The following is a 227,046-nucleotide window of genomic DNA, read 5'->3' as shown; positions in this document are numbered from 1 at the left end:
CATGGGAACTTTGCTTCCCGGCCACGGCGGAATCATGGATCGCCTCGATTCGCTCCTGCCGTCGGCATTTGTCACCTGGCTGATTCTGTACGCACTCGTCTGATTTCTCGTGCGTGATTTCTTCTCGGGCCGATCCAAGCCCATCCCCAGTCCGAACATCTGGCACTGGCCGGACGTCTACGAGGTCGAGAACCGTGCGCAGGACGTCGACGGTTCCATCTGGGCCGCGATGCGAGCCCAGGTCGACTGGTCTGGACTCGACGTCGTCGATGTCGGCTGCGGCGCGGGGTTTCACCTACCGGAGTTCGCTCGTACCGCGCGCCGTGTTGTCGGAGTGGAGCCGCACACGCCGTTGGTGAAGGCCGCGCGAGAACGAACCCGTGATTCGGCGTCGATCGACGTGGTCCAGGGTTCAGCAGAGTCCACGGGTTTGGTCGATGCTTCCGTCGATCTCGTTCATGCCCGAACGGCGTACTTCTTCGGCAAAGGCTGCGGCCCGGGAATTCGTGAGGCCATGCGCATCCTGAGGCCTGGGGGAGCCCTGCTGATCGTGGACCTGGACGTGAGCTCCGGCCCGTACGGAGAGTGGATGAGGGCGGATCTGCCCAAGTACGATCCCGCGGCCGTCGAAGCGTTTTTCGAGGCTCAGGGATTCTCCCTCACCCGTGTCGACGCCCGGTGGGAGTTCGAGAATCGCGACGACTTGCGGCGAGTACTCGGGATCGAGTTCACCGAGAAGACCGCCGAGCGTGCGTTCTCGCAAGTGACGGGATTGGCCTTTGCGGTGCGATACCGGATCCATGTTCGATTCAAACCGCGGTCACTCGAACTTTCGTGACCGGGCTCGAACGGACGAACGTCAGGCGCTCCGACGTGAGCGCCTGACGTTTTCTGGACCGATTCAGTAGTAAAGGTGATTAGTGATTGGTGTGGATGTGGAACAGGGTGGCCAGCGTGTGGATCTTCTTTGCCTTGGCGAGCTTGGGCAGGTCACTGCCGTCGCGCACGCGTGAGCCATCTTCGCCGAGATCGTCGATGACGTTCTGTGCCCAGATGGCGTCGGCAACGGAGGGGCTCAGGCCGGCGTTGACGGGAGCCGTCTGCGCGGTGGTCATGCAGAGCTTGCCGGCCATGCCCAGCGACAAGGTGATCGCGCAGTCTCGGGCGAGCAAATCCAGGTCGGGGCCTAGCGTGGGGCCGTCGATCGGCGGAGCGATACGAGCCGCGCGACTGGCGATTGTCAGTCGCGAGCGCGGGTACGACATCGAGGTGGGCGAGTCGTCCATCCCGGTATCGCGACGAAAGTCTCCGCTACCGAATGCAAGACGGAAGATTCCGTCGGTGCGTGCAATCTCGGGAGCAGCTTCGAGTCCCACCGCAGATTCGACGAGGGCAAGAATCTTGGTGCCCTCGGGAAGACGCTCGGCGGTGGCGTCGGCCTGCTGGCCGCTTTCAGTCTTCGCCAGCATGACACCCTCGAGTCCGGGGAGGCCCGCAAGTACGGCGAGATCCTCTTCCCAGAACGGTGTCGTTGCGTCGTTGATCCGAACCCAAGCGTGATTATGCTCGCTCAGGAAAGCCACGACGTCGCGGCGAGCGGCCGGCTTGTTGGGCGCGGTGACGGCATCCTCGAGATCGAGAATGACGGCGTCGGCGGCGCTCGCGAGAGCGGCGTCAAAAGTGTCCGGTTTGGATGCGGGGACGAGGAGCCAGGATCTTGCCTGTTGCGGGGCAATACGCGAGGTCACAGGTCTCTCCATGTGAGTAGTCACATCAGGGCCTTTCGGGTGATTTCCACGACAACAATGATGCCTGCTTACCCGCGGGTAGACCCAATTGCGTAACTAGATTTCAGTCACATCTGCCGCTTGGCTGCGCGCCGGATCTGAATGATGCGAACCCCGCCTGCCAACGCCATGATCAATGCGCCCGCGATCGCGGAAAGCAGGATCGTGATTCCGAGCGGAAAGTCGATTTGCCAGGCCAGGATCTTGACGGAGACGCTCTCGAGGTTCTGCAAGATGAACACCAGCAGCATGATCAGCACGATTGCGCCGATGACCAGGCCAACCCACGTCGTCGCAGCCCTGGTCCGGTCGGTAACCGCGGTTCCGGTCGGCGTCGGTTCAGGCGTCGGGTTCGGTTCGGGATCGTGTTTTTCGACTGCCTTGTCCTCGCCCACCTTCGGAAGTTCCGGGTCGGGACCGAAACCGTCGGCGGGGCCGTACACGGGGGAGTTCGACGGATCCTCTGGTGTGGTTGACATGACATGATCATCACGCAACCTGCGCGAAGTTGCACGGGTAATCCGGCCACAATCGGGTGGCAGTGGGGTAGCACCCCAAAAACAATGGGACAATGGTGTAACTATGGCTGCCTCTCTTCCCCTCGTTTTCACTGCACCCAAGCGCGGAATGCCTCCACGGCACCTCGCCGATCTCGATTCCGCCGAGCGCAAAGAAGCGGTGAAAGAGCTCGGCCTTCCCGCTTTCCGGGCCGATCAGCTGGCGCGTCAGTACTACGCTCGGCTCGAAGCAGATCCGGAAAAGATGACCGACCTCCCCGCATCGGTACGCGAAAAGGTGGGGGATTCGCTCTTCCCGACTTTGTTGACGCCGATCAAGCATCTCGCGTGCGATTCGGGCGACACACGCAAAACCCTGTGGAAGGCACATGACGGAACGCTGCTCGAGAGCGTCCTGATGCGCTATCCCGATCGGGCGACACTCTGCATCTCGAGTCAGGCAGGCTGCGGAATGGCCTGCCCGTTCTGTGCGACGGGTCAGGGCGGCCTCGACCGCAACCTTTCGACTGCCGAGATCGTGGATCAGGTTCGCGAGGCGGCAGCAGCCATGCGCGACGGTGAAATAGCCGGCGGCCCCGGCCGCTTGTCGAATGTCGTGTTCATGGGCATGGGCGAGCCGTTGGCGAACTACAAGCGTGTGGTGGCGGCGGTTCGACGCATCACCTCGCCCGCACCGGACGGACTCGGCCTGTCCCAGCGGTCGGTCACGGTCTCGACCGTCGGCCTCGCTCCCGCGATCCGCAAGCTCGCCGACGAAGGCCTGAGCGTCACGCTGGCGGTATCCCTGCATACGCCGGACGACGAACTGCGCGACACGCTAGTGCCGGTCAACAACCGTTGGTCAGTATCGGAGGTGCTCCAAGCCGCGCGATACTACGCAGACAAGACCGGCCGCCGTGTGTCCATCGAGTACGCGATGATCAAGAACGTCAACGATCAGCCGTGGCGTGCGGACATGCTGGGCAAGAAGCTGAAGAAGGCGCTCGGCGGGTTGGTGCACGTCAACCTGATTCCGCTCAACCCGACTCCGGGCAGTGAGTGGGACGCGAGTCCGAAGGACGTCGAGCGTGAGTTCGTGCGTCGGGTCATCGCCCAGGGCGTCTCGTGCACGGTGCGCGATACGCGCGGCCAGGAAATTGCCGCAGCCTGTGGCCAGTTGGCCGCCGAGAACTGAGACGCTCCAGGTCTGAAACGTTCTAGGCCTGAAACACGTAAAGAGAAGGCCTCCACGAACTTTCGTTCGTGGAGGCCTTCTCTTTGTCAGGTCTCTAGCGCGGGCGGCGACGGATGACGATGTCGCGGACCAGAATGAAGATCATCAATCCGGCGGTGCCGATGAGCCACAGATCCTCGACCTTGCCGTGATGGTTACCGATCATCATCAGAAGCAGGAATATTGCGAAGAACCATCCGAGGAAACGGAAAAACTTGAGTCCTTCACCACTCCACCCCCATGCGGCAGAGGGAACCTCGGCCTCATCGACGTGCGAGACCACGACGGGGGCGCTGGACTTGACGTCCAACTGGGTATCGGCCACGGTCGATCCTCCTGCTCATTCGGTTGCACTACTGCCCAATATGGTGACATACGACTGCCTGTCGTACGTAGTTGGGCGTCGATAAGGTTGTTCTCAGGTGTTATCAGGAACAATGGGCGAGTGCAGGAAACCACACGTACCCGCGTCCTCCTCCTCGGCAGTACCGGTTCGATCGGTACCCAAGCGCTGGAGGTCATCGCTGCCAACCCCGATCGTTTCGAAGTAGTCGGACTGGCAGCGGGCGGCAACAACGTCGAATTGTTGGCCGAGCAGATCCGCGCAACCGGCGTCACCGACGTCGCCGTCGCCGATCCTGCGGCTGCCGCTGCTCTGGAATCGGTGACGCCTCGTTCGGGACCGAGCGCAGTGACGGAACTGGTTCGCGACAGCGGTGCCGATGTCGTCCTCAATGCGCTCGTCGGTTCGTTGGGACTCGAACCGACCCTGGCGGCTTTGAACTCGGGTGCACGTCTGGCGCTGGCGAACAAGGAATCCCTTGTCGCAGGCGGAGCGTTGGTGACCAAAGCTGCCGCACCCGGCCAGATCGTGCCGGTCGACTCGGAGCATTCGGCGTTGGCCCAATGTCTACGTGGTGGAACGGGAGACGAGGTGGCGCGGTTGGTTCTCACCGCTTCGGGTGGGCCGTTCCGCGGCTGGAGCGCCGAGGATCTCGAAAGTGTGAATCCGGCTCAGGCAAAAGCGCATCCCACCTGGTCGATGGGACCCATGAACACCCTCAACTCGGCAACCTTGGTCAACAAGGGCCTCGAGCTGATCGAGACGAATCTGCTGTTCGGGATCGACTACGACCGCATCGACGTGACCGTGCATCCGCAGTCGATCGTGCACTCGATGGTGACCTTCTTCGACGGCTCGACGCTGGCACAGGCAAGCCCGCCAGACATGAAGCTTCCGATCGCTCTCGCTCTCGGCTGGCCGGACCGTATCGAAGGCGCGGCGTCGGCATGCGACTTCACGACCGCCTCCACCTGGGAATTCGAGCCGCTCGATTCGTCGGTGTTCCCCGCCGTCGATCTGGCGAGGAGCGCGGGCAAATCCGGCGGCTGCTTCACTGCGATCTACAACGCGGCCAACGAAGTGGCGGCTCAGGCTTTCCTCGACGGCGTCATTTCGTTCCCGGCGATCGTCCGTACGGTGGCTGCTGTTCTCGACGATGCAGGTCAATGGTCCGCGGAACCGGTTACCGTGGACGACGTTCTTGCCGCAGACGGCTGGGCACGCACACGAGCGCGTCAGCTCGTGAAGCAGGAGGGCTAGAACTTTCATGGTTTTTGCACTGGGCGTAGTGCTGTTTGCCCTCGGCATCGGCGTGTCCATCGCCCTGCACGAAGCCGGCCACATGTGGACGGCCAAGGCTTTGGGAATGAAGGTTCGCCGCTACTACATCGGCTTCGGACCGAAGATCTTCTCGTTCCGTCGAGGTGAGACCGAGTACGGACTCAAGGCACTGCCGCTGGGCGGATTCTGCGACATCGCAGGCATGACGGCTCTCGACGAGATGACGCCTGAAGAAGAGCCGCACGCGATGTACAAGAAGGCGGCGTGGAAGCGCGTCGTCGTCATGTCCGGCGGTATCGCGATGAACTTCATTCTCGGGTTCCTCCTGATCTACGCATTGCTCCTCGGCTGGGGCCGAACGAGTTCGGAGCCGGCACCGCCTGTTGTCAAGGGCGTGACCTGTGTTGCTCCGACGCAGTTGGGTCAGGATCAGGGGTGGAAACTTGCGGAATGCACCGGTACCGGCCCGGCGGAGGCAGCTGGAATAGCTGCCGGCGATCGGATCGTCGCGGTGGACGGTCAACCAACGGACACTTTCGCCAAGGTTTCCGCGGCTATCCGCGACAAGTCCGGGACAGTCACACTCACAGTCGAGCGCGGCGACGAGACTATTCAAGTTCCGGTCGATGTATCCCCGGTCGAGCGCTACGTAGCCAAAGAGGGCAGCACAACGCCGGAGCTGGCAAAGGTAGGCGCCGTCGGCATCGAGGGCGTCAGCAATCTCATCGAGTACAACGCGCTCACGGCTGTTCCGGCAGCCTTCGACTACACCGGCCAGATCATGGTCGACTCGGTGAAGGCGTTGGCTGACATTCCGTCGAAGGTGGGGGCTCTGTGGGAGTCGGTCACGGGCGGCGAGCGGGCGCAGGACACACCGATCAGCGTGGTCGGCGCCAGCGTGATCGGCGGCGAGGCTGCTGATCGAGCCGAGTGGCCGATGTTCGTCGGCCTGCTCGCGTCGATCAACTTCTTCCTCGGCGTTTTCAACATCCTGCCGCTGCTGCCGCTCGACGGCGGGCACATCGCGGTGGTCTTCTACGAGAAGATCCGCGATTGGTTCCGCGCCCGCCGCGGCCTGATCCCGGGCGGTCCGGTCGACTACACGAGACTACTTCCGATTACTTACGTATTCATCGTGATCGGTGGCGCGTTCATGTTGCTGACACTCACGGCTGACATCGTCAATCCGATCAAGATCTTCTGACCGTGTGAGCAGGGCGACGGTTGCCGCGCGGTAGTGCGGTGATCGCCCGGCTAAACTTGCAGTGAAGCTATGAAAGAAGGCACAGACGTGACCATCCCTATCGGACTGGGAATGCCCTCGGCACCCGCAGCGATTCTTGCTCCTCGACGCAAGACTCGGCAGCTGCAGGTCGGCACGGTAGGTGTGGGCAGCGATTTCCCCATCTCGGTGCAGTCCATGTGCACCACGAAGACGCACGACGTCAACGCAACGCTCCAGCAGATCGCCGAACTGACCGCTTCCGGATGTGACATCGTCCGTGTCGCCTGCCCGCGTCAGGAAGATGCGGACGCTCTGGCGACAATCGCGAAGAAGAGCCAGATTCCGGTTATCGCCGACATCCACTTCCAGCCGCGCTACATCTTCGCGGCAATCGAGGCGGGATGCGCTGCGGTGCGCGTCAATCCGGGCAACATCAAGGAATTCGACGGCCGCGTCAAAGAGGTGGCGAAGGCCGCGGGCGATGCCGGCATTCCGATCCGCATCGGCGTCAACGCCGGATCGCTCGATCCACGCTTGATGGAGAAGTACGGCAAGGCGACGCCCGAAGCGTTGGTCGAGTCTGCGCTGTGGGAAGCCGGGTTGTTCGAAGAGCACGGCTTCGGTGACATCAAGATCTCCGTCAAGCACAACGATCCGGTGATCATGGTCGAGGCTTACCGCCAACTCGCCGCCAAGTGCGACTACCCACTGCACCTCGGTGTCACCGAGGCGGGTCCGGCGTTTCAGGGCACGATCAAGTCCGCGGTCGCCTTCGGTGCGCTGCTCGCGGAGGGCATCGGCGACACCATCCGTGTGTCGCTCTCAGCCCCGCCGGCCGAGGAAATCAAGGTCGGTAACCAGATTCTGCAGTCGCTGAACCTGCGTCCGCGCAAGCTCGAGATCGTCTCATGCCCCTCGTGCGGCCGTGCCCAGGTTGACGTCTACACACTGGCCGACGAGGTCTCCGCGGGTCTCGAAGGCATGGAGATTCCGCTTCGCGTGGCAGTCATGGGCTGCGTCGTGAACGGACCGGGTGAAGCGCGTGAAGCCGACCTCGGTGTGGCGTCCGGCAACGGCAAGGGCCAGATCTTCGTCAAGGGCAAGGTCATCAAGACGGTGCCCGAGGCGCAGATCGTCGAGACGTTGATCGAAGAGGCGATGAAAATTGCCGAAAGCATGGAGGGTGACGCTTCGGAGGGTGCGCCGGTCGTCACCGTGAGTTGAGTGATTGCCGGATGAATCTTCCCCGTCGGTGTCAGGTTCGTGGCAATCTGAGTGCATCATGATCGGGTAGTGATATTCGTGGACGCGCAGTCGAGTCGAGGGGGTTGACGGATGCTCAAACTCCTCGGAGCCAAGCAGGTCGGAAGTCGAGATCTCGATGACGTCCGAGCGGTACTCGACGCCGATCCGGTCGCGGCCTGCATGATTGCCGCGCGCGTCGAAGAATGCGGCGTCGACCCACGAATGATTCACGGCGAGCTGTGGAGTCGTGGCGGGCCGTTGTCGTCCTTGTGCTTTGCCGGGGCAAATCTGGTTCCGCTTCGGGGCGATCCGGATGACATTCGAGCATTCGCCGACCGTGCCTGTCGGATTCCACGCATGTGCTCGTCAGTGGTCGGCCGCGCCGAGTTGGCGTTGCCGCTCTGGGAAATGCTCGAACTGGATTGGGGAACTGCGCGGGAGGTCCGCCCCGAACAACCGTTGCTCGCGGTATCCGAGCCGCTGGCGTGCCCGTCGGATCCTCTGGTCCGGCAGGTCCGCTCCGACGAACTCGACATCTACCTGCCTGCCGCGATCGCGATGTTCATCGAAGAGGTGGGCGTCGATCCGCGTGCCAACGACGGTGGGCGCGGCTATCGGCATCGTGTCGCAAGCCTGATCGCCGCCGGGCGAGCGTGGGCGCACATCGAGGACGGCCAGGTCGTTTTCAAGGCGGAGGTCGGTTCGATGTCCGCGCGCTGTGGCCAGATTCAGGGCGTCTGGGTCAATCCCGAGTTTCGCGGACAGGGCTTCGGCGTGACCGGAACGGCGGCTGTCGCGGAGTCGATCATGGCGACCGGTCGCATTGCGAGCCTGTACGTCAACAGCTTCAATACGATTGCGCGGTCGACCTATTCGCGGGTCGGGTTCCGACAGGTCGCAACTTTCTCGACGGTACTGCTCGACTGACCGCACACGGTGGGTGCAATGGTCGCGCCTACCCTGACCGCGTCGGTTGCCGCCCTAGTATGGGGCTCGATGAACACTCGGCATTTCTCTCGTAGTCGCTCGGCCCAACTGTTGGCCTCCTGCACCGTGATTTTCTTGGCGGTGGGGATCAGTTCGTGTACTCCGAAACCCGCCGGCCCCGAGCCCGTCGCGCAGCAGTTCCTGAGTGCGTTCGGTGACAGAGACATCGACGAGGCAGCAAAATTTACGGACCGGCCTGATTCTGCCGGACCCGTGTTGAGCGATACCTGGGATGCGCTTCAGGCCGAGTCGATGACCGCTGAGACCACGTCGGTGAAGATGAACGGAGACACCGCGACGGTCGGCTACACCTACGAGTGGCACCTTCCGAAGGACCGCGTGTGGACCTACGACGGCGAGCTGCAGATGGGTCGCAAGGACGGCGACTGGTCTGTCCGGTGGAGTTCGACGGACGTTCATCCCCGTCTCGGTGACAAACAGACGATGTCGTTGCGGGCAACCGCTGCGCCGAGGGCGAGGGTCAACGAGCATTCGGGCACGGACGTCCTCGTGCCGGGAATCGTCTACCGCGTGAAGTTCGATCGCTCGAAGAGCAACGACATCATCGGCTCCGCGAACAGTCTCGCAAGCGTTCTCGGGCGATTCGATTCGTCTCTGACGGGTCAGTCGATCGCGGAATCGTCGACGGCCGTCAAGGGCGACTATCTGGTGACCAGGTTGCGTAGTGACGACTACGACCAGGTTTCCGCGCAACTGGGAGCCATATCCGGGGTTTCGGTGTCGGACGAATCGGATCTGGTCTCGACCGATCCGGAGTTCGCACCTGACCTGCTCGGGCAGATCAAGAAGACGATCATCGACGAGGTCGACGGCAAGGCCGGCTGGAGTGTCGTCACGGTCAACCAGAACGGCGTCGACACCGACGTGTTGACCGAGACTGCGCCGCAACCGGTTCCGTCGTTCAGTATCAGTCTGGACCGCAACATCCAGATCGCTGCGCAACGCGCGGTGAACGTGAACAAGGATCAGGCGATGATGGTGGTCATCGAACCGTCGAGCGGTGCCATTTTGGCCGTTGCGCAGAACAAGGCAGCAGACCGCGACGGACCGGTTGCGACGATGGGTCAGTACCCGCCCGGTTCGACGTTCAAGATCATCACGGCAGGCGCGGCAATTTCGACGGGTCAGGCGACTCCCGACACGATGGTGCCATGCCCGGGCCGAATCGAGATCGGCGAGCGCAGCGTCCCCAACTACAACGAGTTCTCACTCGGCACGGTGCCGATGGCAACCGCCTTCGCCCGTTCGTGCAACACGTCCTTCGCCAAGCTGGCCAGTGAGATGCAAGCCGACACGTTGACCACTGCCGCGGCGCAGTTCGGTATCGGCCAGGACTACAACGTGGTGGGGTTGCCGATCGATTCGGGTTCGGTGCCGCCGGCGTCGGATCTGGTGCAGCGGACCGAGGACGGATTCGGTCAGGGCAAGGTCGTTGTCAGTCCGTTCGGAATGGCGATGGCGGCGGCGACGGTCGCGAACGGTTCGACACCGGTGCCGCAACTGATTTCAGGGCGCGAAACCACCATCGACGGTGAGCGCCCGGCGATCACACCGGCCATGGTCGACGGTCTGCGCGGAATGATGCGACTCGTCGTCACCAGTGGTACCGCCGAACGCGTCGAAGATCAGGGTGAGGTGTACGGCAAGACCGGTGAAGCCGAGGTCGACGGGGGATCGCACGCATGGTTCGTCGGCTATCGCGGGAACCTGGCCTTCGCGACTCTGGTTGTGCGGGGCGGAAGTTCGGACAACGCCGTCGCAGTCACCCGCGACATGCTCACCGCCCTGCCGGAAGGTTACTGACCCGTCAGGGGAGCAGTCCCAACCTCCGGGCGGTCACCACGGCTTCGTGGCGTGAGCTGGCGTCCAGCTTTCCCATCGCGCTTCGCAGATAGCTCTTGACTGTTTCCGGGCGAAGGGAAAGCCGTTGGCCGGCTTCGATGTTGGTACAGCCGAGTGCGACCTGAGAGAGAACGTCCACTTCGCGTGGGGTGAGCATGACGTCGGTTTCGGTGTCTGCAGTGGGCCGCAGCAGGTTGGCCAGACGCTGGGAGAGCCCGCGGAGTTTGGTCTGTAAGTCGGTATCGGTGACGGTCTGGGCGACACTGCGTAGTTCGGCGTGAACTCCGCGGATTTCTTCCGAAGACATACCGTCGGCGGTAGTCGCGGCGGCGGCCTGAAGTAGTTGCAGGCGACGATCGACTTCGTCGCGGATGGCGAACTCCATGCCGAGGCGCCGGGATGCGCCGACCATGACGTCTGCTGTGCGGTCACCCAACGGAGCGGAATCACGGATCGCGGCGTAGAGCACAGCGCGCGATTTTCCCGAAACCATGACCGGAACGGCGATGATCGAATGCAGGCCCTCGCTGAGAACAGGACGGTCGAAGTGATGAGTGATGGACTGCGAATTGCCGTAATCGTTGACGGTGATCGGTGAACCCTGGGCTACGACGCGTCCGCCCATGCCCGAGCGCGGTGGGATGGCCAAGCCCTTGAGGTTGTTGGTGCGGGTGCCGACGAATTCGCTCAGGTGCAGGGTTCCGTCCTGGACCTCGCCTCCGAACAGCACAGGAACAACACCCTGAGCTGCAATTGTTCGGAGTTCACCTCGCATTGCGTCCCCGTCGCGGGGACGCAGAAGTGACGAAGCATGTCGATTCACGCAGGTACCCCTTTCTGGGGGTAGTGAAGTTCTCTTGTGAGCTAGATCATAGGGGGCGAACAGTACGTATGACGAGCCGCCAACGTAACCGGTCGGGCCAACCATACGACGATCGATAAGGAGCAAGTTGATGAGCACCGATCCCACCGCACGGGTGCGCGAGCTGCTGGACCAGTACGACACCCCGCATGCCAGCGCCGCAGAATTGCTCTGCGATCGGCATCCCGCGGATGGCGTTGCATTCACCGTCGTCGAGGCAGACCTTAGCTCGGTGGACCTCACTTACGGTCATCTACGTGAGCAGTCGGCGCGTTTCGCAGCAGCTCTGGCGGACCTCGGAGTCGAGCCGGGAGACAACGTAGCGACTCTCATGGGTAAGTCTGCGGATCTCGTGGTCGCGCTCCTCGGAATCTGGCGCCGCGGCGCGGTCCACGTGCCGTTGTTCACGGCATTCGCCTCGCCCGCCATCGCATTCCGCTTGACGGCCAGCGGTGCGAAGGTCGTCATTTCCGACGCCAATCAGCTCGACAAGCTCGCGCCGGGTGAGGACATCCCCGCCGACGCGGCGTGGCAGGTCATCGTCGCCGGCGGCGCGGCCGGGGACGAATTGGACTTCGACGCCCTCCTCGCAGCTCAGGATGCAGAAGACCCGAAGGGCGCTGCTCAGGCCGTCAGCGGAAATGCACCGATGGTGCAGTTGTTCACCAGCGGCACCACGGGAACACCCAAGGGCGTGCCGGTTCCGGTGCGTGCGCTCGCGTCGTTCCACGCCTACCAGGAGTTCGGCCTCGACGTCCGAGAGGACGACGTGTTCTGGAACGCCGCAGACCCGGGCTGGGCGTACGGGCTGTACTACGCGTTGCTCGGCCCGCTTGCCGCCGGTACGCGAAGCCTTCTGCTGCACGCCGGATTCTCCGCGCCGCTGACGTGGCAGATCATCGAGAAGTTCGGTGTCACCAATTTTGCGGCCGCTCCGACCGTCTACCGCAGTCTGCGTGCCGACAAAGCGCCGGTTCCGGAAGGCATTTCGCTGCGCCGCGCGTCCTCGGCCGGTGAGCCTTTGACCCCGGATGTGGTTGCGTGGTCGAAGAACTCGTTGGGCGTCGAGGTCCGTGATCACTATGGCCAGACCGAGCACGGCATGTTCATCGTCAACGCATGGGCCGACGGGCTCCGCGAGGACGTGCGCCCCGGATCGATGGGTCGTCCGTTGCCGGGTTGGTCTGCTGCTGTGCTGGAAGACAATTCGGATGACATCGCACCGGCTCGCACTCAGGGCCGCGTGGCGATCGATACCCATAACAGCCCGTTGATGTGGTTCACCGGATACGTCGATGCTCCGGAGAAGACGAAGCAGCGATTCAGCGAAGACGGCCGCTGGTACATCACCGGTGATGCCGGAATGACGGACGAGGACGGATTCTTCTTCTTCTCCTCGCGAGATGACGACGTCATCATCATGGCCGGCTACCGCATCGGACCCTTCGACGTCGAGAGCGTGCTTGTCATGCACGAGCACGTCATCGAGGCCGCCGTCGTGGGCATGCCCGACGAGTTGCGCGGTGAGGTCCTCGAGGCGTTTGTCGTTCTACGCGAAGGCGTCGACGGCGACGACGAACTCGAGAAGGAACTGCAGACGTTGGTGAAGAAGAAGTTCGCGGCGCACGCGTACCCGCGCACGGTGCACTTTGTTCCGAACCTGCCCAAGACCCCGAGCGGCAAGGTTCAGCGGTACATCTTGCGGAAGGGCTAACCCCCTGCTGTGCGCCTTTATTAACCCCCGGCGGTTAATAAAGGCGCACAGCAAGGTCAGCGCCGACGGATTCTGCCAACCACCATGAGGGCGATCAGGGTGACTGCAAGCAGCAGTGTCGTATTTGCTGCGGCAAGAAATACCTGGCCGCGGTCGGTGAGTCCGAAGATACTGACCGGCAAGGTCTTCCATGTCGCCGGGTAGACCATGACCGTTGCGCCCAGCTCACCCATCGACAGTGCGATGGAAAGCCCGGCGGCCGCACCCAATGCTGGGAGCAGCAGCGGTAGCGTCACCCGCGTCAGCACCCGCACTGGGCCGGCGCCGAGTGATTCGGCAGCTTGACGGTAGGCGGGATCGAGCCGTTCGAGCGCGGCCGATACGGAACTGAAGGCAAAGGCAAGCACCAAAACCGTGTGAGCGAGAATCACGATCCACTTGGTACCGCCGAGCAGTAGTGGGCGCTCGTTGAAAGTGATGAGCAGACCCAAGCCGATCGCGACCGACGGAACCGCAATCGGTAAATGGAATACGGCATCGGTGATGCGCCGCAGCCACATCGGTGCCTCACGAGAGGCCAGTGCGGCCCACGTTCCGACGATCAGTGCCAGTACTCCCGAGATGAACGCAGTCTGCAAGCTGACGGTCAGGCTGGCGAAGTTCTCGTCGGACAGCGCCGTGGAGAAGTTCTTGCCGCCGAGATCCGACGGAAGTGGACCGGTCCACGATCCGGCCAGCGCAGCCGCGACGACGGTGGCGATGGGTGCGACGAAAACGACCGCGACGACGAGGGCGAAGAATCCGAGAACGAAAGCCCTAGAGCTTCGTGTCCACAGCAGCACGGCTGCCTCCCGTCAATCTGTTGAAGGTGAATCGGTAGAGGCAGTACAGGCCGAGTGAAAGTGCGACCTGGACGGTCGCGATCACTGCCGCGCCTGGCAAGTCGAAGGTGACGATGCCACGGGTGTAGATGAGGACCGGCAGAGTTACGACGTCTTTGGCTCCGGTGAAGAGCACGATGCCGAATTCGTTGAGTGTCAACAGAAGTACGAGCGATCCACCGGCCAGGAGTGCGGGCCACGCTTCCGGCATCACCACCTGTCGCAGAACTCGTACGGGTGACGCTCCGAGGCTGGCTGCGACGTCGAGTTGTTCACGCGGAATCTGGGTGAATGCCGCAAGAAGCGGACGCACGACAAAGGGCGTGAAGAAGGTGATTTCGGCCGCGATCACACCGAAGGGAGTGTTGAGGAAATTCAGGGGCCCATTCGCGTCGCCGGTGACGCGGACGATCAAGGCGTTGACGGCGCCGGCCGTGCCGTACAGGAACGTGAACGCCAACGTGATCAGGAAAGACGGCAGCGCGAGCACCGTGTCGATCAATCGCCCCACCACCTTTGATCCGGCGAACGGAACGAAGGCCAGCACCAAGGCGAGGAAAGTGCCGAGGACCAGGCAACCCAGGGTCGACGCCACGGCGATGTGGATGGTCCGCCAGAGCGCGGTTCGGAACAGTTCCGATCCGAGCACCGAAGACCACGTGGACAGACCGATGCCGTCTGCGGTGCTCAGCGATTCCGGGAGGACCCGCGCGGTGGGATACACCGCGAACACGAGCACCAGAAGCAGTGGCGGTAGCGCCCACCCGATCCGGCGCCACGGAATCGGGTCTTTGTGTTGGGGCATAGCGGTTTCGGGGCGTTCCAAGGTTGTGGTCATGGCCGGCGATCCGCCGGAACCAGAACGCTGCCGTCCGTGGGCAAGATGACGCCGACCTCGGTGTCGACCGGTCGTTCGTCGTGGCCTGCAACATCCGCGTCGACGCGGACGTCGTCGAGGCCACGGACAGCCAGTGTCAGACGCGTCGTTGAACCACGCCAGACGCTCGAGACGATGCGTGCCGGGAATGATCCTCGTGCGCCGACGCCGGTCACCACTACCGCGTGCGGACGAACACACAGGTAGGCATCCATGTCGGACTCCCACTCGATGCGCCCGATCTCGGGTTGAGGGGCGTGAGCAGTGAACGGAGCGTCACCGATCGAGACCAACGCGGAGGTACCGATGACGCGAGTGACCGTGCAGGGCAACAGGTTGGCGCCGCCGAGAAAGGCCGCCGTGAAGCTGGACGGCGGACGCTTCCACAAGGCCTCCGCGGTGTTGATGTCCGCGAGTCTGGCATTGCGCATCACTGCGATTCGGTCCGCGAGCGCCAGGGCTTCACTCTGATCGTGTGTCACGTAGAGCATGGCTGTGTCAGGCAGTGCGGCGCGCAGTCTCGCCAGTTCGCCGAGCATGCTCTCGCGAAGTTGAGCATCCAGGGCGGCCAGCGGTTCGTCGAGGAGGAGTACTCCGGGACGAATAGCCAACGCGCGAGCGATGGCAATCCGCTGCTGTTGACCGCCGGAAAGCTCACGCGGCAGACGCTTTCCGTACGCCGACATCCCGACCATGTCGAGGGCTTCGGCCACGCGTGGGCCGATCTCCGACCGCGGCACACGGTGGGCTCGGAGTCCGAAGGCCACGTTCTCGGAGACCCTCATGTGTGGGAAGAGCGCGTACGACTGAACGACGACGCCGATTCCTCGTTGTGCGGGAGGGAGATTGGTGATGTCTCGGGTGCCGAGCTTGACCGAACCGGACGTGGGGCGGACAAATCCCGCGAGGGCCTTCAGAGCGGTCGACTTGCCGGATCCACTGGGCCCCAGCAGTGCCACAGTTTCACCCGGCGCGACTCGTAGATTGAAATCGACGAGGGCGTGGGTTGCGGTCTTTCCGCGGCCGTAGGCGACGTTGACGCGATCGAAGGTGATGGCCGGAGCCGAATGTTCGATCGCTCCGTGGACACCGACGGTCTCGGGGAGCGTCCGCCCCAGTCTGGTTCTTGCCATGATCAGCTCCCGGTGGCTTTCTGGTAGGCGGCGATGTCGGCGTCGAGCGAGCTGAGGACGTCGTTCCAGTTCGGGGTCCACACGTTGACGCCCTGCAGAACTCCGGAAGGCGTGTTCTTGTCGGTGGATTCACCGGTAGCGCTCCGGACGTCCTCGCGGACCGACACGCCGAGCGCGTCGGTGGCGACGGTCTTCTGGGATTCTTCGGAGAGCAGGAATTCCATGAGCTTCTTCGCTTGTTCGCTGCTCGGTGCGCTCTTCGCGAGCCCCATCACGTAGGGCAGTGCGATGGTGGTGCGAGTGCCGTCGGCTCCGGCGGGGAAGAAGATGTCGAACTTCGATCCGTCGTCCGCGATCGAAGCGAGGTTCATCTGGACGTCACCGTTGGCGACCAGCAGCTCTCCGTTGCTGACCTTGGGCTGGAGCTTTCCGGTCGAGGACGAGGGGCCGACGTTGTTTGCCTGGAGCTTTCCGAGGTAGTCGAGTGCTCCTTCCTTACCCATCAGGTGCTGGAGCAGCAAGAGCACCGCGGTGCCGTCGCCGGCCTGGCCGGGCGTGGAGTACTGCAACTTGCCCTTGAACTGATCTGTGAGTAGGTCGTCCCAAGATTGTGGGGCGGGTGATGCAGTCGGATTGGCAATGAACGAGAGGTAGTTCTCGACGACGGGTACGTACTTGCCTGCGTCGTCCTTCTCGCCGGCCGGAACGGCGGAGGTGTCGATTCCGCTGGGTTCGAGCAGACCTTGCGCGTCGGCCTTCTGAATGAACGGCGGCAGGGTGATGATGACGTCGGCCTGTGGGTTGGACTGCTCCTTGTCGACGCGGGAGACGACCTCGCCGGAACCGGCTTCCACCAGGTTGACAGCGATGCCGGTCTGCGCGGTGAAGGCGTCGAATCTGCCCTTGTACCAACCGGACAGGCCGTCGGCGCTGTAGACGGTGACGGTTTCGGTATCTGATCCGGCGGCAGTGCCGGTTCCACCGCAGGCTGTGGTGAACGAAAGGACGGACACGGCGAGAGCGGCCGCAGCGATGCTCGGGCGTAGACGCATGACGATTCCTTCTTCGGAGGTGAGATCAGGGGTGGGTGAGGAGTTCGGCGAACTCCGTCACGGACGGGACGATGTGGGTGGCACCGGCGTCGCGCAGTTGTTGCTCGTCGTGAGCGCCGGTCAGAGTTCCGGCGACGATGGTTGCGCCGGAGCGAATGCCGCTGAGCACGTCGTTGGACGTGTCGCCGAGTACGGCGATCTGGTGGACGTCGTCGATCGAGAGTTTGAGCAGCGCAGTCAGAATCAAGTCAGGGAACGGGCGACCGCGACCTGCTTCGGCGGGGGAGAGGGTGAGATCGGCAAGGGTTTCCCAGCCGAGCGCGACGAGGAGTTTATCCTGCGTCGATCGGCTGAACCCGGTGGTCAAGGCAACTTTGATGCCGGCCTCGCGGAGTGTGGTTATCGCCTTCTCCGCGCCGGGGATCGGCTCGGCGAGCCCCTGGTCGATGAGGGAGTCGTACGTGGTTTCGAAGGCGGCGTTCGCGGCCTGGGCGCGGTCTTCGTCACCGAAGATCGCGCGGAACACGACGATCTTCGACTGGCCCATCGTGTCGAGGACGTACTGGCGAGCGCCATCGGCTTCCGGGCCTTCGTCGGGCAGTCCGCCGGCTTCAGCGGCGGCAGTGAAGGCGCGAAGAACCAGTCCGTCGTCGGCGACGGTGGTGCCGGCCATGTCGAGAACGGCAAGGGTGATGGGAGACATGAGAAGTCTTTCTTGTCAGAAGGATTCAGAGACCGAGCTGGTCGGCGGTTTGTTCTGCCAGTGCCGGGCCGAGCGTCATACCGCGGCCACCGGGGCCGGCAACCACCCAGACGTTGTCGGCGGCCTGTGCGCGGTGAACCAGTTGTGAGGGGTCGAGGCACTGGCTGTAGACGCCCGCCCATCGCTTGACGATGGGCGGAAGATCGCGTCCCAGAAGTGTTTCCACCACTGTGGACAGATGGCGATAGGGCGCCTCGTCGACGTCGAAGTCGAACGGCTCCTCGTACTCGTGGGTGTCGCCGATGGTCAGCCCGCCGTGCAAGCGCTGCACGCACAGGAGCTGCATGCGGTGCGCCTCGGCAGTCGGTTCCTGCGGCTGCACGGTGCGAAGGTGATCGAGGGCAGATCCGGCGAAACCGGGATAGTAGCGGAAGCTGTCGCCGTCTGCGATTGCGGTGGTGAGCTTTTCGCCGAGTGGGGCTGTCTGCATCATCTGTAGGCGCACACGGCGCAGGGGGAGATCTCCGGCGAGATCGCGAGCCAATCCGCCGAGTGTTGCTCCGGGGCAGACGATCACGAGATCGGCGTCGAAGTTGCGGCCGTGGTCGTCGCGGATGTGTACGCCGGTGCTGTTCGTCGTGATCTCACGAGCTTCTGTTCCGGCGTGGAAGGTGTAACGGCCGCTGGCATCGAGATGCGACCGGATGGCGGGGAGCGCTTGCCGTGATTCGACTGCGGCGTCGAGGGTGCAGTGCAGTCCGCCCAGGAACTTCCCTCGGAGTGCTGGGTTGACGGCACGAACGGCGTCGGGATCCAGGAGCGCGAACCCTCTGTTGTCAGCGTCCGGCCGAGAGAACGCTTCCTGCGCGACCGCGGCTTCCTCCTCGGTGCGCATGAGGGTGATCGAACCCGCCGGTCGGTATCCGACGCCGGGGACACGGGCGGCAAGGTCTGCCCACAACTCGCGCGAGCGCAGCGCGGTCTCGAGTTCGTTGGGAGCTCGCCCGGATACCCAGACGAGCCCGAAGTTCCGTACCGTGGCACCGCGGGCTTCCGGCTCGCGTTCGAGATGAACAACCTCATGTCCCCGGCGGATTGCCTCGTCGGCGTGCGCCGTTCCGAGGATTCCTCCGCCCACAATCAAAATTCGCATGTAGAGATAGTGACGTTTGGTCTAGACCAATAGGGGGAATCGAGACGAACTCCAGGTTAACAATTGGTATAGACCGAATTCTTGTACGCTTGCGCCATGAATCAGCAGACGTCCACCGGGCCGGGGACCTCGAGCGTCGTGATCGAGCCGGAGCTGAAGTACTACCGCGTCCGCACCGAGATCGAGACCATTCTCAGTGGGCTCGCGGAAGGTGATGCCGTCCCGTCGGAGCGGGAACTGGCATCGCGGTTCACGGTCGCTCGTGAGACGGTCCGCCAAGCGCTTCGCGATCTGCTCGTCGAAGGACGGATCGAGCGGCGTGGGCGGGGAACCGTCGTTGCGAGTCCGAAATTGGTGCAGCCCCTTTCGCTTCGTTCCTACACCGAGGGCGCGCTGAGCGCTGGGCGAGTGCCCAGTCGTGAAGTCGTGACCTTCGAACGAATGTCGGCCGACGACGGTCTCGCCACTGAGTTGGGTATCGAGGTGGGCGACACCGTCGTTCATCTCGAGCGTGTCCTCTTCGCCGACGGCGAGAAGATCGGACTCGAATCAACGTTCTTGCCGGACAGCAGGTTCGGTGAGATGATCGACGCCTTCGATGCGACGACATCGCTGTACGCTGCCATCCGCTCCATCGGCGTGGTCTTCGCCTCCGCTACCGAACGGATCGAGACGGTACTTGCCTCACCGCGTGAGGCGACGCTCGTCGAGTCCACCACCTCGATGCCGATGCTTCTATTGCACCGGACGTCCGTCGACCCGGAGGGCGTGCCGATCGAGCGGGTGCGCTCGCTCTACCGCGGCGACCGTATTGCCTTCTTGACGACTCTGCGCGAGTGATCGCGGTGGAGGGGTGGGATTGGATTACCCGTGTGTGTTGAACATGTCCAAGAGCCCTTGGGGTGCGTTCTCGCCGAAGCACATGTCCAGACCATCAGCCGACTGTTGTGCCGATGCGGCACTGCGCGGGAAGAGTCGCTCTTCGTATGCGGCGAGTCCTTCCTCCGTGCCGCTGTGCGACGCGATCGCTTGACCGAGTTCGGCGCCGTCGAGCATTGCCAGGTTCGCGCCCTCTCCGGCAAACGGCGACATGACGTGGGCCGCGTCCCCGAGCAGTGTGACGCCGGGAGTGCGACTCCAGCTGTGTCCGATGGGAAGGGCATGGATGGGACGAGGGGTCAACGAGCTGTCCGCTTCGACGATCATCGACCGGAATGACTCGTCCCAGTCCGAGAAGTGTTCCAGCAGAATCTTCTTCGCAGTGTGGTCGTCGGAGAAATCGACGCTCGAAGTCCAACTCTCGGGAACTCGGAGGGCAGCGTAGATGTGCAGACTGTTGTCCGTCTCACGATGGGCAAGGAAGCCCTTGTCGGCACTGAGCGCGAACATCATTCCGCCGCCGACTGTTTCGGCGGATTCCGCGTGCTGGTTGTCGGCGTCGTGAAGGTCGAACTCCACGAAGGATATTCCGGTGTAGGCAGGAGTGGCGTGTGAAACCAGTGGACGGATTTTCGACCACGCACCATCGGCGCCGACCAGAAGATCGGTGGTGAAGTGGGAGCCGTCCGCGAGATGAACTTCGTGTCGACCGTCCGGCAGTGCATGCGCGCCGCGCACTTTGGCTCCCCAATGGACGGTGTCTTTCGGCAGCGATCCGAGTAGTAGGTCGCGCAGTTGCCCGCGGTCGACTTCGGGGCGGTCGCCGTCTCCCTTGTCCTCCTCGCTCAGGTGCACGACGGCATTTCGATCGAGAACGCGCATCTGTTCACCGCCTTGATGAACGAGTGCGCGGAACTCGTCGTACAGACCGGCGGCACGAAGTGCGATCTGGCCTGAGTCCTCGTGGATGTCGAGCATCCCGCCTTGAGTTCTGGCTGTCGGGCCGGATTCGAGATCGAATACCGCCGAATTGATTCCGTGCTGATGGAGGACTCGGGCGAGCGTGAGCCCACCGAGGCCGGCGCCGATGATTGCGATGGGATAGTGGTTCATGGTGGGTTCCTAAGTAGTGATTGGGGTGTTCTCGATGCCCGTGATGAGCGTTCGGAATCCCCAGGAGAGGCGTGCGGTGGGTTCACCGGCCAGTAGGGCTGTGGAATGGCTCGCGACGAGGGGGTGCGTCTGCGGATCTGCGTGCTCGATTGCGTCGGTCAAGGCGTTCCACCGGGCGTCCCTGTCCGAGACGTTGTTCGGCGCCGAGTGTTCGGCAGCGGTGGACGTCGCGTACTGAAGCAGAAGGTCCACGCCCCAGGCGGCTTGAGCCGAGGGAACCGTGCCCTCGTCGAGCAATGCCAACAGGCGTTCGAGCAGGCGAACGTAGTGAACTCCGCTTGGCCGCGAAACAAGAGCCGACTGGGCAAGGCCGGGATGATCGAACAATACGGCCGTGTAGGACGTCAACACCCGTTCGAGGCGCGCTTGCCAAGTGCCGGAAGTATTTTCGGCGAGGTCGACGACTCCGAGCAGCTCATCCAGAACCGCGGCGTGCAATTCGGCTGTGTTTCGCACGTACACGTACAGCGACGCGGGTCCGGTGTCGAGTTCCAGGGCGAGTCGACGCATTGTCAACTTCTGCAGCCCCTCCGAGCGCAAGATATCCACCGCCGTACTGACGATGCCCTCGCGTGTCAGTGCGGGTTTGGCCGGGCGATTGCGTCGGTTCGATGGACTTGCTGGGTGAGTGGGCATGGCACCACCATATACGAACATGTTCGTAACGAACATGTTCGTTGGATCACGCGGTGGGCTATATGCCCGTTCCACCGGAAAGCATCGCGATCGTCAGCAGGATGCCGCCGACAATCCCCACAAGCGGGTTGTCACTGTTGAGTAGCCAGTCGTTCAACGATCCCATGAGCGCCTCTTTCGGATTCGATCTGTCGATGGTCGAGCCTATCGGCAGATCGAACCCGATATGTCACCTTTATTCGATTGTGGGTGGGGGCAGAGTGATCAGCCGTAAACGTGGTCCGGGCTGATCAGCTTGGTGATGGGCACCATCAGAGCGCTGGTCAGGTCAGTCTCGCCGTCGATATCGGTGTTGATGAAGACGACCAGGGTGGTGTCCTTCTCGGGCAAGTAGACCGAGACTGTCTTATAGCCGGGCAGGCTTCCGTTGTGACCGATCCAGCCGCCGCTGTTGAACAATCCGAGTCCGTACCCGGAAGTGTCGTCCCCTTCGCTCAAGTTCACGGTTTGCAGGCGCTGCTTCTGAGTGTCGTCGGTGAGGAGATCGCCCTTGGCCAAGGCCGGAACCCAGATGCGCATGTCGTCCAACGACGAGATCATTGCGCCCGCGGCGCCTCCCCACGACGGGTTCCAGTCCGTTGCTGCGGTCACGGATTCGTCGAGTGTTTGGTTGGTGTATCCCTGTGCGTGGGGGTTCGGGAACGCGTTGGTGGTGGGAAAGCTGGTGTGCTCCATCCCGAGTGGTGTGGTGATCTTGGTGTCGATGACGTCCGACAGTGTTGAGCCGGAGACCTTTTCGATCACCATTCCCAGCAGAATAGTGTTGGTGTTCGAGTAGTCGACGGTGGTCCCCGGTCGAACCTGAAGTGGGAGATCCTTGACGTACCCCACGAGCTCTTCAGGTGTGAAAGCTCGGCGAGGATCCGAAAGATATTCCATGACAAACTGTTCGGACGTCGTGTAGTCCACAAGGCCGCTGCGCATCCCCGCCAGCTGTCGCAAGCTGATCGCATCACCTTCCGTGACGCCATCGACGTACTTGGAGATCGGATCATCGAGACCGATCTTGCCCTCGTCGACCAACTGCAGCAGGGCAGTCACAGTAAATGTCTTGGTGACGCTGCCGATCCGGTGGTAGAAGTCGGTTTCCATCGGTGCTTTGGTTGCCGTATCCGAGACTCCTGCAACCTTGACATAGTTGCCGTCGGGTCCCCAAATGCCCACCATCGCACCGGGAATCCCGGTCGAATTCACCGCTGCGTCGATGATCGCATCGAGCTGGTCGGTGACGGCAGAGTCCATGACCTTGTCGGATGTGGCTGTCGGATTGTCTGTGGATTTGTCAGTGCTGCAGCTGATTACAGCTCCGGCAACCATGGCGCTGCACAGGCTGACAAGCAGGATGCGTCTTGCTCCGATTTTCATGAGTCGAACTCTGCCTGTCCGACGAGGCGTGCACATCGACCCCCGGTACGGCTGCCGCAGTCCCTAGGTACCTCCTCAACCGGTACCGGGGGACTACGGAACCCCTGCCTGAACCCCTCCCTGAACCCTTGACTTGGGTCAGAGTCCGCCGTCGAAGAAGGCCGCCAGGGCCGGTGCCGGGTCGGCCGCGGTGCCCGTATTTGCTACGCCGACAACGATCAATCCCAGCGTGAACAGTGCAATGAGAAGACCGATCGACCCCAACCCGAGCCTCGCTCGTCTGTCGGATCGCGCCGTTCTGGCGAAGCGCACCCACACGACTACAGCCACGGTCAGTGAAAGTACTGCCGCGATCAGCGCGATCACCGCCATGGCCACGTGATACCGCGCGAAGTCGCTGATCATCAGTTCGAGGACAGGGCTTTGCTGGTTTCCGGTGCCCGTCGACTGAGCGAGCTGTTGGCGGACCTGCCCGACAGTTTCGCCAAGTGCCCCATCCGCCTGGGCCACGGGCAACATCGAGATCAACGAAGAGAAGGGTGCAACGACACCTTGGACATTGGCCATCACGAGCACCGAAGAAAACATCGCGAGGAGCGTGACCAGCCCTCCCGCCGAGACGAATGCGAGTTTCTTTCCAGCCGTCAGAGGGCCGGCGTTCACGAACGACGCCTTGAGCATGCGGCCGAGTGCGAGCAGAACCGTCAGCAGGATTACCGCGATCACTGCCTTGGCCACGTGGTACCGCATCCAGTAATCGACAGCGGACTCCAAGCTGGGAGAGAAGGCTTGGACGCCGGAACTCCAGTACTCGACGAACGCGGCACGGACCGTCTCGACGAGTTCCCCCTGGTTTGCATACCCATCGCCCGGCCTACTGGTCAGCATGCCCGGGCCGAAAACGAAGGCAGCGGAGACAACGGCGACCAACGCGATCAGCGCGGCGATCTTGCGACCGGAGGACTGCGCTGAGCGCGACGGCCCCGCAGTGTTGTGCAGTGGAGAATTGTGCAGGGGGGTTCCTCCAGCGTGATGAGCGATCATCCGGTCACCGTCCACAAAGTCATGTCCTCGAGTGTAGGAATCGGTGCACCGGAGTTCATCGGACGTGGGGATGATGTTTTTCGCGATGGCCTCCGCCCTCGGTCGGATGCAGCGACGGGAAGTCTTCGATCACGCGTGACTCTGCTAGCACTCGACCACGTTGACGGCGAGGCCGCCCTCGCTGGTTTCCTTGTAGCGCACGGACATGTCGTTTCCGGTTTGTCGCATGGTTTCGATGACGGTATCGAGGCTCACCACATGCGTTCCGTCGCCCAGGTACGCGAGTTGAGCCGCGGTGACCGCAGTCGAGGCAGCGACGGCATTTCGTTCGATGCACGGGATCTGGACCAGACCACCGACCGGATCGCAGGTCAGGCCCAGATGGTGTTCCATGGCAATCTCAGCGGCATTCTCGATTTGTCGTGGCGATCCGCCCATGACGGCGCACAGACCGGCCGCCGCCATCGCACAGGCGGCTCCGACCTCACCCTGACACCCGGCCTCCGCCCCGGAGATCGAGGCATTCGCCTTGATAATCGATCCGATTGCGGCCGCGGTGAGGAGAAATGTCCGAACGTCGTGAACGCCGGCGCCGGTCGCGCGTATGTGGTGGTAGAGCACCGCAGGCACGATGCCTGCCGCACCGTTGGTCGGGGCCGTGACAACGCGGCCACCTGCTGCATTTTCTTCGTTGACCGCCATGGCGTAGACGGTCAGCCACTCGCGTGAGGAGGGTGCGCAGTTGCGTTGTTCCAGTTGGCTCTTCGCTGATTGTGCTCGTCGGCGAACCCCGAGTTTTCCGGGCAGCACACCGACGGTATGCATGCCGCGCTCGATGCAGGCGCGCATCGCGGACCAGATTGCGTCGATCCCGGCGAGCGCTCGGTTCTGGCCGTGCATCGCGATTTCGTCTGCCAACGCCAGGTCGGCGATAGTTCCGGAGCCACATTCCGCCAGTAGCTCTTTCGCGGTGCGGTAGTGGGAGTCGATCGGGTGCGTGGGTTCTGGTGTCTGCGCTCCCGTGCGCACTACGAACCCGCCACCGATCGACAGATATGTACTCGTGTAGACGATTTCGTGACCTTCGAACGCCGTCAGGGTCATCGAGTTCGGGTGCCCGTGCCGGCGAACGAGCGGTTCGAACACCATGTCGTCACGAGTGAAAACGACGTGTCCGAGTGAGCCACCGGCGAGCATCACCGATCCACCGTCCGACAGTTCGGCAAATGGGCCGTGCACGTCGGCGGGCTCGCACGTTTCAGGATCCAACCCACGAAGTCCCGCGATCACGGCGTCGGGAGTGCAGTGGCCAATACCCGTGGCCGCGAGAGAGCCGTGCAGATTGCAGCGAATTCGGTCGACAGGATCGGTCAATCGGGCAGATTCGAGTTCGCCGACAAAAGCGTGGGCGGCTCGCATCGGACCGACTGTGTGTGAACTGGACGGTCCGATGCCGATGGAGAAGAATTCGAGAGCGGAAACGTAGACGCCATTGGTGCTCATTCGGCACTCGTGACGGTGGTCGCTCCTGACTCGCGCTGGGCCGCAATCGTCAGTAGATCGGAGCGAGAGTCTCCGGTAGCGGCTCGGATCACCGTGCGCGCCATTGCAATTGCTCCGTGTAGAACAGCTTCGTCACCCGCTGAGGAGCGGGCATCAGCGGCAAATTCGATCGTGTGAGGAACTCCGGTGACACCGCGCAACGCGATCATCGGGTGGATCGAGGGAACCGCCTTCGAAACGTTGCCCATGTCGGTCGAACCACCGGTCAGGGGAGTTCGGGCGGCCGCGATGCGGCCCAGGTTCGCGATCTCCTCGTCCCAGATAGTTGCCAACACCGGATGTTGAACCAGTTCCTCGTAGCGAGGTTCGGCGCGTTCGGTTGACCAGGCGCAGTCGCTGGCCACCGCGCCGCCCTCGAAGCAGGCGAGCATTCGACGTTTGGCGTCCAACAGCACCTCGAGATCTGCGGCCCGAACTTCCGCTCGGACCAGAGTCGAGGCCGGGATGATGTTGGTAGCTTCTCCGCCGTGTTCGACGTAGGCGTTGAGTCTGACGTCGGAAGGGAGCTGTTGACGTAGGAGTCCGATGGCAACCAGTGCGATCGTGGCGGCGTCACCTGCGTTGATGCCCTTGTGTGGTGCGGCGGCCGCGTGTGCGGCCCGTCCGGAGTAGGTCACGTCGAAACGATCAACTGCTTGCGTTCCGGTGACAGTGCAACTGACGTCCTCACCTGCAGCGCCGTGGACCATGATCGACATTGCCGCGCCCTCCCACGCGCCGCGTTCGAGGAGCAAGACTTTCCCACCGCCGTGTTCTTCGGCCGGCGTACCGAGGAGGACAACAGTCAGCCCGTAGTCCTCCGCGACCTCACCGAGCGCGATGGCTGCGCCCAGTCCGGCGGCGGCGATGACATTGTGTCCACATGCATGACCGATGTCGGGGAGGGCGTCGTACTCGGCGCAGACGACGACGCGGAAAGGGCCGGAGCCCCGAACCGCTTCGAATGCCGTCTCGAGGCCGTAGGCGGCGCGAGTAACCGTGAAGCCGGCTTCCTGCGCGGCGTCGGCCAAGAGGGCCGATGCACGATGCTCTTCGAATGCCAACTCCGGGTGAGCATGGATGGTGTGGCTGACGTCGATGAGGCGTGATGCCCACTTCTCGATCGTGCTCGAAACCGAGTCTGTGGGGGTGAGGGTGTCAGCGATGGACATGGATATTGCTTCCTTTCAACGTCTTTGGTTCCCAGTATCTTTGGATCGCGGTGTCTGTGGTTGCAGTTCTAGTGCCAGAGGCCGAGCGCGAACTCCGCGACGACCACAGAAAGTAGGTACGAGGCGAGGATCGCGACGATTCCGACGGGGACGATCTTCCAGCCGATCGTCTTGAGCAAAGGGAGGTCCTTGCCGAGGCTGAGACCTGCGACAGTCAAGGTGAGGGTGCAGATCGAGAGAAAGTCGACAGTACCGACGGTGCTCGAGACGAAATCACCGATGGGGGACCATGGCGTGGTCGCCAACGCGCCGATGGTGATGATTGCGATCATCGCCGCGATCTTTCCGCGTGTCAGGCGGGCGACGCCGACGCCCAGGAGCAACAAGCCTGTGAGGATCAGGTATCCGACGATGATCGAGCGAGACATCCCACCCGCCGCGATCGAGGAGACGATGACTCCTCCGACGAACAGAATCGGAATGACAGTTGCCAACGGCACGGTGACGTTCGGCGCAACTGCTCGGGGAGCCGTCTGGGCTTTCTGTTCGGTGGTCACCGTCGAGCGCTTGGTGAGTGCGCCGTAGATTCGATCAGCAAGGGGGAGCGCGACATACATGCCGACATACACGCCCAGGAGACCGGTGATGATGTTGGATGTGGCCGCCACGGCGAGTACCTGGTCGGCCATCTCGGGGTGCGCCGAGACGACGCTCGCGGCAGCGGCGGCCATCATCGAGCCGGATCCGACTCCAGCGCCCATCGCCAACGCGAGGGGGTCGAAGATGTTGAAAGAGGTAGCCAGCGATGCAATCAGGCTGATCAGCACGGCACCGAAGAGCGTGCCGAAAACGTACATCGACAGGACCCCACGATACTGGTCGGAATCGGGACCGTATCGTTCGCTGACCATCGCGAAGGAGCCCTCACGGTCGATGGAGAACGTTGCTCCGACGGTGGCCGGTCCCATTCGAAGGAGTACCGCCAGTGGGAGTGCGAGCGCGATCGTGCCGAACAAGTGCCCCAATTCCTGTAGCAGGAGTGCGGGGCCGGCGTCGAACAACAGTTGGATGTTCGGGCCGATGGTGAAAGACAGTCTTGCGCAGAGCAAGAGAACCGCAAGACCCATGATTGCCGACGCTGCGGCCTGAAGGTCGAGGCCGAGGGGTTTCCACTTCTGGCTCGAGACCACACCGCCGGCGATCAGTCCCCACACCATGGGCAAGATGGTGATAGCGGCAGCGCCGACGGGAATCACTGCGGGGCCTATCAGTTGGGCGCCTGCCGCAAGAGCGAGGAGCAGAATCACCACGATCCACAGCCGTGGCGATCTCATGCCGAAAATGACCTTCTGCGTCGTGGCTGGGGCGCGAACCGGAGAATCGTCATGCGAGACGGGAAATGCTTCGGTCATGTCGGTGTCTTTCTCGAGGGGCGAACGAACGCAAGACGTGAGCGTTCTCGAGGTTCAGGATCTGGTGGAATATTGATGTCATGAAGTTAGGATCAACGCGTTTCGATCCTGTTTCGGTGCAGGATTTTTCTGAAAGTGAGGTCCCCGGTGCAGGATCAGATGCTCAAGGACGAAGATCTTCGACTGTTGAACGCATTGCAGATCCGGCCGCGAGCGTCGTGGTCCGAGCTTTCGCGCGCCATTGGTTCCGATCCGGTCACGCTGACCAGGCGTTGGGAGCGCCTTCACTCGCAAGGGATTGCCTGGATCGCTGCCTACCGTGGGGCCTCCATCGTGTCGGCGACCGCACTTCTCGAGATCGAATGCGCTCCGGCGCAGACCCTGCGCGTTGCCGAACAGATCGCACACGATCCCGAAGTACTCACAGTCGATCTCACAACTGGCAATCGGGATCTGTTCGTCACCCTCACGTGTACTGACCTCGACCAATTGTCCCGGTACGTCTTGGAGCGAACACAATCGCTGCCGATGATCACCGCGATGCGAACACAGATCGTGTCCTCGGCGAACTCCGACGCCCGAAACTGGCGTTTACGTGCTCTCGACGCGGACGAAGTTGCCGCGCTCGAGTCGACCCCGCCGTCGAAGATTCGCGGTGTTCGCGCCAGCGAAGAAGAACAGTCGCAGCTGTTCGAGATCCTTTCTCGTGAACCACGAATTACTATCTCTGCCCTCGCCGCAGTGCTCGGAGTGACAGCGGCTCGCGCCGGGGCGCTCTTGTCGCATGAGCTGTCGACTGGGCGACTGGTCGTCCGCACGGAGATTGCGCGGCCATACTCCGGCTGGCCGGTCTATGCCTGGTACTTCTTACGTCTCGACGCGCGAAAGGAGGCAATTGCCCAGCGCCTTGCGCACCTGCGAGAAGCGAGGCTTGTTGCTTCGACTATCGGCAGCTACGACATCGCACTGGCAGTGTGGCTTCGCTCGATCGACGACGTGCAGCGTTTGGAAGGTTATCTCGCCGAACAGTTCCCGGGCGTATCCGTGGTAGACCGATCGATAGTCCTGCGCACGCCGCATCACCTCCATCGGACGATAGATGTGTCGGGTCGGAGCATGCCAAGGCACGGGTGAGTTGCACCGTGTTCGTGCGTGGCGGGATGCTCCCTGCCTACTCGGGGATGGTCACGTCGACGATCAAGCCGTGGTGATCGGAACCTTCGATCTGGATTCGCTCGAGCGACTTCGCCTGTGCGCCGCGCAGAACTACGTGGTCGATGCCGACTATCGCAGGGAACCGCTTGTCAGCGGGGTAGGTGGGAACGATGCCGACGCCCAATTGGTCTGCGGCGTCGGAGTAGCCGACGTCGAGGAGGTCTCGGAATTGTTTGTGCATGAAAGTCGTATTGAAGTCACCACTGACGATGACGGTGTCCTCGGCGGCAGCGGCGTCGAGCGCGTTCCGGAGAGTGCTCAGCTCGGCAGTCCACACGTCGGGCGGGGTCACGTACGCCGGTCCGGGGTGCACCGCCAGAAGCGTGAACGGGGTGGAGAAACCCACTGTTGCAACCAGATTCGTGGGTCCGAAGCCGTTCAGCTCTCGCGTATCCGTCAGCGGGAAGCGGCTGTAAATCCCTGCTCCACCGCCGCCGGCGTTGTCCGGCATCAAGAAGCGGTACGGCAATAGTTGTTCGAGGCCCTGATCTCGCAGGGATCCTTCGAGTGATTCGGTCAGTTCCTGAACTGTCAGGACGTCGACTGCCTTCTCGCGCACCGTCGCGGTCAAACTGGCAGGGTCTGCTTGTCCGAACAGAAGATTCGCCTGCATCACCCGCAGGGACGGCCCGTCGATTTCGGAACCGTTCGCGACGTACAACGGGCTGATCACCGAAGCGCCGATCGCTATGAGCGCAACCGAGATCGCCAGGAGGATCCAGCGCCGAAAGGCCAGGCAGATCAAAGATGCGACGAGCGTGACTGCAAGCAGAATCGGGACGAAAGAGGCCGCGGCGATCAACGGGTTGATCGGTTTGGAGGAGTACAACGCGATCAGCGCGACAACGCCGACGGCAATGCCGCCCACACCGGCGACCTGAGCGATACGGCGTGCCGGAACATTGTCCGTCGTGAATCCCATACCGAACGGTACCCAAAACGACCGATGCTCCCAACTTCGTCGTGCAGTCAGTCGCTGTTCCTGGCGCAGAATGCGCTCACGGCAGCCTCGAGTGTCGGGAAAAAATGCGTCGAATCGAACCGATCCCCGACGCCGAATCGGATGAGTCGATCCTTGATCGGACCTTTCATCTCCGCGAACGCCAATCGAATTCCTTTGCCTTCGAGGAATGTATCCAGATCGACGAGTTCGTCGACAGCCGTGGTATCGAGTCCGGTGATCGGTTCGGCGGCAATCACCACCCACTCGACCGGGTCCGGCGCCTTGGCGACGACGGAGCGAACGTACTCGTCGAAGATCTCGCCGTTCGCGAAGAAGAGTGGAGCGTCGAACCTCACCAACACCAACCCGGGGATGCGATGCCCATCTGGATGGCGTTCGACGTCGTGGAAGCCGGCCAGCTCACCGGTTTCGACGAGTTCGGTTCTGTGCGGTTGCCACACCTGCGCGATGACTGCCGCGAAGGACAGTCCGATCGCAACCAGGATGCCTTGAAGCACGCCGACCAGCGCGACCCCCAGGAATGCCGCGACAGCGAGGCCGAATTCGACAGTGCTCATCCGCCACATTCGAACCATGCCGCGCACGTCGATCAGCGCACACGCGGCGACGATGACGACAGCGGCCAGTGTCGCATCGGGCAGATAGGCCGTGAGTCCGGGAGCAACGAGCACAAAAACCAGTACCGCGAGCGCCCCGACGACGCCGGCCAATTGCGTATGCGCCCCGCTCTGTTCGGCTACCGGAGTTCGTGACCCGCTCGCCGAGATGGGGAATCCGCCGAAGAGACCGCCGGCCACGTTCGCGACACCGATTGCCTTCATTTCGGTACTGCCGTTCACGTCCTCGCCGTGTCGTGCGGCGAAGGTGCGCGAGAGAACGCCGGTGTCGGCAAAGGCAATCAATGCGATACCGGCCGCCGGCCCGATCAGATGGCCGACGTCCTGCCAGGTGACTCCGCCGACAGAGGGGAGGGGAAGTCCTTCCGGCAATGCTCCCACCATGCCGATGTCATCGGTGAGACCGGCGACGGCGGATAAGACTATTGCCGCGACAACGGCCACCAGCACGCCGGGCACAACAGGTACCCAGAGTCGGAAGGCGACTATGACAACGAGTGAGCCGACACCGATGGCCGCAGCGAGTGGGTCGACATCGCCACCGATCAGGGCCTTCCCGATTTCACCGATTTCACCGAGGAGGCCCGAGGCGTCGACCGAGAATCCGAGCAGCTTGGGAATCTGACCTACCACGACAACGACTGCGATGGCGTTGAGGTAACCGAGGCGGATCGGTTTCGAGAGGAGTTCGGTCACGAAGCCCAGACGAAGGAATCCGCCGATCACGAGGATGAGTCCGACAAGAATGGCGAGAACCCCGGCGAGTGCAAGCGCGTTCTCCGAATCGCCGACCACAGCCAGCGGTATGACCGCGGCGGCGATCAGCGGTGCCAGCGACGAATCAGGTCCGAGCACAAGAATTTTCGACGGTCCGACCAGCGCGTACGCGAGCAGCGGCACAATGGTGGCGTACAGCCCGGCGTACGCGGGCAGTCCGGCGGCTTCGGCGTAGCCCATACCTGCCGGGATCAGCAATGCCGTCAAGACAAGTCCGGCAGTGATGTCTGTTCGCAGCCATTCGCGGCGATACCCGCGGGCAGTCGCGATGCCCGGTAGCCGACCTAGACTCTCCGCCCACATCATCGTGTGATTGTCCCTCCCTCAGCGGCGTACACGCGCGCGTTCGGGGGCAACCGCAGCGGCCGCGGGCATCGGGACAGGTCGCTGCGCGAGGCGGCGGCGTCGGATCGCCTTCTCCAACTCGACGACAACCGGGATGACGAGCGACCATCCGAGGCAGGCGAGCCATTGGGCGCCGGTCAGTGAGGTGGTCATGAGGAGGTCCTGGAGGACACCCGCCTCAACGGCAAACACGGTGACGACCGTGGGAATCGTCAAGATCTTGACAGCACCGAGAACCGGCGGAACGAGACCTGACTCGGGATCGCGCCGCATGGTCAACCCCGCGAATATGGAACCGAGAGAAAGGACGACGAATGCGGTGGTCATGGGGACGTTCGCTTCGGTAGTGCTCATTTCACCCGGTGCGAGAAGCATCGCCGCGAGGGTCACGGCAAATTGCAGGACCCCGTACGCGAGCCACTGCGCGACCGCGCTTCGATGTGCGATCGGCATCTTGGGATCACGTGGCGGCTTGTTCATCAGATCCGGAGGCGGCGGGTCGAGCATGATCACGGCGACGGGGAACAGAGTAATGAAGAAGTGCTGGAACAGCACCATCAGCGGCGTCAGCGCGACACCCTCGTTGATGTTGAAGATGCTGGCAGCGAGGAAGAGGAGGACCAACGAGAAGAGCTTCGACATCTGATAGCGGATGTACGAGACGATCTTCCCGTAGATGTTGCGGCCCAAAGTGATCGCAGTGATGAGTGTTCCGAAGTTGTCGTCGGTGAGCACCATCTTGCCCGCCTGTTTGGTCACTTCGCTGCCAGAGCCCATGGCGACGCCGATGTCTGCCTTCTTCAACGCGGCGGCATCGTTGACGGCATCGCCGGTCATCGCGACGACGGCGCCACTGCGCTGCATGACATCGACCAATCGAAGTTTGTCCTGCGGGGTGACTCGGCCGAACACGTGCAGGTTCGGCAATGCGGTCGACAGTTCGTCGTCGGTCATTGCTTGCACATCGCTTCCGCTCACGGAACCCGGGCCGAGCCCGAGTTCGGCACCGATTGCGGCGGCGGTGACGGCATGGTCGCCGGTGATCATGCGGACCTCGATGCCGGCGCGGTGCGCGGTGCGCACCGAATCGACTGCCTCCGGCCGCAGCGGGTCGATGATGCCTGCCATGCCGACAAACGTCAGGTCCTCGACAAAGGACATGGGGTCCGCCACGACGGCTTCTTCCCGTCCGTCGAGTCGTCTGACAGCGAAAGCCAGCACCCGAAGACCCTTCTCGGACATGGACTGATTTGCTGCCGTCAGCTCGTCACGGACTTCGTCGATCGGTACCGGTCGACGGCCGGGGAGGAAGGCCGAACCACACCGAGCGAGGACGACGTCAGGCCCGCCTTTGACCAGTTCGACGAACTGACTTTCGCCGTCGACTTCGAGATGGTGGTACGTCGCCATGAACTTGTACGCGGAATCGAACGGAACCGTTGCGACTCGCGGATAAGTCCGTCTGGTGAGTGGGGCGTCCGCACCGATCTTCGCCGCGAGCACCACAAGTGCGGCCTCGGTCGGGTCGCCGACAACCTCTCCGGAATCGGAAACCGTTGCATCGCTGTCGAGGCACAACCCGTAGGCGAGGAGCGTGAAGTCGGGTGGTGCCTCGCCGGCAACCTGCGTGATCCTTCCGGTCTTGGCGTAACCTTCGCCGTCGACCGTGTACCACCGGCCGTGGACGTACAGCGATCGCACGGTCATCTGGTTCATGGTCAACGTGCCGGTCTTGTCCGAGTTGATCGCACTGGTCGCGCCGAGTGTCTCGACATCGGTCAGGTTCTTCACGACTGCCTTGGCGTCTGCCAGTTGACGGGCACCGTACGCCAGCATCGCCTGAACGAAAGTTGGTAAGCCGGTCGGTATTGCAGAGACCCCCATTGCGATACCGAGCAGCAGAAGCGTTGTCAGATCCTGCCCGCGAATCAGTCCGATGACGACGATGACGATCACCGCCGTCCACGCGATGATCCCCAGAAGTTTTGTGAGAGAGTCCAATTCTCGTTGCAGCGGCGACTTTCCCGGGGCGACCGCCGACAACATCGACGCTATCTGGCCGATCTGCGTCTGCATCCCGGTCTCGGTGACCACCATGGTTGCCGTGCCGCGAGTGACCGAGGTGTTCTGGAACACCAGATTGCTCCGGTCTCCGAGAGGAATATTCTGATTGCTCAGCGTTTTCGGGTCCTTCGGGATCGGTGCGCTTTCACCGGTCAGTGCGGCTTCTTGCGTCTCCAGGGTGGTCGACGCGAGCAACCGTCCATCGGCGGCGATGATGTCTCCCGCCTCGACTTGGACGACGTCACCCGGCACCAGTTCGGTAGCGTCGAGCTCAATCAGGTTCCCGTCACGAATGACCCGCGCTCGAGGTGTCTGCATCTTGGCGAGCGCGTCGACGCTGGCCCGCGCCTTCAACTCTTGTCGAGTTCCGAGGACGATGTTGAGCACGACGAGCACGGCCACCACGATTGCTGTCGGTACTTCACCGATGGCGATGCTGACCGCAGCAACGGCGACCAGCATCAAGTTCATCGGATCTTTCAGTTGTAACAGCGCGATCGACCACGTCGACGGAGGTGGTGTCGACGTGATTTCGTTCGAACCGTATCGTCGTCGGCGCTGGTCGGCCTCAGCCGATTGCAGCCCGCGCTCCTGGTCCGACTGCAGTGCGGACACGACTGACTCGCCGCTCTGCGCATGCCACGGCGTGGGGCTCATGACCGCACGTCCTTTCCTTGGCGATCGTCAATACCGGGTCGGAATCCAGTGCAGCGGTTGTTTGGGCGCCTGGTAGCCGTGGGCCTTCTGCCGCTTCGGCAACGTGATGTCAGTCGATTGCAACGGTTCGTAAGGGATCTGACTCAGAATGTGGCTGATGATGTTGAGTCGCCCGCGTTTCTTGTCGTCGTTGTTCGCGACATACCAAGGTGCCCAGCCGGTGTCGGTGAAGCGAAACATCTCGTCGCGGGCACGCGAGTAGTCGTACCAATGACTGAACGACTTCAGATCCAGATCTGACAGCTTCCAGATCTTTCGAGGGTCGTCGATTCGGCTTTGCAAACGCAGAAGCTGCTGCTCTTCGCTGACCTCGAGCCAGTACTTGAGCAGAATGACGCCGGATTCCACGATCGCGCGCTCGACGGTCGGAATGAGCTGGAGAAACTGATGTGCCTGTTCTTCGGTGCAAAAGCCCATCACCCGTTCGACACCGGCACGGTTGTACCAACTTCGGTCGAAGATGACGATCTCACCAGCCGCCGGAAGATGCGGAACGTAACGCTGGACGTACATCTGCGAGTGTTCGCGTTCGGTCGGGGCGGGCAGCGCAACGACCCGGAATGCTCGCGGACTCACGCGCTCGGTGATGGCCTTGATGACACCGCCCTTCCCCGCGGTATCGCGGCCCTCGAACACGACGCAGACCTTGGCGCCAGACGATTTGACCCACTCCTGCAAAGCCACGAGTTCGCCGTGCAATGGCTTGAGTTCGCGGCGGTACGCCTTGTTCTTCATCGGCTTTTCTGCGACGGGTGCCGCGTCGTCGTGAAGAATCGACGCCGTGTCGTCGCGGCGAGTCCGAGCGTTCTTTCCCACTTCGACTCCCTGCCATCGTGAGCGCATCGTGAGCGTGCGGGGATCGTCCGCTCGTATGTGTATGCCCCGTATTCGGTCAACCTATTCTCCCCGTGATCGAGACCCGAATCGTGTTGTTTTCGAACCTGTTTCGAGCCTTGACGTGCTCGTCTGGACGGACGACCATCAATGGATGACTGGCGACGAAGAGTTGCTCCACGTCGAGCGGGTGATCACTCGCCTGATTTCCCGCTATCCCGCCGTTTCGCCAGCGGAGATCGAAGCCAGAGTGCGCAAAATTCACGAGCGCTTTGTCGGCTGTCGGATCCGTGACTTCGTACCTCTCCTCGTCGAAAAGGCGGCCACACAAGAGATCTTGAACAGGAGAATCGTGATTCCGATACTGGATGAGCGGTCGGCGAGCCTCAACTCACTCGCGCTGTAGCCGGAACGGACGTCGTCGGCGCATACTGAAATGACCTTGGACCAGGGAGTTCTGGCCGCATGCGGATTTCAGGCGCGGAACGTCAGTCTCCCGACTCCTTATATGGAAACCGAGTACAGGGAGCGTTGACATGGAAGGCTTCTGGGAATTCTTCTGGTTCATCTTCGTTTGCTTTGCGTTTGTGGCCTACTTGAGTGTGCTGTTCTCGATCATCACCGACTTGTTCCGTGATCACGAGACTTCGGGCTGGGCCAAAGCTTTATGGATGATTTTCCTCTTCGTCATTCCATTCTTGTCCGCGATGATCTACGTGGTCGTGAAGAATGACGGAATGACGAGGCGGTCGATGGAGGCCGCCCAACAGCACATACACGCGCAAAGTGACTACATCCGAACCGTCGCCGGCAAATCTCCGACTCAGCAGATCGCCGACGCCAGAGAGTTTCTCGACTCCGGCGCGATCAACGAACAGGAATTCCAGGCCATCAAGGCAAAGGCGCTGGCGTAGTTTTCTCGTTTTCCTGTGCGGCAGCGCGGGCAGGACGAACCAGCACTTCCAGTGCGACGAGTGCGACCAAGGCAATCACGACGATCCAGCCCACGACCAATCCGGTGGGGTAGCGCCAGAAAAGCAGCAACAGTGCGGCGATGCCGATGATTGTGCAGCGCAGCGGAACACGAAGCTGATTGGCCCATCGCTCGACCTGATTCGGCCTACGGCCGCTTGCAGAATGGCGGACGAAGTCCAACGCCTGCCCGTAGCCTCGACGAACCGCGATCGCCGACGACGACCCACCGACGAGGTAGGCGCCGAGTCCCACCACCACGCCGAGGACCGCAACCGCGCGCAGGCTCGTCCGCAGCGGCACCAGAACAGTGTCGATGACCGCTGTGGCGGCGTCGGGCGAGAGAATGTCGGTGGGGACACTGTCGAGGTAGATTGCACGCCCGATCAGAATTCCGATCGCGAGAACAAGCATTCCCAAGGCGATCGACAGGCCGACCAGGGACAGTGCACGGAGCCTTCGACCGCTGGGGGCAACGGCGACTGCGGTTGCGGCGCAGGCGATTCCCAGCCATGGTAACACCGAAGACACTTTGTCGAGTGCCGAGACAGCTCGCTGGGCCTTCACCAGTTCGGGGGACTGGAAGAGTACAAATTCCTTGTCCACGGAGGGGATTTTGTCTGCAAAAGCGAAGCCGCGGTCGGTCAAGGCCGTTTTCACCCGGTCGATGATCGTGCTCAGTGAAATGCTGACGGTTCCGCTCTGGTCGACCTCGACGGAGTCGGGGCCGTAGTTTCCGGTCATGACTGCGACGAGAGAGTTGTGCGCCGCTCGGTTGGCTTGAATCCACAGGTCTTCGAACTGCTGCGTCTGTATGAGCGAGCGCACTGTGTCGTGGACGAAACTCTTCGCCTGGCCGGCGATCACCGGTGCCAAACCCACCAATGCCTGGTCCACGCGAGGAGCGTTGGCTGCGAGATTTGAAACGTCCGTCAATGCGGTGAGTGCCTCGGTGGTGAGCCCCTCGACGTCGACGCGATCGAAGATCTCGTCCGTGACTTGATTCGTGATCTCCGCTTGCACGGCTGGATTCTCACCCAGCGGCGCTACCGTGCTGACGTAGCGGTCGGTGTCGAGGATCTGACTTCGGACGAAGCGGGTGGTTACCGACAAGACTGCGAGTAGTGCCACCAGCACCAGCAGGATTGTCACCGCGGTCCACCGCAGCCCGTGTCGAGGTGGTCGGGAGACTTTCTCGACGGTCGTTTCGCGGGCGCTGGGAGTCTGCTCGCGAAGTGTTGTTACTTCTTCGCGTAACCGGGCTAGTTCGGCACGTTCGTCCTCGTGGAGTGGGCCGTCGCTCGTGCCGTTTGCCATCGTGTTCCTCTCCGGAGGGAAACTGCTGCCGCACAGATGAAAACGTTGAACTCGAGGGGTGGAACCGAAGGTGTGGCCTCAGATCACGTCGGGATTCCATGTCGCGACAGCCCAGATGACGAACACGTCGAGCGCGATGATGGTGATGGACCACCACGGCGAGTGGGGTAGCCACAGGAAATTCGCGAGGATCGACAGCGAACAGAAGATTATCGCGCCTACCCGTGCCCACGTCGCGCCGGTGAAGAGCATGATTCCGACAGCGGTGACGAGCACGCCGAGTGTGAGGTGAATCCATCCCCAGGAGGTGAGGTCGAATTGGTACGCGTATTCAGGGCCGACGACAATAACGTCGTCCTCGGATATCGCCGAGATGCCTTGGAGAATTTCGAGCACACCGACAGTGACGAGGAGAACCGCTCCGCCCAGGGCGCTTCCTTTTGCTACACCCTGCTTGACCAGTGAATCCTCGGACATGACCGCCCCTAGATTTCAAGTGCGAAATTGCCTGGCATAACTCCGTATTCCGACCTTTTACGGTGGTGAAGTAGCCCGTCGGAGGGCAAATCAAACATTGAGCGCTGCACGGCATTGCGATATTCATTCGCCTACGAATTCGAAAGAACCTACCGTGTCGGCATGGATATGGCGGACGTAGGTGAGGCGACGACGACTGCACCGGAAATGATTCGGACGGATCGGTTGGTGCTTCGTACCTACCGTCCAGGCGATCACCGGGATCTCCTCACCTTCTACGGGCGCAGCGACGTATGCCGGTATTTGCTGAACGATCCCTGGGATCTCGCGGAGGCTCGAGAGGCTGTGCAGAGCAGGATCTCTCGTCGTGACCTTGCTGCCGGAGCGGTAGCACTTGTCGTTGAAAGTGACGGCATGGTTGTCGGAAGTGTGAATGCCTGGCTAGTCGAGGAATCGGGTTGCACAGCCGAAACCGCGCACACGGCTGAAGTCGGGTGGGCATTCTCGCCCGACTTCGGCGGCCGAGGATTCGCGACGGAAGCTGTGACCGCTCTGATCGACCTGGTGTTCGCAACACCCCGATTACGCCGTGTGGTCGCGCAGATGGATGCGAGAAACGAATCCTCGGCACGACTCGCGCGGCGAATCGGGATGCGGCGAGAGGCGCATTTTCGGCAGAACGCGTGGATCAAGAACGAGTGGACCGACACTGTGGTTTTTGCAACGCTGCGCAGTGAGTGGCCTTCAAATCTCTGATCAGGAGGGTCGAGCTGCTACTTCGCAACCAGTTCGGTCAACTGGGGGACCAGCTGGTCGGTTGCCCACGGGACGCTCAGAACACTGACGTACATGGTCGCGGCCGTCAGGCGATTGTCGGTGATCCACAAGTCTTTTCCGTTGGCGATGACCGGCCACCGTGCGAACAGAGTGTTGGCCAACGTGCTGTCGACCTCCGACTGATCGCTTGCCCAGCCGAGATAAACGTCGGTGTTGATCGTGTCGAGCTTCTCCATGCTGATGCCGAACAAGAACGAGTCACCGGCGAAGTTCTTGGCACCGTTGACCACGTCGGGAGCGACTGTGAGCCCGAGGTTTTCGACAAACTTGACGCGTGGATCGTCCGGGCCGTAGATGGCGGTTTCGGTTTCTCCTTCGCGGATATAGGACCCGAAGGCAAAGGTGACTCCGTTGAATTCCGGATGGCTCGCCTTCGACTCCTGAACCGTTTCCTCAACCGACTTGATCAGCGCCGCGGTCTGAGCGGGACGGCCGAGGGCCTTGCCCACATCGGTGGCGAGGTTTTGCCACGAGCTCGGCTGATACGGCTTGGTGTCGTAGGGAAGGGTAGGTGCGATCGAGCTCAGCCGCTGGTAATCCTGCTCGGAGAAGCCCGAGTACGGGGCAAGAATCAGATCGGGCGCGGCATTGAGAATCTGCTCGAACAGAAGCTCACCGCTGTCGGAGTAGTACGGCGCGGGGGTGGGCAGCGTCTGGCCTGACTTTTCGAGTTCGGCCCGCGTCCACGGCAGGAACCCGTCGGCGTCGCCGGCCCACGAGTCCTTCTGCATCGCGATCGGGGTGACGCCGAGGGCGATGACGGTGTCTGCCGCCGCGGAATCGAGGGTGAGGATCCGTGTCGGTTCCTTGTCGATGGTGGTCTCGCCGAATGCGTGTTTGATCGAGACGGGAAATGCGCCGTCCTCGACGGCGGATGCCGACGGACTATTCTCCTGGGCGTCCGATGACGACTGTGTGCAGGCGGTCAGAGGCAGTGCCGCCGCCAGCATCAGCGCAACAACGATTTTTCGCCTCCGCTGGGGACGAATTCTCTGACGGGCAGATCTGAACACGCGAAACTCCTCGGGATTGATCGGGGAAGTGCTTGCACGACTCATCGCAGGTGCATATGAGAGCAGGCTTACCTAAGCGAATGTAAGGCGCGTTCGTGTAGCGAAGGGGCCAGCAGATGTCGACAACAGGTCAGGCTCGAGTCAATTGACGGAGGCGAGGGCATTGCCGGGGGTGTAGCCGACCGTCTTACGAAACGCAGCGATGAAGGAGCTCGACGTCCCATACCCGACTCGACGGCTCACGGAGTTCACACTCATCCCGGTCCCGAGCATGCCGAGGGCTGTGCTCATGCGAACCAGAGTGCGCCACTGCGCAAAACTCAGGGCGAGTTCCGCGGCAAAAATCCTGGTGACCGTGCGTCGGCTGAGGCTGAGAACGTGCGCCCACTGATCGAGTGATCGATCGTCGGCGGGGTCCGACAGCACCTTGTCGACGAGTATCCGTAGCCGCGGATCGCGGGGGATCGGCACGTCGAAATGCGGAGCCGATGCGGGAGTGAGGAGATCGACGCAGACCTGCTGCGCCCGAAGGCGTTGTTCGGCAGGCATTCCGGTGTGCGCGAGGTGGATGAGCAGTACCCGGGCCGCTTCACTCAACGTCACGATGCACGGTTCGTTCCAGGCGGGAGTCCACAACTCGGGCGTGAAGAGGGTGGCACGGAATGCGACGTGGGGATTGGCCTGACCTTCGTGGAGGACTCCGCGAGGGATCCACAGGCCGACGCCGGGCGTGACGGTCCAGAGTTGATTGTCGATGATCATGTTGACGACGCCCCGATCGGACCAGATCAGTTCGTGCTCGGCATGAGCGTGCTGTGGCCACCGGGTGATGTGGTCGGTCTCGACGATGTACGTCGTCAGTTGAAATGGCGCCGGGACGGCACGCGCCATCGGAGTGTGGCGGTCGGTTTCCCGCACGTGGGGACCGTCGTCCAGGTGTGGACCGTCGTCGATTTCACGAAGGGCAGGGATCAGCACCGCGGACTACCTCCAGAGCAAAGTTAGGTAAACCTTACACTGAAATGTGCTGGGCTCAGTGACCCGCTCCGAGTTCGATGAGAAGCACGCCTGCGGCGATGAGACAGATCCCTACGATCATCAGTTTGGTCAGCGGTTCGCGAAAGAGAATGCGGGATGCGATTGCGGTCAGCGCCACCCCGCACGCGGTCCAGATTCCGTACGCAACGCCGATCGTCAGGCCCGCGTCGAGTGCGAGTGTGAGGAAGGCAAAAGCGGCGAGATACCCCACGGTGACTACTGCAAGCCAACGCTTGTCGCTGCCGTCCTGCGACGCCATCCTCAGTGAGAGTGTTGCGGTGACCTCGGAAATAATCGCAGCGATCAGAAACACGAAGGTCATGCCGGGTCCGCCGGTCCGCTGTCGGCAGCTGCCTGAGAGCCGAGTTCGACGCACAGCACTCCGCCGATGACCAATGCAATCCCAACGCCCATGGTGGCCGTCAGAGGATCCCCGAAAAGGGCAGTCGCGAACACCGCTGTCAGGACGACACCAGTTGCGCCCCAGATTCCGTATGCAACACCGAGTCCCATGCCCTCTCGCAGGACGAACGACAAAGCGGTGAACGCCGCCAGATATCCGGCGACGACCACGACGTACCAGGCGGGGTGATCGAGGGCCGCGCGCAACGACAGGGTCGCAGACACCTCGGTCAGGATCGCGGAGATCAACAGCAGCCATTTCTTCACGGGTCGGATTCTGTCAGGCTCGACGGATTCCGGGCGCGCACTGGTTCCGGTCGCACACTACGGTCGAGCCATGACGTGCGTGCTGCTCGGCGGGATCCGCGACGGTGACATCCGCCACGACGCGTCGGGTGGCGATGTAGCCGCGACGCCGATTCTCGACTGGGGCAACGACGACGTGGCCCGCCTCTACGACGACATTGCGGGAGGTGCAATTCAGTCCGCGCAGGAGTTCTTGGTGTCGGCGCATCGCAGCGTCGGCGCAAGGATTCGGGCGGTCTACGGGCTCGACGACCGGCAACCCGTGTCGGTGACATTGAGTCGACGACGCGGATCGTGCAGTCAGAGACTTGCCGTCGTCGAAGCGTTGGCTCGCCGCCGCGGTATCGCCACCCGAGTGCGCGGTCTCGTACTCCGTGGGGAGTTCTGGTATCCACGATTTCGGCATCTACATGCGGTGATTCCGAAATCAGTGCTGCTGGCCTGGCCGGAATTCCTGGTCGACGAACGCTGGCGGGATATCTCCGAGATCGTTTCACTCCCGGCCCTTCCAGAAGTCTCTGCGGTCTCATCTGTCGAACCATTCACGAACGCCGGCGAGGAAACTCTGTTCGACGCGATCGGACGTGCTCCGATCAGTTGGGGTAAGTCGGTTTCATGTGATTGCTTGGACTTCTCCGAATTCGTCGACCGTGATCTGGGCACCTTCGAATCCCGTGACGAACTCTTCGAGAAATTCGGACAGACGATGTCGACCCCCGTCAGGGTCCTGCTCGATCCTGCTTTCCGGAACTGGAGTGCATCCGGCTGACGTGCGACGCGAGGTCTAGGCTGTTCTGCATGTCTGTGCGCACCCCATTGGTCCCTGGAACCGTCTCTCCCGTCCTCGCAGTGCCCTCGAAGATCGAGCGGCCCGAGTACGCGTGGAAGCCGACCGCCAAAGAGGGCAACGAGCCCTGGGTTCAGACGCCGGAGACGATCGAGGCGATGCGCATCGCCAGCAAGATCGCCGCAGGCGCACTCCAGGAAGCCGGCAAGGCGGTGGCTCCCGGTACCACGACCGACGAGCTCGACCGCATCGCACACGAGTTCATGCTCGACCACGGCGCCTACCCGTCGACGTTGGGCTACAAGAGCTTTCCCAAGTCGTGCTGCACGTCCCTCAACGAGGTGATCTGCCACGGAATCCCGGACTCGACCGTGATCCAGGACGGCGACATCGTCAACATCGACGTCACCGCGTACATCAACGGGGTACACGGGGACACCAACGCGACGTTCCTTGCCGGTGATGTGTCCGAGGAGAACCGCTTGCTCGTCGAGCGCACCCACGAGGCAACGATGCGAGCCATCAAAGCCGTCAAGCCCGGCCGCGCGCTCAACGTAATCGGACGCGTCATCGAGTCGTACGCCCACCGATTCGGGTACGGCGTCGTACGGGACTTCACCGGGCACGGAATCGGCGAGACCTTCCACAACGGTCTCGTGATCCTGCACTACGACGAGCCCGCGGTCGAGACCATCATCGAACCGGGCATGGTCTTCACGATCGAACCGATGATCAACCTCGGTGGTATCGACTACGAGATCTGGGAGGACGGCTGGACCGTCGTCACCAAGGATCGCAAGTGGACGGCACAGTTCGAGCACACCCTGGTGGTCACCGAGAGCGGTGCAGAGATTCTCACCCTGCCTTGAGTTCGGAGATGCATGGCGCTCTGCTGGTAGCGGGCACAACGTCCGACGCCGGCAAGAGCGTTCTGGTGGCCGGATTGTGTCGCATGTTGGCGCGTCGAGGCGTCCGAGTGGCGCCCTTCAAAGCACAGAACATGTCGAACAATTCCGTCGTCACGCTCGACGGCGGAGAGATCGGCCGTGCGCAGGCCCTTCAGGCACGGGCGTGCGGGCTCGAACCGAGTGTTCGATTCAATCCGGTGCTGCTCAAGCCGGGCAGTGACCGGACGTCGCAGCTTGTCGTTCGGGGCAAGGCGACGACCACAGTGGGTGCTCGCGACTACATGCAGCATCGCCAGTGGCTTCGAGGAGTCGTGGCCGAGGATCTCGAATCGCTTCGATCCGAGTTCGACGTCGTGATCTGTGAAGGCGCCGGTTCACCGGCCGAAATCAACCTACGCGCAACGGATCTTGCCAACATGGGGTTGGCAGAGGCCGCACGGATTCCGGTCATCGTCGTCGGTGACATCGATCGCGGCGGCGTTCTGGCCCATCTTTTCGGCACCGTAGCGGTGCTCTCGCCGAGCGATCAGTCGTTGATCGCCGGGTTCGTGATCAACAAATTCCGCGGCGACGTTGGCCTGTTGGAACCCGGCCTCGAACAACTGCACAGCCTCACCGGTCGGCCGACACTCGGCGTGATTCCCTTTGCCGACGACCTCTGGCTCGATGCCGAAGACTCGTTGGGGGTGACCGGGAATGCTCCCGTCGGCCGACCGCGTCCGCGTCTGGGGGATCGGTGGTTGAGCATCGCCGCGATCCGGCTGCCGAGGATCTCCAATTCGACGGATGTCGAGGCACTGGCATGTGAACCGGGCGTGGCAGTTTCGTGGGTGACCGACGCGGCGCGTATTCGTGACGCGGACCTCGTGGTGATTCCGGGGAGCAAGTCCACTGTCAGCGATCTCGAGTGGTTGCGCAGTACCGGTCTGGCCGACGAGATCATCGCTCGCGCACGTCGCGGGCAGGCAGTGCTGGGAATCTGCGGTGGCTATCAGATGCTGGCCAAGTCTATCGTCGACGACGTCGAATCGGGATCGGGTACCACGGCGGGACTCGGACTGCTGGATCTCGAGATCGAGTTCGCGCCCGACAAGGTACTGGCGCAGGTGACCGGCACGGCAGACGGTATCTCGGTGTCCGGGTACGAGATTCATCACGGCCGGGTAGTCCGCAACGGCGACCGTCCACTGTTGGAGGGTTCCGAAGGCACACCGGAAGGCAGCGTGCGAGGGTCTGTTCGAGGGACCCACTGGCACGGACTCCTCGAAAGTGACGACTATCGGCGCAGTCTGCTGCGGGAGATCGCGGTTACCGGTTTTGTTGTTGCACCCGACACCTCGGTTGCCGCCGTGCGCGAGCAACAACTCGACCTGCTTGCCGACCTGGTGGAACAGCATCTCGACCAGGATCTGCTCGAGAAACTGATCAACGGCGGGGCGCCGCGTGGGCTCCCCGTCATTGCCTCCGCACTCGACGGCTGAGAGCGCTCCCGCAGGCTTCGATGTGGACGTCTGCGTGGACGCGGTAGAATAGCTAGGCCTCACTCCCGCGACGGCTCCCTAGTAGGAGTGTGCGCGGTGGCAGATCAATTCGACGGCTTGCTGGCCGACTTCAGTGACGAGGTGCTGGTCGACTCGGCAATGCTCGGCGATCACGCAGCCTTCGATGTCATCGTTCGCCGATACGGCCCGCACTTGTATCGATTTGCCCGTCGACTGCTCGCGAGCGAGAGTGACGTCGACGACATCGTCCAGGAAACGTGCGTTGCCGCGTGGCGCCAACTTCCGGGGTTTCAGCGGCGCTCGAGCATCAAGACGTGGTTGTTCGCGATTTGTTCTCGCAAGATCGCGGATTTCTATCGAAAAGTCGGCTCCTGCGCCGCCGACGTGGACGAACTCCACGAAGAAGTCGATCCCCGATTACGCGATCCGAGCGAAGAAGTATGCGGCACAGCATTTCTCGACGCCCTGGAATCCGAACTCGATCGCCTGCCCCTGCACCAGCGCGCCGCCTGGGTCCTGCGGGAAGTGGAGGGTATGACGTATCCGCAGATCGCGACAGTTCTGGAACTGAGCCCGGACGCGGTTCGCGGCCAACACACTCGGGCGAGAAGAAATCTCGGCGCCGCACTCCACCGATGGCGATGACAGTTCGCCGGTTTGCCGGATTTTGTCGCCGAACTCACTCTCCTTCCTGCCCTCGAAACTGGAAGAATGCATCGTCGTGGATACCGCTTTCGACCCCAGAGGCTTCGACCCGCGAACCGAGGATTCGGTCCCGTCGGTGATGCCGGACGACGCGACGGCAGCCGGCGCTGACGTCGCCGTCGAGGCTGCGGAAACACGACTGACTGCAAGCGCGGTCCGAGAGTTGCTGGCAGCGCTCGGGGGAAGTATCGGCGACGAGGACGAACTCGTGATCCTGCTCCAGCGCGCCGTCGAAATCGCGAACGACGCCATCGACGGGGCCGACAGCATCGGCGTCACGATCGATCTGGCGGGACAGACCTACACCGCCGTTCACACCGATTCGCGGACTCTGCGCGTCGACATCGAGCAGTACGACGCCGGCGACGGACCGTGTCTGCACGCAGCCCGAACCGGTGAAACCGTTGTCGTCGACGCCGAGAGAAGTGCGGAACGCTGGCCACGGTTCGCGGCGGCGGCGAAAGAGGAAGGAATCAAGTCATTTCTCGCGGCGCCGCTCTTCACACCGGATCAGCGGCTCGGTTCGTTCAACCTGTACGGACGCGCTCAAGCGGCCTTCGACAGCGTCGACGCGGACGTCATGGAGATCCTCACGACAACAGTCTCACGTGCGATCGGCGACTTCTCTCGCTTCAAATCTGCCAGGGCGGTGGCTGATGCCTTGCAACGCGCGCTCGAGACCCGGGCGCCGATAGAACAGGCCAAAGGCATGCTGATGGCCATCCATCGGATCGACGCCGACACCGCATTTCACATGCTGCGCAAGCAGTCTCAGACCACGAACACCAGGTTGCGTGACGTGGCAGCCGAGATCGTCGAGACGTATTCCGCGCCGCCAACCGCGGTCTAGTTCGACGGAGACCGACGTACAGCCTCGAGCGCGACGACGACGCCCGCGGCGACAACCACGTGCATCAGAGCGAGCATGACCGTGCTGGCGGCGTCGAAGTCCGCGGCGATCGTCAGAGCGATGGTGCCGAGCGCAAAAACTGCACCCACGACCTGAGCGATGCGGATGATCGGCTCCCACTTCAGTGAGATCAACATTGCGAGCGACAAACCGACCAGCAGCGGCACCACCGTCAGAGTGATGACACCGCCGGGCGCGACGCTCGCCAACTTTCCCTGATCTGTCATCTCGAACGATCCGCCCAATGCCAGGCCGATCAACCACAGGATCAGATTGACGACGAGGGCAATGGCGGTGGCGCCGAGTACGGCACGCGGCTTGGTGAGGTGGAGGTTGTGTGCGGTTGACGCGATTGCAGACATGATGTTCTCCCGGTTCGATGCCATGGTCTTGTGACGGTGTGGTGATGTAGACCTGCGGACCCGGAGAAACTCATCGCCGGGCAGCTACCGCGGATCGGTGATGGGCACGGCGGTGCCCGTGACCGCGATACCGCCGTCGACCGGGATCTCGACCGCGAGAACGCTGGGTCGCCCGACGTGTCGGCCCTGGTGGATGGTGATCCGTCGCGGAGTGGCCGCGGGTTCGAGTTTGCGCAGGTAACCGCCGGTCGACGCCGCTGCAGACCCGGTCGCGGGATCCTCGACGATGTTTCCGACCGGAAACAGATTTCGAGCTTCGAAGGTGTTGTCGTCGAGGGGATGCAGGATCGTCACCGTGCCCGCCCACCCCTGCGCGTCCATCAGAGTTCGCATTGCGGATGGATCGAAGGTGAACTCGTCGAACGTCCCCTGATCACGAAGTACAACGATCGGGTGCGTGTTGCCGGCGTACGAGAGCATGGCGGGATACCGCGCGTCGAGCGCAGACGAATCGACGCCGATGAGCCCGAGCAGTGCCGTCGACACGGCATGATCGATCGGCGTGACCGACGGTTCGACGCTGGTGAAGGTCGCGGTGGATCGCCCGTCTTCGTCGGTCGCCGTGTCGATGGATACCGGTCCGATCGGTGTTTCGAAAACGAAGGTTCCGCTGCCGTCGCGCTGGGTGAGTGCTACGGCTGTCGCGATGGTGGCATGACCGCAGAACGGTACTTCGGCGATGGGGGAGAAGTAGCGGATCCGGCTGTGGCGCGGGTTGTCTCCGAGTTCCGGTTCGGTGAGAAACGCCGTCTCCGCATACCCGATTTCGGCTGCAACAGATTGTAATTCGGAGTCGCCGAGCCCACGGGCGTCGAGCAGCACGCCGGCCGGATTGCCACCGCCGGGATCCGAACTGAACGCAGTCAGCCGGAGAATGTCGCGAGAATTTGCCATGTCGACCATCTTTGTCCGCCGCCGTCGATCGGGGGAAGAGCAGTCGCGCGATTGCGGTCCGCAATCTTCGAACTGGACTGCCTCCGGAACAAACCGGCCGCACGGCGTCGTTGGTGCAGTTATGAGCAATGACACAGGCACTGACGACGCGTTGTTCGCACTTGTGGCCGAGGGAAAGCAAGGCGTGCTGGCGACCGTCAAACGCGACGGCCGTCCGCAGCTTTCCAACATCATCTATCGATGGGACGTCGAGTCGAAGACGGCTTCGGTGTCCATCACCGCAGATCGTGCCAAGAGCCGTAATGCCCTGCGTGATCCGCGGGTTTCCCTCCACGTCAGCGCGCCCGACTTCTGGAGCTATGCCGTGATCGAAGGACTTGCGGTGGTGACACCCGCGGCGGCCGATCCTCACGACGAAGTGTCGGACGCCCTGGTCGAGCTGTACCGGGACATCAGCGGTCAGGAGCATCCCGACTGGGAGGAGTACCGCGAAGCGATGGTGGCGGAGCGTCGACAGATCCTCACGGTGCGCGCTGATCACGTCTACGGAATGACGCGGCTCCCGAAGCCGTCCGGCACCTAGCCCCGCGCCCTCACTCGAGTTCGGACTGTTCGGACCACCCCCACGTCGAGCGAACGGTACGTCCGTCGCCTCAGATGCGCCGAAAGCCACTTTCGCTCAGTGAGGAGGTGGTGCAGAGCGAACAAATCGGACTCGCAGGCGGTGGTGAGAATGTATGAGTGGTCATACTTCTGTCGACTCCAGGGTCCTCCACAGTGTGGATCGCGTACCGTTTCCAGACATGGAATTGACTCGAGTAGCGGTGGGCAGTGGTTCGTGCACCGTTCGGATCGACGGGCCGGTCAGCAAGCATGCGGTACTCCTGCTCCCCGGCAAGGGCGACCCCGTCGACTTGTACGACGATGTGTGTGAGCGACTGCATCATTCGGATCTGCGGACCGTCGCGGTGGAATCGATCGAGAATCTCGACGAGACTTCGGCAGTGGTACTTCTGGACGAGTTGAACATCGCCTGGGTGAACCTGGTTGGTCACCGGGAGGGAGCTGATCTCGCCTGGCTGTTGGCGGCACGGCAGTTCGGCCGCTTCGCGAGTCTGATCGCGGTGGACCGCGGACATCCGTCGGCGAGCGATATTGCCGGCGTTCCACCGGTCGAGGTTCCGACCACGGTCGTCGTGGGCAGTGGAGGTCGGGCCATTGCCGACGCCAGCGGTCGCTTCGTGTACTCCGATTTCCGCGTGACGGAACTTCCGGGTGTCGACGACGTCGTGAAGTCGGCGCCGGCCGAACTCGCAACCGAGATCGTGCTGCGTACCAGTCCCTGGTGAAACTCTGACATGCGAAAAGGCGGGCACTCCCATTGCGCGGAGTGCCCGCCTTTTGTATGTCGTACGGGGTGCGGGGGCTCAGATGTCGAGGCCGAGCAGCGCGTTCTCGACTACTTCGGCCAGGGCCGGGTGGATCCAGTACTGGCCGCGCGCCATGTCCTGAGCTGACAAACCGAAGCTCATCGCCTGGATGAGCGGCTGGATCACCGTCGGAGCCTGCGTACCCATGACGTGGGCACCGAGAATGCGTCCGGTGCCGCGCTCGGCGATCACCTTGCAGACACCCTCCTGATCCTCCATCGCCCACCCGTACGCGACGTCTCCGTATGCCTGCACCTTGACGGTGATGTCGAGTCCGGCGTCGCGGGCCTGCTTCTCCGTCATGCCGACATCGGCGATCTGCGGGTCGGTGAACACTGCGGCGGGTACGAAGCGGTGGTCGGTGCTGCGAAGCCCGGACGTGTCCTTCCACGCATCCTGGAGCAGGTTGTGCTGAACAACGCGCGCTTCATGGTTGGCGACGTGCTTGAGCTGGTACGGCGAGGAGACGTCACCGAGTGCGAAGACGCCCTCTGCGGTGGTGCGCTGGTATTCGTCGACCACGATCGAGCCCTTGTCGTCGAGCTCGACGCCGGCCTTGTCGAGATCGAGTAGGTCACCGTTCGGCTGACGACCCACCGCGACGAGGAGGACGTCGCCGGAAACGACTGTGCCGTTTGCCAGTTCGACGGCGATGTTGTCGCCGTCACCGCGCACCGACGTGAGAGGCGAGCCCAGATGGACGTCCCACTTCTGTTCGGCCAACTCGGTGAAGCGCTCGGAGATCTCGTCGTCGAGGTGCCGCAGCAGTCGCTGGCTGCGACCGATGATCGACACGCGAGAACCTAACGCGGAGAACACGCGTGCGAATTCAGTGGCGATGAATCCGGAGCCGACGATGACCAGGTGCTCGGGAAGTTCAGGCAGTCGCATGATGTCTTCGTTGGTGTAGTACTTCACCCCACTCGACGCGATCTCTTCCGGGATGATCGGGCGTGACCCGGCAGCGATGACCACCTGGTCGGCGGTGATCGTCTCGCCGGTCCCGGTGTCGATCGTCTTCTTGCCGGTGAACGTCGCGTGGCCGCGGTAAACGGTGGTGTTGGGGCTGTCTTCGCTGCGATACCGCTCGCCACCTGCAGAAATGGGATCGATGCGGCCGAAGACGCGCTTGACGATGTCGGACCAACGGACGCCGTCGAGCGTGGCGTCGACGCCGTACTTCTCGGCAGTGGTGATGGTGCGTGCCACCTCGGCGGCGTAGACGAACATCTTGGTCGGGATGCATCCGACATTGAGGCACGTGCCGCCGAACGTGCCCTCTTCGAGGATTGCGATCTTCTTGCCGTCGAACCGCTCGTCGGGCAGCGAGTTTCCGGATCCGCTGCCGATGATTGCAAGGTCGTAGTGCGTCACTGCGCGATCTCCTGTGTGTTGCTTGCGGTGCTTGCCGAACTTTCTACCGCCTGCGTGAGGTGGCCGTCGAGCCACTCCAGCCACAGGTCGAGTTCGGAAAAGGCTGTGGCCAAGGGCTTCTCGGTGGACAGGAACACGTCGTGACGGGCGCCGTCGATCGGGACGATGCTGGTGCGATCGCCGAGGCAACCGGCCCAACGTGCGATCTGCTTGACGTCGAGCACGGAATCCGCCAGGTCGACGCTCGGGTTGTACGCCTTGGCGAACTGCGACTTCTTCGAGCGCAGAATCAGTGCAGGCACCCCGATGTCGAGGCCGCGGTGCAGTTTTGCGTGACCCGCTCGGACGGCCCGCATCCAGCCGAAGGTGACGGGGCAGCCGGCCAGCGGCTTCCAGTCGAGGTTGTAATCCCAGACTCCGTTGGCCGAAACGTGAAGACTGGAACCGTAAGTCGGTAGCCCGGTGCCGGGGATCACGGTCTTTGCCGAGACCCGACCGAGGGCGTCGATAGCGGTGGTACCGACGTTGCGAACCACCGAAGGTCCCTGAAGGTCGAACCACGGGCTGTTGAGGACTAGACCGCAGATTCCGGCTCCGGCGCTGCCACCGGGCTTGCGCTGCAAGCGGTTCAGCCACAGCGGAACGATCAGACCACCAGTGGAGTGCGCCATCAGCAGCACCTCGCTGCCGTCGGTCTCGTTGCCGACGATGCGCAGCGCCTCGTTCAGTTCGGCGTCGTAGAGCGCGAGGTCGGAGACGTAGTGCGCTGTGTGTCCCGGCTTGAGGGAGCGGCCGCACTTACGCAGGTCGAGTGCAAAGAAGGCGTAGCCCTGCTCGGCGAAGTGCTCGGCGAGGTGCTTCTGGAAGAAGTAATCGGTGAAACCGTGCACGTACAAAACGGCACGGCGTGTCTTCACCGCCTCCTTCTGCGGTTGGTAGCGGACCAGTGTCGCGTCCACCTCGCCTTCGCCGTCCGGATCCGTTCCGAGCGGGATCGTCAGCTGCTGATATCCGTCACCGAGGACGTCTGGAACCCAAGTAGTCACAAATCACAATCTAATCGTCGTTTCGAGTGCGCGTTGTAGAGCACAATTGGGGGTGGTGAACCGCGCGTGTACGCACGGGTAACCTGTTCGGCGTAACACAGCAGGCGGATGCGCGCACGGCTAATGACAAGGAAGTCGATTCTCCAGTGTCGAATCAGAACGCGGTAGAGACGAAGACGGATGTAGTGCTCGTGGGCGCAGGCATCATGAGTGCCACGCTGGGCGCATTGCTGCGCCAGTTGCAGCCCGATTGGTCGATCTCGACCTTCGAGCGGCTCGATGCCGTCGCAGCCGAGAGCAGCGACCCCTGGAACAACGCGGGAACCGGTCACTCCGCCCTGTGTGAGCTCAATTACACTCCGGAGAACTCGGACGGCACGGTCGACATCAAGAAGGCCGTCAACGTCAACGAGCAGTTCCAGGTGTCCCGCCAGTTCTGGGCGCACGCGGTCGAGCAGGGCGTCCTGACTCAGCCCAAGGAATTCATCAACCCCATCGCTCACGTGAGCTTCGTTCACGGTGAGGCCAACGCCAAGTACCTGCGTGCTCGCTACGACGCACTTGCCGGCCACACGCTCTTCCGCGGTATGGAGTACATCGACGATCCGGCCGAGTTCAGCAAGCGTTTGCCGCTCATGGCCAAGGGACGCGACTTCTCCGATCCCGTCGCGCTGAACTGGAGCCAGGACGGCACCGACGTCGATTTCGGAGCGCTCACCAAGCAGCTCATCGGCTACATCGGTAAGACCGGCGGCAAGATGTACTTCGGTCACGAGGTCACCAACCTGACCCAGAACTCGGACAAGTCGTGGACCGTCAAGGTCACCAACCGTCGTACCGGTGAAAAGCGCACCGTTCGCTCGCGCTTCGTGTTCGTCGGCGCTGGTGGTGGCGCCCTGCACCTGCTGCAGAAGTCGGGCATCAAGGAAGCCAAGGGCTTCGGCGGCTTCCCGGTCAGCGGTGCCTTCTTGCGATGCACCAACCCCGAACTCATCGACCAGCACAGCGCCAAGGTTTACGGCAAGGCTGCTGTCGGCGCCCCGCCCATGTCGGTGCCGCACCTCGACACCCGTGTCATCGGCAACAAGCCGGGTCTGCTGTTCGGTCCCTACGCAGGTTGGTCGCCGAAGTTCCTCAAGCAGGGTCGCGTCACGGACTTGCCCGGCTCGGTCAAGCCCAACAACATTCTCTCGATGCTCGGCGTCGGCGTCAGCGAGCTCGGCCTGGTCAAGTACCTGGTGAGCGAACTCGCCAAGAACGAGGCCGGTCGTATCTGGGATCTGCGTGAATTCGCGCCCAAGGCGCAGGCGCAGGACTGGGAACTGATCACCGCAGGCCAGCGTGTCCAGGTGATCCGCCGGGCCAAGGGCAAGGGCGGCGTCCTCGAATTCGGTACCGCTGTGGTCGCCGCTGAGGACGGTTCCATCGCCGGTCTGCTCGGTGCTTCGCCCGGTGCCTCCACGGCCGTCCCGGCGATGCTGGACGTACTCGAGCGCTGCTTCCCGACCGAGTTCCAGGGGTGGAAGGGCAAGCTTCGCGAGATGGTTCCGTCCATCGGCGTCAAGCTCACCGACAACGAGGGCCTGTTCAACCAGGTGTGGGATTGGTCTTCGAAGGTCCTCGAGCTCGATTCCGCCGGAGCTTCCGGATCGGCTCCGGTCGCGGATACCGCCGCGACTGTGTGATAGTCCAACCCATGACGGCAACAGCAGCTTTGAAGCGTTCATGGGCACTCGATCTCGACAACAAGACGTTCTACGAGTTGTTGAAGCTTCGAGTGGAGGTCTTTGTCGTCGAGCAGGCCTGCCCGTATCCCGAGTTGGACGGGCGGGACCTGCTGACGGAGACGCGTCACTTCTGGCTCGAGCAGGACGGCCAGGTGGTGTGCACACTCCGTCTGCTCGAAGAGCACGACGACGGCAACAAGAGCTTCCGAATCGGACGTCTGTGCACGTCGCGTCAGGCGCGCGGTCAGGGCCACACGACCCGCCTCCTGCAGGCCGCACTGGCCGAGGTCGGCGAAGCGCCGTGCCGGATCAATGCGCAGACCTACCTGGTCGAGATGTACGCCAAGCACGGATTCAAGGCCGACGGCGAAGAGTTCATCGAAGACGGCATCCCGCACACCCCGATGCGTCGTGGTGGGGGAGAGCCCTTCGTGGCTGTCAGCTAGTTTGTTCGAGATTTGACCCTGGTCGGCTCATGGGAAAGTGAGCCGACTAGGGTTTTTTCGATACCGAATGCTCGCGGGGAAGTCCTGTTCGATTCAGGCGCGGTCCCGCCACTGTGAAAGATCTCTCCTCTACCGATCGTCCGGGAGATCTCAGCCAGGTTGCCGCGACATTCGAGTGCAGCCAAATTCTCGGCGAGGAAACCGAGAGGTGGAGGGATATCGACGTGCGAAGTGAAGAAGATCGACCAGTGGCGGGCTTCCCGTTCAGTGCTGTGGTCGGCCAGGATCAATTGCGATTGGCGCTGATCCTGTGTGCCGTGCATCCGGGGATCGGTGGAGTCCTGGTTCGCGGTGAGAAGGGAACTGCCAAGTCGACGGTCGTGCGCGCGCTGACTGCGCTGCTGCCGGCGGTCGACGACGCCGGAACGACGCGACCGGCCCGCTTGGTGGAACTGCCCGTCGGCGCCACCGAAGACCGGGTGATCGGGTCCATCGATCTCGAGAAGGTTCTCCGTGACGGGGAACGCGCTTTCCAACCTGGACTTCTCGCGGCCGCTCACCAGGGCGTTCTGTACGTCGACGAGGTGAATCTGCTTCACGACCACCTGGTCGACGTGCTTCTCGACGCCGCGGCGATGGGACGGGTTCACATCGAGCGTGACGGCATCTCCCATTCGCATCCGGCCAAGTTCGTACTCGTCGGCACGATGAATCCCGAAGAGGGAGAACTGCGTCCGCAGTTGTTGGACCGTTTCGGTCTGGCGGTCGATGTCGCAGCTTCCCGCGACGTCGACGTTCGCATGGAAGTGGTGCGTCGCCGCCTCGACTACGAGCGTGACCCCGAGGCATTTGTCGCTCGGTACGAATCAGCCGATCAAGAGTTGGCAGCCGAAATCCATACGGCGCGTAATAAACTGGACTCCGTCGAGTTGAGCAATCGGGAGCTGCGACGGATCGCCTCACTGTGTGCGTCGTTCGACGTCGACGGAATGCGCGCCGACTTGGTGCTCGCCCGTACCGCGACCGCCCATGCCGCGTGGCGAGGCGACAGCGAGGTCACTGCGGAGGACGTGCGAGTAGCAGCGGAACTGACGCTGCCGCATCGCCGCCGCCGTGACCCGTTCGACGAGCCCGGCTTGGATCAGCAGCAGTTGGACGATGCTCTCGAGCAGGCTGATCAGGATGCCCAGTCGCAGGTCGAGGACGACGCGCGCGACGGGGAGCCCGAACCTCCCGAGAATCCCGACGGTCGCGGCCCCGAAGATGGTGGCTCCGGCGATGATGGCCCAGACGATGAGGGCCCAGACGATGACGGCCCTGAAGACCCTGACGGACCAGGTGGGGGAGTACGCGCCACTGAGCGACCCTCGGCTCCGCCCGCCGGCGAGTTCAAGGCCAAGCTCCTCGAGGTGCCTGGCGTCGGCGAAGGTGCTCCGGGACGCCGCTCGCGATCCATGTCGTCCCGCGGACGGGTAGTGCGATCCACCCGGGAGCGCGGTCATGGGCTGCATTTGACGAGCACGGTCTTCGCCGCAGCCGAGTCCCAAGTTGCGCGCGGTCGTACTGCGGGGCGGCTGCGACTGGCACCTGATGATCTTCGCAGCGCGATTCGTGAAGGGCGAGAAGGCAATCTGATCGTCTTTGTTGTCGACGCATCGGGGTCGATGGCAGCTCGCGATCGGCTCTCCGCGGTCACCGGTGCGGTCGTCTCGCTGCTCCGCGATGCCTACCAGCGCCGCGACAAGGTCGCCGTCATCACTGTTCGCGGCCGCGACGCGGAGCTCGTCCTGCCGCCGACGTCTTCGGTGGACATCGCCGTTCGCCGTCTGCAGTCCCTGCGTACCGGCGGCAAATCCCCACTCGCAGAAGGATTCCTGCGTGCCCGCGAGGTGGTTCTGCGTGAGCGCCTTCGTGACCCGCAGCGCCGCGCCCTCGTCGTCACGCTCACCGACGGCCGGGCTACCGGTGGCAAGGACGCGCTGCATCGCGCCCGCGTCGCCGCGCATCTTCTTGCCGACGCGTCTGTCGCGTCCATCGTCGTCGACTGCGAGACCGGCCTCGTTCGTCTGGGGTTGGCGGCCGAGTTGGCCCGAGAACTACGTGGCGGATACGTCCGCCTAGCCGAATTGTCAGCGCAGCAGGTCGCGGATGTCGTCCGCGCCGCAGCCTAGATCCCAGCTCAGGAGTTCACGATGCCCAAGGGTGTTCCCGAGACAGTCCCCGACGACGGTCTGACCACGCGTCAGCGTCGTAACGCACCGGTGCTCGCCGTGCACACCGGCCCTGGAAAGGGTAAGTCCACTGCCGCTTTCGGCATGGCGCTGCGCGCCTGGAACCAGGGGTTCGACATCGGCGTCTTCCAATTCGTCAAGAGTGCCAAGTGGAAGGTCGGTGAGGAAGCCGCATTCCGCGCCCTCGGAAACTTGCACGACGAAACCGGCGTCGGTGGGCCGGTGCAGTGGCACAAGATGGGCGAAGGCTGGTCATGGACACGCAAGGCCGGTAGCGAAGAAGACCATGCCGCTGCCGCCGCTGAGGGTTGGCAGGAGATCGCGAGAAGGCTTGCAGGCGAGGAACATCGATTCTATGTCCTCGACGAGTTCACCTATCCGCTCAAGTGGGGCTGGGTCGACGTCCACGAGGTCGTGCAGACACTGCGCGATCGTCCGGGCAACCAGCACGTTGTCATCACGGGACGCGACGCCCCGCAGGCGTTGATCGACGCCGCCGACCTCGTAACCGAGATGACCAAGATCAAGCACCCCATGGATGCCGGCCGAAAGGGCCAACGGGGCATCGAATGGTGAGTGTTTCCACGCCGGCCGTGGTGATTGCCGCACCTGCCTCGGGTAGCGGAAAAACGACGGTGGCAACGGGATTGATCGGTGCGCTCCGGCGGTCCGGCAGCAGCGTCGCGCCTTTCAAAGTGGGGCCGGACTACATCGATCCGGGTTATCACGGGCTCGCCGCGGGTCGACCTGGACGCAACCTCGACACTGTCCTGGTGGGCCCGGATCGCATCGGCCCGCTCTACCGGCACGGAACAGGCGGCTGCGACATCGCAGTGGTCGAAGGTGTCATGGGCTTGTTCGACGGCAAGATCGACGAGGCCAACTCGCAGCCGTCGGCCGAAGGATCGACGGCGCAGGTCGCGTCGATCCTCGGTGCGCCGGTGGTTCTCGTGATCGACGCCCGTGGACACAGTCAGAGTCTGGCCGCCGTACTGCACGGCTTCGCGACGTACGACGCGGGTGTGCGGATCGGCGGCGTCATCCTCAATCGTGTGGGCAGTGCTCGCCACGAACAGGTGTTGCGGCACGCGTGCGACAAGGTCGGCGTCGCGGTGCTCGGAGTTGTACCGCGGTTGACGGAGCTCGAGGTTCCCTCCCGTCATCTCGGGTTGATCCCGGCGGCAGAGCACGGCGCGGCCGCCGTGGCTGCGGTGGACGCGATGTCCGACCTGATTGCCTCGCACGTCGATCTCGGTGCTGTTCGCGAGCTGGCCGCATCGAACGTGAGTTCAGGTGCGTGGGATCCGGTTGCCGAAGTCGGCGAACACGGCGACTCTCGGCCTGTGATCGCCATGGCTGGTGGACCCGCCTTCACCTTCGGCTACGCCGAGCACCGAGAACTGCTGTCCGCCGCCGGCGCCGACGTCCAGGTGTTCGATCCGTTGCACGACGAGCTTCCCGCGGGAACTGCCGCTCTGGTCCTTCCCGGCGGTTTCCCGGAAGAGCACGCGTTAGATCTTGCGGCCAATACCGTTCTGCTGCAGCAGGTTCGTGACCTGGCGGACGGCGGTGCGCCGATCCATGCGGAGTGTGCCGGTCTGCTCTACCTTGCTCGCAGCCTGGACGGTCACAGCATGGCCGGTGTTGTCGGGGTGGATGCGAGGTTCGGGAAACGCCTGACCCTCGGGTACCGGGAAGCGGTCGCGATCAGCGGATCGAGCCTCTTCGACCCCGGCGCCCGCGTCACCGGGCACGAGTTCCACCGGACCTCGCTGGTCTCGGCCGACGCCGACGGGTGTGCAAGTGCATGGGGTTGGCGGCCGTGGGACGGCGGCAGCGTCCGCGAGGGATTCATTCGCGGCGGTGTCCACGCGTCGTATCTGCATACTCATCCGGTGGGGCAGCCCGAATCGATCGCGAAGTTCGTCGATGCCGCCCGAGGATGACCTCTGTCTTGGCATTGGATTCACGACGAGTGTCACCGCGAAGGACATCGTCGCTGCGGTGAACGCCGTACCTCAAGGGCGATGGAAGATCGTGGTACTCGCCACTGCGACGGCAAAAGCCGAGTCCCCGGCTCTGCTGGCAGCGGCCGATGAACTGAACGTCCCGATTGTGAGTTTTGCACCGGACGTGCTTGCGCGAGTTCAGGTTCCGTCACCGTCATCTCGCGTCGAGGATGCGATCGGGACGGCGAGCGTTGCGGAAGCGGCCGCGATCCTCGCGTCCGGGGGCGGCCTGCTCGCGCTGGCCAAGACTGCCAGGGATGGAGTGACCGTAGCCGCGGCCCGTAAAGTTCCCTCCAGCTTGAACAATTCTGACGACGAAACGGAGTGCGAGTGAGCGAGTCCACCGCAGACGAGACCAACTACCTGGTCGGCCTCAACCTGACCGATCGACGCGTGGTCGTGTTCGGCGGTGGCACGGTGGCTCAGCGCCGTCTCGGACTGCTTGTCGCATCCGGTGCCCGTGTTCACGTCATCAGCCGCGCGTTCACTCCAGCGGTCGAAGGCATGGCCACGGCCGGGCAGATCACGGTCGAAGAGCGTCCGTACGCCGATGGTGACCTCGAAGGTGCGTGGTACGCCATCGCGTCGACCGACGAACCGGAAACCAATGCGGCGATCGTCGCCGAAGCGGAGCGTCGCCACATCTTCTGCGTGCGGGCCGACAACGCGAAGCACGGCACGGCGGTAACTCCCGCCAGCGCCGAGTACGACGGTATGAGCATCGGAATTCTGGCCGGCGGCGATCACCGTCGTTCGGCAGCGGTCCGCACCGCCGTCGTCGAAGGTCTTCAGTCGGGCGTACTCGCCGATACGGCCGAGCCTGCCGCTGCGGGCGTAGCCCTCGTCGGTGGTGGCCCCGGTGACCCCGATCTGATCACCGTGCGCGGACGCCGGTTGCTCGCTCGTGCCGACGTCGTCGTCGCCGACCGATTGGCTCCACCCGAGTTGCTCGCCGAACTGGGTCCGGACGTCGAGGTCATCGACGCCGCGAAGATTCCGTACGGCCGCGCCATGGCACAGGAGGCCATCAACGCCGCGCTGATCGACAATGCCAAGGCCGGCAAGTTCGTCGTCCGACTCAAGGGTGGGGACCCGTACGTCTTCGGGCGGGGATACGAAGAACTCGAAGCGTGCGCCGCCGCCGGCGTTCCGGTGACCGTAGTGCCCGGAATCACGAGCGCGATCTCCGTCCCGTCGGCCGCAGGCATCCCGGTCACCCACCGCGGCGTCACCCACGAGTTCGTCGTCGTGAGTGGGCACGTGGCTCCAGATCATCCGGATTCGCTGGTCGACTGGTCGGCGCTGGCCAAGCTGCGCGGCACGATCGTGCTGCTCATGGCGGTCGAGCGCATCGATCAGTTCGCCAAGGCGCTCGTCGACGGTGGACGCCCGGCAACCACTCCGGTCATCGTCATCCAAGAGGGCACACTTCGTACTCAGCGTGAGGTTCGTGCCGATCTCGCGACCGTTGCTCAGCGCGTCAAGGACGAGGAGATCAAGCCCCCGGCGATCATCGTGATCGGGCCGGTCGCGGGCTTTTCTGTCGACGCTGGGTAACGTGAAGTCTTGTGTCTGATTCCCCAACGTCTGAAACTGCCTCGGCGAATGCCCCGATAGCGACTCGAGTCATCGGGCTCGCCATCATCGTCCTGAGTGGTTTGCAGATGATGGTGGTGCTCGACGGCACCGTCGCAAACCTCGCGCTCGCACCGCTGCAGTCTGATCTCGGACTGAGCGACAGCGGTCGCAACTGGGTTTTGACCTCTTACGCGTTGGCCTTTGGCGGGCTCATGCTGCTCGGTGGTCGACTCGGCGACGCGTACGGGCGCAAGAAGATGTTCATCGCGGGCGTCTCGCTGTTCACGGTGGCATCTCTTCTGTGCGGTCTGGCACTGAACGAAGGCATGTTGATCGCAGCGCGGGCGCTTCAAGGCGTCGGAGCAGCCGTTGCGTCACCTACAGCCTTCGCGCTTGTGGCTACGACCTTCGCAGCGGGCCCGGCACGAAATCAGGCAATCGCGATTTTCGCAGCCATGACGGGCGTCGGATCGATCGCCGGTCTGATCATCGGCGGCGCATTGACCGAGGTCTCGTGGCGTCTGATCTTCCTCATCAACGTCCCGATCGGCATCGCGCTCGTTGCGATGGCGTTCCGCGCCCTCCGTGAGACTAACCAGAAGCGACTCGCGTTGGATGTGCCCGGCGCGATCCTCGCGACGCTCGGATGTACCGGCGTCGTGTTTGCGCTCACCGAGGGTCCGGAAATGGGGTGGGGGAGCATCGCCGTTGTCGGTGCGTTGACGGCTGGTCTGATCGCCCTCGCCGCTTTCCTCTTCGTCGAGCGAACTGCAGACAATCCGCTGTTGCCGTTCTCGTTGTTCGCAGATCGCAACCGCGTCGCGACGTTCCTCGCCATCTTCTTCGTCGGTGGCGCGATGTTCAGCATGACGGCCTTCGTGGCGCTCTTCGTGCAGGACATCATGGAGTATTCACCGCTGCGCGCCGGCATCGCGTTCATTCCGTTCGCGTTCGGATTGGGTGCCGCTGCCTCCGTTGCATCCAAGCTCGCAGTGAAGATTCAGCCGCGGTGGCTGGTCCTCACCGGCGTCGTGATCATGATCGTGGGACTGCTGTACGGGTCCACTCTCGATTCCGATTCCACCTACTTGGCCAACTTGTTCGTGCCCGTGATCGGGATCGGATTCGGTATCGGCCTCGCGATGGTGCCCTTGCCGCTGTGCGCGATCGCTGGTGTCCCCGAGACCGAGATCGGCCCGCTGACCGCAATCTCGCAGGTTGCCCAGACGCTCGGTGGACCGCTGGCACTGTCGGTGATCGGTGCGATGGCGACGTCGAAGACGCTGTCTCTCGGCGGCACTTCGGGCAAGGCCGCGGACATGAATCCGGCGCAATTGATCGCACTCGGCGAGGGATACACCTTCGCGCTCGTCGGCTGCGCAGTCTGCGCTGTGTTCGCCGGTATCGCAGCTCTGTGCATCAGGTTCACGCCCTCACAGGTTGCCCAGGCGCAGGCGGCGGAGAAGGCAGCTCAGGGAATCGCCTGATCAGTCCTGTTTATCCGCTTCGCTAGCCGATACGATCGTTGCAGGACGTGCCGAGAGTCTCGACGAATCGGGGTGCCGTGATGCGGATCGCGGACATATTGCGAAACAAGGGCAACAGCATCGTCACCATTGACGCCCACACGACGGTGAACGGGTTGCTGTGCGATCTCGCCCGTCACAACATCGGCGCCATGGTGGTGATCGACGATGGCGCGGTTGTCGGGATCATTTCCGAACGAGACGTCGTTCGACGCCTGCACGAGCGCGGACCTGATCTTCTCGACACACCGGTCTCCGAGGTCATGACGGCCCTGATGTACACGTGCATTCCGGCAGACGCCGTGGACAGCATTGCCGCGATCATGACTGAGCGTCGAATCCGCCACCTGCCGGTGATCGAGGACGGGAGCCTGCTCGGCATCGTGAGTATCGGGGACGTGGTGAAGAGTCGCATCGACGAACTCAAGAGTGAACGCGATCAACTGGAGTCGTACATCGATCAGGGCTGATCGATAGGTCGTCTCACGGTGACTACTCTCGTGTGATGGCTGCAATCGAGGAATCCACAGCAGACACGGTCACCATCGTGGCCGGACTGGAGAGCACCTTCGCTGACGAACTGGGCGCTCTGACCGTGCCGTGGCATGGTGCTACCGCGCCTGCCCCGCAATTGCTCGTTGTGAACGAGCGGCTGGCTGCGTCGTTGAGATTGGACGTGACAGCGCTGCGAAGTGTGGACGGGGTTGGCGTCCTGTCCGGATCGACGGCGCCGGTCGGGGCCACACCGGTTGCGATGGCATATGCGGGTCATCAATTCGGTGGCTACGCACCAATTCTCGGGGACGGTCGGGCGTTGCTACTCGGTGAGCTCGTGAGCAGCGACGGTCAGCGAGTGGACCTGCATCTGAAGGGCTCCGGGCCCACGCCGTTCTCTCGGGGCGGCGACGGGTATGCGGTCGTCGGGCCGATGCTGCGCGAATATCTGGTCAGTGAGGCGATGTATGCCCTCGGTATCCCCACTACGCGCGCGCTGTCGGTGGTGGCGACGGGTCGGCACGTTCGCCGCAGTGGCGCCGAACCCGGAGCTGTGCTTGCACGGGTTGCGTCGAGCCATCTTCGAGTGGGGACCTTCGAGTTCGCGGCCAGGCAGGGCGAGGTCTTGCAGTCGCTCGCCGACTACGCGATCGCGCGCCACTACCCGGAGCTGACCGAACTGCCGACATCGGGGGCACACAATCGCTACCTGAGGTTCTTCGAGAACGTGGTCGAGGCGCAGGCGTCACTGGTGGCGAGGTGGATGCTCGTCGGTTTCGTACACGGAGTCATGAACACCGACAACACGACAATTTCGGGGGAGACCATCGATTACGGTCCGTGCGCCTTCCTCGACGCCTTCGATCCGGCGGCCGTGTTCAGCTCGATCGACCGCGGCGGCCGCTATGCGTTCGGCAATCAGCCCGGTGTCTTGAAGTGGAATCTGGCGCGCCTCGCGGAAACACTGTTGCCGCTGATCGATTCCACACCCGACGATGCGATTTCCGCGGCGTCGGCAGTTCTCGACACCTTCGACGAGCGCTACGAGGGACACTATGCGGCCGGTATGGCGGCAAAGCTCGGTTTGGGCTTGCCGATTGTCGATCGGACGCTTGTCGACGATCTGCCGACGTTGTTGGCGGAACACGGTGCTGATTGGACGGGCAGTTTCCGCGCTCTCGCGGACGAATTGCGCGGAAATTCGGCGCCCCTCGACCAACTCGTGCCAGGGGAGCACATCGCGCCGTGGTTGCAGCGGTGGCGCGGCGCCCTGGCGGAACAGGGACATGGGGGTGTGGAGACCGCTGGCGCGATGGATCGCGTCAACCCGCTGTACATTCCGCGCAATCATCAGCTCGATGCTGCCCTGCGCGCCGCGAACGACGGCGACCTCGTTCCATTCGAGAAGCTGCTGGAAGTGGTCACGCACCCGTTCGACCGGCGCGACGAGTGGGCTGCCTACACCGAGGCGGCCCCGCAGTCCTTCAGAGAGACGTTCCAAACCTTCTGCGGCACTTGACAGACAGACGAATCCATCAATCCGTCAGGATGATCAATTCACGCTCCGACGCGATCTCCACCCGCAGTCCCGCTTTCGACGCCACCCGCGCAACACCTTTGATGTCCGTGGGTTCGGCACGCGAGACCACAAGCGCACGGGCGAGCAGACCCTTGTGGTGCTTGTTGAAATGACTGACCACCGTGCGGGTGCCGTCCGGCTTTTCGGTGAGCACGGTCGCGATCAGCGCGTCCGGAACCGGTCCCAGGTCCTGGTAGGTACCCGATCGTAGATCGATCACAAGTCCGTCGGCTTCGGCGGCCAACGCCTTCGGCAGTTCCGGCTTCCACAGTGAGCGGAGCGTACCCATCCCGGGCAGTTTGGACCCACCGGAGAGGCGGTACGCGGGGATCAGATCACCGGCGCGGACCGCACCGAACAGGGCGGAACCGATAGCGATCCGGTCGAGAGCCTTGGCCTTCTGGGCGCGGGTGAACGACTTGGCGTCGAGTGCGTCGAAGAGCACCCCGGTGTAGCGCTGCAGCGCGGGCCGCGTCGCGGACACCCAAAGCTTGGCGTTGCGCTCCACTTCGTCCGCTTGCGTCGGACCAAGGCCGAGCGCTTCGCACGACGCCTCGACGTCGGCGGCCAGATCGACCAGCGTCTGAACCAGCAATTCGCGCGTTTCGGTCAACTGGGGCATCGACAGTTCGGCCAGATCGAGGGGCGCATCCTTGCCGCCGTCGGACTTGGTTTCTGAGGGAGGCAGCAGTACAAGCACGCTGTAACCGTACCGAGGCCCGCTCGGCCGACTGCGGCGACTATCCTTACACCTCGTGATTACCCGTCTGTCCCACCTGTTCCTGCGTACCCTGCGTGACGATCCCTCGGACGCCGAAGTTGCCAGCCACAAACTGCTGGTTCGTGCCGGCTACGTGCGTCGTATCGCTCCAGGCGTCTACTCGTGGTTGCCGCTGGGATTGCGGGTGCTGCGCGAGGTAGAGCGTGTTGTCCGTGAAGAAATGAATGCCATTGGCGGACAGGAAATCCTCCTGCCTGCGCTGCTCCCGCGCGATCCTTACGAAGCGTCGAACCGCTGGACCGAGTACGGCCCCAACCTGTTCCGCCTCAAGGACCGCAAGGGCAACGACTACATGCTCGGCCCGACCCACGAGGAGCTCTTTGCTCTGACGGTCAAGGGTGAGTACAACTCCTACAAGGATTTCCCGGTCACCCTGTACCAGGTGCAGACCAAGTATCGCGACGAAGAGCGTCCGCGTGCGGGCATTCTGCGCGGTCGCGAGTTCCTCATGAAGGATTCCTACTCCTTCGACCTGACCGACGAAGGCCTGACGGAGTCGTACCAGGCGCACCGCGGCGCCTACGAGAAGATCTTCACGCGCTTGGGCGTCAAGTACGTCATCGTCTCGGCCACCTCCGGTGCCATGGGCGGCAGCGCGTCCGAGGAGTTCCTCGCCGAGAGCGAGATCGGCGAAGACACCTACGTGCGCTGCCTCGAATCCGGCTACGCCGCCAACGTCGAGGCCGTCAAGACGGTTGTTCCCGACGCGATTCCGTTCGACGGACTGCCCGAGGCGAAGGTGTACGACACCGCGAACACACCCACCATCGACACCCTGGTGGACTGGGCGAACGGCGCCGACCTCGGCCGTACGGTCACCGCGGCCGACACCCTCAAGAACATCATGGTCAAGACCCGCCTGCCCGGCGGCGAGTGGGAACTCCTCGGTATCGGCATTCCCGGCGACCGTGAGGTCGACGAAAAGCGTCTCGAGGCTTCACTGGAGCCGGCCGAGTTCGTGATGATCACCGAGACGGACTTCAAGAACAACCCGTTCCTGGCCAAGGGCTACATCGGCCCGAAGGCGCTGCAGGCCAACGGTGTTCGCTACCTCGTCGATCCGCGCGTCGTCGACGGCACCAGCTGGATCACCGGCGCCGACGAAGACGGCAAGCACGTGGTCGGCCTCGTCGCAGGGCGTGACTTCACGCCGGACGGAACCATCGAAGCTGCCGAAGTTCGCGACGGCGACGCCTCGCCCGACGGAGCCGGTGCGCTGGTCTCGGCTCGTGGCATCGAGATCGGGCACGTCTTCCAGCTCGGCCGCAAGTACACCGACGTCTTCACCGTCGATGTCCTCGCCGAGAACGGCAAGCCTGTCCGCCCGACCATGGGTTCGTACGGCGTCGGCGTCTCGCGTCTGGTGGCCGTCATTGCCGAGCAGCACCATGACGAGAAGGGTCTGCGTTGGCCCGCTGAGGTCTCACCGGCCGACGTTTACCTCGTCATTGCGAACAAGGACGAGACCGCTCGCGAAGGCGCCGAAGGCCTCGCCGCGCAGCTCGACCGCGCGGGACTCGAAGTGATCCTCGACGACCGCAAGGCATCGCCGGGCGTGAAGTTCAAGGACTCCGAGCTGATCGGTGTTCCGCTGATCGTTGTCGTCGGCCGTGGTTGGGCAGACGGCAAGGTCGAGATTCGCGACCGCTTCACCGGCGAGAGCCGTGAGATCGACGCCGACTCGGCGATCGAGGAGATCATCAGCGCAGTTCGCGGCTGATTCGAATAGGCGTCTGGGCCGCCGCAGCCACCTTCCGAGGTGTCTGCGGCGGCCCTTCTTTTCTGCCACAATCGTGGCTATGGAACGCGAACCGGATTGGGCAGAAGTCGACGGCTATCTCGTTTCCACGTTGGTAGGTGAAGATCCGGTTCTCGACGCGGCACTCGCCGCCAATTCCGAGGCAGGTCTCCCGCCCATCGACGTGGCGCCGAACCAGGGCAAGCTCCTCAACCTTCTGGCGCGAATGTGCTTGGCGCGCAATGTTCTCGAGATCGGAACGCTCGGCGGATACAGCACGATCTGGCTCGCTCGCGCGGTCGGTCCCTCGGGCCAGGTCATCACGCTGGAATTCGATCCCACCCACGCGGATGTCGCTCGGGCGAATATCGAGCGGGCCGGCGTGGCGGACCGGGTCGACATTCGCGTCGGCGCGGCTCTCGACAGTCTTCCGTCGATCGCGAAGGAGGAGTTGGGACCTTTCGACTTGGTCTTCATCGACGCCGACAAGGAGAACAACACCGAGTACGTGCGGTGGGCTTTGGCCCTCTCGCATCCCGGAACCGTCATCATCGTGGACAACGTGGTGCGTGGGGGACATGTGTCCAACCCGGATATCGACGACGAGCGCGTCAAAGCGAGTCGAGCAGTGTTGGAGATGATCGCGGCCGAACCGAAGCTCGACGGCACTGCCATTCAAACCGTGGGTTCGAAGGGGTGGGACGGGTTTGCCGTTGCAGTAGTGAACGAGTGAGCGCAGACTCGAAGCGGTGAGGATGCTGGGGGCAGCAAAAGCGGCGTGGCGGTGGGTGCGCAGTGCACCCGGTACGTATGTCTGGCTTTTGGCCTTGCTGTTCACCACACTGTTCCTGCGGCATCTGCCCGATAACGTCGAGGAACGATTTCTCGGCAAGCGCTCGACCAATCTGCATCACCTCGCCGAAGACCCGCTTCGAGTCCTGTTTTCGAGCGCCTTCTGGCTCGAGGGTGGCGGATGGTTGGGATACCTGGTGCTATTCACGATCTTTCATGCCACAGCTGAGCGTTGGCTAGGGACGTGGCGATGGTTGTGTGTTGTCGTCATTGCCCACGTCGGAGCCACATATATCAGCGAAGGTGTTCTGTACGAAGGTATTCGGCACGGCTACGTGGCGGAGTCCGCGGTCAACACTCTCGACGTGGGTGTGAGCTACGGTCTGGCCGGCGTCATGGGGATTCTGGTGTACCGCATCGTCGATCCGTGGCGGTACGTCTACCTCGCGGGCTTGTTGCTCTTCTACGGGGTACCTCTGATTTTTGCCACCAATTTCACCGCCATCGGCCACATGTCCGCGTTGTTGCTCGGGTTGGCGTGCTACCCGATCACGCGTGCTCGGGCCGGTACGTGGAACCCGATGGACCTGTGGCATTCGCGAAGAATCGCAGGTCTTCCATGAATCGCACCGCGGAAAGTTACCCGCTGGTAGTTTAGCGTCATCGACGAAAGGTAATGACGTGTCTGGCACCGATGGACTGCTCTTCAACCCCCATACTTACGATCCCGCTCAGTTCGATCCTGAGACCCGCCGCCTGCTCCGAGCCACCATCGAGTGGTTCGAGAGCCGCGGCAAGAAGCAACTGCTTCAGGATGACCTCGACGCCGTGTGGGTCTCCGACTTTCTCGAGTTCGTCGGCAAGGAGAAGTTGTTCGCGACGTTCCAGACTCCGGCGGCATTTGCCGACGGTGACGAGAACCGTCGTTGGGACGGTGCCCGCAACGCAGCCTTGAGTGAGATCTTCGGTTTCTACGGGCTCGCGTACTGGTACGCGTGGCAGGTCACGATCCTCGGACTCGGACCGATCTGGATGAGTGACAACGACGCTGCGAAGAAGCGTGCAGCACAGGAGCTTGCCGACGGTGGTGTCATGGCGTTCGGGCTGTCCGAGCGCGATCACGGGGCCGACGTCTACTCCACCGACATGCTTTTGACTCCCGCCGACGGTGATGTCGTCTTCCGAGCGAGCGGCGAAAAATACTACATCGGAAACGGCAACGTCGCCGGAATGGTGTCCGTGTTCGGGCGTCGTACGGATGTCGAGGGTCCCGAAGGCTACGTGTTCTTCGTCGCCGACAGCGCACATCCGAACTATCAGCTCGTGGATAACGTTCTGCGTGGGCAGATGTATGTCAGCAACTTCCGCCTCGAGGACTACCCGGTGCGTGAGGAAGACATTCTGCACACCGGCGTCGCCGCATTCGAGGCCGCACTCAACACGGTCAACGTCGGAAAGTTCAACCTCTGCACCGGCTCCATCGGGATTACCGAGCATGCGTTCTTCGAGGCAATCACTCACGCACAGAATCGAATTCTCTACGGCAACCCGGTCACGGACTTCGCCCACGTTCGCGCCGCCTTCGTCGACGCGTACTCACGTTTGGTCGCGATGAAGCAGTTCAGTGCGCGGGCGGTCGACTACTTCCGCAGTGCCAGCCTCGAGGACCGTCGCTACCTGCTGTTCAACCCCATGACCAAGGCCAAGGTCACCTCCGAAGGTGAGAAGGTGGTCGGGTTGCTGCACGACGTGATCGCGGCCAAGGGTTACGAGAAGTCCACGTACTTCCGCGAGGCAGCGCAGATGATCGGCACACTGCCCAAGCTCGAGGGCACCGTTCACGTCAACGTCGGTCTGATCCTCAAGTTCTTGCCGAACTATCTGTTCAACTCGGCGGAGTTCCCGGAGGTCGTCACTCGCGACGACGCCGCCGACGACGAGTTCTTCTGGAATCAGGGACCTACCCGCGGCGCTGCGAAGATTCAGTTCCACGAGTGGAAGCCCGTCTACGAGAAGCACTCTTCGATTCCGAACGTCGCTCGTTTCTACGAGCAGGCGATCGCGCTCACCGAATTGCTCACTGCTGCAGCGCCGGACGCGCAGCAGCAGAAGGATCTCGATTTCATGCTCAACGTCGGGCACCTGTTCTCCCTCGTCGTCTACGGTCATCTGATTCTCGAGCAGGCCGAGATCACCGGACTCGACGTCGACGTTGTCGATCAGATCTTCGACTTCCAGATCCGCGACTTCTCGGGATACGCGATCGCACTGCACGGAAAGCCCTCGTCGACGCCGGAGCAGCAGCAATGGGCACTGGCCGCGGTGCGTAAGCCCGTGGTCGACGGCGAACGCTTCGACCGGGTGTGGCAGCAGGTCAAGGCGTACGACGGTGCATACGAGATGCGCGCGTGACCGCCCCGGTGACACGTGAGCAGTTGATGGCCGTCGTGGAGGGATCCCCGAAAGCCGTCGGCGCGCATGACCGCTCGACGTGGGTTGCTCTGTTTGCCGGCGACGGGCAGATCAACGACCCTGTTGGTTCGCGTCCGCACAACGGTCAGGCGGCGATCGAAAGCTTCTACGACACGTTCATCGCCCCCAATTCGATCACCTTCCATGTCGAGCGCGACATCGTGTGCGGCCGGACGGTGTGGCGCGATCTGAGCCTCGCTACCGAAATGTCGACCGGAGTCGTTCTCGACGTTCCGATGCACTTGCGTTACGACTTGGTGGGGGAGCCCGATTCCTTGCGGATCGGAACCCTCTATGCGCATTGGGAATTGGCGACGATGTTGAGCCAGCTCGCTACTGCTGGTGTGGCAGGGGTGAAGGCGGCCGCGAAGTTGACCCCACAGCTGCTCTCGAACCAGGGGATCGGCGGGGCGCTCGGGTTCTCACGCGGCATCTTCGGAGTTGGAGACAAAGGCAAGAAGGCAGCGTCGCGGTTCCTCGATGCGGCCGCCGTCGGCCGGACGCCACCGGTACCCGTCGAGCTTCCGGCGGGCACACAGTTGTCCAACGCTGATGTCAACGCTCTGCTGACGGGCGTGACGAAGAGCAAGATGTTGGTTGCCGGTCGAACTGTGACGGCGAGCGTCATCGTGTGCGGGGAACCAGCCATCGCACTGTTCGGCTTCGAGGCGAGCGGTCATCGCCTCAACCGGGTGCGTTTCTTCACCGAGAGCTGATATCGAGAGCCCTCCACATGCAGGTCAGGCTCGGCGCGCCACTCCGGCGCGCCGAGCCTTTCGGGTTCCGGTTGTTGTCAGAGGGCCCCGAGATCCGCGGACAGCCAGTGCTGCGGGTCCATGAAGATCGCCACCTGCTCGCCCAACTGAGATCGTGCGAATTCAAGGTATCCGTCGACCTTGTCCGGAGTCAGGTAGCGCCGCGAGACTTCGACCAGCATCTCGTCGGTGCCCGGAACGATCTTGTCGACGGATCCGCTGACACTGACGTAACGGATTGTCGGATCAAGCCTTTCGGCCATCAACGAGAAATGACCGGCCGACGCGATGAGCTGCGCTTTTCGCGAATCCTTTCCCGTGAGGATCCACGGTTTGCCGCCGGGTGAGTACAGGTACCAGATCGGGACGGTCAACGGGCCGCGCTCGGGACCGTCCGATACCGATAGTGCCCCGATGTGGGGCTCGGACAGAAACTGTTCACGCTCATTTTCGGAGAGTGCCATTCCTCGAGATTACCGCGACGTTTGACATGGCGTTGTGACTCCGTACACAATCGGTGTGCTCATTATGAACGGGCGTTCGCAATGCGAACATCGATCTGGACTACTGGATCTGAACCGGTAGCGAACGCCCACAAGCAGTGAATGTCGAGGATCCGATGACCGCACCGCATACGCAGTCGAGTTCAACCACCGGTTCGCGTCGGGTGAGTGCCGCAATGTGGGTAGCACCGTTGTGTTGGATCGCTGTGCTCCTGGACGGATTCGACCTGGTCGTACTCGGCGCGGTGATTCCTTCGCTTCTCGACTACGACGCATGGGGATTGAGCACAGGCACGATCACGATGATCTCGACCTTCGGGCTCGTCGGCATGACCATCGGCGCCCTCGTCATAGGCACTCTCACCGACGTCATCGGTCGACGCCGCGCGCTGCTGTACGCCGTTGCTGCCTTCTCGATTCTCACTCTGTTGTGCGCAATTGCGCCGAACCCCTTCATCTTCGGTCTGCTGCGCTTCCTGGCCGGTGTGGGACTGGGTGGCGCCCTGCCGACTGCATTGGCTCTGGTCAACGAATTCTCGAAGAAGCAAGGCGGCGGATCTGCGTCGACCTTGCTGATGACCGGCTATCACGTCGGCGCCGTTGCCACCGCCGCGCTGGCGCTCGTCGTGATCGAACCTTTCGGTTGGCGAGCGATGTTCGTTGTCGGCGCACTTCCTGCCGTCGTCCTGATTCCGCTCATGTTGCGGTATCTGCCGGAATCTCCGTCGTACCTTCTCGCTCACGGAAAGCGTGCCGAAGCCGAGGAAATCGCTGCCCGTTACGGAGTTGAACTCGAGGCCGCGCCTACCTCTGAAGCTGGGCGCGCCGAAGCTGCCAATCCCGTTCGCGCACTGTTCTCTTCGAAGTTCCTGCGCAACAGTATCGCTATCTGGATCACCAGTTTCATGGGCTTGCTGCTCGTCTACGGATTGAACACGTGGCTTCCGACAATCATGCGTGAGGCCGGTTACAACCTCGGGGCGTCGTTGACGTTCCTTCTGATCCTCAATGCCGGAGCTGTCGTCGGACTGTTGATCGCCGGGGGTGTCGCGAACAAGATCGGCCCGCGTACCGCCGCCATCGTGTGGTTCGCCGGAGCGGCATTGTTCCTGGCACTTCTAAGTGTGAAGGTGTCGTTCGGGATCTACGTGATGGTCTTCCTCGCCGGATGCTTCGTGTTCAGTGCACAGGTGTTGGTCTACGCCTTCACCAGCGCCAATCATCCTCCTCAAATTCGCGCGACAGCGCTCGGATGGTCGGCCGGTGTCGGTCGGGTCGGTGCGATCTGTGGCCCGATTCTGGGCGGAGTTCTCCTGGGCGCGGGCTACGCCGTGCCGTGGGGCTTCTATGCATTCGCGCTTGTCGGTCTGCTCGGTGCAATTTCGATCTCCTGCACACGGGTACGCATCTGAAATACCAGTTTCGCCGGTTGGTGCGCTACTGCTATCGTGAAACATGAGTACCAAGAGTAGCGCTATCGTCACGCCGCAGGCACTGCTACCGACGACATCGTCTCGATCCGGTTTGTGGTGGGGCTTGCTCGGAGTGCTGGCGTTCTCGTTCACCGTTCCGCTCACGAGAGTCGCCGTCGCGGATCTCGACCCCTTGTTTGTCGGTGCGGGCCGCGCCGTCGTCGCCGGAGTCCTTGCGATTGTGATGCTTTCGGTAACTCGCGCGACGCTTCCGACGCTTCGGCAATGGTTGCGCATCGCACTCGTGACCGTTGGCGCGGTTCTGGGGTTTTCACTGTTCACCACGTTTGCGTTGCAGACATCGCCGGCAAGTCACGCGGCGGTGGTGATCGGTCTACTTCCCGCGGCTACTGCGGTTTTTGCCGTCGTTCGAGGAAAAGAGCGCCCCAGTTCGGGATTCTGGTGGGCAAGCGCCGCCGGTGCGGTGTCCGTCGTAGGGTTCGTGGCCGTCGCAAACGGTGGACTCGGCTCGTTCCATCTCGCTGATCTTCTTCTGTTCGCCGCGGTTGTCTGTGCAGCGCTGGCATATTCGGAAGGTGCGTTGCTGGCTCGCGAGATCGGGTCGTGGCAGACGATTGCCTGGGCATTGATTCTCGGACTGCCGGCAACGATTGCGTTGACGGTGGCGTCCATGGCACAGGCCCCGGTCTCTGCCGATACGAATTCGTGGCTTTCGTTTGCCTATCTGGGGTGCGTGAGTATGTTTCTCGGGTTCTTCCCCTGGTACCGGGGCCTGGCGATCGGTCCCATTTCCACAGTGAGCCAAACACAGTTGGTTCAACCGGTACTCAGCATCGCGTGGTCGGCGCTGATACTCGGTGAGGCTTTGTCCCCCTCGATCATGGCCGGTGGCCTCGTCGTGATCGTGTGCGCCTGGCTTGCTTTGAAGGCCCGAGTGGCAGCGCCGCGTGCTGTGTCGGCACGCGACGCGCCTACTGCTGCAGATGGCTCAGAAAAGCGGCCCGCCGCCGAAGGCACTGCGATGTGACGCCGGTTGTTTCCCGTTGGCGTCGGTGATCCCGTATTCGACAGCCGTTTCGGCGGTGACCAGAGTGTGACCGCTGCGCGCGTTCACTTCTGGATCGTTGGCCAACGCGGTGATGACCTGACCGACGAATTCGGGGGTTTCGGCCTCGGCCAGCGAGAAGCCTTCGAAGCTCTCGATTCCGCTCGCTTCCATGCGTTCGTTGCGGATCAATCCGAGCCAGAAGGACAGCGCGGTGACGCCGGTTCCCTTCAATTCGACGGCCATGTCCGCAGCCATCTTGTCCAAGCCTGCCTTCGACATGCCGTACAGCACCGAGTGCAGGTACCCGCGGGTCCCGAATGACGAGATGTTGCCGATCACTCCGCTGCCCCGGGGAACCATCAACTTGGCCGCTTCCACCGAAGCAACGTAATGGGCGCGTAGCCCGATCCCGATCAGTGAATCCCAATCGTCGATCGGCCTCTTCCAGAACGGATCAGCGAAGCCTGCATAGCCGGCCGGGTTGGCCCAGACGTTGTTGACCAGGAGATCGAGGCGCCCGGACTGTTCGTCGGCGATACGGGCAAACAGGTCGACGATCTGCTGATCGTCGCTGTGATCGCACTGCACGGCAATGCCGTGACCACCGCGCTCGGTGATCTCCGCTGCGGTGCGATCGAGCGGGCCGTCGGCGCCGACGGTTCCTCGTGCCGTCACGTACACCGTCCAGCCGTCGCTTCCCAAGGCGAGGGCAATGCCCTTACCGACGCTTCGGCTGGCACCGGTTACGAGCGCAACTTTTCCGTTCGTCGTCATCGCGGCCCACCCAACGAACCCTCGGCGATGTCAGCGTCAGGGGACAGGGGAGTGGTGATCGACCACGTCTCCGTGAAGTGGCATTGACTCATTTTCCACACACCGTCCTCGATCACGTATTTGTCGTCGTATTCCCCGGTCATCAACTTCTCGGTGCGTCCGACGGTGTCGACCTGGCGGAACTGCAGGGTCCATCGACCTACCGCGGAAGTCTCCGAGGTCAGTGCGATATCGGGATGCAATCCGTGATGCATGTCGAGGACCGCGTACCGGCCGTCGACCTTACGAAGGGCGATCTTCTCGAAGATGTCCGCCATCGGCCCCGCGTCGTCGAACGCGCCGAGACGGCCGTAGTCGATCGATGCTCCGGAACGGATGAAGCTGTTGCGGAACTGAACTGGATCCTTGGCGTCACAAGCTCGCCAGTAGCCGTGCTTGAGCTTCTTGATTTCCTCGATCTGTTCGAGCGCGTCGAGGCGTTGTGCGAGATCCAACGTCGGTCCTTTTCGTCTGGGTTTCCCGGAGACATGTCGGATCGACTGTAGGGTGTCCTCAGTCACATGTGTGTAGTTTTTCCCAGTGACCGGTCAGGAAATGGTGTCGGTTTCGCTCGAGGATTCGTCGCCGGTGAGCGTGATCGCAGTCGAGTCGCTGAAGACGCTGCCCCAGAGCTCGCCGAGGGCCGGATCTTCTTCGGCGTGTTCGGGCGCCATCATTGCGAGCAGATTGTTGATCAGCATCCCGTTCGCGATGAACAAACGCGCTTGCTCGGGCGTGCAGCCGGTGCGCTCGCGCAGCAAGGTGTAGATGCCGGACATGGCGTTCCGGGACACGGCGGCGACATCATCGGTGCTGGTGGCGAAGCCGTGCAACATGACAAGCAGTAGATCTCGGTCGAGAACCAGTTCGCCGTAGGCGGATCCGAGCTCGGCCCAGAATTGCGGATTGCTCGGATCGATCGTGACCGTATCCAATTTGTCGTTGAAGGTGCGCACGATTTCGTCGAGCGCGCGCGTGAACACCGAGTGGAACAGATCTGCCTTGGTTCCGAACATGCGCACGACGTAGGGCTGCGAAACACCGGCTTCCTTGGCGACGGCGTCGGTACTGGTCCCTGAGTATCCGCCCTTTGCGAATGCTCGCGTTGCCGCGGCAAGGACGAGCGCGCGACGTTCGGGTGCGCTCATCCTGCGGGTACGTGGTTCAGCTGCACCGATCGACATGTTGACACGTTATCACCGGATAGCTTAGTTTCGACTTAAGTAATCATTCGATGCCTTAAGGCACCTTCACTCGAGGAATCACGATGACCGTTTTGACGAAGTCCGGATCGGACGCCGCATCCGGGTCGGAAAGCAGTGGAGGACGTAAGGTTCCGATCGCGATAGCGATGGTTGCTGCTTCTCTGCCCATGTTCATGGCCACCCTCGACAACCTCGTGATGACGAGCGCGCTGCCGGTGATCGAGAAGGAACTGAACGCGTCCGTCGGGCAACTTCAGTGGTTCATGAACGCGTACACGCTCTGCTTTGCGACACTGATGCTTTCGGCGACGACCCTCGGCGATCGGTGGGGGCGCCGCAAGATGTTCGTGTTCGGGATCGGGCTGTTCACGGCGGCGTCGATTGCTTCGGCACTGTCGACGACACCGAGCCTGCTGATCGCGGCCCGAGCTTTTCAGGGCGCCGGCGCTGCCGCGATCATGCCGCTCTCGCTCACTCTCCTCGTGGCAGCGGTGCCGGAAGCCAAGCGCGCCATGGCAATCGGCGTGTGGGGTGGAGTCTCCGGACTGGGAATCGCGATGGGTCCGGTTGTCGGTGGAGCAGTAGTCGACGGGTTCTCATGGCAGGGCATCTTCTGGATCAACGTGCCGGTTGCGATCGTCGCTGTTCCTCTCGCGCTGTACGCGTTGCGCGAATCGACCGGTCGCACACAGCCTCTCGATCTTCCCGGTGTCGCGCTCGCCGGGCTCGGTGTGTTTCTGGCGGTGTGGGGAATCGTTCACGGCAACGACGAGGGCTGGGGATCCTTCGGAGTGGTGGCGTCGCTGGTGGGTTCCGTAGTTGCCTTGGCGCTGTTCGTTCTTCGCGAGATGAAGACGTCGCATCCGGTGATGCCCCTACGTCTGTTCCGCTCACGCAGCTTCTCGATGGCCAACGTCATCGGCTTGACCTTCTCGATCGGAATCTTCGGGGCGGTGTTCCTGCTGTCGCAGTACCTCCAGATCGTGATGGGCTACAGCCCGTTCCAAGCAGGCCTGCGAACGCTTCCGTGGACGGCAGCGCCGATGATCTTCGCGCCTCTCGCCGGTTTTCTGGCACCGAAGGTCGGGCTCCGTTCGCTCCTGCTGACCGGGCTGTTGCTCCAGGCCGGAGCCCTGTTCTGGTTGGCCGCGTTGATCGGTCCGGACGTGACGTACGCGTCGTTGGTTCCGGCGCTGCTGATGGCTGGCATCGGCATGGGCTTGACCTTCGCGCCGAGTTCGACCGCGGTACTCGTCGACATGGACGAGCCCGATCACGGAACGGCCAGTTCGACGAATTCCACGCTTCGTGAGATCGGTGTTGCTCTGGGAATCGCAGTTCTCACAGCGGTCTTCCTTGCAGCCGGCGGTGCGCTCACTCCGCTGGGCTACGGCGATGCGCTGACACCCGCTCTGCGCGTCGGCGGTTGCTTCGTGTTGGTCGCGGTGGTCGCGGCGTGGTTCGTGCCCTCGCATCGCAAGGCCTGAGCACTGCTGTGCGCCTTTATTAACCGCCGGGGGTTAATAAAGGCGCACAGCAGTTTACGAAGTCGGGTCCCCCGGAAACGCTGAGGTGGCCGGAGCGGTTCCCAGCGCGGAACGCCAACCGGCACCGCGGATTGCAGCATCGGTGAGGCCGTCGATTCCGAACGTGCGGAGTTGGTCGGTGTCGACTTGTTCGACAAACGCCCGGTAGGTCACGGCAGTGTCGGCTTCGATCTGCGCAGCCAGTTGTGCTGCGGTAACGGCATCGGTCACCGGGAACGGAATCTCGTAGGCCGCCGCGGCGGTCGGCGGGGTTTCGCCGGCTTCGGACGAGAGTGCCACCAGAGCATCGCGTCGAGCGCGGTGCGCAGCTGTATGCGTGGCAACTTCGTTGACGCGGGCAGGGTTCGAAAATGCGGCGACTACTCCGTAAGCGAAGATCGCGGCATTCTCGGATTCGATGGCGGTCAGCAAGGCAGAGCTCTCGGATCGACGGGTGTGCGAAGTGATCACGGAAGCAACACCGCAACCTGGGTTGAACACGACGCGCTGATCGAGCCGAGCAAGCCTGCGCGATAGCCGGACATCGTCCGCGCCAGGTCTGCGGCACTGCGCGCCGAATCGGCCAGCGAGGTACCCAGCGCGTCGACGCCCGTAGGAGCGTTCGCGGCCGAGGTCGACGGCGATGCAGTGGTCGTGGCGCTGCCGCCCGCTGCCCGCGCGATCTCGGCGTCGAGTTCGAGTGCATGCGCTGTTCGTTCGGCGCTGATCGTCGTGAGCGAGGCCGACTTGTCCGGTGCAAGAGCGATCGCGGCGGTTGCCGCTGCCGCGTCCGAACGGGCTCTCTCGGCCTGGGCCGTCAGCTGGTCGACTTCTGCAGCCGCCTCCGCTGTGCCGTCGTCGGTGCAGGCGGACAAGGTGAAGGCTGCAGCGCCCAACGCTGCTGCGGTTCCCGTCATCTTGATCGCACTCCGCCGGGAGAGTGGGGTAGTGGTCATGGGCGTCAGCACCAGTCCATCGTGCCAGGTGGTCGGCCGATCGTTCGAATCCGCGGGTCGTGTTCAACTGTGACGTGCGTCGGGCACTCTGGTCACGGAGGCGCGCAATGAGCGGTACTCTTGGATGCTTGCAGCATGTGGCACCTGGTGTCTTTTCATGCTCGCAGCCGCCCACGTCGACCGTCGACACAAGTCGGACAATCGACGACAACTGAAATGAGGAGTTCGCGAGATGCCGGTGCCATCCAGGGAGAGGGTGATCGAGCTGATCTCCGAACTCGTGCACGCCCAGGGTTACGACGTCGAAGACGTAGTCGTGACCAATGCGGGCAAGCACAGCGCGGTGCGCATCATGGTCGACAGCGATGCCGGGATCGAACTCGATGCCGCCGCAGAGGTCAGCAGACTCGTTTCGGAACTCTTCGACAGTCTCGAGGAAATCGGTGAAACGCCGTACACCCTCGAGGTGACCTCGCCGGGAATCGATCGTCCGCTGACGCTCGAGCGTCACTGGCGTCGAGCGCGGGGACGTAAAGCGCGCATCGATCTGGCCGGCGAGACCGTGGTGGGCCGTATCGGAACGTTGAACGAGGATTCGGTTGCGGTTGTCATCGGTGGGCGCGGCGGACTGAGCGTGCGAGCGATTGCCCTGGCCGACGTGCAGAAGGCAGTCGTTCAGGTGGAGTTCTCCAAGCCCAGTGAGGCGGAGTTGGAACTCGCGGGCGGCATCCCGGAGGGCCGTGCAGTCCCGTCGGATGCGGTTGATGTCGGTGTCGACGGCGCTGAAGACGACGAAGCAGAATTAGAAGACGTAGAAAACGAAGAAGGGTTCGACAAGTGAATATCGACATTGCAGCGTTGCGAGCGATCGAAGCCGAAAAGGGTGTCTCGATCGAAACTGTGATCGCCACGATCCAGACCGCGCTGCTGACGGCGTATCGCCACACCGAGGGGCACAAGCAGAACGCTCGGATCGACGTCAACATCAAGACCGGTTCCGTGCGAGTGATGGCGCACGACACCGATGCAGACGGCAACATGATCGGCGAGGAGTGGGACGACACTCCTGAAGGATTCGGGCGGATCGCGGCGACAACCGCACGCCAGGTCATCCTGCAGCGCCTGCGCGACGCCGAGCACGAGCGCAGTTTCGGTGAGTTCTCCACCCATGAGGGTGAGATCGTCGGCGGTGTCATCCAGCGTGACACGCGAGCGAACTCTCGTGGAATGGTCGTCGTTCGCATCGGCAGCGAATCCAACGGCGCAGAAGGGCTGCTGCCGCCGGCAGAACAGGTTCCCGGCGAGAACTACGAACACGGTGAGCGCATCAAGTGCTACGTCGTCGGAGTTGCTCGCGGCGCCCGTGGCCCACAGATCACCCTGTCGCGGACCCACCCGAACCTGGTACGCAAATTGTTCGCCCTCGAGGTTCCGGAGATCGCGGACGGCAGCGTCGAGATCATCAACGTCGCGCGTGAAGCGGGACACCGTTCCAAGATCGCCGTTGCCTCACGCGTGCAGGGACTCAACGCGAAGGGCGCGTGCATCGGCCCGATGGGTCAGCGCGTCCGCAACGTCATGAGTGAACTCGCGGGCGAGAAGATCGACATCATCGACTTCGACGAAGATCCGGCGACCTTCGTCGGCAACGCACTTTCCCCGTCGAAAGTGGTCTCCGTCACTGTCGTCGATCCCGAAGCTCGTGCGGCCCGTGTCATCGTGCCCGATTTCCAGCTTTCCCTGGCCATCGGAAAAGAGGGCCAAAATGCCCGCCTGGCTGCGCGGTTGACGGGTTGGCGTATCGACATTCGCAGCGATGCGGCACCCGCTGGAGATACGTCCGAGCGGCCCGCCACGTCCAACGGATAACGGTGGAATGCAGTGATCGAGACGGTTCGGCGGTAGAGTGGACAATGGTTCGACGTGAGTCCTCGGATTCTGCGCGCGTGAAACCCGGTTCGCCGGTCAGAACGTGTGTGGGGTGCAGGGAACAAGGGTCGGCTGTCGATCTGTTGAGGGTCGTGGTTGGTGAGCAGGGGCCGGAGGGTTCCCCGCTGATCCCCGACGTATCGCGAAGACTCCCCGGTCGAGGTGCATGGCTGCACCTGGATCCGAGTTGTCTGAGCCTGGCAGAGCGGCGCCGAGCATTCAGCAGAGCACTGCGAGTGTCCGGAAATCTGGACACGTCCGCTGTCGACCAACTGGTCGACGCAGTTCACACAAAAGCAGTACCTCTCGAGAAGAACAGGCACAAGCACTCATGAGCACACCGTGAAGCACCAACGATGAACGTCCATCGGCGATAACCCGAGGTCGTGCGGGACCCACATCTGTGGGATGCCTCCTGCTCGACCTCATCAGTGAGGAGAGCAGTGGCAGGCAAGGCCCGCGTGCACGAGTTGGCTAAAGAACTCGGTGTCACCAGCAAGGAACTACTCGCAACGCTCAAAGAGCAAGGCGAGTTCGTGAAGTCTGCGTCATCCACAGTGGAGGCGCCCGTCGCCCGTCGTCTGCGGGAGTCATTCCCGTCGGCCGGCGGAGCAGAAACCAAGACCGAGACCGGCGCATCCGCTCCGGCCCGCCCCGCGGCAAAGCCCGGTGCACCGTCGCCGTCAGCTGCAAAGCCCGGCGCCCCGCGTCCCGGCCCCAAGCCGGCCGCACCCGCACCGGCCGCTCCCGCAGCACCGGCACCGGCAGCCCCCGCGGCTCCCGCAGCCGCTGCTCCGGCAGCACCGTCGGCGCCGGTCCCCACCCCGACGTTCAACGCTCCGAAACCAGCACAGCCGGCACGCCCGGCTCCGGCTGCTCCCGCAGCGTCGGCACCGGCAGCCCCCGCGGCTCCGGCCGCACCGTCCACCGGCGCAAAGCCCGGCGGACCGCGTCCGGGACCGAAGGCACCTCGCGTCGGTAACAACCCGTACTCCTCGGCTCCCGCCGAGCGTCCGGCACCTCGTCCGGCTCCCGGCGCACCGCGTCCGGGTGCAGGCCAGGGCGGTTCTCGTCCGGCTCCGGGTCAGGGCGGTCCCCGTCCGGCACCCGGCCAGGGTGGACCTCGTCCGGCTCCGGGTCAGGGCGGTCCCCGTCCGGCTCCCGGCCAGGGTGGACCTCGTCCGCCTGCAGGCCAGGGCGGACCCCGTCCCAGCCCCGGCTCCATGCCTCCTCGCCCGAACCCGGGTGCAATGCCTGCTCGTTCCGCTCGTCCCGCGCCCGGTGGCGGCGGACGTCCGGGTCGTCCCGGTGGCGCTCCCGGTGGTCGTCCGGGTGGCGGCGGCGGTGGATACCGCGGTGGCGGCGCTCCCGGTGCCGGTGCCGGTGCAGGTGCTCCCGGTGGAGCAGCTCCGGCCGGTGGATTCCGCGGTCGTCCCGGCGGCGGTGGCCGTCCCGGTCAGCGCGGCGCAGCGGCAGGTGCATTCGGTCGTCCCGGCGGAGCAGTTCGCCGTGGACGTAAGTCGAAGCGGGCGAAGCGCGCCGAGTACGAAAGCATGCAGGCTCCCGCAGTCGGCGGTGTCAGGCTGCCACGCGGCAACGGTGAGACCATCCGTCTCGCTCGCGGCGCATCGCTGTCGGACTTCGCGGACAAGATCGATGCGAACCCCGCAGCACTCGTGCAGGCGTTGTTCAACCTCGGTGAGATGGTCACGGCAACTCAGTCGGTCAACGACGAGACGCTGGAGCTGCTCGGCGGCGAAATGAACTACGTCGTGCAGGTCGTCAGCCCGGAGGACGAGGATCGCGAGCTGCTCGACAGCTTCGACCTCACCTACGGCGAGGACGCCGGCGGAGAAGAGGACCTCGAGTCCCGTCCGCCTGTGGTGACCGTCATGGGCCACGTCGACCACGGTAAGACCCGTCTGCTCGACGTGATTCGTAAGGCGAATGTCCGTGAGGGCGAAGCCGGCGGCATCACGCAGCACATCGGTGCCTACCAGGTGCTGACCGAGCTCGAGGGCAACGAGCGTCTCGTGACGTTCATCGACACCCCGGGTCACGAGGCCTTCACGGCCATGCGTGCTCGTGGTGCCAAGGCCACCGACCTCGCGATCCTTGTCGTCGCAGCCGACGACGGCGTCATGCCGCAGACGGTGGAAGCGATCAACCACGCCCAGGCGGCCGACGTGCCGATCGTGGTCGCGGTGAACAAGATCGACAAGGAAGGCGCGAACCCGGACAAGATCCGGCAGCAGCTCACCGAGTACGGACTGGTGGCCGAGGAATACGGCGGAGACACCATGTTCGTCGACATCTCGGCGAAGCAGGGCCTCAACATCGACGCACTACTCGAAGCAGTGCTGTTGACGGCCGACGCTTCCCTGGATCTGCGCGCCAACCCGGACATGGACGCTCAGGGTGTTGCCATCGAGGCGCACCTCGACCGTGGCCGCGGCCCCGTCGCTACCGTGCTCATCCAACGCGGAACGCTGCGGGTCGGCGACTCGATCGTTGCCGGTGATGCTTACGGCCGCGTCCGCCGCATGGTGGACGAGCATGGTCAGGACGTCCACGAGGCACTGCCTTCACGTCCGGTCCAGGTCATCGGCTTCACGTCGGTCCCCGGTGCAGGTGACAACCTGCTCGTGGTCGACGAGGACCGTATCGCTCGCCAGATCGCAGACCGTCGCAACGCACGTAAGCGCAACGCGCTTGCTGCGAAGAGTCGTAAGCGCATCAGCCTCGACGATCTCGATGCAGCTCTGAAGGAACATTCACAGCTGAACTTGATCCTCAAGGGTGACAACTCGGGAACTGTGGAGGCCCTCGAAGAGGCTCTCCTCGGAATTCCGATCGACGACGAGGTGCAGTTGCGCGTCATCGACCGCGGTGTCGGTGGCATCACGGAGACCAACGTCAACCTGGCTGCTGCGTCCAACGCGATCATCATCGGCTTCAATGTCCGCGCCGAAGGCAAGGCAACGGAGCTGGCGAACCGCGAGGGCGTCGACATTCGCTACTACTCGGTGATCTACCAGGCCATCGACGAGGTCGAGAAGGCTCTCAAGGGTCTGCTCAAGCCGGTGTACGAAGAGGTCGAGCTGGGCAAGGCAGAGATCCGCGCCATGTTCCGTTCGTCCAAGATCGGCAACATTGCCGGTTGCTTGGTCACTTCGGGCAGCATCCGTCGCAACGCCAAGGCACGTCTCATCCGCGACAGCAAGGTCGTCGCCGAGACGGTCACCATCTCCTCGCTCAAGCGGGAGAAGGAAGACGCAACCGAGGTTCGCGAAGGCTACGAATGTGGTTTGACCGTCACCTATTCCGATATCAAGATCGGTGACGTTCTCGAGTGCTACGAGCTTCGCGAGAAGCCGCGCGACTGATTATGTCGACACGGGCGTTGGGGCGGACGCACGTGAGTACTAGCTGACATGGACTCTCTCGGACTTGAACATACAAGTCCGGGAGAGTCCATTCGGCTCTGTCTAGGGGGAAAATGTTTGTAGGGGCACTGGAGTTCGACATCCTTTTCGGCGATGTCCACTCACTCAAGGAAAAGCGTTCGATGCTGTCGCCGATCCTGACGGAACTCCGTCGATTCGGCGTGAGTGCAGCGGAGGCAGGGGAGCAGGGACGCCTGCGTCGTGCGCTCGTCGGCGTCGGTGTGGTCAGCTCGTCCGTCGATCACCTGCACGATGTTCTCGATCATTGTGAACGGGCAGTGGCCGAGCGTCCGGAGATTCAGTTGCTGGCAGTGCGAAGGCGTATCTTCGGCCCGGAAGACTGAGCGTCACCGATCGGTGTCAGTGAGCCACGCTTCCAGGCGCCGTACCGAATCGAGTTCGTCGGCAAGGGATTCGGCGTCTCCGGGACCCAGTGTGACGGCGTCCACCGCATCGCGTATTTTTCGCGCAATCTCGATTTCGCCCAGCGCAATGGCGATCTCGGCGCGAGCGGTCAGCGCTTTCACCAGATCCACCGCGTCGGCGCCAGGGAATCGACGTAGTCCGACGTCCAGAACCCGAGCGGCAGTGCGATCGTCGTTCTTGAATTCCCGAAGAATGCGGGCGTTGTCGACGACCCTTGCCAACCCTTTCAACGACTTCGATCCGCCGTACTCGAGGTCTTCGGGTTCGTCACGCTGAATGAAGATGATGTTGTTACCCGAGGGATCGACGACGGTGAACCGACTCTGACCCGGCCGGAAGCGCGTGATTCGAGGCACGCCCTTGGCGAGGACCTTGCCGTAGCTCGACACGTCCGAGCACGGGAGAAGTGGGACGGTGGTCTCGTTCTCGACTACGGAATCGATATCGGTCACAGGATTCTCCTCGATGCGATCAGGGTGGGGCCGATGTGTCGATGCTCACGCCCGATGCACCCGGTTGCCGTGGAGATCGACGACGGCCCTGCCGGCGGTGTGAATGTGGTCGAGGACCTCTGCGTATGGTGATTTGGTTGCCGGGTAGCCGATGGACGAGACTGTTGTCGGTAATAATTCTTGTTAACCAGAACTTTGATCGATCGAGTCACCTCGATTCGAGTGGCCAGGTAGAGGAGACTGACAGTCATGGTAGATCCAGCCCGGGCACGCAAGTTGGCAAAGCGTATCGGAACCATCGTCGCGACGGCGATCGATCACGAGATCAAGGATCCGCGACTCGCATTTGTGACCATCACGGACACCAAGGTCACCAACGATCTGCACGACGCGACGGTGTACTACACGGTCATGGGCGAGAAGGTCGATTCCGCGCCTGATGTGGAAGCCGCAGCCGCAGGTCTCGAGAAGGCCAAAGGTGTTCTGCGCTCGAAGGTCGGTGCCGGAACCGGAGTCCGCTTCACACCGACTCTGACGTTTGTCGCCGATACCGTTCCCGACACCGCGCGTCATATGGAAGAACTGCTGGCCCGTGCCAAGGCCGCCGACGACGAGGTCGCCAAGGCGCGTGAGAACGCTCAGCCCGCCGGAGATGCAGATCCGTACAAGGAGCCGCGAGCAGCTGCAGACGAAGACGAGGCGTCGCCAGATGTTCGTGAAGCCGACTGACGCGCACCGAGAATGACGATCACCGCACTTTCGGACGTCGACCCCTGCGAGGCGAAGTTCGCTCAGGTGGCCGAGGTTCTCGAAGCAGCACACACGGTGACAATTCTCTGCCATGTGCAGCCGGATGCGGACACGATCGGTAGCGGACTTGCACTCGGCCTCGTTCTCGAGCGTCGGGGCGTTTCGGTGCAGGTCGCGTTCAGTCGGCCGTCGGCGCTGCCCGAGTCGATGGGTGATTTCCCAGGTGTCCACTTGCTCGTGGCGCCCACCGATGTTCGTGAAAGCGTCGACGTCCTGGTGACCGTGGATGTCGGGAGCGAGGGCCGGCTCGGTGAGTTGGCGAGTCGACTCGCCGGCGCGAATCGCACGATCGTCCTCGATCACCATCGCTCCAATTCCGAATTCGGAACGATCAACGTCGTCGACGAAACCGCGGCGTCGACGACGGCACTCATCGCACGCTTCTTCGATGCGTGGGGAGTTGCGATCGATCGCGATCTTGCGCACTGTCTCTATGCCGGACTGGTCACCGACACCGGCTCCTTCCGGTGGGGTGGTCCGCTTCCGCATGTGCTCGCGGCGCGTTTGCTGGCGACCGGCATCGACGGCGACGCGATTGCGCGCAAGCTGCTGGACACCCATCCGTTCGGGTGGTTGCCGATGCTGGCTTCGGTACTCGGGTCCGCGGTGCTGATTCCGGAAGCCGCAGACGGCCGTGGGCTGGTGTACGCGGTGATCCGACGCAGTGACATCGGTGATCTTCGTTCCGAAGAGATCGAGAGTGTCGTCGATATCGTGCGAACCACTTCGGAAGCCGAAGTTGCCGCGGTACTCAAGGAGTCGGTCTCCGGAAGCTGGTCGATCTCGTTGCGGGCAAAGTCGGCGATCGACGTGTCGGCTGTCGCTGAAAGTCTGGGTGGCGGCGGGCATCGGCTGTCGGCCGGATATACCGCGACCACTTCCAGCGACGAGATTGTTGCCGCGCTCGTCGCGGCACTCGGCTGAATCCGCGGCATTGAGCGAATCCGACGCCACCTCGGCGGGATCTTCAGCAGCTGATTTCGACGTCACTGGACGACGAATCTTTTCCCTCGCCTTTCCGGCGCTCGGGGTGCTGGCGGCCGAACCTCTCTATCTGTTGTTCGACATCGCCGTGGTCGGCCGACTCGGGGCGCTTCCGCTGGCCGGGTTGGCGGTCGGTGGTCTGATCCTGTCGTTGGTGAGTACGCAGCTGACCTTCTTGTCGTACGGGACGACGGCGCGCGCGGCACGGCTGCACGGAGCGGGCCGCGAGCGTGATGCGGTGTGCGAGGGCGTTCAGGCGACCTGGCTGGCGGCCGCGATCGGCTTGGCCTTGGTGGTGATCGTGCAGGTGATCGCCGGCCCGTTGACTTCGGCGGTGGCCGGGACTCCTGACATCGCCGCGGCTGCGGAAAGTTGGCTTCGGATAGCAGTATTGGGTGTACCACTGATCCTGGTAGCCCTGGCAGGCAACGGGTGGATGCGCGGGGTTCAGAACACGGTGCGACCGCTGCGGTTCGTCCTTGTCGGCCTGGGTATTTCGGCGATCTTGTGCCCGATTCTCGTTCATGGTTTGCTCGGTGCTCCGCGTATGGAACTCGAAGGGTCGGCTGTCGCGAATCTGGTCGGCCAGAGCGTTTCGGGTGTCCTGTTCGCCTGGGCGCTCATTCGTGAACCGGTCTCCGCCCGACCGCATTTTGCGATCATGCGGGCGCAGATGCTGATGGGCCGTGACCTGATTCTGCGCAGCCTCGCATTCCAAGCGTGTTTCGTCTCTGCGGCCGCGGTGGCGTCGAGGTTCGGTGCTGCCGTCGTGGGTGCACACCAAGTTGTCCTCCAACTGTGGAACCTGGTTTCGCTCCTTCTCGATTCACTGGCCATCGCCGCTCAGACGCTCATCGGGGCTGCACTCGGCGGCGGATTCGCAGCCGCGGCGAAGAAAATGACCTGGCGGATCACCGCATGGTCGACGGTATTTGCCGTGGTGCTCGCGATCTTCTTTGCCGCCGGCCACTCCGTGATCCCCGGACTCTTCACATCCGACGCCGAGGTGCTCGGTCAGATGTCGATCGCGTGGTGGTTCTTCGTCGCGATCATGCCGGTAGCGGGAATCGTGTTTGCACTCGACGGTGTTCTACTCGGTGCCGGCGACGTGGTGTTTCTGCGCAACGCGACCATGCTCTGCGCAGTTCTCGGGTTTCTGCCGGCGATCTGGCTCTCCCTCGCCTACGACTGGGGGCTGGCCGGAATTTGGGCAGGGCTTACCGTGTTCGTAGTACTTCGGATGGTCGCGGTGTCGTGGCGAGCGTTTTCCGGCAAGTGGGCCGTGACAGGTCCGGCGACGGCGATGCGCGGAAGTTCAACTGAGGAAGCAGAGGGATCGTGGCAGCAAAGTTGATGGCGGTGAGCGACATTCATGTCGGTCACAACGGCAACAAGCCGATGACGGAAGAACTGTTTCCGGATTCGCCTGACGACTGGCTCATCCTCGCCGGTGACGTCTCGGAGAAGACGGACGACATCCGGTGGGCGTTGAAGCTCCTTCGCAGCCGATTCGCAAAGGTCATCTGGATTCCGGGCAACCACGAGCTGTGGACGACCGCCAAGGATCCGGTTCAGATTCACGGAGCGCCGCGGTACGAATACCTGGTCAACATGTGCCGCGAACTCGACGTCATCACGCCCGAGGACCCGTTCCCGGTGTGGGAGGGAGACGAGGGCCCGGTCACGGTCGTCCCGATGTTCCTTCTCTACGACTACTCGTTCCTGCCCGCAGGTGCGCGAGACAAGGAACACGGGCTCGAGATCGCGCGGGACAAGAACGTCGTCGCCACCGACGAGTTCCTACTCTCACCGCAGCCGTATGCAACGCGCGACGCGTGGTGCCGGGCGAGAATCGAATACACCCAGGCACGGCTGGACGCGCTCCCCGAAGGCACAAAAACCGTTCTCGTGAACCATTTCCCGATGGTCCGGCAGCCGACGGATGTGCTCATGTATCCGGAGTTCGCATTGTGGTGCGGAACCACTGCGACGGCCGACTGGCACGTGAAGTACAACGCGGTGTGCTCGGTGTACGGACACCTGCACATTCCGCGAACCACGTACTACGACGGCGTCCGCTTCGAGGAAGTCTCACTCGGATACCCGCGCGAATGGCGTCGGCGCGGTCTGCCGGAGAAGCTGTTGCGTCAGATTCTTCCCGTGCCGGAGTACCCGCCGGGAACGCTCAACAAGTGGGGTGGCCACTTCAAGGTCACGCCCGAGCAGGAAGCCGAAGTCGAGCGCATGCGCGCCGGACGCTGAGAGGTATCGCTACGTGATCGAACAGATTCTTTCCGGTGGGGTCGCGACGGCCGAGGCCTTCGTCGATCCGCCCGGTCTGGTACCGCATCCCAGCGAGGAGGCATTGATCGGCCGCGCCGTCGAGAAGCGTCGTCGCGAGTTCGTGACTACTCGGCACCTGGCGCGTCAGGCGATGGGCAAGCTCGGTGTTCCGTCTGCTGCCGTGATGCGCGGCGAGCGTGGTGCCCCGCTGTGGCCGCAAGGAGTGGTCGGGAGCCTCGCCCATTGCGACGGCTACCGCGGCGCTGTCCTGGCGTACTCCATGCAGGTCCGCTCACTCGGGATCGACGCCGAACCGCACGGCCCGCTGCCGGACGGGGTTTTGCCCGCGGTCAGCATCGAGGCGGAACGAACGTGGCTGGGTGCCCAGGAGACCGGCGGTCCGGTGCATTGGGATCGAGTGCTCTTCTGCGCGAAGGAAGCCACGTACAAAGCATGGTTTCCGCTCACCGGGCGTTGGCTGGGGTTCGAGGACGCCCACATCACTTTCGAGGCGGAGTCGGACACTTCCGGAACTTTCACTTCACGTCTGCTTGTCCCCGGTGAGGCGACGTCCGGTCCGCCGCTCACCTCTTTCGACGGCAGGTGGTTGGTGTCGGACGGGCTCATCCTGACGGCAATTTCGGTGCAGTGAGCGCGACTGGCAGAATCGGCACACGTGTCAGCTCGTGAAAAGCCTTCCTCCGGTCTCGTCGGCGCCGGAATCCTGATCGTCGACAAAGAGGCAGGTATCACCAGCCACGACGTGGTCGCTCGATGCCGCAAATTGTTGAACACCCGCAAAGTGGGACATGCCGGGACGCTGGATCCCATGGCGACCGGCGTCCTTGTTCTCGGCGTGGAGCGTGCGACCAAGTTGCTCGGACTCCTGGCGCTGACCACCAAGGCGTATTCGGCGACCATCCGTCTCGGTGCAGCGACGGATACGGACGACGCCGAGGGGGAGGTCCTGACCTCCGCAGACGCTTCGCAGGTGACGGACGCGGAGATCGCGGCGATCGTGGCCACGCTGACCGGAGACATCAAGCAGATCCCGGCGAGCGTGAGTGCTATCAAGGTCGACGGTCAGCGCGCACACGCACTGGTGCGAGCCGGAGAAACCGTCGAACTCGCGCCTCGCCCGGTAACGGTGTCGACTTTCGAGGTTCTAGCGCGGCGAGATGTCCCGGGAGGATTCGTCGATCTGGATGTCGACGTGGAGTGCTCGTCCGGTACGTACATCCGCTCGCTCGCACGTGATCTCGGTCGTGAGTTGGGCGTCGGCGGTCATTTGACGGCACTGCGCCGCACCCGCGTCGGGCCGTTCACTCTCGAACATGCGCGCACGCTCGAAGATCTGGCGCAGCAGCCGGGTGTGAGCCTCGACATCGATCAGGCCGCGCAGACGGCCTTTCCGCATCGGCAGATCACCGCAGAAGAAGCCGAGGCGATCAGCCAGGGGCGCTGGCTCGAGCCGATCGGGATCAAGGGGATCTGTGCGGCCATCGATCCCACCGGTCACACGATTGCGCTCCTGCAAGAGAAGGGTCGACGCGCCAGCTCGGTGATGGTCGTGCGGCCGGCGACGCTGCGCGGATGATCGTTCGCGAGCGTCTCGACGGCGACCTCGACGGTTGCGTCGATGTGCTGGCGCGGGTCCACGAGTGCGACGGATATCCGAGCACATGGCCGCTGAACCCGCACCGCTGGCTCAATTCGCCCACACTGGTGCAGGCGTGGGTCGGTGAGAGTGACGGCCGTGTTGTCGGTCATGTCGCCGTCGACAGCGAGGTCGGAGGTGCGCCGGTAACCGCGGGATCGACAGCTGTGTCGCGACTATTCGTTCATCCCCGTGTACGCGGGAAGGGCCTGAGCGGTGCGCTACTCGACGCCGTGACGGATTTTGCAGCCGCGAGTCAGTTGGGACTGGTGCTCGACGTCGTCGACGACGCTCTGCCGGCGATCGCGCTGTACGAGCGTCGAGGTTGGGTGTACGTCGACGAGAGGCTCGCCGACTGGACCCGGGCAGACGGCGTCCGGCCTGTGGAACGTCGATACCGGTTGCCGCTCTGAGCGGTTAGACAAGCCAAATTGCTTGAGCGACTGGGCTTCCCAAGTCGATGGTGTTCGGGCTGTCGCCGAGTCGCACGGATACGGTACCGGCGAAATCGCGGCGCTCCTCGACGGTGATCTCGACATCGAGACTGACGCCGACGGAATCGAAGTACCGGAGCATTTCGGGATCGGAATCGGAGATCCGGGCAACGCGCCCCCGTTCGCCGTTGGCGAAGTCGCTGAGCTGGCGGGCCGGGGGAGTCGGTACCGAACCATCGGTGGCGGGAATGGGATCACCGTGTGGGTCGCGTTCGGGGAAGCCGAGTTTGGCGTCCATCCGGGAGATCATCAAATCGGAAACGGCATGCTCGAGGACTTCGGCCTCGTCGTGGACTTCGTCCCAGCCGTACCCGAGTTCCTGAACCAGGTAGGTCTCGATCAACCGGTGTCGCCGGACCATCGACACAGCAGCCGCGCGGCCGCTGTCCGTCAAGGCGATGGAACCGTAGCGGGCGTGATCGACCAGGCCCTGGTCCGAGAGTTTGCGGATGGCCTCTGACACGGTCGAGGCCGAGACGCTCATCTTCTCGGACAGGAGCTTGGTGGAAACCCGTTCGTGGGACCACTCCTGGATCGTCCAGATGACCTTGAGGTAGTCCTGAGCCACCGACGAGAGCGCGAGCGTGTCGATTGCCGCGTCGTGTGCCGAAGTGTTGTCGCTGTCCGACGCCGATGATGCTTCCGAGGTTCCGGTCTTGTGAGCTGCCACAACGCTTAGCTTAGGCTACGAAATCCGGAACTTCCGTACGTGAGCGGCAGCACAGCGGTGATTCGCTGGGCGGGTCCGAACGTGACCCGCCGCTAGTGGACCCGTAGGCTGCCAATCGTGCTGAGATGGCGTGGTCTCGACGAAGTTCCGGCCGATTGGGGTCGTTGTGTGCTCACTATCGGTGTGTTCGACGGTGTGCATCGTGGGCATGCCCAATTGATAGCGAGAGCGGTTACCGCTGCCCGCAAACGTGGTGTTCCGAGCGTGTTGATGACGTTCGACCCGCATCCCATGGAGGTTGTGCGGCCGGGTAGTCATCCAGCCCAGTTGACGACGCTGCAACGGCGTGCGGAATTGGCTCAGGATCTGGGCATCGACGTCTTCTGCGTCATGCCGTTCACCGCTGATTTCATGAAGCTGACGCCCGAGCGCTACGTCCACGAAATTCTCGTCGAACGCCTGCATGTCGCCGAGGTGGTGGTGGGGGACAACTTCACCTTCGGGAAGAAGGCGCTCGGAAACGTTGATCTCCTGCGTGAGATGGGCGCTCGTTTCGGCTTTGCCGTCGACGGCGTCCAGCTGCTCGCCGAGCATGCGGTGACGTTCTCGTCCACCTATATCCGTTCGTGCGTCGACGCGGGCGACATGGAAGCGGCTACCGAAGCTCTCGGCCGTCCGCATCGTGTCGAAGGTGTAGTCGTGCACGGTGACAAGCGTGGACGCGAGTTGGGATTCCCGACGGCGAACGTTGCACCGCCGATGTTTTCGGCCATTCCGGCCGACGGTGTGTACGCAGCGTGGTTCACGGTGCTCGGCGCCGGTGAGGAACTCGGAACTGTCGTTCCCGGTCGTCGATACCAAGCCGCAGTCTCTGTAGGGACCAATCCGACGTTCTCCGGCCGGACCCGCACCGTCGAGGCATACGTACTCGACACCGAAGCCGACCTGTACGGGCAGCATGTCGCGGTCGACCTGGTTTCGCGGATTCGCGGGATGGAGAAGTTCGACTCGATCGAGTCGCTCGTCACGGCGATGAACCGGGACGTCGAACGCGCACGCGAAATCTTGAGTGAGGACGCAGAGCGCAGCGTTGGTTGAGCGCAGAGCGCAGCGTGGGTTTAGCTTCGCCCCGCGTTAGTGGCGGCGGCCACATTCGCTGTAGGCGTGCGAATGCGCCGCATTACTGCTGGTAGGATCTTCTCTCGGTGCGTGCTGCGGTTTGCGGTGGCCGCGCCCGATCTAGTTCCTTTCACGCAAACGTCATTACAGGAGTGAATCAAGTGGCATTGACCACGGAAGAAAAGAAGGTCGTTCTCGGCGAGTACGGCTTGCACGAGACCGACACGGGATCGCCCGAAGCTCAGGTGGCAATGCTCACCAAGCGCATCACCGATCTCACCGAGCACCTCAAGACCCACAAGCATGACCACCACTCGCGTCGTGGACTGCTCTTGATGGTCGGTCGCCGTCGTCGTCTGCTGAAGTACGTGGCAAAGACCGACGTCGCTCGCTACCGCACGCTCATCGAGCGTCTCGGCCTGCGTCGCTAGATTTTTCTCACGACGCTGATCGAAAGCAACACGGCACGCTTCGGTTTGCCGAACACTCCGTCAGCCGGCGAAGCCACGCATATACTGGGCTTCGCTGGCTTTCGGCGTTAGCTGCCGCAAGGCAGTTTCCGCTGTCGGCGCACATGCACAGTTGCCTATGCGCAGTTGTGCAGAGCGAAGTCAGCACACCGTATGCACCAGAGAACGTGGTGTCGGTTGTCGGTAGTGGTTCTCCGGACCGGGCAAGTGCCCGAAAGCTCCGGCGGACTTCGATCGACGGCCGCCCGAACGTCGTGACGTCCCGAGGCAGAAATCGCTCGCATAGTAGGAGCGTCTGCAATTCAAGAGGGGGACGTCCCTCGGTGCGCAGTTTCCACCAGGAGGGTGGAAACGCCCGCGCGGGTACGGCGAAGACGAGAGGGAAGTGAAGAGAAAAGAATGACAGACAATTCCGTAGTAGAGGTCGACGAAGGCGTGTTCGAATCCACCGCCGTGATCGACAACGGGTCTTTCGGTACCCGCACCATCCGTTTCGAGACCGGACGCCTTGCTCAGCAGGCCGCCGGCGCCGTCGTCGCTTACCTGGACGACGAGACCATGCTGCTGTCCGCCACGAGCGCCAGCAAGCACCCCAAGGAGCACTTCGACTTCTTCCCCCTGACGGTGGACGTCGAAGAGCGCATGTACGCAGCGGGCCGCATCCCCGGTTCGTTCTTCCGTCGTGAGGGACGCCCCTCCACCGACGCGATCCTGACCTGCCGCCTCATCGACCGGCCGCTGCGCCCGTCGTTCGTCGACGGTCTCCGTAACGAGATCCAGGTCGTCGTCACGGTCATGAGCCTCAACCCGCAGGATCTGTACGACGTCGTGGCCATCAACGCCGCTTCCGCGTCGACGCAGATCGCGGGCCTGCCGTTCTCCGGCCCCGTCGGTGGCGTGCGTGTTGCACTCATCGTCTCCGAGGACAACAAGGCCGGCCAGTGGGTTGCATTCCCGACGGTCGATCAGCTCGAGAACGCCGTCTTCGACATGGTCGTCGCCGGCCGCGTCGTGTCCGGCAGCGGTGACAACGCCGACGTCGCGATCATGATGGTCGAGGCCGAGGCCACCGACAACGTCATCGCGAAGATCGCCGACGGCGCTCAAGCACCGACCGAGGCCATCGTCGCCGAAGGCCTCGAGGCCGCCAAGCCGTTCATCGCACGCCTGTGCGCTGCACAGGCAGCACTGGCATCCAAGGCTGCAAAGCCCACGGGTGACTACCCGGTCTTCCCGGCGTACCAGGACGACGTTTTTGCTGCCGTCGAGGCCGCTGCGTCCGAAAAGCTCAATGCCGCACTGACAATCGCCGGCAAGCAGGAACGCGACGACAAGACCGACGAGGTCAAGGTCGAGGTTCTCGAGCAGGTTGCACCGAATTTCGAAGGCCGCGAAAAGGAACTGGGAGCAGCGTTCCGCTCGCTCACCAAGAAGCTGGTTCGCCAGCGCATCCTGCGCGATCAGTTCCGCATCGACGGCCGCGGCGTCACGGACATCCGTTCGCTCTCTGCCGAGGTCGCGATCATCCCGCGCGCACACGGCTCCGCACTGTTCGAGCGCGGCGAGACCCAGATCCTGGGCGTCACCACTCTCGACATGGTCAAGATGGCGCAGCAGGTCGACTCGCTCGGTCCCGAGACCAGCAAGCGCTACATGCACCATTACAACTTCCCGCCGTACTCCACCGGTGAGACGGGCCGCGTCGGTTCGCCGAAGCGTCGCGAAATCGGTCACGGTGCACTCGCCGAGCGCGCTCTCATGCCGGTTCTGCCCAGCGTCGAAGAGTTCCCGTACGCGATTCGCCAGGTCTCCGAGGCTCTGAGCTCCAACGGCTCCACCTCGATGGGCTCGGTGTGTGCTTCCACGCTCGCACTGCTCAACGCCGGTGTGCCGCTGCGTGCTCCGGTTGCCGGCATCGCCATGGGTCTGGTTTCCGACCAGGTCGACGGTGAAACCCGCTACGTGGCTCTGACCGACATCCTCGGCGCCGAAGATGCTTTCGGCGACATGGACTTCAAGGTCGCAGGCACCAAGGACTTCGTCACGGCTCTGCAGCTGGACACGAAGCTCGACGGCATCCCGTCGCAGGTCCTCGCCGGCGCATTGTCGCAGGCGAAGGACGCACGGACCACGATCCTCGAGGTCATGGCGGAAGCCATCGACACCCCGGACGAGATGAGCCCGTTTGCTCCCCGCGTGACGGCCATCAAGGTCCCTGTCGACAAGATCGGCGAGGTCATCGGCCCCAAGGGCAAGATGATCAACTCCATCACCGAGCAGACCGGTGCCAACATCTCCATCGAAGACGACGGCACCGTGTTCGTCGGCGCCACCGATGGACCGTCTGCACAGGCCGCGATCGACATGATCAACGCCATTGCCAACCCGCAGCTCCCCAAGGTCGGCGAGCGGTTCTTGGGCACGGTCGTCAAGACCACCGCCTTCGGTGCCTTCGTTTCGCTCCTGCCGGGACGCGACGGACTGGTGCACATCTCGAAGCTGGGCAGCGGTAAGCGCATTGCCAAGGTCGAAGACGTGGTCAACGTCGGATCCAAGATCCGCGTCGAGATCGCCGACATCGATGCTCGCGGCAAGATCTCGCTGATCCCGGTCGAAGAGGGCAACGACGAGGCTGCCGCTCCGGCCGCCGACGAGGCTGCTTCCGAGTAGATCTCACTTCGTACTCTGATGCGGCCCCGCGCGGATTTCCGTGCGGGGCCGCATCTGTACTGTCTGTAGACACGAACCTGTAGATACCTGATTCACCACTTGCACCGAGGACTGCTGAACCTTTTCATGGCAAAGACCACCCCCAACACCACGCGCAGCCGCAGCGCTGTGCTGAAATCGCCGATCGATGCGAAGTCTCCTGAATCGGGAGTGCAGCGCACGGTCCTTCCCGGCGGCCTGCGCGTCGTCACCGAATTCATCCCCGGTGTGCGTTCGGCCTCCGTCGGCGTGTGGGTCGGAGTCGGCTCCCGCGACGAGCAGCCGAGTGTGGCCGGTGCCGCGCATTTTCTCGAGCACCTGCTGTTCAAATCGACGCCGTCACGGACAGCGTTGGACATCGCGCAGGTCATGGATGGTGTGGGCGGCGAACTCAATGCATTCACGTCGAAGGAACACACCTGTTTCTACGCGCATGTGATCGACGACGACCTTCCGATGGCGGTGGACCTTGTCGCCGACGTCGTGCTGCGCGGGCGTTGCAGAACCGCGGACGTCGACGTCGAGCGGCAAGTAGTGCTCGAAGAGATCGCGATGCGCGACGACGATCCCGAAGACTTGCTCGGCGACGCGTTCCTGACCGCGTTGTTCGGCGATCATCCCGTCGGTCGTCCGATCATCGGTAGCGTCGAATCGATCGAGTCGATGTCGCGCAATCAGTTGCATTCCTTCCATGTTCGGCGTTACACGCCGCAGCGGATGGTGCTCGCCGTAGCGGGAAACGTCGACCACAAGCAGGTTGTGACGCTCGCTCGCCGTGCATTTGCCGGGCATCTCGAGCGTGGGGTCAAGCCGGCGCCGCGGCGCGAAGGCACTCTGCGTTTGCGAACGATGCCTGAACTGAGCTTGACCCACCGCGACAGCGAGCAGGTCCACCTTGCGCTTGGGGTGCGCGCGTTCGGTCGGCACGAGGGCCATCGCTGGGCGCTGTCGGTTCTCAACGCCGCAGTCGGTGGCGGGCTGAGTTCTCGTCTCTTCCAAGAGATTCGGGAGAAGCGCGGGCTCGCGTACTCCGTCTATTCCGGCGTCGACACCTTCGCGGACACCGGAGCGTTCTCCGTGTACGCGGGTTGTCAGCCGGAGAACCTCGGGGAGGTTGCCACGGTGATCCGCGAGGTGCTCGCGAACGTGGCGAGGGACGGAATCACCGATGCCGAGATCGCCCGCGCCAAGGGATCGCTGCGCGGCGGATTGGTTCTGGCACTGGAAGATTCAGGCTCACGCATGAACCGTATCGGTCGCAGTGAATTGAATTACGGCAACCATCGCAGTGTTGCGCAGACGCTCGCGACCATCGACGCAGTCACCTCCGAAGAGGTGCTCGAGGTGGCGCAGGTGCTCTTGACGAGGCCGTTTGCAGCGGCCGTCGTCGGCCCGTACAAGCGGGTTCGTGACCTCCCCGCGTCGGTACGCGGGATCGTGGGCAAGTAGCTCGAACAATCGAAATCGGGGTGTGCAGTTGAAGATCCGTGGTGCAGTGCTCGAAGAGATCGGCCGGGAGCGTCCCTTTGCGGAATCGACCCCGATTTCGATTTCGGAGCTTGATCTCGAATCCCCGGGCCCCGGCGAGATCCTCGTCAAGATCGAAGCTGCCGGGCTTTGTCACTCCGACCTCTCCGTGGTCGACGGGAATCGCGTGCGTCCCGTGCCGATGTTGCTGGGACACGAGGCTGCTGGTCGAATCGTCGAACTCGGCGACGGGGTCGATTCGCTGTCGGTTGGCGCCCGCGTCGTGATGACATTTCTTCCGCGGTGCGGTGATTGTGCGGGATGCGCCACCGACGGCCGGATGCCGTGCACGGTGGGCAGCGCCGCCAACAACGACGGCAGTTTGCTCGGTGGCGCGCAACGACTGCGGCGCTCCGGCGAGAACGTCAAACATCATCTCGGTGTTTCGGGTTTCGCGACGCATGCGGTGGTCAATGCCAAGTCGGTAGTTGCCGTCGACGACGACATCCCGGCCGAAATTGCAGCCGTACTCGGCTGCGCGGTATTGACCGGCGGGGGAGCGCTGCTCAACGCGGCCAGGCCTCGCCCGGCTGACACGGTGATGGTCGTCGGATTGGGCGGAGTCGGGATGGCCGCAATTCTGACGGCGCGCGCACTCGGGGTCGAGAATGTCATCGGCGTCGACGCACTGGAATCGAAGTTGGCCCAGGCCCTGGAACTGGGCGCGACCGAGGTCTTCACACCGTCCGGGTTGTCCGAGAGTGGCATCCGCGCAGACATCGTCGTCGAGGCTGCGGGAAATGCTCGGGCCTTCGAGACCGCGGTGGCTGCGACGGCAGCGGGTGGCACGACCGTCACGGTCGGGTTGCCGGCGCCTGACGCGCGCTCGTCGATCTCACCTCTCGGGCTGGTCGCCGAAGCGCGGACCATCATCGGTAGCTACCTGGGATCTGCGGTCCCGTCCCGCGACATCCCGATCTACGCGCAGTTGTGGCGCGACGGGAAGCTACCGGTCGAGAAGCTGATCTCCTCGCGAATCGAATTGGCCGACATCAATTCGGGCATGGACGAACTTGCCGACGGAAAAGCAATCCGACAGGTCATTATCTTCGAATCGGAGTAGCGCCACGCTGGCGTTATGCAGGTTTTTTGCGACTGCAACGAGATGAGAATCCACGCGAGCCGCCCCGGAAAATCGTTACCTCCTGTAACGCTCATCTCGTACTGGACGACTACTCGAATGACGTTGCGTGACGCCCCGGGGGTCGGTCGTACGTTTTCCAAAAGCTGATTGGGGAGAAGATATGCCGGTTCGTGGGTTCTTTTCGCGACATCGAATACTGGCGGGTGCAGTAGCGCCTGCAGCGCTCGGCGTGGCCGCGTTGGTGGCGGTCGCAGTTGCCGTGGATTCTCCGCAATCACAGACGATCGAGACCGAGTTGACCGCGTCTGTCACCGAGTGCCACGACACGGTCGGGATCGGTGTTGCCGGTCGCGGTGACACGCCGGTCGAGGGCACGACGAAGATGCTCGTCGGTGCGGATGGAAAGACGCTCCTGCCGGCGGCGCTCACAGACGACTACAGCAGCCACTGGGTAGACGGGGTACTCAAGGCACCCGCCGGTTCGGTCAAGGACGGCTCGTACGCCTCCGTCTACATCGCGTACCCCGCCAACATGGACAGTTACGAAGAAGCCGTGACTACGGGCGCGGACAACACGCGAGCTGTCATGAAGGCGATCAGCGCCGCGTGCCCGAACACGAAGTTCTCGATTGTCGGGTACAGCGAGGGCGCTGACGTCGTGCGCCGCGTCGCGATGGACATCGGCTCGGAGTCGAGTACCTCCGGCATCAATCCAGACAACGTCGTTGGTGTTGTGATCTTCGCCGACGCTGGTCGACTCGCGGGTGAGGGACCATTCCCCGGCGCGAAAAACCCCTACACGAACCCTGACGGTTTCAACGAGAAGTATCAGGACGGAAAGAAGACCGCTTCCGGATCCGGGGCACTGCCGGGAACCAGCGGAGATTTTGGTGCCCTGAACGGCAAGATTGCGTCCTTCTGCTCTGACGGTGACCTCACCTGCGCAGCCCCCGAGAACATTTCACTCCTGATCCTGGCGGCAAACGTCGGTCGGCAACTCAACGTAGATCAGTTGCAAGCGCAGAATCTGACGCCGGCCACCGGCATGGATATCGCGGTGGTGATGGGACGCGTGATGTTCGACGCGTTCAACGACATCTCGAGCAATCCCACCTGGATGCAGAGCGACGAAACCTTCCTCCAGGTCTTGCTGAAGGTGTCCGACCCGGCATACAAGCCGAGCGAGGCCACCACCAAGCCAGTCGCGAAGGACTCGGTTTCCACTGAGGAAGTGTCGCCGTTGGCGTACCTGCCGCAGAAGCTGTTCAAGGAAATCGTGGGGCTCATCGCCACGAACCAGAACACGATCCCCGTAATCATGAACGACCCGTACGGCCTGACCTTGGGTCCGGACGTCGGCCACCACTTCGACTACTGGCGTGATTCGGATGTTGGAAACGGAAAGCCCCTGACATCAGCGGAGTACGCAGCCGCGTGGCTGACCTATCTGGCCAAGCAGGCTCAGGACGGCAAGCCTGTCGATTCGTCGGCGAAGCCGACCGCCGAAGAAATGGCGAATGCAATCGATGCCTTGGCTGCCTCACCTTCGGTTACCGACTCGGCCAAGACCACGACAACCACGGCCGCAGCGGTACAACCCGCACCCGCTGGTTCGGAATCTGCAGCACCGGTTCCCGCGGCTCCGACGACGACATCCGTTGCCCCGGCTGCGTCGCCGAGTGTGACTTCAACCGTGGCGCCGTCGACTTCAGTCGAGTCAAGTGCGCCGCCGACCGCGACCGTGACGACGACAACGACGACAACGACGCAAACTGCGGCCGGGTAACCGTCAGGTTTCCGTTCGTCACACGAATAACGCTGTCACAGGCTGCGATCCGCAATTAGTTGCGGATCGCAGCCTGTTTTCCTGTACGGGTTCCGTAGCCCGACCGTTGGTGCTTATCGTGGAAGGGAGGTTTCCGGATCACGAATCGTGGGTTTCACCGTGCACGAGCTGTCTATTGCGCAAAGTGTGGTCGACGCCGTGTGTGAGCGTGCCGGCGAGCGACGAGTATCGAGCGTGCGGCTGGAAGTAGGGCAACTCTGCGCGGTGGTTCCACACTCCCTGTTGTTCTGCTTCGACGTCGTCACTGCGGGTACTCACGCCGAAGGTGCCAGCTTGCACATCGATCAGATTGCAACCAGCGCGCGATGCAAAAGCTGCGGCGTGACGTTCTCGCCGCCCGACATGTTCTTGCTGTGTGAATGCGGCAGTGCTGATGTCGAGGTGCTTGCTGGCCGAGAGTTGCGGATCCTGTCGATGGAAGTGAGCTGAGCATGTGCGCGACGTGTGGGTGCGGGGACACCACAGGACCCCGGGTGTCGGTAGTCGCAGACGGAGAACACGAGCAGGAACAGGGTCATGGTCACGGTCACGGTCACGGGTATGACCATGAGCACAGCCACCCCGACCACACTGTGATTCTCGAGCAGCAGGTGCTTGCCAAGAACGACGGCATTGCACTGCACAATCGTGAGTGGATGCGGGCGCGCGGAATCACGGCGCTCAACATCATGAGTTCGCCCGGCGCGGGGAAGACGACGTTGCTGGCGCGAACGATCCGCGAACTCGAACGGCAACGACCTGTCGCAGTGATCGAAGGTGACCAGGAAACCCGCCTCGATGCCGAACGGATTCGCGAGACCGGTGCGTCGGTGGTCCAGGTGAACACCGGGGCCGGTTGTCACCTCGACGCGGAGATGATCGACCGCGCACTACGCGCCCTGGACCCCGCAGACGAGTCGCTGCTTCTGATCGAAAACGTCGGAAACCTGGTGTGCCCCGCGCTCTTCGACCTGGGCGAGGAAGGCAAGGTTGTCCTAATTTCGATACCGGAGGGGGATGACAAGCCGAAAAAGTACCCGCACATCTTTGCCGTCGCGGACCTGGTCGTGATCAACAAGATCGACTTGCTCCCATACGTCGAGTTCGACGTCGATGCCTGTGTCGCACAGGCGAAAATCCTCAATCCTGCTGTGCGCGTGGTTGTTTTATCTGCGACGACAGGTGAGGGCATGGACGAGTGGTACGAGTGGATCGGTAGTCGTTCGGCGATTTCTCCGGTGGCCGTTGACAACTGATCTGCTCGGGTAGTTAATGAAATGAGTGGGTGCCACGCAAGTGGGCCGAGGTTCGACTCCGGTGGCGTCAGCGTTTCGGTGCCGCGGCAATTCGAGGCCACAGAGTTTTGAGGCCATAGCGTGTCAGGCCGGTGGCGGCGCCGAGAATCAGGCGCAAGTGCACCCGTGAAAGCGGCTGACATGGACACACAAAAATCGACTGCTGGCACCACGGCGGAACCTGCCTCCGAAAGCGCAGCGACCTCCCGAAGCGCAGCGGCGAAAGCGGAAGAAACCTTGATCCACGTGCTGTGGATCAATGCCGGGCTCAGTTGCGACGGTGATTCGGTGGCGCTGACTGCCGCCACGCAACCCAGTATCGAGGAGATCGCGCTCGGTGCGTTGCCCGGCCTGCCTCAGGTAGCGGTTCATTGGCCGCTCATCGACTTCGAATGCGGACCGCAGGGTGGCGCTGACGATTTCCTGGAGTGGTTCTGGAAAGCCGACCGGGGAGAACTGGAACCCTTTGTTCTTGTTGTCGAAGGATCGATACCGAACGAGAAACTTCACGACGAAGGGTACTGGTGTGGTTTCGGGAACAATCGCGAAACCGGCCAACCGGTCACCACGAGCGAATGGCTCGACAAGCTGGCACCGAAAGCCACTGCGGTAGTCGCAGTCGGCACGTGTGCGACATACGGCGGAATACATGCGATGGCCGGCAATCCGACGGGTGCGATGGGTGTGCCGGACTATCTCGGGTGGACCTGGAAATCGAAGGCGGGCATCCCGATCGTGTGCGTTCCCGGGTGTCCCATTCAGCCGGACAACCTCTCCGAGACCCTGACCTATCTTCTGTACATGGCCACTGACCAGGCGCCGATGATTCCCTTGGACGAATCCCTGCGCCCGCAGTGGCTTTTCGGTGCCACCGTTCACGAAGGCTGTGACCGTGGCGGATACTACGAACAGGGCGAGTTCGCGACGGAGTACGGGTCACCGAAGTGCATCGTCAAACTCGGGTGTTGGGGACCGGTCGTGAAATGCAATGTCCCCAAACGTGGTTGGATCAACGGAGTTGGCGGGTGTCCCAACGTCGGCGGGATCTGCATCGGGTGCACTATGCCGGGGTTCCCCGACAAGTTCATGCCGTTCATGGATGAACCGCCCGGCGGCAAACTCTCCACCAATGCGGTGGGAATGTACGGGTCCGTGATTCACAGTCTGCGCCGGATCACCGGTCACACGTTGGACAAGGAACCGCACTGGCGCGAGCGCGGGTCGAAGTTGCTCACCGGTGCAACGCGTACGTGGTGACCGACCGGATACATTCAAATCAGTTCGTGAGCAACGTCTCTGGGAGGCACTGCAATGACGGCCATCGTTCCCGAACCCACCTCGACTGCGGACCGCGACGGTCTTGTCGAGATGGCGTGGGACCCTATCACCCGAATCGTCGGCAGTCTGGGCATCTACACCAAGATCGACTTCGCCAATCGCGAAGTGGTGGAGTGCCACAGCACGTCGTCGATTTTTCGTGGGTATTCCCTGTTCATGAAGGGGAAGGACCCGCGCGACGCGCATTTCATCACCAGTCGTATCTGCGGCATCTGCGGTGACAATCACGCCACGTGCTCGTGCTACGCACAGAACATGGCGTACGGCGTCAAGCCGCCGCATCTGGGCGAGTGGATCGTCAATCTCGGCGAGGCCGCCGAGTACATGTTCGACCACAACATCTTTCAAGAGAATCTGGTCGCAGTCGATTACTGCGAGAAGATGGTCTCCGAGACGAATCCCGGTGTGCTGGCGCAGGCGGAGAACACGCGCTGCCCGCACGAGGATCAGCATGGTTATCGCACGATCGCCGACATCATGCGGACCCTCAATCCGTTCACGGGTGAGTTCTACCGGGAGGCGTTGCAAGTCTCGCGTTCGACCCGTGAAATGTTCTGCCTGATGGAGGGTAGGCACGTCCACCCGTCGACGCTCTATCCCGGTGGCGTCGGCACGGTCGCGACGATCGAACTGATGACGGACTACATGTCGCGGCTGATGCGGTACGTCGAATTCATGAAGAAGGTCGTGCCCATGCACGACGACCTGTTCGACTTCTTCTACGAGGCGCTGCCTGGTTACGAAAAGGTAGGACTGCGGCGGACCCTGCTGGGTTGTTGGGGTTCGTTCCAAGACCCCGAGTACTGCAATTTCTCGTACAAGGACATGACCGACTGGGGCCGGAAGATGTTTGTCACTCCCGGTGTTGTTGTCGACGGCAAGCTGGTCACAACAGATTTGGTGGACATCAACCTCGGTATCCGAATCATGCTGGGCTCCTCGTATTACGAGGACTGGAGTGATCAGGAGATGTTCGTCAAAACCGATCCGCTGGGTAACCCGGTCGATCGCAGGCACCCGTGGAACCAACACACCAACCCCCACCCGCAGAAGCGGAACCTCGAGGACAAGTACAGCTGGGTCATGTCTCCGCGATGGTTCGACGGAAAAGACAATCTCGCTCTGGACACCGGCGGGGGAGCATTGGCTCGTCTGTGGAGCACCGCTCTTGCCGGCCTGGTCGACATCGGATACCTCGAGTCGACCGGACACAGTGTGAAGATCAATCTTCCGAAAACAGCGTTGAAGGGTCCGGTCTCGCTGGAGTGGAACATTCCAGAACACGGCAGCAACACTCTCGAAAGGAACCGTGCGCGAACCTATTTCCAGGCGTACGCAGCGGCTGCTGCCCTTCATTTCGCCGAGAAGGCGCTTGTCGAGATCCGGGCCGGCCGCACCAAGACGTGGGAGTCGTTCGAGGTCCCGGACGAGGGTATCGGCTGCGGATTCACCGAAGCCGTCCGCGGAGTTCTCTCACATCACATGGTGATTCGTGACGGAAAGATCGCGAACTATCACCCGTACCCACCGACGCCGTGGAACGCGAGCCCGCGCGACAGCTACGGAACCCCCGGGCCGTACGAGGATGCCGTGCAGGGTCAGCCGATCTTCGAGGAGAACGATCGAGATCACTTCAAGGGCATCGACATCATGCGGACCGTGCGCAGTTTCGATCCCTGTCTGCCGTGCGGCGTCCACATGTACCTCGGCGGCGGTAAGACCCTGGAGAAGTTGCACTCGCCGACGCAGTCCGTGACCGGGGAGTGATCGATGGAACAATCGGCCGACTACTGGCGCGGAGCAGGTGAGCGTATCGAGACGTTGTTGCAGGCCAATGCCGGTGCAGGCCCGGTGGCCAAAGATCGCGCCGAGCAACTGGTGCGTGAGGTCGTGCAGTTGTACGGCGCAGCACTCGAACGCACCGTCGCGCTGGCGGATCCGGCCACGATGGATGCGATGGTTCGCGACGATCTGGTGTCCAGCCTGCTACTGGTGCACGGACTTCACCCGCACGACGTGGAGACCCGCGTCCGCACTGCGCTCGACAGCGTCCGTCCGTACCTCGGTTCGCACGGCGGCGACGTCGAACTGATCGAGGTGGCGGGCGGCGTGGTGCGACTACGGCTTCTCGGGAGCTGTAACAGCTGTCCTTCGTCCTCGGTCACCCTCGAAACCGCCGTTCAGGATGCGGTGCAGGCGGCGGCACCCGAGACCACCGGAATAGACGTCGAAACACCCGACCCGCGCGAGGTGAAGTCGGGTGTGATCTCGGTCGAGTCCCTGTTCTCGCACGTACACGCCGACGGGGGAGGTGCGCACTGGGTGGAGGTCCCCGAATTCGCCGAAGTCGACGTGGGCGAGGTCGCGGGGTTCCGGGTATCGGGCACCGATCTGTTGGTCTGTCGCTCCGGTGACGATCTGTACGCGTATCGCGACCATTGCCCGGTGTGTGAGCACTCGATGGCGGGGGCTGTGCTCGAACGCATGATGGGCCGACCTGCCCGAGACGCCGCCGTCCTCACCTGTCCGACGTGCTCTGCCCATTTCAGTGTGTACGGAGCGGGAGCGCGGGTGGGCACCGGCTCCGAGCACCTGGCGCCTGTGCCGGTGTTGATTCGCGACGGGGTGCTCTCGGTTGCGCTTGCTGACGATTCAGCGATACCGGTGACCTAGCCGTGAACGCAGCCCGGTCATGAAAGTCACTGTGGGAGAGGTGCTCACACGAATCGCCTCGACGCGTGCCGTTCCGACCGGACCGCGGTGTGAGATGTGTGCGGCGGGCATAGGCGACGAACACCAACACGTCGTGGACGTACAGGTCCGGAGCCTGATGTGCGTGTGCCGTCCCTGCTATCTACTTTTTGCGCCGGTCGACGCGGACCTTCGATACAAGGCGGTTCCCGATCGGTATCTCGAATTTCCGAACTTCGACCTCGGACCTGGCCGGTGGGAGTCTCTGGAAATCCCCGTCGGCCTGGCATTCTTCTTTCGAAACTCACTCCTCGACAAGTACATAGTCTTCTACCCGGGGCCGGCCGGAGCTACCGAATCCGAGTTGCCCATCGACTCGTTCGAGACTGTGCTCGCGGAGAATCCGGGGCTTTCGCAGATGCGGGCCGACGTCGAGGCGTTGATCGTGTCGGTGCCCACGTCAGGACAATCGCCGAGATGCTTTGTTGTTCCCGTCGACGCCTGTTACGAACTGGTGGGACGGTTGCGCACCGTGTGGCGCGGATTCGACGGTGGCCAGGATGCCGCACGCGCAGTGGACGAGTTCTTCGGGCGCGTCGAGGCGCGAAGCAGGTCGGCATGACTGTTCTCGACTTCTCGGTCGACGACGTGGAGGTGGAACCGTACGCGGTTACGCCGAATCTGACGGTGAGATTGAGGATGTCGGAATCCACCGGCGCGACCGTCCGTGCGGTGGCTCTGCGCGCGCAGGTTCGAATCGAACCGCACCGCCGACCGTACTCCGACGCGGAAGGCGAAGGTCTGCGCGATCTCTTCGGTCCGCGGGAGCGTTGGTCGAGTACGCTGCGCACCTTCCTGTGGTTGGAATGTTCCACGGTCGTTCAAGGATTCACCGGAACAACGGTCGCGGCCTTACCCATGGCGTGTACGTACGACTTCTCGGTGACGGCGTCGAAGTACCTGCACGCACTCGGTGACGGAACGATTCCGATCGTGGTTCTACTGAGCGGAACCGTATTCACCGACGGGCAGCGCGGTTTCTCGGTCCAGCAGATCCCGTGGGACCGATCTGCTGCCTACGAATTGCCGGTCGACGTGTGGAAACAGCTGATGGCCACGCATTATCCGGCCGCTGGTTGGGTACGCCTCGACCATGAGACGATTGCCGATCTCGTGCGATTCAAGGCAGCTCACGGCCTCACGGACCTCGATTCAGCCGTGCGGCAGTTGCTGACGGCGAGCCAGGTGCAGCGATGACCCGAACGGAGATGGATCACGACGTCCGGGCCGTGGCCGACGCTGTCCTGTACGAGGGATATCTTCTCTATCCTTACCGGGCAGGCTCGGCGAAGAATCAATCCCGTTGGCAGTTCGGGGTTCTCGGACCGCCAGGCGCCGCCGAGGTCGGAGTCGGCGAGGAACCGTCGATGTCCGCCCAATGCCTGCTCGGCGAATTCGAGGGGAGGGGCCCTGCTGCCGAACCCGTCGAAGTGACTGCGACTGTGAGATTTCTGCATCACCAGTCTCGGACGGTTGAACGACTCGGTGCCGGCGGCGCGTGGATCCCGGTCGATCGGTTGGTAGTCGACGAGCGCGAGTCGATCTCGTGGGACGAAGCCACCGAATCCGAGATCGTGTTGGGTCCGTGGGGTCTGGACGAGCTCGAGGCCGGCGTCGAAGAAACCTTCTGTGCGGCGGGGGTTGTCGACGGAGAGACTTTGTCGGACTCTCGGGGCAGGGTGGTCGGACGGATCGTTCGGACGCGGCTTCCGGTGAATGGCTTCTTGGCAGTGAGCGCCTCCGCCGGGGGCGGGCGCACGGTGATTTCCGTGAAGATCATGAACGCCACGAGCGTCGACGCACGGGACAAGGGCACGGCCACTGCGCAATCGATGCTGGGGACTCACGTCATTGTGAACTGCACAGGCTCGCGGTTCCTGTCGTTGTTCGAAGACGCAGATCACTCGGAGTCGCTGCGGCAAGATCGCTGTTATCCGGTGCTTGCGGGGACCGAGGACCCCTCTCACCCTGGTACGTCGCCCACCGTTCTGGTGTCACCGATCATCTTGTACGACTTTCCCGAGATTGCGCCGCAGAGCGAGGGATCTCTCTTCGATTCGACGGAGATCGACGAAATTCTCACCCTGAGAATCCTCGCCATGACCGACGAGGAAAAGGCGCGGGCGCGGGCAACCGACTCCAAAGCTGCCGACATCATCGACCGATGTGAGCGCTTGACGGACGATGATCTAGCCGGCCTTCACGGTGTGCTGCGAGATCCGCACGCCGGTTCTGATCTGATACCCGGGGTGCCTGACGGCGTGGACTGGTGGACCCCGGAAGCCGACACCAGTGTTCAACCACGCACCGACGCAGTTCTGATCAACGGCGTCCGCGTCTGTGGTGGAAGTACAGTTCGGCTTCACCCCTCACGTCGCGCCGATGCTCAGGACCTGTTCTTCGACGGCCGGATCGCCCACGTCGCCACCATTCATGAAGACGTGGACGGCGACATTCATGTTGGGGTGACACTCTTGGACGATCCGGCCGCCGATCTGCACAACTGGTACGGCCGCTACCTGTACTTCGCGCCGGACGAGATAGAGCCGATGCCGCGAGACAGCGCGAGTTGACGCACTTCAGAGCTATCGGACTTCACAGCTATCGAGAGGAGAACTCGCCATGAGGAACATGGGATTGCTGTCGACGGCACTTCTCGGCGCCACCGCGATCGCAGCCGCGGTCGTTCTGGTGGTGTCGATGCCGGACATCCAGCGTTATCTGCGAATGCGAAAGATGTAAAACGCTGTGCGCGTGCTGATTGCAGGTGTCGGAAATATATTTCTCGAAGACGACGGATTCGGCCCCGAAGTTGTTCGGGCGCTGCAGCATGAGATTCTCCCGTCGGGAGCTCGCTTGGTCGACTACGGGATTCGGGGCGTGCATCTGGCCTACGACTTGTTGGAGTCGTGGGACGCGCTGGTGCTGATCGACGCCTTACCGGTGACCGGAGTCCCGGGGAAGCTCGCGATCATCGAAGTGGACCCCGAAAGTGAAGGTCCGCAAGGAGGTTTCGACGCGCACTCGATGCATCCGAGTTCGGTGTTTGCCAGTCTGCAGGCCCTCGGCGGAACACTCCCGCGGACGTTCGTGGTGGGGGCACACGCGAAATCGATTGGCGACGGAATCGGATTGAGTGCAGAGATGCGTGATTCGGTCGGACAAGCCGCCTCTGCGGTGATGGCACTCGTCCGGTCGATCGACGTGGATTGTGATGCCACCACATTGGGGCCGGAGGTGTGAGTCATGTGTCTGGGGATTCCGGGACGGGTACGCGAACTACTGAACGGATACGGCGGTCAACTCGCCCTCGTCGACGTTGAAGGTGCACCACGCAAGGTCAACATCGGAATGCTCGACGAAGGCGCCGTCACGGCAGGTGACTGGGTAGTGATCCACATGGGCTTTGCAGTCGAGAAGGTCGACGAGCAGGGAGCACGCCACGCTCGGGCCGGCCTCGAACTGATGGGCCGTGGTGATCATGACGGTGAGATCGACGACTCCGATACTCGTACGGGCGAGGTCGGGACATGATGATCGCCTGCCATGTCATCGTTCGTGGCGTAGTCCAGGGGGTGGGATTCCGGCCGTTCGTTCATGCGACCGCCACCGAGCTGGGACTTTCGGGTTCGGTAGGAAATTCTGCGCTCGGTGTCGTGATCGACGTCGAAGGCGACGGAGAGGCAATCGATGCATTTGTCGCTCGGGTGCGCAACCGCCCCCCACCGCTGGCCCGGGTGGAGTCGGTAGAGCGCGAGGACTCGCGGCCGGTAGGTCGTCAGGGGTTTTGCATAATCGAGACGGATGCAGGGTCGGTCGGACGAACCTTGGCGCCGGCCGACGTCGGGATCTGCGACGATTGCCTCCGCGAACTGACCGATCCGAGCGATCGACGATTTCGTCATCCCTTCATCACCTGTACCAATTGTGGTCCACGATTCACGATCATCGAGTCGCTGCCCTACGACCGAGCCGCCACGACGATGAAACGGTTCCCGTTGTGCGCGACCTGTGCGGCGGAGTACGTGGATCCCTCGGACCGGCGGTTTCACGCGCAACCGATTGCCTGCCCGGAGTGCGGTCCGACGCTCTCATTCGTGGAACGGGGCACGGACGCGGTGAGCGGCGAGGCCGCACTGCTACGAGCCCGATCGCTACTACGAGACGGGAAGATTCTTGCTGTCAAGGGGATTGGAGGGTTCCACCTGGCCTGCGATGCCCACGATGATCGCGTGGTCCACGAATTGCGTGAACGCAAACATCGAGCAAGCAAGCCGTTGGCGGTGATGGTGCGAGATGTGCGAGAAGCCGGAGAGCTGGGTGCGGTCGGGGATGCCGAGGCCGATGCCATGTCCTCGCGCGAGCGTCCGATAGTGCTGGTTGCCAAAGCGTCTGGCTATGCGCTTTCGCCCTCGGTTGCGCCCGGCATTCCGGATATCGGAATCATGCTGGCCTACAACCCGATTCAGCACCTTCTTCTGGGTTTGGCCGGAGATGCTGCGGGCCCGGCGGTGTTGGTCATGACATCGGCGAACATCGGTGGAGAGCCGATTCTGTACTCCGACAACGATCTCGATCGATTGGGTGACTTGGCCGACGGGGTCTTGACGCACAACCGTCCGATCTTGATGCCGTGTGACGACTCGGTGATGCGAATAGTGGACAGCCGACGACAGTTGCTTCGTCGCTCGCGCGGATATGCTCCGCTGCCCGTCACCGCGCCGTTCGACGTACCGCCTACCTTGGCGGTCGGGGCCGACCTGAAGAACACCTTCTGTCTTGCAGAGGGCGGATATGTGTGGCCGAGTCAGCACATCGGAGACATGGGCGACCTTGCTGTTATCGACAGTTTTGCTGCGTCGGAGAGTCACTTCGAATCGATCACGGGAGTAGTGCCGCACCAGATTGCCTGCGACGAGCATCCGCGGTATCGCTCGTCCTCGTGGGCTCGCAGTCGTAGTGGTGACCGACCGGTGCGCGTCGTCGGGCATCACCACGCACATGTGGCTGCCGTGATGGGGGAGAACGGCCGGGACGGGAGCGAACCAGTTCTCGGAATGGCGTTCGACGGCACCGGTTACGGGGCGGACGGCGCAGTGTGGGGAGGGGAACTACTGCTGGCGACGTACAAGGGTTATCGCCGTCTCGCGCATCTGGGATACGTACCGCTGCCCGGGGGCGATGCCGGAGTGGAACGGCCGTACCGAATGGCGCTCGCTCACCTGTGGCATGCGGGGTTGGACTGGGAATCCGACCTCGCGCCCGTGGCAGCCTGTCCGCCCCGAGAGCAGTCGGTCCTACTTCATCAGTTGGAGACCGGTTTCGGGTGTGTGGACACCTCCAGCATGGGGCGGTTGTTCGACGCAGTCTCCTCGCTGACCGGAGTCCGACAGAGGGTCGACTACGAAGCGCAGGGTGCCATCGAGTTGGAGGGGATTTCGAGGGCAATCGACAGCGCCGGTTCGCGGTACACCTTCGACGCGGTGCAGTCGGACGACGATTCGTGGACAGCAGATCCGCGGTCGGTCATTCGGGCTGTTGTCCGCGATCTGCGGGAGAAGGTGCCCGCCGAAGTGATCGGCGCCCGTTTCCACGAATCCGTAGCGCACCTGGTGCTCGAGTGGGCAATTCGTGGTCGGGAATTGGCGGGAGTGGACGAGGTAGTACTCACCGGAGGTGTCTTCCAGAACCCTCGCCTGCTCGTTCGGGCGTGTGCTCTGCTCGGAGCCGCTGGATTCATGCCGCTGACAGGACTGGAGCTACCACCGAACGACGGCGGTCTCGCTTACGGCCAAGTGCTGGTCGGGAGTTCGTCATGAGATCAGGAGTTGTGCCATGTGCCTAGCCGTACCAGGACGTATCGAGTCTCTGGAGGAACGCGACGGAACGACGATGTCGGTGGTGAACTTCGGTGGCGTCCGAAAAGAAGTGTGCCTCGAGTACATTCCGGGCGCCCAAGTGGGCGAGTACGTCGTGGTGCACGTCGGATTTGCCATCCAGCGACTCGACGAGGAATCCGCTCGCAGCACGCTGGCGGAATTCGAGCACCTCGGCGTACTCGAAGAGGAATTCGGTGACGGGTTCGAAAGGGCTGCCCGGGCCGCGGGGATCGAACCGAAGGAGAAAGAATCATGAAGTATCTGGACGAGTTCTCCGATCCGGAACTGGCCGGCAAACTGCTGGATCAGATCCGCGCGCTGGCCACACGGCGATGGGCGATCATGGAAGTGTGTGGTGGTCAGACACATTCGATCATCAGACACGGCATCGATCAACTACTTCCGCAACAGATCGAGATGATCCACGGACCCGGATGCCCGGTCTGCGTCACCCCGCTCGAGATCATCGACAAAGCTCTCGAAATCGCGGCAAGACCCGATGTCATTTTCTGCTCCTTCGGGGACATGTTGCGAGTTCCGGGGAGTTCGTCGGATCTGTTCCGGATCAAGAGCGCCGGCGGCGACGTGCGCGTGGTGTACTCACCGTTGGATGCTCTGACTGTTGCCAAGGAGAATCCGGACCGGCAAGTGGTGTTCTTCGGAATCGGATTCGAGACCACCGCGCCGGCCAACGCCATGACCGTCTATCAGGCCAATCGCCTGGGTATCGAGAACTTCTCGCTACTCGTCTCGCATGTTCTGGTCCCGCCGGCGATGGCCGCGATTATGGACTCGCCAGAGTGCCGCGTGCAGGCATTTCTGGCGGCCGGGCATGTGTGCAGTGTGATGGGAACGTCGGAGTACCCGGCGCTGGCCGAGAAGTACAAGGTCCCGATCGTCGTCACCGGATTCGAGCCACTGGATCTGCTGGAGGGCATCAGAAAGACGGTGCTGCAGTTGGAATCGGGTCGATACGAGGTCGAAAATGCCTACGCCCGTGCCGTCACGGCCGAGGGCAACACCGCAGCGAAGGCGATGCTCGAGGACGTGTTCGCGGTGTCGGATCGGACCTGGCGCGGCATCGGATCGATCCCGGACAGCGGTTGGCAGTTGGCACCGAAGTATGCGTATTTTGATGCCGAAGAGCGTTTTTCGGTGACCGATATCCATACTGACGAGTCGAGCGTCTGCCGTTCCGGAGAAGTGTTGCAAGGTTTGATCAAGCCACACGAGTGCAGTGCCTTCGGGAAGGAATGCACTCCGCGGAATCCACTCGGTGCCACGATGGTGTCGTCCGAGGGGGCGTGCGCTGCGTACTACTTGTACCGGCGCCTGGAACTTCAGGAGGCGGGTCATGCCGGCTGAGGAGACCGCTGTCGTGGACTTGTCGGCGTGGGTCTGCCCACTGCCGCTGCGTGATTCGCCGAATATCGTCATGGGGCACGGTGGTGGGGGAGCGATGTCCGCCGAGCTCATCGAGCATCTGTTCCTGCCCTCGTTCGGAAGCGCTGCCGATGCAGAACTCGGTGACGCGGCCGTGTTCGACGTCGGCGGGGTGCGGCTCGCCTTCTCGACCGACTCGTACGTCGTGAAACCCATGGTGTTTCCCGGTGGAACGATCGGTGACCTTGCTGTCAACGGAACGGTGAACGACCTGGCGATGGCGGGAGCGCAGCCATTGGTGATGTCGACGGCATTCATCCTCGAGGAAGGGACGGCGCTGACCGACATCGCGGGAATCGCGAAGGCACTCGGGCGGGCCGCGCACGTTGCCGGCGTCCGACTGGTGACGGGTGATACCAAGGTTGTCGATGCCGGTCACGGCGACGGAGTCTTCATCAACACCGCGGGAATCGGGATTGTCGCCGATGGTGTGGACATCAATCCCACCCGCGCACAAGACGGTGACGTCGTGATAGTCAGCGGCGACATCGGCGTTCACGGAGTGGCCGTGATGAGTTGTCGCGAAGGTCTCGAATTCGGGACCGAGGTGCGCAGTGATTGCGCTTCCTTGAACGGCGTGGTCGCCGACATGATTGCCACCGGCGTCGACATCCATGTCTTGCGCGACCCTACCCGGGGCGGAGTTGCCGCGACCCTCAACGAGATCGCTCAGGCGTCGAACATCGGGATTGCGCTGGCGGAGCGAGATCTGCCGATTCCCGCTGACGTGCGTGATGCCTGTGGGCTACTCGGCTTGGATCCGTTGTACGTCGCAAACGAGGGCAAGTTGATCGCTTTTGTTCCACGCGAAGATGCCGACCGAGTTCTGGAAGCGATGCGCGCCAATCCACTGAGTGTGGGAGCTGCCGTGATCGGGGAGTGCGTGGCCGAACATCGCGGAATGGTGGTGGAGCGAACAGCATTGGGGGGCAATCGGGTAGTGGATTTGCCGGCGGGTGAACAACTTCCGCGGATCTGCTGATGACTGCCGTCGATATGGACGGGCCGGTGTTGTTTGCTCGTTACGCGTATCCGCCGAACGAGTTGGGTTACTGCGGACCCGACGATCCTTCAGTGCTGCTTCGACAGGCCCACGGCATCTCGGCGAGTGGCGACCGTGACCGCGCTCGTCAATTCGACGGTGCGTGGCCGTACCTCGAGGCCTTGGCCGTAAGTGCGGGCATCGACGACCCCCTGGATTCGCGAGTGATCGAAGCCTATTGGGTGGGAGGTGATCTCCTCGACTCTCTCGATTCGGGGAAGTTGTTGCAGCACCTGAGGACGGCCTTCGGTAAACGCGAGAACACCGGGTTTCTCCCCGTCCTCGGGGATCGGGACCGCGCGCTCGCTCACCACAGCTTTCACGTACTTCTGGTGTATCCGTGGGTCAAACTGCTTCGGAAGCGCGGTGAGGTCCCACTGTCGGTCCTCCAGAATTGCCGGATCAGATGGGGAGTGGTCGAGGACGTCGGCGAGGAGCACGCATTGGTGGTTTCCTCCCCGCTCGAGTTCGGAGGTGAGAAACTCGCACGCGGCACGCCGGTAGCGCAGCGAGTGCGATGGAGCGTAGACGGCCGCTCACTTGCGGCGACGCCCGTCCCGGGCGCCGTGGTGACGATGCACTGGGATTGGCTGTGCGACAGCATCACTGCCGAGCAGTCACTGGCGTTGGATGCCGCGGAAGACTCGGCATTGCAGATCGCGAACCAGATGCTGTCGACCGATACGTGATCGTTGGTTCCTCTCCCGGACGGAGGCTACGGTGAATTGGAACAACGCGGTACCGGACAGCGCACTGTGGTTGGCAGAGGCCTTCGCGATCACGGTTGTGGCTCTCGTGATCGCCGGACTGCTACTTGGCCGGTACACCCGCTGGGGCAACCAGTTTCGTCGAATGGCATGGCCCTACTTCGATCCCCGACGCACAGTCCTTCCACTGTTGATTCTCGCGTCACTGCTGTTGCTGACGATTTTCGGTGTCCGCGTGACAGTGTTGTTCTCGTACTGGTACAAGGATTTCTACGACGCCATCCAGAACCTCGACGAGACCGCTTTCTGGCACTACCTGCGAGTGTTCGCGATTTTGGCAGCAGTTCACGTAGTGAGCTCGCTTGTCGTGTACCTGGTGGGCCAAACACTCGATATCAGCTGGCGTAGTTGGCTCAATGACACATTGACCGACGATTGGCTCGACGGCAGCGCCTACTATCGCGGAAACTTCCTGGAGAACCCGGTCGATAATCCAGATCAGCGTATCCAGTCAGACATAACAGCGTTCGTGACCTCGTCCCGCACGTTGTCCATGGGCGCCGTCGCGGCAATGGTGTCGATCGTCAGTTTCACCAAGATCCTGTGGGATCTGTCCGGGCCGTTGACCGTTTTCGGTACCGAGATTCCGCGGGCCATGATCTTCCTCGTCTACATCTACGTGTTGGTGACCACGGCACTGGCCTTCTGGATCGGCCGGCCACTGATCATGCTGAATTTCTTGAACGAGAAACTCGGCGCGACCTTCCGGTACGCGCTGGTTCGACTACGGGAGTACGGCGAAAGCATCGCCTTCTATCGCGGTGAAGATGCTGAACGGCGCACACTCGGAACACGTTTTGCTGCAGTGATCCGGAACATGTGGGCAATTGTTTTCCGAACGCTCAAATTCAGTGGCTTCAATCTGGCAGTGGATCAGACAGCGGTGGTCTTTCCGTTTCTGGTGCAGGGATCTCGATTGTTCAGCGGGCAAATCACTTTCGGGGACGTGATGCAAACTGCACAGGCGTTCGGCCAGGTGCACAATTCGTTGTCGTTCTTCCGAGAGTCCTATGCCGATTTCGCAAGTTTCCGGGCCACACTGATCCGTTTGACCGGGCTCGCCGATGCCAATCGGCGTGCCCGCGCACTTCCCGTGCTCGACGCGTTCTCCTCTGGCAGTCATTTGGTTGTTCGGGGACTCGACGTGCGCACGCCGGGTGGTGAGGCATTGATCTCCGAACTCGACTTGTCACTGGGGCCCGGCGATGCACTGCTGGTGAAGGGTCCGTCGGGTAGCGGCAAAACCACGCTGCTCCGCAGCATCGCGCAGTTGTGGCCGTATACAAACGGTTCCGTGACCACCCCGGTCGGAGACGTCCTGTTCCTCTCACAACGGCCGTACCTACCTTTGGGTTCTCTGCGCGCGGGTTTGGCATATCCAGATCAGTTGCCCTCAGGTCAGCCGAACATCGGGCGCTCGAGCTTCGACGACCGCAGGCTCCACGACGCTCTCGCCGAAGTGCACCTCGCACATTTGATCGGTCGACTCGACGAGGCTGCTGATTGGACTCGAATTCTGTCGCCGGGTGAACAACAACGGTTGGCGTTCGCCCGAGTCCTCCTGATCCGACCGCGAACCGCGTTTCTCGACGAGGCGACATCCGGAATCGACGAAGGCCTCGAGTACACGCTCTACGACATCGTTCGCCGTGAACTGCCCGACAGCATCATTGTCAGTGTCGGCCATCGCAGCACTCTCGGCGTTTTTCACAACCGACAACTCGAACTGCGCGGCGCTGGGCACTGGGAGATCACCGATCGTGAAGGCTGAGAGTGCCTTTCGGGGCGCTGACAAATGACCGGTCTTACTGCGAATGCGCGGTAGGTCAGGCCCTGCGTGACGAGTTCGGCCACCCAACTCCCGCAGCAATCGTAGCGAGTACTGGAATAGCTCGACCTCCCGAGGACGGTTGCCAGAAGTAGTTCGCGCCTCATTCGAAAGGGATGAGAGGCTCATTTCATCTTTCTGGCGCGCTTACGATTCCGGCATGAAACGTGTGTGGGAAGGTGTGCGGCGCTATGGCAAGACGCTGCACTCGGTCGGGTTGTCGTTCGGCTTGGTGTTTTTCGTCCTCTCGATGAGCCCGTCCCTCTTACCGCGCGCGTGGTACCTGCAGGGCGTGGCAACGGGTATTTCCGTCGCCACGGGGTACGGCATCGGTGTGAGCGTGGCGTGGATGATCCGCAAATGCGGAGTCGAACCGACATGGTCGGATCGGACCAAGAGAATTGGTTGGGCCGTACTCGCCGTTCTGGCAGTGATATCGGTACCTCTCTTTCTGATCTTGGGTTCGTGGTGGCAGCAGATCGTCCGTGATCTGGTCGAGGCACCTCGCGTCAACCGGGCGAACTATCTTCTGGTGCTGCTGATTTCGATAGCGGTGTGGTTGATCTTGCTCGAGGCGGTTCGCGGTCTGCGGTATCTCACCAGAAGTCTCGCTGCTGTTGCTCTGCGGTTTGTTCCCAAGGAAGCGGCGAAAGTCGCAAGTTTGGTCGTCGTCTTCGCGTTGGCGATCTTCGTCGTCAACGGTGCCCTCTACAACGGGCTCATCGCGTTCGCGAACTGGAGTTTCTCCGGCGCGGACAACGACACACCGGATGGTATCGACCAACCTTTGATCGCCGAACGCAGTGGTTCGCCGATGTCTGCCGAGGCATGGGATTCACTGGGCAAGGAAGGACGTACCTTCATGGGTAGCGGACCGTCTGCGGACAAGATTGCCGCGGTGACCGGCCGAGACGCGAAGCAACCCATCCGCGTGTACGCCGGCCGCGAGTCGTCCGATTCCGTCGACGGCGTCGCACAGCGGGTCGTCGACGAACTCGAGCGCACCGGCGGCTTCGACCGTGCCGTCCTGGCAGTGGTGACCACCACCGGCCGCGGCTGGGTCAACGACGACGTGGCGTCCGCTTTCGAATACGTCCAAGGCGGCGACACCGCCATCGCGGCGATGCAGTACTCGTTCCTTCCCAGCCCCTTGGCATTCATCGCCGACCGCGAAACCCCGATGGCCGCAGGCCGGGCGCTGTTCAACTCTGTCTACGCGAAGTGGATCGATCTGCCGCTCGACAAGCGTCCCAAGCTTGTCGTTTTCGGCGAGAGCCTCGGATCGTACGGGGGACAGGCCGCGTTCGCGGGAGCACAGGACATGGCGACACGTGTGGATGGGGCATTGTGGTCGGGCACTCCGAACTTCACCGCTCAATGGCAGGAGATCACGGGCAGTCGTGACTCCGGCTCACAGGAAGCCGTGCCGGTGATCGACGACGGGCAGTCGATCCGTTTCGCTGCCTATCCGGAGGATCTCGAACTGGATGCGCCGTGGAACGACTCTCGCGTCGTGTACTGGCAGCATGCCAGCGACCCGATCGTCTGGTGGTCCTTCGACCTGCTTCTGAACAAACCGGACTGGCTTGCCGAGCCTCTCGGCCGTGATGTCGATCCGGGAATGACGTGGATACCGTTCGTGACGTTCTGGCAGGTGACACTCGACATGGTCTTCTCGGCTGACGTGCCGCCTGGTCACGGACACAACTACGGAGCCGAGGCAGCGGATATGTGGGCGCAGATCCTGCACCCCGAGAACTGGTCGCAGTCGGACACCGACGCGATTCGCGGCGCCTTGACGAACAACTTTCAACCCACCAAGTAGTAGTGCGGAGTACGGACCTCGCGACGGTGTCTCGTCGTTGGACCGGGAGTACTCGCTCTTGATCGTTCGATCACTGTTTGTCAGCTATCTAACAAGGAGCGCGATGCATTCATCAAGAACACTCGTAGCTGCGGTGGCGCTGAGCGCGATCACTGTATTTGCCGGGGCTGGGTCCGCGGTTGCCGCGCCGGCGATCGGATCTGTCGACTTCGGTTCGTCGAGCGGATCCGGAACCGGTTCGTCGAGCGGATCCCATTCTGGTTCTGTCGATTTCGGATCCGGCGGACCTGATGTCGAGCATCCGGTGTCGACCTGCTTCTGGTCGGTGCCGATCAATCCCGAGCGCGCGGACCCGCAGCTCAACTACGCCTTTCCTGACACCGCGGCGATCTATTGGGCTGCGCAGTTCACAATCCCCGAGGATGCCGAGTTGGTTATCCGAGGGCAGTATGCGCATGCGCGCTATCAGTCGTTGAACTCGTACAACGCCGCAACCGCTATGCCGACCGCCGTCCTCAATGACATGTCGACTGCTCCGGACGCAGGCTCGCGCAATACCTATCTTCCCGGTGCCGATCGATCGAACGAAGGTGCCAGGTCGTACACGGCTTCCGTCCTCAACGAGGCCTCGCCTGCTGAGCCGAAACCTAACACCTTGTATGCCGGTGTGCCAGGTCAGGACCGGATAAGCCTGCTTTATCGCATCTACCTGCCGGACAATGGGCGTGATCTCACCGGGGGCGTAGGACTGCCGGAGCCAGAGCTGCACCTTGCCGGTGGTCAGGTGCTGCGGGGGCAGGATCTGTGTTCAGCGGTCGGTGCGGACAACGGAATCTTGAAGCCGGCTTCGCTGCCGTTGGACACGTACAAGGCATTGCGTGATCAACCGGGCAAGCCTGCGACATTCCCTTCCGAGCAGACACCTGTCTGGCGGGCGTACTACAGCGCCGAGTTCACCCTGGGCTGTACCTATCTCGGCAAATGCGTTGGCACACCCCAGCGGGTGGGCGGGCAGTACTCCAACATCGACAACAGCTACGTCACAGCCGAAGTCAACCGTGGGTTCGGCGATGTTTTGGTACTTAGGGGAGAGTTGCCGAGGACTCCGACGACGACTACCGGCGCAAAGAATCTCGACAGCGCTGTCGACATGCGGTTCTGGTCTATGTGCAGCAATGAATCGCTGGCAACGACGAAGGTAGCTACGTGTCTGTTCGACGAGCAGATGGCCACTGATGCGGATGGTCGCTACACGATTGTCGCGTCGCTGCCTGAAGACCGACCCGCAAACGCTACGAAGGAATGTGGGGTGTCATGGCTGTCGCTCTCGCCGGCCGGTGATGGCGCGGGGCATCTCGACGATTCCCTTCTGATCATGCGGAACATGCTGCCGGCCAAGGACTTCAGTCACGCCGCACACGATACCAAGACGCCCGGTGACGAGAAGGCCGTGATGGCGCAGTACTTGCCGGACGGGCAATATACGTCCAAGCTCGCGTTCGAGGAGAGTGGCTGCGCGAAGTAGACCGACTGACTCTAGGAGTGAGTTCAGCGCCTGGGATTGCGTCTGGGCGGTCCCCATCGACGGTGTCGGCTGCGCTCAGTTGCGAGCGCAGCCGACACCGTTCGGCGCCTGTACGCGTCAATCGATTGGACGAGGGCAGTGCCAGTTTGCGTTGGCGATGCACATCGCGAGTGAATCAAGGACGGCGGTTCGGGCACTCATCCCTTTCGAATGAGGCGTAAACGATGTAGGCGCACAGGGTGTCAGCATTGGCGCGCAGCGGTATCGACTGCGCCCCGATGAGAAACGAGTTTTGACATGGGTTCCGTTATCGGAGATCTCCTCCCCATAGCCGTCGGTGTGGCCGTGTCGCCGGTAGCCGTCATCGCCACTATCTTGATGTTGCTCTCCAAGCGAGCGGGTAGCACCAGCGTCGGGTTCGCCGTGGGCTGGTTACTCGGAATCTTCATCGCTACAGTTCTTTTCGTGATTCTGTCCAGTGCCGTCAGCACTTCGGACGATGGACCGTCTGCCACGGTTTCGTGGATCAAACTAGCCCTCGGTGTCCTCCTGTTGACGGTCGGGGTCAAGCAGTGGCGGGGGCGCAGCGGCGAGCACGAAACACCGAAGTGGATGCAAGCCGTTGACCAGATGACCGCGGTCAAGGGCTTGGGCCTCGGATTCGCGCTCGCAGCGATCAACCCGAAGAACCTGCTCATGTGCATCGCGGCCGGAGTGTCGATCGGTTCGGCGTCGCTGGCGACCAGCGGAGTGATCACCTCGATCCTCGTCTTCACGATCATCGCCAGCTCAACTGTCGCGATCCCGGTCATCGGATTCCTGGTGGCTGCTGATCGCCTGCGCGAGCCGTTGGCCAATCTCAAAGTCTGGCTCCAAGACAACAACACCACGGTGATGAGTGTGTTGATCCTGGTCGTCGGCGTTGTTCTGATCGGCAAGGGAATCGGCGGAATCTTCTGACACCCACTCTTTCACGTGGTGTGAACGCACAATTCCCGGATGATCGTTCGATCAGGCTGGTTTAACCGCGTAGTCGCCGTCGGCGTGGCCGATCAGTTGCCATCCGCCCTCGATCGGGGACAGTCGGACGTCGGAGAGATTCGTGATCTCGAGCTGTGGCCGGTCGGTTCCTGGGTACCAGGCCTCGACCCTTCCGGAGCCGGTCCCGGTAAACCCGTTGCGGGACACCTCCGTCAGCGTGCCGGGCGCTGCTCGCGGATACGCTCGCGAGAGTGGAACGGCGAATCCCTCTACGAGCCCCAGTGATTCACCGGACGGGCAGTCGATGCGATTCAGATTTCCCTGTGGCTGGTGGGTATTGCCGTCGCGAACGGGGTGGGGGTCACCGCACGCTTGTGTCCACGACCACCACGCGCCGCCCATCCGGTACTTGTCGGTGGCGTCGACGAAGCGGTCGACGTCTGCTCCCTGCTCGTCGGCGTCCCCGAACCAACCCCATTCGCCCGTCCACAACGGGGCGTCGTACCAGGCGGCGGCGCGGTCGGCGATCCGAAATCCGTCTTCGATCGCGGGGAATTCGCTACTGACCGTGATGGATTCGCTGTAGAGGTGCGGCGAGAACACCACCAGAGGATCGGTCAGGTACTTGCGCGGGGGCAGTGCGTCGAAGCCGAATGCCGACCAGATCGCACTGGGTTCGAAGAACACCAGGTGCGGGAACCCGCCTGCTTCGGCTTGCCGGATGGCGTCGGTGGCGCGCTGGTAGAACTGCCCGATCTGGTCTGCTGCAGTGAAGGGGTCGCGCAGACCGGGGTTCGGTTCGTTCAACAGGTCGTATCCGGCCACCGCGGGTTCGTCTTTGAACTCCGCGGCCAACTTCGCCCACGTCGCCACCAAACGACTCTGAATTCCTTGCTCGTCGTCGTAAAACGCCTGGAAGGCATGGGCGATGGCCGGCGCACCTTCCCGGAGCCCACCGATGTTGCAGGTTGTCCATCCGCCGGTCAGGGTTGCCCACTCGGGTGCGCCGTCCCAGCCGACTCCCGGCCGCATGAATGACGGGCACGACTGGTCGCTCGGGGTGCCGACGTACGAGCCCCATGCGTCCTGATGCATGTCGAGAACGGTGTAGATGCCGTGGTCTTTCGCATCCTCGACCGCTACTCGAATGCGGTCGACGTACGCAGTGTCGAATGTTCCGCGGGTCGGTTCGAGGAGTGACCACGCGACGTTGAGTCGTACGACGTTGAAGCCCAGAGCTGCCATGTGCGCGAAGTCCGTTCGTCCCAGCGGAGTAACGGTGGGTAGTCCGGTGCCGTTGGTTGCGTAGTCGTTAAGTCCGTTGGCGTTTACGCCGCGTAGCAACACCGTTCGTCCGTCGACGTCCTTGATCGTGCGATCTGCGACGGTCAGTTGGGGGAGGGACCAGCCCGATTCCGGTGGTGCGGCGTGAGCGGCCGGAGCTGCAATCTGAAGTGCCAGGATTGCAAGGGTGGCAAGCAGCAGCGCGCGCATCCGTAAACCTTTCTAGACAAACGTCCAATTCCGAGATGAGGCTAGCGTGACAACGCCCTTTTCCGGCGCGCTTTGCTCATACCTGCCACGGTCGCCTTGTTGCCGAGTACACGTCGGCTACGTGCTGTTGCTGGAGGTGCGATCATTGTCGACAAGTCTCGACCCAAGGGAGCCCCGGTGAAGCTTGCATTGACCGATCTGATCGAACGAGTGTCTCGTGACGATGCGGCGAGTACCCGAGCGTTCTACGAGTCGCGGCCCGCCGGCGTCGGTCCGAGTTCACTGCAGGAACTGCTTGTGGTGCGAGCCTCCCGAGTGGTTGACCCAACACCCGCGACCCGGGCAGTTGAACACACGCTCGACATCGAGGGCCGATCCGTCTCGGTGCGTGTAGTCACGCCGAAAGATGGCGATGTCAACGGGGTCTACCTATATCTTCCGGGTGGTGGTTTCTACATGAGTTCGGCGGCTAGCTCTGACGCTCGTAGTATGAGACTCGCCGACGCGGTCGGAGTAGCAGTGGTTACCGTCGACTACCGGCTTGCGCCGGAATTCCCTTGGCCGGCAGCGCCGGACGACTGTGAGGCGGTCGCTTTGTGGCTGCTTGACGTCGCTGCCGAACGGTTCGGGACGACCAGACTAGCCATTGGTGGTATGTCGGCGGGAGCAACCTTGGTGATGACAACGTTGCTGCGCCTTCGCGATCGAGTTCTGGCCAAGGCATTTTCGGGTGCGGTGCTGGAAGCGGGCACGTACGACGTCAGTGCCCAGACTCCCGCTGGCCGCACCATCGGCGACGAATACTTCATCGAAGCCTATGTGGGCCATGTCGGTGACCGCACTCTCCCGGATATTTCTCCGACATTCGGCGACCTGAGCGGCTTGCCGCCGACCCTCGTTGTCGTTGGATCAGAAGACGTGGTCCTGGCTGAGAACCTTGCCATGGTGGCGCGACTGTCGGCGGCCGGAAACGACGTCGACTTGCGTCTCTATCCTGATGTCCCGCATGGATTTACAAGCCATCCAACGCCTGTTGCCCGCCGCGCTGCGCTCGATATAGGTGCCTGGCTTGGGCATTGTCTCGACGCCGAGCCGGCGTGACAGGCAGGGGCGTGGTTCAGCGTGCCGAGGGTATGGGATGGCTGGAGCTCGTCCTGCGGGACCCAATCACGTAAGTCTTCGTGACGCAGGCACGCAATGTGGCGCTCAAACCTCATCACGGCCGCGCCGGACGTGTGGAGCGGCCGCGGCCGCGGTCTGTCGTTCGGGCGGGTCCGGCGTGGTCGATGGCACTGCAGTGACGGGATTGTGTTCCTTCCCGCATGAAGGCGGCTGTCCGGGCACCTGAACATATGTCCGGTTTCTGGAACAAAGTCGGGACGAGGAGCGCGCCGCCCTTGTAATCTCGCACGTGGTTTGCGGGGCGCGGGGTCCTCCCGCACAGCGAGTGAGAGGATCAGAATGACGACTGCTTACGCGCGCCGCCGAGGGGTGCGCCCTTTCGGAATCGCCCTCGCTGCGCTGGTTGCCGTGGGTGCGGCCCTGACCGGTCCCACACTCGCCTCCGCCTCGAGCGACGACCTGCAATTGGGTTCGAGCCAGTTCGGATCGTCTGGGGAGCAACCGCCGCTGCCGGAGATCCCACCGCCGTCCGCGGCCGAGATCAGGCTCGACGAGGCGCGGAACTTCCGCGACATCGGCGGCTACCGGACTACCGACGGCAGGACCGTCCGGACAGGCCTGGTGTTCCGTTCCAACAAGCTCAGCTCGCTCAATGAGGCTGATCTGGCAAAACTCACCGCCGCGAACCTGACCCTCGACGTCGACCTGCGCAACGCCTCCGAACGCGTAGAGGATCCCGATCGGATCCCCGCCGGCGTCACCTACCAGGTCGCCGACGTCGTCAGTATCGAACACGGCATCACGTTCCACGAGTTCGTTCCCCTGACCCTCGGGCGCGCGTTGATCGACGGCGCAGTCAAGGGAACCTCGAACATCGGCCAGAGCATCGGCTACCCGTTCATGGTCAACTACCGTGGTTCCGATGTCGCCTTCCATGACCTGCTGACTGCGATCGCGAACAACTCCGACGGCGCAACCGTCTACCACTGCAGTGCAGGGAAGGACCGCACCGGTTGGGGTACCGCGATCCTGCTGACCATTCTCGGTGTCCCGCGTGAGTTCATCAGTGCCGATTTCATGGCGTCGAACACGTACCTGGGCCGGGACGACGCGGTGGACCTGTCGTGGCTCGATGCGGCGTATGCACAGGTCGACCGGCTCTACGGCGGTATGGATACTTACGTACGGGAGGGCCTCGGCGTCGACCAGGGCATTATCGACTCTCTGCGTGCCAAGCTTCTCCTATAGGGGTAGCCCCACACCTCGGCTTCTTGCCCACTCGGACCCTCTGCTGTCCCAGTGCGACTGATGGTTGAGGGAACGCGTAATTGTGTGGCACTGCTCCTCTGGTGGGCGCGAAGTTTCTCGGCCGTGTGCGATCACCAAGTGGCGCAAGCACTTTGCTGGCAGAAAGCAAGCCGGATCACGCACTCGATGCTGGCCAATTGGTCAGCATTGAATCGAGTGCCTCGAGGATCTTGGACCAGCTTTCGGCGCTGTCCGGTGCGCTGTGGCTGAACGATCCACCCAACTCGAGGCTGGCGTACCCATGGAAAACGCTGCCGAGCAATCGAACTGCGTGGGTCTGATCGAGATCGGTGAGGTTGTACCCGCGAAGAATTGATCGCATCATCTGCGAGTGTCTGAAGCCCGCGCCCGCAGTTGCGGCCTCCGGGGTGAGGCGCATCTGTGACGCGGCGTATCGGCCGGGGTGTGCCCTCGCGTAGTCGCGGTACACGTTCGCGAAGGCGGTCAAGGCGTCGCGGCCGGACCGACCGGCCACGGCGTCGGCAGCCTGGTCGGCCATCTCTTCCAAGGCAAGCAATGCGATTCTGGTTTTGAGGTCGTTCGAACTCTTCACGTGCGAGTACAGGCTTGCGACCTTGACGTCGAACGCTCTGGCGACCGCCGATACGGTCACCTGCTCGAAGCCCACCTCGTCGGCCAATTCGGCGCCCGCCACGGCGAGGCGTTCGGGTGTCAGTCCTGCGCGAGGCATGTCCGTTGATCCTGTTCGTCGAGAAGTGAAACCGCTTGCCTAAATAGTATAGGCAAATTACTGTGTGGTGTAGTTAATGCCTTCGCAACTTATCTACAGGTGAATGAGATGAACAGCCAGAGCAGCTGGATTACTACCGCAATTTCCGAGGACATCGTGCGCGGAGCCCTCGAGCTCGAGCGGACCGAACGCGGTGTGCTGACACACCGTCTGCCCGCCAGGGCTCGCACACAATTCGCTGACGGGCAGATGGCAATGGCGCAATCACAACCGTCCGGAGTGCGGCTGGTGTTCCGAACCAGTGCTACGGCCATCGAACTCGACACTCTGCCCACGAAAATGATCTACATCGGTGCCCCGCCGAGGCCACAGGGTGTGTACGACCTGATCGTCGACGGCGAACCAGCCGGGCAGGCAATCGCTGAGGGCGGCAACACGGTGACGATCGACATGGCGACCGGTACCGCTCAGAGACAATCCGGACCCGTCAGCACCATCCGCTTCGCGGACCTGCCTGCGCGATCAAAGGCTGTCGAGATCTGGTTGCCGCACAACGAAACCACCGAACTTATCGCACTACGGACCGACGCCCCACTCGAACTCGCGGTCGAGACGAAGCGTCGCGTGTGGCTCCATCACGGAAGCTCGATCAGTCAAGGCTCCGGCGCTGAAAGTCCCTCCCGCACTTGGCCTGCTCTCGCAGCCTCCCTCGGCGGAGTGGATCTGATCAACCTCGGGTTCAGCGGCAGCGCCCTGCTGGACCAGTACACCGCCCGCGCTATGCGAGACACCGCAGCTGACCTGATCAGCATCAAGATGGGCATCAATCTGGTCAACTCCGACGTGATGCGCCTGCGGGCCTTCACGTCGGCAATGCACGGCTTCCTCGACACGGTCCGCGACGGTCATCCAGCGGCTCCACTGTTGGTCGTCTCGCCTGTCTATTGCCCGATTCACGAAGACACGCCGGGGCCAGGTGCATTCGATTTCGACGCGCTTGCCAGAGGCGAAATGCGATTCGTTGCTACCGGCGATCCCGCCGAGCGCGCAGCCGGAAAGCTGACGCTGCGCTCTATTCGGGAAGAGTTGGCGCGCATCGTAACCCAGCGATCGGCGGATGATCCCAATCTGCATTACGTCGACGGCTGCGATCTCTACGGTGCGGCCGAGAACGAAGAGCTTCCGCTTCCCGATCAGCTCCATCCGGACGCTGCGACGCACCGTCTCATCGGAGAACGCTTTGCCCAACGTGTATTCGCAGACGACGGCGCATTCGCACGCACGGTGTGATCGCGCAATCTGGTTCGATCGGATTTCACACGATTTGACCCTGACGTAGCGTGAGGGCTCACGATGACTTCATGACCGATACTTACCCAGCATTCGACACCAGCCCCGTCCCTGTCCCCGCTACAGATGCCGTGCCTCCGGAACAGTTCCGAGGTCTCTACGGAATGCCCATGTTCGTGTCGGTTCCGACTTCGAATCTGGCCGAATCGGCCGACTTCTGGATCCGTGGGCTCGGTTTCTTCGACCTCTTTTCGGTACCGGATCGACTGACGCACCTGCGACGCTGGGCATTTCAAGACGTTCTGCTCGTGCCCGGAGAACGGTCAGATTCATCACCGTCCGTCAGTGTGAGCTTTGCGTGTGTGCTGAGTCAGATCGATCAGATAGCACAGGCGTGTGAGGAATTGCGGCCCGGATGCACCAGCGGTCCACATCTGAAGCCCTGGAATTCACTGGAGTTGGAGATTGTGACACCGGAGAACGCGCGCGTGATCATGACGGCCGCTCGTCCGTACGACCCGAACAGTGCCGAGGCCGAGTATCTGCGAGGTATGGGAATTGACGGACCCGACGACTGAACAGAGGGCTGACGCCGTGGCCTCCCGCACCGCGTCTGTCAGACTGGATGCCGTGACGGAGCAACTCTTCGGAGACGACGCAGACAGTGCTCTCACTGTCGGTGCTGCCGCATCACGACTAGGCATAACCGTACGTACCCTTCATCATTGGGACGCAATCGGTTTGGTGCGTCCGTCCGGGCGCAGTGACGGGGGCTACCGGCTGTACACCGACGCGGACCTCGGCCGCATCGGCCGGGTGCTTGTCTACCGTGATGTGGGCTTGTCGCTCGACGAGATCGGGATATTGCTCGGTGCGCCCGCAGCCGACGTGGACGAGACGCTGCGTGGGCAGCGCGCCGAGTTGCGGCAACGGATAGCCGACTTGGAGGAACTGGGCGAGTCCTTGGATCGCATTATCGATGCCAGGAAGTCGGGTGTGCTGCTGCCGGCACACGAGCAGGTCTCGATCTTCGGCCGACACTGGCAGCCGTCATGGGGACCTGAGGCGCACGAGCGTTGGGGTGACAGTGCGCAGTGGGCGCAGCACGCGGAACGGTCGGCGGGTAGGACCGCTGAGGATTGGCAGAAGATCGCCGACTGCGTCGAGACGCTCGACGAAGATCTGGCGCTGGCCTGCCGATCCGGTGTCGAACCGGGAAGCGCCGAGGCGAATTCGCTGGCAGAACGGCACCGAGCGTCGATCGGGGTTTACTTCGACTGCACACATTCGATGCAGGTGTGTCTGGGACGGATGTACGTGGCCGATCCGGGATTCACCGCGTTCTACGAGCAGGTCGAGACCGGTCTGACAGTGTGGCTCCGCGCTGTCATCGATGCGAATGCTCGGGCCAACGGGGTTGTCCCCGAATCGGCGACGTGGGTGTGAGTGAGCTGGTGGTCGCTCGTCAGTCCAATGACGCGCAGGCGGTGCACCACGGTCGGCCGTCGACTCCGGGGGCACGATGGGACACTGCGATGCGCGCGGCCAAAATGCAGCTTTCGTTGTCGTGATAGACGTCGAGATCCGAAGGAACCGTCGAGTGGAACGCCGGGACCTTCATGTCTACCTCCGTTGTGACTTGCCAGGGAGTTGGCTCGTTGCGGTAATCCTCCCACCCCAGAGATCATCTCGCCTGTCGGCAGAAGCGGGAGTCAAGGCAGGGGCCGACACCTGCCGTCCCGTCCTCGCGATTGTGCAGCCCCGCAGCGACTTACAGGTGTGAGTGATTGGTCGTCTTGCCGGCCTAACAGTTGCGCACTGCGCGCGCGGTGTGATCTTCGACGGCGCTCACCGCAGAGAATCCCGCAGGGATAGGCTGGACGGATGCGTGGAGAGTACAAGGTTCCTGGTGGAAAACTGGTCGCGGTCGACGTCGAGGTGGCGGACGGTCGGCTGTCCGAAGTCGCAGTCTCGGGGGACTTCTTCCTCGAGCCCGACAGCGCGCTCGACGACATCAACGCGGCGTTGCGCGGAATGCCCGCCGACTCGGATGCAGAACAATTGGCGCATGCCATCTCCACTGCGCTCGACGAGTCCGTCTCGATGATCGGCTTCACGCCGCAGTCGGTCGGCATCGCGATCCGGCGCGCACTCGGCCACGCCACGAGCTGGGCGGATCACACGTTCGACCTCATCCCGCCGGTGGTTCTCGATCCCGCGATGCACGTCGCGCTGGACGAGGTCATCGCGCGTGAGGTCGCATCGGGTGAGCGTCCGCCGACATTGCGATTCTGGGACTGGGACTCGCCCTTGGTCGTGATCGGATCGTTCCAGTCCGTGCGCAACGAGGTCGACTCCGAGGCAGCTGCGCGGCACGGCATCGGGGTGGTGCGCCGAATCTCCGGTGGCGGTGCGATGTTCATGGAACCGGGCAACTGCATCACGTATTCGTTGGCAGTACCGGCGTCGTTGGTCGAGGGATTGAGTTTCGAGCAGTCCTACGCGTTTCTCGATCACTGGGTCATGGGAGCGCTTGCCGAGGTCGGTATCAACGCTCGGTACGTGCCGCTCAACGACATCGCCTCGGACAAGGGCAAGATCGCCGGCGCCGCTCAGAAGCGATTCGCGTCCGGCACCGTGCTCCATCACGTGACCATGGCCTACGACATCGACGCGGAGAAGATGACGCAGGTGCTGCGAATCGGACGAGAAAAGATGTCGGACAAGGGAACCAAGAGTGCGGCCAAGCGCGTCGATCCGCTGCGTTCGCAGACCGGAATGACGCGTGCAGCAATCCTGGAGTCGTTTGCGCAGCACTTCCGAGATCAATACGACACCCGCGACAGCGACTACACGGACTCGGAGTTGGAGCAGGCGCGCAAGCTGGTGGAGACGAAATTCAGCACCGAAGAGTGGACTCACCGCGTCCCGTGACGCCGTGACCCCGAGAAACCGGGACGAGACCCGAGAGGTCTCGTCCCGGTCGACCTAGGTAGCCGGAGTCGCTGAGTTTGCGCCGAGAAGTTCAACGTCGCCGGCGCGGGAGTTCCGCTTCGGAATAGTGAAAGTTGCGCTCACGCACAGGATTGCGATGACGAAGCACGCCAGTGTGTACCACAGGTTCCCGATGGGATCTCCAGCGCTGGTGGAACCGTCGACTGCGTCGAAGAAGTCGGGAAGCGCACTCGCCCACAGGATTGCCATGACAACCAGGTACACCACGCTGTAGATCTGGACGAACTTGTTGGTGTGGGCAGGAGCGTTCGATTCTGCCGAGCGCAGGTGCGTCCATTGGCGGACGAGAACCACTATCGCGACCACCGTGAGGACGGCAAGTTCCGCCGCGTAGAGGAACCCGCGAACGGTGTCGCTACCCATTCCGAAGACCGTCGCCGGGAGCGGGAGGATGAACGTTCCCAGTGACGCCAGAAGGCCGATCACGATGGTGCGCCATACCAATTGAAGTCCGGAAAAGTGCTTGCCGGCATCGACGTGCCGTCCGACGAAGTACTGGACGCAGAATGCCAGCGACATGGGCCACAGAGCGGCGAAGACGACCACGCTGGGCAGTGGAACCGCGTCGAACATGGGTTGGTTGATCGGGTTCGACGTCGACCACTCCCACCATCGCAACTGAGGTCCGAGGTGGTCGAAGATTTCGTAGAACGCATGGTGGACGAAGCCGACGCAGACAGCGCCCAATAGTGGACCGTATTTGCGGAAAACGCCGAGCATTCTGACTATTTCGAAGGCCAACGTCGCCATCAGTGGATAGATGGCAACGATGTACAGCGGCAGTCGACCCCACATGAAGTCGACGGTGAACACGTTGTGCGCGAACATCGTGTCCACTTGTTCTTCGATGCCGAACGCCGCCGGGAAGTACAGCGGAGGCTCGATGATGAACAGGTAGGCGGTGGCGCCAAACCAGAGGACCAGGTTGGTGGGGTCGCCGTTGCGGCGCAACCGCACGATCGCCAGGACCAGTGCGAGCACCGAGCCGACGATGATGGTCCATTCGAGGACGGGCAGGGTCCAGTTCTCCAGCGCCGCCGGGTTACGGAACTCGACGAGTCCACCTGCTTCCTGACAGGAGAAACCGAGTTCTGTTGCGAGCTGGGCAAACGTGGGGGAGCAGTGTTCTGCCATCAGTTGGCCCCTGACGTGATCGACTCTTGTGCCTGAGATTCAGCGGTGTACCAGCGTGTGCAGTCGTAGCCGTCGTCGTAACGCTTGAACCACTGGTCGGCGAGTGCGGGGAGCTTCTCGTGATCCGGGTTGTGATTGGGCATCTGGCTGCGGAAGACACCGCCGAGCGCGACGAGTTGTTCGCCGAGTTGTAGGTGATCGAAAGCGCGGGGCATGGTGCCCTTGGTCAGGTAGGGCGCAAACGACGTCAGAATCTTCTGCTTGGTGCGGTGGGTGGCGAACATCGACAGTGAGTCCACTTGACGCTCGGAGAGCGGAACGTGCTGGTTGAAGCCTGCGCAGGCGATACGAATCACCTTCATCACGTGCGCGAAGATCGACGGTGCCATCCGCATCCGGTAAAGCTCGCTTCCGACAACGGAGTTGAAGATGATCAGAGCCGAGCTACGATGCTCGACCTCCTCGACGAAGTGCCAGATGAACAGCGACGCGACACGGTCGTCTCCCGGGCGGAACAAGGTCTCCTCGTTGTCGAGCATCAGCTTGAACACCGGCGTGAAGGTTGCCTCCAGATCAGCGGTGTATGCGAGCCGGTAGTTCAGCGAGGTTGCCTCGGTCAGTAGATCGAATTCACCGATCACGGCGTCGAGTGTGTTCTGCAGTCCGGGGTATCGCCTGATCAGAGCCTTCACATGCTGGCGGTGCGCGGTCGAGTGATGGCCTTCCTGACGCATGAATGCTACGGCTTCCTCGGACACCTCGGGATCGCTGATCCGCGACTTGGTCTGCATGATCATCTTCACGATCATCTTCTCGAAACCGATGGCCAGGAACGAGACCGCGTTGGACATGCTCGACCAGGCCGGGTTCTCCGGGTTCCACAGGAAGGGAACGTCATGATCCTCGAATCCGAAATCCATCTTTCGGGGCTGAAGGTTGGTCACTTGTCGAACCTCGTCTTTCGGAGGGGCTGGTCAGGTGGCCGCTCTGGCACTGGAAGCCACGTGTGGCAGTAATCATACATATTGGTGTGCAGTTGTATGTTCACTTTCGTCGACGGAGGGAAATTCGAGCGGTCCGGATGCAAATGTCGCCTGTGTTAGCCTGTGGCTCTTGGACTTCGAGCGCAAAGACATGGTTCGAGCCTCGTTCGAGCGAGGAAGTGGGCAGTGGCACGAAGGCGTGGGTGGGGCGGCAATCCACCGGACAGCGACGAAGATGCGTCTCGTCGCATTGTCGAGGCCGCGGTCGAGCTGATCGGACGGACGAGTTCGGAAATCAGTATCGGCGACGTCGCCGAGTCACTGGGCGTGATCCGGCAGACCGTGTATCGATACTTTCCCAGCGCCGACGCTCTGATGAGGGCAGCTGCGATCGCGTCGGTCGACGGCTATCTCGATCGACTGACCACGCACGTGAGCGGGATCGAAGACCCCGTCGAGGCGATGACCGAGGGTGTCGTCTACACCCTGACCCAGGTCCACCGAACGCCCCATCTCGGCATTCTGCTCACAAGCACGAATTCGAGTCTTCATCCCGAAGGTCTGACCTCTCAGGAGGCGCAAGCCTTCGGAATGGCGATGATCACCCGCTTCGACGTGGACTGGCTGAGCTGCGGATACGACGACGCATCACTTCAGGAACTGGTCGAATACGTCCTGCGGACTATGCAGTCGTTTTTCCTCGCGCCCGGCGATCCGAAGCGGAGCGACGAGGAACTGCGGCGATACTTACGACGCTGGATGGGTTCCGCGATCATCGCGCAGTCGGGTTCGATGAAGAGTGACCCGGTCAGCGCAGAGCTATCGTCAAAGCGACCGCGCTCGCGCACGCAACAATGACGACGACCAAGGCGAACAGGTCTGCCAGCTGAGGGCGCTTGGGGTACGCCGCGATCAATCCGGTGCCCCCGCGAGCGGAGATCGCTTCGCCCATTTCGGCAGATCGCCGAATTGCCACCGACATGGTTGTGGTGATCAGGTCGACTATCGAGTTGTCGGCAGCGCTGTTCACCACAGCTTTCGGGCGCAGTCGCCGTGCCGCAACGAGAGTGAGCATTTCGTCGATCAACAGCGGAAGCGAACGAATGCAGAGGGCTGTCGCGATCGCCCACTCGTCGACGGGAATCTTGAAGAATCGAAGCGGTCGGCCCAGAGTGGCCAGGGCAGGGGCCACATCGCTCATCGACGTCGTCCACGCCAACATCAGTGAGACACAGAGCAATACAAGGCCGAAGGTCACGGCTTGCAGGTACAGGAACACCGCGTCGAGGCCGATCGGAAGGTTGATCAATGCGCCGAGCAGAATAAGCGCCCACAGCCACCACGGAGGGTGCGGAACTGCTGTCGGGGGAATGCGTCCGATCACCGCGGTCAGCAGCAGCAGTCCGAGCACGACGCCGATCGTCGGCCAGGACGGTGTCACAACCACCACGATGCTGACGAGTACGACGGCCACGATCTTCGTTCCGGCCCACAGTCGATGGACCGGAGAAGAAGTCGGAACTTCACGCAAGAGGGTGGTCACGTTGTCGATCCTTCCAAAGCTGCGCCGGCGGCCGGATCGAGTATGCGACCCTGCGACAGTCGTATCGTTCTGCTGCACACGGCATCCATGCCGTCGACGTCGTGGGAGATGACGACAACAGCGGTTCCGTTCCGACGAATCCACCGGAGTACGTTCAGGATTTCGTGGCGGCCGGGCGGATCGAGACCGGCGAGCGGTTCGTCGAGAATGAGCACTCGGGGTTGGCGGACGAGGAGACCGGCCAGCACGACGCGTCGCATCTGCCCGCCGCTCAACTCGTCGATACTGCGGCCGGCGACGTGACGGTCGAGTCCGACGGCGTCGAGCGCCCAGGACACTTGTACGGATCCGATCTCCGGACCACCGGCGGCCTCGATGTCTTCGGCGACGGTTCGGCGTTGCAATTGCAGCCGCGAATGTTGGAACGTGAGCCCGACGGTGCCTAGTTGGCGCGAGACAGGTTTGCCGTCGAAGACTGCGGTTCCCTTGCTCGGTGTGATCAGGCCGGCCATGATCCAGGCCAGGGTCGACTTACCGGAGCCGTTGCCGCCCAGGATCAGTAGCCCGTCCCCGTCGTCGATGGTCAGGTTCACCTCCGACAGTGCACGTCTCGACCACGGAGTCCGGTCGTTGTAGGTGTGCGTCACATCGGTGAGTTGGAGGACCGTGCGAGTGCCGGCCGGCCAAGGCGCGGCGGGCGGACCTGCAAACGTCGACGTCATCCAACCGGGTTGGTGGTCGATCTGCCGTCCGCGTTGCAGTTGAATCACCCGATCTGCCGCGCGGGTGTCGGCGTGGTGATGTGTCACGAGTACCACGGCCATGGGATGGCGTCGTGGAAGTTCGGCGAGGAGTGCGACCAAATCCTCCCGGCCGGCCTGATCGACCATCGCGGTGGCTTCGTCCGCGATCAGGAGAGCGGGGCGCCGCGCCAGAGCGGCAGCAACCGCCAGACGTTGCATCTCGCCACCGGAGAGCCCCGAGGTCTCGCGCATACCCATGCCGGCGAGCCCTACTTCAGCGAGCAGTGCATCGACGTCGGGATGTGACTCTGGGGGAAGCCCCCAGACGACGTCGTCCGCGACGCGGGTTCCGAGGATCTGGCTCTCCGGTCGTTGCAGGACGACGGCGGTTCCGCCCTGTCGGCCGAGGCCGGCGGACCCGGGTCTCGTCAGGGCCCCGACGGTCGGTGCGCGACCGGCGAGCAACCGGGTGAGTGTGGACTTGCCCGAGCCGTTGTGGCCGACGACAGTGACGAACTCTCCGCGTCGGACGGTGAAGTTGACATCGACGAGGGCCGGCGTCGATGCACCCGGATAGGTGAAGCCCACGTGATCGAAAGTCACCGGCAACGGATCGATCGGACGGTCGTCGGGTGTTGTCTCGAGTGGGTCGGACGAGGGGAGTGCAGCCAATCGATCGAGGACGGCACCGAGGACAAAATAGGAGACGACGGTGCTCAGGACGATCCCGGAGATGATCGACGCGGCGATCCACAACCACCAGTAGTCGATGATCGAGCCGATGCTGTTCTCGATCCACTCGGCTGCCCCGACCAGGGAGGGCGCACGCTTCAAGATTGTGGCCACACCCAGCGCGGTGTTCTCGAGCGAGTTCAGGAACAAGTTGCGCAGGGGCGCGAGAACAAGCAACAAGACTATGGAGAACAACGCCAGCGCCGGCCCGATGACAAAAGACGACAGCAATGCGGAGATGAAGCCGAGACCACGCCGCTTGACCGTGCCGATGATTCCGCCGAGGAGGGCGCACAGTGCCACCGCCCATGCCGATCCCGAACCGGCGGCGACAAAGGCGACCGCAGTAGCCGACACTCCGGCCGTCACTACCGCACGGACCCGAAAGCGCTGGGCAACAATTCCCATCGGAACCGCAGCCACGAGGTTGAGGGCGCTGGCCATGGGGATGACCGTGGCGATGACGGACAACGCGACCGTGAATCCAGCCATGACGGCACCCGTTGCCAACTCGAGTGGTCGAAGGCTGCCGGTTTCGCGGACTTGCGGACGGTTGCTCACCACGTCCAGTGTGCCAGTGGTGACATAACTCCTGCCCGACTGATGGTGAGCGCATCAGCGCGATTGCGTAGGCTTCACCTCAAACAATGCATCGGACGGAGCGTGGAAGACGTGAGTGCAGCACCCATCAGGGTCGGGGTTCTGGGAGCCAAGGGCAAGGTCGGTCGAGCGATCTGCGAGGCAGTGGAAGCTGCTCCCGATCTGGAACTTGTTGCGCAGGTCGACACCGGTGATCGCATCGAGACGTTCGTCGACGCCCGCACTCAGGTAGTGGTCGACTTCACTCACCCCGACGTCGTCATGGGAAATCTGGAATTCCTCGTGGCCAACGGAATTCACGCTGTGATCGGCACCACCGGTTTCGACGAGTCCCGGCTCGCGACTGTGCAGTCCTGGCTCGACGCCCAGCCGGCAACGGGTGTTCTGATCGCGCCCAACTTCGCCATCGGTGCGGTGCTGTTGATGCGTTTCTCGGCCGCGGCGGCGCGCTTCTTCGATTCCGTCGAGGTCATCGAACTTCACCATCCCAACAAGGCCGACGCGCCTTCGGGCACCGCATACAGAACGGCCGCCATGATTGCCGAGGCTCGCGCGGAAGCAGGCGTTGGACGCAGTCCTGACGCCACCACGACCGAACTCGAGGGTGCGCGCGGAGCCGACGTCGACGGCGTCCGGGTTCACTCCGTGCGCATGGCCGGCCTGGTTGCGCATCAGGAAGTCATTCTCGGGACGCAGGGCGAGACGCTGACCATTCGGCACGATTCCATCGATCGGAATTCGTTCGCGCCAGGCGTTCTGCTCGGTGTTCGTCAGATCAGTTCGCATCCGGGTCTGACGGTCGGTATCGATTCTTTCCTCGATCTATGAACAAGACCACCCGCACCCTCGCGCTGATCGTTGCGATCTGTATCGCGCTCGCGGTGTACTTCGTGCTGCTCGGTCAGCGCGGAATCCAGCTCATCCAGGACGGCGGTGGCGCCGCAATCGGTCTCGGGATCGGAGTGCTGATCCTGCCGTTCCTGGGGCTGTGGCTCGTCATCGCCACCCTCCGTGCGGGGTTCACGCACCAGCGTCTCGCGCAGCAGATCCACGACGAGGGCCTCACGGTCGACGCCTCTTCGCTTCCGAAATTGCCTTCGGGTCGGATCGAGCGAGCGGCCGCCGACGAGTTGTTCGCTCAGATCAAGGTCGACTGGGAAGCAGATCCGGACAACTGGAAGCAGAACTTCCGACTCGCTCGCGCTTACGACTACGCCGGTGATCGAAGCCGGGCGCGGGAAACCATGCGCCGGGCAGTGGAACTGGAACGTCGTTCGCGAGGCAAGTAGTTTCCTCTGCTGAGACCAGGGGATCGGTGAGGTGCTAGCGCTCCGGAACCGTTGTGGGAGAAGTCGGATCCGGAGTGGTGGGGTCGAATGGCGGCGGGTTGTTCGGGTCGAAGCTCGTTACCGGCACCGAACACGTCGCGCCCACTTCGGGATACGTGTTCGGATTGACCCGCAATGCCGAGACGAATTGATCGATGCGAGCGTCCTCGGCGTTGTCGAGCTTGAGTTGACGGCCCCATGACTGCAGCGAGATCGGCGAATCCAGGGTCGGGTACGGCGACATCAGTGTGTAGCTCATGCCCTCGACTCGCTGCGCCAAGCGGGCCTGATCCTCGCCTGAGACGAGGTTGGGGTTGTACGTGATCCACACAGCTCCGTGCTCGAGAGAATGGACCGCATTCTCGGTCCGAATCGCTTGCGGATAAACAATTCCGGTGCAGTTTGCCCAGACCGAATCATGACGGCCGCCGAAAGGCGGTGAATGTGTGTACGCCACACGTTCGTTCGGGCGTACGTGTTGAGCGGCTGGGTAATCGACCGCGACAACTCCGTCGATGGCTTCGGACGGATCCGGGTTGTCGACGCTCGGAACGAACGCATCCGGACGAGGTGTTCCTTCGACGGAATTCGCGCACGAAGCCAGCGCGAGAACTGCCGAGATCGCCACTGTCGCTCGAAGTTGTTTGTTCACTCGGTCATGATAGCGGCGCCCGATCGCTTTCCCCGGGACGTGAATCGACTACGAGCCGAGAGAGCCGCTCGCACCGCCCGACAGTGCGATGTCACTGGCACCGCGAAGAATTCGCAGCGGCGGCAACGGCCCTTGGTATGACTCGGAACCGCTGATCAGATCACCGGCAGCGTTGAACGCGATCGCTTCACCTTGTGGCTCGTCGGGAAGGGAAACACGAATCGGTTTGGTGGTCAACGCTTTCACGACATCACCATCGGGAGCTGAATATAGGTAGACGTCCGTGTACGTGCGAAGCGCTACTACCGTGCCGTCCTTGCTCACAGCGCCGCCCGTGACGGCCATCGTGCCGGCATGAGGAACCGGCCCACCGGAAGTGAGGGTGGGTGTCATCCTCAGCTGGCCCACTTCGGCCAGTATGGTCGGCGACGACGTACTCAGATCTTGAACATGCTGTCGCTCAGCGGTTGTGTAGACGACGCTTGCGCCGAAATAGTCCTTGGTGACGATGACGGGAAGGCCGTCGCTCTGGATCAACAGTGTCTCGGCGTCGTGCGCACCGTCCGGATAAACAAGGGGGTAGGAGGTAGCGGTACCTGATGTCGGATCGAGTTCGATCAGCCCGACCGACGTTCGTATCGCGTTGTTGTCGCCGATGTCTGCCAGCCACAGATGGCCGTCAGGAGTCGACGAGAGATCCTCGACATCGACGCGAGGAGTGCCCACATTGATCCAGCGCTGAACGTGGCAGTTCGAATCGAGTTCGGCGACGCGATCGTCAGAGCCGCTGTCGCCGATTGCGTACATCCCGGCCGCGGTTACGGTGAGTCCGGACAGTTCGGAAAGGCCCGCATCGATGGGTGTGCACAGTGCGTCGAAGACGCGCGAGGCCTGGTGCGCCGCCGCCGGAGCAGCGTGAACGCCGACGATTGCGGCGGCGAGAGCAACCGAGCAGGCAGCCGCGGAGATCGAATGGGCAAGCGCGCGTTTCCACATCACAATTTCCACATCACAATGGAGTCCTTTTGGCCGAAAATCGGGACTTAGTACCCAGACAATACTGGACGTCCGTCTCGGTTTGTCAGAAAAGAGCAAGAAATGGTCTACGCCTCGACGTCGTGATGCGTCAGTGGTTCGCCGAATGAATGTGGGTGCCGGAGGGGATACTCGACTCACCGGCGATCGGCGACAACGAGCAGGAAGTGACGAAGCGATGGCGAAGAGTGATCCCGAAAAGCAGAGTGATCCCGAAAAGCAAGGAGCAGACTCCCCGTCTCAGTTGATCGACAAGCAAATCGAGGAACTCGGAGATTGGCGGGGCGAGACGCTCTCGCGGATACGCACTCTGATCAAAGAGACGGATCCGGATGTAGTGGAGGAATGGAAGTGGCGAGGAGTTCCGGTGTGGTACCACGCCGGAATGATCTGTACCGGTGAGACGTACAAGAGTGCAGTCAAGGTGACTTTTGCCAAAGGCGCATCACTCGAGGACTCCTCAGGTCTCTTCAACTCCAGCCTCGAGGGCAATACGAGGCGGGCGATCGATTTTCACGAGGGCGAAGCCGTCAACGAAAAGGCGTTCAAGGCACTCGTTCACGCCGCGATTGCCCTGAACACCTCGAAAAAGTGACTTCTTGTCAGAGTTGATATTCAGCGAGGTCGAACGCGCTGAGTAGCGTGCGGAATTTTGTACTGGTCTCTCGCAGTTCGGTTTCAGGATCGGAAGAAGCGACGATGCCGCCGCCGGCGTAGGCCCGCGCCGAGAGGCCGTCTGCTGCGATCTCGGCGCAACGAATAGCTACCATCCACTCGCCGTCTCCAGTCCGGTCGCACCACCCCACGGCACCGGCATAGAACCCACGATCGGCTTCGGTTGCGGTGATGTGCTCGCGTGCGGCGACCGTCGGTGTGCCGCAGACAGCCGGAGTCGGATGCAGCGCCATTGCGAGTTCGAGCGAGGTCAGGCTCGGGTCGATCAGGACTCCTTCGATCTTGGTCCCGAGGTGCCACAGTTGCGGTGTCCGAAGGATTTCCGGTGCGCTGGGTGCATTGAAGGACGTGCACAGTGGTCCGAGTATCGCGCTGATGGAGTCGACCACAAACGCGTGTTCGGCGAGATCTTTGGTCGACGCGCGGAGTTGCTCGGCATTCGCCTCGTCCTGATCCGAATTCGGGTGGCGCGCAATCGAGCCCGCCAAAGGGTGGCAGGTGACGACGCCGCCTCGCCTTTCGATCAGAACCTCGGGCGTCGAACCGACCAGCGAACGCCCGCGGTACTTTCCTCCGGCGGGGGACAGGTCGACGCAGAAACCGTTGTGCGCGTGATCGAGTGCAATCAGTGTCTCGGCCAGAGCGACAGGGAAGATCGTGGACTCGGCCTCGAGTGTCAGGGAGCGTGCGAGGACAACTTTGTCGAGTTCGCCTGCTCGAAGATGTTCGATGGCTACGCGGACCCTGTCGGTGTGGATCTGCGGGCTCGGTTCGAATCCGGCAACTCGCGCAGTGGGGAGAGCCTGAATGTTCGAGTGATGGAGATCACCCCTGACTCGCGTGAAACTCAGTGGCGCAGTGAGGGCGGACGGCGTCTCCGAAGAAAAAGGAAGGGCGCCGACGACCGAGTCGATACGCCCCGTTTTGAGGGCTTCAGCCGCGTCGAAGGCCGAGTCGAATTCTTCGACTACTCCCGAAGTGCGGATCGACGTTTGCCTACGTGAGAGCAGGAAAACGGAGTCCGATTCATCGTCAGTCCGGTTGTTGCGCAACGGGAATTCGGATACTTCGGCGAGTGCTGACATGGACACCCTTCCAGTTCGATCGGAACATCTGCTATGTTGAGGCTAGCCTAAGTTTGCGCGATTTACGTCGCCACGATTTCTGTCGATGGGGACAGAAATTGTGGGTGGCGGACGCGTTCGTGTACTCGAATTTGTCCGCTACTTCACGGCAACGGTCGTCGCTACCTACGGTGCGGTTTTGCGGCACGTTCGCGTCGAATCGCCGTAGTGTCGGACTGGTGAAGACGCTCTTGGTGGTTCACCACTCACCCTCGCCTGGAACACATGAACTTCTCGATGCTGTTGTGGCCGGTGCCCACGATCCTGATATCGAGGGTGTCGAAGTCAAGGTGATTCCGGCATTGGCTGCAACGGTGCCCGACGTATTGGGTGCAGACGGTTATATCTTCGGAACATCGGCGAACTTCGGATACATGTCCGGCGCCTTGAAGTATTTTTTCGACACCACCTACTACCAATGCCTCGGTGCGGTAGACGGCAGGCCGTACGGGTTGTGGGTTCACGGCAATAACGACACCGCTGGTGCGGTCGCTTCCGTGGACAAGATCGTGAAAGGACTTGGTTTGAATCGCGTAGCCGACATTCTCGAAAGTGCTGGCAGTGTTGACAGATCGGTCCGAGAGCGATGCTATGAATTGGGGGCAACGGTCGCTGCTGTCATGACTATCTGATCGATTATGCGATTCTTCGCCGGTGGATTTCGAAAGTGAAATTTCCGGTCGTCGAGCTTCTTAGTTTAGGCTACCCATATTCGGTGAGTGCTGCTCCCAGCAGCCTCTAGTGGAACGCCCCGGTATTCGTGTGCCGGGTCACGTCACAAACTGAAGAATCCACATGGGAGACGGCTCAGTGCGAAAGAAGAGTGCAGGAGAAAGTAGGACAACCTCCACGCCACCGTTGGCGATACGGAGTTTGCGACGATTCGTGGCCATCGCAGGGTTGCTGATTGTCGCTCTCGTGGCGATGATCGGTTGCAGTAGCGATTCGAACGACGAACCGACCAAGGCTGCAGAGCCCACGACCCGCGTGATCGAAACCGAGAAGGGTTCGGTCACCGTGCCCGCGTCGGCGGAGCGCATCGTGGTTCTGAGCGGCGGACTCGCCGGATACCTGTACGCCCTGGACGCACCGGTAGTGGCCACCGATACTCGCGTCCTCGGTGTCACCAACTTCGAGGGCGGATTCCCGCCGGCATGGTCGGATGCCGCAAAGGCGCAGGGCACCAAGGAATTGCCTGCCGGCGAGCAGCTCAACATCGAAGCCGTCGCGGCAGCTGAACCCGACCTGATCATCGGCGGTGGACAGGGAATCACCTCTGTTCAGTCCGAGGAACTCTACGATCAGCTCACTGCTATCGCACCCACCGTCCTGGTCCCCAAGACGGTCGCCGCGTGGGACAAGCAGCTCGAGATCGTCGCCGACGCCGCTGGCCGTTCCGACCAGGTTCCGGCACTGATGAGCGCGTACGAGGACAAGGTCAAAGAGGTCAAGGGCAAGATCAAGGTTCCCGAGGGCAACGTCGTCTACTTCCTCTCGGTCTCGAGCAACAAGCCGTACCTCGTGCCGCCGACGGCCGCGCTGCCCGCGATGCTCGCCGAGCTCGGTTTCAAGGCCGACGACGTCATGGCCAAGGCCGGCAACCCGCAGCTCTTCGGCTCGGGTGACTCGTTCGAGGTCAGCCCGGAACTGCTCTCGCAGGTCGCCGATGCGCCTGTCGCCTTTGTCATTCCGGTGTCCGGTCGCCCGATGGCCGAGCTTGCCACCGATCCGCTCTACTCGCAGTTGCCGTCGTTCAAGGCAGGCACGACGTTCGAGCTCCCCGCCAGCAGCTACCGTCCTGACTACGACGGCGCAATGGCTACCCTCGACCTGATCGGCCAGACCTTCGCATGACTCGATTCGGTGGGCTGGTGATCGATGTTTCACCCTTGCGCACCAGCCGTCCCTTCAGGTACGCCTTTTGCGCACGATTGATCTCGCTGCTCGGGATCGGACTGCTCGTCGTAGCCGTCCCCGCGCAGACGTACCAGCTCACCGGGTCGACTTTGCAGGTTGCCGGAGTGTCCACGGCGATGGCCATCGCCATGTTCTTCGGCAGCCTGTTCGGCGGCGTGCTCGCTGATCGTTACGACCGGCGACGCACAATCCAGTTGGCCCGCAGTGCTGCGGGTCTCGGCTTTGTCATTCTCGGGTGCAATGCGCTTATGCCGCACCCGTCGATGTGGGTTATCTACGTCGCGGCCGCTGTCGACGGCTTGGCCGGCGGTGTCAGCAGCTCGGCCTTGATGGCTTTGATGCCGATGTTGTTGCCGCGCAACAAGATGGCTGCGGCCGGCGCTTTGGTAGCGCTGACCACCGACATCGGGACGATGATCTCGCCGGCAATCGCCGGCGTGATCATCGCCTCCGGCGGCATCCCCGCGACATACTTTGTTGCCGCGGTGGCCACCGCAGCAACTGTCACGTTGTTCCAAGCCATCGGCCCTTCCCCTGCGCCGGGCACGAGTCACGAAAGCCCGATGCGCGCTCTAGTGACCGGCGTGAAATTCGCCGGCACGCACACAGTCATTCGCGGCATCCTGATCAGCGGACTGTTGGTCATGTTCGTCAGCGGACCGATGGTGCTGCTGCCGGCATTCGTCGACCAGGTTCTCGGCGGCGGACCCACCATGCTTGGTCTGCTCTACGGCGCACCGGCTGTCGGCGCTGTGATCGGTTCACTTACCAGTGGTTGGACGGGACGGGTCCACCACAACGGCGCCGCCATGTTGATCTCTGTTGCGCTGATGCCTCTCGGCCTGGTGGTACTGGGTGCGTCGGGAGCATCGATCGTATCGTTCCTGGGCCTGGCCGGCTTCGGCCTTGGCCGCGCACTCAACGACATTCTGAGATTTGCAGTCCTTCAACAGAACACGCCGGACGAATTGCGCGGACGCGTGTCCAGTCTGTGGATGGTGCAAGCCGTCACGGGTACGGCGATCGGTTCGATGGCAGCCGGGTTCCTCGGGCAGTGGCTCGAGCCTGGCGCTGCGCTGCTGGCCTTGGGTCTCGCCGGTCTGACATTGGGCCTGCTGCTCCTGGCAGCATTGGGTTCGGTGCGCCGGGTAACTTCGGAGATCAACGAAGTCGATCACTCCGAAACCACTGTGCCGGTGGGGAATGCTCCGCCGGAAAAGGAAGGTAGTTCATGAACCGAGGAGACCACCTCGCGACCATCGCCGAAGTTCTGGCGGGAACCACCGGCGCAAAAGTGCCGTACCCCATCGGTATTCGCGAACTCGAAGTTGTTCGCAGCGAAATGGTCGGGACCGGACTGTTGCGTCTGACCTTGGGTGGACCGGAGTTGGCGGGCTTCGAATCGCACGCTCCTGACGAGCATGTCCGCCTCGTCTACCCGGATGCCGACGGCACTTTGCGACTGCCCGAACGAGACGGATTGAGCCTGAAATGGCCTCGTCCGCTGCCGATTTCGCGTGAGTACACCGTCCGTCGCTACGACGCCGAAGCAGGCGAGTTGGACCTCGACTTCGCGCTCCACGAAGGTGGGTACGCCTCTGACTGGGCTCAGGCCGCAACGATCGGCACTCGGGTGCACGTGGCCGGGCCGCCCGGCGGCGTCGTGGTTCCGTGGACGTACGACCGCTATCTGCTGGCCGGCGACATCACCGCCCTTCCTGCCATTGCTCGTTGGCTCGAGATGATGCCCGCTGCTGCAGCTGGGTGGGTGTTCGTCGAGATCACCGACCCTTCGCAGGAAATCGAACTCACCGTTCCGGAAGGCGTCGAGGTGCGATGGCTGCACCGCGGCGACGTCCCAGCCGGTCACTCGGATCTGCTCGAGGAGGCAGTGCGGACGGTCACCGTCCCTGAGGGCGAGCGCGTCTACGCCTGGATCTCCGGGGAGGCCACCAGTCTCAAGCCGATTCGCAGATTCGTGCGCGACGAACTCGGCCTGAGTTCGGGCGACCACCTGATCACGGGCTACTGGAAGCGCGGAGTCGCGGACTTCGACGAGGACGACGACGACCACTGAACATCGGTTGACGCCGGTTTCGGCATCGTCACCGCGACAACGAGTCCGACAATCGCAACGATTGCCGCTACACCGAAAGCTGTGGCGAATGCCGAGTGCTGGGGAAGGCCGCCGGATGAAGTCGCGCCCGCGATGATCCCGGCGGCAATCTGGGTTCCGACGGCGGAACCCAACGATCTGGCGATAGTGATGATCGCCGTGGTGACACCGACTCGGTCTGCCGCTGCGCTGTCGGCGGAGATGACGAATACTGCAGTCGACGCGGCGGCGACGCCGGTACCCGCCAGGATCAGGACGACGACGATCTGCCACATTGTCGTAGCAAAGACGCCGACGGCGCCGCTCAGGCCGAGGAAGGCAACTCCCGCTACCGCAATGGCTTTCGTGCCGACCCGTTGTGCGAGCTTTCCGGAGATCACCGACGCGATCACCGCTGCGCCGTAGCCGATGCACAGCAGGAATCCGATCGCACTGGTCGACGCGCCGCGGCCGAATCCGCTCTCCGCAGGTACGGCGAGTTGTTGCGGAAGTAGATAGACGACTGCGCCGTAGGTAAATCCGAAAACCACGCCGACGACCACAGCGCTCCACATCGAACGATGCAGCATCATCGTCAGGTCGACCATCGGCTCGTGTGTCCGGCTCTGATACCTGGCCCAGATCGAGAACACCGCAGCGGCAGCGAGAACAAGCAGCATCGACGTCCGTGCGCCCCACCCGTTGCTCGACGCGCTCGCCAGCCATGCTGTCAGCGTCAGCAACCCCAGGGCCAATCCGGCCGCTCCCGGCCAATCGAGTCGGCCGCCGATGTTCGAGTTGTGATCCCGTGGTGTGCTCACGGCAAAAGCAAGAGCGCCGAGGAGGACGAAGGCGGTCGGCACTGCGTACATCGCTGTGCGGGAGATGTTTTCGGCTACCGGTCCCGCCAGCACGACTCCCAGAGCCCCGCCCGCGACGACGACGGCACCGAGCAATCCGGTAGCAGTTTTCAGTTGTTCCGAGGACAGAGTGCGTCGCAGGACCACGAAGCTCACGGGCAACAACCCGAGCCCAAATCCCTGGAGAAACTGGCCGAGGACAAATAGCGGGAACATCGTTGCGAGAGCGGACACACTGCCGCCGAGGACGACGATGGTCGTGATCGCGAGCAACGTGGGACGGGCGCCGTAAACGTCGGCTATTCGGCCGGCCATCGGCGTGACGAGAACGGTGCTCAACGTCAGAGCGACGGATGCCAACGCCCCGACGTCGGCACTCACCCCGAAGTCCCTCTGTACCAGGGGGAGTGCGGGGACGATGATGCTTTCGAGAGCGGCGACCGCAGCGATCAGCAATGTCAGGCTGGCAATTGTTGCTACCGGTCGCTGCCGATTTCCGGAGTTGCTCTCAGTGGTCATCGGGCTCTCTTTCGATCGGGGAGTGAGGAGCTTCTGGACGCGACGAGGCGCCGCCCCACCAAGAGTCCGGAAGGGTTGTGGCACTGGTTGTATCGGGCAGTGCAGTAGAGCGTCTTGTTATTTCGTTACGCGTATCGTTATTGTGGAGAAATGTAGTCGGAGTCAGCGCACAAAGCAAGAGTCGAATGGGGCGGAAGTGGCGCCAGGTATCGCGAGACCACGACGGGCGAAGTTCGCCGTCGCCGTCGGCCAGTGTCAGGTGATGTGACGATCGGGCCTATTTCTCGACAAGCATGACGCTGGTCACCAAAATGATTCTGCGAGCAGGGAGTTCATCTGCCGGACACATCCAAGGTCCCCGTTTGAATGCCGGGTTTGTTAGCTTTCTGCCTGTGACGCGACGTCACGGAAAGTTCACGAATTACGGAGGATCACCATGGGTTCCATTTCGACGATCATCGGCATCTTCGAGCTCTACAAGCTTCTCGAGCCGCTGCTGAGCTCGCTGAGCTGATTCAGGTGTGAGATCCGCTGTCGAGCCGGGGCGCCGAGGGACTCGGCTCGACAGCGGACGTCGACGATTCGGCCGCGATCAGGATCCGTGGAACGGATGTCGGCACCGGCAGAATTCCATCGCTCCGGTGTAGTGGTCCATTACCAGTATTTCTGCGCACCGAGCGGGCTGCGGTGCGAGCCTGAGGCAGCGCTCGATCCATCCGCGCTCCAGCGAAGGGGCGGGATGTGTGCAGTTCGTGCATCGACCGGGACGTTCTGCGACACGAACGGAACCATGGTGCTCCGGGGGCATGCAAGCATCTTGGTGGTGCGAGGTTTCAACGACAATGGTTCCGCTCGAGCGGAAGCTATGTGAGGTGCGTCAGCTGATATCGCTGATATGGGCCAGCCCGACGGCGGCACCCGCATCGGCGACAACGACGTACCCGATATGACCGGTGAGCCGCAGCGCAGCTGCAAAAGTTGGCTCCGTCAGACCCACCGTCGGTAGGGACGGCGCGAGATGCGAGACTGCCAGTTCAGCATCGCCCGCCTCGCGTAGCCCATCGACGGTTACGATTCCCAGGATCTCGGTCACCGGAACGGACCCGCGGACAGATCGTTGTAACGCTACGGGCAACAATTCGCCATTGCCGATCAGCTCTCGTGCCACTGCGACCGACGCGGATGCCGGGACGTATCGAAAGAGGTCGTAGCGGTTCTGCAGTGTGTCGCGGACGACCGGGCCGGGAGCACTGCGGTACAGGGGAAATCCAAGTGGACCGAGCCAGTCGTCATCGAAATACTTCGACAAGTAAGCCCTTCCGGAATCCGGTGCAATAACGACGACGACGTCCTCTGCGCCGAGGATTCGCGCTGCTCTCAGCCCGGCCGCCACCGCTATACCGCTCGAACCTCCCAGCAGCAGCCCCTCCTCACGAGCCAGCCGATGAAGCGTGACGATAGCCTCGAGGTCGGTGATCTGTTCGATCTGATCGACGATGTCGGTGTGGTAAGAGTCCGGCCAATCATCCTTCTCCGTGTCCGGATGCAAGAAGTGGCCGACCGCCTCCACGTGCCAGGCGCGTCCGTCGCCGCCACCGTAGACGGAGTGCTGCGGGTCGGCTCCGATAACGGTGACCGTCCCACCGGACACTTCCTTCAAATATCCGCCTGCTCCGGTCACGGTTCCACCTGTGCCGATCCCCGCGACGAAATGACTTATCCGGCCGGAGGTCTGGTTCCAGATCTCCGGGCCTGTGGATGTGCGGTGAGCAGCAGGGTTGGCGGGGTTGTCATACTGACCGGCCAGCCAGCCGCCCGGAATCTCCTGAGCGAGGCGAGCAGCGATGTTGCGGACGAATTCGGGATGATGCGAAGGGCGACCACCTGGTGTCACCCGCACTTCTGCTCCGTGCGCTCGGAGAAGAGCAATCTTCTCCGAGCTTGTCTTGTCGGGAACCACGACAACTGTCCGGTATCCACGCGAGGCCGCGATCATTGCCAAGCCGACGCCGGTGTTTCCTGACGTTCCTTCGACCACCGTTCCACCGGGGCGTAGGTCGCCTGCGGCTTCAGCCGCACGGATCATCGCCAGCGCTGCGCGATCCTTCACGCTCCCACCCGGGTTGAGATATTCGAGCTTCACGTAGACCGTCGCGGCTGCACCGTCGGTCACGCTGTTGAGTTTGACTAGGGGAGTGTTTCCGATTGCGTCTGCGACTGAGTCGTACACGCCGACTCCTTGTGCGGCGGACTTCCAGTTGTCAGTGGTGACCATCGGTGATTTCTGATCCGTCCTCGATCTCCCACATCGATTCGAAAGCCCGAATCGGAGGTAGGGGTTCGTTGTACTTTTCGATTTGAACGAGTGCGCTGTGAGCACTGGGTCCTTGCGCGAGCCGGGACGTCCCTCGATCGGCCGTCAGAACGTTTGGATTCCCGTGGACGTCGAGGCCTCCGGGGGCGATCGGGTCGTACCATGCCCCGGTCGACAGTCGAACGACAGACCGGCGAAGTGATTTCGTCAACTGCGCGCCCGCGAGAACCTGACCTCGCTCGTTGTACACGCGAACAATGTCGCCGTCGGCGATACCGCGTTCGAGCGCGTCCGTTGTATTGATCTGGATTGGTTCTCGCTCACGGATCTTTCCTGCGCGTGAATGGGATCCGTTGTCGAACTGCGAGTGCAGGCGTCTCTCCGGTTGTCCGGACAGAAGATGGAACGGATAGTTACGTTGCGCCGTTGATCCCAGCCACTCACGAGGTTCGAACCACGCCGGGTGTCCGAGGCAATCATCGTATCCGAAGGAATCGATCGTCTCGGAAAAGATCTCGACCATGCCGGACGGCGTCGCGAGCGGGTTTGCCTCGGGATTCTCCCGCAGGAGCCGCAGTGGCCCCGGCGGCGCGGGAATCGACGGCGCGGGAATGACTCCGCGACGGCGTAATTCGTCCCAGTCGGGGATTGGGAAGCCCGACTCTGCTGCGCGCTCCCGAGTCCTGCGATACAGCTCTTGCACCCATTCGTCGGCGGTGCGGTTTTCGGTGAACTCTCCTCCGAACCCGAGTCGACTGGCTATTGCGCTGAAGATCTCGTAATCGGTGCGCACGTCGGGTGGTGGTTCGGCAGCCTTCACGATCGCGGATATATGGTCGTCGGCGCCGGCGGCAAAATCGTTACGTTCGAGCCAGGTCGCTGCAGGCAGGACAATATCAGCGTGTCGTGCAAGCGAATTGGCGAAGTGCTCGTGGACGACGATCGTCTCCGGTGTCTGCCACGCACGAACGAGACGGTTGAGATCCTGGTGGTGGTGAAACGGATTACCGCCGGCCCAGTAGATCAGTCTCGTGTCGGGAAATGTGTACCGACCGCCGTCGTAGTCGAATGTGCCGCCGGGGTTTTCGAGCATGTCGGTGATGCGAGCCACGGGGATAAACGAGTCGATCGGCCGAACCCCCTGATCGAAGGATGCGGGCTTGAATCCGTTCTGTGGTACGCCGACCTGGTGCAATGCGCCCAACGCACATCCGAAACCGCCCCCGGGAAGCCCGAGATTTCCTGTCAGTGCGGCCAGCGTCAGCGCCATCCAGGGCGCTTGCTCGCCGTGATCCGCTCGTTGCAACGAATACGAGGTGGTGAAAACCGTTCTCCGGCCGACGATCTTCCGTCCCAGCTCGGCGATGGTAGTCGGCGCGATGCCTGAGATTCTTCCCGCCCACTTCGGGGTCTTGGGTATTCCGTCGCTGTGCCCCAGCAAGTATGCCTCGAACTGAGGCCATCCCACGGTATGAGCATCGAGGAATTCCCGGTCATGGTGGCCGGAGACAACCAGCTCGTACGCCAGCGCCATCATGACTGCGACGTCGCTGCCGGGGATGACGGGAAGCCAGTCTGCCTCGAGCCCTGGATGCGCGTCGCCCGAGGCGGGAGAAATCAATACGAATTCTGCTCCCGCGCGGCGGGCGGTCAACTGGTCTCCGAGATTGCGATGGACACCTATCCCGCCGCCGTTCACGGAACTGTTGTGTGCGGCCATTCCTCCGAAGGCGACAACGAGACTGCGATGCTGCGCCACTTCTTCCCATGTTGGATTCGATGCGAGGACCCCTGCGTAGCCTCCGGCGACTCGACGGAGAATGACCTGCATCGCGGCGGACGAGTACGACTCGACTGACGCGGTGTATCCGCCGGCGAGATTGAGAAAGCGATGGATCTGCGACTGCGGGTGGTGGAATCGTCCGGCAGATCCCCATCCGTAGGAGCCGCCGAAGATCGCCGCGTTTCCGTGTTCGGTACGTACCCTTGCAATTTCGTTGGCCACCAGTCCGGTAGCAGTATCCCAGCTGACTGGTACATACGGGTCGTCGCCACGCGCGGCGAAACCGCGGCGTGTATCTCCAGGCCCGTGTCGGAGATAGCTCCGACGAACCAGCGGTCTTGTCAGGCGCGACGGCGCGTCGAGTGTGGACGGCACCCCCAACCCGATCGAAGACGGATCGCCGTCGATGGGGTTGGGGCGAAGTCCGAAGATCTGGTTGCCGTCGGACCGTGCAAGATATGTACCGAAGTGCCCGGCGGTGGGAAATTCGGTGACTGCGCGAGAATCGATCTGCGTCATTTCGACTTCACTACTTCTCGATCCATGCATCCACGTAGGACGGCCACCACGGTGCTTGGAAGGCAAGCCCGTGCACCTTCGGTCCGGCGGCTTGGGTCTGGCTGCCTTCGGTGGCGGGGAACGCGTACCCCTTCTCGACGATGATCCGCTGTATTTCAGCGGTTTGTTCGTTGCGTTGGCTCGGATCGAGTTCGGTGCTCTGGGCGGTCAGCAAACTTTGCAGTTCGGGGTCGTAATCCTCGGTGAAGTACAGACTGAATCCGGGGCCGAAGGATGACACCAGCACGTCGGGGTCGGGTCTCGTGAGATTTCCGTACTGCAGTTGCCAGTTACCGGAATTGCGGTTGGTGATTATTTCGGCGGCGGTTACCTGGTCGATACGAAGCTCGACTCCGATCTTCTTCAGTTCCTGCTGTGCAAGTTCGTGAAGTGGCTTGTCACTCGAAGCGCTGAATTGGATACTGACGGAAAGTTTCTGGCCGTCCTTCTCCCGTATGCCGTCGGATCCTGGCTTCCATCCAGCTCTGTCGAGGATCTCCCTCGCTCGGTCCGGATCGTAGGCAAGATCGGCGCTCAAGTCCGTGAAGTTCGGATGAGTCGACGACAAGATGCTGGTTGGGACCTTTTGATACCGGTCGAAGATCGTGTCGTGGATCTCGTTTCGGTCGAGCCCGGATTGGATCGCGCGGCGGACAGATTCGTCGCGGAGCACAGGGTCTTTCACGTTGGCGTAGTAGGTGTAGACCACCCCCGCGGACGAGCGCGAAGCGATGTCGAAACCTTGCGCCGAGATGTTCTCGGAGTCATTCGCCGGGACGGTGGTGGCAACCTGAATCTGGTCGCTGAGAAGGGCGCCGGTGCGTACCGCGTTCTCGGGCAGGATTTGGAAAGTGATTCCGTCGAGATACGCAGGTCCCTGGTGAGCGTTCTTCGGCGAGGACCACTGGTAATCGTCGCGCCGCTTCACCTCGATCTTCTGGTCCTGGACGACATTGCTGATCACGAAGGGGCCGCTGCCGATGACTCCCTGGGCGAGCCGCTCCTCGGGTGTTTTCGTGGTGATCGTCTCAGGGGCGATGATGCCCAGGGGCTTCTCTGAAAGGGCTTGCAGAAAACCAGCTTTGGGTTGGTTGAATGTCACCTGGACCGTACGTGGGTCGATGACGGTCGATCTCTGATATCCCAGCAGGTAGGCAGACGACTGGAAAGCCCGGCCTTGCTTGCCGAGTTCGACGATATTGTCGAAGTTCAGCTTCACGGCTTCTGCATCCAACGTTTCTCCGTTGCTGAATGTCACACCATCCAAGAGATGGAAGACGTACGAGGTCCCGTCTTCGGAAACATCCCAGGACTTTGCCAACCATGGCACTACTTCGCCGGTGTCCGGGAGTTGCTCGGTCAGATTGTCGACGATTTCGACGTTTGTGAAATTGCAACCGGACGTCTGTGCCTTGTCCAACCCACATGGTGCGATGATGCCGACCGTGAGATGGCCCCCGGTCTGTGGCTCGCCGACGACCCCGACAGCATCGGGGGTGGAACTGCAACTTGCGATGGCGGCAGTGATGGCTACGATCGCGAGGACCGATAATCCTCGTTTCATGGGTATTCCTGTTCTGTCTTCGTAACTGGTTGTCGTTCAACGATTGTCAAAGTACTTGTAATCTTTCGGATTACGTCGACTTCTACGAACGCTGATTCAAACTCTCGTTCGAAGCAGGATCCAGCCTTAAGGTTCGGTGTCGGTGTTGGATTGCAGTGAGAGCGGATGGCAGGAGTCGAACCTGCGTGGACGGTTTTGCAGACCGCTGCCTTGCCGCTCGGCCACACCCGCATTGATCCAATTGTGTTCGTAGTGAACAACAATCGCCATGATTGCGATCAGGGTGAGTTGATCGCAGTGTGACGGGTTGCAGGGCGGAAGGCTATTGCCGGGCTAGGAGCGCGAGAACACCGCGACGAGGAATTCGGAATTGTCCTTGAAGGGGCGCAGATCCCACGTGGAGAGCAGCAGATCAGTCTCGAGGCCACTCGCGGTCGCGTCGGCAAGGAACTCGGGGAACTCGTATCCGCGCCCGGCGCCGAACCCGATGACCACTCGGCCGCTCGGAGCGAGATGACGAGCGAATCCGGCCAGTACTGCTTGCCTGGTGGACGGGGCGAGAAATGCCATCACGTTGCCTGCCGACACGATGACGTCGAAATCTGCCTCGACACCGCGGGTCGGAAGATCGAGTTCGGCGAGATCGCCGACAAGCCACGTCGGGCCGGGATGGTCCTCCTCCGCGGCAGCGATGAGAACCGGGTCGACATCGACGCCGACAACCGCGTGACCGACGTCGTGTAGGTAACCGCCGAGTCGGCCAGGCCCGCACCCTGCATCGAGAACCCGACCACCGCGTCCGAGCATCGCGTCGATCAAACGTGCTTCCCCGACAATGTCCTTGCCGTCCGCTCTCATGGAACGGAAACGCTCGACATATCGTGTGGAATGCGTCGAGTCGGCTGCAGTGATCTCTTCCCACTGGCTGGGGGTGCGCTCGTTCGGGGCCTGTGCAGTCATCTTCCGAGGGTACCGACAGCTCACCTGGTGCCGACGACCGTCCCGTCCGCGGCATATCCGACGAGGGTTGGTCGCGGGAAGGTGAGCGTCAATGGAATCCAACCGTAGAAGCGGTCTTCGGCTAGAACAGTCGGATAGATCTTGCCGTCAACGGTGTGGAGTTCGGCTCGGACAGCACCTCCCGCCCCTGCGTCGTAGATTGCCTCGTGCGGACCGGCAACCATGATGCCGGCTCCGCCTCCGAATGAATCTGCGCCGTGAAAGTCATCGCTAGATCTGCAGCCGTGTCCGAGGCTGATGAATTTCGACGGTCCAACCTTGTCGACGTCGGATGACGCCTCGAAAACCGGGGCGACGCACCTCCATCCGTCCGCGCCGTGGGCAACGAAGACGCTGAACAGGGATCCGTCAGGTCCGGGGATGGACCCGACCCGCTCGGCGGTGGACGGATCTATACCGCCGTTGATTCCCGGCATCGTCTGCCAACCCGAGTGCATGTCGGTGAACGGTTTCGGCATCATCGCCGTGGCAGCGGCGCAGCCCACCACCACTGCTGCGCAGATCGCCGCGACGAGAACGATGGCACCGACGCGACGGCGTGGAGCTTTGGTTGCCCCAATGTTGTTTTCGGTAGCCATTATTCGCACGCGGGCGGCCTCTTGGACGTTCTCGGGCCAGAGTTCGGCGGATACCGTATCGCTCGGCCGCAGCTTCTCGAGCGTGGTCAGCAGATCTTTGCTCATGGGGTACTCCCGTGTTCGGCGGCAGCGCAAGGTCGGGCGGTGTTCATCGGGATTACGGTGACGGATTCCGAAGCCAACCCGGCGCTCAATCGACGCCGAGCGCGAAAGAGACGAACATGCATGGCCGGAACCGAACACCCGGCGACCCGCGCGGCTTCGGTGGCGGTCAATCCGTCCCAGGCAGTCAGGAGCAGGGCTTCACGTTCGGTGACGGTGAGTGTTGCCAGTGCTTCGAGCAGTTCCGTGCGTTCGGTGACACTGACGTCGGCGCCCGGCGTCGATGCCGCAATCTGCTCGATGCGTCCCATCTTCTCGGTGAGCGCGTCAAGGCGCCGAACGCTGCGACGGTTGTTGTTCACGGTGTTTCGAGCCACCACCAACAGCCAGGGCAGTGCCTGGTCGGGAACTTCGTCCAAGCGTCGCCAGGCTACGAGGAAAGTCTCGGCGACAACTTCCTGCGCGCTGTGATGATCGACCTGGCGGTAGGTGTACGCGAACACACGGTCGGCATAGGCGTCCCACAGGGCGGTGAACCGCTCTTCGTCTCTCGGCGGCGGCTGTTCCTCGGATTTCGGGGTCATATGAAGAGATGTCCAGCTGGTTGCTGATCCTTACAGTCTCTGAGCTAATGGACGGTTTGTCGTATTACTCCGACCGAGAACTCCGACTGTCAGAAGCAACAGAGCGAGGATGTACAGCGTCATGATCCAGATGCCCGTAGCGGCAGGCTGCCACCTGTTGGCCTGACCGTGCAGGATGAGGGCGTCGGAGACGAGGAAGAGAGCGCCGCCGATACCGGTGATCGTGTTGTACGCCAGTGCGGTTGATGCAGTTCCCACCAGGATTGCGGCGTACACGGGGACGGCAATTCGAAGTTCAGGTTCGAGACCGGTCCAGGTGTACGACACAAGAGCGATTCCAGCGACGGTGTAAGCGCACAGAAACCATGGCCGCCTTCGTATCTCCCGAAGAGCACCGTGTGAGAGAAAGAATCGGATGAAGCAGAGGTGACCGATCGCGAAGGCTGCCATCCCGATGACAAACGTGCTCTCCCAGATCAGGAACAAATCTCCGAAAGCACAGGCAATCAGTGCCGCAGCCACAATTCGAGGTCCGCGTCGGGCGACAACCCAGGCAGCCAGAATCGGAGCGAGCATGACCTTGGTGATCCCGTCCCAGGGCGCAGCATCAGCGGCATTGAGGATCAGATGGACAATCGCTACCGCTGAAAACCCCACGAACCATGGCGACCGGATGGTGCTCGGCAGTCCGGCGTCCCAATCAGATTCACGCATCGGCTCAGTGTAGGAAGTCCGCTGCACGCTCGGCGAGGTCGAGCGCCGGCTGGGGGAGTATGCCGAGGATGAGCGTGACACCGGCGCCGAGGCCGATCACACTGCTGGTCAGTGCACTCGGCACCACGACGGTCGGAGCGTCTGCGGCCGATTCGGTGAAGAACATCAACACGATCACTCGCACGTAGAAGTACGCGGCGATCGCGCTGCACAGGACGCCGACGATCACGAGAGGTGCGGCACCACCTTCGGCGGCCGCGCTGAACACGGCGAACTTTCCGATGAACCCACTGGTCAACGGGATCCCGGCGAAAGCCAACAGGAACAGTGCAAACACAACTCCGACCAGTGGTGAGCGCCGGCCCAATCCGGCCCAGCGCGAGAGCGTCGCGACCTCACCGTCTGCGTCCCGAACCAGACTCACGACTGCGAACGCGCCCACGGTGCTGAATCCGTAAGCCAGAAGGTAGAACATCGCCGAGGCCAGGCCGGCGTCCGAATCCGCAACCACAGCGGTCAGAATGAATCCGGTGTGCGCGATGGCCGAATATGCGAGCATCCGCTTCATGTCGGTTTGCGTCACAGCGACGATCGATCCGACAACCATCGTGAGTATCGCGACCGCCCACATCAGTGGACGCCAGTTCACGTATTCGTTGGGCAGGGCCACATAGAAGACACGAAGGATGGCACCGAATGCGGCGATCTTGGTCGCGGTCGCCATGAAACTGGTGATCGGCGTCGGCGCCCCTTGATAGACGTCGGGAATCCACGAATGGAACGGCACCGCACCGACTTTGAACAACAATCCCACGGCCACGAGTGCTGTCCCGAGCCACAGGAAGGCGTCGGTACCCGACCCGATGCGTGCTGCGTCGGCGATACCGGAGAGTGTGACCGTCCCGGCATAGCCGTACAGCAACGCGATTCCGAAAACGAAGAACGCCGACGAAAATGCCCCGAGGAGAAAGTACTTGAGCGCGGCTTCCTGGGAGAGCAGACGACGTCGACGTGCCAGACCGCACAGGAGATACAGAGGCAGTGAGAAAACTTCGAGCGCAACGAACATCGTCAGCAGATCGTTCGAAGCGGGAAAGAGGAGCATGCCGCCGACCGCGAAGAGCGTGAGCGGAAAGACCTCGGTCTGGGCGATACCGACTTTGACCGCTTCTTGTTCCGCAACACTTCCCGGGACGCTCGACGCTTGAGGGGTGAAACTGCCGAGCGCGTCGTGTTGCGCGATCACCTCGGCGGTGTTGCCCGAGCCGCGCTCGGCGATCAGCAGTACCGCGGGGATCGACACGAGAAGGATCGTGGCCTGCAGGAAAAGGGTCGGACCGTCGACCGCTACAGAACCCATCATCGCCGTCGACCGCGTGCCGGCGAGCAGAAGCACCGCCACGAATGCGGCCGCCAAGCCTGCGACACCGAGGACGAGTTGCACGGGGTATCGAAGACGCCGGGGTGCAAATGCCTCGATGAGTACGCCCACAATCGCAACACCGAACACGATCAACATCGGCGAGAGCAGGCTGTATTCGACACTGGGTGACGCCGTGCCGGCTGAGCCGAGGACGGTCACGTCGTTGAAGGAACTCATTTGTGGGCACCTCCTTCGTGGTCGGCGACGAGCGGGGTCGGCGCCTCGTCGACCGCTGTGTGACTCACTGCAGGAGTGATGATGTCCAAGGCAGGTTTGGGGTAGATGCCCAGTAGCAGCAGGAGAGCGATCAGAGGGGCGACCACCACGAGTTCGCGTCGAGCGAGGTCGCGGATCGTTCCCTGTCCTTCCTTCACGGGGCCGCCCATCATGCGCTGATAGAGCCAGAGGATGTAGATCGCGGACAGCACGAGCGCGGCGGTGGCTGCGATAGCGGCCACGTGGTAGCGCGAGTACGTTCCGATCAGCACCAGGAACTCACTGATGAACGGAGCCAGACCCGGCAGCGACAGCGTTGCCAACCCCGCTACGAGGAATGTGCCTGCCAGGACGGGTGCGACTTTCTGGACGCCGCCGTACGCTGCGATCGATCGAGTACCTCGCTGTGAGACGAGGAATCCCGCGATCAAGAACAGTGCCGCAGTGGAGACTCCGTGATTGACCATGTACAGCGCGGAACCCGCCTGGCTCTGGCTGGTCATCGCGAAGATTCCGAGAATGATGAAGCCGAAGTGTGAGATCGACGTGTAGGCGATCAGTCTCATCACGTCTGTTTGCGCGATCGCCAGTATCGCCCCGTAGACGATCCCGATCACGGCGAGCGTGATGATCCACGGTGCAAAAGTCGACGACGACTCCGGGAACAGTTGAAGGCAGTACCGAATCATCGCGAAGGTGCCCACCTTGTCCACGACCGCCATCATCAACACCGCTGTCGACGGAGTCGATTCGACCGCGGAGTCGGGCAACCAACTGTGCAACGGCCAGAGAGGTGCTTTCACCGCGAACGCGAACATGAATCCGAGGAACAAGGCGTTGAGCACCCCGGGGCCCACGCCGAGTTCACCGCTGCTTGCCGCTGAGGCGATCGCCCGGAAGTCGAAAGTACCGCTGGTGAAGGGACTCTCGTCGCGAGTGGTGACCACGTACAGACCGATGACGGCAGCGAGCATGACCAGGCCACCGAGGAGGTTGTAGAGCAGAAACTTCACGGCGGCGCGAGATCTACCCACTCCACCGAACCCGCCGATGAGGAAATACATCGGTATCAGCATCGCCTCGAAGAAAATGTAGAACAAGAGAATGTCCAAGGCGCTGAACGAAATCATCACCATGGACTCGACAACAAGGATCAGGGCGAAGTAGGTGTGCGGCATTCTCTTGGGTGATGCCGGGTCTGCCGGGACGTCATTCCAGCCCGCGATCAGAAGTAATGGAACCAGCACGGCGGTGAGAAGAACCAGAACGAGAGCGATCCCGTCGAGTCCAAGTGTGTAGCTGGTACCGAAAGCCGGTATCCAGCTGTGGCTTTCGACAAACTGAAATTGTTCGCCGCCGCGGTCGAACGCAACTCCGAGAACGGCGGCGACCACCAGGACCGCCACGGACACAGTCAACGCGAGAGACTTGGCAAATTGGTACGACCGTGCCGGTAGGGCGAGGACAACACCCGCTCCGATGAGCGGAAGCAGCCAGAGCACCGTCAGCGCAGGGAAGCCGGCATTTGTCACAGAGTCGCTCACCGCCGCTTCGATCACCACAGTGTCACCGCCATCATTGTCGCGACCACGAGTGTTGCTCCGACAAACATCACCAGCGCGTACGAGCGAACAAACCCGGTCTGCAGCTTCCGCGTGAGCGCAGACAACCCGGTGACTACCACCGCAAAGCTGCCCACCACGCCGCCTATTCCCTTGGTGTCGACCACTTCCAACGACTTGGTGAGTTGTCGACCGGGCTTCATGAACACCGCCTCGTTGAAGGCATCGCCGTAGAGATCGTGGCGAGCCGCAACGGTCAACGGGGAGGCCGGAGTCGGCGGCGCGAGTGGAATCTCGCGGGTGGCGTACTCGCGGTAAGCAATCGCGACGCCCGCGGCAACTGCGAGCAGCGCCAGCGCGGTGATGGACCATGCTGGTATGGGCGGTTCGACGTGATGGGAGCCGACTACCGGTTCGAGCCAGTTCTGCAAGCTGGACCCGATGGTCAGGAGCATGCCGGCCCCGACGGACCCCACCGCCAAGATGATCATCGGAGATGTCATCACCGCGGGAGATTCGTGAGGTTTCTGGTCTTCCCAGCGGGCCTTCCCGAAGAAGGTCATCAGCATCACACGGCTCATGTAGAAGGCAGTGAGCGCTGCGCCCAACAGGGTGACAAGGCCCAGCACGACACCCTTCACGCCGCCCTCGCCGATTGCAACTTCGATGATCTTGTCCTTGGAGAAGAACCCTGCGAACGGCGGAACACCGATGATGGCAAGGTAACCGAGTCCGAAGGTGACAAAAGTCAGTGGCATGAACGCTCGGAGTCCGCCGTAGCGCCGCATGTCGGTTTCGTCGTTCATCGCGTGCATCACCGAACCTGCGCCGAGGAACAGACCCGCCTTGAAGAATCCGTGGGTGATGAGGTGCAAAATCGCGAAGGCATACCCGGCCGGCCCGAGACCCGCGGCCAGGACCATGTATCCGATCTGACTCATGGTCGATGCGGCGAGCGCTTTCTTGATGTCGTCTTTCGCGCAGCCGATGATCGCACCGAACAAGAGCGTCACTGCACCGACGATGACAACCACGAGCTGAGCGTCGGGTGCGAGATCGAAGATCGGATTCGAGCGCACGATCAGGTACACACCGGCAGTGACCATCGTGGCGGCGTGGATCAGTGCCGATACAGGGGTGGGGCCCTCCATCGCGTCGCCGAGCCACGACTGCAGCGGCACCTGCGCCGACTTCGCGCACGCAGCGAGGAGGAGCATCAGACCGATCGCCGTCAGGATACCTTCGCTTGCGCCCGATGCGTCGCCGAAGACCTTGCTGAACGAGAGCGATCCGAATGTGCTGAACATCAACATCATTGCGATCATCAAGCCGATGTCGCCGACACGATTGACGACAAATGCTTTCTTCGCCGCGGTCGCCGCCGAGGGCTTGTGCTGCCAGAATCCGATGAGCAGGTACGACGCCAGACCGACGCCTTCCCAGCCGACGTAGAGTCCGAGGAAATTGTCGGCGAGCACCAGGAGCAGCATCGCTGCCAGGAATAGATTGAGGTACGCGAAGAACTTACGACGCTCGGGGTCGTGCGCCATGTAGCCGACGGAGTAGATGTGGATCAGCGAACCCACACCCGTGATGAGCAGGACGAAACACATCGACAGTTGGTCAAGCTGTAGTCCGAACTCGACTTGAAGACTGTCGACCGGGACCCAACTGAACAGGTGCTCGGTAACGGTGCGGTCGGCGGTGTCGCGGCCGAGCATCGCGATGAAAAATACTACTGCCACGACGAACGACGCGAGAGCCATGACGCAGGCGAGTAGGTGACCCCACGCGTTCGTGCGGCGACCGGCCAGCAAAAGAACAGCGGCGCCGCACAGCGGCAGGGCGGGGAGCAACCAGATGGCGGACGTGATTCCTCCTGACATGTCAGTACTTCAGCAGGTCTGCGTCGTCGACGGATACAGAACGCCGAGATCGGAAGATGATCATGATGATTGCCAGGCCGACGACGACTTCGGCTGCAGCGACCACCATCGTGAAGAAGGCGAAAATCTGGCCGTCGAGATTGCCGTGCATACGCGCGAAAGTCACGAACGCCAGATTGGCGGCGTTGAGCATCAGCTCGATGCACATGAACACCACGATGGCGTTGCGTCGCAGGAGGACTCCCGCAGCCCCGATGGTGAACAACAGGACCGACAGATACAGGTAATTCTCGGGATTCATCGCGCAGACTCCTCACCGGTACTCGGATCCGGGGATCGCGGAGTGAGCGCGCTGCTGACGGAGAGTGTCGAGAACGATCCGTCCGGCAACAAGGCCGGCATGTCCACCGCGTTGTGTCGTGCGTACACACCGGGGCTCGGGAGTGGAGTGGCCGAGCCTTTTTCGGGATTGTTCTCATCGCTGCCCAGGTACGCGAACCGTTGCTGCGAGAGTTCGCGTTGGCTGACTGTGGCTCCGATCTTCTCCCGATGTGCGAGCATCATGGCGCCGAGTGTCGCCGTGATCAGTAGTGCACCCGTCAGTTCGAAAGCCCAGACGTAGCGGATGAAAATGAGATCGGCGAGAGCCTCGATGTTGCCCTGCTCGAGTCCGGTGAAGCCGGTGAAGCCCGAGATCGACGCATTACCGAGGCCACCGATGAGCAGCAGCCCGAATCCGACGCCGATCACGATCGCGCTGACTCGTTGTCCCCGTAGAGTTTCGATCAAGGAATCCGAAGAATCCACGCCCACCAGCATCAAGACGAACAAGAACAACATCATCACTGCGCCGGTGTAGACGACGATCTGGACGACGCCCAGGAACAGTGCGCCCTGCACGATGTAGAACACGGCCAGGATGATCATCGTCATTGCAAGGAAGAGTGCAGAATAGACGGCTTTGGGAGCGGCCACGACACCCAAAGCGCTGATCACCGCCAAGGTTCCGAGGATCCAGAACTGCACCGCTTCGCCGGTGGAGGTCGACGTCATCGTTCCCTCCGCCAGGATCGTGGTCGTGACCGCCGCGATCATTTCTCGGTCTCCTGGCTCGGCTCCGGTTCGGGTGCTGCTTGCTCGGCAGCTGCTGCGATGTCGCCGCGGTAGTAGTCGTCCTGAGTTGTGCCGGGACGCAGCGCGTGTGGTGGTGCTGTCATGTCGGGCTTCAATGGTGCGAGGAGGAGGTCCTTCTCGTAGATCAACCCGGCTCGGTTGTCGTCGGTCATCTCGTACTCGTTGGTCATCGTGAGGGCCCGAGTGGGGCAAGCCTCGACGCAGAGGCCACAGCCGATACACCGCAGGTAGTTGATCTGATACACCCGCCCGTAACGCTCACCTGGGGAGAACCGTTCTTCTTCGGTGTTGTCAGCACCTTCGACGTAGATTGCGTCGGCGGGGCAGGCCCACGCACACAGTTCGCACCCGATGCACTTCTCGAGTCCGTCCGCATACCGGTTGAGTTGGTGGCGACCGTGATATCCGGGGGCGGTGGGGCGCTTCTCCTCCGGATAGAACTCTGTCTCGGGCTTCTTGAACATTGTCGAGAGCGTCACTCCGAAACCCGCGATAGGTCCGAGGAAATCAGGCATGGGAGTCCTCCGATGTGTCGGAAACATCTGTCCGCCGCGGCGGTGGCACGTTCTGACCCGGTAGATTTCGGTCCGGCACCGTTTGATTAGACAGCGTTTGACCAGGTAGGGGTGGAACCGGGAAGCCGCCCGACATCGCATCGAAAGCCAGGGTCCCCGAATCGGGCACCAACGCGGCGGTTCGGCGACGGCCCCGGTAGGTTCCGGCCAACACCATGAGCAGCGCAGCTCCGAGAACCAGTGCGACGCAGAGCAGTACGAGCCACGTGTTGTAACCCTCGTTGCGGAAGGCGCGAACAGTCGCGATCACCATCACCCACACCAAGGCTGCGGGGATGAGAATCTTCCAGCCGAGATTCATGAACTGGTCGTAGCGCAACCTCGGAAGGGTGCTGCGCAACCAGATGAATACGAAGAGGAAGCCCCACACCTTGGCGACAAACCACAGCACGGGCCACCAACCGGAATTGGCTCCGTCCCACAGGTTGAATGGGAATGGTGCATGCCACCCGCCCAGAAACAGCGTCGTGGCCAGAGCGGACACCGTCACCATGTTCACGTACTCGGCGAGCATGAACATCGCGAACTTGAGTGAGGAGTACTCGGTGTGGAACCCACCTACCAGTTCGCCCTCGGCCTCCGGAAGGTCGAAGGGCGCTCTATTGGTTTCGCCGACCATCGCTGTCACGTAGATCAGGAAAGACGGCAGGAGGAGAAAGACGTACCAGGCACCTTGTTGGGCACTGACGATTCCGGACGTGGACATCGTTCCGGCGTAGAGGAAGACGGCGGCGAAGGACAGTCCCATCGCTACCTCGTAGGAGATGACCTGCGCGGTCGATCGAAGTGCGCCCAGTAGTGGATATGTCGATCCCGAGGACCAGCCGGCAAGCACGATGCCGTACACACCGATCGAGGTCACTGCGAGGATGTAGAGAACTCCGACCGGCAGATCGGTCAGTTGCAGGGGTGAAAGGGTTCCGAAGATCGACACCTGCGGACCGAACGGAATGACGGCAAAAGCCATGAACGCGGGCACGACTGCGATGACGGGCGCGAGGAGGTAAATCGGTTTGTCGGCTCCGGTAGGAGTGATGCCTTCCTTGAGGGCGAGTTTGATTCCGTCGGCGAGACTCTGGAGCATTCCGCGGGGGCCGACGCGGTTCGGTCCGACACGCATCTGCATACGCGCCATGACTTTTCGTTCCGCGTAGATCGCCACCAGCGGAGTGAGTACGAGGAACACGAAGATGGCGAGAGCCTTGCCGATCACCAACCACCACGGGTCGTGCCCGAACGCCGACAGGTCGACCGGAGCGGCGACGGTATCGGCGTTCGCGAAGTATTCGTAGCCAGTCATTGCGCCGTCACCTTCGCGATCCTCACCACGGACCCTACGGAGGCGCAGAGCGTTTCGTAGACGGTGCTACCCGGTGAATTGAGCGGCAACCAGACTGTTCGAGGCGGTAGCTCGGTGATCTCCAACGGCAATGTGACGACGCCGGATTCAGTCGATACGGCAACCTGATCGCCGCTCACGGCGTCGATCTCGGCCGCGGTTTCGGCCGACAAACGCACGAGCGGGGACCGTGCAGTACCGGCCAGGTTGGGCTCGCCGTCCTGCAAACGGCCGTTGTCGAGCAGCATCCGCCAACTCGACAACACCGCCTCGCCTGGCGCCGGTGTGGGCACGGTGCCTGCGGGTACCTGAGGTGAAGTGGGGCGCAATCCGGACCATGGTCCGAGGCGGCGTATCTCTGCGCGCGCGGAAACCGCGTCGGGCAAGCCCAGGTCGATACCCATCTCGGCTGCGATCGCGTGAAGGACGCGCTGATCTGGCATTACTCCTGTCGTTCTCAACGCGGTGTCGAACACGCGCTCGCGGCCTTCCCAGTCGAGGAAGGTACCGGGCTTCTCGGCGACCGGCGCCACGGGGAAGACGACGTCGGCGAGTTCGGTGATTTCGCTGTGACGGATCTCCAAACTCACCACGAACCCTGCGGCTTCGATCGCGGCTCGTGCCTTTGCCGGGTTCGGGAGATCACCCAACTCCACGCCGCCGACAAGTAGCGCCGCGGTCGACCGCCCTGAACCCAGGAGACTCGCGACATCGCGACCGTCGGATGCCGGGACGGAGGCGCCCCACATCGATTCCACCTCTTGACGTGCCACCGGGTCGGCAATGGGGCGTCCACCGGGAAGCAATCCCGGCAACGCGCCGGCCTCGACGGCGCCGCGATCACCAGCGCGGCGTGGGACCCAAGCCAAACAAGCTCCCGTCGCTTCGGCGAGACGTACCGCCGCCGAGAAGCCGCCCGCCACCTCACTGAGTCGTTCGCCCAGCAGGATCACTGCGCCGGGTTGTCGGAGGAGCTGACCCTCCACACTTTCAGGGCCTGCCAACGAATCCATCAGAGCTGCTTCACTTCCGGGTACGGCCCGAAGCAAAGCACCCCCCATCTTCTGCAGGCCTCGCGTAGCGAACGGCGCGCTGGCGAGCACTGTTGTCTTGCCGAAACGAGCGGCTTTGCGTAGCCGCAGGAAGATGATCGGTGACTCCTCCTCCGGCTCGAGAGCGACCAGCAACGCGGCCGGGGCGGATTCGAGATCTTGGTACGTCACCGACTCTTCGAGCGTGCGGCCCGCGACGTGAGCTGAGAGAAAGCTGGTCTCTTCGGCTGAGTGAGCGCGGATCCGGAAGTCGATGTTGTTGGTAGCGAGAGCAACTCGCGCGAACTTGCTGTAGGCGTACGCGTCCTCCCAGGTCGAGCGTCCACCGACGAGTACGCCCGCGTCGCCGTGGGCCTGCGCGAAGGTTCGCGCAACGAGGTCGAGTGCCATGGGCCACGACGCCGGAATCAATTCGCCGTCAGCGTTGCGGATGAGGGGGGTGGTGATCCGATCGCCTTGGGTCGTGTACGTGAAAGCGAAACGTCCCTTGTCGCAATTCCACTCCTCGTTGACGTCGGGGTCGTCCCCGGCGAGACGACGAAGAACCTTGCCGCGACGGTGGTCCGTGCGCTGGGCACATCCGTCCGCGCAGTGCTCGCACACGCTGGGGCTGGAGACCAGATCGAACGGTCGCGCCCGGAATCGGTATGCCGTGCTGGTGAGTGCACCGACCGGACAAACCTGAATGGTGTTGCCCGAGAAGTAGGACTCGAATGGCTCGTTGGCGTAGATCCCGACCTGTTGAAGTGCACCGCGCTCGAGGAGATCGATGAACGGGTCGCCGGCAATCTGGCCCGAAAACCTTGTGCACCTGGCACAGAGGACACAACGCTCGCGGTCGAGGAGGATCTCGGACGAGAGTGGGATGGGTTTGGGGTAGGTCCGTTTCTCCTCACCGAACCGCGATTCCGTGCGACCGGTCGACATCGCCTGGTTCTGGAGCGGGCACTCGCCGCCCTTGTCGCACACGGGGCAGTCCAACGGGTGGTTGATGAGCAGGAGTTCCATCACCCCCCGCTGCGCCTTCTCGGCCACCGGCGACGTGAGTTGCGTGGTGACGACCATTCCGTCCGCAACCGGTGTCGTGCAGGACGCCACCGGCTTGCGTTGACCTTCGACCTCCACGATGCACTGGCGGCACGCCCCGACCGGATCCAGAAGCGGATGATCGCAGAACCGCGGAATCTGGGTGCCGATCATCTCTGCAGCGCGAATGATCAACGTGCCCTTGGGAACCTGGAGTTCCCGGCCGTCGATGGTGAGGGTGACCAGATCAGTAGGCGGTGCCGTGTCGGCCTTGGTAGCGTCGGCTGCAGTCATGAGACGAACGCTCCTGTCGCGAGAACGGACCGGCGAGGATCGAACGGGCATCCGTTGCCGTCGAAATGCGCGACGTATTCCTCGCGGAAGTACTTCAGGGAGGACATGATCGGGCTGGTCGCTCCATCACCTAACGCGCAGAAGGACTTTCCGAGGATCGTGTCCGAGATGTCGAGAAGTTTGGTGAGATCGGCTTCGGTTCCCGTTCCGCCTTCGAGTCGCCGCAGGATCTGCACCAGCCAGTACGTACCTTCTCGGCACGGCGTGCACTTACCGCAAGATTCGTGGGCATAGAACTCGGTCCACCGCAGCACCGCACGCACGATGCAGGTTGTGTCGTCGAATATCTGCAGTGCCTTGGTGCCGAGCATCGATCCCGCCGCGCCGACGCCCTCGTAGTCGAGTGGGACATCGAGATGTTCGTCGGTGAAGATCGGAGTCGAGGATCCGCCGGGAGTCCAGAACTTGAGGGTGTGCCCGGTGCGAACGCCGCCCGCGTAGTCGAGAAGTTCTCGCAACGTGATGCCGAGCGGCGCCTCGTACTGGCCGGGAGTGGTGACATGACCAGAGAGCGAGTACAACGTGAACCCCGGCGACTTCTCGCTTCCCATCGACCGGAACCACTCCGGGCCGCCCAGGACGATCGACGGCACACTCGCGATTGACTCGACGTTGTTGACGACGGTCGGGCAGGCGTAGAGGCCGGCGACGGCGGGGAATGGCGGCCGCAGTCGAGGCTGACCGCGTCGTCCCTCCAACGAATCGAGGAGGGCTGTCTCCTCACCACAGATGTACGCGCCTGCTCCGGCGTGCACGACGAGATCCAAGTCGAATCCCGAACCGAGGATGTTGCGGCCCAGGTATCCGGCCGCGTAGGCCTCGGCCACGGCGGTCTGCAGACGTCGCAGGACCGGGACCACCTCGCCCCGGACGTAGATGAACGCCTTGGCCGCTCGAATTGCATACGCCGCGATGATGACTCCCTCGACCAACGTGTGGGGAGTCGCCATCATCAACGGCATGTCCTTGCATGTGCCAGGCTCGGACTCGTCGGCATTGACGACGAGATAGTGAGGCTTGCCGTCTCCTGGCTTGTCTTCGGTGCTCTGTGGGATGAAACTCCACTTGAGGCCCGTCGGAAAGCCTGCGCCACCGCGCCCGCGAAGGCCCGCGTCCTTGACCGTCTCGATCACGGCATCGGGGGAGCCGTCGAGTGCTGTGCGTAGGGCCTGGTAGCCGTCGTGACGAAGGTAGCTGTCGAGGGTCCACGAGTTCGGTTGATCCCAGTAACGACTCAGAACGGGGGCGAGTGTCATGTCACTTCCCTTCGCCGGGATCGTAGGCCGTGGAATCCGGGCCCGGTCGGTTGTCGTCGAGAGATCGGCTGACACGCAGTCCGGCAAGAGTTGCCCCGCCGACGGTCTGCGCTTCGGCCGCTTCGATTCGCGTATCCGGGAAGCCGGCCAGGGTGCGCGCGGTCTGTCGGAACGAACACAGCGTCGCACCGCGACTGGGCGTCACGCGCTCTCCGGCGCGTAACGCATCGACAAGTGAGCGCGCCGATTCCGGAGTCTGATTGTCGAAGAACTCCCAGTTGATCATCACGACGGGCGCGTAGTCGCACGCCGCATTGCATTCGATGTGTTCGAGGGTGATCTTGCCGTCGGACGTCGAGATGGTGTGTCCGCCTTCGTCCCTGGAGCCTGCCGAGCCCAGGTGCTCTTCGAGTGCCGCGAGGATGTCGTCACCGCCCATGATCGCGCACAGCGTGTTGGTGCAGACTCCGACCAGATACTCTCCCGTCGGACCACGGCGATACATGGAGTAGAAAGTGGAAACGGCGGCGACCTCAGCGCCCGTCAAACCTAGCTTGGCACTGCAGAAATCGATCCCGGCCGGCGTGATGTACCCGTCCTCCGATTGCACGAGATGAAGGAGCGGCAGGAGGGCCGATCGACTGGTTATCGCAGCGGCGTCAGGCTCGCGATAACGAGCGATGACGGTGTCGGCATCGGCGTCGAGTCGGGCGAGTACGTCGGGGGTATAGCTCGACCGTGCGCCTGGGCGTACCAATTGAGTGGGTTCCTCCTGTCGCGGTCCGAGTTCGACGAACACCCGTGACGAACCGTTCGGGCCGGTCATCGGTCCACTCCGCCCATGACGGGATCGATACTGGCGACCGAAGCGATCACGTCGGACACCATGCCTCCCTCACACATCGCCGCTACCGCTTGAAGGTTTGTGAACGACGGATCCCGGAAATGGACGCGGTACGGCCGGGTTCCCCCGTCGCTGACCATGTGCACCCCCAGTTCGCCACGCGGAGATTCCACGGCGACGTACACCTGACCGGGCGGCACGCGGATGCCTTCTGTGACCAGTTTGAAATGGTGAATCAGACCCTCCATGGACGACTCCATGATCTTGGCGATGTGCTTCTGCGAGTTGCCGAGGCCATCAGGTCCGACGGCGAGATCGGCAGGCCAGGCGATCTTCTTGTCGTCCACCATGACCGGCCCCGGTTGCAGCTTGTCGAGGCACTGCTCGACGATCTTGAGGGACTCCTTCATCTCCTCGACGCGGATGACGTACCTTCCGTAGCAGTCGGATCCGTCGTGCGTGACGACATCGAACTCGTAATTCTCGTAGCCGCAGTAGGGCTGCGCTCGACGCTGATCGTGGGGGAGACCTGTGGCGCGCAGGACCGGTCCCGTCACTCCGAGCGCCATGCAACCGGTGAGATCGAGATATCCGATTCCCTGGGTGCGGGCCTTCCAGATGGAGTTGTCGCTGAGCATCAGTTCGACGTCGCGCAACCGCTTCGGAAGGACTTTCAACAGTTGTCGTACCTTCGCCACCGAGCCGTCGGGTAGATCTTGCGCGAGACCGCCAGGCCTGATGTACGCGTGATTCATCCGCAGTCCGGTGATCGTCTCGAACACGTCCAGAATCAGTTCGCGTTCGCGGAATCCGAACAACATCGCCGTCACGGCGCCCAGTTCCATTCCGCCGGTCGCCAGGGCGACAAGATGTGAAGAGATCCGATTGAGCTCCATCATTATCACGCGAATGACGGTGGCTCGCTCGGGAATGTCGTCGGTGATGTCGAGAAGTTTCTCGACCCCGAGGCAGTAGGCGGTCTCGTTGAAGAACGGTGACAGGTAGTCCATCCGAGTAACGAAAGTGACGCCCTGCGTCCAGTTCCGGTATTCGAGATTCTTTTCGATTCCGGTGTGCAGGTAGCCGATTCCACACCGTGCTTCCACGACGGTCTCACCCTCGATTTCGAGAATGAGGCGCAAGACGCCGTGCGTGGACGGGTGCTGCGGGCCCATGTTGACCACGATCCGCTCAGCCTCGCCGGTTCGCTGCCGGGCGGCCGCGGTCACGATGTCGTCCCAGTCCTGACCGGACGCCGTCACGATGGTTTCCGTCGTAGCGCCGGCGCTGCTTCCTGTCGTGTTGTTCATCAGTTGTACGACCTACGCTCGTCGGGTGGTGGAGTCTGGGCGCCCTTGTACTCGACCGGGATACCGCCGAGCGGATAGTCCTTCCGCTGCGGGTGGCCTTTCCAGTCGTCGGGCATCTCGATGCGGGTCAATGCCGGGTGACCGTCGAAGACGATTCCGAAGAAGTCGTAGGTCTCACGTTCGTGCCAGTCGTTGGTCGGGTAGATCCCGACGATCGACGGAATGTGCGGATCGGAATCCGGCACAGACACTTCCAGCCTGATTCGGCGATTGTGCGTAATGGAGGCGAGTGGATACACGGCGTGGAGTTCGCGACCGGTGTCCTGCGGGTAGTGCACTCCGTCGACACCCAGGCAGAGTTCGAAGCGAAGATCCGGTTCGTCGCGCAGTCTGCGCGCGACCTGCGGGAGGTGAGACCGTTCGACGTGCAGCGTCATCTCGTCTCGAAAAACTGTTACTCGCTCGATTGCGTCAGTGAAAGTGTCACCCGCGCTGCGCAATGTGGCGTCCAAGGAGTCTGCAACCTCGTCGAAGTATCCACCGAACGGTCGAGAAGCCTTGTCTTCTACAGAGATCGGAGGGGCAAGACGGCTGTAGCCTGAGGTGTCGCCACTGCCGCGGACCCCGAACATCCCTCTCGCGCCGGTGTTGCCCGAGGTCATCGCAGCAACCCCTTCATGTCGATGGTGGGGGTGGATGCCAGTGCGGCGCGCTCGGCTGCCGCGCGAGCCTCTTCGCGGTTGACGCCGAGGGGCATCTCCTGAATCTTCCGGTGCAGCTCGATGATCGCGTTGAGGAGCATCTCCGGCCGCGGCGGACAGCCGGGCAAGTAGATGTCGACCGGAACGATGTGGTCGACGCCCTGTACCACTGCGTAGTTGTTGAACATTCCGCCGGAAGACGCGCACACACCCATGGCCAGAACCCATTTCGGCTCGGCCATCTGGTCGTAGACCTGACGAAGTACCGGGCCCATCTTTTGACTGACCCTCCCGGCCACGATCAGAAGGTCTGCCTGGCGCGGCGACGCACGGAAAGCCTCCATGCCGAACCGTGCCAGGTCGAAGCGGCCGGACGTGGTTGCCATCATCTCGATGGCGCAGCACGCGAGCCCGAAGGTGGCAGGCCACAGTGATCCTTTGCGGACGTACCCGGCAAGGCCTTCGACCGTTGTCAGTAGAAATCCGCTGGGGAGCTTTTCTTCGAGACCCATATCCGACTCTTTTCAGTCGTAACAGCTTCGGTATGACCGGTTTTGTCTGATTTCTTTGTGTTGATCGTGTCTTCGTCCAGCTAGTCCCAACCGAGACCGCCTCGTCGCCATTCGTATCCGTATGCCACCGAGACGTTGACTATGAAAAGGCCCATGGCCGCGAGACCGAACAAGCCGAGCGAATCGAAGTGCACGGCCCACGGATAGAGGAAGACGATCTCGATGTCGAAGATGATGAACAGCATCGCCGTCAGATAGAACTTGACGGGAAACCGGCCGCCACCAGAGGCGCGGGGTGCCGGTTCGATTCCGCATTCGTAAGCTTCGAGCTTTGCCCTGTTGTACCGTTTCGGGCCGACCACCGACGCGAGAACAACCGACACCACGGCGAAGGCCATCGCGATGACCCCGAGAACGAGAATGGGGATGTAAGCGTTCATGTCACCCGAACTCCTCTCTGCTGTGCGGATGTCCGCCTAGCCCGAAGGTGCCGTTAACCCGAAGGTGCCGTTAACCCGAAGGTGCCGTTCGATTTCGATACTGCCAGCAATTCGATACTTATGTGACCTGCGACACCCACACTAGGGGAGGCCTCCGACATTGGGTTGATTTTCGGGGTGCCGAGTTTCGCTCTCGAAAGTCCGAAGTAGTCGGCGCCGCAACGAATCACCGCTGCAACGGGTGCTCACCGGCTTAGTTGCCGACGGAGAAGCGCGATGACGGTGGAAGCGAGTTCGATCGGATCTATCGGCTGCGGCACTGAGGCTTCCGCTCTCGACCACGACGCCAGCCATGCATCGTCGGGTCGACCGGTCAGTACGAGGATCGGTGGACAGTCGGCGATCTCGTCCTTGAGTTGTTTCGCCACGCCCATGCCGCCGGCCGGACTGGCCTCGCCGTCGAGGATGGCGAGATCGATTCCGCCGGCATCGAGCTTGTCGACGACGATCGGTGCCGTCGCGACCTCGACGTAATCGATGGTGGGCATCGAGGGATGTGGACGCTCGCCGAGAGCGAGCCGGACTTGCTCGCGCGTGTGCGCGTCGTCGCTGTAGACGAGGATGCGCACGGGTGCCATGGAGTTGGGCTCTGCGGTCTCGGCGGACACGCGGCCGACGTTACTCCGGGCAGTCCCCGGCTACCGGCGAATCTTCAACATCGGCAAGAACTTCCGCGAAATCGCAGCTCGGCTTCACAGCAAACGGCCCCTACCCGGCGATGAACGCCGAAGTAAGGGCCGCCTGAATTGCGTGTGCGCTCAGAAGTTTTCGACGAACTTCGTCAGGCCCTTGCTTGCCGTTTCCAGGGCCGTCTTCTGTGCCTTCTTCACCAGGAAACCCGGCAGCGGGATCTTGGGATCGATGGTCAATTCGAAGGTGACTTTGGTTCCGCCGTCGGTGGGCGTCAAGATGTACGAGCCGTCCTGCTGGTTCTGCTGGCCGCTCTCGACGAGGGTCCAGGTCACCTTCTCGTCGCCCTCGAAGGTGTAGTCGACTACCTGCTCGTCGTTGATTCCGAGAATGGACACGGCCATGCGAACGCGATGGGGGCGACCGTCGTCGTGGGTGCTCTCGATGGTGATCTTCTTGTGCGCAGACGACCACTCCGGCAGTCGATCGACCGCGGCGACGGCCTGCATCACCGTTGCCGGATCAGCCTTGATCTCGAATTCCTTGACGCCCGAAACGGCCATGAACGTGCTCCTTCTCGCCTTGCGGCAACGGTTCGTGATTACTGCAGTTGCGCAATTAGATCATTCGGCGATCGGGGTGGCGTCGAACTAGTCCATGCCGTTCTTGCGCATCTGGTCCCGTAGTGCGCCCTGTACGGCCTGTGAAACCCACGAGTTGAGGGAGACTCCGTTCTGATTGGCTGCCTCCTCGGCGCGGGCTTTGATCTGCTCCATCATCCTCAACGTCACTCGGCTGATATCCCCGCTGACGTCGTCGAACGAGTAGGTGGAGTCCTTTTTCTCGTCGTCTGCCTTCTCGTTGTCTGCGGCCTCACCGTCGGTCGAACCGGGCGGGCGAACGACATCGACCAGCAACTCGCTGCCGTCGAGATTGACCTTGACCTCTCGATCGCCGAGTTTCGCCCCGATCTCCTTGGCCAGCTCAGTTGCGGCGGCCAGCAAGACCAGGCGGACCGAGGGTTCGATGGCGGCGGACAGCGACGCCGCAATCCGGCGCGTGTGATCGTCGCCGAGTTCGGCTGCGGTGACGAGGTCGTTCTGCAGCTTTGCGGTGTACTCCGAAATGTCCATGACACCAGAGTGGCGTCAGAAGTGACGTCAGTCAAGGATGCTTGTGACGTCACTCGATCTGGAGGGCGGTCGACCGCTATAGAGTTGCCCCGCACCTGAGGCGAACAGCGTCCGGGTTTCGTGCTGGTTGTTTCGTGCTTGTCGAGGAGTGGGTTGTGCCGAACACGGTGTCGCTGAAAGTGCAGTTGGTGGCGAAGTCCGAGTTCTTCCCGCCCGAGGACATTCCGTGGGAGACGGACGCCGACGGCGGCGAAGCACTTGTCGAGTTCTCCGGTCGAGCCTGCTATCAGAGTTGGTCCAAGCCGAACCCGCGCACGGCAACCAACGCCGGCTACCTGAGGCATCTGCTCGAGGTCGGACACGTTTCGGTGCTCGAGCATGCAACCGTGAGCTTCTACATCACCGGTATCTCGCGCTCGTGCACTCATGAATTGATTCGTCACCGGCACTTCTCGTACTCGCAACTCTCGCAGCGATTCGTCCGCGAGAACGATGCGAACGTCGTCGTACCTCCGGCTGTCGAAGGCGATCCCGAGCTCGAAGCATTGTTTCTGTCGGCCACCGACGAAAGCCGTCGCGCTTACGGTGAACTGCTCACCGCCCTCGAAGGGAAACTGCAATCAGTGCCCGGCGCCCCGATGCGAGGGAAGCAAGCCAGGCAAGCTGCGCGCTCGGTGCTGCCCAACGCCACCGAGACTCGCTTGGTCGTGACCGGGAACTATCGGGCCTGGCGGCACTTCGTCGAGATGCGTGCCACCGAACATGCGGATGTCGAGATCCGGCGAGTCGCGGTCGAGTGCCTGCGTCAGCTTCGCGACGTCGCGCCAAATGTGTTCGGGGACTACGAGATTCTCCGCGGAAGCGACGGATCGGAAATCGCCGTCAGTGCATTTGCGGCCGAGTCGTGACTCGTGTGCAGAAGTAAGAGCTGAACCGGGTAACCTTCTGACCATGACCTACGGTGATTCCGCTTCTCTTGTCGAGCGTCCGTTCGGCACCATTTCCGTTGCGATGGTGACCCCGTTCACTGCCGACGGGAAGTTGGACGTCGACGCGGGAGTGCGCCTCGCAGCCCATCTCGTCGACAACGGCTGCGACGGCCTTGTCCTTGCCGGTACCACCGGTGAATCTCCCACCACCACCGAGTCCGAGAAGCTCGACCTGCTCCGCGCGGTGATCGACGCCGTCGGCAACCGCGCGAAGATCGTCGCAGGCGCCGGCAGCAACGACACCGCCCACAGTGTCGAACTCGCCCGTGACGCGGCTCGCGCCGGAGCGCACGGTCTGCTCGTCGTCACCCCGTACTACTCGCGTCCGCCCCAGGCCGGACTTTTTGCACACTTCACCGCCGTCGCCAACGCGACCGACCTGCCCGTCATGTTGTACGACATTCCGCCCCGCTCCGTCGTCCCCATCGAGACCGAGACGATCCGCCGACTCGCCGAGCACCCGCGGATCAAGGCTGTCAAGGACGCCAAGGGCGACCTCAACGCCGGCGCAGAGTTGATCGGCACCACCGAACTTCAGTTCTTCTCCGGTGACGACCCGCTGAACCTGCCGTGGCTCGCTGTCGGTGCTACCGGCTTCGTCAGCGTCATCGGCCATCTTGTTCCGGGTCGCCTCCGCGACCTTCACACCGCGTTCGTGTCCGGCGACATCGCCCGCGCCCGCGAGATAAACCTCAGTTTGATCCCTGTGATTCGTTCCGTTGCCCGCCTCGGCGGTGTCAGCGCTTCGAAGGCGGGTCTGCGACTCATCGGAATCGATGTCGGAGAACCACGCCTTCCGCAGGTTGCACCCACTAAAGAGCAGATCGACGGTCTTGCCGCCGATCTGCATGCGGCAGGAGTTTTGTAAATGACCCGTCCCCCCCGACGTCGTAGTGCCAGTCGTCAAGCCGGTCCGCCTTCGCCTCCGGCTCCCGAAACGGCCGCGAAGGCCGCACCGGTAGAGGCACCAGCTGCGCCGGCGGCAGAAGCGGCCCCCGCCGCAGCCGCCCCGCCCAAGAAGGCCGCAGCAACCAAATCCGCAGCGACGAAGTCTGCAGCGACCAAGTCCGCTGCCACCAAATCTGCTGCACCCAAGAAGTCGACCGAAGACAGGTCGCCGCGCAAATCTTCCGGCGGCAACCGTCCGGCAGCGTCGAAGGCGGGCAACGGGCGCGGAAACAAGCGCCCCGAGAACCGTCCGGCCGTCGATCCCACGGGTCGACTCGGAACACCCCCGAAGGCGCCGGCATCAGGTCTGCGCATCGTCGCTCTCGGCGGCATCGGTGAAATCGGTCGCAACATGACGGTGTTCGAGCACCGCGGCAAGCTGCTGATCGTCGACTGCGGTGTGCTGTTTCCCGAGGACCAGCAGCCTGGCGTCGACCTGATCCTCCCGGACTTCCGCTACATCGAAGACCGTATGGACGACGTCGAAGCCGTCATCTTGACTCACGGACACGAGGACCACATCGGTGCTCTGCCGTTCTTGCTGCGCCTGCGCGCGGACATTCCGGTCATCGGCGCGAAGTTCACTCTCGCCCTCGTTGCCGCCAAGTGCCGCGAGCATCGCCTGCGACCGAACCTCGTCGAGGTCGTCGAAGGAAACACCACCACCCACGGCCCGTTCGACTGCGAGTACTTCGCCGTCAACCACTCGATTCCCGACGCGCTCGCGATCGCGATTCGCACCGACGCCGGCGTCGTACTGCACACCGGTGACATCAAGCTCGATCAGCTGCCTCTCGACGGCCGCCTGACCGACCTCGCCGGTTTCTCCCGCCTGGGCGATGAGGGTGTCGACCTGTTCCTCGTGGACTCGACCAACGCCGAGGTCCCGGGATTCGTCACGCCCGAGCGTGAAATCGGGGGAGTGCTCGACAACGTCATCGGCAAGGCGAAGCAGCGCGTCATCGTGGCTTCGTTCGCCAGCCACGTGCACCGCATCCAGCAGGTCGTCGACGTTGCCGCTCGGTACAACCGCCGCATCGTCTTCGTCGGCCGCTCGATGGTCCGCAACATGCAGATCGCACAGGATCTCGGCTACCTCACGGTGCCCGACGGCCTGGTCGTCGACATCGACACCGCCGCGACACTTCCCGACGATCGTCTGGTTCTGATCTCCACGGGTTCGCAGGGCGAGCCGTTGGCAGCGCTCTCGCGGATGGCACGAGGCGAACACCGCCAGATCAACATTCGCGCCAACGACTTGGTCGTTCTCGCGTCCTCGCTGATCCCGGGCAACGAGAACTCCGTTTTCGCCGTGGTCAACGGTTTGGCCAAGCGCGGTGCCACCGTCGTGACACAGCAGAGCGCCAAGGTTCACGTCTCGGGCCACGCGTCCGCCGGTGAGTTGCTCTACCTCTACAACGCGGTTCGGCCCACCAATGCCATGCCTGTTCACGGTGAATGGCGCCACCTGCGTGCCAACGCCGCACTTGCCAAGGCCACCGGCGTTCCGGAAGAGCGCATCGTATTGGCCGAGGACGGCGTCGTGGTCGACATGGTCGACGGACTCGCCGAGATCGTCGGACGGGTACCGGTCGGACACGTCTACGTCGACGGTCTGTCCGTCGGTGACGTCGGTGAGCCGACGCTTTCCGATCGCCTGGTGCTCGGTGAGGGCGGCTTCATCGCCATCACCATCGTCATCAACGAGTCGACGGGCCGCGCGGTCAGCACTCCCGAGGTGTCCGGTCGCGGTTTCTCCGACGATCCGACAGCCCTCAAGGCCGCCGCGGATCTCGTGGAATCGGATCTGGCACGGTTGGCGAGCGAAGGCGTCATCGACGCTCATCGCATCGCGCAGTCCGTGCGCCGCGTCGTCGGACGCTGGGTCGCGGACAAGTACCGCCGCCGTCCGATGATCATTCCGACGGTCATCGCGGTTCCGTAGATCGGCACAGCAGGTCGCTTGCGCTCGAACCCGGTCCGGTTCGAGTACTTTGGCGAAGGTGACCTTCGCTCATGACGAACGACTCGCCCTGGTGGACAGCATGGTCGAATTCGGCCCCGATGCTCCGACGCTGTGTGGGGAGTGGACCAATCGTGACCTGGCAGCACATCTGATCGTCCGGGAGCGGCGTCTCGACGCCGCTCCCGGAATCATGTTCAGCCCTCTGGCCGGTCACACCGAGAGCGTGCGAAAGGCCGCAGCGGCGCGTCCGTGGGAGGACATCCTCGACGACGTTCGCAGCGGGCCGCCTCGGTGGTCGCCGATGTACTGGCTCGACGCGCAGGTCAACACCACGGAAATGTTCGTCCACCACGAAGATGTACGACGCGCACACCTGAACTGGGCGCCGCGTCCGTTGTCGGAGGGTCGGCAGGCTCAACTATGGAAGTACGCGCGGCAGATCGGCAAGATGGGCTACCGCAAAGCCGCTGTCGAGGTGATTTTGGAACTTCCGTCCGGGGAGAGCGCAGTCGTCCACAAATCCGGCTCTCGCAGTGTTGTCCTGCAGGGTGAACCTGCAGAGTTGTTGCTTCACGCTTTCGGTCGCAACGAAGTGCAGATCGAAGCAAAAGGTGAACTTGGCGACGTTCAATCGGTGATGGCACTCGATCGCAGCTTCTGATGGCCTCCTTCTACCGGAGTAGAACTCGACAGACGGGTTGTGAAGATCACGTTTCGCACTCGCGACCTGTGTTGCTGGTGTTGCGGATGGTCCAGATGGGGTCGCACAGACTAGCCTGAACTCCATGGCAGGTAAGTCGAGCGCCCGGGGATCCAGTACAAGCACGTCCACGTCCAGGGCATCGACCAGGTCGTCAGCGTCTGCGCCGAGCGCGCGGGCGACCGCAAAACCTCGCACATCGCGCACCACGCGGACCGTCTCGACTCCTCGAAATGTCACGACGTCGGCCAAAGCCGGTGGCCGCCCCGCTTCGGGGAAAGGCTCCAAGCCGGCGCCGAAGAAGTCGTCCGGTACGTCTTCGGCTTCGCGCCGACCCGTATCGAAAACGTCTCAGCGGGCCAGCCCGTTGGCGGCGGTCGGCAAGGGGATCGGCGCCGGGTGGTCCCTGGCTGCCCGCGGTGTGGGCGCCACCACGCGCACGGTCAGCAAGGTCGGCGAGATCGAAGCCGGCCATCGCCGCGACGGAATAGCGCTCGGCCTGATCGCATTCAGCGTTGTCATCGCCGGGGGAGTCTGGTTCAAGGCCGGAGGTCCGATCGGCGGTGGCATCGACACTCTCGTGCGGGCGATCTTCGGCGCGGCTTCGGCTGTGCTCCCCATCGTCGGCGTCGGCCTCGCGATCCTGTTGATGCGTACAGAACCCAAACCTGAGATCCGACCTCGACTGATCATGGGATCGCTGCTGGTCGGTCTTCCTGCACTCGGCCTGTGGCACATCATCTCCGGATCGCCGACAGACGCGACCGGCCGCTCCAACGGCGCAGGTTTTGTCGGATACGTCGTGGGAGGCCCGCTGACCAACGGCCTCACCGTCTGGCTGTCGGCGCCGCTGTTGGTCATCGCCGCCGGATTCGGAATCCTGCTTCTGACCGGAACGACTCTGCGTGAGGTTCCGAGCAAGTTCCAGTCCTTCTTCGGTGCCTCGTATCGCTCGGACGAATACGGCGACTACGGATCCGAATTCGACGAGGACGGCGAGCACCACTACGGCGAATCTGCTTACGATCCTTCGCTGTTCGACGCCGACGGCTACCCGGTCGACACCTACGTCGAGCCGCCGCTCAAACCCGCCAAGCGGACCAGCCGACGCGCGCCGATCGACAACTACCCGACGGACGAGTTCGAATCCGGAGACAAGAAGACCGAAGTACTCGGTCTGTGGAACGCCGACGAAACGGCAGAGCCCGACGAGCCCGTCGTGGCTGCGGCAGCGCCCGTCGTGGAGACGCCGGCGCCGCGCCCCAAGGTGCCGGCGCGTTCGGTCCCCATCGCCAAGCCCGTGCCGAAACCCGAACCGGAGCCGGAGGAGAAGGAACACTTCGTCACCGATCGCGTCACCGACGGCGACTACAACCTCCCACCGACGACGTTGCTGATCGAGGGTGATCCGCCCAAGCTCCGCAGTTCTGCGAACGACGCGATGATCGAAGCGATCAGCGAGGTCCTCGAACAGTTCAAGATCGACGCCGCCGTTACCGGATTCACCCGCGGACCGACAGTGACGCGGTACGAGGTCGAACTCGGACCCGGCGTGAAGGTCGAGAAGATCACTGCGCTCGCCCGCAACATCGCCTATGCGGTGGCAACCGACAACGTCCGCCTCCTCGCCCCAATTCCGGGTAAGTCCGCGGTGGGTATCGAGGTACCGAACTCCGACCGTGAAATGGTTCGCCTCGCCGACGTGCTGAACGCGCCGAGCACCCGACGCGATCACCATCCACTGGTGATCGGTCTGGGTAAGGACATCGAAGGTGACTTCGTCAGTGCGAACCTCGCGAAGATGCCCCACCTGCTCGTGGCAGGTTCGACCGGCTCGGGTAAGTCGAGCTTCGTGAACTCGATGCTCGTGTCACTGCTGACCCGGGCGACGCCGGAAGAAGTACGAATGATCCTCATCGACCCCAAGATGGTCGAGCTCACACCGTACGAAGGTATCCCGCACCTGATCACGCCGATCATCACTCAGCCCAAGAAGGCCGCGGCCGCGCTGGCCTGGTTGGTCGAGGAGATGGAACAGCGCTACCAGGACATGCAGGCCAACCGAGTGCGTCACATCGACGACTTCAACTCCAAGGTCAAGTCCGGGGAAATCACCGCGCCGCTGGGCAGCGAGCGCGTCTACCGCCCGTACCCGTACATCCTGGCGATCGTGGACGAGTTGGCCGACCTCATGATGACCGCTCCGCGCGACGTCGAAGAAGCAATCGTCCGCATCACCCAGAAAGCCCGTGCGGCCGGTATCCACCTGGTGCTGGCAACGCAGCGCCCGTCCGTCGACGTCGTCACCGGCCTGATCAAGACCAACGTGCCTTCGCGTCTGGCGTTCGCGACGTCCTCGCTCACGGACTCGCGAGTCATCCTCGATCAGCCCGGCGCCGAGAAGCTCATCGGTATGGGTGACGGCCTGTTCCTGCCCATGGGCGCCGGCAAGCCGACCCGTATGCAGGGCGCGTTCATCACCGACGAGGAAATCTCTGCGGTTGTCGACTTCGCGAAGAACCAGGCCGAGCCCGAGTACACCGAAGGTGTCACCGCACAGAAGGCCGGGGAGAAGAAGGACGTCGACCCCGACATCGGCGACGACATGGACGTCCTCTTGCAGGCCGTGGAATTGGTCATCACGAGTCAATTCGGTTCGACGTCGATGCTGCAGCGCAAGCTGCGCGTCGGGTTCGCCAAGGCCGGCCGACTCATGGATCTCATGGAAAATCGTGGTGTCGTCGGCCCCAGCGAGGGCTCGAAGGCACGCGAGGTTTTGATGAAGCCTGAGGAACTCGACGGTCTGCTGTGGTCGATTCGCGGTGGCGACCCGGACGAGGCACCCGCAGACGAGTAGCGACACCTCGGCGGACAAGCCGTCGACAGACGACCGGAGGAACCCGTGCATGTGACGCCGTTGGCTTGGGGAATCACGATCGTGGTGATCCTCGGCCTGTTCGTCTTCGACTTCTTCGCCCACGTCCGCACGCCACATGCGCCCACGTTCCGGGAGTCGGCATTCTGGTCGACGGTCTACATTTCGATAGCCATCGTCTTCGGCCTGGTCGTGATGTGGATCTGGGGTACGACGTACGGCGGTGAGTACTTCGCCGGCTACGTCACGGAAAAGGCGCTCTCGGTAGACAATCTGTTCGTCTTCGTGATCATCATGTCGACGTTCGCCGTCCCGCGAGAGTTTCAGCAGAAAGTCCTGCTGATCGGCATCGTCCTCGCGTTGGTGATGCGCGGAATCTTCATCGGAGTCGGCGCGGCCGCCATCAATGCGTACAGCTGGGTGTTCTACCTTTTCGGTGCATTTCTGATCTACACCGCGTACACGCTGATCCGCGATCACGGCCACGAGAAGGAAGCGGAGGAGAAGCGTGACAGTCGCATCATCTCGCTCGTGAAGCGGGTGCTGCCCACCACCGAGGAATACGACGGCGACAAACTGATCACCCGGATCGACGGCAAGCGCGTCGTGACGCCGTTGTTGTTGGCGCTCATCGCAATCGGGTTTGCCGACGTGCTCTTCGCGCTCGATTCGATTCCGGCGATCTACGGTCTGACGCAGGAACCGTACCTGGTGTTCACCGCCAACGCTTTCGCGCTGATGGGCCTACGACAGCTGTACTTCCTGATCGGCGGGTTGCTCGAACGACTGGTCTACCTCTCGTACGGGCTCTCGATAATTCTGGCGTTCATCGGCGTGAAACTGGTCCTGCACGCGTTGCACGAGAACACGCTCTCGTTCGTCAACGGCGGTGAACACGTCTCGGTGCCGGAAATCTCGACGGCACTCTCACTCGGAGTGATCATCGGAGTGCTCGCGGTGACAACGGTCGCGAGCCTGTTGAAGACTCGCGACCGGGCCGGGGGGTAAAGCCGGGGCCTGTGTCCGTCAGGCGCTGAACTGGCCCAGAACCGGCACCCACTCGGTGATCCGGACGTTTTCGATCAGGTCGGCGATCGCGAACGGATCGTGGGTGAAGAGAAGCGAAACGGTATCGGTGTCAGCGGCGTCGACGATGATCAGCGCGCCGTTTCCATCTGCAAACGGACCTGAAGACAACACGATCGAGCGGGAAACCAGATCGGCGAGCCACGCGCGGTGATCGCTGCGGACTTCGTCGCGCTGAGGATTCTTCTCGGGCGCATAGGTGTATTCGACGAGGAACAACGACATCGTGAACCGCTTTCGGGACGGGGATCGAGACAGGGATGTGTGAAGAGTCTGAACGGTTCAGAGAGTCAGGAGCATGCGAGTATTGCCGAGTGTGTTGGGTTTCACATAGCTCAGATCGAGGAACTCGGCGACGCCGGCGTCGTAGGAACGACACATTTCGGCATAGACCTCGGCGGTGACGGGAGTGCCGTCGATCTCCGCGAATCCGTGACGGTGGAAGAACTCGGTCTCGAACGTCAAAACGAACAGTCGTTCCAACTCCAATTCCTTGGCGACCTCGATGAGTTTGTCGACCACGTGGAAACCCGCACCCTGCCCCTTGGCCGTCGGATCGACTGCGACGGTGCGAATCTCACCCAGGTCTGCCCACAGCACATGCAGTGCGCCGCAAGCGATTACCTGGTCACCCCGCTCAGCGACCCAGAACTCCTGGACAGCCTCGTACAGTGTCACGAGATTCTTCTCGAGCAGGATCTTGCCGGCGTAGATGTCGATCAGGCGCTTGATTTCGGGGATGTCCGACGTTCGCGCGCGACGCACGATCAACTGGCTCTCGGTATAGGTCGGCGCGGTCGAAGTCATGTGGTGCACATTAGTCAATGGCCCTACCGATATTCTAAGTCGCGTGCCTGTCCGCCCCACGCAATTCCCGCGCCGCTCGGCTGTATCCCGGGTTCGGCTCACCGCCCGTGCGGTGATCCGATGAGTACCCCGCGCGATCAGACCGACGCCCATCGCGCCGCCGTCGGTCCGTCCGACGGCACACCTGTCGCGGACAACCCGGTTCCGTTGCTGAACATCGCGAACATTCTCACGATGGTGCGAATGGTTCTCGTTCCGGTGTTTCTCGTTGTTCTGTTCGTCGACGGCGGACACTCGACGTGGTGGCGTCTCGGAGCGATGGGCGTGTTCATCGTCGCCGCGATCACGGATCGGATCGACGGCCAATTGGCTCGGAAGTACGGTCTGGTCACCGATTTCGGGAAACTCATGGACCCGATCGCGGACAAGGCCTTGATCGGAGCCGCGCTCATCGGGCTCTCGGTTCTCGGCGATCTGTCGTGGTGGGTTACCGGAGTGATCATCGCCCGAGAACTCGGAATCACGCTGTTGCGGTTCGCGGTCCTGCGGCACGCGGTCATCCCGGCAGGCAAGGGTGGCAAGCTCAAGACGCTCGTACAGGCCGTCGCGATCGGTTTCTACCTCTGCCCGCTGCCGAGCAGTTGGGACATCGTCAGCGGACTGCTGATGGCTGCTGCCGTCGTACTGACGGTGGCGACGGGAATCGAATACATCGTGCAGGCGATCAGGCTTCGCGCCGGAGTTCGCGCAGTCGAGTCATGACCGACCCGCTGCTCGGACTCGGAGTGGTCGAACTCGTCGACGCCCTCGCCGCCGCGAGGCAGACTGTCGCCGCCGCTGAATCTTTGACGGCCGGATTGTTCACGGCTGCGGTCGCGTCGGTGCCAGGGTCGAGCGCGGTGCTGCGTGGGGGCCTGGTCGTGTATGCGACCGACCTGAAAGCAACGCTGGCGGGCGTGGATCCCGAGCGCCTGGCGTCGGACGGCCCCGTGTCCGAGAGCACCGCCGTGGCCTTGGCGCTCGGCGCCCAGACGAGGTGCAGTGCCGACTGGGGTATCGGACTGACCGGAGTTGCCGGTCCGAGCGAGCAGGACGGACACCCGGTCGGAACGGTGTTTCTCGGGATCGCCGGCCCGGACGGAACCGAATGCGTACCGCTCGCGCTCGGCGGCGAACGGTGGGAGATTCGGACAACGGCAGTCGCGACTGCCGTGTCGCGGTTGCGTGATCGTGTCGTAGCGCGTGCGGCACGATAGGCTCGGGAACCAATCGGATGTGTTCGGACGTTGACGATTGTGAAGACGTACGACCATGCACGATGAGGTCACGGATGAAGGAGGAGCGAGATGGCGCTGCTATTGCGTGAGGCAATCGGTGACAGTCTCCGGCGTACGCGCGTTTCGCAGAGCCGCACGCTACGTGAGGTGTCGAACAGCGCGCGTGTGAGCTTGGGCTATCTGTCCGAAGTGGAACGTGGACGTAAGGAAGCATCGAGCGAACTGTTGGCAGCGATCTGTGATGCGCTCGCAGTCCCGCTGTCCGACGTGCTGGTCGATGTGAGCGAGACCTTGGCCACCAAGAAGAGCTCTCCGGTAGCTGATCGACAGGTCACCGAACCTGCCGTGTCGGCATCCGGCACTGTCTCGGCATCCGGTTCGCCGACTATCGCACGCGACACTCGCGTCGTGATTCCGGCACCGAACGCTCGAAGGTTGGCGGCGGCGTAGCCACTACCGGCCGTAACCGATAGATTTTGTACGTAACCGCCGGTTTCCAGCAGGTGGGGTCAGAGCAGATAGGGCGCAGCCCTTGTTTCGGTGCGCGACGGTCGCGCTCCGGGTCGCGTTCGGCGCGGCGCATCAGATGGAGGCAGGATCAAACCAATGGCTAATCCTTTCGTCAAGGGCTGGAAGTACCTGATGGCGCTCTTCAATTCGAAGATCGATGAGAAGGCAGATCCAAAGGTTCAGATTCAGCAGGCGATCGAGGACGCACAGCGCCAGCATCAGGCGTTGTCCCAGCAGGCTGCGTCGGTGATCGGTAATCAGCGTCAACTCGAGATGAAGCTCAGCCGTCAGCTCGACGAGGTCGAGAAGCTCAACGCCAACGCGCGCCAAGCCGTCAATCTTGCCGATCAGGCTGCTGCTGCCGGCGACAACGACAAGGCGATCCAGTACACCAACGCCGCCGAGGCTTTTGCGGCTCAGTTGGTGACGGCCGAGCAGGGCGTCGAGGATCTGAAGGCACTGCACGACCAGTCCTTGCAGGCAGCCGCTCAGGCCAAGAAGGCCGTCGAGCAGAACGCGATGACCCTGCAGGCAAAGGTTGCCGAGCGCACCAAGCTGCTCAGCCAGCTCGAGCAGGCCAAGATGCAGGAGCGCGTGAGCGAGTCGCTTCGTTCCATGGACAGCACGCTGTCGGCTCCCGGCAACACACCCAGCCTCGATGCTGTGCGCGACAAGATCGAGCGCCGCTACGCTGACGCACTCGGCTCGGCCGAGCTCGCCCAGAACTCCGTCCAGGGCCGCATGATGGAGGTCCAGCAGGCCTCGGTTCAGATGGCAGGGCACAGCCGCCTCGAGCAGATTCGTGCGTCCATGAAGGGCGAGGCACTGCCTTCCGGCGGTGCAGCAGCCACTCCCGCGACTCCGTCCGTCGAGAAGCAGCCCCCGGCTGCCGGTCAGACCGGGCAGTAGCCGAATTCTCGATGTCGGCAGTGATGCTCTGATGTTTTCTTCGCGAGACGGTCGATCTGGGCGTGAGCCCCGGTCGGCCGTTCCCGTTTCCGTATCCGGCGCTTTCGGAGCGTTGGGACGTACCGCGGACACATTGCGCGAGGTCGGTCTGTCTGCGGCGGATGCCGCTCGTCGGTGGCAGGATCCGCGTGCCAAGTTCGAGCGCAAACGTGCCCGTGCGCGTCGGCGCGCGCAGCGATGGGGATTCATGTCCGGCGGTTCAGTGGTCGGCACTGCCGGCCTCGCGGTTGCGGCGGCTCCCGAGTGGTCGGTGGTCGTGGCGGGCGGGGGAGCGGCACTGTTCGCGGTTCCCGCCGTCATCGCGGTCGGCCGTTACCGTTCGATGAGCTCCGGCCCTCCGCCGTCGGCGCCGATTCGCAGACGATTGCCACCGTCGTCGTCTCGCGCGTTCATCCCGATGTCTCGCCTCATCGGTGCCGAGACGTCGCTGTTCGAGATTTTGAGTGTTCTCAGGCGCGCCGACACCATCGACCCCGGTGAGCTGGACGAAATCACCGTCACCGCCGATTCGGCACTCAGAGCGATGTTTGCAGTGTCTTCGGACGTGGTCGCGATGGAACGTGCGGTGGCTGCTACGCCCAAGGTGACTGAGCCTCTTGATCCCACCATCGACGGTGCAGTTCGTGAGTTGCAGTCGGGGTTGGATCAGTACGAGGATCTGGTGACCTCGGCCGCTGCTCTGACTGCGCCTCACAGCCCTTCGGCGCTGGTGGGATTCAACCGAGAACTCTCGGCGCTGCACGCGGCCGCCGAGCGACTTTCGGCGCTTGCCGACGCCATCGGCGAGGTGGACGACATCACCCGCAAGTACAACTGACAGTTCCCGGTCTGATCGGTGCTCGGTCTGATCAGTGCACAGTCTGATCGGCGCTCAGTCGTCGGCGCCGCGGGCTGCCAATGCTTCACCCATCGCATCTGCGGTCATCAGGGTGCCGACGATGACCGGCACTGCGAAGGAACGCAGCGAGAAGCCGAGCCCTCGTGCCTTGCGTGCCTCGGACACCTGTGTGATGACCTCGAACATCAGCGGAATGCACCGCATCGTCATTGCCAGGAGCAAGGCGATCCGTTCGGGATTGACGCCGAAGCGTCGCAAGGGTGTCAGGAATCTGGTGATCGCGTCGAGCATCTCGGAGATCCGCGTGGTCAGACCCATGATCGCCGCCAAGGCGATCGAGATGATCAGGACGCCGCACACGACGGCCGCTCGCTGCCACCCCGCGACCACCAGCTGGAACGCGCCGATGAACAGCAACATCCACAGTGCGGGTCGCAGCTGCCGGATCGCCGTCATCGGCGGGATGCGCGCAATGACGTACAGGGCGATGACGACGATCGCGGGAGCTGCGAGTTGCCACGGCTCACGTACGAAGATCGAGACGGCCAGGATCGCCACGATCAATGCGAGGAGCTTGATCCCCGTCGGCATCCGGTGCAGGAGCGATGTGCCCGGCCGGTAGACGCCGAGAGTGGTCACGAGACCAACGCCCGGTAATGGCCGATCGAGTCGGCGGGGGAGCCGTCGGCGACGACACGGCCTTGGTCGACAACCAACACCCGTTCGAATGATTCGAGGAGGTCGAGTTGGTGGGTCACGACGATCAGTTGTTGATCGAGTGACTCGAACACCGAGCTGATGAGTCGCGAGTTGCGAAGATCGAGGAGCGTGGTGGGCTCGTCGGCGACGAGTACGTTCGGCTCTGTCACCATGATGGCCGCGAGCGCGAGTAGCTGCTTCTGCCCACCGGAAAGCTGGTGAGTGGGATGGTCGGCGTGCCCGGCGAGACCGTAGCGCTGCAGGACCGAGCTGACCTTCGCGGCGCGCTCGGTTTTACCCAAACCGCTACGGCGGAGCGAGAATTCGATGTCCTCGGCCACCGTCGGCATCACGATCTGATGGTTGGGATCGGTGAAGACGAACCCGACCTGCTTGCGTACGTCGCGGCCCTTCTTCGCGGTATCCAGGCCGTTCACCTGGACGCGCCCTTCGGTTGGAACGACCAGGCCGTTGATCATGCGAGCGAGGGTCGACTTGCCGCTTCCGTTTGCACCCACGATCCCGATTCGCTGCTCGCTCAGTCGCAGATTTATCTGCTGCAGGACTGTTCGTTCACCGAAGCTGTGGCCGACGTTCTCGAAGACGATCTCACTCATCGGAGATTAATTCGCCACCACGGTCTTGGTGGACGAGATCACCGAATCACGCAGCAGTGCCGGATATGCGCGATGGACCTGGGACGCGACGAGCGCGGTGACCACTGCCTTTGCCGCGTCGAGAGGAATGAAGGCAGCGTTGGCCGACCAGGCGGCTACGAAGCTCATGTGTCCGCGGACCATCATTCCGACGATGCCGAAGGCGTAGAGGATGACAACCCCGCCGAGGAGGTTGATGCCGATGCCCGCGATGATCCGGTACTTGGGCAGCATCTTTGCAGTCAGCCACCCGATGACGAATGCCGTCGGGATCCAACCGATGAGGAATCCGGCCGTCGGGCTCGAAAGAGACACGAGTGCGGTGCGACCGCCGGCAAGGACCGGTAGTCCCACCAATCCCAGGGCGATGACCGTCAGGACGGCGAGAACACCCTTGCGCGGTCCGAGCAGAGCGCCGGCCATCATGACGCCCATGGACTGAAGTGTGATCGGTACACCGGAGATGCCGATGTTGATCGACCCGGGTAGGCCCAGCGCGATGATGAGTGCGGCGAAGACGGCTACATGCGCGAGATCGCGAGCGGGGAAACGGGTCGTAGACACTGCGGACGTGCTCCTTCGGCGTACGGGATGGAACTTCGCGAGTTTACGCCAGTCGCACGCTGCAGTGGGTTGGACACCTGACCTGCGTGAGGTGCGGTCTCGGGGTGAACCCTGATCTTTACCTGAACTTGCCGCTGAGCTGCTGCTTTGTCGCGCCAGACCTGTCAGGCTGGTTCTACGGACGACGCAGCACTTGTCCGATTCGACTGATTATTCAATGGCCCATTGGAGGCAAGCATGTTTTGGAAGATCGTTTTGGCCGTCGTACTGGTGTGGGTTGCACTCGCGGTGGTCGGCGCCCTGATCAAAGGGCTTTTCTGGGTTCTGGTGGTCGGCGCGGTCGGCTTCGGAATCTACTTCCTGGTGAAGGCGATGTCGGGAAGTGACGACAATTCGCCCGCTTCGCGATTCTGACAGGCAAGATCGGCCCTATGGAAAACTTCCCCGAGGACTGGCAGCGCGCGATTGTCATCGTTGCGCATCCCGACGACATCGAATACGGCGCAGCCGCGGCGGTGGCGCAGTGGACGGATCGCGGCAAGGACGTCCGATACGTGCTGGCCACGCGAGGTGAGGCCGGAATCGCTGGTCTGTCGCCCGCGGAGTCCGGCCCGGTCCGTGAGGAAGAAGAGCGCCGCTCGGCCGCGATCGTCGGTGTCAGTGAGGTGGAGTTCCTCGGACTACCCGACGGCCGTCTCGTGGAAGGCCTGGAGTTGCGCTCGACTCTTGCCGCTGCAATTCGTCGCCACCGTCCGGAGTTGGTGGTCACGATGAACTTCTCGCACACCTGGGGGCCCGGCTACCTCAACAGTGCGGATCACCGCGCGCTCGGGATCAGCGTCCTGGATGCAACTGCCGACGCAGCAAACGAATGGATCTTTCCGTCATTGACGGCTCAGGGGTTGGCGCCGTGGTCCGGCGTTCGGTGGGTCGCGGTGAACACGATGACTCCCACGCACTCCGTCGACGTGACGTCGACGGTCGATCGCGCCGTGGATTCGCTCGCGGAACACGCACGCTATCTGGCGGCATTGAGTTCTGTGCCGATCCGGGAACAGGCCCGCGCACAGATAGATATGGTCAGCGGACCGAAGCCTGGGTTTGATGCCGAGCGCGCAGTTGGTTTCGAGTTGTACTATTTCTGATGAGCTTTGAGCGAGAAAAGTCGCAAGTCCCGACGGGATTGCCGGTGACTTGTCCGGTATTGTGTTACACACGATGGTAATCCGTAACGCAGATGACCCAATTGCCCCTCGCAAGGCCGACGGTCAGCGCATCCCCAGCCGCGAGATCGACGACGTGATTCTCGACGCCGCAAGATCGTGTGTCCTCGATTTCGGAATGCAGCGAACCACACTTGCCGAGATCTCCCGTCGAGCCGGCGTCAGCCGACCTACGGTCTACCGGCGTTGGCCGGACACGCGGGCCGTGGTCGCGGACCTGCTCACGCGGGAGATCCGATCGGTGCTGCCCGAGGTGACCTTCACCGGGTCTGCGGGCACGTTGCTCGTGGAGGCGATCGGTGACGTCGTCGGCCAGATCCGCGACCATCCGCTCTTCGTGAAAATTCGGCAAGCCGATCAAGAGTTGCTGACCACGTACATCGTGGACCGACTCGGCGCGAGCCAGAAGTCGATTCTCGAGCTGATCACCTCCGTCGTCGCGGCCGGTCAACAGGACGGTTCGATTCGTGAGGGAAGCGTCACCGAGATCGCGGCGATGGTTCTACTGATGGCACAGTCCGTTGTCATCTCCGCACCGACTCTCGAGGCTGAGCTTTCTTCCGACGCGTCTGTCGAACAACTTCGATATGCGGTCGCTGCGTACCTGGCACCTGTCAAGAATTCGGGAGAATAGCTGTGAGCCCCCTAGGTTCAGCAGGCAGTGATTCAGCAAGCGGTGATTCAGCGCTCAATGCACAGCGGCGTACTCGTGAGCTCGAGCAGTTGGCGAACGGCGATTCGGTCGACGTCCTGGTTATCGGTGGCGGAATCACGGGCGTCGGTGTTGCTCTCGATGCCGTGACTCGTGGGCTGAGTGTTGCGCTGGTCGAAAAGCACGACCTCGCGTTCGGCACCAGCCGTTGGAGTTCGAAACTGGCGCACGGCGGCCTTCGGTACCTTGCTTCCGGCAATGTCGGCATCGCCCGTGAAAGTGCGGTCGAGCGCGGAATTCTCATGACGCGCACCGCGCCGCACCTGGTTCGCGCCATGCCTCAACTCGTACCGCTGTTGCCGGAGACGTCGTTCTTCGGAAAGGCCCTGGTGCGTACCGGTTTCCTGGCCGGTGACGCTCTGCGCATGTCGGCGCGAACCCCGGCGTCGGTACTACCCAGATCACGGACGGTCAGTGCTGCTCGCGCTCGCGAATTGGCCCCTGCGGTCAAGCAAGAGAATCTACGCGGCGCCTTGACTGCGTTCGACGGGCAGCTCATCGACGACGCCCGTCTTGTCGTCGGCATCGCGCGAACCGCGGCGTCCCACGGCGCGCGAATCCTGACCAGGGTCGGTGCGTACGACGTATCCGGAACATCGGCCACCTTGCGCGACGAGTTGACCGGGTCCGAGTTCTTGATGCGTGCCCGCGTCGTGATCAATGCGACCGGTGTATGGGCTGATCAGGTCGACTCCAGCATCACTCTTCGCCCCAGCCGCGGAACGCACCTGGTGCTCGACGCGGCGCGATTGGGGAACCCCACTGCAGCACTGACGGTGCCGATTCCCGGCGAGACCAACCGTTTCGTCTTCGCCCTGCCCGCGCAGCTCGGCCGGATCTACCTCGGGTTGACCGACGAAGCAGCGCCGGGACCGGTGCCCGACGTACCGACGGCGTCCGAGGACGAGATCGACTTCCTGCTCGACACCGTGAACACGGCGTTGGAAGTTCCGCTGACCCGTGGGGACGTCTTGGGGACCTTCGCGGGTCTGCGTCCGCTGCTGGACACCGGTGAAGGCTCGACTGCCGACCTCTCCCGCAATCACGCTGTTGTTCGTTCGGCTTCGGGCTTGGTCACGGTGGTGGGCGGCAAGCTCACGACGTACCGCAAGATGGCCGAAGACGCCGTCGACGCTGCGATCGAGGCCGGCTCGCTGAATGCCGGTGCGTGTCGGACACGCTCGTTGCCGCTGGTAGGTGCTGCATCGGCGGCGGATTTGAAAAAGATCAAGGCTCCCGCCTCCCTAGTGGCGCGATACGGCACCGAAGCGGAGTTCGTTGCCTCCGCGAGCAGTGATCGTCTTCGGCCGGTTGCGGACTTGGAGATATGCGGCGCCGAGTTCGATTTCGCCGTATCGCACGAAGGTGCCCTCGATGTCGACGACGTCCTTGATCGCAGGACCAGAATCGGATTGGTGGCTTCGGATCGCGAACGCGCACTGGGTGCGGCGGAACAGGCGTTTCACTCGGTGTGACACTCTGATCCGGTGCGTGTAGCCGTCGTTGCCGGGCCGGACCCGGGTCATGCTTTTCCCGCAATAGCGTTGTCGCTGGCGTTGATCCAGGCCGGCGACGACCCCATCCTCTACACCGGGACCCGGTGGGTGGAGGCAGCGCGAGCAGCGGGCGTGGAAGCGGAGCCTCTCAAGGGCTTGGCTCCGCGACCGGGAGACGACGATCTCGACGCAGGCGCTCGGATTCATTCGCGCGCCGCCTATATTTCCACCGAACTGCTTCCCGACCTGAAATCCGTCTCCCCGGATCTTGTCGTCTCCGACATCCTTACTGCCGGAGGTGGATTGGCCGCGGAACGGCTCGGCATCCCGTGGGTGGAGCTCTCGCCTCACCCGTTGTACTCACCCTCGCGCGGTCTGCCGCCGATCGGCAGTGGGCTCGCGCCCGGAGTCGGAATTCGCGGTCGACTCCGCGACACCCTGATGCGCGCAGCGACGGGACGTTCGATCAAGCAAGGGTTGGCCCAGCGCTCGCAAGCCCGTGTCGGTGTCGGACTGCCCGCTCTCGATCCCGGCCCTCATGCGCGGCTGATCGCAACGCTTCCGGCACTGGAAGTGCCTCGCCCCGACTGGCCGGAGCACGCACACGTCGTCGGACCGCTTCTCTGGGAGCCGACCGAGGTCATTCTGGATCCACCGCCAGGTGACGAACCGCTGGTCATGGTGGCGCCGTCCACGGCACACACCGGCGCAGTGGGAATGTTCGAGGGCACGGTCGAAGGACTCGACGGAGCCGGTGTCAGGCTGATCGCATCGATACTCGAGGGAGCAGAAGGCGAACAACCTGATTGGGTTCGTGCAGGTCTCGGACGTCAGGACGCGATGCTGCATGACGCGGCGGTATTGGTATGCGGCGGCGGGCACGGCATGTTGGCAAAGGCGCTGTTGGCCGGAGTACCGACCGTCGTCGTTCCTGGGGGAGGGGACCAGTGGGAGCTGGCCAATCGCGCTGCGCGGGCAGGCACGTCGGTGATCGTGCGGCCTGCGGATGCGCAGTCGATTCGCGATGCAGTACTACAGGTTCTTTCCGATGAGCGATTCACGGAAGCGGCGAGGGCGGCTGCCGCTACTGCGTCGCAGGTCGTCGATCCGGTGGTGGTGTGCCGACAGGTGGTCAATGGCGGTGTGTCGGCGTGAGCCGACTGTGCCTGAGTGCAGATACATCACCCTGTGGACTACGGTGGCGGCTGTGCGGTTGACCGAATTTCATGAAATGGTGCGCGAAGAGTTCGGGCAGGTACGAGGCGACTCGATGCTGATCGACCATGTACTCCAGAGTCTCGACGGAATGACTGCCGCGGAGGCCGTCGAAGCAGGCTGGGAGCCCCGTGAGGTGTGGCGCGCGCTCTGCGCGGAGTTCGACGTACCGCCCGCCCGCCGCTGAATTTTCGGCGTGTCGAACGTCTCCCGTCTTCTGTTCGAACACGTGTTCGTCTATGCTGGAGCTGTTCGGTGGTGACGCTCCTTTCGTAACTGCGAACTTTCGGTTATCGACAAGCACAGTGTCCGACAAGCACAGTGTTCGACGGGCACGAAACCAAGATCGAAAAGTCTGTCGGTGGCCGGATCTACTCTGATCGCAACACACCAACAGGGTCGGCTCAGGCAGGCGCTGAAGAGACGGAGTCTGCTCAGGCAGGCACTGAAGACTGATACAAGGATGGGGATCACGATGGCACCACAGGCACCTGATCGGGACAAGGCACTCGACCTCGCGTTGGCGCAGATCGACAAGAACTTCGGCAAGGGTTCGGTGATGCGCCTGGGTGAGGGTGTCCGCCAGCCCATCGCCGTCATTCCCACCGGTTCCATCGCGCTCGACGTCGCGCTGGGTATCGGCGGACTGCCGCGTGGCCGCGTCATCGAGATCTACGGCCCGGAATCCTCGGGTAAGACCACCGTGGCACTGCACGCAGTTGCCAACGCTCAGGCCAACGGCGGCATCGCGGCCTTCATCGACGCGGAGCACGCGCTTGATCCTGACTATGCAGCCAAGTTGGGTGTCGACACCGACGCGCTTCTGGTCTCGCAGCCCGATACGGGTGAGCAGGCTCTCGAGATCACCGACATGCTGATTCGTTCGGGCGCCCTCGACATCGTCGTGATCGACTCCGTGGCCGCTCTTGTTCCTCGCGCCGAGATCGAAGGCGAGATGGGTGACAGCCACGTCGGCCTGCAGGCTCGACTGATGAGCCAGGCGCTGCGCAAGATCACCGGTGCCATGAACAACTCGGGCACCACCGTCATCTTCATCAACCAGCTTCGCGAGAAGATCGGCGTGATGTTCGGTTCTCCCGAAACCACCACCGGTGGTAAGGCACTGAAGTTCTACGCTTCGGTTCGCCTCGACATCCGTCGCATCGAGACTCTCAAGGACGGTACCGACGCAGTCGGTAACCGCACTCGTGTCAAGGTCGTCAAGAACAAGGTCGCTCCGCCGTTCAAGCAGGCCGAGTTCGACATTCTCTACGGTCAGGGCATCAGTAAGGAAGGCTCGCTCATCGATATGGGTGTCGAGCACGGGTTCATCCGCAAGTCCGGCTCCTGGTACACCTACGAAGGTGACCAGTTGGGTCAGGGCAAGGAAAATGCTCGTAAGTTCTTGCTGGAGAACACCGATATCCGCGACGAGATCGAGAAGAAGATCAAGGAAAAGCTCGGTATCGGTGCTGACGTCACTGCAACCGACGAAGCTCCCGCCGACTTCTGAGTTCAGTCATGAGCTTCGACGACGGTAACAACGGCGAGAATGCTCGTGAAGAGTACGGCGCACCTCGGCGTCGATCCCGTCAACGATCCGAGAAGCCGTCGCAACGCGCAGAAGGTGGGACGGAGGCGCAGGCCAAAGATGCTTGCCTACGCCTCCTGACCGACCGGGCGCGCAGCCGTTCCGAACTGGAAACAAAGCTGAGCGGGCGCGGTTTCGAACCCGAGATCATCACGAGCGTTCTCGATCGGCTCCAGGAAATCGGCTTGATCGACGACGCAGACTTCGCGAATCAGTGGGTTCATTCGCGCCACACGTACTCAGGCAAGGGAAAGCGTGCGCTAGCAGTCGAATTGCGGCTCAAAGGCATCGACCAGGATGTGGCTTCCGAAGCGCTCTCACAGATCGATCCGGAAGACGAGCGCGAGCGAGCAGCGGAGCTGGTTCGGCGGAAGCTGAAGAACAAGCCCGTCGATGATCGTGACAAGGTCACGCGCCGACTGGTCTCGATGCTTGCTCGCAAGGGGTATTCAGCGGGGATGTCGTACGAGGTGGTCAAGGCCGAGATGGCTGCCGCCGAATCGTAGGTAACCAATACCGTAGGCAAACAATGCCGTAGGCAACTAATACCAGGAGCGGGGTGGGGGGCCCCCAAAGGGGGGACCCCCCCCCCCCCCGGGGCGGGGGACCCCACGGGGCGCACCTTTTGGGGTCCCCCCTATTCTTTGTAAACCAATACGTTGGCAAACCATGCCCTTCGCAACATAACCCCAGGAGCGGGGTGTGTCACCGAATTCGGTGACACACCCCGCTCCTCGTGTCAGTGGAACAGCAGGTCGATCAGCTCACGGCTTGGTCAAGTCCATGCCCGGAACCGAAACGGCTGCGTCGGCAGCCGGAGCTGCGATGGGGCCCTTGCCCTTTCGCTTTCCGGACCGCAGGCGCTTCTCCACCTTGGTTGCCAGGAAGGTCAGAGCCGAGTTGAGAGCGATCATGATCGCTGCGACCACGATGAGCGCCGGCAAGAAGTTTCCGTAGAAGGTGCCGAGCTGTTGGGCCTGACGCACCAACTCGACATACCCGATCAGGTAACCGAGGGCGGAGTCCTTCAGCGCCACGACCATCTGCGAGATCAGTGCCGGGAGCATGGCGGTAACCGCCTGGGGGAGCAGGATCGTCACCATGATCTGCGTCTTGCGCATGCCTAGTGCCTTGGCGGCCTCACTTTGCCCTCGTGGGAGTGAGTTGATTCCGGCACGGACGATCTCGGCGATCACTGACCCGTTGTACAGAGTCAGACCCACGACGACTGCCGCGAGTGCGAGGTACTTGGACTTGAAGACCTCGTATTCGGCGAACACCTGATACGAGAAGATCATCAGAATCAGAACCGGTACTGCTCGGAACAATTCGACGATGACGCCGCAGACCTTCCGAATGATGTTGTGCTCGGAGAGCCGGCCGATACCCAGGGCAGAACCGAGGATGAGCGCGAAGACGATGGACATCGCAGCCGCGATCAGCGTTCCCCGAATGCCCGGTATCAGATACGTTGTCCACGAGGTGGATTCGAGGAACGGATCCCACTTCGCTGCTGTCAGCTGGCCCTTTTCGTCGAGTGCGCGGTAGACGACGTAACCGATTGCGACCATGAGTGCAGCGACGACCAAGGACGCGAATCGGTAGAGATTTCGCGCTCTCGGACCGGGCGCGTCATAGAGAACTGTTGCGCGGTTGCTCATCGTGAAACCTCGAATCGCTTGCTCAGCTTGCCGAAGATCAAGCCCATGGGAAGTGTCAGGATCACGAAACCGACAGCGAAGATTCCACCGACGACGAAGATCGCCGCTTCGTTCTCGATCATCTTCTTCATCAGCGCTGACGCCTCGGAAACGCCGATCACCGCGGCGATGGTCGAGTTCTTGGTCAGTGCGATCAGCACGCTACCCAGCGGTGCTGTGACCGCGCGAAAAGCCTGAGGCAGGACGATCAGCCGAAGATTTTGTGCAAACGACAGACCGAGTGATCGGCCCGCTTCGGCCTGGCCGACCGGAACGGTATTGATTCCCGATCGAAGTGACTCACACACGAACGCGGCAGTGTAGACACTGAGGCCGAGTACGGCGAGTCGGAAGTTGTTGTCTGTCAAGAACGTCGGTGAGTCCGACTTGGCGAGGTTGACTCCGAGCGTCTGCGAAAGACCGAACAGGCAGAACAGCAGAATCAGTGTCAGGGGGGTGTTTCGGAACACGGTCACGTACGCGGTACCCAGGAATCGGGCGACCGGGACCGGTGACACGCGCATTGCCGCAATCAGGACACCGATGATGACGGCGCCGATCGCGGAGAAGAACGTCAGCTGGATCGTGGTCCAGAAGGCTTCCAGAATCTGGTCGCCGTACTTGCTCAGAAGGTTCACTTGCCGTCTCCCCAGATCACGGGATCTCCGTTGGTGGCGTCACGCGCTGCGGCTCCCGAAGTGGGGAGCCGCAGCGAGATTGACGGTGAAAAAAGCAGGTCAGTAACGATCAACGGTGGGCGGTGCCGGGATGGGGTAGCCCGAAGCGCCAACAGTGTTGTTGAAGGCTTCTTCCCATGCGCCGGTGGAGATCATCTTCTCGATGGCGTCGTTGATCTTGCCGCGACCCTCGGAATCGTCCTTGGCCAGGCCGACACCGTACTTTTCGGTCGTGAACGGTTCTCCGACGACCTTCAGCTCGCCCGGGTACTGGGCAGCGTAGCCGGCGAGGATGATGTCGTCGGTGGTGACAGCGTCGACAGCGCCGTTACGCAGCGCCTCGACACAAGCGGAGTAGGTGTCGAGCGGCTGGAGCTGGACGTCCTTGGCGTAGTTGTCCTGGATGTTCTGCGCCGGAGTGGAACCCGACACCGAGCAGAGCTTCTTTCCGCCGGTGAGCGAATCGGGGCCGGTGATGTCGGTGTTGTCGGAGCGAACGAGCAGCGACTGGCCCGCGATGAAGTACGGGCCGCCGAAGCTGACCTTCTCCTTGCGTGTATCGGTGATCGAGTAGGTGGCGACGATGTAGTCGACCTCGCCGTTCTGGATCAAAGTCTCACGCTGAGCCGAAGGTGATTCCTTGAAAGCGATGCCATCGGGCTTCACGCCGAGTTCGTTGGCGATGTACCGGGCCACCTCGACGTCGAAACCGGAGAAAGTGCCGTCCGGATTACGCTGCCCGAGGCCGGGCTGATCGAACTTGATGCCGACGGTGAGGGTGCCGTCGGAAGCGCTCTCGGTGATCGACTTGTTCTCCTCGCCGCCACCACAGGCGGTGGCAGCGAACGCGATAGCCATGATTCCGATTCCGAAACGGACGGAACGATTGATCTTCATGAAGATCCTCTCGGTTGTCGACATGCAAACGGTGCAGTCGAGATGAAAAGTGCAGTCGAGCGAGTTGTCTTGTGGACGAGAGCAGGACTGTGTCGGAGGGGGAACTGTGTCGGAGGGGGGACTGTGTCGGAGGGGGGACTGTGTCGGAGGGGACTGTGATCAGTGAGTGAGGATCTTTCCGAGGAAGTCCTTGGCCCGATCCGACTTGGGATGAGTGAAGAACTCTTCGGGTGTTGTGTCTTCGACGACCTGACCGTCAGCCATGAACAGCACACGATCGCCGGCCTTACGTGCGAATCCCATCTCGTGCGTGACCACGAGCATGGTCATGCCTTCCTTGGCGAGGGAAGTCATGACATCGAGGACCTCGTTGACCATCTCGGGGTCGAGAGCGGAGGTGGGCTCGTCGAAAAGCATCACCTTGGGCTGCATCGCAAGAGCGCGAGCGATCGCGACACGCTGCTGCTGGCCACCGGAAAGCTGCGCCGGGTACTTGTCAGCCTGATTGGCGATACCGACACGCTCGAGCAACGCCTGCGCCGTCTTCTTGGCGTCGTCCTTCTTTGCCTTGCGGACCTTCATCGGTGCGAGCATGACGTTCTCGAGAATCGTCTTGTGAGCGAACAGGTTGAAGGACTGAAAGACCATCCCGACGTCGGCACGAAGTGCGGCAAGTGCTTTGCCCTCTTCGGGGAGCGTCTTGCCGTCGACGGCGATGGTGCCCGAGTCGATGGGTTCGAGGCGATTGATGGTGCGGCACAGAGTCGACTTACCGGAGCCCGACGGACCAAGGACGATCACTACTTGGCCCTTGGGTACCTCGAGATTGACCTCTTGCAGGACGTGAAGTTCCCCGAAGTGTTTGTTCACCGAGGTCATCGAAATCATGGATGTGGAATCGCCGGAGGTGGTCGGCGTCGTCGCATCGTCGGCTTGGGTCATAAACGAGAACCTTAGGCGTAGTTTGCGTCGACGCCCGTGATTTCGCCATGGTTCTTGCCATATGTAATGGAAATTTTACTGTGACGACGTTTATGTCGCGTTTCGGCTGTTTATCAGGGCGTTATTACACGTCGTAGTGGACGTGAGCTAGGCTGAAGCGTGTCACTGATCGACGAAATGTCCCCTGCACTTCCGGAGCCGACTGCAGTTCCGGAGCCGACTGCGAAGTCTGTTCGCACCTACGAGGTGCGGACGTACGGCTGTCAGATGAACGTCCACGATTCCGAGCGACTGTCCGGTCTGCTCGAGGACGCCGGGTACTCGAAGGCGGAGACCGGAACCGATCCTGACCTTGTCGTCTTCAATACGTGTGCGGTTCGTGAGAACGCGGACAACAAGTTGTACGGCAACCTCAGCCAGCTCGCCCCGAACAAGGAGGCGAACCCCGACATGCAGATCGCCGTCGGTGGGTGCCTGGCTCAGAAGGATCGTGACACCGTCGTCAAGAAGGCACCGTTCGTCGATGTCGTCTTCGGCACCCACAACATCGGCTCGCTGCCCGCACTGCTCGATCGTGCGCGTCACAACCAGCGTGCCGAAGTCGAAATCCTCGACGCACTGGAGGCCTTTCCGTCGACGTTGCCGGCCAAGCGTGAATCTGCCTATGCGGGATGGGTTTCCATCTCGGTGGGTTGTAACAACACGTGCACGTTCTGCATCGTTCCGGCCTTGCGTGGCAAGGAAGTGGATCGGCGTCCCGGAGACATTCTGGCCGAGGTTCAGGCGCTCGTCGACGAGGGTGTCTCCGAAGTGACTCTGCTCGGGCAGAACGTCAACGCCTACGGCGTGTCGTTCGCCGATCCGGAGCAACCGCGCGATCGCGGCGCCTTCGCCTCCCTCTTGAAGGCGTGCGGACACATCGACGGCCTCGAACGTGTGCGGTTCACGTCCCCGCACCCGGCGGAGTTCACCGACGACGTCATCGAAGCGATGGCAACCACCCCCAACGTCTGCCCGCAGCTGCATATGCCTCTTCAGTCCGGTTCGGACAAGGTTCTCAAGGCGATGAAGCGCTCGTATCGCAAGTCGAAGTACCTCGGGATCATCGAGAAGGTGCGCGCCGCAATGCCACACGCCGCCATCACCACGGACATCATCGTCGGGTTCCCGGGGGAGACGGAAGAGGATTTCGCGGAGACGCTGGACGTCGTACGCAAGGCGCGATTCTCGAACGCCTACACCTTCCAGTACTCCAAGCGCCCGGGTACGCCGGCGGCCGAGATGGCCGATCAACTTCCCAAAGAGGTTGTCCAGGAACGTTATATGCGATTGCTCGCGGTTCAGGAAGAAGTGAACATCGAGGAGAATCGCAAACTCGTCGGCACCGAGGTGGAACTCTTGGTGGCAGCCGGGGAGGGCCGCAAGAACGCAGCGACTCACCGCCTCAGCGGTCGTGCGCGAGACGGTCGCCTGGTGCATTTCCGACCTGAGGGAAACCTCGACGGCACAATCCGACCCGGCGACGTGGTGACGGTCGTCGTCACCCACGGAGCCCCCCATCACCTCGTGGCCGATGACGGGGTGCTCACGCACCGTCGGACCCGCGCCGGTGACTCGTTCGAAAAGGGCATCACACCCAAGACCCCGCCCATCGGCGTAGGTCTCGGACTACCGAAGATCGGTGCCCCAGCCCCACAACCCGTCCAGATGGGATGCAACGCATGACCTCGCAACACGAGAACAAGACACCTCAGCCGGGCGACGACGCCTTCGAGGGCTACCGCAAGGACCTCGACGACGCGGAACGCAAGGTCGCGGGAGAAATCGATCCGGGTGCGCGCGCCATGGTTGTCGCGGTTGCGGTGCTCGTGCTGGTCGGAACCCTTGCGCTGCCCCATGCGGGAGTTGCGAACGGCTGGGATGTGCTCGCGTACAACCAGGACGCGGAAAGTGAACGGATTGCACTGTTCTCACGCTTGTTCGTGTGGTTCGTTGTCATCTTCGGCATCGGATTCTCGATGCTCGCACTCGTGACGCGGCGCTGGAGTCTGGCGTGGGTCGCGCTGGCCGGTAGTGCCGTGGCGAGTGCGCTGGGAATGATGGCCGTCTGGTCACGTCAGACCATTCCCGCCGGATTCAACGTGGCAGGACCGTCGATCGGGCTGGTCATCGGATGGTTTGCCGTCGTGTTCTTGACGTTCCATTGGCTCAAGGTGGTCTGGACGCGAACCAACATTCAGCTCGCCGCCGAGGAGCAACGCCGGATCGCTGCGGCTGAAGCCGAGAAGCATCAGGAATGGAACGTCGGCTGACGCAGCAGACTGACTGTCCAACGCGCACTACAACGCCGGCTGACTCCTTTCGGAGTCAGCCGGCGTTGTAGTCGTACTCGTTTGTCGTCTGCTACTCGTTGACAGCGCTCTCGGCTGCTTCGGCCCACTCACGCCACTGCTTTGCCTGAGCGAGAGCCTTCTCCGCGTCCTTCGTTTTTCCGGCAGCCTGAGCCTTGGCGGCCTGCTCCTCGAACTGGCTCACCCGCTCCTTGAACTGCGCGACGCGGGCCAGCGCTTCCGGATCGGTACGACGCCACTCGGCGTCGACTGCGTCGCGCACCTTGGTTTCGATGGCCCGGAGCTTCGCTTCGAGTTCCTGCATTCGTTCGCGCGGCACCTTGCCGATCGCGTCCCACTTCTCCTGCAGGTCGCGAAGCGCTGCGCGAGCGTTCTCGAGTCCGTGTGCCGGATCGATGTTCGCGTTCGCAGCGAGCAACTCTTCCTTCGCGACTGCGTTCTGCTCGAATTCGGCGTCGCGCTCGGATGCGGCAGCGTTGCGGGCGGCGAAGAACACGTCCTGAGCGCCCTTGAAGCGCTTCCACAGGTTGTCGTCGGCCTCGCGCGGTGCACGGCCGGCAGCCTTCCACTCGCTGAGCAGATCGCGGAATTCTCCAGCGGTCTGTCCCCATTCGGTGGAGGTCGACAGCTTCTCGGCGCGCTCGACCAGTTCTTCCTTCGTAGAACGTGCGCTCGCACGATCGCGATCGAGTTCGGCGAAATGCGCTCCACGCCGTCGGTTGAAAGACTCGCGAGCCTTCGAGTACCGCTTCCACAGTGCGTCGTCGACCTTGCGGTCGATTCCGCGAATCGTCTTCCACTCGTCGAGAATCTCGCGCAGTCGATCACCCGCGGTCTTCCACTGGGTCGACTCCGAACCGATCTGTTCGGCCTCGACTGCGAGCGCCTCCTTGCGGGCGGTGCTCGCCGCGCGAGACTGTTCCTTCTCTTCCTTCGCGTGCGCCGCGGCCTCGTCGGATCCGGCGATGATCACGTCGAGTCGGCGGGCCAAAGCGTCGAGGTCACCGATCACGGCGGCGGTCGAGAGGGATTCGGACAGAGCGATGGCGGCAGCCTTGGTCTTCTTTGCGTCTCCGGCGCCCGACGTCAGTCGCGCCTCGAGCAGCGAGACCTCGGTCGCGAGATCGTCGTAGCGACGACCGAAATGGGCGAGGCCCTCGGTGGCGTCGCCGGCCTGCCACGAACCGATCTGACGTTCACCGTCAGCGGTCTTCACCCAGGCGGTGCCGTCTTCCTCGACGCGGCCGAATTTGCTCGGATCGCTGGTTGGTGCAGCGGTGACGGCATGCGAGGCCGCCGGACCGGGGCGAGGTGCTCCGGGGCGGGGCGCACCGGGGCGTGGTCCACCAGGTTTGGGTGCTCCGGGTTTGGGAGCAGCCGGGCTCGGGCTGGCCGAACTGCTGTCGGCGCCGGCGGTGGGTTCACTGTTCTCGGTCATCGGTCCTCGTCTCTGCCGCGCGTCACGGCTGCCTGATCGCATTCCTGGTTCCATTGAACCCGGTACTCACGTTCTCCGACTATTGAATCAGGTAAGAGGGTGTGAGGTCGCCACCTCGGGGTCGACTAGCGTGGCAACTGTGTTGACTTCCGCTGTTCTCGTCCCCTCTGCGCCGTTGCTCGTGCCGGAATTGTCCGGTGATTCGGCCGAGTCCGCCCAGGTGCGCGCTGCGGCATCGGCCGCCGTGCGCCGGCTGTCTCACGAGGCAGTTCAATGGGTAGGCGTCGGTGTCGACTCCGAGAAAGCAGCTGACGAACTCTGGCGAACTGGCGTCGGACGTGGACAGATCGGGACTTTCGCCGGATTCGGCGCCGATGTCCGGACGTCTCTGGACGCAGATGCGGCAGGCGAACCGGTGCCATCACTCGAACTCTGCGCCCTCGTGGCCGGCTGGCTGCGTGCCCAGGCGGACGTGGAGTCCACCGTCGACATGCACGTTGTCAGCCCGGAGGCGTCTGCGAGTGAGTGCCGTGAATTCGGGTATCAACTCCGCAAGCAACTCGACAGCGACGATCGACCGCAGGGACTTCTGATCGTGGCTGACGGTGCATCCACATTGACGGCAAAGGCTCCGGGAAGCTTCGACGAGCGTGCGGCGGGTGTGCAGTCGATCATCGACGATGCCCTGGCTGCCGGTGACCCGGAGGCACTTCTTGCTCTCGATCCGCAGCTTTGCCGCAGTGTCGGAGTTCAGGGGCGTGCGGCATGGCAGGTCCTGGCCGGTGTCTTCACGGACTCGCCCGGGTCAGCTCGTCCTCGTTCGACGGTGGATTACAGCGGTGCGCCGTTCGGTGTCGGCTACCACGTCGGGACGTGGCGGCCGTGAACGTCCCTGAAGAACTTCGCCCGATTGCAGTTGTCGGTCCGACGGCGTCGGGAAAGTCCGATCTCGCATTGGCGTTGGCCGAGGAATTCGGCGGCGAGATCATCAACATCGACGCGATGCAGCTCTATCGCGGTATGGATATCGGGACGGCGAAACTGACGCTCGCCGAGCGCCGTGGGATTCCTCATCACCTGCTCGACGTTCTCGACGTGACAGAGACCGCCACCGTCGCGCGTTATCAAAGCGACGCGATCGCGGTCGCCGAGAACCTGATCGCGGCAGGCAAGGTTCCGGTGATCGTCGGCGGCTCCATGATGTACGTCCAGTCTTTGCTCGACGAATGGTCTTTTCCGGCAACGGATCCCGACGTTCGTGCAAAGTGGGAAGCGGTGTTGGCCGAGGGTGGGGTCGATGCGGTGCACGCGGCCCTCGTTGCTGCCGATCCAGTTGCGGCGGCGTCGATACTGCCGACGGACGGTCGGCGGATGGTTCGGGCGCTCGAAGTCGTCGAACTGACAGGTCAGCCCTTCGCGGCCTCGGCGCCTCAGATCGGTGACCCTCGTTGGGGGACCCGCATTCTCGGCGTGGATCGTGACACCGAAGAACTCGACGCCCGGATTCGCTTGCGAACGGAGCTGATGTTCTCAGGCGGACTTGTCGACGAGGTTTCCGCACTTGTCGAGCAAGGATTGCGTGAGGGCGTCACAGCGCCGCGAGCGATCGGCTACGCGCAGGTGCTCGCATATTTCGACGGCGAATACGATCTGGCCGAGGCGCTCGAACGGACGTTCATCGGGACGCGGCGCTACGTTCGCCGCCAACGATCGTGGTTCCGTCGTGACACCCGCGTGCAGTGGCTCGACGGTGCCGATCCGGAGCTGGCCAACTCCGCCTTCGCGGCCCTCGCAGATCGCGGTCTGTAACACGGTCGAGCCGATCAGCTATCTTACAGTTAGCTGTTCGCGATCGATCCGTTTCGCGATCGACGGAGTGAAGGGCAACGAACATGGCGCAGACCGGGACACACGCGCGTCCGACACGTCGACGCGCAGGCCGGTTGCCGCTGGTTCTTCTGCTCGTCACATTTCTTGCTGTCGGCGGGGTGTTGATCTACTTTGCGGTGAGTGCGGCCGGGAAACCCATCAGCGCGCCTGTTCCCGAAGCGCCGTTCGACGTAGGAGCCCCAACCGATCCGGGGGCAACGTGGGCGCCCGCACCCACAGATCTACCGCCGAACACCTTGGCGATTCCTGACCTGGATGTGCGTGCCGACATCGTGACCAGTGGGTTCGGCGCGAACCGCGGAATGATCCTTCCTCATCCTGACAAGGTCTCGCACTTCACCAACGGTGTGCAGTTCGGATCTTCGGAGGGTACGAATCTTGTTGCCGGTCACGTCGACGACGGTGATCGCACACACGGCGCTTTGTGGGCGCTGCACCAGATCGAACCGGGAACACCGATCTACGTGAGCGACGACGCCGGAACGATGTTCACCTATCACGCAGCGAGCCTGAAACTGTACGAAAAGGTGGCTTTGCCTGCGGAGTTCTTCTCCGAAACTGGTGCGCCCAGGCTGGTCCTCGTGACCTGCGGGGGCGAGACGGTGCCCGACCCCTCGTTGCCTTCCGGATTCACGTACGAACAGAACGTGGTGGTCACCGCGTTACCCGCGTAGGTCGGTCGGTACGTCCGGATAGGATGGCGACCATGGATTTCAGTAAGGGCCACGGCACGCAGAACGACTTCGTCGTTCTCCCTGACCTCGACGTTCGGATCGATCTCGAACCGGCGCGGGTTTCCGCGTTGTGTGATCGTCAGCGTGGTCTCGGCGCCGACGGCATCCTCCGCGTTGCGCGGGCAGGCGCTCTGATGGACGCGGGCGTGCTCACCGCGCTTCCGGACGGCGTCGCTGCTGAAGACTGGTTCATGGATTACCGCAACGGCGACGGATCCACCGCGGAGATGTGCGGAAACGGCGTTCGCGTGTTTGCGCACTATCTCAAGGCCTCCGGCCTGGAGAGCAGGGACGAGTTCGTGGTCGGCAGCCGCGCGGGAGCGCGTCCGGTCGTAGTGCACAGCTACGACGCCACACGCGGCGACGTGACCGTGGCGATGGGCCCGATCAAGGACCTCGGCACCATTTCGGCAACAATCGACGGCCGCGTCTTCTCCGGCGTCGGCATCGACGTCGGCAATCCGCATTTGGCGTGTGTCGACGAGCATGTGACGGCCGAGGTTTTGAGTGCACTCGATTTAACTGTCTCTCCGGGCTTCGACCCCGGGTTCTTCCCGCACGGGGTCAACATCGAGATCGTGACACCGATCCACGACGGTGGGGTCCACATGCGCGTTCACGAGCGCGGTGTGGGTGAGACTCGTTCCTGCGGAACCGGAACGGTCGCGGCTGCGGCTGCGGCGCTGAAGTACGACGGCCGCGAGGAGGGTTCGGTCCTGGTGCGCGTCCTCGGCGGCGAAGTGCAGGTCACCGTCGAAAGCGGCGAAGGGTCCTTGCGAGGGCCCTCGGTTCTGGTGGCGAGCGGAACGATCAGCGACGCCTGGTGGCAATCGCTTGTGTGATAACGCCCGCGTGAAATACGCCTGCAGGAAATACGGATGCATCGTGTCAGGGTTTCGTGGGACCATGGATCTTGTATGACGAACACACAGGAAAACGAAGAGTCCACTGCTCGCGAGCAGTCCGAGTACGCGCAGGCCGAATACACGGCAGCGTCCGCATCGGACAACCCGTCGACCGGTGAGATGCAACTCGCAGATCGCGGCGCCCTACGCCGCGTGGCCGGTCTGTCGACCGAGCTCGAGGACGTCACCGAAGTCGAGTACCGCCAGCTTCGACTCGAAAGAGTTGTCCTGGTCGGCGTCTGGACGCAGGGAACAGCCGAGCAGGCTCAGGCGAGCATGACCGAGTTGGCCGCACTTGCCGAGACGGCCGGTTCCGAGGTCCTCGAAGGACTGGTCCAGCGGCGCGACAAACCCGACGCCGCCACGTACATCGGTTCCGGCAAAGCGCAGGAACTGCGCGAAGTCGTGTTGGCGACCGGTGCCGACACTGTCGTCTGCGACGGCGAACTGACGCCGGCCCAGCTCACCGCACTGGAGAAGATCGTCAAGGTCAAGGTCATCGACCGGACGGCTTTGATTCTTGATATCTTCGCCCAACACGCCACCTCCCGTGAAGGTAAGGCGCAGGTCGCGTTTGCTCAGATGGAGTACATGCTCCCGCGTCTGCGTGGTTGGGGCGAGTCGATGTCTCGTCAGGCCGGTGGCCGCGCCGGAAGCAACGGCGGCGTGGGTCTACGTGGTCCGGGTGAAACCAAGATCGAGACGGACCGTCGCCGTATCCGTGAGCGCATGGCAAAACTTCGCCGCGAGATCAAGGGCATGAAGGCCGCTCGCGACACCAAGCGCACACGTCGACTGCAGAGCGACATCCCGTCGATCGCCATCGTCGGATACACGAATGCGGGCAAGTCGAGTCTGCTCAACTCGCTCACCGGATCCGGTGTGCTCGTGGAGAACGCGTTGTTCGCCACGTTGGACCCGACAACCCGACGCGCTGCGCTCGACGACGGCCGTGAGTACGTACTCACCGATACGGTCGGTTTCGTGAGGCACCTTCCGACTCAGTTGGTCGAGGCATTTCGCTCGACCCTCGAGGAAGTGACCGACGCGGATCTGCTGCTACACGTCGTCGACGGCTCGGATCCGTTGCCGACCGAGCAGATCAAGGCTGTGCGGGAAGTTGTGACCGACGTTCTGCGTGAGACGGATTCGAAGGCTCCCCCGGAGTTGATCGTGGTCAACAAGATCGACGCGGCAGATCCGGTTACCTTGACGCAACTGCGTGGTCTGCTGCCGGGCGCTGTGTTCGTCTCGGCGCGGACCGGCGAGGGAATCGCCGAACTGCGAGCACATCTCAGCGAGGTTCTGGTTCGGCCGGAGGTCGAGGTCGACGTGCTGGTGCCGTATACGCGCGGTGATCTGATGGCTCGAATCCACTCGGACGGAACGATCTTGGAATCGACTCACGAAGAGGCGGGGACGCGGGTGCACGCACGCGTGCCGCAGATGTTGGCCTCGGCTTTGGTGGAGTACGCACCTAGTGCGTAGTTTCGGCGCAGTGGTCTCGGCGCTTGCTGTGACCACTGCGACTGTGCTGCTTCCCGGAGCGCTTGCACAGGCGTCGTCGTTCGAACCGAGCGAGTTCGCCCCGCTCTGTACACCTACTGATCCTGCGCTCCAGGAGTTGTCGGGGATGGTCGTCGTCGACGATCGGATCTACGCGATGGGCGACGGCGGCAGTGACGACTACGTGTTCGAGATGGATCTGAATTGTGTTGTCCAGAAACAGATTCCGGTCCCGATCGATCCCTACGACGTCGAAGATCTTGCGGTCAGTGGTCGGACGCTCGTTCTGTCGGACACCGGAGACAACCTCCGAACCCGCGAAACGGTGGCGTTCATCACGATGGACCTCGATTCCGGTGACGGTACGTTGCACCGCCTCACGTACCCGGACGGTGCGCACGACACCGAGTCGATTCTGCTCGACCCCAACGGCCATGTCTTTGTCGTGACCAAGGAATTGTTCGGCGAAAGCAGTGTCTACACACCGGTCGGGGATCAGAAACTGAGTGACTTGGCGCAGCCCGGCCCGACGCCGCTCGAGCGCGTCGGAGCGGTGTCCCTCGGACCGGAGAAGCCCGTGTCGGTGATGTTCACGGGGGGAGCGGTGTCGTCGGACGGTTCGGCGATCGCACTTCGGAGTTACTCCGACCTGTACCTGTACGAGGTCGTGGACGGCGGAATCGGCGCGACGCTCACCGGTACCGAACCCCTGCGGATCCCGCTCCCGACGGAGCCTCAGGGTGAGGCGGTGGCATTCAACAATGCGGGCGATGTTCTGATCGGTTCGGAATCTGCCGGTGGAGCGTTGCCGCCGGTGTACGTGATGCGCGCGCTCGTGGACGCGACGGAAGCGACGGCTGACTCGTCTGCCGGTTCGGTCGGTGTCGGGGTCGATCCGTGGACATTCGTGTGGGCTGGACTGGTCGCGGCAGGATGTGCGATCGGGGCCGTGGCGTTCGTGAGATTACGACGACGCCGCTGATTCCCGAAAATTCGACGAATTCGCAGACCGCCGGTAGATGTGGATACTGGAACGAATGCACGGGCATCAACTCCTGACGCGGCTCTCGCGTATGTCACTCGAGCACGGACACATCACCGCCGCGCTGCTCGTGGGTTCCGTCATCGTCGGCGTAGGTGCGCTGCTTCTGCTTCGGTGGTTGCCGCGTAGGGCCGCGTTAGCCGCGCTGGGTCTGTCGGTGGGCGGGTCGGCCATCGCTGCGATGTTGGTGTGGCTCAGCTTTCGGCCGTTGCCCGCGCAGCTACCGGCGTCGAGTTTTGTGTGGATAGCGCTGGCGATGTTCGGAGTCGTCGGCGCCGCACTTGTTCTCCTTCGGCGCCCGGGGCTTGCGCGTGGTCTTTCGGTGACGGCATTCGCCGGGCTGGCCGCGATCGTCGCGGTAGGTCAGGTCAACGCTGCGACCGGCACGTATCCCACACTCGGCTCACTGGTCGGGCACTGGCCGGTCGGCTCGGTCGAGAATGTTGCCTTCGATTCACTCCCCGGGTCCGAACCTCGGGTGCAGCGGGGACTGCCCACCGAAACTCATTGGCAGGTTCCGGTGCGGATGCCAAGCAACGGTGTCGTGACGGAGGCGGCGATTCCGGGAAACATCTCGGGATTCGACGCGAGGCCTGCGACGCTGTATCTCCCGCCGGCCTACCTTGCCGATCCGCGTGCCGAGTTGCCCGTCCTGGTGTTGGTGGCAGGTGAGCCCGGCAGCCCCAGCGACTGGCTCGACAGTGGCCGGCTCGCGACCACCGTCGACGCCTATGCGTCGAGGCATTCCGGGCTTGCTCCCGTGGTGGTGGTCCCTGACGCGTTGGGGGACTACGACGCCAACCCCGGTTGCATGGATTCTGCGCTCGGCAACGTCGCGACGTATCTGGACCAGGACGTCCCGAACTGGATCGAATCGAACCTTCAAGTGAATCCGGATGCAGCTCAATGGGCAATCGGCGGGTTTTCCTACGGCGGAACCTGCGCGATCGAGATGGCCGTGAACTTCCCGGACCGATATCCCTCGTTCCTGGACTTCTCCGGCCAGGACGAACCGTCGACCGGTGATCACGAGGACACCGTGGCGGCCATGTTCGACGGTGACGAAGACGCGTTCGACGCGGTCAATGCCCGAGACCTGATGGCGCAGAATCGGTATCCGCAGTTGTCGGGTGTATTTGTCGCGGGTGAAGACGACGACATCTACCGTCCCCAGCAGGAGAGAATGTTCGAGGCTGCGCGCGCCGCCGACATGAACGTGGAGTACTACACCCTCCCCGGTGGACACTCGGGTGATGTGTGGGGCACTGCTCTGGAACTCGAAATGGACTGGCTGGGCCGGACACTCGCACTGACTCCGTGAGAGTGTCCGGCCCACTACACAGCACCGGCGGAAATCGGGTCAAGCGTCGAGATCAGCGGCTACCAGTTCGGCGACCTTGGCGAGCGCGTCGGCGTCGTCGGATTCGATCGTGACTTCGGTGTCCTTGGCGGCTCCGAGCGTCATGATCATCAGTGCCGAACCTGCATCCACGGGTTCGCCGTCGGCGACGGCGAGGGTGACCGTGGCGCCGGAGGCTCCGACTGCTTCGGCGATGAGGGCGGCGGGACGGGCGTGAAGGCCGACTGCGGAACCGACGGCAACTGTCTTGCTGGGCATGGGATCTCCTCGTTGTAGAGCTGTCGTTGCGGACGTTTTGGGGTGTTCGGGCGAATCTGGTGACTACAGTGTTGCCTGCTGTCGATCATGCCGCAGCGGGCACGATTTCGGGGTCGAGTTCGGCATCGGAGGGCCCCTTGCGGAAGAACTCCTTGGCTCCGACGACAGCGAGCGCAGCTACCACCGTTCCCGCGGCGAGTGAGACGAGGAACCAGCCGATGCCGCCGACTGCGAAGAAGACGAAGATCCCGCCGTGTGGAGCGCTGAGAGTGACGTCGAAAGCCATGATCAGTGCGCCGGTGACTGCGCCGCCCGCCATCATAGAGGGGATCACGCGAAGCGGGTCGGCAGCGGCGAACGGAATCGCGCCCTCGGAGATGAATGCTGAACCGAGCAACCAGGCAGCCTTACCGTTCTCACGTTCGGCTTCGCTGAAGAGCTTGGGACGCAACACTGTCGAGGCAAGTGCCATGGCGAGCGGCGGAACCATACCGGCGGCCATGACTGCCGCCATGATGCGCAAGGTGGCGGGGTCGTTGACATTGAGTCCGGCGACGGCGAACGCGTAAGCCGCCTTGTTGACCGGTCCGCCGAGGTCGAAGCACATCATCAGGCCGAGAATGATGCCGAGGAAGATGGCCGAGCTGCCGGACAATCCATTGAGCCAGTCGGTGAGACCGGAGGTGATCGCGGCGAGCGGACGACCGAGGACGATGAACATCAGCGCTCCCACGACCAGCGTCGCGAAGAGCGGAATGATCACCACTGGCATCAGACCTCGCAGCCACTGCGGGACGGCGATCCGGCCGATGTAGAGCGCGACGACACCGGCGATGAGACCACCGACCAGGCCGCCGATGAAACCGGCACCGACGAACACGGCGACCGCGCCGGCCGTGAAGCCGGGAGCGATGCCAGGCCGGTCGGCGATGGCAAAGGCGATGTAGCCGGCCAACGCGGGGACCAGGAAGCTGAATGCCAACGAACCGATCTGGAACAGCACTGCGCCGAGATAGGTGGCCAGGCCACCGTCGGGAAGGTTGGTGATCGAGTTGTTGAGAACGATGTCCTTGGCAGGACCGGAGATCTCGTATCCACCGAGCAGGAAGCCGAGTGCGATCAGCAGACCGCCGGCCGCGACGAACGGGATCATGTAGCTGACACCGGTCAGGAGGACCTGACGGAGGTGGGTGCCGAACCCTACGGAACCGGCGTCGGAATCCGCAGCCGCGGCGGCAGTGCCGTCCACGGTGGCGGCGGCGGGATTCTCGGAGGCGCGCAATGCTTCTGCAAGCATCTTGTCCGGCTCGTTGATCGCCCGTTTCACACCGGAAGCGACGACGGGTTTGCCGGCGAATCGTTCGCGGCCCTTCACCCCGACGTCGGTGGCGAAGATGACAGCGGCGGCTCCGGCGATGACGGACGGGTCCAGCGGGGTGCTTCCGCTCGAGCCCTGCGTTTCGACGTGAACCTTGACGCCGGCGCGTTCACCCGCGGCGACGAGTGAGTCCGCCGCCATGTACGTGTGAGCGATTCCGGTCGGGCAGGCGGTGACCGCGACGATGTGACGCTCCGCGGTCGCTGGTGCCGGGGTCTCGTCGGTGGCGTGTTTCCCGGTGGAAACAGGTGACTGGGGCGTCACTGCTGCGGTCTTCGGGGCGGAATCCTTCGGTGTGGGGTCCTTCGGTGCGGGACTGAGGACCTCGTCGACCAAGCGCACGATCTCGTCCGGCGTCGCTGCTTCACGAAGTGACGTGACGAACGCAGGCCGAACGAGTGCTCGGGCCAAGGAGGAGAGCAGCTTCATGTGCTCGGCTCCGGCGCCTTCAGGTGCCGCGATCAGGAAGACCAGATCGGCGGGGCCGTCGGGTGCACCGAAATCGACCTTCGGATCGAGTCGAGCAAACCCCAGGGACGCGGCCGAGACGGCCTCGGCGCGGCAGTGAGGAATTGCGATTCCGCCGGGCAGTCCGGTCGCGGACTGCGCTTCGCGAGCGAGTGCTGCATCGACCAGTCCCGCGGCGTCGCTCGCCCGACCCGCAGCAGTCAATCGCGCTGCAAGAGAACGAATGACATCTTCCTTGGTCGAGCCCAGGTCGGTGTCGAGTGAGATCAGTTCGGGACTGATGATCTCCGGGCCGGAACTGCCGGCTGCGGTGGTATCGGACATGTCAGGTTCCTTAGGGCGTCAGGCGAGTTCGGTGGGGACGGGGAGGGGAGAGGAGGTATCAGCTGCAGATACCGAAACCGCTGCCAGATCGATCTGTTCGGGCGTGGGAAGGGTTGTGCCGGGAAGGGAGGCAGCGGCGCTTCCGTAGGCGACCGCGTGACGTAGCCGCTCGGATTCCGAGCCGCCTCCCGCTTCGGCGAGGATGTAGCCGGCCAGCGACGAATCGCCTGCGCCGACGGTACTGACTGCGACAATCGGAGGAGCGGTGGCGATCCACGCGCCGTCGGCCGTGACGAGGACCGCACCGGCTGCGCCGAGCGTGGCGAGCACACTGCCGACGCCGCGATCGACCAATCGCTGTGCCGCCGTGATTGCAGGCCCGGTATCGCCGTTCTCTGCAGCACGTTCGAGGACGTGGCCGTCGACGCCGGTGAGTTGCGCGAGTTCCTCGCCGTTGGGTTTGAGCAGGTCAGGTGCCGAGCCGGGGAACCCGTCGGCGAGTGCCGTCAGCGGGGCGTCCGAGGTGTCGACCGCTACCTTGCACGGGTGATCGCGCAGCGCAGCGACAAGTTCGCCGTACCAACCGAGCGGAACGCCGGGGGGCAGCGATCCGGACAGTGCGAACCACAGCGCGGTATCGGCGCGAGCGATCAACTCCTGAGCCAAAGCGTCGAGCGTCGAACCGGACAGTGTTGCGCCGGGCTCGTTGATCTTCGTCGTGGTCCCGTCTGGTTCCGCGATGGTGATGTTGGTGCGGGCCAGACCCGTTGTGGCGACGCCGATGTGGGGAATCCCACCGGCGGCGAGCGCCGAGAGTAAGGGATCGCCGCCGTTCCCCGGTAGGACCGCGAGGACGTCGAGGTCGGCTGCGGCGAGAACACGCGCGACGTTGACCCCCTTGCCGCCTGGGTCACTGCGAGTGGAGTGCGCGCGTAGGACGGAGCCTCGTTCGAGCCGTTGCTCGAGTTGCACGGTCCGATCGATACTCGGGTTGGCTGTCAGTGTGACGATCATGCGATCACCACCTCGATTCCGTGGTCGTGGAACTCGGATGTGTCTGTGGGACTGATGTCTTCGTCGGTGATGAGGACGTCGATGCTGTCGAGTGGGGCGAAGCTGATCAAGTGTTCGCGGCCGACTTTGGTGGAGTCGGCCACGACTACAACATGATTGGCGGCTTTGACCATCGCTCGTTTGACCGCAGCCTCCTCGCTGTCCGGGGTGGAGAGTCCGTGCCCGACGCTGATCGCGTTGGTTCCGATGAAGGCGACGTCGACCCGCAACGTGCTCAGCAGTCGTAGGGCGTCCTCGCCGACCGCGGCTTGCGTCACCCCGCGTACTCGTCCGCCGAGCAGGATCAGGGAAATCGAGTTCATCGACGCCAGTCGTGCGCCGATCGGGACGGAATTGGTGACGGCTGTGAAGTCGTTCTCGGTCGGTAGTTCGGGGATCATGCGGCCCGTGGTCGTGCCCGCGTCGAAGATCACGCTGCCGCCGGTGGGGGGAAGGTAGGTGACCGCACAGCGGGCGATCCGGTCCTTCTGTTGCGCGCGGGTCTGATCGCGTTCCGCCATACCCGGTTCGGTCACGTGGAGGGATCCGGTCGGAACGGCGCCGCCGTGCACGCGCCTTATCTGTCCGATCCGTTCGAGGAAGGCCAGATCGCGACGCACGGTCTCGGTGGTTACACCGAAGGTCTCCGACAGAGCCGCCACGGACATGCGTCCGCGCTGCGACACCATGGTGCCGATCGCTTGTTGGCGTTCTTCCGCGTACACGTTCACTCCGATTCCGAAATGTGATCCGACGGTGCGGTGTGGATCACAACGAATGTTGCTTTATGTTGTTTTACGCCCGAGTGTGTTGACATGTCAAGAGTTGGGAGTAATCTTCGTCACAACGAAGGTGTGGGCTTTACGCGCTCGAGGTGCTCCGGTGTGACACCGGGCCCATCGCTCAAGGAGGACAGATGACCGAACAGCTCAATCGCATCACCGTGCACGGCACTCCCGTCGTGCCCGGAATTGCCTACGGCCCGGCTATCTGGCCGTCCAGCCGACCAGAACTCGTCACCGATGCGCCGGCCCTCGACGAGGCGGATCGAGAGGCCGCCGCCGATGCCTTCGCCGCAGCGGCGAAGGCTGTCGAGAACCGCCTTCTCGGACGGGCAGCCGAAGCCACGGGCGCAGCCGCAGAGGTCTTGCAGGCCAACGCGGCCATGGCAGCCGATCGCGGCTGGATCGGAGCGGCCAAGAAGTCGATCGCGGGCGGAGTTCCTCCGGTCCAGGCGGCGATCGCGGCGACGGAGCAATTCGTGGTGTTGTTCACCAAGGTCGGCGGTGTGATGGCCGAGCGCGTCACCGACCTCGAGGACATTCGCGACCGCGTGATCGCAGAACTCTCCGGATTGCCCGAACCCGGAGTTCCGATGCCCGAGACGCCGTCGGTGCTGTGCGCGGACGACCTTGCTCCCGCCGATACCGCCGGCCTCGATGCAACCAAGATCATCGGACTCGTGACCATCTACGGCGGCCCGACCAGCCACACGGCGATCATCGCGCGGCAGTTGGGCATCCCGTGCATCGTGGCCGCGAAGGAATTGGAATCCGTACCGGCAGGAACACCGATTCTGATCGACGGAACCACCGGCGACGTGATCGCGGAGCCGGATCCCGAGCAGGCGCGCGAACTGGTCGAGCAATCCCGAATCGATCGCGAACGCGTCAGCACGTGGACCGGACCCGGCCGGACGTCGGACGGCCGGCCGGTAGACGTCCTCGCCAATGTCCAAGACGGCGCCGGCGCTCGGGCCGCGGCGTTGACCGCAGCGGGAGGCATCGGGCTCTTCCGGACCGAACTCTGTTTCCTCGGCCGTGAGACCGAACCGACCGTTGACGAGCAGGCGGCAATCTACGCCGAGGTTCTCGAGGCCTTCGCGGGCAAGAAGGTCATTATTCGCACGTTGGACGCGGGTTCGGACAAGCCACTCAAATTCGCCAACCACCAAGAGGAAGCGAATCCGGCACTCGGCGTTCGTGGGGTCCGAATCGCCTGGCAGGACATGGGGATTCTCGACCGCCAACTCGACGCGATCGCCGCAGCAGCGGCGTCGACGAACTCTTCGCCGTGGGTCATGGCGCCGATGATCGCCACCCCGGCTGAAGCACAACGCTTTGCCGACGCGGTGCGAGCGCGCGATCTTGTTCCCGGAGTGATGGTGGAGATCCCGGCGGCGGCGCTGCTGGCCGACCAGATCCTCGAACACGTCGAGTTCCTCTCGATCGGCACCAACGACCTTGCTCAGTACACGATGGCCGCTGATCGGATGTCTTCCGAACTCGCCGACCTGACCGACCCGTGGCAGCCCGCCGTGCTCGCCCTGGTGGCGCGTACGGCCCAGGCTGGTCAGGCGGCAGGCAAGCGCGTCGGGGTCTGCGGTGAGGCGGCTGCCGATCCGCTGTTGGCATGCGTACTTGCCGGTCTCGGTGTTTCGTCACTGTCGTGTGCTGCGGCGTCGGTTGCCGGGGTGGGAGCGAAGGTCGGGTCCGTCACCATGGCGCAATGTGAGGCGGCTGCGGCGGCGGTGCTGGCAACCGGTGATCCGGTGGCGGCACGCAAAGCGGCGGCTGACGCAATCAGCTGAAGCGGTTTCGTCGGTCTCGGTCGGCGAGCGAGTGCCTGACCTCTAGTATTTCGACCTGTGATCGAACGAGAAACAATGACCGGGGCCGGCGGAATCGGCTGGACTGTCCATGGAGACGGCAAGCGGATCGCCGACGGCGCCGTCGTGGCGCCGGATGAACGACTGAGTTGGCCGCGCACCATCGGGATCGGGATGCAGCACGTCATCGCGATGTTCGGAGCGACACTGCTCGTTCCGACCATCACGGGTTTCCCCGTCACCACGACGCTGTTGTTCTCGGGTATCGGCACCGCGCTGTTCCTGCTCATCACCCGGGGCCGGATCCCCAGCTACCTCGGTTCGTCCTTCGCGTTCATCGCCCCTCTGACAGCGTCGGCAGGATCGGGGCCGGCGGCACAGCTCGGCGCCGTCATGGCTGTCGGCATCGTGTTGATGTTGATCGGCGTCGCCGTACGTCTGATCGGCGGTCGGGTCATCGACGCGGTCATGCCGCCGGTGGTGACGGGTGCCGTCGTCGCGCTGATCGGTCTCAACCTCGCTCCGACCGCGGCCGGTTCCTTCGAGTCGCAGCCGTTGATCGCCACGGTGACGCTCTTTGCGATCCTGCTCGTCACGGTCGTGGGGCCCGGTCTGCTCGGCCGGTTGGGCATTCTCGTCGGCGTAGTGATCGGCTGGGTCTTCGCCGCGGTCGTCGGCGGACTCGACAGTGAACGAGTGTCGGCTCTGCGTGATGCGGACTGGTTCGGGCTGCCGAGTCTGCACGGTCCGTCGTTCGACTGGTCGGTGATCGTGCTCGCGCTGCCCGTGGTGATCGTTCTGGTCGCCGAAAACGTCGGACACGTCAAGGCGGTGTCCGCCATGACAGGTAAGTCGCTCGACGACCTGGCCGGCAACGCACTCTTTGCAGACGGCCTCGCCACTACCTTGGCAGGTGCCGGTGGTGGTTCCGGAACCACCACGTATGCCGAGAACATCGGCGTGATGGCAGCGACGCGCGTGTATTCGACCGCTGCGTACTGGGTAGCCGCCGCCACCGCTGTGATCCTGGCATTCTCGCCCAAGTTCGGTGCGCTGGTCTTCACGGTTCCGAACGGGGTCATCGGCGGCGCGACGATGGTGCTCTACGGCCTCATCGGCATTCTCGGTGTGCGTATCTGGATGGACGCGAAGGTCGACTTCACCGATCCGGTCAACCTGACGGTCGCCGCGGCAGCGCTGGTCGCCGGCATCGGGAACTTGACGTTGACCATCGGTTCGGTCGAGTTGGGCGGCATCGCCTGGGGGTCGATCGGCATCCTTGTCGCGTACCCGATCATGCGGTATCTGGCCAAATTCCGTACTTCGAGTAACAGATAACCGCTACAGTCACGAATCGTGATCGTTCGGGTCATCGACGGGTATCGCAACAGGTTCTACCGTCGGAGGCAGTGACGTGGGCCCGCGAACTTCGGCGTGCCCGGTCTCAGCGTAAACATCCCGACCGGGTACATCATCCCCACCGGGTACATCACTGAAGTGCCGTTTATCGAATTGCAAGGAGTCGGCGTGGAGCGCACCCTGTTCGAACCGGAACATGATCTCTTCCGGGAGTCGTACCAGAAGTTCTTGGCACAGCACGTTGCACCGAACCACGAGAAGTGGGAAGTACAGAACATCGTCGATCGTGATGTCTGGGTCGAGGCCGGAAAGCAGGGCTTCCTGGGAACCGCGGTACCCGAGGAATTCGGCGGCGGCGGCGTCAAGGACTTCCGCTACAACGCGATCATCACCGAGGAAACCACCAAGGGTGGCTTCAGTGGTATCGGCTTCACACTGCACAACGACGTGGTGGCGCCATACCTCCTCGACCTGAGCAATGACGAGCAGAAGCAGCGTTGGCTGCCCGGATTCGCGTCGGGCGAGCTGATTTCCGCGATCGCGATGACCGAACCGGGTACCGGTAGCGACCTGCAGGGCATCAAGACCAAAGCGGTTCGCGACGGGGACCACTGGGTTCTCAACGGCTCGAAGACCTTCATCACCAACGGCATCAACGCCGACATCATCATCGTCGTCGCCTGTACCGACCCGGACAAGGGAGCGCAGGGCTTCAGCCTGCTCGTCGTCGAGCGGGACATGCCGGGCTTCGAGCGTGGACGCAACCTCGACAAGATCGGTATGAAGGCTCAGGACACTGCCGAACTCAGCTTCACCGACGTCCGCGTTCCCGCCGCCAACTTGCTGGGCGAAGAGGGAATGGGCTTCTTCTACTTGATGAAGAACCTTCCCCAGGAACGACTCTCGATCGCAGTTGTTGCCGCTGCCGCAATGGAATCGGTTCTCGAGAGCACGATCCAGTACTGCCGCGACCGCAAGGCATTCGGCAAGTCGATCGGCAGCTTCCAGAACACCCGATTCGTACTGGCCGAACTGGCAACGGAGACCACCGCGGTGCGCATCCTGGTGGACAAGTTCATCGAGCAGCTCAACGCCGAGAAGTTGACCGTGCAGGAAGCTGCGATGGCGAAGTGGTGGACCACCGAAGCTCAGGTCAAGCTGATCGACCGCTGTCTCCAGCTGCACGGAGGCTACGGCTACATGAAGGAATACCCGGTTGCCAAGGCGTACATGGACTCTCGTGTGCAGACCATCTACGGTGGCACCACCGAGATCATGAAGGAGATCATCGGGCGGTCGCTGAATCTCTGATTCGGGTGAAGCGCCGCTGATCTCTGTGAAGCGCTGATCGACAAAAAGACTGTGGGCCCCGGCATCAGCCGGGGCCCACAGTCTGGTGATCGTGTGGTGCTTGTGTTCGTGTGGTGCGAGCGAACTCAGATCTTCCGCATGACGGTGACAACCTTGCCCAGGATGACAGCGTTGTTGCCGGGAATCGGTTCGAAGAGTTCGTTGTGCGGCATCAGCCACACCTCCTTCTTCGTGCGCTTGAACGTCTTGACGGTGGCTTCACCGTCGATCATGGCGGCCACGATGTCACCGTTCTCTGCGACGTTCTGCTGGCGGACGACAACCCAGTCGCCATCGCAGATTGCTGCATCGATCATCGACTCGCCGACAACCTTGAGCATGAAAAGCGAACCCTGGCCGACGAGCTCACGGGGGAGTGGGAACACGTCCTCCACGGCTTCCTCGGCGAGGATCGGTCCGCCGGCGGCGATGCGGCCCAGGATGGGGACGAACGCCGGCTCGGGTAGTGGGTCGGCGCTGTTGTACTCGCCGGAATGCTTCGACACCGACGCAATGGCGGTATCGGCAGCAACCTCGTCGAGACCCCGAACATCGACGGCGCGAGGCCGATTGGGATCGCGCCGAAGGAAGCCCTTGCGCTCCAACGTCCGCAGCTGATGTGCGACCGACGAGGTGGAGGTGAGCCCCACTGCATCACCGATCTCGCGAATGCTGGGCGGGTAACCGCGCTCGGTCACGGAATCGCGGATCACTTCGAGAACGCGCCGCTGGCGCTCGGTGAGGGTCTCGCTCGACGGAGACGGAACTGCAGAAGCTCCTGCCTCCGCGGCACTGCTGGAGCGATCGTCCTTCATGGCCTGTTGCCTCCGTGTCTAGAGAAAGTGCGTGTCTGAAGAAAGGGCGTGTCTGAAGAAATGGCATGTCTGTAAAAGCGTCTGGCGTAAATCGTGTGGTGCATATCGCGCGGAAACTTGTCGGTGCCCCCTGCCAACATTCGAGCTGTCGACAAACACGGAGGCTTTCGCAATTCCCGCTGTGTGGTCTGACACGAATCTAGCCGGATTTGCTCGCGTTTTCAAACATCTGTTCGATTCGTGTCGTTCGAAGTAGAGACATTGTCGGCCAAGCGTGGTAGAAATTCGAACATGCGTTCCATCGAACGCATGATCGAACACATCGATCGGTGTCGACCAGCGGAGGTCACGATGGGTAACGCAGCAGTTAAAGGCAACAGGGTTTTCGACGATGGGATCGGTTTCGACGGCACGTCGGCGTTGAAGTATCACCCGTCGTTCTACGGGCCCGATGCTGATGACGTGGCTTTCGAAAGGCGCGGCACCGCCGAAATGCGGGGTGTGCCCAGGCATGTCGAAGACGAACCGCGGGTGGCCGTTGTTCGTCGTTTCCCCGTCACAGGCGGAACGTCAGGTTCGCGTTCGTTGCGTGAATCTCCTCGCCGATGGGACAGCGAGCAAGATTCGTCACGCCCGTACGGAGGCAGTTTCGCGCACCGAAACAGGGTCGGTGTCTCGCGGGTCGAACACGAAGTGCAGGCCGAGGACGTCAGTTGGAAGACGATGTTCCTGGGCGCCGTGTTCACTGCGATGGCCGTTTTGGCGCTGGTCGGGATCGGCGCTTTGTCCAGTGGTGATGTTGCTGCGACAAACGGAGCGACCGATGTGGTTCGCGTCGCTGCGGGTGAATCCCTCAGTGATATTGCTGCCAAGGTTGCGCCTGGCCAGGCTGTCGGCTCTGTGATCGAGCAGATCATGGATCTCAACGCGATGTCGAGTTCCGGACTGGCCGTGGGGCAGACGCTGATCGTGCCGGCCTCGGGTCGCTGACCGTACCCCTAAGCAGGCGGGGGCGTACCGAGCGTGAGAGCAGTCCGTTCACAGCGAGTAAGCTGTCCAGTTGACAGTCCCACCACCTCGGGTGGTCGCGTTGAGTACGTGGATCTGCTCTGTAAATCGTCGGAGGATTTGCAGTCGGTAGCGAATCTGAGTTGCGGCCATTTCGGCGACAACGAAGGAACCCCGATGCATTGCCCGTTCTGCCGGCACCCTGATTCCCGAGTGGTCGATTCGCGCGAGGCCGACGAGGGCCAGGCGATCAGGCGGCGCCGTTCGTGCCCCGAGTGTGGACGTCGATTCACCACGGTCGAGACGGCAGTGCTCTCGGTCGTGAAGCGTAGCGGCGTGACGGAGCCGTTCAGTCGGGAAAAGGTTGTCAAAGGTGTGCGGCGCGCATGCCAGGGTCGCCAAGTGGACAACGATTCGCTGAATTTGCTGGCGCAGCAGGTGGAGGACGCCGTGCGTGCTTCCGGTTCTGCCGAAATTCCCAGCAACGAGGTAGGCCTCGCGATTCTCGATCCGCTTCGAAATCTCGACGAGGTTGCGTACCTACGGTTTGCATCGGTGTACAAATCCTTCAGCTCTGCCGCGGATTTCGAACGTGAGATCACGGACATGCGCGAGCATGCCGAGACCCGTGCCGCCGACAAGGCTCCCGGCGTCGAGACCGTTTCCGTCGATTGAGGTCTTCGCCTTAGGTAACGCTGAGAGCACAAAGCGGCATTAGGTAACGCTGAGAACACAAAGCGAACAAACGAACAAATCGGGCATGTTATTCGCTTAGTGTCTACCGGGTACGTTCGTCCGCATCTCGGATCTTCACGGAGGCGTTATGAACTTAGTTGCAGTCCTCGGAGTCGTGAACAGCCTGGTGACCCTCGGGTTCGCCAATACTGTTGCCACCTTTGGTGGTTTCCTCACCAACGTCAACATTCAGACAATCTACTGATCGCGCAATCTCACCGATCACGCTGAGCATCATCGCTTGATCGCTTCGATAGCTTTCAGGACTCGCTTTTCGGAAATCGGTGTGGGTGTACCGAGGGACTGCGCAAACAGGCTCACGCGCAGTTCCTCGATCATCCAGCTGATCGCGTCGACATCTCGAGCAGTGCGACGCTCTTCGGGCAACGAACCCAACAACCGGTCGTACGCTGCGTACACCCGGTCGAGGACATCCATCGCCTGCTGATCTCGTTGTGCGCTTGCAGGCAGAGCTTCGAGTCGGAATTTTGCTGCGGCAAGATATCGCGGCAAATCGCGTAGGCGTGCTGAGCCCAATTCCGCGACGAATCCCGGAAACAGCAGTGAGGTCAACTGTTCTCGGACGTCGTCGGCTGCCTCGCCGCGGGAGCGGTCGAGGACGACGCTCAGTTGGTGTGCTTGTTCGAGGATCGGGACAATCATGCGCAGGATCGCGGAGACGCGTCCGGCCAGTTCGGAGCGTGCGATCTTCACCAGGGCTTCGAACGCCTCAGGTGTGCGGACCGGTCCACCGTGGGCCGCAATCACTTCGTTGGCAGCTGCCACTCGGCAATCGTCGACGAGGGCCTCCAATCCGCCGTCTGGATTCTGGCCGAGCGCCAGACGCTGAGTGTTCGACAAGCCGGCGGTCACTGCCTTGAGTTGGGTGGGAACGGCCGCCAGAAGGAGCGCTCGCGTTCCCTCCCTCATCGCCTGCGCCTGCGCAGCCGGCGTACTCAGGACACGGACGGCTACTCCGCCGTTTTCCGGCACCAGCGCTGGGTAGCCCGTCACCTGCTGTCCACCGATGGAACGGGTGATGGTCGGCTCCAATGCGCCGAGTGTCTCGGACGTCCAGACGGCAGCGGCCGCCCGTTCGGTTCCGGTGGCCGCCTTGGCCACTTCCTTCTGCACGCGCGGTGCGAGTGTGCGTCGTAGCTGCGCCAGATCCTTGCCCTTCGCGAGGACCTTGCCTGATTCGTCCTCGACGACAAACGTCATCTTGAGGTGATCGGGCAGCGCGGCCGGATCGAAGTCCTTGGCGTCGATCTGAATTCCGCCTAAATGCGAGAGTTCGCGGGCCATTGCGGTCATCAACGGCTCGGATCGAGGTTTGACTGCTGCCAACGCTGCGGCGGCGTAGTCGGGTGCCGGCACGACGGCGCGTCGAATGTTCTTGGGCAGCGTCTTGATCAGAGCAGTAACCAGATCGACGCGCATACCGGGGACCAACCAGTCGAAGCCGACCGGCTGAAGCTGCGCAAGTAGGCCGACCGGGATGTGTGCGCTGACGCCGTCGTCGTCCTTGCCCGGCTCGAATTGGTAAGTCAGCGGGAACTGCATGTCGCCCTGGCGCCAGGCGTCCGGGTACTCCCCACCCAGTACGGCAGCCGCGTCGGAGTTGACCACGGTTTCCGGGGTGAAGGTCAGCAGACTCGGATTCTTGCGCCGCTCGGACTTCCACCACTGGTCGAAATGCTTGGCGGATACGGCTTCCTGGCCGATGCGTTCGTCGTAGAACTCGTAGAGAGTCTCGTCGTCGACGAGGATGTCGCGGCGGCGCGCACGGTTCTCGAGCTCCTCGACGTTGTCGAGGAGTGCGCGGTTCTCGTGGAAGAACTTGTGGTTCGTCTGCCACTCGCCCTGCACGAGCGCATGGCGGATGAAGAGATCGCGTGAGGCCTCGGGATCGATTCGCGAGTACGTCACTGCGCGGCCGGTCACCAGCGGAACGCCGTAGAGAGTGACCCGCTCGTATGCCATCGCGGAGCCGCGCTTGGAGGACCAGTGCGGTTCGGAATAGGTGCGTTTCACCAGGTGCGGGGCGAGCTTTTCGGCCCATTCCGGTTCGATACGCGCGGACATGCGCGCCCACAGCCTCGACGTTTCCACGAGTTCGGCGGCCATGACCCAGCGTGGTGGCTTCTTGAACAATCCGGATCCGGGGAAGATCGCGAAGTGGCTGCCCCTCGCGCCGAGATAGTCCCGCTTCTCACCTTCGCGCAACCCGATGTGCGAGAGCAATCCGGCGAGCAGTGACTGATGGATTGCGTTCTCGCTTGCGGGGGTGTCGCCCACGGTCCAGCCGAGACCGCGGGTGATCTGCCGCAGCTGCCCGTGCAGATCCTGCCATTCGCGGATACGGAGCCAGTGCAGGAACTCGTTCCGGCACATCTTGCGAAACTGGTTGGAGGACAGATCGTTACGCTGTTCACGTAAGTAGTCCCACAGTTTCAGGTAGGCCAGGAAGTCGGAGTTCTCGACGTTGAAGCGGGCGTGCTTTTCATCGGCGGCCTGCTGGAACTCGGCGGGCCGCTCGCGAACGTCCTGGATGGACAACGCCGCGACGATGACAAGGGTTTCGTGAAGGCACCCGTTGTTCTTGGCTTCCACCAGCATTCGTGCCATTCGCGGATCTACCGGAATCTGGGCCAATTCGCGGCCGACCGGCGTCAGTTCGGGGTGGCTGGCCTCGGAACCTCGCGCAATGGCGCCGAGTTCTTCGAGGAGTCCGATTCCGTCCTTGACGGCGCGCTGGTCCGGCGGCTCGACGAAGGGGAAGGCAGCGATGTCGCCCAGACCGAGGGCCGTCATCTGCAAGATGACCGATGCGAGATTGGTCCGCAGGATCTCCGGCTCGGTGAACGCCGGCCGTGACTCGAAGTCCTCCTCGGAGTAGAGGCGGATGCAGATTCCTTCGGCGACGCGGCCGCAACGTCCGGAACGCTGACGAGCTGACGCCTGCGAAATGGGCTCGATCGGCAATCGTTGAACCTTGGTGCGCACCGAATATCGAGAGATGCGCGCGGTTCCCGGATCGACGACGTAGCGAATGCCGGGCACGGTCAGTGAGGTCTCTGCCACGTTGGTGGCAAGGACGACGCGTCGGCCGGTGTGCGGCGAGAACACCTTGTGTTGCTCGGCAGCAGACAACCGCGCGTACAGCGGGACGATTTCGGTGTTGCGAAGACGCCGGTCACGCAAAGCGTCTGCGGTGTCGCGAATTTCGCGTTCGCCGGAAAGGAAGACCAAGATGTCGCCTTCGCCCTCCGAGCTCAGTTCGTCGACAGCCTCACAGACCGCGTCGACGGGATCGCGGTCGAAGGTGATGTCGCCGGATTCGACGGTCAGTGGCCGGTAACGCATCTCGACGGGGAAGGTTCGCCCGGAGACCTCGACGATCGGCGCAGGCTTACCGTCGACGGCGAAGTGCTTGGCGAAGCGTTCGGGATCGATGGTCGCCGACGTGATGATGACTTTGAGATCGGGTCGGCGGGGGAGCAGCTGCGCCAGGTAACCGAGGATGAAGTCGATGTTGAGGCTGCGTTCGTGCGCTTCGTCGATGATCAGCGTGTCGTAGCGTCGGAGCATGCGGTCGCGCTGAATCTCGGCGAGCAGAATGCCGTCGGTCATGAGCTTGACATAGGTGCGGTCAGACACCTGGTCGGTGAATCGCACCGTGTATCCGACGGCGTCGCCCAGTTCGGTGTCGAGTTCTTCGGCGATACGTTCGGCCACGGTGCGTGCGGCCAACCGGCGAGGCTGCGTGTGTCCGATCAAGCCGCGGACGCCGCGTCCGAGTTCGAGACAGATCTTGGGGATCTGAGTTGTCTTACCGGAGCCGGTCTCGCCGGCGACGATGACAACTTGATTCTCCGAGATCGCGGTGGCTATATCGTCTTTGCGCTGACTGACGGGCAGTGCTTCGGGGTACGAGATCGCGGGGACGTTCGCGGCGCGGTTCGTCAATCGAGTGCGTGCGGCATTTATTTCTTCGGCCAGCGCCACCAGAGCGTCGGGTGTGCGGGCACGGTCGAGTTTGCGACGGAGTCGACTCTCGTCGCGGAGTGAGACCTGCGCCAGTGCGCTCTTCAGGTCACTCCGCTTGGGGGAGAGCGGGGCCGGTGGTGTTGTAGACATGCTGATGACAGCCTATCGAACGCATTGACAACTACCGCTCGCAGATCGTGCTGATGTGCAAATATCGACCAGTGACGACAAATACCGCAAATGAGTCATCTGTGCCTGTCTTGTCGACGCCGATCGCCGTGCGAGTCCTGAGACTGTTGTTCGCGGTGTTCGGACTCGCCGCGTTGCTGTGGATCCCGATCCGCGACGCGGCTGATCTCTCTCTGTCGAACTATCTGAGCTACTTCACCATCGAGAGCAACATTCTTGCGGTGATCGTGTTGCTGGTCGGTGCAATTCGAGATCCACAATCGCAGGCGTGGCAGTCGATCCGAGGGGCGGTGACGCTGTACATGGTGATCACCGGGATCATCTACGCCGTCCTCCTGGCAGATATCGACGTCAATTTGAACGATGCCTGGATCAACTCGGCACTGCATCGGATTCTTCCGCTGGTCATGCTGCTCGACTGGGTGTTCTTCGCCTCGAGGCACAGGATCTCCGAAGCACGTTCACTGCAGTGGTTGCTGTTCCCGGTCGTGTACGGCGTGTACACGTTGATCCGAGGCTCGATCGTCGACTGGTATCCCTACCCGTTCATGGATCCGCGCCACCAGGGCTATCTGGCCCTGTTCATCGGGTTTGTCGTGCTGGCCATCGCGATGGCCCTGATGGCGTTGGCAGTCAATGCCGTCGGACGGTTGGGCGCCGGGCTACGGGGCCGGAACGCCCCGCAGTCCTAGCCCGTTTCCGGTGGAGATCACCTGATCGAGTCGGTCGATGTTCGGGTGCTTGCCCGGGTTCGCCCGCGCGTCCTCGGTGTGTTCGGCGAAGATCGTCAGTCCTGCTGTCGCAGCTTCGGGTGTCAGTGCGCCGTAGACCGCAGCGAGATGGTTGTACACCTTGACCGAGCCGGACTTTCCGGGCTTGTTCTCCACGGTGTCGATGACGTTTCCGTCGGCGTCGAGTACCTCGATGGCGGCCAGATGATCGATGGCGGGCAGTGCTGCAAGATTGTCGGCAAAAGTCATGGTCGACAGATTACGTGTGCGCCCGTGAAAGCCGGTGCCGGGCGAGCGCCGTCGTGCGCGGATTTCCGGTGTCGATATAGTCGCAGCACATCGTTTGCACACCAGCATCGTTTGTATTCGAAGGGGACAATGATGGCTTCGGCATTGTGGCACGGGTTCGCGGACATGGGCGCTGTGGAGAAGAACGGCGCGTTTGTCGTCTCACGCGGTGAGGGCGCGTACATCTGGGATTCCGAGGGCACTCGGTATCTGGATGCGACGGCGGGCCTGTGGTTCACCAATGTCGGGCACGGGCGCACCGAGATCGCGGATGCGGTGGCGGCTCAGTTGTCGAAGATCGCTCATTTCTCCAACTTCGGTGATTTTGTTCCCGAGACCACGCAGGTGTTGGCCGAGCGTCTGGCGGCCATCGCGCCGGTTGCCGGGAGCAAGATCTTCTTCACCTCGGGTGGTTCGGATTCGGTGGACACTGCGGCGAAGCTGGCTCGCCGGTACTGGCATGAGGTGGGGCAGCCGGAGAAGACGATTATTGTCGGACGTCAGAAGGCGTATCACGGAATGCATGTTGCGGGAACGGCTTTGGCTGGTATTCCGGTGAACCGTGAGGGTTACGGCGAGCTGATGGCGGATGCGGCGACCGTCGGCTGGGACGATGCGAAGAGCCTGCTCGAGTTGATCGAGAAGATCGGTGCGAACAAGATCGCTGCGTTCTTCGCGGAGCCGATCATCGGTGCGGGTGGGGTGTATCTTCCGCCGGAGGGGTATCTGGCCGAGGTGCGCGACATCTGCCGTGAGCACGACATCCTCTTTGTCGTCGACGAGGTCGTGACCGGTTTCGGCCGGATCGGTGGTGAGTGGTTCGCGTCCACCCGTTTCGATTTGCAGCCTGACATGATGACCACGGCAAAGGGTTTGACGTCGGGTTACGTGCCGATGGGTGCGGTGTTCATCGCGCCGCGGGTGGCGGAGCCGTTCTATGCCGGTTCGTGGTGGCGCCATGGGTACACCTACGGCGGGCATGCCGGTGCTGCTGCGGCGGCGATGGCGAACCTCGACATTCTCGAGCGTGAGAATCTGCTCGCGGAGTCGAAGCGTTTGGAGGCGTCGTTGCATACGCATCTGCAGTCGCTGGCCGAGCATCCGCGGGTGGCGGAGGTTCGTAGTGGGCTCGGTGCGGTCGCGGCTGTGCAGTTGGCTGATCCGGCGGAGGCGTTGCCGTTTGTGAAGACGCTTCGTGAGCATGGTATTTCGGGTCGCGCTGCGGGGCAGGGTGCGATGCAGATTTCGCCGACGTTTGTGATGACCGATGATCAGGTCGCCGAGATGGCCGCGGGGATTCTCGCAGCCCTCGGCTGATGTCAGCTGCGGCGCCGAAAGAGTTTCTCGATTCGGCGCCGCACTGCGTTGGGCGCAGGTTCCAGTTCCAGAACCTCTTGCTCCGACTGCTTGGCGTATGCCTGGGTGTAGCGCTCGTGTAGCACCGAGCGAATCTCGTCCGGAGAGTAGGCCCGACGCTGGCGTTCGCCGCGCGCAACGAGGACCCCGGTTGCGGCAATGCCCATGGCACCGGCGAGGCCGACCAGTTTCCATACGTGCGAGGCGCGCAGAGGAGTCGTGAGTTTCATCCCTCTACGCTAGAGGCATGGACCGACGATTGCTTTCGCAGGTGAGTCTCGACGAGGCCGCCGCCGCGACCCGCACGGGTGACATCTGGATCTTCCGCGGAGAGTCGACGGCCGATCGAGCCATCCAGACGCTGACCAACAGCCCGGTCAATCACGTGGGAATGTCGGTGGTGATCGACGACCTCCCGCCGCTGATGTGGCATGCGGAACTCGGTCATTCGCTGCAGGACATGTGGACCGGACGCTTCCAGCGTGGTGTCCAACTGCACGATCTGAGATCGGCGGTTCAGGTGTGGGGCGCCAAGTACGGGCAGCGCGGATGGTTGCGCCAGCTCGACCACGAGATCACCCGTGAGCAGGAAGACGCTCTGCTCAAGACGATCGCGCGACTGGACGGCACGCCGTTCCCGTCCACGGCCAAGCTCGCCTCACGCTGGTTCGGAGGCCGGATTCCGAAGCTGCGCAAGAAGTCCGACGTCTCCGCGGTGGCCGTCGAAAGCGCTTACTGCGCCGAAGTTGTTGCCAAAACCTATGAGGCGATGGGTCTGCTTGTCGGTAATCGTCGTATCAACTGGTTCGATCCGGGCAAGTTCTGGAGCGGCGATCAACTGCCGCTTGCACCCGGAGTTGCCCTCGGCGACGAGATCT

At 62.6% G+C, this 227,046-nt stretch carries 221 protein-coding genes and 1 tRNA gene (2 of these 222 running past the window's edge); 128 read left to right on the top strand and 94 right to left on the bottom strand.

What is annotated here, in order from left to right:
• Together ACFQ6Y_RS08525 and ACFQ6Y_RS08520 are read left to right on the top strand one after the other, a co-directional pair.
• Positions 1–103 carry the 3' end of a phosphatidate cytidylyltransferase gene (locus tag ACFQ6Y_RS08525; RefSeq protein ID WP_283303770.1) on the top strand. It extends 794 nt beyond the left edge of the window, so the window shows 103 of its 897 coding nt (coding positions 795–897); the start codon falls outside the window, past its left edge; the stop codon is at positions 101–103.
• Between the two features lie 6 nt (positions 104–109).
• The gene (locus ACFQ6Y_RS08520) at positions 110–838 is read left to right on the top strand and encodes a class I SAM-dependent methyltransferase (protein WP_378631033.1); all 729 of its coding nucleotides are present in this window, start codon (positions 110–112) and stop codon (positions 836–838) included.
• A gap of 79 nt (positions 839–917) precedes the next feature.
• Here ACFQ6Y_RS08520 and ACFQ6Y_RS08515 read toward each other — a convergent pair whose 3' ends face one another.
• Together ACFQ6Y_RS08515 and ACFQ6Y_RS08510 are read right to left on the bottom strand one after the other, a co-directional pair.
• Positions 918–1,760 (bottom strand): HpcH/HpaI aldolase/citrate lyase family protein, encoded by an 843-nt coding sequence (locus ACFQ6Y_RS08515; protein ID WP_378631031.1) that lies wholly within the window; start codon positions 1,758–1,760, stop codon positions 918–920.
• A 95-nt stretch (positions 1,761–1,855) separates the two neighbouring features.
• Entirely contained in the window at positions 1,856–2,266 is a 411-nt protein-coding gene (locus ACFQ6Y_RS08510; protein WP_378533729.1) for a lipopolysaccharide assembly LapA domain-containing protein, read from the bottom strand.
• 103 nt (positions 2,267–2,369) lie between these two features.
• Between ACFQ6Y_RS08510 and rlmN the strand changes: the two genes are divergently transcribed.
• Positions 2,370–3,479: a 23S rRNA (adenine(2503)-C(2))-methyltransferase RlmN gene (rlmN, locus tag ACFQ6Y_RS08505; protein ID WP_378533727.1), complete on the top strand. Its 1,110-nt coding sequence runs from the start codon at positions 2,370–2,372 to the stop codon at positions 3,477–3,479.
• Between the two features lie 94 nt (positions 3,480–3,573).
• On the opposite strand, the gene ACFQ6Y_RS08500 is transcribed toward rlmN, so the two are convergent.
• On the bottom strand, positions 3,574–3,843 hold the full coding sequence (locus ACFQ6Y_RS08500) for a DUF2631 domain-containing protein (protein WP_003942762.1): 270 nt from the start codon (positions 3,841–3,843) through the stop codon (positions 3,574–3,576).
• 120 nt (positions 3,844–3,963) lie between these two features.
• Between ACFQ6Y_RS08500 and dxr the strand changes: the two genes are divergently transcribed.
• The 5 genes from dxr to ACFQ6Y_RS08475 all read left to right on the top strand — a co-directional run bounded on the left by dxr (position 3,964) and on the right by ACFQ6Y_RS08475 (position 10,423).
• Positions 3,964–5,121, top strand: coding sequence for a 1-deoxy-D-xylulose-5-phosphate reductoisomerase (gene dxr, locus ACFQ6Y_RS08495; protein WP_378631028.1), 1,158 nt, complete (start codon positions 3,964–3,966; stop codon positions 5,119–5,121).
• 7 nt (positions 5,122–5,128) lie between these two features.
• The gene (locus ACFQ6Y_RS08490; RefSeq protein ID WP_378631025.1) at positions 5,129–6,346 is read left to right on the top strand and encodes a M50 family metallopeptidase; all 1,218 of its coding nucleotides are present in this window, start codon (positions 5,129–5,131) and stop codon (positions 6,344–6,346) included.
• A gap of 87 nt (positions 6,347–6,433) precedes the next feature.
• Entirely contained in the window at positions 6,434–7,591 is a 1,158-nt protein-coding gene (ispG, locus tag ACFQ6Y_RS08485) for a flavodoxin-dependent (E)-4-hydroxy-3-methylbut-2-enyl-diphosphate synthase (protein WP_378449524.1), read from the top strand.
• Between the two features lie 111 nt (positions 7,592–7,702).
• Positions 7,703–8,539: a GNAT family N-acetyltransferase gene (locus tag ACFQ6Y_RS08480; protein ID WP_378533721.1), complete on the top strand. Its 837-nt coding sequence runs from the start codon at positions 7,703–7,705 to the stop codon at positions 8,537–8,539.
• A gap of 69 nt (positions 8,540–8,608) precedes the next feature.
• On the top strand, positions 8,609–10,423 hold the full coding sequence (locus ACFQ6Y_RS08475) for a penicillin-binding transpeptidase domain-containing protein (protein WP_378449522.1): 1,815 nt from the start codon (positions 8,609–8,611) through the stop codon (positions 10,421–10,423).
• A 4-nt stretch (positions 10,424–10,427) separates the two neighbouring features.
• Here ACFQ6Y_RS08475 and ACFQ6Y_RS08470 read toward each other — a convergent pair whose 3' ends face one another.
• The gene (locus ACFQ6Y_RS08470; protein WP_378631356.1) at positions 10,428–11,237 is read right to left on the bottom strand and encodes a LuxR C-terminal-related transcriptional regulator; all 810 of its coding nucleotides are present in this window, start codon (positions 11,235–11,237) and stop codon (positions 10,428–10,430) included.
• 178 nt (positions 11,238–11,415) lie between these two features.
• Here ACFQ6Y_RS08470 and ACFQ6Y_RS08465 point away from each other — a divergent pair, with 178 nt between their 5' ends.
• Entirely contained in the window at positions 11,416–13,038 is a 1,623-nt protein-coding gene (locus ACFQ6Y_RS08465) for an AMP-binding protein (RefSeq protein ID WP_378631020.1), read from the top strand.
• Between the two features lie 56 nt (positions 13,039–13,094).
• On the opposite strand, the gene ACFQ6Y_RS08460 is transcribed toward ACFQ6Y_RS08465, so the two are convergent.
• Genes ACFQ6Y_RS08460 through ACFQ6Y_RS08435 form a run of 6 tightly spaced genes read right to left on the bottom strand, consistent with a single transcriptional unit; the run spans position 13,095 to position 18,837 of the window.
• Positions 13,095–13,880 carry an ABC transporter permease gene (locus ACFQ6Y_RS08460; protein WP_378631017.1) on the bottom strand — a complete coding sequence of 262 codons (786 nt, stop codon included), beginning with the start codon at positions 13,878–13,880 and terminating at the stop codon, positions 13,095–13,097.
• On the bottom strand, positions 13,855–14,757 hold the full coding sequence (locus ACFQ6Y_RS08455) for a 2-aminoethylphosphonate ABC transporter permease subunit (protein ID WP_378631014.1): 903 nt from the start codon (positions 14,755–14,757) through the stop codon (positions 13,855–13,857). The genes ACFQ6Y_RS08460 and ACFQ6Y_RS08455 overlap by 26 nt, the downstream gene beginning before the upstream one ends.
• Complete coding sequence (locus ACFQ6Y_RS08450) at positions 14,754–15,929, bottom strand: ABC transporter ATP-binding protein (RefSeq protein ID WP_378631011.1); 1,176 nt, start codon at positions 15,927–15,929, stop codon at positions 14,754–14,756. Before ACFQ6Y_RS08450 ends, ACFQ6Y_RS08455 begins: the two co-directional genes overlap by 4 nt.
• Positions 15,930–15,931: 2 nt before the next feature.
• A complete protein-coding gene (locus tag ACFQ6Y_RS08445) occupies positions 15,932–16,981 on the bottom strand; it encodes a 2-aminoethylphosphonate ABC transporter substrate-binding protein (protein ID WP_378631008.1) in 1,050 nt (349 codons plus the stop codon).
• 25 nt (positions 16,982–17,006) lie between these two features.
• Entirely contained in the window at positions 17,007–17,684 is a 678-nt protein-coding gene (locus ACFQ6Y_RS08440) for a phosphonatase-like hydrolase (protein ID WP_378631006.1), read from the bottom strand.
• 25 nt (positions 17,685–17,709) lie between these two features.
• Positions 17,710–18,837: a TIGR03364 family FAD-dependent oxidoreductase gene (locus ACFQ6Y_RS08435; RefSeq protein ID WP_378631003.1), complete on the bottom strand. Its 1,128-nt coding sequence runs from the start codon at positions 18,835–18,837 to the stop codon at positions 17,710–17,712.
• 96 nt (positions 18,838–18,933) lie between these two features.
• On the opposite strand from ACFQ6Y_RS08435, the gene ACFQ6Y_RS08430 reads away from it, so the two are divergent.
• Entirely contained in the window at positions 18,934–19,677 is a 744-nt protein-coding gene (locus tag ACFQ6Y_RS08430; protein WP_378449514.1) for a GntR family transcriptional regulator, read from the top strand.
• Between the two features lie 24 nt (positions 19,678–19,701).
• On the opposite strand, the gene ACFQ6Y_RS08425 is transcribed toward ACFQ6Y_RS08430, so the two are convergent.
• The 7 genes from ACFQ6Y_RS08425 to ACFQ6Y_RS08395 all read right to left on the bottom strand — a co-directional run bounded on the left by ACFQ6Y_RS08425 (position 19,702) and on the right by ACFQ6Y_RS08395 (position 28,120).
• A complete protein-coding gene (locus tag ACFQ6Y_RS08425) occupies positions 19,702–20,829 on the bottom strand; it encodes an FAD-dependent oxidoreductase (RefSeq protein ID WP_378631001.1) in 1,128 nt (375 codons plus the stop codon).
• Positions 20,830–20,838: 9 nt separating this feature from the next.
• Positions 20,839–21,525, bottom strand: coding sequence for a TetR/AcrR family transcriptional regulator C-terminal domain-containing protein (locus ACFQ6Y_RS08420; RefSeq protein WP_378630998.1), 687 nt, complete (start codon positions 21,523–21,525; stop codon positions 20,839–20,841).
• Between the two features lie 264 nt (positions 21,526–21,789).
• Complete coding sequence (locus ACFQ6Y_RS08415) at positions 21,790–22,950, bottom strand: serine hydrolase domain-containing protein (protein WP_378630995.1); 1,161 nt, start codon at positions 22,948–22,950, stop codon at positions 21,790–21,792.
• A 138-nt stretch (positions 22,951–23,088) separates the two neighbouring features.
• Positions 23,089–23,994: a hypothetical protein gene (locus tag ACFQ6Y_RS08410; protein WP_378630993.1), complete on the bottom strand. Its 906-nt coding sequence runs from the start codon at positions 23,992–23,994 to the stop codon at positions 23,089–23,091.
• 144 nt (positions 23,995–24,138) lie between these two features.
• The gene (locus ACFQ6Y_RS08405; protein ID WP_378630990.1) at positions 24,139–25,497 is read right to left on the bottom strand and encodes an L-serine ammonia-lyase; all 1,359 of its coding nucleotides are present in this window, start codon (positions 25,495–25,497) and stop codon (positions 24,139–24,141) included.
• Positions 25,494–26,708: an amidohydrolase gene (locus tag ACFQ6Y_RS08400; RefSeq protein ID WP_378533687.1), complete on the bottom strand. Its 1,215-nt coding sequence runs from the start codon at positions 26,706–26,708 to the stop codon at positions 25,494–25,496. Before ACFQ6Y_RS08400 ends, ACFQ6Y_RS08405 begins: the two co-directional genes overlap by 4 nt.
• Before the next feature lie 68 nt (positions 26,709–26,776).
• The gene (locus ACFQ6Y_RS08395) at positions 26,777–28,120 is read right to left on the bottom strand and encodes a DUF3100 domain-containing protein (protein WP_378630987.1); all 1,344 of its coding nucleotides are present in this window, start codon (positions 28,118–28,120) and stop codon (positions 26,777–26,779) included.
• 135 nt (positions 28,121–28,255) lie between these two features.
• On the opposite strand from ACFQ6Y_RS08395, the gene ACFQ6Y_RS08390 reads away from it, so the two are divergent.
• The gene (locus ACFQ6Y_RS08390) at positions 28,256–29,254 is read left to right on the top strand and encodes an Lrp/AsnC ligand binding domain-containing protein (protein ID WP_378630984.1); all 999 of its coding nucleotides are present in this window, start codon (positions 28,256–28,258) and stop codon (positions 29,252–29,254) included.
• Between the two features lie 37 nt (positions 29,255–29,291).
• Here ACFQ6Y_RS08390 and ACFQ6Y_RS08385 read toward each other — a convergent pair whose 3' ends face one another.
• Genes ACFQ6Y_RS08385 through ppk2 form a run of 4 tightly spaced genes read right to left on the bottom strand, consistent with a single transcriptional unit; the run spans position 29,292 to position 35,635 of the window.
• On the bottom strand, positions 29,292–30,257 hold the full coding sequence (locus tag ACFQ6Y_RS08385; RefSeq protein WP_378630981.1) for an endonuclease/exonuclease/phosphatase family protein: 966 nt from the start codon (positions 30,255–30,257) through the stop codon (positions 29,292–29,294).
• A gap of 47 nt (positions 30,258–30,304) precedes the next feature.
• Positions 30,305–31,999: a SulP family inorganic anion transporter gene (locus ACFQ6Y_RS08380; RefSeq protein ID WP_378630978.1), complete on the bottom strand. Its 1,695-nt coding sequence runs from the start codon at positions 31,997–31,999 to the stop codon at positions 30,305–30,307.
• A gap of 18 nt (positions 32,000–32,017) precedes the next feature.
• Complete coding sequence (locus tag ACFQ6Y_RS08375; protein ID WP_378630975.1) at positions 32,018–34,759, bottom strand: cation-translocating P-type ATPase; 2,742 nt, start codon at positions 34,757–34,759, stop codon at positions 32,018–32,020.
• A 27-nt stretch (positions 34,760–34,786) separates the two neighbouring features.
• A complete protein-coding gene (gene ppk2, locus ACFQ6Y_RS08370) occupies positions 34,787–35,635 on the bottom strand; it encodes a polyphosphate kinase 2 (protein WP_378630973.1) in 849 nt (282 codons plus the stop codon).
• Positions 35,636–35,807: 172 nt separating this feature from the next.
• Between ppk2 and ACFQ6Y_RS08365 the strand changes: the two genes are divergently transcribed.
• Together ACFQ6Y_RS08365 and ACFQ6Y_RS08360 are read left to right on the top strand one after the other, a co-directional pair.
• Complete coding sequence (locus ACFQ6Y_RS08365; protein ID WP_378630970.1) at positions 35,808–36,059, top strand: three-helix bundle dimerization domain-containing protein; 252 nt, start codon at positions 35,808–35,810, stop codon at positions 36,057–36,059.
• Between the two features lie 130 nt (positions 36,060–36,189).
• Positions 36,190–36,567, top strand: a complete 378-nt coding sequence (locus ACFQ6Y_RS08360) for an SHOCT domain-containing protein (RefSeq protein WP_378630967.1) — start codon at positions 36,190–36,192, stop codon at positions 36,565–36,567.
• Here the strand turns inward: ACFQ6Y_RS08360 and ACFQ6Y_RS08355 are convergent.
• The gene (locus tag ACFQ6Y_RS08355) at positions 36,545–37,942 is read right to left on the bottom strand and encodes a hypothetical protein (RefSeq protein ID WP_378630964.1); all 1,398 of its coding nucleotides are present in this window, start codon (positions 37,940–37,942) and stop codon (positions 36,545–36,547) included. The two genes, ACFQ6Y_RS08360 and ACFQ6Y_RS08355, sit on opposite strands and share 23 nt — an antisense overlap.
• Positions 37,943–38,020: 78 nt before the next feature.
• Positions 38,021–38,419, bottom strand: a complete 399-nt coding sequence (locus ACFQ6Y_RS08350) for a hypothetical protein (protein WP_378630961.1) — start codon at positions 38,417–38,419, stop codon at positions 38,021–38,023.
• A gap of 162 nt (positions 38,420–38,581) precedes the next feature.
• Here ACFQ6Y_RS08350 and ACFQ6Y_RS08345 point away from each other — a divergent pair, with 162 nt between their 5' ends.
• Entirely contained in the window at positions 38,582–39,175 is a 594-nt protein-coding gene (locus tag ACFQ6Y_RS08345) for a GNAT family N-acetyltransferase (protein WP_378630958.1), read from the top strand.
• A gap of 17 nt (positions 39,176–39,192) precedes the next feature.
• On the opposite strand, the gene ACFQ6Y_RS08340 is transcribed toward ACFQ6Y_RS08345, so the two are convergent.
• The 4 genes from ACFQ6Y_RS08340 to ACFQ6Y_RS08325 all read right to left on the bottom strand — a co-directional run bounded on the left by ACFQ6Y_RS08340 (position 39,193) and on the right by ACFQ6Y_RS08325 (position 41,976).
• Positions 39,193–40,269 (bottom strand): ABC transporter substrate-binding protein, encoded by a 1,077-nt coding sequence (locus tag ACFQ6Y_RS08340; RefSeq protein ID WP_378630956.1) that lies wholly within the window; start codon positions 40,267–40,269, stop codon positions 39,193–39,195.
• Positions 40,270–40,410: 141 nt separating this feature from the next.
• A complete protein-coding gene (locus tag ACFQ6Y_RS08335; protein ID WP_378630953.1) occupies positions 40,411–41,247 on the bottom strand; it encodes an AraC family transcriptional regulator in 837 nt (278 codons plus the stop codon).
• 55 nt (positions 41,248–41,302) lie between these two features.
• Positions 41,303–41,629 (bottom strand): DMT family transporter, encoded by a 327-nt coding sequence (locus tag ACFQ6Y_RS08330; protein ID WP_378533660.1) that lies wholly within the window; start codon positions 41,627–41,629, stop codon positions 41,303–41,305.
• Positions 41,626–41,976: a DMT family transporter gene (locus ACFQ6Y_RS08325; RefSeq protein ID WP_378449492.1), complete on the bottom strand. Its 351-nt coding sequence runs from the start codon at positions 41,974–41,976 to the stop codon at positions 41,626–41,628. The genes ACFQ6Y_RS08330 and ACFQ6Y_RS08325 overlap by 4 nt, the downstream gene beginning before the upstream one ends.
• Positions 41,977–42,046: 70 nt before the next feature.
• On the opposite strand from ACFQ6Y_RS08325, the gene ACFQ6Y_RS08320 reads away from it, so the two are divergent.
• The 5 genes from ACFQ6Y_RS08320 (at position 42,047) to ACFQ6Y_RS08300 (ending at position 46,767) form a co-directional block, all read left to right on the top strand.
• On the top strand, positions 42,047–42,784 hold the full coding sequence (locus ACFQ6Y_RS08320; protein ID WP_378630950.1) for a transglutaminase domain-containing protein: 738 nt from the start codon (positions 42,047–42,049) through the stop codon (positions 42,782–42,784).
• 29 nt (positions 42,785–42,813) lie between these two features.
• Positions 42,814–43,671, top strand: a complete 858-nt coding sequence (gene map / locus ACFQ6Y_RS08315) for a type I methionyl aminopeptidase (RefSeq protein ID WP_378533654.1) — start codon at positions 42,814–42,816, stop codon at positions 43,669–43,671.
• 8 nt (positions 43,672–43,679) lie between these two features.
• Positions 43,680–45,191, top strand: a complete 1,512-nt coding sequence (locus ACFQ6Y_RS08310; protein ID WP_378630947.1) for a cobyric acid synthase — start codon at positions 43,680–43,682, stop codon at positions 45,189–45,191.
• A 96-nt stretch (positions 45,192–45,287) separates the two neighbouring features.
• Entirely contained in the window at positions 45,288–45,857 is a 570-nt protein-coding gene (locus ACFQ6Y_RS08305; RefSeq protein WP_378630945.1) for an RNA polymerase sigma factor, read from the top strand.
• 76 nt (positions 45,858–45,933) lie between these two features.
• Positions 45,934–46,767, top strand: a complete 834-nt coding sequence (locus ACFQ6Y_RS08300; RefSeq protein ID WP_378630942.1) for an ANTAR domain-containing protein — start codon at positions 45,934–45,936, stop codon at positions 46,765–46,767.
• Here ACFQ6Y_RS08300 and ACFQ6Y_RS08295 read toward each other — a convergent pair.
• The gene (locus ACFQ6Y_RS08295; RefSeq protein WP_378630939.1) at positions 46,764–47,189 is read right to left on the bottom strand and encodes a DUF6069 family protein; all 426 of its coding nucleotides are present in this window, start codon (positions 47,187–47,189) and stop codon (positions 46,764–46,766) included. The genes ACFQ6Y_RS08300 and ACFQ6Y_RS08295 overlap by 4 nt on opposite strands.
• Before the next feature lie 84 nt (positions 47,190–47,273).
• The gene (locus tag ACFQ6Y_RS08290; protein WP_378630936.1) at positions 47,274–48,143 is read right to left on the bottom strand and encodes a PhzF family phenazine biosynthesis protein; all 870 of its coding nucleotides are present in this window, start codon (positions 48,141–48,143) and stop codon (positions 47,274–47,276) included.
• Positions 48,144–48,264: 121 nt separating this feature from the next.
• Between ACFQ6Y_RS08290 and ACFQ6Y_RS08285 the strand changes: the two genes are divergently transcribed.
• Positions 48,265–48,726 (top strand): PPOX class F420-dependent oxidoreductase, encoded by a 462-nt coding sequence (locus ACFQ6Y_RS08285; protein ID WP_378449484.1) that lies wholly within the window; start codon positions 48,265–48,267, stop codon positions 48,724–48,726.
• A gap of 220 nt (positions 48,727–48,946) precedes the next feature.
• The gene (locus ACFQ6Y_RS08280) at positions 48,947–49,492 is read left to right on the top strand and encodes an alpha/beta fold hydrolase (protein WP_003942671.1); all 546 of its coding nucleotides are present in this window, start codon (positions 48,947–48,949) and stop codon (positions 49,490–49,492) included.
• Between the two features lie 78 nt (positions 49,493–49,570).
• Here the strand turns inward: ACFQ6Y_RS08280 and mtr are convergent, their stop codons facing one another.
• Together mtr and ACFQ6Y_RS08270 are read right to left on the bottom strand one after the other, a co-directional pair.
• Complete coding sequence (gene mtr, locus ACFQ6Y_RS08275; RefSeq protein ID WP_378630933.1) at positions 49,571–50,947, bottom strand: mycothione reductase; 1,377 nt, start codon at positions 50,945–50,947, stop codon at positions 49,571–49,573.
• Positions 50,944–51,993, bottom strand: coding sequence for an alpha/beta hydrolase (locus tag ACFQ6Y_RS08270; RefSeq protein WP_378545752.1), 1,050 nt, complete (start codon positions 51,991–51,993; stop codon positions 50,944–50,946). The genes mtr and ACFQ6Y_RS08270 overlap by 4 nt, the downstream gene beginning before the upstream one ends.
• Before the next feature lie 146 nt (positions 51,994–52,139).
• On the opposite strand from ACFQ6Y_RS08270, the gene mqo reads away from it, so the two are divergent.
• From mqo to ACFQ6Y_RS08220, 10 genes are all read left to right on the top strand, one after another.
• Positions 52,140–53,678: a malate dehydrogenase (quinone) gene (gene mqo / locus ACFQ6Y_RS08265; protein ID WP_378630930.1), complete on the top strand. Its 1,539-nt coding sequence runs from the start codon at positions 52,140–52,142 to the stop codon at positions 53,676–53,678.
• 11 nt (positions 53,679–53,689) lie between these two features.
• Entirely contained in the window at positions 53,690–54,166 is a 477-nt protein-coding gene (locus ACFQ6Y_RS08260; RefSeq protein WP_003942808.1) for a GNAT family N-acetyltransferase, read from the top strand.
• 224 nt (positions 54,167–54,390) lie between these two features.
• A complete protein-coding gene (locus tag ACFQ6Y_RS08255; RefSeq protein WP_378630927.1) occupies positions 54,391–56,337 on the top strand; it encodes a magnesium chelatase subunit D family protein in 1,947 nt (648 codons plus the stop codon).
• A gap of 21 nt (positions 56,338–56,358) precedes the next feature.
• On the top strand, positions 56,359–56,973 hold the full coding sequence (cobO, locus tag ACFQ6Y_RS08250) for a cob(I)yrinic acid a,c-diamide adenosyltransferase (protein WP_378630925.1): 615 nt from the start codon (positions 56,359–56,361) through the stop codon (positions 56,971–56,973).
• On the top strand, positions 56,967–58,343 hold the full coding sequence (locus ACFQ6Y_RS08245; RefSeq protein ID WP_378630923.1) for a cobyrinate a,c-diamide synthase: 1,377 nt from the start codon (positions 56,967–56,969) through the stop codon (positions 58,341–58,343). The genes cobO and ACFQ6Y_RS08245 overlap by 7 nt, the downstream gene beginning before the upstream one ends.
• Complete coding sequence (locus tag ACFQ6Y_RS08240; protein WP_378630921.1) at positions 58,327–58,740, top strand: cobalamin biosynthesis protein; 414 nt, start codon at positions 58,327–58,329, stop codon at positions 58,738–58,740. Before ACFQ6Y_RS08245 ends, ACFQ6Y_RS08240 begins: the two co-directional genes overlap by 17 nt.
• Positions 58,737–59,963 carry a uroporphyrinogen-III C-methyltransferase gene (gene cobA / locus ACFQ6Y_RS08235; protein ID WP_283303818.1) on the top strand — a complete coding sequence of 409 codons (1,227 nt, stop codon included), beginning with the start codon at positions 58,737–58,739 and terminating at the stop codon, positions 59,961–59,963. The genes ACFQ6Y_RS08240 and cobA overlap by 4 nt, the downstream gene beginning before the upstream one ends.
• An 11-nt stretch (positions 59,964–59,974) precedes the next feature.
• Positions 59,975–61,471 carry an MFS transporter gene (locus tag ACFQ6Y_RS08230; protein ID WP_378630919.1) on the top strand — a complete coding sequence of 499 codons (1,497 nt, stop codon included), beginning with the start codon at positions 59,975–59,977 and terminating at the stop codon, positions 61,469–61,471.
• 80 nt (positions 61,472–61,551) lie between these two features.
• The gene (locus ACFQ6Y_RS08225; protein WP_378630917.1) at positions 61,552–61,980 is read left to right on the top strand and encodes a CBS domain-containing protein; all 429 of its coding nucleotides are present in this window, start codon (positions 61,552–61,554) and stop codon (positions 61,978–61,980) included.
• 35 nt (positions 61,981–62,015) lie between these two features.
• A complete protein-coding gene (locus ACFQ6Y_RS08220; protein WP_378630915.1) occupies positions 62,016–63,524 on the top strand; it encodes a YdiU family protein in 1,509 nt (502 codons plus the stop codon).
• Positions 63,525–63,540: 16 nt separating this feature from the next.
• On the opposite strand, the gene yaaA is transcribed toward ACFQ6Y_RS08220, so the two are convergent.
• Positions 63,541–64,284, bottom strand: coding sequence for a peroxide stress protein YaaA (gene yaaA / locus ACFQ6Y_RS08215; protein WP_007735009.1), 744 nt, complete (start codon positions 64,282–64,284; stop codon positions 63,541–63,543).
• Positions 64,285–64,339: 55 nt separating this feature from the next.
• On the opposite strand from yaaA, the gene ACFQ6Y_RS08210 reads away from it, so the two are divergent.
• From ACFQ6Y_RS08210 to ACFQ6Y_RS08190, 5 genes are all read left to right on the top strand, one after another.
• Positions 64,340–66,085: a proline--tRNA ligase gene (locus tag ACFQ6Y_RS08210; protein WP_378449472.1), complete on the top strand. Its 1,746-nt coding sequence runs from the start codon at positions 64,340–64,342 to the stop codon at positions 66,083–66,085.
• Between the two features lie 79 nt (positions 66,086–66,164).
• Positions 66,165–66,836: an O-methyltransferase gene (locus ACFQ6Y_RS08205; protein ID WP_378630913.1), complete on the top strand. Its 672-nt coding sequence runs from the start codon at positions 66,165–66,167 to the stop codon at positions 66,834–66,836.
• A 22-nt stretch (positions 66,837–66,858) separates the two neighbouring features.
• On the top strand, positions 66,859–67,518 hold the full coding sequence (locus ACFQ6Y_RS08200) for a rhomboid-like protein (protein ID WP_003942804.1): 660 nt from the start codon (positions 66,859–66,861) through the stop codon (positions 67,516–67,518).
• 58 nt (positions 67,519–67,576) lie between these two features.
• Positions 67,577–69,307 (top strand): acyl-CoA dehydrogenase family protein, encoded by a 1,731-nt coding sequence (locus tag ACFQ6Y_RS08195; protein WP_378630911.1) that lies wholly within the window; start codon positions 67,577–67,579, stop codon positions 69,305–69,307.
• Complete coding sequence (locus ACFQ6Y_RS08190; protein WP_347872214.1) at positions 69,304–70,083, top strand: nuclear transport factor 2 family protein; 780 nt, start codon at positions 69,304–69,306, stop codon at positions 70,081–70,083. Before ACFQ6Y_RS08195 ends, ACFQ6Y_RS08190 begins: the two co-directional genes overlap by 4 nt.
• Positions 70,084–70,160: 77 nt before the next feature.
• Here ACFQ6Y_RS08190 and ACFQ6Y_RS08185 read toward each other — a convergent pair whose 3' ends face one another.
• The gene (locus tag ACFQ6Y_RS08185; RefSeq protein ID WP_317555043.1) at positions 70,161–70,586 is read right to left on the bottom strand and encodes a pyridoxamine 5'-phosphate oxidase family protein; all 426 of its coding nucleotides are present in this window, start codon (positions 70,584–70,586) and stop codon (positions 70,161–70,163) included.
• A 155-nt stretch (positions 70,587–70,741) separates the two neighbouring features.
• Between ACFQ6Y_RS08185 and ACFQ6Y_RS08180 the strand changes: the two genes are divergently transcribed.
• Both ACFQ6Y_RS08180 and ACFQ6Y_RS08175 read left to right on the top strand, forming a co-directional pair.
• A complete protein-coding gene (locus ACFQ6Y_RS08180) occupies positions 70,742–72,037 on the top strand; it encodes an MFS transporter (RefSeq protein WP_378630906.1) in 1,296 nt (431 codons plus the stop codon).
• A 43-nt stretch (positions 72,038–72,080) separates the two neighbouring features.
• Positions 72,081–73,085 carry a DMT family transporter gene (locus ACFQ6Y_RS08175; RefSeq protein WP_378630904.1) on the top strand — a complete coding sequence of 335 codons (1,005 nt, stop codon included), beginning with the start codon at positions 72,081–72,083 and terminating at the stop codon, positions 73,083–73,085.
• Here the strand turns inward: ACFQ6Y_RS08175 and ACFQ6Y_RS08170 are convergent.
• The 3 genes from ACFQ6Y_RS08170 to ACFQ6Y_RS08160 form a co-directional block, all read right to left on the bottom strand.
• Entirely contained in the window at positions 73,047–73,880 is an 834-nt protein-coding gene (locus ACFQ6Y_RS08170; RefSeq protein WP_378630901.1) for an SDR family NAD(P)-dependent oxidoreductase, read from the bottom strand. The two genes, ACFQ6Y_RS08175 and ACFQ6Y_RS08170, sit on opposite strands and share 39 nt — an antisense overlap.
• Positions 73,877–74,374, bottom strand: a complete 498-nt coding sequence (locus ACFQ6Y_RS08165; RefSeq protein ID WP_019748058.1) for a nuclear transport factor 2 family protein — start codon at positions 74,372–74,374, stop codon at positions 73,877–73,879. Before ACFQ6Y_RS08165 ends, ACFQ6Y_RS08170 begins: the two co-directional genes overlap by 4 nt.
• Before the next feature lie 93 nt (positions 74,375–74,467).
• On the bottom strand, positions 74,468–75,103 hold the full coding sequence (locus ACFQ6Y_RS08160; protein ID WP_378630899.1) for a TetR/AcrR family transcriptional regulator: 636 nt from the start codon (positions 75,101–75,103) through the stop codon (positions 74,468–74,470).
• 83 nt (positions 75,104–75,186) lie between these two features.
• On the opposite strand from ACFQ6Y_RS08160, the gene ACFQ6Y_RS08155 reads away from it, so the two are divergent.
• Positions 75,187–76,611, top strand: coding sequence for an MFS transporter (locus ACFQ6Y_RS08155; RefSeq protein WP_378630896.1), 1,425 nt, complete (start codon positions 75,187–75,189; stop codon positions 76,609–76,611).
• Positions 76,612–76,665: 54 nt separating this feature from the next.
• On the opposite strand, the gene ACFQ6Y_RS08150 is transcribed toward ACFQ6Y_RS08155, so the two are convergent.
• Both ACFQ6Y_RS08150 and ACFQ6Y_RS08145 read right to left on the bottom strand, forming a co-directional pair.
• On the bottom strand, positions 76,666–77,121 hold the full coding sequence (locus tag ACFQ6Y_RS08150) for a ferritin-like domain-containing protein (protein ID WP_378630893.1): 456 nt from the start codon (positions 77,119–77,121) through the stop codon (positions 76,666–76,668).
• Positions 77,118–77,567, bottom strand: coding sequence for a hypothetical protein (locus ACFQ6Y_RS08145; protein WP_378545979.1), 450 nt, complete (start codon positions 77,565–77,567; stop codon positions 77,118–77,120). The genes ACFQ6Y_RS08150 and ACFQ6Y_RS08145 overlap by 4 nt, the downstream gene beginning before the upstream one ends.
• A gap of 271 nt (positions 77,568–77,838) precedes the next feature.
• On the opposite strand from ACFQ6Y_RS08145, the gene rimP reads away from it, so the two are divergent.
• From rimP to ACFQ6Y_RS08120, 5 genes are all read left to right on the top strand, one after another.
• Positions 77,839–78,447, top strand: coding sequence for a ribosome maturation factor RimP (rimP, locus tag ACFQ6Y_RS08140; RefSeq protein ID WP_378545724.1), 609 nt, complete (start codon positions 77,839–77,841; stop codon positions 78,445–78,447).
• Positions 78,444–79,475, top strand: a complete 1,032-nt coding sequence (gene nusA / locus ACFQ6Y_RS08135) for a transcription termination factor NusA (RefSeq protein ID WP_378533604.1) — start codon at positions 78,444–78,446, stop codon at positions 79,473–79,475. The genes rimP and nusA overlap by 4 nt, the downstream gene beginning before the upstream one ends.
• Before the next feature lie 44 nt (positions 79,476–79,519).
• Positions 79,520–79,870 (top strand): YlxR family protein, encoded by a 351-nt coding sequence (locus ACFQ6Y_RS08130; RefSeq protein WP_095970750.1) that lies wholly within the window; start codon positions 79,520–79,522, stop codon positions 79,868–79,870.
• 108 nt (positions 79,871–79,978) lie between these two features.
• Positions 79,979–82,921, top strand: a complete 2,943-nt coding sequence (infB, locus tag ACFQ6Y_RS08125) for a translation initiation factor IF-2 (RefSeq protein WP_378449954.1) — start codon at positions 79,979–79,981, stop codon at positions 82,919–82,921.
• 113 nt (positions 82,922–83,034) lie between these two features.
• Positions 83,035–83,325: a DUF503 domain-containing protein gene (locus tag ACFQ6Y_RS08120; protein ID WP_003942205.1), complete on the top strand. Its 291-nt coding sequence runs from the start codon at positions 83,035–83,037 to the stop codon at positions 83,323–83,325.
• Positions 83,326–83,328: 3 nt separating this feature from the next.
• On the opposite strand, the gene ACFQ6Y_RS08115 is transcribed toward ACFQ6Y_RS08120, so the two are convergent.
• Entirely contained in the window at positions 83,329–83,859 is a 531-nt protein-coding gene (locus ACFQ6Y_RS08115; RefSeq protein WP_378630885.1) for a hypothetical protein, read from the bottom strand.
• A gap of 249 nt (positions 83,860–84,108) precedes the next feature.
• On the opposite strand from ACFQ6Y_RS08115, the gene rbfA reads away from it, so the two are divergent.
• The 7 genes from rbfA to ACFQ6Y_RS08080 are packed head-to-tail and all read left to right on the top strand — an operon-like array spanning position 84,109 to position 90,006.
• A complete protein-coding gene (gene rbfA / locus ACFQ6Y_RS08110) occupies positions 84,109–84,588 on the top strand; it encodes a 30S ribosome-binding factor RbfA (protein ID WP_230813034.1) in 480 nt (159 codons plus the stop codon).
• A 12-nt stretch (positions 84,589–84,600) separates the two neighbouring features.
• Complete coding sequence (locus tag ACFQ6Y_RS08105; RefSeq protein ID WP_378630882.1) at positions 84,601–85,593, top strand: bifunctional oligoribonuclease/PAP phosphatase NrnA; 993 nt, start codon at positions 84,601–84,603, stop codon at positions 85,591–85,593.
• A 10-nt stretch (positions 85,594–85,603) separates the two neighbouring features.
• Positions 85,604–87,007 (top strand): MATE family efflux transporter, encoded by a 1,404-nt coding sequence (locus tag ACFQ6Y_RS08100; RefSeq protein ID WP_378630879.1) that lies wholly within the window; start codon positions 85,604–85,606, stop codon positions 87,005–87,007.
• Complete coding sequence (locus tag ACFQ6Y_RS08095) at positions 86,992–87,915, top strand: metallophosphoesterase (RefSeq protein ID WP_317827802.1); 924 nt, start codon at positions 86,992–86,994, stop codon at positions 87,913–87,915. Before ACFQ6Y_RS08100 ends, ACFQ6Y_RS08095 begins: the two co-directional genes overlap by 16 nt.
• 13 nt (positions 87,916–87,928) lie before the next feature.
• A complete protein-coding gene (locus ACFQ6Y_RS08090) occupies positions 87,929–88,588 on the top strand; it encodes a 4'-phosphopantetheinyl transferase (protein ID WP_378630876.1) in 660 nt (219 codons plus the stop codon).
• A 24-nt stretch (positions 88,589–88,612) separates the two neighbouring features.
• Positions 88,613–89,533, top strand: a complete 921-nt coding sequence (gene truB, locus ACFQ6Y_RS08085) for a tRNA pseudouridine(55) synthase TruB (protein WP_378449950.1) — start codon at positions 88,613–88,615, stop codon at positions 89,531–89,533.
• Positions 89,530–90,006: a GNAT family N-acetyltransferase gene (locus tag ACFQ6Y_RS08080; protein ID WP_378630873.1), complete on the top strand. Its 477-nt coding sequence runs from the start codon at positions 89,530–89,532 to the stop codon at positions 90,004–90,006. The genes truB and ACFQ6Y_RS08080 overlap by 4 nt, the downstream gene beginning before the upstream one ends.
• A gap of 4 nt (positions 90,007–90,010) precedes the next feature.
• Here the strand turns inward: ACFQ6Y_RS08080 and ACFQ6Y_RS08075 are convergent, their stop codons facing one another.
• Positions 90,011–90,757: a metal-dependent transcriptional regulator gene (locus ACFQ6Y_RS08075; RefSeq protein ID WP_283303847.1), complete on the bottom strand. Its 747-nt coding sequence runs from the start codon at positions 90,755–90,757 to the stop codon at positions 90,011–90,013.
• A 117-nt stretch (positions 90,758–90,874) separates the two neighbouring features.
• Between ACFQ6Y_RS08075 and ACFQ6Y_RS08070 the strand changes: the two genes are divergently transcribed.
• The 26 genes from ACFQ6Y_RS08070 (at position 90,875) to ACFQ6Y_RS07945 (ending at position 120,144) form a co-directional block, all read left to right on the top strand.
• A complete protein-coding gene (locus tag ACFQ6Y_RS08070) occupies positions 90,875–91,855 on the top strand; it encodes a bifunctional riboflavin kinase/FAD synthetase (protein WP_283303848.1) in 981 nt (326 codons plus the stop codon).
• A gap of 182 nt (positions 91,856–92,037) precedes the next feature.
• Positions 92,038–92,307, top strand: coding sequence for a 30S ribosomal protein S15 (gene rpsO, locus ACFQ6Y_RS08065; RefSeq protein ID WP_003942254.1), 270 nt, complete (start codon positions 92,038–92,040; stop codon positions 92,305–92,307).
• Between the two features lie 438 nt (positions 92,308–92,745).
• Entirely contained in the window at positions 92,746–95,016 is a 2,271-nt protein-coding gene (locus ACFQ6Y_RS08060) for a polyribonucleotide nucleotidyltransferase (protein WP_378533586.1), read from the top strand.
• Positions 95,017–95,142: 126 nt separating this feature from the next.
• A complete protein-coding gene (locus tag ACFQ6Y_RS08055; RefSeq protein ID WP_230813043.1) occupies positions 95,143–96,504 on the top strand; it encodes a pitrilysin family protein in 1,362 nt (453 codons plus the stop codon).
• Between the two features lie 28 nt (positions 96,505–96,532).
• Positions 96,533–97,645: an alcohol dehydrogenase catalytic domain-containing protein gene (locus ACFQ6Y_RS08050; RefSeq protein WP_378631354.1), complete on the top strand. Its 1,113-nt coding sequence runs from the start codon at positions 96,533–96,535 to the stop codon at positions 97,643–97,645.
• 181 nt (positions 97,646–97,826) lie between these two features.
• On the top strand, positions 97,827–99,452 hold the full coding sequence (locus ACFQ6Y_RS08045; protein WP_378630870.1) for a cutinase family protein: 1,626 nt from the start codon (positions 97,827–97,829) through the stop codon (positions 99,450–99,452).
• 159 nt (positions 99,453–99,611) lie between these two features.
• Positions 99,612–99,941, top strand: a complete 330-nt coding sequence (gene hypA, locus ACFQ6Y_RS08040) for a hydrogenase maturation nickel metallochaperone HypA (RefSeq protein ID WP_378631351.1) — start codon at positions 99,612–99,614, stop codon at positions 99,939–99,941.
• Between the two features lie 2 nt (positions 99,942–99,943).
• A complete protein-coding gene (hypB, locus tag ACFQ6Y_RS08035; RefSeq protein WP_378630868.1) occupies positions 99,944–100,747 on the top strand; it encodes a hydrogenase nickel incorporation protein HypB in 804 nt (267 codons plus the stop codon).
• A 180-nt stretch (positions 100,748–100,927) separates the two neighbouring features.
• Positions 100,928–102,043, top strand: a complete 1,116-nt coding sequence (locus ACFQ6Y_RS08030) for a hydrogenase expression protein HypE (RefSeq protein ID WP_378449942.1) — start codon at positions 100,928–100,930, stop codon at positions 102,041–102,043.
• Between the two features lie 54 nt (positions 102,044–102,097).
• Entirely contained in the window at positions 102,098–103,891 is a 1,794-nt protein-coding gene (locus tag ACFQ6Y_RS08025) for a nickel-dependent hydrogenase large subunit (RefSeq protein WP_378449941.1), read from the top strand.
• Between the two features lie 3 nt (positions 103,892–103,894).
• Entirely contained in the window at positions 103,895–104,797 is a 903-nt protein-coding gene (locus ACFQ6Y_RS08020) for a NifU family protein (RefSeq protein ID WP_378630865.1), read from the top strand.
• 19 nt (positions 104,798–104,816) lie between these two features.
• Positions 104,817–105,437 (top strand): DUF5947 family protein, encoded by a 621-nt coding sequence (locus ACFQ6Y_RS08015; protein ID WP_378630862.1) that lies wholly within the window; start codon positions 104,817–104,819, stop codon positions 105,435–105,437.
• Positions 105,434–106,072, top strand: coding sequence for a DUF6084 family protein (locus tag ACFQ6Y_RS08010; protein ID WP_378630859.1), 639 nt, complete (start codon positions 105,434–105,436; stop codon positions 106,070–106,072). Before ACFQ6Y_RS08015 ends, ACFQ6Y_RS08010 begins: the two co-directional genes overlap by 4 nt.
• Positions 106,069–107,448, top strand: coding sequence for a hypothetical protein (locus ACFQ6Y_RS08005; protein WP_378630857.1), 1,380 nt, complete (start codon positions 106,069–106,071; stop codon positions 107,446–107,448). Before ACFQ6Y_RS08010 ends, ACFQ6Y_RS08005 begins: the two co-directional genes overlap by 4 nt.
• Positions 107,449–107,497: 49 nt before the next feature.
• A complete protein-coding gene (locus ACFQ6Y_RS08000) occupies positions 107,498–107,617 on the top strand; it encodes a DUF6893 family small protein (protein WP_374227973.1) in 120 nt (39 codons plus the stop codon).
• A gap of 6 nt (positions 107,618–107,623) precedes the next feature.
• Positions 107,624–108,118 carry a hydrogenase maturation protease gene (locus ACFQ6Y_RS07995; RefSeq protein ID WP_378533575.1) on the top strand — a complete coding sequence of 165 codons (495 nt, stop codon included), beginning with the start codon at positions 107,624–107,626 and terminating at the stop codon, positions 108,116–108,118.
• A 3-nt stretch (positions 108,119–108,121) separates the two neighbouring features.
• A complete protein-coding gene (locus ACFQ6Y_RS07990) occupies positions 108,122–108,409 on the top strand; it encodes a HypC/HybG/HupF family hydrogenase formation chaperone (protein ID WP_378630852.1) in 288 nt (95 codons plus the stop codon).
• A complete protein-coding gene (hypF, locus tag ACFQ6Y_RS07985; protein WP_378630849.1) occupies positions 108,406–110,694 on the top strand; it encodes a carbamoyltransferase HypF in 2,289 nt (762 codons plus the stop codon). The genes ACFQ6Y_RS07990 and hypF overlap by 4 nt, the downstream gene beginning before the upstream one ends.
• A gap of 16 nt (positions 110,695–110,710) precedes the next feature.
• The gene (locus ACFQ6Y_RS07980; RefSeq protein WP_030535597.1) at positions 110,711–111,010 is read left to right on the top strand and encodes a HypC/HybG/HupF family hydrogenase formation chaperone; all 300 of its coding nucleotides are present in this window, start codon (positions 110,711–110,713) and stop codon (positions 111,008–111,010) included.
• The gene (hypD, locus tag ACFQ6Y_RS07975) at positions 111,007–112,119 is read left to right on the top strand and encodes a hydrogenase formation protein HypD (protein WP_378533568.1); all 1,113 of its coding nucleotides are present in this window, start codon (positions 111,007–111,009) and stop codon (positions 112,117–112,119) included. Before ACFQ6Y_RS07980 ends, hypD begins: the two co-directional genes overlap by 4 nt.
• The gene (gene hypE / locus ACFQ6Y_RS07970) at positions 112,109–113,179 is read left to right on the top strand and encodes a hydrogenase expression/formation protein HypE (RefSeq protein WP_378630846.1); all 1,071 of its coding nucleotides are present in this window, start codon (positions 112,109–112,111) and stop codon (positions 113,177–113,179) included. Before hypD ends, hypE begins: the two co-directional genes overlap by 11 nt.
• Complete coding sequence (locus ACFQ6Y_RS07965) at positions 113,179–113,928, top strand: DUF6390 family protein (protein WP_378630843.1); 750 nt, start codon at positions 113,179–113,181, stop codon at positions 113,926–113,928. Before hypE ends, ACFQ6Y_RS07965 begins: the two co-directional genes overlap by 1 nt.
• Before the next feature lie 31 nt (positions 113,929–113,959).
• On the top strand, positions 113,960–115,777 hold the full coding sequence (locus ACFQ6Y_RS07960) for an ABC transporter ATP-binding protein/permease (protein ID WP_378630841.1): 1,818 nt from the start codon (positions 113,960–113,962) through the stop codon (positions 115,775–115,777).
• A 217-nt stretch (positions 115,778–115,994) separates the two neighbouring features.
• Positions 115,995–117,659 carry an alpha/beta hydrolase gene (locus ACFQ6Y_RS07955; RefSeq protein ID WP_378533560.1) on the top strand — a complete coding sequence of 555 codons (1,665 nt, stop codon included), beginning with the start codon at positions 115,995–115,997 and terminating at the stop codon, positions 117,657–117,659.
• 103 nt (positions 117,660–117,762) lie between these two features.
• Positions 117,763–119,184, top strand: a complete 1,422-nt coding sequence (locus ACFQ6Y_RS07950; RefSeq protein WP_378630838.1) for a hypothetical protein — start codon at positions 117,763–117,765, stop codon at positions 119,182–119,184.
• A 297-nt stretch (positions 119,185–119,481) separates the two neighbouring features.
• The gene (locus tag ACFQ6Y_RS07945; protein ID WP_378630836.1) at positions 119,482–120,144 is read left to right on the top strand and encodes a GAP family protein; all 663 of its coding nucleotides are present in this window, start codon (positions 119,482–119,484) and stop codon (positions 120,142–120,144) included.
• 51 nt (positions 120,145–120,195) lie between these two features.
• Here the strand turns inward: ACFQ6Y_RS07945 and ACFQ6Y_RS07940 are convergent, their stop codons facing one another.
• The gene (locus tag ACFQ6Y_RS07940; RefSeq protein ID WP_378630833.1) at positions 120,196–121,659 is read right to left on the bottom strand and encodes a glycoside hydrolase family 5 protein; all 1,464 of its coding nucleotides are present in this window, start codon (positions 121,657–121,659) and stop codon (positions 120,196–120,198) included.
• A gap of 177 nt (positions 121,660–121,836) precedes the next feature.
• Between ACFQ6Y_RS07940 and ACFQ6Y_RS07935 the strand changes: the two genes are divergently transcribed.
• Positions 121,837–122,760: an alpha/beta hydrolase gene (locus ACFQ6Y_RS07935; RefSeq protein WP_378630830.1), complete on the top strand. Its 924-nt coding sequence runs from the start codon at positions 121,837–121,839 to the stop codon at positions 122,758–122,760.
• A gap of 354 nt (positions 122,761–123,114) precedes the next feature.
• Positions 123,115–124,029, top strand: a complete 915-nt coding sequence (locus ACFQ6Y_RS07930) for a tyrosine-protein phosphatase (protein ID WP_378631348.1) — start codon at positions 123,115–123,117, stop codon at positions 124,027–124,029.
• 175 nt (positions 124,030–124,204) lie between these two features.
• Here ACFQ6Y_RS07930 and ACFQ6Y_RS07925 read toward each other — a convergent pair whose 3' ends face one another.
• Positions 124,205–124,780: a TetR/AcrR family transcriptional regulator gene (locus ACFQ6Y_RS07925; RefSeq protein ID WP_378630827.1), complete on the bottom strand. Its 576-nt coding sequence runs from the start codon at positions 124,778–124,780 to the stop codon at positions 124,205–124,207.
• Positions 124,781–124,888: 108 nt separating this feature from the next.
• Between ACFQ6Y_RS07925 and ACFQ6Y_RS07920 the strand changes: the two genes are divergently transcribed.
• From ACFQ6Y_RS07920 to ACFQ6Y_RS07910, 3 genes are all read left to right on the top strand, one after another.
• Positions 124,889–126,070 (top strand): GDSL-type esterase/lipase family protein, encoded by a 1,182-nt coding sequence (locus tag ACFQ6Y_RS07920; RefSeq protein WP_378630824.1) that lies wholly within the window; start codon positions 124,889–124,891, stop codon positions 126,068–126,070.
• Positions 126,071–126,141: 71 nt separating this feature from the next.
• On the top strand, positions 126,142–126,648 hold the full coding sequence (locus ACFQ6Y_RS07915) for a VOC family protein (RefSeq protein ID WP_378630821.1): 507 nt from the start codon (positions 126,142–126,144) through the stop codon (positions 126,646–126,648).
• 52 nt (positions 126,649–126,700) lie between these two features.
• On the top strand, positions 126,701–127,516 hold the full coding sequence (locus ACFQ6Y_RS07910; RefSeq protein ID WP_378630819.1) for a MerR family transcriptional regulator: 816 nt from the start codon (positions 126,701–126,703) through the stop codon (positions 127,514–127,516).
• A 19-nt stretch (positions 127,517–127,535) separates the two neighbouring features.
• On the opposite strand, the gene ACFQ6Y_RS07905 is transcribed toward ACFQ6Y_RS07910, so the two are convergent.
• Complete coding sequence (locus ACFQ6Y_RS07905) at positions 127,536–127,691, bottom strand: hypothetical protein (protein ID WP_003942131.1); 156 nt, start codon at positions 127,689–127,691, stop codon at positions 127,536–127,538.
• A 263-nt stretch (positions 127,692–127,954) separates the two neighbouring features.
• Here ACFQ6Y_RS07905 and ACFQ6Y_RS07900 point away from each other — a divergent pair, with 263 nt between their 5' ends.
• A complete protein-coding gene (locus tag ACFQ6Y_RS07900; protein WP_378630816.1) occupies positions 127,955–129,004 on the top strand; it encodes a biotin/lipoate A/B protein ligase family protein in 1,050 nt (349 codons plus the stop codon).
• Positions 129,005–129,058: 54 nt separating this feature from the next.
• Here the strand turns inward: ACFQ6Y_RS07900 and ACFQ6Y_RS07895 are convergent, their stop codons facing one another.
• A complete protein-coding gene (locus ACFQ6Y_RS07895) occupies positions 129,059–130,219 on the bottom strand; it encodes a hypothetical protein (RefSeq protein WP_378630813.1) in 1,161 nt (386 codons plus the stop codon).
• The gene (locus ACFQ6Y_RS07890; protein WP_378630810.1) at positions 130,219–131,163 is read right to left on the bottom strand and encodes a metal-dependent hydrolase; all 945 of its coding nucleotides are present in this window, start codon (positions 131,161–131,163) and stop codon (positions 130,219–130,221) included. Before ACFQ6Y_RS07890 ends, ACFQ6Y_RS07895 begins: the two co-directional genes overlap by 1 nt.
• Positions 131,164–131,388: 225 nt before the next feature.
• Here ACFQ6Y_RS07890 and ACFQ6Y_RS07885 point away from each other — a divergent pair, with 225 nt between their 5' ends.
• The gene (locus tag ACFQ6Y_RS07885; RefSeq protein ID WP_378630807.1) at positions 131,389–132,060 is read left to right on the top strand and encodes a TetR/AcrR family transcriptional regulator; all 672 of its coding nucleotides are present in this window, start codon (positions 131,389–131,391) and stop codon (positions 132,058–132,060) included.
• Here ACFQ6Y_RS07885 and ACFQ6Y_RS07880 read toward each other — a convergent pair.
• Positions 132,011–132,745 carry an energy-coupling factor transporter transmembrane component T family protein gene (locus ACFQ6Y_RS07880; protein WP_378630803.1) on the bottom strand — a complete coding sequence of 245 codons (735 nt, stop codon included), beginning with the start codon at positions 132,743–132,745 and terminating at the stop codon, positions 132,011–132,013. The two genes, ACFQ6Y_RS07885 and ACFQ6Y_RS07880, sit on opposite strands and share 50 nt — an antisense overlap.
• Complete coding sequence (locus ACFQ6Y_RS07875) at positions 132,742–134,781, bottom strand: ATP-binding cassette domain-containing protein (protein ID WP_378630800.1); 2,040 nt, start codon at positions 134,779–134,781, stop codon at positions 132,742–132,744. Before ACFQ6Y_RS07875 ends, ACFQ6Y_RS07880 begins: the two co-directional genes overlap by 4 nt.
• A 102-nt stretch (positions 134,782–134,883) precedes the next feature.
• Here ACFQ6Y_RS07875 and dapB point away from each other — a divergent pair, with 102 nt between their 5' ends.
• Both dapB and ACFQ6Y_RS07865 read left to right on the top strand, forming a co-directional pair.
• Positions 134,884–135,648, top strand: a complete 765-nt coding sequence (gene dapB / locus ACFQ6Y_RS07870) for a 4-hydroxy-tetrahydrodipicolinate reductase (protein WP_378630797.1) — start codon at positions 134,884–134,886, stop codon at positions 135,646–135,648.
• A complete protein-coding gene (locus ACFQ6Y_RS07865; protein WP_283303888.1) occupies positions 135,645–136,109 on the top strand; it encodes a hypothetical protein in 465 nt (154 codons plus the stop codon). Before dapB ends, ACFQ6Y_RS07865 begins: the two co-directional genes overlap by 4 nt.
• Positions 136,110–136,143: 34 nt before the next feature.
• Here the strand turns inward: ACFQ6Y_RS07865 and ACFQ6Y_RS07860 are convergent, their stop codons facing one another.
• Together ACFQ6Y_RS07860 and ACFQ6Y_RS07855 are read right to left on the bottom strand one after the other, a co-directional pair.
• Positions 136,144–136,800 carry a DUF3105 domain-containing protein gene (locus ACFQ6Y_RS07860; RefSeq protein ID WP_378630794.1) on the bottom strand — a complete coding sequence of 219 codons (657 nt, stop codon included), beginning with the start codon at positions 136,798–136,800 and terminating at the stop codon, positions 136,144–136,146.
• 48 nt (positions 136,801–136,848) lie between these two features.
• On the bottom strand, positions 136,849–137,808 hold the full coding sequence (locus ACFQ6Y_RS07855) for a hypothetical protein (RefSeq protein ID WP_378630791.1): 960 nt from the start codon (positions 137,806–137,808) through the stop codon (positions 136,849–136,851).
• Positions 137,809–138,013: 205 nt separating this feature from the next.
• Between ACFQ6Y_RS07855 and ACFQ6Y_RS07850 the strand changes: the two genes are divergently transcribed.
• Positions 138,014–138,430 (top strand): DUF1801 domain-containing protein, encoded by a 417-nt coding sequence (locus tag ACFQ6Y_RS07850; RefSeq protein ID WP_378630788.1) that lies wholly within the window; start codon positions 138,014–138,016, stop codon positions 138,428–138,430.
• Between the two features lie 7 nt (positions 138,431–138,437).
• On the opposite strand, the gene ACFQ6Y_RS07845 is transcribed toward ACFQ6Y_RS07850, so the two are convergent.
• Entirely contained in the window at positions 138,438–139,595 is a 1,158-nt protein-coding gene (locus ACFQ6Y_RS07845) for an isochorismate synthase MenF (protein WP_378630785.1), read from the bottom strand.
• An 85-nt stretch (positions 139,596–139,680) separates the two neighbouring features.
• Here ACFQ6Y_RS07845 and ACFQ6Y_RS07840 point away from each other — a divergent pair, with 85 nt between their 5' ends.
• The 5 genes from ACFQ6Y_RS07840 (at position 139,681) to ACFQ6Y_RS07820 (ending at position 143,628) form a co-directional block, all read left to right on the top strand.
• Entirely contained in the window at positions 139,681–139,803 is a 123-nt protein-coding gene (locus ACFQ6Y_RS07840; RefSeq protein WP_378545600.1) for a hypothetical protein, read from the top strand.
• 10 nt (positions 139,804–139,813) lie between these two features.
• Positions 139,814–140,266 carry a flavodoxin family protein gene (locus tag ACFQ6Y_RS07835; RefSeq protein ID WP_378545597.1) on the top strand — a complete coding sequence of 151 codons (453 nt, stop codon included), beginning with the start codon at positions 139,814–139,816 and terminating at the stop codon, positions 140,264–140,266.
• A 163-nt stretch (positions 140,267–140,429) separates the two neighbouring features.
• Positions 140,430–141,488: a Fe2+-enterobactin ABC transporter substrate-binding protein gene (locus ACFQ6Y_RS07830; protein ID WP_378630783.1), complete on the top strand. Its 1,059-nt coding sequence runs from the start codon at positions 140,430–140,432 to the stop codon at positions 141,486–141,488.
• Positions 141,485–142,786, top strand: coding sequence for an enterobactin transporter EntS (gene entS / locus ACFQ6Y_RS07825; protein ID WP_378630780.1), 1,302 nt, complete (start codon positions 141,485–141,487; stop codon positions 142,784–142,786). The genes ACFQ6Y_RS07830 and entS overlap by 4 nt, the downstream gene beginning before the upstream one ends.
• The gene (locus ACFQ6Y_RS07820; protein ID WP_378630778.1) at positions 142,783–143,628 is read left to right on the top strand and encodes a siderophore-interacting protein; all 846 of its coding nucleotides are present in this window, start codon (positions 142,783–142,785) and stop codon (positions 143,626–143,628) included. The genes entS and ACFQ6Y_RS07820 overlap by 4 nt, the downstream gene beginning before the upstream one ends.
• Here the strand turns inward: ACFQ6Y_RS07820 and ACFQ6Y_RS07815 are convergent.
• The 26 genes from ACFQ6Y_RS07815 to ACFQ6Y_RS07690 all read right to left on the bottom strand — a co-directional run bounded on the left by ACFQ6Y_RS07815 (position 143,577) and on the right by ACFQ6Y_RS07690 (position 171,695).
• Positions 143,577–145,025: an MFS transporter gene (locus ACFQ6Y_RS07815; RefSeq protein WP_378630775.1), complete on the bottom strand. Its 1,449-nt coding sequence runs from the start codon at positions 145,023–145,025 to the stop codon at positions 143,577–143,579. The genes ACFQ6Y_RS07820 and ACFQ6Y_RS07815 overlap by 52 nt on opposite strands.
• An 877-nt stretch (positions 145,026–145,902) precedes the next feature.
• Positions 145,903–147,300 (bottom strand): PLP-dependent cysteine synthase family protein, encoded by a 1,398-nt coding sequence (locus ACFQ6Y_RS07810; protein ID WP_378630773.1) that lies wholly within the window; start codon positions 147,298–147,300, stop codon positions 145,903–145,905.
• Complete coding sequence (locus tag ACFQ6Y_RS07805; RefSeq protein WP_378533508.1) at positions 147,287–149,641, bottom strand: molybdopterin-dependent oxidoreductase; 2,355 nt, start codon at positions 149,639–149,641, stop codon at positions 147,287–147,289. Before ACFQ6Y_RS07805 ends, ACFQ6Y_RS07810 begins: the two co-directional genes overlap by 14 nt.
• A 10-nt stretch (positions 149,642–149,651) precedes the next feature.
• Complete coding sequence (locus ACFQ6Y_RS07800; RefSeq protein WP_378630758.1) at positions 149,652–151,244, bottom strand: ABC transporter substrate-binding protein; 1,593 nt, start codon at positions 151,242–151,244, stop codon at positions 149,652–149,654.
• Between the two features lie 160 nt (positions 151,245–151,404).
• Positions 151,405–151,475: transfer RNA gene (locus tag ACFQ6Y_RS07795), tRNA-Cys, on the bottom strand.
• Between the two features lie 102 nt (positions 151,476–151,577).
• Positions 151,578–152,204 carry a class I SAM-dependent methyltransferase gene (locus ACFQ6Y_RS07790; protein WP_378630756.1) on the bottom strand — a complete coding sequence of 209 codons (627 nt, stop codon included), beginning with the start codon at positions 152,202–152,204 and terminating at the stop codon, positions 151,578–151,580.
• A 20-nt stretch (positions 152,205–152,224) separates the two neighbouring features.
• The gene (locus ACFQ6Y_RS07785) at positions 152,225–152,947 is read right to left on the bottom strand and encodes a hypothetical protein (RefSeq protein ID WP_378630753.1); all 723 of its coding nucleotides are present in this window, start codon (positions 152,945–152,947) and stop codon (positions 152,225–152,227) included.
• Positions 152,944–153,528 (bottom strand): RNA polymerase sigma factor, encoded by a 585-nt coding sequence (locus ACFQ6Y_RS07780; protein ID WP_378630750.1) that lies wholly within the window; start codon positions 153,526–153,528, stop codon positions 152,944–152,946. Before ACFQ6Y_RS07780 ends, ACFQ6Y_RS07785 begins: the two co-directional genes overlap by 4 nt.
• A gap of 30 nt (positions 153,529–153,558) precedes the next feature.
• Positions 153,559–154,242, bottom strand: coding sequence for a lysoplasmalogenase family protein (locus tag ACFQ6Y_RS07775; RefSeq protein WP_378630747.1), 684 nt, complete (start codon positions 154,240–154,242; stop codon positions 153,559–153,561).
• 4 nt (positions 154,243–154,246) lie between these two features.
• Positions 154,247–155,842, bottom strand: coding sequence for an NADH-quinone oxidoreductase subunit NuoN (gene nuoN / locus ACFQ6Y_RS07770; protein ID WP_378630744.1), 1,596 nt, complete (start codon positions 155,840–155,842; stop codon positions 154,247–154,249).
• Positions 155,839–157,443, bottom strand: a complete 1,605-nt coding sequence (locus tag ACFQ6Y_RS07765) for an NADH-quinone oxidoreductase subunit M (protein WP_378630742.1) — start codon at positions 157,441–157,443, stop codon at positions 155,839–155,841. The genes nuoN and ACFQ6Y_RS07765 overlap by 4 nt, the downstream gene beginning before the upstream one ends.
• Positions 157,437–159,329: an NADH-quinone oxidoreductase subunit L gene (nuoL, locus tag ACFQ6Y_RS07760; RefSeq protein WP_378630739.1), complete on the bottom strand. Its 1,893-nt coding sequence runs from the start codon at positions 159,327–159,329 to the stop codon at positions 157,437–157,439. Before nuoL ends, ACFQ6Y_RS07765 begins: the two co-directional genes overlap by 7 nt.
• A 1-nt stretch (position 159,330) precedes the next feature.
• Positions 159,331–159,630 (bottom strand): NADH-quinone oxidoreductase subunit NuoK, encoded by a 300-nt coding sequence (nuoK, locus tag ACFQ6Y_RS07755; RefSeq protein WP_003942238.1) that lies wholly within the window; start codon positions 159,628–159,630, stop codon positions 159,331–159,333.
• Complete coding sequence (locus tag ACFQ6Y_RS07750; RefSeq protein ID WP_378630736.1) at positions 159,627–160,424, bottom strand: NADH-quinone oxidoreductase subunit J; 798 nt, start codon at positions 160,422–160,424, stop codon at positions 159,627–159,629. Before ACFQ6Y_RS07750 ends, nuoK begins: the two co-directional genes overlap by 4 nt.
• Positions 160,421–160,978 (bottom strand): NADH-quinone oxidoreductase subunit NuoI, encoded by a 558-nt coding sequence (nuoI, locus tag ACFQ6Y_RS07745; RefSeq protein WP_378630733.1) that lies wholly within the window; start codon positions 160,976–160,978, stop codon positions 160,421–160,423. Before nuoI ends, ACFQ6Y_RS07750 begins: the two co-directional genes overlap by 4 nt.
• Positions 160,971–162,338: an NADH-quinone oxidoreductase subunit NuoH gene (nuoH, locus tag ACFQ6Y_RS07740; RefSeq protein WP_378630731.1), complete on the bottom strand. Its 1,368-nt coding sequence runs from the start codon at positions 162,336–162,338 to the stop codon at positions 160,971–160,973. Before nuoH ends, nuoI begins: the two co-directional genes overlap by 8 nt.
• A complete protein-coding gene (locus ACFQ6Y_RS07735) occupies positions 162,335–164,749 on the bottom strand; it encodes an NADH-quinone oxidoreductase subunit G (protein ID WP_378630728.1) in 2,415 nt (804 codons plus the stop codon). Before ACFQ6Y_RS07735 ends, nuoH begins: the two co-directional genes overlap by 4 nt.
• A complete protein-coding gene (nuoF, locus tag ACFQ6Y_RS07730; protein ID WP_378630725.1) occupies positions 164,746–166,065 on the bottom strand; it encodes an NADH-quinone oxidoreductase subunit NuoF in 1,320 nt (439 codons plus the stop codon). Before nuoF ends, ACFQ6Y_RS07735 begins: the two co-directional genes overlap by 4 nt.
• A 1-nt stretch (position 166,066) precedes the next feature.
• A complete protein-coding gene (gene nuoE, locus ACFQ6Y_RS07725) occupies positions 166,067–166,891 on the bottom strand; it encodes an NADH-quinone oxidoreductase subunit NuoE (protein WP_378630722.1) in 825 nt (274 codons plus the stop codon).
• Positions 166,888–168,219: an NADH dehydrogenase (quinone) subunit D gene (nuoD, locus tag ACFQ6Y_RS07720; protein WP_378630720.1), complete on the bottom strand. Its 1,332-nt coding sequence runs from the start codon at positions 168,217–168,219 to the stop codon at positions 166,888–166,890. Before nuoD ends, nuoE begins: the two co-directional genes overlap by 4 nt.
• Positions 168,219–168,881, bottom strand: a complete 663-nt coding sequence (locus ACFQ6Y_RS07715; RefSeq protein ID WP_378449813.1) for an NADH-quinone oxidoreductase subunit C — start codon at positions 168,879–168,881, stop codon at positions 168,219–168,221. The genes nuoD and ACFQ6Y_RS07715 overlap by 1 nt, the downstream gene beginning before the upstream one ends.
• A complete protein-coding gene (locus ACFQ6Y_RS07710) occupies positions 168,878–169,432 on the bottom strand; it encodes an NADH-quinone oxidoreductase subunit B family protein (protein ID WP_095970587.1) in 555 nt (184 codons plus the stop codon). Before ACFQ6Y_RS07710 ends, ACFQ6Y_RS07715 begins: the two co-directional genes overlap by 4 nt.
• Positions 169,433–169,512: 80 nt before the next feature.
• On the bottom strand, positions 169,513–169,872 hold the full coding sequence (locus ACFQ6Y_RS07705) for an NADH-quinone oxidoreductase subunit A (RefSeq protein WP_378630717.1): 360 nt from the start codon (positions 169,870–169,872) through the stop codon (positions 169,513–169,515).
• A 245-nt stretch (positions 169,873–170,117) separates the two neighbouring features.
• Positions 170,118–170,510, bottom strand: a complete 393-nt coding sequence (locus tag ACFQ6Y_RS07700) for a hypothetical protein (protein WP_230817164.1) — start codon at positions 170,508–170,510, stop codon at positions 170,118–170,120.
• 180 nt (positions 170,511–170,690) lie between these two features.
• Positions 170,691–171,125: an SRPBCC family protein gene (locus ACFQ6Y_RS07695; RefSeq protein ID WP_378449811.1), complete on the bottom strand. Its 435-nt coding sequence runs from the start codon at positions 171,123–171,125 to the stop codon at positions 170,691–170,693.
• Between the two features lie 87 nt (positions 171,126–171,212).
• Positions 171,213–171,695, bottom strand: coding sequence for a toxin-antitoxin system HicB family antitoxin (locus tag ACFQ6Y_RS07690; RefSeq protein ID WP_378533477.1), 483 nt, complete (start codon positions 171,693–171,695; stop codon positions 171,213–171,215).
• Between the two features lie 155 nt (positions 171,696–171,850).
• Here ACFQ6Y_RS07690 and thyX point away from each other — a divergent pair, with 155 nt between their 5' ends.
• The 6 genes from thyX to ACFQ6Y_RS07660 all read left to right on the top strand — a co-directional run bounded on the left by thyX (position 171,851) and on the right by ACFQ6Y_RS07660 (position 180,181).
• On the top strand, positions 171,851–172,603 hold the full coding sequence (gene thyX, locus ACFQ6Y_RS07685) for an FAD-dependent thymidylate synthase (protein WP_095970584.1): 753 nt from the start codon (positions 171,851–171,853) through the stop codon (positions 172,601–172,603).
• A 43-nt stretch (positions 172,604–172,646) separates the two neighbouring features.
• Complete coding sequence (dapA, locus tag ACFQ6Y_RS07680) at positions 172,647–173,552, top strand: 4-hydroxy-tetrahydrodipicolinate synthase (protein WP_003942142.1); 906 nt, start codon at positions 172,647–172,649, stop codon at positions 173,550–173,552.
• A complete protein-coding gene (locus ACFQ6Y_RS07675; protein ID WP_378449809.1) occupies positions 173,553–175,577 on the top strand; it encodes a ribonuclease J in 2,025 nt (674 codons plus the stop codon).
• A gap of 58 nt (positions 175,578–175,635) precedes the next feature.
• Complete coding sequence (locus tag ACFQ6Y_RS07670; RefSeq protein WP_378630714.1) at positions 175,636–176,259, top strand: TIGR03085 family metal-binding protein; 624 nt, start codon at positions 175,636–175,638, stop codon at positions 176,257–176,259.
• Positions 176,260–176,383: 124 nt separating this feature from the next.
• Complete coding sequence (locus tag ACFQ6Y_RS07665) at positions 176,384–179,155, top strand: DNA translocase FtsK (RefSeq protein WP_378630712.1); 2,772 nt, start codon at positions 176,384–176,386, stop codon at positions 179,153–179,155.
• 45 nt (positions 179,156–179,200) lie between these two features.
• Positions 179,201–180,181, top strand: a complete 981-nt coding sequence (locus ACFQ6Y_RS07660) for a TerC family protein (protein WP_378630709.1) — start codon at positions 179,201–179,203, stop codon at positions 180,179–180,181.
• Positions 180,182–180,199: 18 nt separating this feature from the next.
• Here ACFQ6Y_RS07660 and ACFQ6Y_RS07655 read toward each other — a convergent pair whose 3' ends face one another.
• Complete coding sequence (locus ACFQ6Y_RS07655; protein ID WP_378630707.1) at positions 180,200–180,484, bottom strand: YciI family protein; 285 nt, start codon at positions 180,482–180,484, stop codon at positions 180,200–180,202.
• Between the two features lie 57 nt (positions 180,485–180,541).
• Positions 180,542–181,066 (bottom strand): amino-acid N-acetyltransferase, encoded by a 525-nt coding sequence (locus tag ACFQ6Y_RS07650; RefSeq protein ID WP_019748183.1) that lies wholly within the window; start codon positions 181,064–181,066, stop codon positions 180,542–180,544.
• Positions 181,067–181,186: 120 nt separating this feature from the next.
• Between ACFQ6Y_RS07650 and pgsA the strand changes: the two genes are divergently transcribed.
• The 5 genes from pgsA (at position 181,187) to ACFQ6Y_RS07625 (ending at position 184,639) form a co-directional block, all read left to right on the top strand.
• Positions 181,187–181,828, top strand: a complete 642-nt coding sequence (gene pgsA / locus ACFQ6Y_RS07645) for a CDP-diacylglycerol--glycerol-3-phosphate 3-phosphatidyltransferase (RefSeq protein ID WP_003942125.1) — start codon at positions 181,187–181,189, stop codon at positions 181,826–181,828.
• The gene (locus ACFQ6Y_RS07640; protein ID WP_378630704.1) at positions 181,825–182,322 is read left to right on the top strand and encodes a CinA family protein; all 498 of its coding nucleotides are present in this window, start codon (positions 181,825–181,827) and stop codon (positions 182,320–182,322) included. Before pgsA ends, ACFQ6Y_RS07640 begins: the two co-directional genes overlap by 4 nt.
• Positions 182,323–182,412: 90 nt before the next feature.
• Positions 182,413–182,793, top strand: a complete 381-nt coding sequence (locus ACFQ6Y_RS07635; RefSeq protein ID WP_378630701.1) for a helix-turn-helix domain-containing protein — start codon at positions 182,413–182,415, stop codon at positions 182,791–182,793.
• Between the two features lie 156 nt (positions 182,794–182,949).
• Positions 182,950–183,762, top strand: coding sequence for a phage shock protein PspA (gene pspA / locus ACFQ6Y_RS07630; RefSeq protein WP_003942098.1), 813 nt, complete (start codon positions 182,950–182,952; stop codon positions 183,760–183,762).
• Between the two features lie 31 nt (positions 183,763–183,793).
• On the top strand, positions 183,794–184,639 hold the full coding sequence (locus tag ACFQ6Y_RS07625; protein ID WP_378630698.1) for a hypothetical protein: 846 nt from the start codon (positions 183,794–183,796) through the stop codon (positions 184,637–184,639).
• Between the two features lie 54 nt (positions 184,640–184,693).
• Here ACFQ6Y_RS07625 and ACFQ6Y_RS07620 read toward each other — a convergent pair whose 3' ends face one another.
• Genes ACFQ6Y_RS07620 through ACFQ6Y_RS07610 form a run of 3 tightly spaced genes read right to left on the bottom strand, consistent with a single transcriptional unit; the run spans position 184,694 to position 186,579 of the window.
• Positions 184,694–185,299, bottom strand: a complete 606-nt coding sequence (locus ACFQ6Y_RS07620; protein WP_378630695.1) for an energy-coupling factor transporter transmembrane component T family protein — start codon at positions 185,297–185,299, stop codon at positions 184,694–184,696.
• The gene (locus ACFQ6Y_RS07615) at positions 185,296–185,976 is read right to left on the bottom strand and encodes an energy-coupling factor ABC transporter ATP-binding protein (protein ID WP_378630693.1); all 681 of its coding nucleotides are present in this window, start codon (positions 185,974–185,976) and stop codon (positions 185,296–185,298) included. Before ACFQ6Y_RS07615 ends, ACFQ6Y_RS07620 begins: the two co-directional genes overlap by 4 nt.
• Before the next feature lie 6 nt (positions 185,977–185,982).
• Entirely contained in the window at positions 185,983–186,579 is a 597-nt protein-coding gene (locus tag ACFQ6Y_RS07610; RefSeq protein WP_378533464.1) for a biotin transporter BioY, read from the bottom strand.
• Between the two features lie 237 nt (positions 186,580–186,816).
• Here ACFQ6Y_RS07610 and ACFQ6Y_RS07605 point away from each other — a divergent pair, with 237 nt between their 5' ends.
• The 8 genes from ACFQ6Y_RS07605 (at position 186,817) to recX (ending at position 193,322) form a co-directional block, all read left to right on the top strand.
• The gene (locus ACFQ6Y_RS07605; RefSeq protein WP_003942133.1) at positions 186,817–186,993 is read left to right on the top strand and encodes a hypothetical protein; all 177 of its coding nucleotides are present in this window, start codon (positions 186,817–186,819) and stop codon (positions 186,991–186,993) included.
• Positions 186,994–187,010: 17 nt separating this feature from the next.
• Positions 187,011–187,724, top strand: a complete 714-nt coding sequence (locus ACFQ6Y_RS07600; RefSeq protein ID WP_378630691.1) for a PIG-L deacetylase family protein — start codon at positions 187,011–187,013, stop codon at positions 187,722–187,724.
• Positions 187,725–187,797: 73 nt separating this feature from the next.
• Complete coding sequence (locus ACFQ6Y_RS07595; RefSeq protein ID WP_378630689.1) at positions 187,798–188,436, top strand: TetR/AcrR family transcriptional regulator; 639 nt, start codon at positions 187,798–187,800, stop codon at positions 188,434–188,436.
• A 2-nt stretch (positions 188,437–188,438) separates the two neighbouring features.
• Entirely contained in the window at positions 188,439–189,989 is a 1,551-nt protein-coding gene (locus ACFQ6Y_RS07590) for a glycerol-3-phosphate dehydrogenase/oxidase (protein WP_378630687.1), read from the top strand.
• Positions 189,990–190,001: 12 nt separating this feature from the next.
• On the top strand, positions 190,002–191,165 hold the full coding sequence (locus tag ACFQ6Y_RS07585; protein WP_378630685.1) for a glycosyltransferase: 1,164 nt from the start codon (positions 190,002–190,004) through the stop codon (positions 191,163–191,165).
• Between the two features lie 52 nt (positions 191,166–191,217).
• Complete coding sequence (locus ACFQ6Y_RS07580) at positions 191,218–191,412, top strand: DUF3046 domain-containing protein (RefSeq protein WP_042951753.1); 195 nt, start codon at positions 191,218–191,220, stop codon at positions 191,410–191,412.
• Positions 191,413–191,700: 288 nt separating this feature from the next.
• Entirely contained in the window at positions 191,701–192,738 is a 1,038-nt protein-coding gene (recA, locus tag ACFQ6Y_RS07575; protein ID WP_007735170.1) for a recombinase RecA, read from the top strand.
• Between the two features lie 8 nt (positions 192,739–192,746).
• Positions 192,747–193,322: a recombination regulator RecX gene (recX, locus tag ACFQ6Y_RS07570; RefSeq protein WP_378630683.1), complete on the top strand. Its 576-nt coding sequence runs from the start codon at positions 192,747–192,749 to the stop codon at positions 193,320–193,322.
• A gap of 258 nt (positions 193,323–193,580) precedes the next feature.
• On the opposite strand, the gene ACFQ6Y_RS07565 is transcribed toward recX, so the two are convergent.
• From ACFQ6Y_RS07565 to gluA, 4 genes are all read right to left on the bottom strand, one after another.
• Complete coding sequence (locus tag ACFQ6Y_RS07565) at positions 193,581–194,477, bottom strand: amino acid ABC transporter permease (RefSeq protein ID WP_378630681.1); 897 nt, start codon at positions 194,475–194,477, stop codon at positions 193,581–193,583.
• A complete protein-coding gene (locus ACFQ6Y_RS07560) occupies positions 194,474–195,154 on the bottom strand; it encodes an amino acid ABC transporter permease (RefSeq protein WP_019748198.1) in 681 nt (226 codons plus the stop codon). The genes ACFQ6Y_RS07565 and ACFQ6Y_RS07560 overlap by 4 nt, the downstream gene beginning before the upstream one ends.
• A gap of 99 nt (positions 195,155–195,253) precedes the next feature.
• Complete coding sequence (locus ACFQ6Y_RS07555; RefSeq protein WP_378630678.1) at positions 195,254–196,090, bottom strand: glutamate ABC transporter substrate-binding protein; 837 nt, start codon at positions 196,088–196,090, stop codon at positions 195,254–195,256.
• A 159-nt stretch (positions 196,091–196,249) separates the two neighbouring features.
• A complete protein-coding gene (gluA, locus tag ACFQ6Y_RS07550; RefSeq protein WP_283303996.1) occupies positions 196,250–196,978 on the bottom strand; it encodes a glutamate ABC transporter ATP-binding protein GluA in 729 nt (242 codons plus the stop codon).
• A gap of 231 nt (positions 196,979–197,209) precedes the next feature.
• On the opposite strand from gluA, the gene miaB reads away from it, so the two are divergent.
• Both miaB and ACFQ6Y_RS07540 read left to right on the top strand, forming a co-directional pair.
• Positions 197,210–198,757, top strand: coding sequence for a tRNA (N6-isopentenyl adenosine(37)-C2)-methylthiotransferase MiaB (miaB, locus tag ACFQ6Y_RS07545; RefSeq protein WP_378545971.1), 1,548 nt, complete (start codon positions 197,210–197,212; stop codon positions 198,755–198,757).
• Positions 198,754–199,344 (top strand): hypothetical protein, encoded by a 591-nt coding sequence (locus ACFQ6Y_RS07540; RefSeq protein ID WP_020907525.1) that lies wholly within the window; start codon positions 198,754–198,756, stop codon positions 199,342–199,344. Before miaB ends, ACFQ6Y_RS07540 begins: the two co-directional genes overlap by 4 nt.
• Positions 199,345–199,435: 91 nt before the next feature.
• Here ACFQ6Y_RS07540 and ACFQ6Y_RS07535 read toward each other — a convergent pair whose 3' ends face one another.
• Entirely contained in the window at positions 199,436–200,821 is a 1,386-nt protein-coding gene (locus ACFQ6Y_RS07535) for a DUF349 domain-containing protein (protein ID WP_378630674.1), read from the bottom strand.
• 139 nt (positions 200,822–200,960) lie between these two features.
• Here ACFQ6Y_RS07535 and ACFQ6Y_RS07530 point away from each other — a divergent pair, with 139 nt between their 5' ends.
• The 7 genes from ACFQ6Y_RS07530 (at position 200,961) to ACFQ6Y_RS07500 (ending at position 208,219) form a co-directional block, all read left to right on the top strand.
• Entirely contained in the window at positions 200,961–201,707 is a 747-nt protein-coding gene (locus tag ACFQ6Y_RS07530; RefSeq protein WP_378630671.1) for a class III extradiol dioxygenase subunit B-like domain-containing protein, read from the top strand.
• A complete protein-coding gene (miaA, locus tag ACFQ6Y_RS07525; protein ID WP_378445782.1) occupies positions 201,695–202,630 on the top strand; it encodes a tRNA (adenosine(37)-N6)-dimethylallyltransferase MiaA in 936 nt (311 codons plus the stop codon). The genes ACFQ6Y_RS07530 and miaA overlap by 13 nt, the downstream gene beginning before the upstream one ends.
• A gap of 83 nt (positions 202,631–202,713) precedes the next feature.
• Positions 202,714–203,385 (top strand): class F sortase, encoded by a 672-nt coding sequence (locus ACFQ6Y_RS07520; protein ID WP_378445783.1) that lies wholly within the window; start codon positions 202,714–202,716, stop codon positions 203,383–203,385.
• 32 nt (positions 203,386–203,417) lie between these two features.
• Positions 203,418–204,287 (top strand): diaminopimelate epimerase, encoded by an 870-nt coding sequence (dapF, locus tag ACFQ6Y_RS07515; RefSeq protein ID WP_378630668.1) that lies wholly within the window; start codon positions 203,418–203,420, stop codon positions 204,285–204,287.
• A 75-nt stretch (positions 204,288–204,362) separates the two neighbouring features.
• Complete coding sequence (gene hflX / locus ACFQ6Y_RS07510) at positions 204,363–205,838, top strand: GTPase HflX (RefSeq protein WP_378445785.1); 1,476 nt, start codon at positions 204,363–204,365, stop codon at positions 205,836–205,838.
• Complete coding sequence (locus ACFQ6Y_RS07505) at positions 205,831–206,838, top strand: hypothetical protein (protein ID WP_378630653.1); 1,008 nt, start codon at positions 205,831–205,833, stop codon at positions 206,836–206,838. The genes hflX and ACFQ6Y_RS07505 overlap by 8 nt, the downstream gene beginning before the upstream one ends.
• Positions 206,839–206,893: 55 nt before the next feature.
• Entirely contained in the window at positions 206,894–208,219 is a 1,326-nt protein-coding gene (locus ACFQ6Y_RS07500) for an alpha/beta hydrolase (protein ID WP_378630651.1), read from the top strand.
• Positions 208,220–208,258: 39 nt separating this feature from the next.
• Here the strand turns inward: ACFQ6Y_RS07500 and ACFQ6Y_RS07495 are convergent, their stop codons facing one another.
• From ACFQ6Y_RS07495 to ACFQ6Y_RS07480, 4 genes are all read right to left on the bottom strand, one after another.
• The gene (locus tag ACFQ6Y_RS07495; RefSeq protein ID WP_003942144.1) at positions 208,259–208,516 is read right to left on the bottom strand and encodes an HPr family phosphocarrier protein; all 258 of its coding nucleotides are present in this window, start codon (positions 208,514–208,516) and stop codon (positions 208,259–208,261) included.
• 85 nt (positions 208,517–208,601) lie between these two features.
• A complete protein-coding gene (locus ACFQ6Y_RS07490; RefSeq protein WP_378630649.1) occupies positions 208,602–210,686 on the bottom strand; it encodes a fructose-specific PTS transporter subunit EIIC in 2,085 nt (694 codons plus the stop codon).
• An 18-nt stretch (positions 210,687–210,704) separates the two neighbouring features.
• Positions 210,705–211,700, bottom strand: a complete 996-nt coding sequence (locus ACFQ6Y_RS07485; protein WP_378630647.1) for a 1-phosphofructokinase family hexose kinase — start codon at positions 211,698–211,700, stop codon at positions 210,705–210,707.
• Positions 211,697–212,464 carry a DeoR/GlpR family DNA-binding transcription regulator gene (locus ACFQ6Y_RS07480; protein WP_317554800.1) on the bottom strand — a complete coding sequence of 256 codons (768 nt, stop codon included), beginning with the start codon at positions 212,462–212,464 and terminating at the stop codon, positions 211,697–211,699. The genes ACFQ6Y_RS07485 and ACFQ6Y_RS07480 overlap by 4 nt, the downstream gene beginning before the upstream one ends.
• Positions 212,465–212,655: 191 nt before the next feature.
• Here ACFQ6Y_RS07480 and ACFQ6Y_RS07475 point away from each other — a divergent pair, with 191 nt between their 5' ends.
• From ACFQ6Y_RS07475 to ACFQ6Y_RS07465, 3 genes are all read left to right on the top strand, one after another.
• Positions 212,656–214,329 carry a putative PEP-binding protein gene (locus tag ACFQ6Y_RS07475; RefSeq protein WP_378545477.1) on the top strand — a complete coding sequence of 558 codons (1,674 nt, stop codon included), beginning with the start codon at positions 212,656–212,658 and terminating at the stop codon, positions 214,327–214,329.
• A gap of 75 nt (positions 214,330–214,404) precedes the next feature.
• Positions 214,405–215,685 carry a uracil-xanthine permease family protein gene (locus ACFQ6Y_RS07470; protein WP_378445791.1) on the top strand — a complete coding sequence of 427 codons (1,281 nt, stop codon included), beginning with the start codon at positions 214,405–214,407 and terminating at the stop codon, positions 215,683–215,685.
• 189 nt (positions 215,686–215,874) lie between these two features.
• Positions 215,875–217,017 (top strand): acyl-CoA dehydrogenase family protein, encoded by a 1,143-nt coding sequence (locus ACFQ6Y_RS07465; protein ID WP_378630645.1) that lies wholly within the window; start codon positions 215,875–215,877, stop codon positions 217,015–217,017.
• 125 nt (positions 217,018–217,142) lie between these two features.
• On the opposite strand, the gene lexA is transcribed toward ACFQ6Y_RS07465, so the two are convergent.
• The gene (lexA, locus tag ACFQ6Y_RS07460) at positions 217,143–217,871 is read right to left on the bottom strand and encodes a transcriptional repressor LexA (protein ID WP_230817157.1); all 729 of its coding nucleotides are present in this window, start codon (positions 217,869–217,871) and stop codon (positions 217,143–217,145) included.
• Between the two features lie 291 nt (positions 217,872–218,162).
• On the opposite strand from lexA, the gene ACFQ6Y_RS07455 reads away from it, so the two are divergent.
• Entirely contained in the window at positions 218,163–218,861 is a 699-nt protein-coding gene (locus tag ACFQ6Y_RS07455) for a LysM peptidoglycan-binding domain-containing protein (protein WP_378630643.1), read from the top strand.
• A gap of 195 nt (positions 218,862–219,056) precedes the next feature.
• Complete coding sequence (gene nrdR, locus ACFQ6Y_RS07450) at positions 219,057–219,554, top strand: transcriptional regulator NrdR (protein WP_378630641.1); 498 nt, start codon at positions 219,057–219,059, stop codon at positions 219,552–219,554.
• 294 nt (positions 219,555–219,848) lie between these two features.
• On the opposite strand, the gene hrpA is transcribed toward nrdR, so the two are convergent.
• The gene (hrpA, locus tag ACFQ6Y_RS07445) at positions 219,849–223,754 is read right to left on the bottom strand and encodes an ATP-dependent RNA helicase HrpA (RefSeq protein WP_378630639.1); all 3,906 of its coding nucleotides are present in this window, start codon (positions 223,752–223,754) and stop codon (positions 219,849–219,851) included.
• A gap of 101 nt (positions 223,755–223,855) precedes the next feature.
• Here hrpA and ACFQ6Y_RS07440 point away from each other — a divergent pair, with 101 nt between their 5' ends.
• Positions 223,856–224,485, top strand: coding sequence for a Pr6Pr family membrane protein (locus ACFQ6Y_RS07440; protein ID WP_378630637.1), 630 nt, complete (start codon positions 223,856–223,858; stop codon positions 224,483–224,485).
• On the opposite strand, the gene ACFQ6Y_RS07435 is transcribed toward ACFQ6Y_RS07440, so the two are convergent.
• Positions 224,456–224,773: a DUF2322 family protein gene (locus ACFQ6Y_RS07435; protein WP_378630635.1), complete on the bottom strand. Its 318-nt coding sequence runs from the start codon at positions 224,771–224,773 to the stop codon at positions 224,456–224,458. The genes ACFQ6Y_RS07440 and ACFQ6Y_RS07435 overlap by 30 nt on opposite strands.
• Positions 224,774–224,905: 132 nt before the next feature.
• Between ACFQ6Y_RS07435 and ACFQ6Y_RS07430 the strand changes: the two genes are divergently transcribed.
• Positions 224,906–226,129, top strand: a complete 1,224-nt coding sequence (locus ACFQ6Y_RS07430; protein WP_378630633.1) for an aspartate aminotransferase family protein — start codon at positions 224,906–224,908, stop codon at positions 226,127–226,129.
• A 2-nt stretch (positions 226,130–226,131) separates the two neighbouring features.
• Here the strand turns inward: ACFQ6Y_RS07430 and ACFQ6Y_RS07425 are convergent, their stop codons facing one another.
• Entirely contained in the window at positions 226,132–226,398 is a 267-nt protein-coding gene (locus tag ACFQ6Y_RS07425; protein ID WP_378445797.1) for a hypothetical protein, read from the bottom strand.
• Between the two features lie 17 nt (positions 226,399–226,415).
• Here ACFQ6Y_RS07425 and ACFQ6Y_RS07420 point away from each other — a divergent pair, with 17 nt between their 5' ends.
• Positions 226,416–227,046: the 5' portion of a hypothetical protein gene (locus ACFQ6Y_RS07420; RefSeq protein WP_378545462.1), read on the top strand. It continues 68 nt past the right edge of the window; the window shows 631 of its 699 coding nt (coding positions 1–631); the start codon lies at positions 226,416–226,418; its stop codon lies beyond the right edge, outside the window.

This window comes from Rhodococcus sp. NPDC056516 (genome assembly GCF_042794655.1).
In the GTDB taxonomy this organism is placed as follows: Bacteria; Actinomycetota; Actinomycetes; order Mycobacteriales; family Mycobacteriaceae; genus Rhodococcus_F.
This window is presented reverse-complemented; position numbering and strand designations above follow the sequence as displayed.

Bases quoted from the DNA above. Each gene is read 5' to 3' on its own strand.
- hypE (WP_378630846.1), top strand. From the start codon at position 112,109: ATGCCGGCTGAGGAGACCGCTGTCGTGGACTTGTCGGCGTGGGTCTGC.
- ACFQ6Y_RS07650 (WP_019748183.1), bottom strand. From the start codon at position 181,066: ATGACTTCGACCGCGCCGACCTATACCGAGAGCCAGTTGATCGTGCGT.
- ACFQ6Y_RS07905 (WP_003942131.1), bottom strand. From the start codon at position 127,691: ATGAAGGTCCCGGCGTTCCACTCGACGGTTCCTTCGGATCTCGACGTC.
- ACFQ6Y_RS07915 (WP_378630821.1), top strand. From the start codon at position 126,142: ATGACCGATACTTACCCAGCATTCGACACCAGCCCCGTCCCTGTCCCC.
- ACFQ6Y_RS07965 (WP_378630843.1), top strand. From the start codon at position 113,179: ATGACTGCCGTCGATATGGACGGGCCGGTGTTGTTTGCTCGTTACGCG.
- hypB (WP_378630868.1), top strand. From the start codon at position 99,944: ATGTGCGCGACGTGTGGGTGCGGGGACACCACAGGACCCCGGGTGTCG.
- ACFQ6Y_RS08295 (WP_378630939.1), bottom strand. From the start codon at position 47,189: ATGTCTGCAATCGCGTCAACCGCACACAACCTCCACCTCACCAAGCCG.
- ACFQ6Y_RS07920 (WP_378630824.1), top strand. From the start codon at position 124,889: ATGAACAGCCAGAGCAGCTGGATTACTACCGCAATTTCCGAGGACATC.
- ACFQ6Y_RS08105 (WP_378630882.1), top strand. From the start codon at position 84,601: ATGACGATCACCGCACTTTCGGACGTCGACCCCTGCGAGGCGAAGTTC.
- ACFQ6Y_RS08385 (WP_378630981.1), bottom strand. From the start codon at position 30,257: ATGGGATTCACGACGGACAATGTTCCGGCACGCCGTATCGCTCAGGTC.
- dapF (WP_378630668.1), top strand. From the start codon at position 203,418: ATGGATTTCAGTAAGGGCCACGGCACGCAGAACGACTTCGTCGTTCTC.
- hypF (WP_378630849.1), top strand. From the start codon at position 108,406: ATGATGATCGCCTGCCATGTCATCGTTCGTGGCGTAGTCCAGGGGGTG.
- ACFQ6Y_RS08330 (WP_378533660.1), bottom strand. From the start codon at position 41,629: ATGACCTTCGTGTTTCTGATCGCTGCGATTATTTCCGAGGTCACCGCA.
- ACFQ6Y_RS07485 (WP_378630647.1), bottom strand. From the start codon at position 211,700: ATGATCGTCACACTGACAGCCAACCCGAGTATCGATCGGACCGTGCAA.
- ACFQ6Y_RS08260 (WP_003942808.1), top strand. From the start codon at position 53,690: ATGACGGCAACAGCAGCTTTGAAGCGTTCATGGGCACTCGATCTCGAC.
- ACFQ6Y_RS07690 (WP_378533477.1), bottom strand. From the start codon at position 171,695: ATGGACATTTCGGAGTACACCGCAAAGCTGCAGAACGACCTCGTCACC.
- ACFQ6Y_RS07425 (WP_378445797.1), bottom strand. From the start codon at position 226,398: ATGAAACTCACGACTCCTCTGCGCGCCTCGCACGTATGGAAACTGGTC.
- ACFQ6Y_RS07500 (WP_378630651.1), top strand. From the start codon at position 206,894: ATGCACGGGCATCAACTCCTGACGCGGCTCTCGCGTATGTCACTCGAG.
- ACFQ6Y_RS08020 (WP_378630865.1), top strand. From the start codon at position 103,895: ATGGAACAATCGGCCGACTACTGGCGCGGAGCAGGTGAGCGTATCGAG.
- nuoD (WP_378630720.1), bottom strand. From the start codon at position 168,219: ATGAACAACACGACAGGAAGCAGCGCCGGCGCTACGACGGAAACCATC.
- ACFQ6Y_RS07615 (WP_378630693.1), bottom strand. From the start codon at position 185,976: ATGAGTGAGATCGTCTTCGAGAACGTCGGCCACAGCTTCGGTGAACGA.
- ACFQ6Y_RS07555 (WP_378630678.1), bottom strand. From the start codon at position 196,090: ATGAAGATCAATCGTTCCGTCCGTTTCGGAATCGGAATCATGGCTATC.
- ACFQ6Y_RS07640 (WP_378630704.1), top strand. From the start codon at position 181,825: ATGACCGACCCGCTGCTCGGACTCGGAGTGGTCGAACTCGTCGACGCC.
- ACFQ6Y_RS07955 (WP_378533560.1), top strand. From the start codon at position 115,995: ATGAAACGTGTGTGGGAAGGTGTGCGGCGCTATGGCAAGACGCTGCAC.
- ACFQ6Y_RS07665 (WP_378630712.1), top strand. From the start codon at position 176,384: ATGGCAGGTAAGTCGAGCGCCCGGGGATCCAGTACAAGCACGTCCACG.
- ACFQ6Y_RS08055 (WP_230813043.1), top strand. From the start codon at position 95,143: ATGGCAAAGACCACCCCCAACACCACGCGCAGCCGCAGCGCTGTGCTG.
- ACFQ6Y_RS08200 (WP_003942804.1), top strand. From the start codon at position 66,859: ATGCTGGGGGCAGCAAAAGCGGCGTGGCGGTGGGTGCGCAGTGCACCC.
- ACFQ6Y_RS08030 (WP_378449942.1), top strand. From the start codon at position 100,928: ATGGACACACAAAAATCGACTGCTGGCACCACGGCGGAACCTGCCTCC.
- ACFQ6Y_RS07715 (WP_378449813.1), bottom strand. From the start codon at position 168,881: ATGACCTCGGGCAACACCGGCGCGAGAGGGATGTTCGGGGTCCGCGGC.
- nuoN (WP_378630744.1), bottom strand. From the start codon at position 155,842: ATGAGTTCCTTCAACGACGTGACCGTCCTCGGCTCAGCCGGCACGGCG.
- ACFQ6Y_RS07980 (WP_030535597.1), top strand. From the start codon at position 110,711: ATGTGCCTAGCCGTACCAGGACGTATCGAGTCTCTGGAGGAACGCGAC.
- ACFQ6Y_RS07710 (WP_095970587.1), bottom strand. From the start codon at position 169,432: ATGGGTCTCGAAGAAAAGCTCCCCAGCGGATTTCTACTGACAACGGTC.
- nuoK (WP_003942238.1), bottom strand. From the start codon at position 159,630: ATGAATCCCGAGAATTACCTGTATCTGTCGGTCCTGTTGTTCACCATC.
- ACFQ6Y_RS08160 (WP_378630899.1), bottom strand. From the start codon at position 75,103: ATGTCGATCGGTGCAGCTGAACCACGTACCCGCAGGATGAGCGCACCC.
- ACFQ6Y_RS08415 (WP_378630995.1), bottom strand. From the start codon at position 22,950: ATGAAAATCGGAGCAAGACGCATCCTGCTTGTCAGCCTGTGCAGCGCC.
- ACFQ6Y_RS07815 (WP_378630775.1), bottom strand. From the start codon at position 145,025: ATGACCACTGAGAGCAACTCCGGAAATCGGCAGCGACCGGTAGCAACA.
- ACFQ6Y_RS08355 (WP_378630964.1), bottom strand. From the start codon at position 37,942: ATGGCAAACGGCACGAGCGACGGCCCACTCCACGAGGACGAACGTGCC.
- ACFQ6Y_RS08205 (WP_378630913.1), top strand. From the start codon at position 66,165: ATGGAACGCGAACCGGATTGGGCAGAAGTCGACGGCTATCTCGTTTCC.
- ACFQ6Y_RS08285 (WP_378449484.1), top strand. From the start codon at position 48,265: ATGAGCAATGACACAGGCACTGACGACGCGTTGTTCGCACTTGTGGCC.
- ACFQ6Y_RS08405 (WP_378630990.1), bottom strand. From the start codon at position 25,497: ATGAGCACCAATGGCGTCTACGTTTCCGCTCTCGAATTCTTCTCCATC.
- ACFQ6Y_RS07865 (WP_283303888.1), top strand. From the start codon at position 135,645: ATGAACAAGACCACCCGCACCCTCGCGCTGATCGTTGCGATCTGTATC.
- ACFQ6Y_RS08240 (WP_378630921.1), top strand. From the start codon at position 58,327: ATGCCGCCCGAGGATGACCTCTGTCTTGGCATTGGATTCACGACGAGT.
- ACFQ6Y_RS07490 (WP_378630649.1), bottom strand. From the start codon at position 210,686: ATGTCCGATACCACCGCAGCCGGCAGTTCCGGCCCGGAGATCATCAGT.
- ACFQ6Y_RS08465 (WP_378631020.1), top strand. From the start codon at position 11,416: ATGAGCACCGATCCCACCGCACGGGTGCGCGAGCTGCTGGACCAGTAC.
- ACFQ6Y_RS07800 (WP_378630758.1), bottom strand. From the start codon at position 151,244: ATGAAACGAGGATTATCGGTCCTCGCGATCGTAGCCATCACTGCCGCC.
- ACFQ6Y_RS07775 (WP_378630747.1), bottom strand. From the start codon at position 154,242: ATGCGTGAATCTGATTGGGACGCCGGACTGCCGAGCACCATCCGGTCG.
- ACFQ6Y_RS08005 (WP_378630857.1), top strand. From the start codon at position 106,069: ATGACCCGAACGGAGATGGATCACGACGTCCGGGCCGTGGCCGACGCT.
- ACFQ6Y_RS08175 (WP_378630904.1), top strand. From the start codon at position 72,081: ATGAGTACCAAGAGTAGCGCTATCGTCACGCCGCAGGCACTGCTACCG.
- nrdR (WP_378630641.1), top strand. From the start codon at position 219,057: ATGCATTGCCCGTTCTGCCGGCACCCTGATTCCCGAGTGGTCGATTCG.
- ACFQ6Y_RS08475 (WP_378449522.1), top strand. From the start codon at position 8,609: ATGAACACTCGGCATTTCTCTCGTAGTCGCTCGGCCCAACTGTTGGCC.
- ACFQ6Y_RS08440 (WP_378631006.1), bottom strand. From the start codon at position 17,684: ATGTCTCCCATCACCCTTGCCGTTCTCGACATGGCCGGCACCACCGTC.
- ACFQ6Y_RS07705 (WP_378630717.1), bottom strand. From the start codon at position 169,872: ATGAACGCTTACATCCCCATTCTCGTTCTCGGGGTCATCGCGATGGCC.
- ACFQ6Y_RS07990 (WP_378630852.1), top strand. From the start codon at position 108,122: ATGTGTCTGGGGATTCCGGGACGGGTACGCGAACTACTGAACGGATAC.
- hrpA (WP_378630639.1), bottom strand. From the start codon at position 223,754: ATGTCTACAACACCACCGGCCCCGCTCTCCCCCAAGCGGAGTGACCTG.
- ACFQ6Y_RS08320 (WP_378630950.1), top strand. From the start codon at position 42,047: ATGACGTGCGTGCTGCTCGGCGGGATCCGCGACGGTGACATCCGCCAC.
- hflX (WP_378445785.1), top strand. From the start codon at position 204,363: ATGACGAACACACAGGAAAACGAAGAGTCCACTGCTCGCGAGCAGTCC.
- ACFQ6Y_RS07940 (WP_378630833.1), bottom strand. From the start codon at position 121,659: ATGCGCGCGCTGCTGCTTGCCACCCTTGCAATCCTGGCACTTCAGATT.
- ACFQ6Y_RS07565 (WP_378630681.1), bottom strand. From the start codon at position 194,477: ATGAGCAACCGCGCAACAGTTCTCTATGACGCGCCCGGTCCGAGAGCG.
- dapA (WP_003942142.1), top strand. From the start codon at position 172,647: ATGACCTACGGTGATTCCGCTTCTCTTGTCGAGCGTCCGTTCGGCACC.
- ACFQ6Y_RS07595 (WP_378630689.1), top strand. From the start codon at position 187,798: ATGGTAATCCGTAACGCAGATGACCCAATTGCCCCTCGCAAGGCCGAC.
- entS (WP_378630780.1), top strand. From the start codon at position 141,485: ATGACTCGATTCGGTGGGCTGGTGATCGATGTTTCACCCTTGCGCACC.
- ACFQ6Y_RS07700 (WP_230817164.1), bottom strand. From the start codon at position 170,510: ATGGCACCCGTGCGCATCCTCGTCTACAGCGACGACGCGCACACGCGC.
- ACFQ6Y_RS07830 (WP_378630783.1), top strand. From the start codon at position 140,430: ATGGGAGACGGCTCAGTGCGAAAGAAGAGTGCAGGAGAAAGTAGGACA.
- hypD (WP_378533568.1), top strand. From the start codon at position 111,007: ATGAAGTATCTGGACGAGTTCTCCGATCCGGAACTGGCCGGCAAACTG.
- nuoI (WP_378630733.1), bottom strand. From the start codon at position 160,978: ATGCCTGATTTCCTCGGACCTATCGCGGGTTTCGGAGTGACGCTCTCG.
- ACFQ6Y_RS08350 (WP_378630961.1), bottom strand. From the start codon at position 38,419: ATGTCCGAGGATTCACTGGTCAAGCAGGGTGTAGCAAAAGGAAGCGCC.
- ACFQ6Y_RS08470 (WP_378631356.1), bottom strand. From the start codon at position 11,237: ATGCGAGGTGAACTCCGAACAATTGCAGCTCAGGGTGTTGTTCCTGTG.
- ACFQ6Y_RS08130 (WP_095970750.1), top strand. From the start codon at position 79,520: ATGGTTCGACGTGAGTCCTCGGATTCTGCGCGCGTGAAACCCGGTTCG.
- ACFQ6Y_RS08425 (WP_378631001.1), bottom strand. From the start codon at position 20,829: ATGAACCACTATCCCATCGCAATCATCGGCGCCGGCCTCGGTGGGCTC.
- ACFQ6Y_RS07900 (WP_378630816.1), top strand. From the start codon at position 127,955: ATGCGTGGAGAGTACAAGGTTCCTGGTGGAAAACTGGTCGCGGTCGAC.
- nuoE (WP_378630722.1), bottom strand. From the start codon at position 166,891: ATGACCGGCCCGAACGGTTCGTCACGGGTGTTCGTCGAACTCGGACCG.
- nuoH (WP_378630731.1), bottom strand. From the start codon at position 162,338: ATGACTGGCTACGAATACTTCGCGAACGCCGATACCGTCGCCGCTCCG.
- ACFQ6Y_RS07430 (WP_378630633.1), top strand. From the start codon at position 224,906: ATGGCTTCGGCATTGTGGCACGGGTTCGCGGACATGGGCGCTGTGGAG.
- ACFQ6Y_RS08310 (WP_378630947.1), top strand. From the start codon at position 43,680: ATGCATGGCGCTCTGCTGGTAGCGGGCACAACGTCCGACGCCGGCAAG.
- ACFQ6Y_RS07540 (WP_020907525.1), top strand. From the start codon at position 198,754: ATGACCTCGCAACACGAGAACAAGACACCTCAGCCGGGCGACGACGCC.
- ACFQ6Y_RS07810 (WP_378630773.1), bottom strand. From the start codon at position 147,300: ATGGTCACCACTGACAACTGGAAGTCCGCCGCACAAGGAGTCGGCGTG.
- ACFQ6Y_RS07820 (WP_378630778.1), top strand. From the start codon at position 142,783: ATGAACCGAGGAGACCACCTCGCGACCATCGCCGAAGTTCTGGCGGGA.
- recA (WP_007735170.1), top strand. From the start codon at position 191,701: ATGGCACCACAGGCACCTGATCGGGACAAGGCACTCGACCTCGCGTTG.
- ACFQ6Y_RS07840 (WP_378545600.1), top strand. From the start codon at position 139,681: ATGGGGACAGAAATTGTGGGTGGCGGACGCGTTCGTGTACTCGAATTT.
- ACFQ6Y_RS08015 (WP_378630862.1), top strand. From the start codon at position 104,817: ATGAAAGTCACTGTGGGAGAGGTGCTCACACGAATCGCCTCGACGCGT.
- ACFQ6Y_RS07925 (WP_378630827.1), bottom strand. From the start codon at position 124,780: ATGCCTCGCGCAGGACTGACACCCGAACGCCTCGCCGTGGCGGGCGCC.
- ACFQ6Y_RS08185 (WP_317555043.1), bottom strand. From the start codon at position 70,586: ATGGCACTCTCCGAAAATGAGCGTGAACAGTTTCTGTCCGAGCCCCAC.
- ACFQ6Y_RS07950 (WP_378630838.1), top strand. From the start codon at position 117,763: ATGCATTCATCAAGAACACTCGTAGCTGCGGTGGCGCTGAGCGCGATC.
- ACFQ6Y_RS08455 (WP_378631014.1), bottom strand. From the start codon at position 14,757: ATGACCACAACCTTGGAACGCCCCGAAACCGCTATGCCCCAACACAAA.
- gluA (WP_283303996.1), bottom strand. From the start codon at position 196,978: ATGATTTCGATGACCTCGGTGAACAAACACTTCGGGGAACTTCACGTC.
- rimP (WP_378545724.1), top strand. From the start codon at position 77,839: ATGCCGGTGCCATCCAGGGAGAGGGTGATCGAGCTGATCTCCGAACTC.
- ACFQ6Y_RS08420 (WP_378630998.1), bottom strand. From the start codon at position 21,525: ATGCCCACTCACCCAGCAAGTCCATCGAACCGACGCAATCGCCCGGCC.
- ACFQ6Y_RS07695 (WP_378449811.1), bottom strand. From the start codon at position 171,125: ATGGCCGTTTCGGGCGTCAAGGAATTCGAGATCAAGGCTGATCCGGCA.
- ACFQ6Y_RS07455 (WP_378630643.1), top strand. From the start codon at position 218,163: ATGCGTTCCATCGAACGCATGATCGAACACATCGATCGGTGTCGACCA.
- ACFQ6Y_RS07945 (WP_378630836.1), top strand. From the start codon at position 119,482: ATGGGTTCCGTTATCGGAGATCTCCTCCCCATAGCCGTCGGTGTGGCC.
- ACFQ6Y_RS08045 (WP_378630870.1), top strand. From the start codon at position 97,827: ATGCCGGTTCGTGGGTTCTTTTCGCGACATCGAATACTGGCGGGTGCA.
- ACFQ6Y_RS07635 (WP_378630701.1), top strand. From the start codon at position 182,413: ATGGCGCTGCTATTGCGTGAGGCAATCGGTGACAGTCTCCGGCGTACG.
- ACFQ6Y_RS08245 (WP_378630923.1), top strand. From the start codon at position 56,967: ATGGTGAGTGTTTCCACGCCGGCCGTGGTGATTGCCGCACCTGCCTCG.
- rbfA (WP_230813034.1), top strand. From the start codon at position 84,109: ATGGTAGATCCAGCCCGGGCACGCAAGTTGGCAAAGCGTATCGGAACC.
- nuoF (WP_378630725.1), bottom strand. From the start codon at position 166,065: ATGACACTCGCCCCCGTTCTGAGTCGTTACTGGGATCAACCGAACTCG.
- ACFQ6Y_RS08225 (WP_378630917.1), top strand. From the start codon at position 61,552: ATGCGGATCGCGGACATATTGCGAAACAAGGGCAACAGCATCGTCACC.
- ACFQ6Y_RS07805 (WP_378533508.1), bottom strand. From the start codon at position 149,641: ATGACGCAGATCGATTCTCGCGCAGTCACCGAATTTCCCACCGCCGGG.
- recX (WP_378630683.1), top strand. From the start codon at position 192,747: ATGAGCTTCGACGACGGTAACAACGGCGAGAATGCTCGTGAAGAGTAC.
- ACFQ6Y_RS07750 (WP_378630736.1), bottom strand. From the start codon at position 160,424: ATGATCGCGGCGGTCACGACCACGATCCTGGCGGAGGGAACGATGACG.
- ACFQ6Y_RS08145 (WP_378545979.1), bottom strand. From the start codon at position 77,567: ATGACGGGAACCGCAGCAGCGTTGGGCGCTGCAGCCTTCACCTTGTCC.
- ACFQ6Y_RS07475 (WP_378545477.1), top strand. From the start codon at position 212,656: ATGACCGAACAGCTCAATCGCATCACCGTGCACGGCACTCCCGTCGTG.
- ACFQ6Y_RS08480 (WP_378533721.1), top strand. From the start codon at position 7,703: ATGCTCAAACTCCTCGGAGCCAAGCAGGTCGGAAGTCGAGATCTCGAT.
- ACFQ6Y_RS08400 (WP_378533687.1), bottom strand. From the start codon at position 26,708: ATGTCCATCGCTGACACCCTCACCCCCACAGACTCGGTTTCGAGCACG.
- ACFQ6Y_RS08280 (WP_003942671.1), top strand. From the start codon at position 48,947: ATGGAATTGACTCGAGTAGCGGTGGGCAGTGGTTCGTGCACCGTTCGG.
- ACFQ6Y_RS07675 (WP_378449809.1), top strand. From the start codon at position 173,553: ATGACCCGTCCCCCCCGACGTCGTAGTGCCAGTCGTCAAGCCGGTCCG.
- ACFQ6Y_RS08000 (WP_374227973.1), top strand. From the start codon at position 107,498: ATGAGGAACATGGGATTGCTGTCGACGGCACTTCTCGGCGCCACCGCG.
- ACFQ6Y_RS07790 (WP_378630756.1), bottom strand. From the start codon at position 152,204: ATGACTGCACAGGCCCCGAACGAGCGCACCCCCAGCCAGTGGGAAGAG.
- ACFQ6Y_RS07495 (WP_003942144.1), bottom strand. From the start codon at position 208,516: ATGCCCAGCAAGACAGTTGCCGTCGGTTCCGCAGTCGGCCTTCACGCC.
- ACFQ6Y_RS08060 (WP_378533586.1), top strand. From the start codon at position 92,746: ATGACAGACAATTCCGTAGTAGAGGTCGACGAAGGCGTGTTCGAATCC.
- ACFQ6Y_RS08490 (WP_378631025.1), top strand. From the start codon at position 5,129: ATGGTTTTTGCACTGGGCGTAGTGCTGTTTGCCCTCGGCATCGGCGTG.
- ACFQ6Y_RS08010 (WP_378630859.1), top strand. From the start codon at position 105,434: ATGACTGTTCTCGACTTCTCGGTCGACGACGTGGAGGTGGAACCGTAC.
- ACFQ6Y_RS08365 (WP_378630970.1), top strand. From the start codon at position 35,808: ATGACTGGCGACGAAGAGTTGCTCCACGTCGAGCGGGTGATCACTCGC.
- ACFQ6Y_RS07470 (WP_378445791.1), top strand. From the start codon at position 214,405: ATGACCGGGGCCGGCGGAATCGGCTGGACTGTCCATGGAGACGGCAAG.
- ACFQ6Y_RS08290 (WP_378630936.1), bottom strand. From the start codon at position 48,143: ATGGCAAATTCTCGCGACATTCTCCGGCTGACTGCGTTCAGTTCGGAT.
- lexA (WP_230817157.1), bottom strand. From the start codon at position 217,871: ATGAAGGACGATCGCTCCAGCAGTGCCGCGGAGGCAGGAGCTTCTGCA.
- ACFQ6Y_RS07520 (WP_378445783.1), top strand. From the start codon at position 202,714: ATGGCGCAGACCGGGACACACGCGCGTCCGACACGTCGACGCGCAGGC.
- ACFQ6Y_RS08155 (WP_378630896.1), top strand. From the start codon at position 75,187: ATGACCGTTTTGACGAAGTCCGGATCGGACGCCGCATCCGGGTCGGAA.
- ACFQ6Y_RS07785 (WP_378630753.1), bottom strand. From the start codon at position 152,947: ATGAGCAAAGATCTGCTGACCACGCTCGAGAAGCTGCGGCCGAGCGAT.
- ACFQ6Y_RS07655 (WP_378630707.1), bottom strand. From the start codon at position 180,484: ATGTCGTTGTTCCTCGTCGAATACACCTATGCGCCCGAGAAGAATCCT.
- pgsA (WP_003942125.1), top strand. From the start codon at position 181,187: ATGAGTACCCCGCGCGATCAGACCGACGCCCATCGCGCCGCCGTCGGT.
- cobO (WP_378630925.1), top strand. From the start codon at position 56,359: ATGCCCAAGGGTGTTCCCGAGACAGTCCCCGACGACGGTCTGACCACG.
- ACFQ6Y_RS08180 (WP_378630906.1), top strand. From the start codon at position 70,742: ATGACCGCACCGCATACGCAGTCGAGTTCAACCACCGGTTCGCGTCGG.
- ACFQ6Y_RS08220 (WP_378630915.1), top strand. From the start codon at position 62,016: ATGGCTGCAATCGAGGAATCCACAGCAGACACGGTCACCATCGTGGCC.
- ACFQ6Y_RS07625 (WP_378630698.1), top strand. From the start codon at position 183,794: ATGTTTTCTTCGCGAGACGGTCGATCTGGGCGTGAGCCCCGGTCGGCC.
- ACFQ6Y_RS08445 (WP_378631008.1), bottom strand. From the start codon at position 16,981: ATGCGTCTACGCCCGAGCATCGCTGCGGCCGCTCTCGCCGTGTCCGTC.
- ACFQ6Y_RS07895 (WP_378630813.1), bottom strand. From the start codon at position 130,219: ATGGCAGAACACTGCTCCCCCACGTTTGCCCAGCTCGCAACAGAACTC.
- ACFQ6Y_RS08120 (WP_003942205.1), top strand. From the start codon at position 83,035: ATGTTTGTAGGGGCACTGGAGTTCGACATCCTTTTCGGCGATGTCCAC.
- ACFQ6Y_RS08170 (WP_378630901.1), bottom strand. From the start codon at position 73,880: ATGACGACGAACGGAAAAGTTGCGCTCGTAACCGGTGCCAGCCGAAGC.
- ACFQ6Y_RS08510 (WP_378533729.1), bottom strand. From the start codon at position 2,266: ATGTCAACCACACCAGAGGATCCGTCGAACTCCCCCGTGTACGGCCCC.
- ACFQ6Y_RS07535 (WP_378630674.1), bottom strand. From the start codon at position 200,821: ATGACCGAGAACAGTGAACCCACCGCCGGCGCCGACAGCAGTTCGGCC.
- ACFQ6Y_RS08375 (WP_378630975.1), bottom strand. From the start codon at position 34,759: ATGAGCCCCACGCCGTGGCATGCGCAGAGCGGCGAGTCAGTCGTGTCC.
- ACFQ6Y_RS08360 (WP_378630967.1), top strand. From the start codon at position 36,190: ATGGAAGGCTTCTGGGAATTCTTCTGGTTCATCTTCGTTTGCTTTGCG.
- ACFQ6Y_RS07735 (WP_378630728.1), bottom strand. From the start codon at position 164,749: ATGACTGCAGCCGACGCTACCAAGGCCGACACGGCACCGCCTACTGAT.
- ACFQ6Y_RS07600 (WP_378630691.1), top strand. From the start codon at position 187,011: ATGGAAAACTTCCCCGAGGACTGGCAGCGCGCGATTGTCATCGTTGCG.
- ACFQ6Y_RS07435 (WP_378630635.1), bottom strand. From the start codon at position 224,773: ATGACTTTTGCCGACAATCTTGCAGCACTGCCCGCCATCGATCATCTG.
- ACFQ6Y_RS08345 (WP_378630958.1), top strand. From the start codon at position 38,582: ATGGATATGGCGGACGTAGGTGAGGCGACGACGACTGCACCGGAAATG.
- ACFQ6Y_RS08025 (WP_378449941.1), top strand. From the start codon at position 102,098: ATGACGGCCATCGTTCCCGAACCCACCTCGACTGCGGACCGCGACGGT.
- nuoL (WP_378630739.1), bottom strand. From the start codon at position 159,329: ATGTCAGGAGGAATCACGTCCGCCATCTGGTTGCTCCCCGCCCTGCCG.
- ACFQ6Y_RS08430 (WP_378449514.1), top strand. From the start codon at position 18,934: ATGAATCAGCAGACGTCCACCGGGCCGGGGACCTCGAGCGTCGTGATC.
- ACFQ6Y_RS08435 (WP_378631003.1), bottom strand. From the start codon at position 18,837: ATGCGAATTTTGATTGTGGGCGGAGGAATCCTCGGAACGGCGCACGCC.
- ACFQ6Y_RS08080 (WP_378630873.1), top strand. From the start codon at position 89,530: ATGATCGTTCGCGAGCGTCTCGACGGCGACCTCGACGGTTGCGTCGAT.
- ACFQ6Y_RS07605 (WP_003942133.1), top strand. From the start codon at position 186,817: ATGTTTTGGAAGATCGTTTTGGCCGTCGTACTGGTGTGGGTTGCACTC.
- ACFQ6Y_RS08395 (WP_378630987.1), bottom strand. From the start codon at position 28,120: ATGACCGAAGCATTTCCCGTCTCGCATGACGATTCTCCGGTTCGCGCC.
- ACFQ6Y_RS07780 (WP_378630750.1), bottom strand. From the start codon at position 153,528: ATGACCCCGAAATCCGAGGAACAGCCGCCGCCGAGAGACGAAGAGCGG.
- ACFQ6Y_RS08380 (WP_378630978.1), bottom strand. From the start codon at position 31,999: ATGATGTGGGCGGAGAGTCTAGGTCGGCTACCGGGCATCGCGACTGCC.
- ACFQ6Y_RS08450 (WP_378631011.1), bottom strand. From the start codon at position 15,929: ATGGCAAGAACCAGACTGGGGCGGACGCTCCCCGAGACCGTCGGTGTC.
- pspA (WP_003942098.1), top strand. From the start codon at position 182,950: ATGGCTAATCCTTTCGTCAAGGGCTGGAAGTACCTGATGGCGCTCTTC.
- miaB (WP_378545971.1), top strand. From the start codon at position 197,210: ATGTCCCCTGCACTTCCGGAGCCGACTGCAGTTCCGGAGCCGACTGCG.
- ACFQ6Y_RS08515 (WP_378631031.1), bottom strand. From the start codon at position 1,760: ATGGAGAGACCTGTGACCTCGCGTATTGCCCCGCAACAGGCAAGATCC.
- ACFQ6Y_RS07850 (WP_378630788.1), top strand. From the start codon at position 138,014: ATGGCGAAGAGTGATCCCGAAAAGCAGAGTGATCCCGAAAAGCAAGGA.
- map (WP_378533654.1), top strand. From the start codon at position 42,814: ATGTCTGTGCGCACCCCATTGGTCCCTGGAACCGTCTCTCCCGTCCTC.
- ACFQ6Y_RS07845 (WP_378630785.1), bottom strand. From the start codon at position 139,595: ATGTCAGCACTCGCCGAAGTATCCGAATTCCCGTTGCGCAACAACCGG.
- ACFQ6Y_RS08410 (WP_378630993.1), bottom strand. From the start codon at position 23,994: ATGATCGCTCATCACGCTGGAGGAACCCCCCTGCACAATTCTCCACTG.
- rlmN (WP_378533727.1), top strand. From the start codon at position 2,370: ATGGCTGCCTCTCTTCCCCTCGTTTTCACTGCACCCAAGCGCGGAATG.